214 protein-coding genes, 11 pseudogenes and 1 riboswitch (1 of these 226 running past the window's edge) are annotated in these 225,419 nt (G+C 59.1%); of the genes and pseudogenes, 120 read left to right on the top strand and 105 right to left on the bottom strand.

Annotated elements, in window-relative coordinates; translation table 11 throughout:
• The 8 genes from ACSQ9D_RS21965 to pcaD form a co-directional block, all read right to left on the bottom strand.
• Positions 1-125, bottom strand: the 5' portion of a protein-coding gene (locus ACSQ9D_RS21965) for a branched-chain amino acid ABC transporter permease (RefSeq protein WP_436284082.1). Its footprint begins 892 nt before the window's first position; the window shows 125 of its 1,017 coding nt (coding positions 1-125); its start codon is at positions 123-125; the stop codon falls past the left edge of the window.
• A 2-nt stretch (positions 126-127) separates the two neighbouring features.
• On the bottom strand, positions 128-991 hold the full coding sequence (locus ACSQ9D_RS21960; RefSeq protein ID WP_436284081.1) for a branched-chain amino acid ABC transporter permease: 864 nt from the start codon (positions 989-991) through the stop codon (positions 128-130).
• 108 nt (positions 992-1,099) lie between these two features.
• On the bottom strand, positions 1,100-2,272 hold the full coding sequence (locus ACSQ9D_RS21955; protein WP_047519384.1) for an ABC transporter substrate-binding protein: 1,173 nt from the start codon (positions 2,270-2,272) through the stop codon (positions 1,100-1,102).
• A 126-nt stretch (positions 2,273-2,398) separates the two neighbouring features.
• Complete coding sequence (locus ACSQ9D_RS21950; RefSeq protein WP_436284080.1) at positions 2,399-3,451, bottom strand: 3-carboxy-cis,cis-muconate cycloisomerase; 1,053 nt, start codon at positions 3,449-3,451, stop codon at positions 2,399-2,401.
• Between the two features lie 76 nt (positions 3,452-3,527).
• Positions 3,528-4,142: a protocatechuate 3,4-dioxygenase subunit alpha gene (gene pcaG / locus ACSQ9D_RS21945; RefSeq protein WP_436284079.1), complete on the bottom strand. Its 615-nt coding sequence runs from the start codon at positions 4,140-4,142 to the stop codon at positions 3,528-3,530.
• Complete coding sequence (pcaH, locus tag ACSQ9D_RS21940; RefSeq protein ID WP_436284078.1) at positions 4,142-4,891, bottom strand: protocatechuate 3,4-dioxygenase subunit beta; 750 nt, start codon at positions 4,889-4,891, stop codon at positions 4,142-4,144. Before pcaH ends, pcaG begins: the two co-directional genes overlap by 1 nt.
• A gap of 10 nt (positions 4,892-4,901) precedes the next feature.
• Positions 4,902-5,303, bottom strand: coding sequence for a 4-carboxymuconolactone decarboxylase (pcaC, locus tag ACSQ9D_RS21935; protein WP_436284077.1), 402 nt, complete (start codon positions 5,301-5,303; stop codon positions 4,902-4,904).
• Positions 5,300-6,109, bottom strand: a complete 810-nt coding sequence (pcaD, locus tag ACSQ9D_RS21930) for a 3-oxoadipate enol-lactonase (RefSeq protein ID WP_436284076.1) — start codon at positions 6,107-6,109, stop codon at positions 5,300-5,302. The genes pcaC and pcaD overlap by 4 nt, the downstream gene beginning before the upstream one ends.
• Positions 6,110-6,254: 145 nt before the next feature.
• Here pcaD and pcaQ point away from each other — a divergent pair, with 145 nt between their 5' ends.
• From pcaQ to ACSQ9D_RS21915, 3 genes are all read left to right on the top strand, one after another.
• Positions 6,255-7,178 (top strand): pca operon transcription factor PcaQ, encoded by a 924-nt coding sequence (gene pcaQ / locus ACSQ9D_RS21925; RefSeq protein ID WP_436284075.1) that lies wholly within the window; start codon positions 6,255-6,257, stop codon positions 7,176-7,178.
• Between the two features lie 61 nt (positions 7,179-7,239).
• On the top strand, positions 7,240-7,668 hold the full coding sequence (locus ACSQ9D_RS21920; RefSeq protein ID WP_436284074.1) for a lipocalin-like domain-containing protein: 429 nt from the start codon (positions 7,240-7,242) through the stop codon (positions 7,666-7,668).
• Between the two features lie 231 nt (positions 7,669-7,899).
• Positions 7,900-9,492 carry an adenylate/guanylate cyclase domain-containing protein gene (locus ACSQ9D_RS21915; RefSeq protein ID WP_436284073.1) on the top strand — a complete coding sequence of 531 codons (1,593 nt, stop codon included), beginning with the start codon at positions 7,900-7,902 and terminating at the stop codon, positions 9,490-9,492.
• Between the two features lie 86 nt (positions 9,493-9,578).
• Here ACSQ9D_RS21915 and pobA read toward each other — a convergent pair whose 3' ends face one another.
• Positions 9,579-10,751, bottom strand: a complete 1,173-nt coding sequence (pobA, locus tag ACSQ9D_RS21910; RefSeq protein WP_436284072.1) for a 4-hydroxybenzoate 3-monooxygenase — start codon at positions 10,749-10,751, stop codon at positions 9,579-9,581.
• Positions 10,752-10,875: 124 nt separating this feature from the next.
• Here pobA and ACSQ9D_RS21905 point away from each other — a divergent pair, with 124 nt between their 5' ends.
• A complete protein-coding gene (locus tag ACSQ9D_RS21905) occupies positions 10,876-11,754 on the top strand; it encodes a helix-turn-helix domain-containing protein (protein WP_436285140.1) in 879 nt (292 codons plus the stop codon).
• Here the strand turns inward: ACSQ9D_RS21905 and ACSQ9D_RS21900 are convergent.
• The gene (locus ACSQ9D_RS21900) at positions 11,751-12,506 is read right to left on the bottom strand and encodes an IclR family transcriptional regulator domain-containing protein (protein ID WP_436284071.1); all 756 of its coding nucleotides are present in this window, start codon (positions 12,504-12,506) and stop codon (positions 11,751-11,753) included. The genes ACSQ9D_RS21905 and ACSQ9D_RS21900 overlap by 4 nt on opposite strands.
• A 128-nt stretch (positions 12,507-12,634) precedes the next feature.
• Here ACSQ9D_RS21900 and ACSQ9D_RS21895 point away from each other — a divergent pair, with 128 nt between their 5' ends.
• From ACSQ9D_RS21895 to pcaF, 3 genes are read left to right on the top strand one after another with little or no spacing between them, the layout of a single operon-like run.
• Positions 12,635-13,483: a CoA transferase subunit A gene (locus ACSQ9D_RS21895; RefSeq protein ID WP_436284070.1), complete on the top strand. Its 849-nt coding sequence runs from the start codon at positions 12,635-12,637 to the stop codon at positions 13,481-13,483.
• A gap of 10 nt (positions 13,484-13,493) precedes the next feature.
• On the top strand, positions 13,494-14,276 hold the full coding sequence (locus ACSQ9D_RS21890) for a CoA-transferase subunit beta (RefSeq protein WP_436284069.1): 783 nt from the start codon (positions 13,494-13,496) through the stop codon (positions 14,274-14,276).
• Entirely contained in the window at positions 14,277-15,482 is a 1,206-nt protein-coding gene (pcaF, locus tag ACSQ9D_RS21885; protein ID WP_436284068.1) for a 3-oxoadipyl-CoA thiolase, read from the top strand.
• Positions 15,483-15,547: 65 nt separating this feature from the next.
• Here the strand turns inward: pcaF and ACSQ9D_RS21880 are convergent, their stop codons facing one another.
• Together ACSQ9D_RS21880 and ACSQ9D_RS21875 are read right to left on the bottom strand one after the other, a co-directional pair.
• Positions 15,548-16,342, bottom strand: coding sequence for an SDR family NAD(P)-dependent oxidoreductase (locus ACSQ9D_RS21880; RefSeq protein WP_037118624.1), 795 nt, complete (start codon positions 16,340-16,342; stop codon positions 15,548-15,550).
• Positions 16,343-16,431: 89 nt separating this feature from the next.
• Positions 16,432-17,163: a glutathione S-transferase gene (locus ACSQ9D_RS21875; RefSeq protein WP_436284067.1), complete on the bottom strand. Its 732-nt coding sequence runs from the start codon at positions 17,161-17,163 to the stop codon at positions 16,432-16,434.
• A 512-nt stretch (positions 17,164-17,675) separates the two neighbouring features.
• Between ACSQ9D_RS21875 and ACSQ9D_RS21870 the strand changes: the two genes are divergently transcribed.
• Entirely contained in the window at positions 17,676-17,999 is a 324-nt protein-coding gene (locus ACSQ9D_RS21870; protein ID WP_436284066.1) for a helix-turn-helix domain-containing protein, read from the top strand.
• Positions 17,996-19,264: a type II toxin-antitoxin system HipA family toxin gene (locus ACSQ9D_RS21865; RefSeq protein WP_436284065.1), complete on the top strand. Its 1,269-nt coding sequence runs from the start codon at positions 17,996-17,998 to the stop codon at positions 19,262-19,264. Before ACSQ9D_RS21870 ends, ACSQ9D_RS21865 begins: the two co-directional genes overlap by 4 nt.
• A 175-nt stretch (positions 19,265-19,439) precedes the next feature.
• Here the strand turns inward: ACSQ9D_RS21865 and ACSQ9D_RS21860 are convergent, their stop codons facing one another.
• The gene (locus ACSQ9D_RS21860) at positions 19,440-19,613 is read right to left on the bottom strand and encodes a hypothetical protein (protein ID WP_197066000.1); all 174 of its coding nucleotides are present in this window, start codon (positions 19,611-19,613) and stop codon (positions 19,440-19,442) included.
• A gap of 299 nt (positions 19,614-19,912) precedes the next feature.
• A complete protein-coding gene (locus ACSQ9D_RS21855) occupies positions 19,913-20,164 on the bottom strand; it encodes a DUF2934 domain-containing protein (RefSeq protein ID WP_436284064.1) in 252 nt (83 codons plus the stop codon).
• 247 nt (positions 20,165-20,411) lie between these two features.
• Here ACSQ9D_RS21855 and ACSQ9D_RS21850 point away from each other — a divergent pair, with 247 nt between their 5' ends.
• The 5 genes from ACSQ9D_RS21850 (at position 20,412) to ACSQ9D_RS21830 (ending at position 25,615) form a co-directional block, all read left to right on the top strand.
• Complete coding sequence (locus ACSQ9D_RS21850) at positions 20,412-21,875, top strand: phospholipase D-like domain-containing protein (protein WP_436284063.1); 1,464 nt, start codon at positions 20,412-20,414, stop codon at positions 21,873-21,875.
• Between the two features lie 93 nt (positions 21,876-21,968).
• On the top strand, positions 21,969-22,799 hold the full coding sequence (locus ACSQ9D_RS21845; RefSeq protein WP_037118617.1) for an endonuclease/exonuclease/phosphatase family protein: 831 nt from the start codon (positions 21,969-21,971) through the stop codon (positions 22,797-22,799).
• Between the two features lie 207 nt (positions 22,800-23,006).
• Positions 23,007-24,014: an alpha/beta hydrolase gene (locus ACSQ9D_RS21840; protein ID WP_436285139.1), complete on the top strand. Its 1,008-nt coding sequence runs from the start codon at positions 23,007-23,009 to the stop codon at positions 24,012-24,014.
• A gap of 297 nt (positions 24,015-24,311) precedes the next feature.
• Positions 24,312-25,073 carry an ankyrin repeat domain-containing protein gene (locus tag ACSQ9D_RS21835; RefSeq protein ID WP_436284062.1) on the top strand — a complete coding sequence of 254 codons (762 nt, stop codon included), beginning with the start codon at positions 24,312-24,314 and terminating at the stop codon, positions 25,071-25,073.
• Between the two features lie 62 nt (positions 25,074-25,135).
• On the top strand, positions 25,136-25,615 hold the full coding sequence (locus tag ACSQ9D_RS21830; protein ID WP_436284061.1) for a YHS domain-containing (seleno)protein: 480 nt from the start codon (positions 25,136-25,138) through the stop codon (positions 25,613-25,615).
• Between the two features lie 47 nt (positions 25,616-25,662).
• On the opposite strand, the gene ACSQ9D_RS21825 is transcribed toward ACSQ9D_RS21830, so the two are convergent.
• Positions 25,663-27,837: a tetratricopeptide repeat protein gene (locus ACSQ9D_RS21825; RefSeq protein WP_436284060.1), complete on the bottom strand. Its 2,175-nt coding sequence runs from the start codon at positions 27,835-27,837 to the stop codon at positions 25,663-25,665.
• 414 nt (positions 27,838-28,251) lie between these two features.
• Between ACSQ9D_RS21825 and ACSQ9D_RS21820 the strand changes: the two genes are divergently transcribed.
• The gene (locus ACSQ9D_RS21820; RefSeq protein ID WP_436284059.1) at positions 28,252-28,527 is read left to right on the top strand and encodes a BON domain-containing protein; all 276 of its coding nucleotides are present in this window, start codon (positions 28,252-28,254) and stop codon (positions 28,525-28,527) included.
• A 312-nt stretch (positions 28,528-28,839) separates the two neighbouring features.
• Here ACSQ9D_RS21820 and ACSQ9D_RS21815 read toward each other — a convergent pair whose 3' ends face one another.
• Positions 28,840-29,316, bottom strand: coding sequence for a cupin domain-containing protein (locus ACSQ9D_RS21815; protein WP_436284058.1), 477 nt, complete (start codon positions 29,314-29,316; stop codon positions 28,840-28,842).
• Between the two features lie 91 nt (positions 29,317-29,407).
• Between ACSQ9D_RS21815 and ACSQ9D_RS21810 the strand changes: the two genes are divergently transcribed.
• Entirely contained in the window at positions 29,408-29,842 is a 435-nt protein-coding gene (locus ACSQ9D_RS21810; RefSeq protein WP_436284057.1) for a MarR family winged helix-turn-helix transcriptional regulator, read from the top strand.
• Positions 29,843-29,904: 62 nt separating this feature from the next.
• On the opposite strand, the pseudogene ACSQ9D_RS21805 reads toward ACSQ9D_RS21810, so the two are convergent.
• Positions 29,905-30,193, bottom strand: a pseudogene (locus tag ACSQ9D_RS21805) (transposase); the annotation flags it as partial.
• Positions 30,194-31,764: 1,571 nt separating this feature from the next.
• Between ACSQ9D_RS21805 and ACSQ9D_RS21800 the strand changes: the two are divergent.
• The gene (locus tag ACSQ9D_RS21800) at positions 31,765-32,040 is read left to right on the top strand and encodes a DUF6522 family protein (RefSeq protein ID WP_436284056.1); all 276 of its coding nucleotides are present in this window, start codon (positions 31,765-31,767) and stop codon (positions 32,038-32,040) included.
• 118 nt (positions 32,041-32,158) lie between these two features.
• Here ACSQ9D_RS21800 and crcB read toward each other — a convergent pair whose 3' ends face one another.
• The 4 genes from crcB to ACSQ9D_RS21780 all read right to left on the bottom strand — a co-directional run bounded on the left by crcB (position 32,159) and on the right by ACSQ9D_RS21780 (position 35,298).
• The gene (gene crcB, locus ACSQ9D_RS21795; RefSeq protein ID WP_436284055.1) at positions 32,159-32,578 is read right to left on the bottom strand and encodes a fluoride efflux transporter CrcB; all 420 of its coding nucleotides are present in this window, start codon (positions 32,576-32,578) and stop codon (positions 32,159-32,161) included.
• Positions 32,562-32,623, bottom strand: a riboswitch (Fluoride riboswitch). (Overlaps the previous gene by 17 nt.)
• A 166-nt stretch (positions 32,624-32,789) precedes the next feature.
• The gene (locus tag ACSQ9D_RS21790; RefSeq protein WP_436284054.1) at positions 32,790-33,605 is read right to left on the bottom strand and encodes a class I SAM-dependent methyltransferase; all 816 of its coding nucleotides are present in this window, start codon (positions 33,603-33,605) and stop codon (positions 32,790-32,792) included.
• Positions 33,606-34,393: 788 nt separating this feature from the next.
• Positions 34,394-34,837: a hypothetical protein gene (locus ACSQ9D_RS21785; protein WP_436284053.1), complete on the bottom strand. Its 444-nt coding sequence runs from the start codon at positions 34,835-34,837 to the stop codon at positions 34,394-34,396.
• Positions 34,838-34,953: 116 nt separating this feature from the next.
• Positions 34,954-35,298: an ArsR/SmtB family transcription factor gene (locus ACSQ9D_RS21780; protein WP_047521853.1), complete on the bottom strand. Its 345-nt coding sequence runs from the start codon at positions 35,296-35,298 to the stop codon at positions 34,954-34,956.
• Between the two features lie 108 nt (positions 35,299-35,406).
• On the opposite strand from ACSQ9D_RS21780, the gene ACSQ9D_RS21775 reads away from it, so the two are divergent.
• Positions 35,407-36,153 (top strand): glucose 1-dehydrogenase, encoded by a 747-nt coding sequence (locus ACSQ9D_RS21775; RefSeq protein WP_436284052.1) that lies wholly within the window; start codon positions 35,407-35,409, stop codon positions 36,151-36,153.
• A gap of 245 nt (positions 36,154-36,398) precedes the next feature.
• On the opposite strand, the gene ACSQ9D_RS21770 is transcribed toward ACSQ9D_RS21775, so the two are convergent.
• Positions 36,399-37,052 (bottom strand): hydrolase, encoded by a 654-nt coding sequence (locus ACSQ9D_RS21770; protein ID WP_436284051.1) that lies wholly within the window; start codon positions 37,050-37,052, stop codon positions 36,399-36,401.
• A 154-nt stretch (positions 37,053-37,206) separates the two neighbouring features.
• On the opposite strand from ACSQ9D_RS21770, the gene ACSQ9D_RS21765 reads away from it, so the two are divergent.
• Positions 37,207-38,100 (top strand): LysR family transcriptional regulator, encoded by an 894-nt coding sequence (locus ACSQ9D_RS21765; RefSeq protein ID WP_436284050.1) that lies wholly within the window; start codon positions 37,207-37,209, stop codon positions 38,098-38,100.
• A gap of 125 nt (positions 38,101-38,225) precedes the next feature.
• Positions 38,226-38,492 (top strand): annotated as a pseudogene (locus tag ACSQ9D_RS21760) (GNAT family N-acetyltransferase); the annotation flags it as partial.
• Between the two features lie 135 nt (positions 38,493-38,627).
• Here the strand turns inward: ACSQ9D_RS21760 and ACSQ9D_RS21755 are convergent.
• Both ACSQ9D_RS21755 and ACSQ9D_RS21750 read right to left on the bottom strand, forming a co-directional pair.
• Positions 38,628-39,365 (bottom strand): class I SAM-dependent methyltransferase, encoded by a 738-nt coding sequence (locus tag ACSQ9D_RS21755; RefSeq protein ID WP_436284049.1) that lies wholly within the window; start codon positions 39,363-39,365, stop codon positions 38,628-38,630.
• A complete protein-coding gene (locus tag ACSQ9D_RS21750) occupies positions 39,340-40,314 on the bottom strand; it encodes a ketopantoate reductase family protein (protein ID WP_436284048.1) in 975 nt (324 codons plus the stop codon). Before ACSQ9D_RS21750 ends, ACSQ9D_RS21755 begins: the two co-directional genes overlap by 26 nt.
• A 125-nt stretch (positions 40,315-40,439) precedes the next feature.
• Between ACSQ9D_RS21750 and ACSQ9D_RS21745 the strand changes: the two genes are divergently transcribed.
• A complete protein-coding gene (locus tag ACSQ9D_RS21745) occupies positions 40,440-41,480 on the top strand; it encodes a tetratricopeptide repeat protein (RefSeq protein ID WP_436284047.1) in 1,041 nt (346 codons plus the stop codon).
• 607 nt (positions 41,481-42,087) lie between these two features.
• On the opposite strand, the gene ACSQ9D_RS21740 is transcribed toward ACSQ9D_RS21745, so the two are convergent.
• From ACSQ9D_RS21740 to ACSQ9D_RS21730, 3 genes are all read right to left on the bottom strand, one after another.
• On the bottom strand, positions 42,088-44,016 hold the full coding sequence (locus ACSQ9D_RS21740; protein ID WP_436284046.1) for an adenylate/guanylate cyclase domain-containing protein: 1,929 nt from the start codon (positions 44,014-44,016) through the stop codon (positions 42,088-42,090).
• Positions 44,017-44,176: 160 nt separating this feature from the next.
• A complete protein-coding gene (locus ACSQ9D_RS21735; protein WP_436284045.1) occupies positions 44,177-44,707 on the bottom strand; it encodes a GXWXG domain-containing protein in 531 nt (176 codons plus the stop codon).
• A gap of 162 nt (positions 44,708-44,869) precedes the next feature.
• A complete protein-coding gene (locus tag ACSQ9D_RS21730) occupies positions 44,870-45,823 on the bottom strand; it encodes a C45 family autoproteolytic acyltransferase/hydolase (protein ID WP_436285138.1) in 954 nt (317 codons plus the stop codon).
• 164 nt (positions 45,824-45,987) lie between these two features.
• Between ACSQ9D_RS21730 and ACSQ9D_RS21725 the strand changes: the two genes are divergently transcribed.
• Entirely contained in the window at positions 45,988-46,440 is a 453-nt protein-coding gene (locus ACSQ9D_RS21725; protein ID WP_436284044.1) for a cupin domain-containing protein, read from the top strand.
• Between the two features lie 408 nt (positions 46,441-46,848).
• Here ACSQ9D_RS21725 and ACSQ9D_RS21720 read toward each other — a convergent pair whose 3' ends face one another.
• The 3 genes from ACSQ9D_RS21720 to ACSQ9D_RS21710 all read right to left on the bottom strand — a co-directional run bounded on the left by ACSQ9D_RS21720 (position 46,849) and on the right by ACSQ9D_RS21710 (position 52,078).
• Positions 46,849-48,648, bottom strand: coding sequence for an adenylate/guanylate cyclase domain-containing protein (locus ACSQ9D_RS21720; RefSeq protein ID WP_436284043.1), 1,800 nt, complete (start codon positions 48,646-48,648; stop codon positions 46,849-46,851).
• Complete coding sequence (locus ACSQ9D_RS21715) at positions 48,632-49,636, bottom strand: ABC transporter substrate-binding protein (protein ID WP_436284042.1); 1,005 nt, start codon at positions 49,634-49,636, stop codon at positions 48,632-48,634. The genes ACSQ9D_RS21720 and ACSQ9D_RS21715 overlap by 17 nt, the downstream gene beginning before the upstream one ends.
• Positions 49,637-50,263: 627 nt before the next feature.
• Positions 50,264-52,078, bottom strand: a complete 1,815-nt coding sequence (locus ACSQ9D_RS21710; protein ID WP_436284041.1) for a chloride channel protein — start codon at positions 52,076-52,078, stop codon at positions 50,264-50,266.
• An 85-nt stretch (positions 52,079-52,163) separates the two neighbouring features.
• Between ACSQ9D_RS21710 and ACSQ9D_RS21705 the strand changes: the two genes are divergently transcribed.
• Both ACSQ9D_RS21705 and ACSQ9D_RS21700 read left to right on the top strand, forming a co-directional pair.
• The gene (locus tag ACSQ9D_RS21705) at positions 52,164-52,616 is read left to right on the top strand and encodes a MarR family winged helix-turn-helix transcriptional regulator (RefSeq protein ID WP_436284040.1); all 453 of its coding nucleotides are present in this window, start codon (positions 52,164-52,166) and stop codon (positions 52,614-52,616) included.
• Positions 52,617-52,668: 52 nt separating this feature from the next.
• Positions 52,669-53,073, top strand: a complete 405-nt coding sequence (locus tag ACSQ9D_RS21700; RefSeq protein WP_436284039.1) for a MarR family winged helix-turn-helix transcriptional regulator — start codon at positions 52,669-52,671, stop codon at positions 53,071-53,073.
• A gap of 398 nt (positions 53,074-53,471) precedes the next feature.
• On the opposite strand, the gene ACSQ9D_RS21695 is transcribed toward ACSQ9D_RS21700, so the two are convergent.
• The 3 genes from ACSQ9D_RS21695 to ACSQ9D_RS21685 form a co-directional block, all read right to left on the bottom strand.
• Positions 53,472-54,242: an SDR family NAD(P)-dependent oxidoreductase gene (locus ACSQ9D_RS21695; protein WP_436285137.1), complete on the bottom strand. Its 771-nt coding sequence runs from the start codon at positions 54,240-54,242 to the stop codon at positions 53,472-53,474.
• 268 nt (positions 54,243-54,510) lie between these two features.
• A complete protein-coding gene (locus ACSQ9D_RS21690) occupies positions 54,511-54,795 on the bottom strand; it encodes a hypothetical protein (protein WP_436284038.1) in 285 nt (94 codons plus the stop codon).
• 329 nt (positions 54,796-55,124) lie between these two features.
• Entirely contained in the window at positions 55,125-55,928 is an 804-nt protein-coding gene (locus ACSQ9D_RS21685) for a transporter (protein ID WP_436284037.1), read from the bottom strand.
• Between the two features lie 234 nt (positions 55,929-56,162).
• On the opposite strand from ACSQ9D_RS21685, the gene ACSQ9D_RS21680 reads away from it, so the two are divergent.
• Positions 56,163-56,918, top strand: coding sequence for an alpha/beta hydrolase family protein (locus ACSQ9D_RS21680; RefSeq protein WP_436284036.1), 756 nt, complete (start codon positions 56,163-56,165; stop codon positions 56,916-56,918).
• A 179-nt stretch (positions 56,919-57,097) separates the two neighbouring features.
• Here ACSQ9D_RS21680 and ACSQ9D_RS21675 read toward each other — a convergent pair whose 3' ends face one another.
• The 5 genes from ACSQ9D_RS21675 to ubiT form a co-directional block, all read right to left on the bottom strand.
• Positions 57,098-57,433 carry a hypothetical protein gene (locus ACSQ9D_RS21675; RefSeq protein WP_436284035.1) on the bottom strand — a complete coding sequence of 112 codons (336 nt, stop codon included), beginning with the start codon at positions 57,431-57,433 and terminating at the stop codon, positions 57,098-57,100.
• A 183-nt stretch (positions 57,434-57,616) separates the two neighbouring features.
• The gene (locus ACSQ9D_RS21670; protein WP_436284034.1) at positions 57,617-58,030 is read right to left on the bottom strand and encodes a hypothetical protein; all 414 of its coding nucleotides are present in this window, start codon (positions 58,028-58,030) and stop codon (positions 57,617-57,619) included.
• Positions 58,030-58,962 (bottom strand): ubiquinone anaerobic biosynthesis protein UbiV, encoded by a 933-nt coding sequence (ubiV, locus tag ACSQ9D_RS21665; protein ID WP_436284033.1) that lies wholly within the window; start codon positions 58,960-58,962, stop codon positions 58,030-58,032. Before ubiV ends, ACSQ9D_RS21670 begins: the two co-directional genes overlap by 1 nt.
• Positions 58,963-58,964: 2 nt before the next feature.
• Positions 58,965-59,942 carry a ubiquinone anaerobic biosynthesis protein UbiU gene (ubiU, locus tag ACSQ9D_RS21660; protein ID WP_436284032.1) on the bottom strand — a complete coding sequence of 326 codons (978 nt, stop codon included), beginning with the start codon at positions 59,940-59,942 and terminating at the stop codon, positions 58,965-58,967.
• Complete coding sequence (gene ubiT / locus ACSQ9D_RS21655) at positions 59,933-60,439, bottom strand: ubiquinone anaerobic biosynthesis accessory factor UbiT (RefSeq protein ID WP_436284031.1); 507 nt, start codon at positions 60,437-60,439, stop codon at positions 59,933-59,935. The genes ubiU and ubiT overlap by 10 nt, the downstream gene beginning before the upstream one ends.
• A gap of 103 nt (positions 60,440-60,542) precedes the next feature.
• On the opposite strand from ubiT, the gene ACSQ9D_RS21650 reads away from it, so the two are divergent.
• Both ACSQ9D_RS21650 and ACSQ9D_RS21645 read left to right on the top strand, forming a co-directional pair.
• Complete coding sequence (locus ACSQ9D_RS21650; protein ID WP_436284030.1) at positions 60,543-62,048, top strand: UbiD family decarboxylase; 1,506 nt, start codon at positions 60,543-60,545, stop codon at positions 62,046-62,048.
• On the top strand, positions 62,032-62,688 hold the full coding sequence (locus tag ACSQ9D_RS21645; RefSeq protein WP_436284029.1) for a UbiX family flavin prenyltransferase: 657 nt from the start codon (positions 62,032-62,034) through the stop codon (positions 62,686-62,688). The genes ACSQ9D_RS21650 and ACSQ9D_RS21645 overlap by 17 nt, the downstream gene beginning before the upstream one ends.
• On the opposite strand, the gene ACSQ9D_RS21640 is transcribed toward ACSQ9D_RS21645, so the two are convergent.
• Complete coding sequence (locus ACSQ9D_RS21640; protein ID WP_436284028.1) at positions 62,626-63,306, bottom strand: NnrU family protein; 681 nt, start codon at positions 63,304-63,306, stop codon at positions 62,626-62,628. The two genes, ACSQ9D_RS21645 and ACSQ9D_RS21640, sit on opposite strands and share 63 nt — an antisense overlap.
• Before the next feature lie 190 nt (positions 63,307-63,496).
• Between ACSQ9D_RS21640 and ACSQ9D_RS21635 the strand changes: the two genes are divergently transcribed.
• From ACSQ9D_RS21635 to ACSQ9D_RS21620, 4 genes are read left to right on the top strand one after another with little or no spacing between them, the layout of a single operon-like run.
• Positions 63,497-64,042 carry an iron transporter gene (locus tag ACSQ9D_RS21635; RefSeq protein ID WP_436285136.1) on the top strand — a complete coding sequence of 182 codons (546 nt, stop codon included), beginning with the start codon at positions 63,497-63,499 and terminating at the stop codon, positions 64,040-64,042.
• Positions 64,042-64,386 (top strand): cupredoxin domain-containing protein, encoded by a 345-nt coding sequence (locus ACSQ9D_RS21630; protein ID WP_436284027.1) that lies wholly within the window; start codon positions 64,042-64,044, stop codon positions 64,384-64,386. The genes ACSQ9D_RS21635 and ACSQ9D_RS21630 overlap by 1 nt, the downstream gene beginning before the upstream one ends.
• On the top strand, positions 64,383-65,237 hold the full coding sequence (locus tag ACSQ9D_RS21625; RefSeq protein WP_436284026.1) for an FTR1 family iron permease: 855 nt from the start codon (positions 64,383-64,385) through the stop codon (positions 65,235-65,237). Before ACSQ9D_RS21630 ends, ACSQ9D_RS21625 begins: the two co-directional genes overlap by 4 nt.
• Positions 65,234-66,616, top strand: coding sequence for a 4Fe-4S binding protein (locus tag ACSQ9D_RS21620; protein WP_436284025.1), 1,383 nt, complete (start codon positions 65,234-65,236; stop codon positions 66,614-66,616). The genes ACSQ9D_RS21625 and ACSQ9D_RS21620 overlap by 4 nt, the downstream gene beginning before the upstream one ends.
• A gap of 302 nt (positions 66,617-66,918) precedes the next feature.
• On the opposite strand, the gene ACSQ9D_RS21615 is transcribed toward ACSQ9D_RS21620, so the two are convergent.
• The 3 genes from ACSQ9D_RS21615 to nirK all read right to left on the bottom strand — a co-directional run bounded on the left by ACSQ9D_RS21615 (position 66,919) and on the right by nirK (position 69,781).
• On the bottom strand, positions 66,919-67,617 hold the full coding sequence (locus ACSQ9D_RS21615) for a Crp/Fnr family transcriptional regulator (RefSeq protein WP_436284024.1): 699 nt from the start codon (positions 67,615-67,617) through the stop codon (positions 66,919-66,921).
• Positions 67,607-68,569 carry an SUMF1/EgtB/PvdO family nonheme iron enzyme gene (locus ACSQ9D_RS21610; protein WP_436285135.1) on the bottom strand — a complete coding sequence of 321 codons (963 nt, stop codon included), beginning with the start codon at positions 68,567-68,569 and terminating at the stop codon, positions 67,607-67,609. Before ACSQ9D_RS21610 ends, ACSQ9D_RS21615 begins: the two co-directional genes overlap by 11 nt.
• Positions 68,570-68,644: 75 nt before the next feature.
• Positions 68,645-69,781 (bottom strand): copper-containing nitrite reductase, encoded by a 1,137-nt coding sequence (nirK, locus tag ACSQ9D_RS21605; RefSeq protein ID WP_436285134.1) that lies wholly within the window; start codon positions 69,779-69,781, stop codon positions 68,645-68,647.
• Between the two features lie 199 nt (positions 69,782-69,980).
• On the opposite strand from nirK, the gene ACSQ9D_RS21600 reads away from it, so the two are divergent.
• Positions 69,981-71,195: an NnrS family protein gene (locus tag ACSQ9D_RS21600; protein WP_436284023.1), complete on the top strand. Its 1,215-nt coding sequence runs from the start codon at positions 69,981-69,983 to the stop codon at positions 71,193-71,195.
• Positions 71,196-71,553: 358 nt separating this feature from the next.
• Here the strand turns inward: ACSQ9D_RS21600 and ACSQ9D_RS21595 are convergent.
• The 5 genes and pseudogenes from ACSQ9D_RS21595 to ACSQ9D_RS21575 all read right to left on the bottom strand — a co-directional run.
• Positions 71,554-71,750: pseudogene (locus ACSQ9D_RS21595) on the bottom strand (NYN domain-containing protein); the annotation flags it as partial.
• A gap of 252 nt (positions 71,751-72,002) precedes the next feature.
• The gene (locus ACSQ9D_RS21590; RefSeq protein ID WP_047521906.1) at positions 72,003-72,314 is read right to left on the bottom strand and encodes an iron-sulfur cluster assembly protein; all 312 of its coding nucleotides are present in this window, start codon (positions 72,312-72,314) and stop codon (positions 72,003-72,005) included.
• Positions 72,314-72,835: a DUF2249 domain-containing protein gene (locus tag ACSQ9D_RS21585; RefSeq protein ID WP_436284022.1), complete on the bottom strand. Its 522-nt coding sequence runs from the start codon at positions 72,833-72,835 to the stop codon at positions 72,314-72,316. Before ACSQ9D_RS21585 ends, ACSQ9D_RS21590 begins: the two co-directional genes overlap by 1 nt.
• A gap of 5 nt (positions 72,836-72,840) precedes the next feature.
• Positions 72,841-74,196: a hypothetical protein gene (locus tag ACSQ9D_RS21580; protein ID WP_436284021.1), complete on the bottom strand. Its 1,356-nt coding sequence runs from the start codon at positions 74,194-74,196 to the stop codon at positions 72,841-72,843.
• A 15-nt stretch (positions 74,197-74,211) separates the two neighbouring features.
• Positions 74,212-74,496, bottom strand: a complete 285-nt coding sequence (locus ACSQ9D_RS21575) for a DUF2249 domain-containing protein (RefSeq protein ID WP_436284020.1) — start codon at positions 74,494-74,496, stop codon at positions 74,212-74,214.
• 229 nt (positions 74,497-74,725) lie between these two features.
• Here ACSQ9D_RS21575 and hemN point away from each other — a divergent pair, with 229 nt between their 5' ends.
• On the top strand, positions 74,726-76,078 hold the full coding sequence (gene hemN, locus ACSQ9D_RS21570) for an oxygen-independent coproporphyrinogen III oxidase (RefSeq protein ID WP_436284019.1): 1,353 nt from the start codon (positions 74,726-74,728) through the stop codon (positions 76,076-76,078).
• 351 nt (positions 76,079-76,429) lie between these two features.
• Here the strand turns inward: hemN and ACSQ9D_RS21565 are convergent, their stop codons facing one another.
• From ACSQ9D_RS21565 to ACSQ9D_RS21530, 8 genes are all read right to left on the bottom strand, one after another.
• Complete coding sequence (locus ACSQ9D_RS21565; RefSeq protein ID WP_436284018.1) at positions 76,430-78,319, bottom strand: nitric oxide reductase activation protein NorD; 1,890 nt, start codon at positions 78,317-78,319, stop codon at positions 76,430-76,432.
• Between the two features lie 7 nt (positions 78,320-78,326).
• Positions 78,327-79,139: a CbbQ/NirQ/NorQ/GpvN family protein gene (locus ACSQ9D_RS21560; RefSeq protein WP_436284017.1), complete on the bottom strand. Its 813-nt coding sequence runs from the start codon at positions 79,137-79,139 to the stop codon at positions 78,327-78,329.
• A gap of 27 nt (positions 79,140-79,166) precedes the next feature.
• Positions 79,167-80,507 carry a cbb3-type cytochrome c oxidase subunit I gene (locus tag ACSQ9D_RS21555; RefSeq protein ID WP_436284016.1) on the bottom strand — a complete coding sequence of 447 codons (1,341 nt, stop codon included), beginning with the start codon at positions 80,505-80,507 and terminating at the stop codon, positions 79,167-79,169.
• A 19-nt stretch (positions 80,508-80,526) separates the two neighbouring features.
• The gene (locus ACSQ9D_RS21550; RefSeq protein WP_436285133.1) at positions 80,527-80,979 is read right to left on the bottom strand and encodes a c-type cytochrome; all 453 of its coding nucleotides are present in this window, start codon (positions 80,977-80,979) and stop codon (positions 80,527-80,529) included.
• Between the two features lie 102 nt (positions 80,980-81,081).
• Positions 81,082-81,363 (bottom strand): cytochrome C oxidase subunit IV family protein, encoded by a 282-nt coding sequence (locus ACSQ9D_RS21545; protein ID WP_436284015.1) that lies wholly within the window; start codon positions 81,361-81,363, stop codon positions 81,082-81,084.
• An 8-nt stretch (positions 81,364-81,371) separates the two neighbouring features.
• Complete coding sequence (locus ACSQ9D_RS21540) at positions 81,372-81,923, bottom strand: cytochrome c oxidase subunit 3 (protein WP_436285132.1); 552 nt, start codon at positions 81,921-81,923, stop codon at positions 81,372-81,374.
• A 112-nt stretch (positions 81,924-82,035) separates the two neighbouring features.
• Positions 82,036-82,524: a hypothetical protein gene (locus ACSQ9D_RS21535; RefSeq protein ID WP_436284014.1), complete on the bottom strand. Its 489-nt coding sequence runs from the start codon at positions 82,522-82,524 to the stop codon at positions 82,036-82,038.
• A 4-nt stretch (positions 82,525-82,528) separates the two neighbouring features.
• Positions 82,529-82,684, bottom strand: coding sequence for a hypothetical protein (locus ACSQ9D_RS21530; RefSeq protein ID WP_436284013.1), 156 nt, complete (start codon positions 82,682-82,684; stop codon positions 82,529-82,531).
• A gap of 217 nt (positions 82,685-82,901) precedes the next feature.
• Between ACSQ9D_RS21530 and ACSQ9D_RS21525 the strand changes: the two genes are divergently transcribed.
• Positions 82,902-83,063: a twin-arginine translocase TatA/TatE family subunit gene (locus ACSQ9D_RS21525; protein ID WP_436284012.1), complete on the top strand. Its 162-nt coding sequence runs from the start codon at positions 82,902-82,904 to the stop codon at positions 83,061-83,063.
• Positions 83,064-83,067: 4 nt separating this feature from the next.
• Here the strand turns inward: ACSQ9D_RS21525 and ACSQ9D_RS21520 are convergent, their stop codons facing one another.
• Positions 83,068-83,898, bottom strand: coding sequence for a ferritin-like domain-containing protein (locus tag ACSQ9D_RS21520; protein WP_436284011.1), 831 nt, complete (start codon positions 83,896-83,898; stop codon positions 83,068-83,070).
• A 139-nt stretch (positions 83,899-84,037) separates the two neighbouring features.
• Between ACSQ9D_RS21520 and ACSQ9D_RS21515 the strand changes: the two genes are divergently transcribed.
• Genes ACSQ9D_RS21515 through ACSQ9D_RS21485 form a run of 7 tightly spaced genes read left to right on the top strand, consistent with a single transcriptional unit; the run spans position 84,038 to position 92,893 of the window.
• Positions 84,038-86,317, top strand: coding sequence for a 4Fe-4S binding protein (locus ACSQ9D_RS21515; protein ID WP_436284010.1), 2,280 nt, complete (start codon positions 84,038-84,040; stop codon positions 86,315-86,317).
• Positions 86,318-86,341: 24 nt separating this feature from the next.
• The gene (gene nosZ / locus ACSQ9D_RS21510; RefSeq protein WP_047521934.1) at positions 86,342-88,252 is read left to right on the top strand and encodes a TAT-dependent nitrous-oxide reductase; all 1,911 of its coding nucleotides are present in this window, start codon (positions 86,342-86,344) and stop codon (positions 88,250-88,252) included.
• Positions 88,252-89,622 carry a nitrous oxide reductase family maturation protein NosD gene (locus tag ACSQ9D_RS21505; RefSeq protein WP_436284009.1) on the top strand — a complete coding sequence of 457 codons (1,371 nt, stop codon included), beginning with the start codon at positions 88,252-88,254 and terminating at the stop codon, positions 89,620-89,622. Before nosZ ends, ACSQ9D_RS21505 begins: the two co-directional genes overlap by 1 nt.
• Complete coding sequence (locus ACSQ9D_RS21500; RefSeq protein WP_436285131.1) at positions 89,622-90,539, top strand: ABC transporter ATP-binding protein; 918 nt, start codon at positions 89,622-89,624, stop codon at positions 90,537-90,539. Before ACSQ9D_RS21505 ends, ACSQ9D_RS21500 begins: the two co-directional genes overlap by 1 nt.
• Positions 90,536-91,363, top strand: a complete 828-nt coding sequence (locus ACSQ9D_RS21495) for an ABC transporter permease (RefSeq protein ID WP_436284008.1) — start codon at positions 90,536-90,538, stop codon at positions 91,361-91,363. The genes ACSQ9D_RS21500 and ACSQ9D_RS21495 overlap by 4 nt, the downstream gene beginning before the upstream one ends.
• Positions 91,360-91,896, top strand: a complete 537-nt coding sequence (locus ACSQ9D_RS21490) for a nitrous oxide reductase accessory protein NosL (RefSeq protein ID WP_047521938.1) — start codon at positions 91,360-91,362, stop codon at positions 91,894-91,896. Before ACSQ9D_RS21495 ends, ACSQ9D_RS21490 begins: the two co-directional genes overlap by 4 nt.
• Positions 91,889-92,893 (top strand): FAD:protein FMN transferase, encoded by a 1,005-nt coding sequence (locus ACSQ9D_RS21485; RefSeq protein ID WP_436284007.1) that lies wholly within the window; start codon positions 91,889-91,891, stop codon positions 92,891-92,893. The genes ACSQ9D_RS21490 and ACSQ9D_RS21485 overlap by 8 nt, the downstream gene beginning before the upstream one ends.
• 8 nt (positions 92,894-92,901) lie before the next feature.
• Here the strand turns inward: ACSQ9D_RS21485 and ACSQ9D_RS21480 are convergent.
• The 5 genes and pseudogenes from ACSQ9D_RS21480 to ACSQ9D_RS21460 all read right to left on the bottom strand — a co-directional run.
• Positions 92,902-93,215 (bottom strand): annotated as a pseudogene (locus ACSQ9D_RS21480) (transposase); the annotation flags it as partial.
• Positions 93,216-93,432: 217 nt separating this feature from the next.
• Positions 93,433-93,870, bottom strand: a complete 438-nt coding sequence (locus tag ACSQ9D_RS21475; protein WP_074072220.1) for a VOC family protein — start codon at positions 93,868-93,870, stop codon at positions 93,433-93,435.
• Positions 93,871-94,083: 213 nt separating this feature from the next.
• Positions 94,084-95,670, bottom strand: coding sequence for a copper resistance CopC/CopD family protein (locus ACSQ9D_RS21470; RefSeq protein ID WP_436284006.1), 1,587 nt, complete (start codon positions 95,668-95,670; stop codon positions 94,084-94,086).
• A 20-nt stretch (positions 95,671-95,690) separates the two neighbouring features.
• Complete coding sequence (locus ACSQ9D_RS21465; protein WP_436284005.1) at positions 95,691-96,218, bottom strand: YcnI family copper-binding membrane protein; 528 nt, start codon at positions 96,216-96,218, stop codon at positions 95,691-95,693.
• Positions 96,219-96,280: 62 nt separating this feature from the next.
• Entirely contained in the window at positions 96,281-96,724 is a 444-nt protein-coding gene (locus ACSQ9D_RS21460; protein WP_436284004.1) for a pseudoazurin, read from the bottom strand.
• Between the two features lie 220 nt (positions 96,725-96,944).
• On the opposite strand from ACSQ9D_RS21460, the pseudogene ACSQ9D_RS21455 reads away from it, so the two are divergent.
• Positions 96,945-97,201 (top strand): annotated as a pseudogene (locus ACSQ9D_RS21455) (ankyrin repeat domain-containing protein); the annotation flags it as partial.
• A gap of 45 nt (positions 97,202-97,246) precedes the next feature.
• Here the strand turns inward: ACSQ9D_RS21455 and ACSQ9D_RS21450 are convergent.
• Together ACSQ9D_RS21450 and ACSQ9D_RS21445 are read right to left on the bottom strand one after the other, a co-directional pair.
• Positions 97,247-99,178, bottom strand: a complete 1,932-nt coding sequence (locus tag ACSQ9D_RS21450; RefSeq protein WP_436284003.1) for a PAS domain S-box protein — start codon at positions 99,176-99,178, stop codon at positions 97,247-97,249.
• 24 nt (positions 99,179-99,202) lie between these two features.
• The gene (locus ACSQ9D_RS21445; protein WP_436284002.1) at positions 99,203-99,916 is read right to left on the bottom strand and encodes a Crp/Fnr family transcriptional regulator; all 714 of its coding nucleotides are present in this window, start codon (positions 99,914-99,916) and stop codon (positions 99,203-99,205) included.
• Positions 99,917-100,156: 240 nt separating this feature from the next.
• On the opposite strand from ACSQ9D_RS21445, the gene ccoN reads away from it, so the two are divergent.
• The 16 genes from ccoN to ACSQ9D_RS21365 all read left to right on the top strand — a co-directional run bounded on the left by ccoN (position 100,157) and on the right by ACSQ9D_RS21365 (position 114,809).
• Positions 100,157-101,782 carry a cytochrome-c oxidase, cbb3-type subunit I gene (gene ccoN / locus ACSQ9D_RS21440; protein WP_436284001.1) on the top strand — a complete coding sequence of 542 codons (1,626 nt, stop codon included), beginning with the start codon at positions 100,157-100,159 and terminating at the stop codon, positions 101,780-101,782.
• Between the two features lie 9 nt (positions 101,783-101,791).
• The gene (gene ccoO, locus ACSQ9D_RS21435) at positions 101,792-102,526 is read left to right on the top strand and encodes a cytochrome-c oxidase, cbb3-type subunit II (RefSeq protein WP_037118576.1); all 735 of its coding nucleotides are present in this window, start codon (positions 101,792-101,794) and stop codon (positions 102,524-102,526) included.
• A 9-nt stretch (positions 102,527-102,535) separates the two neighbouring features.
• Entirely contained in the window at positions 102,536-102,688 is a 153-nt protein-coding gene (locus tag ACSQ9D_RS21430) for a CcoQ/FixQ family Cbb3-type cytochrome c oxidase assembly chaperone (RefSeq protein WP_037118574.1), read from the top strand.
• A gap of 1 nt (position 102,689) precedes the next feature.
• On the top strand, positions 102,690-103,553 hold the full coding sequence (gene ccoP / locus ACSQ9D_RS21425) for a cytochrome-c oxidase, cbb3-type subunit III (protein WP_436284000.1): 864 nt from the start codon (positions 102,690-102,692) through the stop codon (positions 103,551-103,553).
• 11 nt (positions 103,554-103,564) lie between these two features.
• Complete coding sequence (locus tag ACSQ9D_RS21420) at positions 103,565-103,750, top strand: hypothetical protein (protein ID WP_436283999.1); 186 nt, start codon at positions 103,565-103,567, stop codon at positions 103,748-103,750.
• A 183-nt stretch (positions 103,751-103,933) separates the two neighbouring features.
• A complete protein-coding gene (ccoG, locus tag ACSQ9D_RS21415) occupies positions 103,934-105,502 on the top strand; it encodes a cytochrome c oxidase accessory protein CcoG (protein ID WP_436283998.1) in 1,569 nt (522 codons plus the stop codon).
• Positions 105,499-105,993 (top strand): FixH family protein, encoded by a 495-nt coding sequence (locus ACSQ9D_RS21410; RefSeq protein ID WP_436283997.1) that lies wholly within the window; start codon positions 105,499-105,501, stop codon positions 105,991-105,993. Before ccoG ends, ACSQ9D_RS21410 begins: the two co-directional genes overlap by 4 nt.
• Complete coding sequence (locus ACSQ9D_RS21405; RefSeq protein ID WP_436283996.1) at positions 105,990-108,263, top strand: cation-translocating P-type ATPase; 2,274 nt, start codon at positions 105,990-105,992, stop codon at positions 108,261-108,263. Before ACSQ9D_RS21410 ends, ACSQ9D_RS21405 begins: the two co-directional genes overlap by 4 nt.
• Positions 108,260-108,409, top strand: coding sequence for a cbb3-type cytochrome oxidase assembly protein CcoS (ccoS, locus tag ACSQ9D_RS21400; RefSeq protein ID WP_037118566.1), 150 nt, complete (start codon positions 108,260-108,262; stop codon positions 108,407-108,409). The genes ACSQ9D_RS21405 and ccoS overlap by 4 nt, the downstream gene beginning before the upstream one ends.
• 31 nt (positions 108,410-108,440) lie before the next feature.
• Positions 108,441-109,118 (top strand): Crp/Fnr family transcriptional regulator, encoded by a 678-nt coding sequence (locus ACSQ9D_RS21395; protein WP_436283995.1) that lies wholly within the window; start codon positions 108,441-108,443, stop codon positions 109,116-109,118.
• A gap of 79 nt (positions 109,119-109,197) precedes the next feature.
• A complete protein-coding gene (locus ACSQ9D_RS21390; protein WP_436283994.1) occupies positions 109,198-109,926 on the top strand; it encodes a response regulator in 729 nt (242 codons plus the stop codon).
• Between the two features lie 78 nt (positions 109,927-110,004).
• On the top strand, positions 110,005-111,132 hold the full coding sequence (gene ccmI / locus ACSQ9D_RS21385; RefSeq protein WP_436283993.1) for a c-type cytochrome biogenesis protein CcmI: 1,128 nt from the start codon (positions 110,005-110,007) through the stop codon (positions 111,130-111,132).
• Positions 111,129-111,596, top strand: coding sequence for a cytochrome c maturation protein CcmE (gene ccmE / locus ACSQ9D_RS21380; protein ID WP_436283992.1), 468 nt, complete (start codon positions 111,129-111,131; stop codon positions 111,594-111,596). The genes ccmI and ccmE overlap by 4 nt, the downstream gene beginning before the upstream one ends.
• Positions 111,593-113,590, top strand: a complete 1,998-nt coding sequence (locus ACSQ9D_RS21375) for a heme lyase CcmF/NrfE family subunit (RefSeq protein WP_436283991.1) — start codon at positions 111,593-111,595, stop codon at positions 113,588-113,590. Before ccmE ends, ACSQ9D_RS21375 begins: the two co-directional genes overlap by 4 nt.
• Entirely contained in the window at positions 113,587-114,039 is a 453-nt protein-coding gene (locus tag ACSQ9D_RS21370) for a cytochrome c-type biogenesis protein (RefSeq protein WP_436283990.1), read from the top strand. The genes ACSQ9D_RS21375 and ACSQ9D_RS21370 overlap by 4 nt, the downstream gene beginning before the upstream one ends.
• Before the next feature lie 104 nt (positions 114,040-114,143).
• Entirely contained in the window at positions 114,144-114,809 is a 666-nt protein-coding gene (locus ACSQ9D_RS21365; protein ID WP_436283989.1) for a CBS domain-containing protein, read from the top strand.
• Positions 114,810-115,048: 239 nt separating this feature from the next.
• On the opposite strand, the gene ACSQ9D_RS21360 is transcribed toward ACSQ9D_RS21365, so the two are convergent.
• Together ACSQ9D_RS21360 and ACSQ9D_RS21355 are read right to left on the bottom strand one after the other, a co-directional pair.
• Positions 115,049-115,612, bottom strand: coding sequence for a DsbE family thiol:disulfide interchange protein (locus ACSQ9D_RS21360; protein ID WP_436283988.1), 564 nt, complete (start codon positions 115,610-115,612; stop codon positions 115,049-115,051).
• A gap of 174 nt (positions 115,613-115,786) precedes the next feature.
• Complete coding sequence (locus tag ACSQ9D_RS21355; protein ID WP_436283987.1) at positions 115,787-116,551, bottom strand: heme ABC transporter permease; 765 nt, start codon at positions 116,549-116,551, stop codon at positions 115,787-115,789.
• Positions 116,552-116,695: 144 nt separating this feature from the next.
• Here ACSQ9D_RS21355 and hemA point away from each other — a divergent pair, with 144 nt between their 5' ends.
• Positions 116,696-117,910: a 5-aminolevulinate synthase gene (gene hemA / locus ACSQ9D_RS21350; RefSeq protein ID WP_436283986.1), complete on the top strand. Its 1,215-nt coding sequence runs from the start codon at positions 116,696-116,698 to the stop codon at positions 117,908-117,910.
• A gap of 188 nt (positions 117,911-118,098) precedes the next feature.
• The gene (locus ACSQ9D_RS21345) at positions 118,099-118,266 is read left to right on the top strand and encodes a transposase (protein WP_436283985.1); all 168 of its coding nucleotides are present in this window, start codon (positions 118,099-118,101) and stop codon (positions 118,264-118,266) included.
• Between the two features lie 11 nt (positions 118,267-118,277).
• On the opposite strand, the gene ACSQ9D_RS21340 is transcribed toward ACSQ9D_RS21345, so the two are convergent.
• Positions 118,278-119,432, bottom strand: a complete 1,155-nt coding sequence (locus ACSQ9D_RS21340; protein WP_436283984.1) for a sulfite oxidase — start codon at positions 119,430-119,432, stop codon at positions 118,278-118,280.
• A 287-nt stretch (positions 119,433-119,719) separates the two neighbouring features.
• On the opposite strand from ACSQ9D_RS21340, the pseudogene ACSQ9D_RS21335 reads away from it, so the two are divergent.
• A pseudogene (locus tag ACSQ9D_RS21335) lies at positions 119,720-119,916 on the top strand (IS5/IS1182 family transposase); the annotation flags it as partial.
• Between the two features lie 177 nt (positions 119,917-120,093).
• On the opposite strand, the gene ACSQ9D_RS21330 reads toward ACSQ9D_RS21335, so the two are convergent.
• A complete protein-coding gene (locus ACSQ9D_RS21330) occupies positions 120,094-121,881 on the bottom strand; it encodes a methyl-accepting chemotaxis protein (protein WP_436283983.1) in 1,788 nt (595 codons plus the stop codon).
• 481 nt (positions 121,882-122,362) lie between these two features.
• Here ACSQ9D_RS21330 and ACSQ9D_RS21325 point away from each other — a divergent pair, with 481 nt between their 5' ends.
• The 3 genes from ACSQ9D_RS21325 (at position 122,363) to ACSQ9D_RS21315 (ending at position 126,726) form a co-directional block, all read left to right on the top strand.
• A complete protein-coding gene (locus ACSQ9D_RS21325) occupies positions 122,363-124,210 on the top strand; it encodes an ABC transporter transmembrane domain-containing protein (protein WP_436283982.1) in 1,848 nt (615 codons plus the stop codon).
• 403 nt (positions 124,211-124,613) lie between these two features.
• The gene (locus ACSQ9D_RS21320) at positions 124,614-125,069 is read left to right on the top strand and encodes a pyridoxamine 5'-phosphate oxidase family protein (RefSeq protein WP_436283981.1); all 456 of its coding nucleotides are present in this window, start codon (positions 124,614-124,616) and stop codon (positions 125,067-125,069) included.
• Positions 125,070-126,159: 1,090 nt separating this feature from the next.
• Positions 126,160-126,726 carry a threonine transporter RhtB gene (locus ACSQ9D_RS21315; protein ID WP_436283980.1) on the top strand — a complete coding sequence of 189 codons (567 nt, stop codon included), beginning with the start codon at positions 126,160-126,162 and terminating at the stop codon, positions 126,724-126,726.
• Between the two features lie 211 nt (positions 126,727-126,937).
• Here the strand turns inward: ACSQ9D_RS21315 and ACSQ9D_RS21310 are convergent.
• Positions 126,938-127,084, bottom strand: a pseudogene (locus ACSQ9D_RS21310) (glucose dehydrogenase); the annotation flags it as partial.
• A 236-nt stretch (positions 127,085-127,320) separates the two neighbouring features.
• Between ACSQ9D_RS21310 and ACSQ9D_RS21305 the strand changes: the two are divergent.
• Positions 127,321-127,785 (top strand): BA14K family protein, encoded by a 465-nt coding sequence (locus ACSQ9D_RS21305; RefSeq protein ID WP_436283979.1) that lies wholly within the window; start codon positions 127,321-127,323, stop codon positions 127,783-127,785.
• A 312-nt stretch (positions 127,786-128,097) separates the two neighbouring features.
• Here ACSQ9D_RS21305 and ACSQ9D_RS21300 read toward each other — a convergent pair whose 3' ends face one another.
• Positions 128,098-128,289 carry a hypothetical protein gene (locus ACSQ9D_RS21300; RefSeq protein WP_436283978.1) on the bottom strand — a complete coding sequence of 64 codons (192 nt, stop codon included), beginning with the start codon at positions 128,287-128,289 and terminating at the stop codon, positions 128,098-128,100.
• A gap of 744 nt (positions 128,290-129,033) precedes the next feature.
• Between ACSQ9D_RS21300 and ACSQ9D_RS21295 the strand changes: the two genes are divergently transcribed.
• Complete coding sequence (locus tag ACSQ9D_RS21295) at positions 129,034-132,228, top strand: rhomboid family intramembrane serine protease (RefSeq protein WP_436283977.1); 3,195 nt, start codon at positions 129,034-129,036, stop codon at positions 132,226-132,228.
• 333 nt (positions 132,229-132,561) lie between these two features.
• On the opposite strand, the gene ACSQ9D_RS21290 is transcribed toward ACSQ9D_RS21295, so the two are convergent.
• Entirely contained in the window at positions 132,562-132,750 is a 189-nt protein-coding gene (locus ACSQ9D_RS21290; protein ID WP_436283976.1) for a hypothetical protein, read from the bottom strand.
• A gap of 18 nt (positions 132,751-132,768) precedes the next feature.
• Between ACSQ9D_RS21290 and ACSQ9D_RS21285 the strand changes: the two genes are divergently transcribed.
• The 8 genes from ACSQ9D_RS21285 (at position 132,769) to ACSQ9D_RS21250 (ending at position 141,977) form a co-directional block, all read left to right on the top strand.
• Positions 132,769-133,353: a hypothetical protein gene (locus tag ACSQ9D_RS21285; protein WP_436283975.1), complete on the top strand. Its 585-nt coding sequence runs from the start codon at positions 132,769-132,771 to the stop codon at positions 133,351-133,353.
• A gap of 75 nt (positions 133,354-133,428) precedes the next feature.
• Complete coding sequence (locus ACSQ9D_RS21280) at positions 133,429-133,644, top strand: hypothetical protein (RefSeq protein ID WP_436283974.1); 216 nt, start codon at positions 133,429-133,431, stop codon at positions 133,642-133,644.
• A gap of 434 nt (positions 133,645-134,078) precedes the next feature.
• Positions 134,079-135,704, top strand: coding sequence for a DUF1254 domain-containing protein (locus ACSQ9D_RS21275; RefSeq protein WP_436283973.1), 1,626 nt, complete (start codon positions 134,079-134,081; stop codon positions 135,702-135,704).
• Positions 135,705-135,790: 86 nt separating this feature from the next.
• The gene (locus ACSQ9D_RS21270; RefSeq protein WP_436283972.1) at positions 135,791-136,066 is read left to right on the top strand and encodes a DUF1772 domain-containing protein; all 276 of its coding nucleotides are present in this window, start codon (positions 135,791-135,793) and stop codon (positions 136,064-136,066) included.
• Positions 136,067-137,098: 1,032 nt separating this feature from the next.
• Positions 137,099-139,384: a PBP1A family penicillin-binding protein gene (locus tag ACSQ9D_RS21265; protein WP_436283971.1), complete on the top strand. Its 2,286-nt coding sequence runs from the start codon at positions 137,099-137,101 to the stop codon at positions 139,382-139,384.
• Positions 139,385-139,672: 288 nt separating this feature from the next.
• Entirely contained in the window at positions 139,673-140,062 is a 390-nt protein-coding gene (locus tag ACSQ9D_RS21260; RefSeq protein WP_436283970.1) for an AMP-binding enzyme, read from the top strand.
• Positions 140,063-140,158: 96 nt separating this feature from the next.
• A complete protein-coding gene (locus ACSQ9D_RS21255; protein WP_436283969.1) occupies positions 140,159-140,791 on the top strand; it encodes a PAN domain-containing protein in 633 nt (210 codons plus the stop codon).
• Positions 140,792-141,302: 511 nt separating this feature from the next.
• On the top strand, positions 141,303-141,977 hold the full coding sequence (locus ACSQ9D_RS21250) for a hypothetical protein (protein WP_436283968.1): 675 nt from the start codon (positions 141,303-141,305) through the stop codon (positions 141,975-141,977).
• Positions 141,978-142,076: 99 nt separating this feature from the next.
• On the opposite strand, the pseudogene ACSQ9D_RS21245 reads toward ACSQ9D_RS21250, so the two are convergent.
• A pseudogene (locus ACSQ9D_RS21245) lies at positions 142,077-142,208 on the bottom strand (Ku protein); the annotation flags it as partial.
• 234 nt (positions 142,209-142,442) lie between these two features.
• On the opposite strand from ACSQ9D_RS21245, the gene ACSQ9D_RS21240 reads away from it, so the two are divergent.
• Together ACSQ9D_RS21240 and ACSQ9D_RS21235 are read left to right on the top strand one after the other, a co-directional pair.
• The gene (locus ACSQ9D_RS21240) at positions 142,443-144,212 is read left to right on the top strand and encodes an adenylate/guanylate cyclase domain-containing protein (RefSeq protein ID WP_436283967.1); all 1,770 of its coding nucleotides are present in this window, start codon (positions 142,443-142,445) and stop codon (positions 144,210-144,212) included.
• Positions 144,213-144,463: 251 nt separating this feature from the next.
• Positions 144,464-145,096, top strand: coding sequence for a tyrosine-type recombinase/integrase (locus ACSQ9D_RS21235; protein ID WP_436283966.1), 633 nt, complete (start codon positions 144,464-144,466; stop codon positions 145,094-145,096).
• Between the two features lie 363 nt (positions 145,097-145,459).
• On the opposite strand, the gene ACSQ9D_RS21230 is transcribed toward ACSQ9D_RS21235, so the two are convergent.
• Entirely contained in the window at positions 145,460-146,401 is a 942-nt protein-coding gene (locus tag ACSQ9D_RS21230; RefSeq protein ID WP_436283965.1) for a cysteine rich repeat-containing protein, read from the bottom strand.
• Positions 146,402-146,835: 434 nt separating this feature from the next.
• Between ACSQ9D_RS21230 and ACSQ9D_RS21225 the strand changes: the two are divergent.
• Positions 146,836-147,232 (top strand): annotated as a pseudogene (locus ACSQ9D_RS21225) (helix-turn-helix domain-containing protein); the annotation flags it as partial.
• 67 nt (positions 147,233-147,299) lie between these two features.
• Here the strand turns inward: ACSQ9D_RS21225 and ACSQ9D_RS21220 are convergent.
• A complete protein-coding gene (locus tag ACSQ9D_RS21220; protein WP_436283964.1) occupies positions 147,300-148,214 on the bottom strand; it encodes a phosphotriesterase family protein in 915 nt (304 codons plus the stop codon).
• 146 nt (positions 148,215-148,360) lie between these two features.
• Here ACSQ9D_RS21220 and ACSQ9D_RS21215 point away from each other — a divergent pair.
• Positions 148,361-148,513: pseudogene (locus ACSQ9D_RS21215) on the top strand (short-chain dehydrogenase); the annotation flags it as partial.
• Positions 148,510-148,884 carry a DUF2147 domain-containing protein gene (locus ACSQ9D_RS21210; protein ID WP_436283963.1) on the top strand — a complete coding sequence of 125 codons (375 nt, stop codon included), beginning with the start codon at positions 148,510-148,512 and terminating at the stop codon, positions 148,882-148,884. The pseudogene ACSQ9D_RS21215 and the gene ACSQ9D_RS21210, both read left to right, overlap by 4 nt.
• Positions 148,885-149,019: 135 nt before the next feature.
• Here ACSQ9D_RS21210 and ACSQ9D_RS21205 read toward each other — a convergent pair whose 3' ends face one another.
• Complete coding sequence (locus tag ACSQ9D_RS21205; protein WP_436283962.1) at positions 149,020-149,241, bottom strand: hypothetical protein; 222 nt, start codon at positions 149,239-149,241, stop codon at positions 149,020-149,022.
• A 378-nt stretch (positions 149,242-149,619) separates the two neighbouring features.
• On the opposite strand from ACSQ9D_RS21205, the gene ACSQ9D_RS21200 reads away from it, so the two are divergent.
• The 6 genes from ACSQ9D_RS21200 (at position 149,620) to ACSQ9D_RS21175 (ending at position 155,736) form a co-directional block, all read left to right on the top strand.
• Positions 149,620-150,342 (top strand): FadR/GntR family transcriptional regulator, encoded by a 723-nt coding sequence (locus tag ACSQ9D_RS21200; RefSeq protein ID WP_436283961.1) that lies wholly within the window; start codon positions 149,620-149,622, stop codon positions 150,340-150,342.
• Entirely contained in the window at positions 150,339-151,529 is a 1,191-nt protein-coding gene (locus ACSQ9D_RS21195; RefSeq protein ID WP_436283960.1) for a PLP-dependent transferase, read from the top strand. The genes ACSQ9D_RS21200 and ACSQ9D_RS21195 overlap by 4 nt, the downstream gene beginning before the upstream one ends.
• 15 nt (positions 151,530-151,544) lie before the next feature.
• Entirely contained in the window at positions 151,545-152,804 is a 1,260-nt protein-coding gene (locus tag ACSQ9D_RS21190; RefSeq protein ID WP_024318665.1) for an ABC transporter substrate-binding protein, read from the top strand.
• 100 nt (positions 152,805-152,904) lie between these two features.
• Entirely contained in the window at positions 152,905-153,840 is a 936-nt protein-coding gene (locus ACSQ9D_RS21185; protein WP_436283959.1) for a carbohydrate ABC transporter permease, read from the top strand.
• A gap of 4 nt (positions 153,841-153,844) precedes the next feature.
• On the top strand, positions 153,845-154,675 hold the full coding sequence (locus ACSQ9D_RS21180; protein WP_436283958.1) for a carbohydrate ABC transporter permease: 831 nt from the start codon (positions 153,845-153,847) through the stop codon (positions 154,673-154,675).
• 5 nt (positions 154,676-154,680) lie between these two features.
• On the top strand, positions 154,681-155,736 hold the full coding sequence (locus ACSQ9D_RS21175; protein ID WP_436283957.1) for an ABC transporter ATP-binding protein: 1,056 nt from the start codon (positions 154,681-154,683) through the stop codon (positions 155,734-155,736).
• A gap of 13 nt (positions 155,737-155,749) precedes the next feature.
• Here the strand turns inward: ACSQ9D_RS21175 and ACSQ9D_RS21170 are convergent, their stop codons facing one another.
• The 6 genes from ACSQ9D_RS21170 to ACSQ9D_RS21145 form a co-directional block, all read right to left on the bottom strand.
• A complete protein-coding gene (locus tag ACSQ9D_RS21170) occupies positions 155,750-156,577 on the bottom strand; it encodes a cell wall hydrolase (RefSeq protein WP_436283956.1) in 828 nt (275 codons plus the stop codon).
• Positions 156,578-156,846: 269 nt separating this feature from the next.
• Positions 156,847-157,893, bottom strand: a complete 1,047-nt coding sequence (locus ACSQ9D_RS21165; protein ID WP_436283955.1) for a sulfate/molybdate ABC transporter ATP-binding protein — start codon at positions 157,891-157,893, stop codon at positions 156,847-156,849.
• A 10-nt stretch (positions 157,894-157,903) separates the two neighbouring features.
• The gene (cysW, locus tag ACSQ9D_RS21160) at positions 157,904-158,776 is read right to left on the bottom strand and encodes a sulfate ABC transporter permease subunit CysW (RefSeq protein ID WP_436283954.1); all 873 of its coding nucleotides are present in this window, start codon (positions 158,774-158,776) and stop codon (positions 157,904-157,906) included.
• Positions 158,766-159,623, bottom strand: coding sequence for a sulfate ABC transporter permease subunit CysT (gene cysT / locus ACSQ9D_RS21155; RefSeq protein WP_436283953.1), 858 nt, complete (start codon positions 159,621-159,623; stop codon positions 158,766-158,768). The genes cysW and cysT overlap by 11 nt, the downstream gene beginning before the upstream one ends.
• Before the next feature lie 8 nt (positions 159,624-159,631).
• The gene (locus ACSQ9D_RS21150; protein WP_436283952.1) at positions 159,632-160,657 is read right to left on the bottom strand and encodes a sulfate ABC transporter substrate-binding protein; all 1,026 of its coding nucleotides are present in this window, start codon (positions 160,655-160,657) and stop codon (positions 159,632-159,634) included.
• 406 nt (positions 160,658-161,063) lie between these two features.
• The gene (locus tag ACSQ9D_RS21145) at positions 161,064-161,519 is read right to left on the bottom strand and encodes a PTS sugar transporter subunit IIA (protein ID WP_436283951.1); all 456 of its coding nucleotides are present in this window, start codon (positions 161,517-161,519) and stop codon (positions 161,064-161,066) included.
• A gap of 327 nt (positions 161,520-161,846) precedes the next feature.
• Here ACSQ9D_RS21145 and ACSQ9D_RS21140 point away from each other — a divergent pair, with 327 nt between their 5' ends.
• Positions 161,847-162,446 carry an NADPH-dependent F420 reductase gene (locus ACSQ9D_RS21140; RefSeq protein ID WP_436283950.1) on the top strand — a complete coding sequence of 200 codons (600 nt, stop codon included), beginning with the start codon at positions 161,847-161,849 and terminating at the stop codon, positions 162,444-162,446.
• Positions 162,447-162,612: 166 nt separating this feature from the next.
• Positions 162,613-163,656, top strand: a complete 1,044-nt coding sequence (locus tag ACSQ9D_RS21135; RefSeq protein ID WP_436283949.1) for an NAD(P)-dependent alcohol dehydrogenase — start codon at positions 162,613-162,615, stop codon at positions 163,654-163,656.
• Positions 163,657-163,719: 63 nt separating this feature from the next.
• On the opposite strand, the gene ACSQ9D_RS21130 is transcribed toward ACSQ9D_RS21135, so the two are convergent.
• The gene (locus ACSQ9D_RS21130; RefSeq protein WP_436283948.1) at positions 163,720-164,550 is read right to left on the bottom strand and encodes a nickel-binding protein; all 831 of its coding nucleotides are present in this window, start codon (positions 164,548-164,550) and stop codon (positions 163,720-163,722) included.
• 85 nt (positions 164,551-164,635) lie between these two features.
• Positions 164,636-165,520, bottom strand: a complete 885-nt coding sequence (locus ACSQ9D_RS21125; RefSeq protein WP_436283947.1) for a LysR family transcriptional regulator — start codon at positions 165,518-165,520, stop codon at positions 164,636-164,638.
• Between the two features lie 214 nt (positions 165,521-165,734).
• Between ACSQ9D_RS21125 and ampC the strand changes: the two genes are divergently transcribed.
• Positions 165,735-166,919: a class C beta-lactamase gene (gene ampC, locus ACSQ9D_RS21120; protein WP_436283946.1), complete on the top strand. Its 1,185-nt coding sequence runs from the start codon at positions 165,735-165,737 to the stop codon at positions 166,917-166,919.
• A gap of 355 nt (positions 166,920-167,274) precedes the next feature.
• On the opposite strand, the gene ACSQ9D_RS21115 is transcribed toward ampC, so the two are convergent.
• The 4 genes from ACSQ9D_RS21115 to ACSQ9D_RS21100 form a co-directional block, all read right to left on the bottom strand.
• A complete protein-coding gene (locus ACSQ9D_RS21115) occupies positions 167,275-168,642 on the bottom strand; it encodes an FAD-containing oxidoreductase (protein ID WP_436283945.1) in 1,368 nt (455 codons plus the stop codon).
• Entirely contained in the window at positions 168,642-169,100 is a 459-nt protein-coding gene (locus tag ACSQ9D_RS21110) for a DUF4126 domain-containing protein (protein WP_436283944.1), read from the bottom strand. The genes ACSQ9D_RS21115 and ACSQ9D_RS21110 overlap by 1 nt, the downstream gene beginning before the upstream one ends.
• A 94-nt stretch (positions 169,101-169,194) precedes the next feature.
• A complete protein-coding gene (locus tag ACSQ9D_RS21105; protein ID WP_436283943.1) occupies positions 169,195-170,382 on the bottom strand; it encodes an acyl-CoA dehydrogenase in 1,188 nt (395 codons plus the stop codon).
• 100 nt (positions 170,383-170,482) lie between these two features.
• The gene (locus ACSQ9D_RS21100) at positions 170,483-171,403 is read right to left on the bottom strand and encodes a LysR family transcriptional regulator (protein ID WP_037126513.1); all 921 of its coding nucleotides are present in this window, start codon (positions 171,401-171,403) and stop codon (positions 170,483-170,485) included.
• 320 nt (positions 171,404-171,723) lie between these two features.
• Between ACSQ9D_RS21100 and ACSQ9D_RS21095 the strand changes: the two genes are divergently transcribed.
• From ACSQ9D_RS21095 to ACSQ9D_RS21060, 8 genes are all read left to right on the top strand, one after another.
• Positions 171,724-172,929: an ABC transporter substrate-binding protein gene (locus ACSQ9D_RS21095; RefSeq protein WP_436283942.1), complete on the top strand. Its 1,206-nt coding sequence runs from the start codon at positions 171,724-171,726 to the stop codon at positions 172,927-172,929.
• 4 nt (positions 172,930-172,933) lie between these two features.
• The gene (locus ACSQ9D_RS21090) at positions 172,934-173,716 is read left to right on the top strand and encodes an ABC transporter ATP-binding protein (RefSeq protein WP_436283941.1); all 783 of its coding nucleotides are present in this window, start codon (positions 172,934-172,936) and stop codon (positions 173,714-173,716) included.
• Positions 173,716-174,417, top strand: a complete 702-nt coding sequence (locus tag ACSQ9D_RS21085; protein ID WP_436283940.1) for an ABC transporter ATP-binding protein — start codon at positions 173,716-173,718, stop codon at positions 174,415-174,417. The genes ACSQ9D_RS21090 and ACSQ9D_RS21085 overlap by 1 nt, the downstream gene beginning before the upstream one ends.
• 4 nt (positions 174,418-174,421) lie before the next feature.
• A complete protein-coding gene (locus tag ACSQ9D_RS21080) occupies positions 174,422-175,309 on the top strand; it encodes a branched-chain amino acid ABC transporter permease (RefSeq protein ID WP_436283939.1) in 888 nt (295 codons plus the stop codon).
• 2 nt (positions 175,310-175,311) lie between these two features.
• The gene (locus tag ACSQ9D_RS21075) at positions 175,312-176,301 is read left to right on the top strand and encodes a branched-chain amino acid ABC transporter permease (protein ID WP_436283938.1); all 990 of its coding nucleotides are present in this window, start codon (positions 175,312-175,314) and stop codon (positions 176,299-176,301) included.
• A 19-nt stretch (positions 176,302-176,320) separates the two neighbouring features.
• Positions 176,321-177,916, top strand: coding sequence for a GMC family oxidoreductase (locus ACSQ9D_RS21070; RefSeq protein ID WP_436283937.1), 1,596 nt, complete (start codon positions 176,321-176,323; stop codon positions 177,914-177,916).
• 9 nt (positions 177,917-177,925) lie between these two features.
• Positions 177,926-178,810 carry a 3-hydroxyisobutyrate dehydrogenase gene (mmsB, locus tag ACSQ9D_RS21065; RefSeq protein WP_436283936.1) on the top strand — a complete coding sequence of 295 codons (885 nt, stop codon included), beginning with the start codon at positions 177,926-177,928 and terminating at the stop codon, positions 178,808-178,810.
• Between the two features lie 86 nt (positions 178,811-178,896).
• Positions 178,897-179,814 carry a DMT family transporter gene (locus tag ACSQ9D_RS21060; protein ID WP_436283935.1) on the top strand — a complete coding sequence of 306 codons (918 nt, stop codon included), beginning with the start codon at positions 178,897-178,899 and terminating at the stop codon, positions 179,812-179,814.
• A 21-nt stretch (positions 179,815-179,835) separates the two neighbouring features.
• Here the strand turns inward: ACSQ9D_RS21060 and hppD are convergent, their stop codons facing one another.
• Positions 179,836-180,945, bottom strand: a complete 1,110-nt coding sequence (hppD, locus tag ACSQ9D_RS21055) for a 4-hydroxyphenylpyruvate dioxygenase (RefSeq protein ID WP_436283934.1) — start codon at positions 180,943-180,945, stop codon at positions 179,836-179,838.
• A gap of 127 nt (positions 180,946-181,072) precedes the next feature.
• On the opposite strand from hppD, the gene ACSQ9D_RS21050 reads away from it, so the two are divergent.
• Positions 181,073-181,546 (top strand): Lrp/AsnC family transcriptional regulator, encoded by a 474-nt coding sequence (locus ACSQ9D_RS21050; RefSeq protein ID WP_436283933.1) that lies wholly within the window; start codon positions 181,073-181,075, stop codon positions 181,544-181,546.
• Position 181,547: 1 nt separating this feature from the next.
• On the opposite strand, the gene ACSQ9D_RS21045 is transcribed toward ACSQ9D_RS21050, so the two are convergent.
• Positions 181,548-182,000: a MarR family winged helix-turn-helix transcriptional regulator gene (locus ACSQ9D_RS21045; RefSeq protein ID WP_037126493.1), complete on the bottom strand. Its 453-nt coding sequence runs from the start codon at positions 181,998-182,000 to the stop codon at positions 181,548-181,550.
• Positions 182,001-182,068: 68 nt separating this feature from the next.
• Between ACSQ9D_RS21045 and hmgA the strand changes: the two genes are divergently transcribed.
• The 4 genes from hmgA to ACSQ9D_RS21025 all read left to right on the top strand — a co-directional run bounded on the left by hmgA (position 182,069) and on the right by ACSQ9D_RS21025 (position 187,320).
• On the top strand, positions 182,069-183,427 hold the full coding sequence (gene hmgA, locus ACSQ9D_RS21040; RefSeq protein ID WP_436283932.1) for a homogentisate 1,2-dioxygenase: 1,359 nt from the start codon (positions 182,069-182,071) through the stop codon (positions 183,425-183,427).
• 28 nt (positions 183,428-183,455) lie between these two features.
• Positions 183,456-184,478, top strand: a complete 1,023-nt coding sequence (locus tag ACSQ9D_RS21035) for a fumarylacetoacetate hydrolase family protein (protein ID WP_436283931.1) — start codon at positions 183,456-183,458, stop codon at positions 184,476-184,478.
• Entirely contained in the window at positions 184,475-185,113 is a 639-nt protein-coding gene (gene maiA, locus ACSQ9D_RS21030; protein ID WP_436283930.1) for a maleylacetoacetate isomerase, read from the top strand. Before ACSQ9D_RS21035 ends, maiA begins: the two co-directional genes overlap by 4 nt.
• 191 nt (positions 185,114-185,304) lie before the next feature.
• Positions 185,305-187,320, top strand: a complete 2,016-nt coding sequence (locus tag ACSQ9D_RS21025) for a beta-N-acetylhexosaminidase (RefSeq protein WP_436283929.1) — start codon at positions 185,305-185,307, stop codon at positions 187,318-187,320.
• A 5-nt stretch (positions 187,321-187,325) separates the two neighbouring features.
• Here the strand turns inward: ACSQ9D_RS21025 and ACSQ9D_RS21020 are convergent, their stop codons facing one another.
• Positions 187,326-188,522, bottom strand: coding sequence for an ROK family transcriptional regulator (locus tag ACSQ9D_RS21020; RefSeq protein ID WP_436283928.1), 1,197 nt, complete (start codon positions 188,520-188,522; stop codon positions 187,326-187,328).
• 248 nt (positions 188,523-188,770) lie between these two features.
• Between ACSQ9D_RS21020 and ACSQ9D_RS21015 the strand changes: the two genes are divergently transcribed.
• From ACSQ9D_RS21015 to ACSQ9D_RS20975, 9 genes are all read left to right on the top strand, one after another.
• Positions 188,771-189,946, top strand: coding sequence for a Gfo/Idh/MocA family protein (locus tag ACSQ9D_RS21015; RefSeq protein WP_436283927.1), 1,176 nt, complete (start codon positions 188,771-188,773; stop codon positions 189,944-189,946).
• Positions 189,947-189,951: 5 nt separating this feature from the next.
• The gene (locus ACSQ9D_RS21010; protein ID WP_436283926.1) at positions 189,952-191,124 is read left to right on the top strand and encodes a dihydrodipicolinate synthase family protein; all 1,173 of its coding nucleotides are present in this window, start codon (positions 189,952-189,954) and stop codon (positions 191,122-191,124) included.
• Positions 191,125-191,175: 51 nt separating this feature from the next.
• Entirely contained in the window at positions 191,176-192,000 is an 825-nt protein-coding gene (locus tag ACSQ9D_RS21005; RefSeq protein WP_436283925.1) for a sugar phosphate isomerase/epimerase family protein, read from the top strand.
• A 1,526-nt stretch (positions 192,001-193,526) separates the two neighbouring features.
• A complete protein-coding gene (locus tag ACSQ9D_RS21000) occupies positions 193,527-194,192 on the top strand; it encodes a GntR family transcriptional regulator (RefSeq protein ID WP_436283924.1) in 666 nt (221 codons plus the stop codon).
• Positions 194,193-194,535: 343 nt separating this feature from the next.
• A complete protein-coding gene (gene bioB / locus ACSQ9D_RS20995) occupies positions 194,536-195,540 on the top strand; it encodes a biotin synthase BioB (RefSeq protein ID WP_436283923.1) in 1,005 nt (334 codons plus the stop codon).
• On the top strand, positions 195,537-196,682 hold the full coding sequence (locus tag ACSQ9D_RS20990; RefSeq protein WP_436283922.1) for an 8-amino-7-oxononanoate synthase: 1,146 nt from the start codon (positions 195,537-195,539) through the stop codon (positions 196,680-196,682). Before bioB ends, ACSQ9D_RS20990 begins: the two co-directional genes overlap by 4 nt.
• A complete protein-coding gene (gene bioD, locus ACSQ9D_RS20985; RefSeq protein WP_436283921.1) occupies positions 196,679-197,317 on the top strand; it encodes a dethiobiotin synthase in 639 nt (212 codons plus the stop codon). The genes ACSQ9D_RS20990 and bioD overlap by 4 nt, the downstream gene beginning before the upstream one ends.
• Entirely contained in the window at positions 197,314-198,582 is a 1,269-nt protein-coding gene (locus tag ACSQ9D_RS20980; protein WP_436283920.1) for an adenosylmethionine--8-amino-7-oxononanoate transaminase, read from the top strand. The genes bioD and ACSQ9D_RS20980 overlap by 4 nt, the downstream gene beginning before the upstream one ends.
• The gene (locus ACSQ9D_RS20975; RefSeq protein WP_436283919.1) at positions 198,579-199,565 is read left to right on the top strand and encodes a beta-ketoacyl-ACP synthase III; all 987 of its coding nucleotides are present in this window, start codon (positions 198,579-198,581) and stop codon (positions 199,563-199,565) included. The genes ACSQ9D_RS20980 and ACSQ9D_RS20975 overlap by 4 nt, the downstream gene beginning before the upstream one ends.
• 36 nt (positions 199,566-199,601) lie before the next feature.
• On the opposite strand, the gene ACSQ9D_RS20970 is transcribed toward ACSQ9D_RS20975, so the two are convergent.
• Entirely contained in the window at positions 199,602-200,033 is a 432-nt protein-coding gene (locus tag ACSQ9D_RS20970; protein WP_024315250.1) for an Lrp/AsnC family transcriptional regulator, read from the bottom strand.
• Between the two features lie 129 nt (positions 200,034-200,162).
• Between ACSQ9D_RS20970 and ACSQ9D_RS20965 the strand changes: the two genes are divergently transcribed.
• Complete coding sequence (locus ACSQ9D_RS20965) at positions 200,163-201,266, top strand: saccharopine dehydrogenase C-terminal domain-containing protein (protein WP_436283918.1); 1,104 nt, start codon at positions 200,163-200,165, stop codon at positions 201,264-201,266.
• Between the two features lie 121 nt (positions 201,267-201,387).
• On the opposite strand, the gene ACSQ9D_RS20960 is transcribed toward ACSQ9D_RS20965, so the two are convergent.
• Genes ACSQ9D_RS20960 through hglS form a run of 3 tightly spaced genes read right to left on the bottom strand, consistent with a single transcriptional unit; the run spans position 201,388 to position 205,615 of the window.
• On the bottom strand, positions 201,388-202,620 hold the full coding sequence (locus ACSQ9D_RS20960; RefSeq protein ID WP_436283917.1) for a pyridoxal phosphate-dependent aminotransferase: 1,233 nt from the start codon (positions 202,618-202,620) through the stop codon (positions 201,388-201,390).
• Between the two features lie 8 nt (positions 202,621-202,628).
• Positions 202,629-204,161, bottom strand: a complete 1,533-nt coding sequence (gene amaB, locus ACSQ9D_RS20955; RefSeq protein WP_436283916.1) for an L-piperidine-6-carboxylate dehydrogenase — start codon at positions 204,159-204,161, stop codon at positions 202,629-202,631.
• Between the two features lie 53 nt (positions 204,162-204,214).
• Positions 204,215-205,615 (bottom strand): 2-oxoadipate dioxygenase/decarboxylase HglS, encoded by a 1,401-nt coding sequence (gene hglS, locus ACSQ9D_RS20950; protein WP_436283915.1) that lies wholly within the window; start codon positions 205,613-205,615, stop codon positions 204,215-204,217.
• Between the two features lie 109 nt (positions 205,616-205,724).
• Between hglS and ACSQ9D_RS20945 the strand changes: the two genes are divergently transcribed.
• The 3 genes from ACSQ9D_RS20945 (at position 205,725) to ACSQ9D_RS20935 (ending at position 207,585) form a co-directional block, all read left to right on the top strand.
• Positions 205,725-206,639 (top strand): LysR family transcriptional regulator, encoded by a 915-nt coding sequence (locus tag ACSQ9D_RS20945; protein WP_436283914.1) that lies wholly within the window; start codon positions 205,725-205,727, stop codon positions 206,637-206,639.
• Complete coding sequence (gene recX / locus ACSQ9D_RS20940; protein ID WP_436283913.1) at positions 206,636-207,187, top strand: recombination regulator RecX; 552 nt, start codon at positions 206,636-206,638, stop codon at positions 207,185-207,187. The genes ACSQ9D_RS20945 and recX overlap by 4 nt, the downstream gene beginning before the upstream one ends.
• A 206-nt stretch (positions 207,188-207,393) precedes the next feature.
• Positions 207,394-207,585: a hypothetical protein gene (locus ACSQ9D_RS20935; protein WP_436283912.1), complete on the top strand. Its 192-nt coding sequence runs from the start codon at positions 207,394-207,396 to the stop codon at positions 207,583-207,585.
• Between the two features lie 126 nt (positions 207,586-207,711).
• Here ACSQ9D_RS20935 and ACSQ9D_RS20930 read toward each other — a convergent pair whose 3' ends face one another.
• Together ACSQ9D_RS20930 and ACSQ9D_RS20925 are read right to left on the bottom strand one after the other, a co-directional pair.
• A complete protein-coding gene (locus ACSQ9D_RS20930; RefSeq protein ID WP_037126440.1) occupies positions 207,712-208,701 on the bottom strand; it encodes a LacI family DNA-binding transcriptional regulator in 990 nt (329 codons plus the stop codon).
• Between the two features lie 18 nt (positions 208,702-208,719).
• Positions 208,720-209,727: a Gfo/Idh/MocA family protein gene (locus tag ACSQ9D_RS20925; protein ID WP_436283911.1), complete on the bottom strand. Its 1,008-nt coding sequence runs from the start codon at positions 209,725-209,727 to the stop codon at positions 208,720-208,722.
• 199 nt (positions 209,728-209,926) lie between these two features.
• Between ACSQ9D_RS20925 and ACSQ9D_RS20920 the strand changes: the two genes are divergently transcribed.
• The 6 genes from ACSQ9D_RS20920 to ACSQ9D_RS20895 all read left to right on the top strand — a co-directional run bounded on the left by ACSQ9D_RS20920 (position 209,927) and on the right by ACSQ9D_RS20895 (position 215,715).
• Entirely contained in the window at positions 209,927-211,219 is a 1,293-nt protein-coding gene (locus ACSQ9D_RS20920) for an ABC transporter substrate-binding protein (protein WP_436283910.1), read from the top strand.
• Between the two features lie 84 nt (positions 211,220-211,303).
• Positions 211,304-212,191 carry a carbohydrate ABC transporter permease gene (locus ACSQ9D_RS20915; RefSeq protein WP_436283909.1) on the top strand — a complete coding sequence of 296 codons (888 nt, stop codon included), beginning with the start codon at positions 211,304-211,306 and terminating at the stop codon, positions 212,189-212,191.
• On the top strand, positions 212,192-213,103 hold the full coding sequence (locus ACSQ9D_RS20910; RefSeq protein ID WP_436283908.1) for a carbohydrate ABC transporter permease: 912 nt from the start codon (positions 212,192-212,194) through the stop codon (positions 213,101-213,103).
• Positions 213,104-213,122: 19 nt separating this feature from the next.
• Positions 213,123-214,205 (top strand): ABC transporter ATP-binding protein, encoded by a 1,083-nt coding sequence (locus ACSQ9D_RS20905; RefSeq protein ID WP_436283907.1) that lies wholly within the window; start codon positions 213,123-213,125, stop codon positions 214,203-214,205.
• Positions 214,206-214,222: 17 nt separating this feature from the next.
• Positions 214,223-214,960, top strand: a complete 738-nt coding sequence (locus ACSQ9D_RS20900) for a ThuA domain-containing protein (RefSeq protein WP_436283906.1) — start codon at positions 214,223-214,225, stop codon at positions 214,958-214,960.
• A 161-nt stretch (positions 214,961-215,121) separates the two neighbouring features.
• Positions 215,122-215,715 (top strand): hypothetical protein, encoded by a 594-nt coding sequence (locus ACSQ9D_RS20895; protein WP_436283905.1) that lies wholly within the window; start codon positions 215,122-215,124, stop codon positions 215,713-215,715.
• Between the two features lie 61 nt (positions 215,716-215,776).
• On the opposite strand, the gene ACSQ9D_RS20890 is transcribed toward ACSQ9D_RS20895, so the two are convergent.
• The 10 genes and pseudogenes from ACSQ9D_RS20890 to repA all read right to left on the bottom strand — a co-directional run.
• Entirely contained in the window at positions 215,777-216,073 is a 297-nt protein-coding gene (locus ACSQ9D_RS20890; protein WP_436283904.1) for a hypothetical protein, read from the bottom strand.
• A gap of 1,129 nt (positions 216,074-217,202) precedes the next feature.
• Complete coding sequence (locus tag ACSQ9D_RS20885; RefSeq protein WP_436281282.1) at positions 217,203-218,153, bottom strand: IS630 family transposase; 951 nt, start codon at positions 218,151-218,153, stop codon at positions 217,203-217,205.
• Positions 218,154-218,591: 438 nt separating this feature from the next.
• On the bottom strand, positions 218,592-219,038 hold the full coding sequence (locus ACSQ9D_RS20880) for an RrF2 family transcriptional regulator (RefSeq protein WP_436283903.1): 447 nt from the start codon (positions 219,036-219,038) through the stop codon (positions 218,592-218,594).
• Between the two features lie 102 nt (positions 219,039-219,140).
• Positions 219,141-220,352 carry an NO-inducible flavohemoprotein gene (gene hmpA, locus ACSQ9D_RS20875; RefSeq protein WP_436283902.1) on the bottom strand — a complete coding sequence of 404 codons (1,212 nt, stop codon included), beginning with the start codon at positions 220,350-220,352 and terminating at the stop codon, positions 219,141-219,143.
• A 245-nt stretch (positions 220,353-220,597) separates the two neighbouring features.
• On the bottom strand, positions 220,598-220,957 hold the full coding sequence (locus tag ACSQ9D_RS20870) for a hypothetical protein (RefSeq protein ID WP_436283901.1): 360 nt from the start codon (positions 220,955-220,957) through the stop codon (positions 220,598-220,600).
• 118 nt (positions 220,958-221,075) lie between these two features.
• Positions 221,076-221,471 (bottom strand): hypothetical protein, encoded by a 396-nt coding sequence (locus ACSQ9D_RS20865; RefSeq protein ID WP_436283900.1) that lies wholly within the window; start codon positions 221,469-221,471, stop codon positions 221,076-221,078.
• 79 nt (positions 221,472-221,550) lie between these two features.
• A pseudogene (locus tag ACSQ9D_RS20860) lies at positions 221,551-221,676 on the bottom strand (recombinase family protein); the annotation flags it as partial.
• Positions 221,677-221,804: 128 nt separating this feature from the next.
• A complete protein-coding gene (gene repC / locus ACSQ9D_RS20855; protein WP_436283899.1) occupies positions 221,805-223,094 on the bottom strand; it encodes a plasmid replication protein RepC in 1,290 nt (429 codons plus the stop codon).
• Between the two features lie 151 nt (positions 223,095-223,245).
• Entirely contained in the window at positions 223,246-224,244 is a 999-nt protein-coding gene (repB, locus tag ACSQ9D_RS20850) for a plasmid partitioning protein RepB (RefSeq protein WP_436283898.1), read from the bottom strand.
• Positions 224,241-225,419 (bottom strand): plasmid partitioning protein RepA (repA, locus tag ACSQ9D_RS20845; RefSeq protein WP_436283897.1); only part of this gene is annotated, 1,179 nt, incomplete at its 5' end. The genes repA and repB, both read right to left, overlap by 4 nt.

Raw genomic sequence — 225,419 nt, 5'->3', positions numbered from 1 at the left:
AGGTAGCCGATGACAGCAACGACTGTTATGGCGGCGACGCCTGCCACATCACGCCCCAGTGAGCGTGAGCGGCGGGGGCGGTCGGAGGTGGAAACTGCTGCTTCGGTATTCATGACGACAGCCATTTCTATTTCGTCCGTCCTGCAAGGCCGCGCGGGAAGATGCAGATGATGGCAATGACCGCGAGGTAGAAGAAGAATTCGCCAAATTCCGGCATGAGATAGCGACCGGTGGTGTCAATTCCGCCGAGCACGAGACAGGCAATCAGTGCTCCTGGGATCGACCCGGCGCCGCCGACCGAAACCACCACGAGGAAAGTCACCATGTAGCGCAGCGCATAATAGGGTTCGACGGGCAGCAGCTCTGCGCCGACCACGCCGCCGAAGGCGGCAAGCCCGACGGCAACGGCAAAACTCAATGCATAGATGATTTCGGTGCGTACGCCGAGCGCTGCCGCCATTGCGGCATTGTCGACCGAGGCGCGCAACTTCACGCCGAAACTCGTCCTTTCGATCGCGTACCAGAGCCCGACGGCGACGGCGAGCCCGCACAGGATCGCAAAGAGGCGATGCACGGGGATCGTGCGGAACCCAAGGTCGGCGGAGCCCTGAAGTCCTCCCGGCAGCGGGATCGTCTTCAGGGTCGGACCGAACACGTAATTGGCGATGCCGATAATGCAGAAAGTAATGCCGATCGTCATCAGCACCTGTGTCAATTCAGGCGCCCCATAGATGCGCCGATAGAGGAAGCGTTCGATAGGGGCCGCGATGATCACCGTGCCGACGACCGCCGCTATGACCGCAACCCCATAGCCGAGCCCGAGGTCGCGTGCCGCATAGGAGGCAATATAGCCGCCGATCATGGCGAAGGCGCCGTGCGCGAGATTGACGACGCGCATCAATCCCATCGTTACCGAGAGGCCGATCGAGATGACGAACAGCACCATGCCATAGGCAAGCGCATCGACGGCTATGCTGAAGACTGTTTGCATGAGGCTATCCCGATGCTGTTGGAGCGGGCCGGCATTTTGGGGCTTCTAGCGCGCTCCCGCGCTAGAAGCATTTTCTGGTCCGCTGCCGGTATCACAAGAGACAGGCTGTCATTTCGCGGCGGCAAGGCCGGGGTCACCCTGCTTTTCGAACGTCTGGACTTCCTTGTTGTAGTAGGTGCCGTCATCGGCCTTGACGACCTCGCGCAGGTAGATGTTCTGCGTGATGTGGCGGCTCTGCGGATCAATCGAGACCGGGCCACGCGGGCTGACCCAGGAAAGGCCCTTGACGGCCTCGACGGCCTTGGCCGCATCCTGCTTGCCGCCGGTCGCCTCGATCATCTTGTAGATGACGTTCATGCCGTCATAGGCACCAACGGCAGGGAAGGACAGTTCCGCCTTGTTGCCGATCGCCTTGGCGGCGGCTTCGACGAATGCCTTGTTCTCGGGCGAGTCGTGCGAGACGGCATAATGGAAGGTCGTCTGGATTCCGAGGGCAGCGTCGCCAAGAGCGGGAAGATCGGACTCTTGCGTCAGGTCGCCCGGCGCGAAGAACTTGATGCCGGCAGCCTTGAGGCCATTCTCGTTGTAGGCCTTGACGAAGCCGAGCGTGGTCGGACCGGACGGCAGGAAGGCGAAGACCCCTTGCGCACCGGAATCCTTGATGCGCTGCATGATCGGGCTGAAGTCGTTGGTCGCCAGTGGCATGCGGATCGCCTCGACCACCTGCCCGCCCTCCTTCTCGAACGCCGCCTTGAAGGCATTCTCGGCATCGACACCCGGGCCGTAGTCGCTGACGACGGAGATCACCTTGCTGACGCCGGCATCATGGGCAACCTTGGCGATCGGGGTGGAGGTCTGCCAGGTCGTGAACGAGGTGCGCACCACCAGCGGGCTCTTTGTGACGATCGCCGATGTGGCGGCGTTCATGATGACGAGCGGCGTATTCGCCTGCTTGAGGATCGGCGTCACAGCCATGGCGTCAGGCGTGAAATAGAAGCCGGCGAGGTACTGCACCTTTTCCTTGACGACCAGTTCCTGCGCCAGTGCCTTGGACTGTGCCGGATCGGCGGCCGGAAGGTCGCGGTAGATCACCTCCACGGTATTGTCGCCGATCTTGTTGCCGTGGGTCGTCATGTAAGCGTCGATGCCGGCCTTGAAGTTCTTGCCCTGCAGGGCAAATGGACCCGAGAACGGCCCGACGACACCGACCTTGATGGTATCGGCGTAGGCCGCTGTGCTCATAACGATTGCCGCAACGGCGGCCAGGACAAACCGTTTCATAAATCCTCCCATTGACGATGGCGCACTCCTACGCCGGATTAGCTCAGAGCTAAAATTTTGGCGATAGTGTCTCATTCAAAACGGTAATGTAAAATGAAATAAAAGGCGAAACTCATATTTCAGGGGTTATGATTTTACGGCGCCAATTCGCCGTATATTGCCCGTCAGCTCAAATGCCAGACGCAGCGAAGCGGCCGTAGCCATAACCATTTGCGGCAGAATGAGCCATTCCAGCGTCCAGGCCGCACCGGAGCGTTCCTGCTCGTGCACCAGCGACTGATGGATACCGGAAAGCTGGGTCGCGTTGAAACGCGCAAGGGCAACCAGAGTTTCGGCCGAGACTGGGTTCTGCTTGTGGGACATGGCAGACGAACCACCGCCACCAGCAAGCTCGATCTCATCGCCGGCCTGCGCGAGAAGCGCAATATCCTGGCCAAACTTGCCAAGGCTTCCGCTGATCAGAGAAAGCAGACTGGCGAGATCTGCTATTGACCCGCGCTGGCTTTGCCACTGCGGCTCGTCGGAAAGCCCGAGCTCCTGGGCAAGAGCGGCCCGTATGGCCGGCGCCTTGTCCTTAAGCTTGTCGAGCGTGCCGGCGGCGCCGCCGAACTGCACAAGAAACCGCTGTTCGGTCAGCCTGTCGCGATAGCTCTCGAGCGGCGCGCGCCAGGCACGGAGACGATCGGACACGGCGATTGCAATGGCCGCCTGCATGCGTGTGCGCCCCATCAGGCGCGCCTTGCCAAACCTCGCGTCGAGGTCGTCGAATGCCTGTGCGATCTTTGAAAGGCGGTTCGAAAACAGGAACGCGACGGCCTTCAGCCGAACCATCAGACTGGTGTCGATGACATCCTGGCTGGTGGCGCCGCGGTGAACACAATCCGAAAACGGGCTGCCGACGGCTTTGCGAAGCTGTCTGACAAGATCGGCAACGACAACGCCATCGCGGGCCGTGGCGGCTCTAAGCTGGGAAAGATCCGGTTCAAATGTGGCGCAAACGACACCGATCTTCCGGGCGGCATCAGGCGAAATCAGACCATGGACCGCCTCGGCCCTGGAAAGCGCCGCCTCAAAGGCAAGCATGGCGCGAATATCCGCCTCAGCAGAGAAATACGACGCCGTTTCGTCATCGCCGAGCAGGCCACAGAGGAAGGGGTGATCGAAAGGTGAGATGGTCATCGGCGTCTTTCTTGCAAGGACCGATAACTGCGCCCGGAATCGTCGCGTTTGCAAGGTCCCGCGCCAGCTTGTGGGGTCAGATATCCAGGAACACCGTCTCCCTGTCCCCTTGGAGGCGGATGTCGAAGGTGTAGGTCGATCCTTCACGCGTGGCGATCAGCGTATCGACGCGCTCTTTATGCTCGATGCGCAAGAGCAGCGGATCTGCCTTGTTTGCCTCGGTCTCCTCGGGGAAATACATGCGCGTATGCAGGCCGATGTTGATGCCGCGCGCGACGATCCAGAACGTGATGTGCGGCGCCATCTTGCGGCCGTCCTTGAAGGGGACGCGGCCGGGCTTGATCGTGTCGAAAAAGAAGACGCCGTCGTCGGCGCGTGTCGCACAACGCCCCCAGCCGGAGAAGTTTGGATCGGCCGTACCGCGCATTTCAGAGGGGCTATTGTAGAGGCCGGCGCTGTCTGCCTGCCAAATTTCGACAACTGCATCGCGTACCAAGGCGCCGGCACCATCAAAGACGCGGCCGCTGACGCTGATGCGCTCGCCAAGCGTTTTGTCGTTGACCATCACCGTGCCAAGGTCGGTCTCGTAGACGCCGTTGATATCGCAGAAGTTCGGGGTCAGACCGATATGGACATAGGGGCCCGCCGTCTGCGAAGGCGTTTCCTTGAGGTAGCCGAGTTGCTGTACCATCAGTTCCCCTCCGGCCGGTTCTCGAACATCGTCGAGCGGCGACCGCGCAGCACGATGTCGAATTTATAGGCGCGTGCATCCATTGGGATTGTGTTGCCCCAGTCGAGCGGCGCAATCAATTGCTCGATGGCGCGCTTGTCGGGGATCGTGCCGACGATTGGACACTTCCAGATCATCGGATCCCCCTCGAAATACATTTGTGTGATCAGGCGCTGGGCAAAGCCGTGGCCGAAGATCGAGAAGTGGATATGGGCCGGTCGCCAGTCATTGACACCGTTCGGCCAGGGATAGGCGCCCGGACGAACGGTACGGAACCGATACTGACCGTCTTCATCGGTGATGGAGCGCCCGCAGCCGCCGAAGTTCGGATCGATGGCGGCAAGATAGGTTTCCTTCTTGTGGCGGTAGCGGCCGCCGGCATTTGCCTGCCAGAATTCGACAAGCGCACCGGGCACCGCCCGGCCGCGTTCGTCAAGCACGCGGCCATGAACCACGATGCGCTCGCCGATGGCGCTCTCGCCTGGCTTGGCGAAGTTGTGGATCAGGTCATTGTCGAGTTCGCCGATCATCGAATGGCCGAAGACAGGACCGGTGATCTCCGAGATCGTCCCATCGAGCGAGAGCAGGGCGCGCTGCGGCGAGCGCAGGACCGAGGTCTTGTAGCCGGGGGTGAAGGCTGGCGCGTGCCATTCTCGGTCGCGCGCAAAGAAGGCGCCGGTTTCAAGCTTGCGGTTGGGGAGGTCGGACATCCTATGCCTTTCAGGGCGCCTTGCCGGCGTCCATCTGTTCGAAAACATGCTTGGCGATCTTGATGGCGTGATTGGCGGCGGGTACGCCGGCATAGATCGCCACATGCAGCAGCGCTTCGCAAATGTCGTCGCGAGAGGCGCCGGTGTTGGCCGTGGCGCGAACGTGCATCGCCACCTCGTCGTCCTGGCCGAGCGCGGCCAGGACAGCAATGGTTACGATCGATCGCTCGCGGCGCGTTAGCGTCGGACGCGACCAGACGTGTCCCCAGGCGGCTTCCGTGATCAGGTCTTGAAACGGCTTGTCGAATGGCGTCGAGCTTGCCACTGCACGGTCGACATGGGCGTCGCCGAGCACGGCACGGCGCGTGGCCATCCCCTGCTCAAAGCGCTCCGATGGCGGGAGTTCACTCATGGGTTCTTTTCTCCATGCGATGCGGAATCGATGAATGCCCGGATGATTGCGGTCAGCACGTCCGGCTGCTCGACGCAAGGGATATGGCCGGCGTCGCGGATAATCTCGAAGGAGGCATTGGGAATAAGCTTAGCGGTCGACTTCACGAGGTCAGGCGGCGTGGAGCCATCCTGGTCTCCGACAATGCAGATCGTCGGAGCACTTATCTTGGCCGCCGCCTCCGTATAGTCGGCATCGCGAATTGCCTCGCAGGTGGCGAGATAGCCTTCCACCGGCTGGCGCACGAGCATATTGCGGTAGCCGTGATAGGCCGTGTTTTCCGGTCGCCGGAAGGCCGGCGTGAACCAGAGCTTCATGACGCCATCGACGATACTGCCGATCCCCTTGCTGGCGACGGTGGCAATCCGGGCATTCCAACTCTCGGCCGTGCCGATCTTGTGGGCGGTGTCGCAAAGGATCAACCCCTGCACCATGTCTGGACGCGCCTTGTAGAGCGCCTGCGCGATCAGCCCGCCCACGGAAAGCCCACATATGAAAGCCTGCTTCACCGCCAGAAGATCGAGCAGACCGGCAAGGTCTGAGGCATGGTCCTCGATCGAATAGGGAACCTGGCCGACATCGGAAAGACCGTGGCCGCGCTTGTCGTAGACAACGATCGCATAGTCCCCAGCCAGCCGCACGATGACGTCACGCCAGATGCGGAAATCCGTCCCGAGCGAGTTGGCAAAGACGATGACGGGCTTGTCGGGGGGACCTCCAATCAGCTGATAGTGGATCGCAATGTCGTTGATGCGGGCAAATTGCACGGCCAATCTCCTCTCCGCGCAAATCCAACAAGTCGCGGTCGACTGATGAAAGATCCTGCGCAGACCCAGGTTCAAATTGAATGTTTAATCTGGTTAGGTAAAATGATATTTCGTGGCATTTCGATAACTCAGGAGTTATGAAAACGTGGTCGACAGTCGCGTAAAGTTTCGTCATCTGCAGACGTTTGTCGAGGTCGCGCGTCAGAAAAGCGTGATGAAGGCTGCCGAACTGCTCAATGTAAGCCAGCCGGCGGTGACAAAGACGATCCGCGAACTGGAAGACGTGCTGGGCGTCGCGGTCTTCGAGCGCGATGGACGCGGCATCAAGATCACCCGCTATGGCGACGTCTTCCTCCGCCACGCGGGGGCGGCGCTGACCGCGCTGCGCCAGGGGCTCGACTCGGTCTCCCAGGAGCGTTTCGGCGAGGCGCCGCCGATCCGGATCGGCGCGCTGCCAACGGTGTCGACCCGCATCATGCCACGCGCCATGGAACTCTTCCTCAAGGAGAACACCTGGAGCCGCATCAAGATCGTCACAGGGGAGAACGCAGTGCTTTTGGAGCAGTTGCGGGTCGGGGATCTCGATCTCGTTGTGGGGCGCCTTGCCGGCGCGGAGAAGATGGCCGGCTTCTCCTTTGAACATCTCTATTCCGAGCAGGTCGTCTTTGCGGTTCGTGCCGACCACCCCTTGCTCAAGAGCAAGCAATCGCTGTTTGCCAGCCTCGGCGAATACACCGTCCTGATGCCCACCCGTGCCTCGATCATCCGCCCGTTCGTGGAGAGCTTCCTGATCGCCAACGGCGTCGCCAGCCTGCCGAACCAGATCGAAACAGTTTCAGACTCCTTCGGCCGCGCCTTTGTGCGCAGCAGCAACGCCATCTGGATCATTTCCACGGGCGTCGTCGCCACCGACATCGCCGATGGCCTGTTGAAGATCCTGCCAATCGACACAAGCGAGACGAAGGGACCGGTCGGCCTGACCATGCGGACGGATGCCATCCCCTCGCTGCCGCTATCGATCCTCATGCAGACGTTGCGGGAAGCGGCCGCAGACGTGGCAAAGCCATAGCCTGTTCCACGTGCTGGCCCCATGATATGCTCCCCGAATGCAACGGCACATGGGGGAGCCTATGGGAAGTGCAGTCGCTTTACATGGAACCTGGCGCATGGTGTCCTGGAAACGCAAGGTGGTTTCGTCCGGCGCCGTTTCCGACGCGATGGGCCCGGATCCCGTTGGTTTCCTATCCTATCAACCGGACGGTAGAATGATGGCATTGGTCGTCAGCAGCGAACGGCCAAGAGCCAACGGCAAAATGCCGACGGATTCAGAAAAAGTCGCGCTATTCGATAGCATGCTCGCCTATGCCGGCAGCTACACGTTCGATAACGGCCGCGTTATCCACCATGTCGATGCCAGCTGGAATCCGGCCTGGGGCGTCAGCGACCTGATCAGGCCATTCTCCATCGACGGCAAGAGGTTGGTCATCAGCGGTGCGCCGGGCGTTGATCCGACGACCGGCGAGGAAGTCATATACGAGCTCGAGTTCCGGAAGATCTGAGAGGGTAGGCGAGCATCCCTCGATGCCTCCAAAATTGGCCGGCGGCGAGCAGTTGACGGCATGGATGGACGCGTGCTCCTCCTTCCAAAATGGCAATCTGTGAAGAGGACCCAGTTTCCAGATGATTGGCAGGATTTTCGACCCAAGCCACTGCATGAATAGACGGATGGCGACGCCGCTTGTGCAAACCGGCTTCGCGCCAACGCGGGTTGATATTCGTCGGGGCCGGTCGTGACCGGGAAGACCGATCGTGGCCGGACCGCACGAAATACCGGATATTTCATCAGCCTATTGATCCTGGCTTCGCTGGCGGGCTTGCCGATCGCTGTTTGGATGGACGTCAGCACGCTCTCGCAAAGCTCCGTGAAACGTCAGGCGGAGGATATGAGCTCGCTGATCACCAGCATCCGCTCCTACTATGCCAGCAACGTCGTCGGCCGCATTCTTGCAGCACATGCGGCGGGAAGCGACGTCGCAACGGTCGTGACGCACGATTATGCCAACATACCCGGAGCGATCCCGATCCCGGCGACGCTCTCGCTCGAACTGGGCGATGTCATCCGGCAGCAGCAAGCCAATATTGCGTATCGTTTCCTTTCCGATCTGCCGTTCAAGCGGCGAGCGCCGCATCCGCTCGATGCTTTTGAAACGAATGCTCTGGCTGGGCTGCGTGCCGATCCCAAGCAGACGCCGACGGAGATCAGCCGCAGCGGCTTTACGAATACATTTCGACTTGTGACGCCGGTCATCATGGCTGAGGCATGTGTCGCCTGCCACAACGCCCATCCGGAGAGCCCGAAGACGGACTGGAAAGTCGGCGATGTGCGCGGCATTCAGGAAGTAATCATTAAGCAACCCTTTGCCCACAACGTATTCGCCTTCAAATACCTGCTGCTCTATTTCTTGTTTATGGCAGGGCTTGGTATCGGCTTCATCGCTTTCCAGCAGCGCCAGACCGCCCTCATTCAGGGCGTCAACCGCGAACTGGAATCGGCCAACGAGTTTCTGGCAAGCATCTCCATGAAGATCTCGCGCTATCTGTCTCCGCAGGTCTACAAGAGCATTTTCAGCGGCCAGAAGGATGTCGTCGTACAGACCGAGCGCAAGCGACTGACTATCTTCTTTTCAGACATCAAGGATTTCACTGCCACCACCGAGCGGCTGCAGCCGGAAGCGCTGACGGAAATGCTGAACGAATACCTGACCGAAATGTCTGCCATTGCACTCAAGCATGGCGGCACGCTCGATAAGTTCATTGGCGACGCGGTATTGGTATTCTTCGGCGATCCGGAAACGAATGGCGCGGTCGAAGACGCAAAAGCTTGCCTGCGCATGGCCGTCGATATGCAACGCCGCCTTGGCGAACTGAAGGAGAAATGGCGTCTCGACGGCACGGAGGAACCGTTCATGGTGCGAATGGGGATCAACTCAGGGTATTGCAATGTCGGCAATTTCGGCAGCAGCGATCGCATGGATTACACGATCATCGGCGCCGAAGCCAATCTGGCCGCGCGCCTGCAATCCATTGCCGAGGGTGGGAAGATTGTCATCAGCTACGAAACCTACGCACTCGTGAAGGAGATCGTCGATGCGACGCCCCTGCCGCCGATCACCATGAAGGGCATTCACCGCGAGGTGGTTCCCTATGCCGTCAACGGACTGTTGGGCGCCGATAAAAATCTGCGCGTGCTAAGTGAGCACTTTGCGGGCCTCGACCTTCATCTCGATGTGGCGCAACTTGACCCCGATGAGCGCGCACGCGTGCGGGCAGCGCTCGCGGAAGCAATGGCTGCGATCGATGCGAAGGCGCCAAGCGCCTCTTGATACCTTGCGGGAGCGGGCGAGCAGCGGTGGGACGCATTAACCACCGCCGCTCTCCATGCGCCCTTCCGTGGATGGCGGAAGGGGAGCTAGTAGGGAAGGCCGACATAATTTTCTGCAAGCGCAGTCGAGGCTGCGCGCGAATGCGTGAGATAGTCGAGTTCGGCTTCCTGAATCTTTTGGTCGAAGTCACCGGTGTTTGGGAACCGGTGCATCATCGTCGTCATCCACCAGGAGAAACGAACCGCCTTCCAGACCCGAGCAAGCGCCCTTTGCGAGTAGGCGTCGATGCCTGCGTTCGAACGATCCTGGTAATGCTCTATGAGGCCTGCAAACAGATAGTGCACGTCGCTCGCGGCGAGATTGAGGCCTTTGGCGCCAGTCGGCGGAACGATATGGGCGGCATCGCCGACAAGGAACATGCGGCCGAACCGCATCGGCTCGGCAACGAAGGAGCGCAACGGCGCGATCGACTTCTCGAAGGAGGGCGCCGTGACAAGCGCCTCGGCGTGGTGCACCGGCAGGCGACGCCGCAACTCGTCCCAGAAACGATCGTCGCTCCAGTCCTCAACCCTCTCGTCCACGGGACACTGGATGTAGTAGCGGCTGCGATGTTGCGAACGCATGGAGCAAAGCGCAAATCCGCGCGGGTGGTTGGCATAGATCAGCTCGTGGTTGACGGGAGCAACCTCGGCCAAAATTCCGAGCCAGCCGAAAGGGTAGACCTTCTCGAAGGTACGCAGCGATTTTTCCGGCACCGCCTTGCGACAGGCGCCATGGAAGCCGTCGCAGCCGGCGATGAAATCGCAGTCTATGCGGTGGGTGGCGCCATCCTTCTCGTAGGTCACGTAAGGCACCCCTGCGTTGAAGTCGTGCGGCTCGACGCTCGCCGCCTCGTAGATCGTCTGCGCCCCGATGATCTCGCGCTGCTTAATCAGATCCCGAGTGACTTCTGTCTGCCCGTAGACCATGACGCGCTTGCCGCCAGTCAGGCCGAAGAGGTCGATGCGGTGATCGCGCCCGTCGAAGGCAAGCGAGAAGCCATCATGCGGCAGCCCCTCGGCATGCATGCGCGCGCCGGCCTTTGCCTTGTCGATGAGACCAACGGTTCCTTCCTCCAGCACTCCGGCGCGCACACGACCAAGAATGTAGTCCTTTCCAACGCGGTCGAGGATGATGTTGTCGATACCGGCCAGCGAGAGCAACTGGCCGAGCAAGAGCCCCGAGGGGCCGGAGCCGATGATGGCTACCTGTGTGCGCATGGTGTCCTCCCGCACTTGTCTTTTGCCAAATTCTGACGAGGCAGGGGGCCGTCAGCAATGGACAATTCCATCATGAAATTGCACTAATCGAACAAAGTACGAAGAGGAGGCGACGGTAGCCAGGATCGTTCCGACATATGAGCTCTACGGGGAGAAAACCGGAGGAAAGCCGGATTTCTGGCTGCATTGCGAAACGATTCCATCGAGGAGCAGCCTGCATCATTGGGAGATCCGGCCGCACCGCCATGACAGTTTTTTTCAGATATTGTACATAGATAGCGGTTCTGGGGAGGCGATGTTCTCAAGCGTCTGGCACCCGATCGAACCGCAGTCGGTGATCACTGTTCCTCCAGGCCTCGATCATGGATTTCGCTTCTCCAGGGATATTGGCGGCTTCGTGATCACGGTGCTGAGTTCGCATCTGAAGGCCTTTCCCGGCGACCGCAGTCGGCTCGGAGAGTGGATGGCATCGCCGCACCTGACGAAACTCGACATGGACGATGAGGACGGCCGCTATGTCGCGGCTTGCCTGCAGCGACTGGGGCATGAATTCGCGCAGCAGCGGGCCGGGCGCAACGATCTGTTGGAGTCCTATCTGACATCGGCCCTGCTCATCACGGCGCGGCTGTCGTCCGAAAAGCAGGAAGACGAGGGGGCTGCCGATGAGAATGAGCGCCGCATGGAGCTGCTGCACGGCCTGATCCAGCGGCATTTCAAGTCGCATGAGCCGGCTGCCTTCTATGCCAGGGCGCTCGGCATTTCGCCGACGCACCTCAATCGGATCGTGCGCGCGACGACCGGCCACGGAGCACATGAGCTGATCGCCCGCAAACTCCTCGACGAGGCAAAGCGCGAGCTGGTCTTCACCTTCGGCAGCGTCCAGGAGATCGCCTACCGGCTTGGGTTTTCGGATCCCGCCTATTTCTCGCGCTTCTTCCTCAAACAGGCCGGCCAGACACCGCGGGCATGGCGCGTGGCGGAGCGGGCCAAACTTGGCGTCTAGCGCAACACCAGGCGCAGGGCCTTCTGTGTTTCTTTGAGCAGAGGCAGATAACGGGCCGGCATATCGGCGGCGGGCGCGTGGGCAGCCGGTGCGCCAATATTGATCGCCGCCACCGTCTGTCCGCGGTCGTTCTCGACAGGCACGGCAATCGAGCAAAGGCCGATTTCCAATTCCTGGTCGATGACCGCATAGCCCTGTTCGCGCACGCGCCGGAACTCGCTGATTAGTTCTTCCACATCTGTCTTGGTATTCGGCGTGTTGGGCTTGAGGTCGGTGCGGGCAAGGATTGACCTGGCTTCGGTCTCCGTGAGCGCGGCAAGCAGCACCCGACCCATCGAGGCGCAGAAGGCCGGCAGGCGGCTGCCGGGTGTCAGGTTGATCGACATGACGCGGCGCTGCGAGGCGCGGGCGATATAGACGATCTCGGTGCCGTCGAGCACCGAAGCTGACGCGCTCTGCCCAGCCTTCTCCGACAGCTGATCGAGATGGGGCTGGATAAGAACGGGCAGTGGCGTTGCAGAGAGATAGGCGTGTCCGAGCCGCAGGATCTTCGGCGTCAGGGCAAAGAACTTGCCGTCGTAATCGGCATAGCCAAGTGCGGCGAGCGTCAGCAACGAGCGGCGCACCGTGGCGCGCTCGAGCCCGGTCAGCTTCGCAGCTTCTGCAATCGAAAGGCGCTGGCGTGTCTCCTCGAATGCTTCGATGACCTTCAGTCCTCGGGCAAACCCACTGACAAAATCTGTTTCACGCATCGCCGTTCTCCTCGCGATCACTTTGTGCGAGATACGAACAAATGTCAAATAACGCACAAAATATTTGACGCCAGTTTCGCAGAAGCGCTTATTGGCCCCCATTCGACAGCCGGATTACGGGAGGCCACATGGCGAAGATCGTATCGTTGAAGGAAGCCGTCGCTGAAAACGTCAGGGATGGCGACACCGTCGCCATGGAAGGCTTCACCCATCTCATCCCCTATGCCGCCGGCCACGAGGTGATCCGCCAGGGCAAGAAGGATCTCTACCTGATCCGCATGACCCCGGACATTCTCTACGACCAGCTGATCGGGGTTGGGGCCGCGCGCGGCATGAAGTTCTCCTGGGGCGGCAATCCGGGTGTCGGCTCACTGCATCGCTTCCGCGATGCGGTGGAGAACCACTGGCCGCGGCCTTTGGAAATCGAAGAGCACAGCCACGCGGCCATGGCCAATGCCTACGAGGCGGGGGCGGCCAATCTGCCGTTTGCCACATTGCGCGGCTATATCGGCGCCGATCTTCCCAAGGTCAATCCGAATATCAAGTCCGTCACCTGCCCCTTCACCGGCGAAGTTCTGGCCGCCGTTCCGGCCATTCGCCCTGATGTCACGATCATTCACGCGCTGCGTGCCGACCGCAAGGGAAACGTCCTGCTCGAAGGCATCGTCGGCGTGCAGAAGGAAGCCGTGCTTGCCGCCAAGCGCTCGATCGTGACGGTCGAGGAGATCGTCGAGGAGCTCGACCCGCCATCGCCAAACTCGGTCGTGTTGCCGACCTGGGCCGTGACTGCTGTGGCGAACGTGCCGGGCGGCGCATTCCCATCCTATGCGCAGGGCTACTATCCGCGCTCGAACGCCTTTTACATCGCCTGGGACGAGATCGCCCGCGATCGCGATACATTCCAGGCATGGATCGACGAGAACGTCATGCAGGCGAGCCCCGAAGACTTTGCCAAGCATGCAAAGAAGGTAGCGTGAGGAAGAAAGAATGAGCGACTTTACCCCTACCGAAATGATGACCATTGCCGCGGCCCGCGCGCTGACCAACGACGACGTCTGCTTCGTCGGCATCGGTGCACCCTCGGCCGCCTGCAACGTTGCGCGGCTCACGCACGCACCTGATATTACGCTGATCTACGAGAGCGGCACGGTCGGCACCAAACCGGACGTGCTGCCTCTGTCGATCGGCGATGGCGAACTTTGCGACACCGCGCTTTTCACCGTATCGGTGCCGGAAATGTTCCGCTACTGGCTGCAAGGCGGCCGTATCACGACGGGCTTTCTCGGCGGCGCCCAGATCGATAAGTTCGCAAATCTGAATACGACGGTGGTCGGCCCTTATGATCATCCAAAGGTACGCCTGCCCGGTGGTGGTGGGGCGCCCGAGATCGCCAGCAATTGCGGTCAGATCTTCATCACCATGGCGCTTTCCAAGCGCGGCTTCGTCGAGAAACTCCCCTTCATCACCTCCATGGGCCACGGCGAAGGCGGCAATCACCGCGAGCGCCTCGGCCTGACGACGAAGGGGCCGACCCGCGTCATCACCGATCTCTGCATTCTCGAACCGGATGCGGTGACGAAGGAGCTTGCGGTCGTCTCAATCCATCGCGGCGTCAGCCGGCAGCAGATTATCGAGAATTGCGGCTGGTCGATCAAGTTTGCCGACCAAGTCATCGAGACGCCGGTCCCGACCGACACCGAACTCATGACGCTGCGCGACATCAATGCGCGCACGAAAATGGCCCATCAGGGCGACAAGGAGACCGCATAGATGCCTGATGCATACATCTGCGATTATATCCGCACCCCAATCGGCCGCTTCGGCGGTTCGCTTTCAACCGTTCGTGCCGACGATCTCGGCGCCGTGCCCGTCAAGGCGCTCATTGAGCGCAACGGCAAGGTGGATTGGGAAGCCGTCGACGACGTGGTCTTCGGCTGCGCCAACCAGGCTGGCGAGGACAATCGCAACGTTGCCCGCATGTCTTCGCTGCTGGCTGGCCTGCCCGTCTCCGTACCCGGCACGACGATAAATCGTCTCTGCGGCTCTGGCATGGATGCGGTGATCGCCGCTGCCCGTGCAATCCGTGCCGGTGAGGCCGAGCTGATGATTGCGGGCGGCGTCGAAAGCATGTCGCGCGCACCCTTCGTCATTCCGAAGGCCGAGACGGCGTTTTCGCGCCACGCCGAGATCCATGACACGACGATCGGCTGGCGCTTCATCAATCCTCTCATGAAAAAGCAATACGGCGTCGATTCCATGCCGGAGACCGGCGAGAACGTCGCCGAAGACTATAAGGTTTCGCGCGAGGATCAGGATGCCTTCGCCGTACGCAGCCAGGCCAAGGCCGCGGCTGCGCAGGCAAACGGCCGGCTGTCAAAGGAAATCACCTCGGTCACCATTCCGCAGCGCAAGGGAGATCCTGTCATCGTCGACAAGGACGAGCATCCGCGTGCGACCACGATGGAAGCGCTCGCCAAGCTTTCCACTCCCTTCAAGAAGGAAGGCGGGACGGTAACGGCCGGCAATGCCTCCGGCGTCAACGACGGCGCTGCCGCCCTGATCATCGCCAGCGAAGCGGCGGTCAGAAAGTATGGACTGACCCCGATCGCCCGCATTCTGGGCGGAGCAGCGGCCGCCGTGCCGCCGCGCATCATGGGCATCGGCCCGATTCCGGCGTCGCGCAAGCTGATGTCCCGGCTTGGCATGACGCAAGCCCAGTTTGATGTGATCGAGCTCAACGAAGCCTTCGCATCGCAGGGCCTGGCAGTTCTGCGCGAACTCGCCATAGCCGAGGACGACGGCCGGGTGAACCGCAATGGCGGAGCGATCGCGCTTGGCCATCCGCTTGGCATGTCCGGCGCGCGCATCACCGGGACAGCAGCGGTCGAACTGCGCGAAACCGGCGGACGCTACTCGCTCTCGACCATGTGCATCGGTGTCGGGCAGGGGATTGCGATCGCGCTTGAGCGCGTCTGATACGCGCGACAAGAGAAAACGGCGCGGCAGGACCGTTGCGCCGATTTCCATCTGCGCGGTGTCGCTTACGGCATCAGCTGGCCGCCGTTGACCTCGATGATCTGGCCGGTGACATAACCGGAGAGCGTTGGAGATGCGAGGAAGAGGTAGGCGCCGACGCAATCCTCCGGCGTCCCGACGAAACCCATCGGGATGGACTTGCGCTGCATTTCCATCTGCTCGTCGTTCGTATAGCGCTCATGAAACGGTGTAGCGATGACGCCAGGGGCCACCGCGTTGACCCGAATGCGGTCGGGAACAAACTCCTTGGCATGACCGCGGGTGATGGTCGAAACGAAACCCTTTGATGCCGCATAAAGCACGGCGCCGTTGCCGCCGCCGTTACGGGCCGCAATCGAGGTCGTGTTGATGATGAACCCGCCCTGCTTCTTCAGCCACGGATGGGCCGCGCGTGTGGCGGCGAGCACCGAGCGAGCGTTCAGATCCATCACCTTCATATAGTGCTCGTCGGTATATTCAGCGGTTGGCTTGCGACCGAGCATGCCGCCGGCATTGTTTATCAGTCCGTCAAGATGCCCAAAGGTTCTCGCCGTCTCCTCGACGACGCGTTCGCTCTCGCCTTCCCGTGACACGTCGCCATGCACGAGATGCGCCGTGCCGCCTGCCGCCCGGATTTCTTCGGCAAGCGCTTCGGCCGGCTCCCGGCTGGCATTGTAGTGAATGCCGAGCTTCATCTCCTGGGCGGCGAAAGCGCGCGCCAAGGCAGCACCGATTCCCGTCGAAGCGCCGGTGATCAACACCGCCTTGCCGGCAAGATCCGGAATCTTCATGGATGCAAGCAATTGAGCAAGATTTGCCATGGCAGCGACAGCCTCCGCAGTATGATGGGACAGATAGGGGCGAGTTGGAAGCTTATCAGCCTCTCTCGACCCGCGGCAATGCAATATCGCTAAGTCGCAACATCGAGTTCAGGGTAGTGCCGAAAGATGCCTTCCTCGTTGAAGGCGAGGCGTCGCCCCGAGCCCAGGTAGGCGGCGAGGTTGGGGCGCTTTGAGACCGCGTCGTGCAACGCTGCCAAAGCTGGATAGGCAGTCGCATAAGCCTTCATGGCATTTGGAAAGGCATATTGCAGGCCCTCGATCACCTGAAACAGGGACAGGTCGACGTAGCTAAGCGTGTCGCCAACGATGTGGCTTGATCCCTTGGGATTCTGTTGCAGCACCTGCTCGAAGTAGCCGAGGAATTTTGGAATGCGCTCGCTGACAAAGGCGGCGGAGCGGGCTTTCGCCTCCTCCTTCTGATCCTCGTAGTAGCGTGATGTCGCAATCGGGTGATGCGTGTCGTGCACTTCCGCTACCAGATCGGTGATCGTCAGCTGCAGGCCGTTGGCGACGTAGCGGAGCTTTTCAGCCGCTGGCGCAAGTCCAAGCTTCGGGCCGAGATAAAAGAGGATGTTGGCGACATGAGAGACAATCAGATCGCCATCTTTGAGAAATGGCGGCGCGAATGGAATATGGGGTTCGAGCCTGCTCTGCATCAGCTCCAGCATGACGCCGGTGCCCATCCCACGTCCGGACTGTCTGGCAACGTCGACGTAGTCTGCCCGCGCTTCTTCCAGCGCCAGACGCACGAACTCGCCGCGGCCCTGAATCCCATCCCAATAATACAGTTCATATGCCATGAATGCCCTCCTGGTGGCTCGCATCAGATGGTCTGCCCTCAGCCGCTGGACGCGCCGTGGCGGCGCCTTTGCGCCTTTTTTGGGCCGACCGCGTGAGGGTTCTTCTACCCGACCGGGTCAGTTGTCACCATCCGCTTTCCCAGTTGGCCGACCCCAAGGTCCGCCATTCGGCTTTCCGAGACCTTGTTATTTGTCGGCATATGCGGATTTATCGCCTCTTGGCATGCCTGCCTGCTTTCCCAGTAGAAAAGGGCTCAACCGGCTGGTGCACGAAAAGTTCCAGTGCCGCGCTAATACGCGCAAAGGAGAAATCGTGGCGCTGGAGCAACGGAGCGTCGCGTTCGATGTCGTCATCCGAACCTACGAACCGGAAGACGCCTGCCGCCGAACCCGGTGCCGCCCGCCGAGGCGGACCATACAAGGGCGTCCGGCGGGGCTCGATCGGGAAATCCGCGCAATTGATGTCGCACCGTTGAAATTCCAGTAATTGCGATTATATTGGCAATTAAGTCATGAAAAATGAAATAAGTGCCAATATGTTCGCATTTAGTATGACATCTCCCGCCGAGGTGATCAGGGGGCTCTCGGAAAGAATGAAGCGTCGACGGATTGATGGCGGCCTCACGCAGAGGGATCTAGCTGCAAGGGCGGGCGTCTCCTATGGCTCTCTAAGACTGTTCGAGGAGACAGGAAAGATTTCGCTCGAAGCCCTTGTGAGGGTTGCGTTCGCCCTTGAAGGCGAAGCTGAGTTCGAGCACTTGTTTCCGCCTCGGCCGCCGAAGACAATCGACGATGTCGTTGACCGCCCCGTCAGGCAGAGGGTGCGTAGGAAATGAAGTTTAAGCCGATCCGAAAAATGAGCGTCGTCCTCGATCTCGAGGGGAGTCAGAGAATTCTGGGAACCCTTGCATGGAGTAGGAGCGAACGTAGGGCCTATTTTGAGTACTCGGCAGAATTCCTCGCTGCGTCTTTGCCGGTATCCCCTTTCCACGTGAAGACAAATCCAGGCTTGATCGCGGCACCGCGCGATCCCTTCGACGGGGTCCATGGTTTGTTTAACGACAGTCTGCCCGACGGATGGGGGCGACTCCTGCTTGATCGCCGTCTTCAAAGGGCCGGTATCGACTATCACCTGCTAACCCCACTGGATCGCCTCTCTGCGGTCGGAAAGACGGGAATGGGCGCGCTAGCGTATATCCCAGAACTACCCGACGACGATAAGAAGCCTGCCGAGGACATCGATTTGGATTGGTTCGTCGAGCAGGTCGACCTAGTTAAAGCTGAGATGGATACTGCCGACATCAACACTCTTCAGGGCGCACAGGGCGGCTCGGCGGGTGCGCGTCCAAAAATAATGATTGGTCTCAACAACGCCAAAAATACATTCGTTCTGGATTACGGGCAGGACATGGAACCCGGTTTCGAACGATGGATGGTAAAGGCACGAAGCGCTGCCGACCCGGCCGAGATTGGCGTCGAGGAGAAAGCGTATGCTTTGATGGCGCGCGCCGCAGGGCTGGAAATGGCCGAGACGCGAATATTCGATACAGAGAAGGGCAACCGCCTCTTCGCCACGAAACGATTTGACCGAACGCTTGCCGGCCGACTGCACATGCATACCGCCAGTGGCATCCTGAACGCCAACCATCGCGAGGCGTCGCTGAACTACGGTCAGCTCCACAAGCTGACGCTCATGATGACCCGCGACAGTTCCGAAGTCCTGCGCATGTTTCGACGCATGGTCTTCAACGTGTACGCGCGGAACCGAGACGACCACGCTAAGAACCATGCCTTCCTCATGAATGGAGACGGACGATGGACTCTCTCTCCTGCTTACGACCTTACCTTTTCTTCGGGGCCAGGAGGAGAACACAGCGCGGATGTCGCGGGCGAAGGGAGAAACCCAGGCATGCAGCACCTGCTGACCATTTCCAGGGAAGCATCGATTCCCGATCGGGACGCGAAGGATGTCATCGAACAGGTTCGAACGTCGATTGGCCGCTGGCAACAGTTTGCTGAGGAGGTGGGGCTATCCAAATCCCGTACGACCGAGCTTGAGCGGATCCTGAACGACAGGAGACCTGCTCAGGCGTCGGCATGACGATCGAGATCACTTCGCGGTTTCCATCCCTACGCGCTCGCGGAGGCCGAAAAGCAGCGACGATGACGACGATTACAATGCGGGCGGTGGCAGCATCGGGCCCAAGCGCTGATCACTGATCCCGCGCTGGTGGCAGTTGCGACACAATTGCGGAAAGCGCACCGACGAGGTCGACCTATTTGCGATAATACTTGCGCGAAGCCGCCATCATCTTTTCCAAGGTGGGGAAATTCAGCGGCACAGCAGAACGTGCATCAGGGAAGAACAGTGCGACCAGATTGTCGATCGCATAGACAAGGATTAGGGCGAGGGTCAGATAGCCGATGGCGGCGATAACGAGAACAGTCATTCTGCCCTCACACTGGTGCAACGAAGGGGTAGCAAGCCGCTACGATTACGGAAGCCGGAATAGCATCGAAGTCGCTTCTGTTCATGGCGACGCTCCCCACTGCCGCTATGAACATCCGAGTGGGATTTTGGTTCCATCGCCGATTGCCGCCGCAGCATTTTTACTGCGAGGTAAGAGCTATGCACCGTCATCTGTGTTTTTCCCCGAAGCGCCCCTTTGGAAATCAATAGAGCAACAGCAATGCATTCGTGTGACGAAGGGCGTCACACGAATGCCCTTTGCAACAACCGACGTGAGGGTCACGCTGATTTGCCGCTGGCGGTTTTCTTTGGAGCGGTCGCCTTCATCACGCCATTTGCTTTTGGAGGTGCGACCGAGCGCTTGCGCGTCTTCACCTCCTTGCCATCCACAGATGCGGCGGACCCTTCAAGCGCTTCGCGCTCGGCCCGGGCTTGTTCCCAATGCACGAAATCTCGTCCCGCTGGACGCCCTTCCTCTTCCCAAAGCGCATAGGCACGCTTCTTGATCCACTCTTCGTGCGTCTCTGTCATCGCCGATCTCCAGTCAGATGATGCCCGTGGTCTAACGCGATACTGGCGCAAGAGTTCCAGAGGAACCACGCTGTTTCAAGCATTTTTTGACACACCGCAAAAAGAAATTCCGCACCGCAGCAATGAACTCTCGGGCGGCACGGCAATTTTTCTCCGGCCGAGTGATCTTGAAGCAAGAACGTCGGGCAACTTCGCGCTCTTGCGTGCACAATTGAACGCCGCAGCTTTGTCGTTATAGTTCAACGCAATGTTTTATCTCATATCGACCTATTGGCCACATATTCTATTCGTTGTTTCGCTCGCCATGGGCGCCGCAGCAGCGATCCACGCAGCCATGACCAAGGAAGAGGTCCGCGCCGCGATCGGTTGGGTCGGCGTCATCATCCTCTCGCCAATCGTCGGGGCCGTACTTTATGCGATTGCCGGCATCAACCGCATCCGTCGCGCCTCGCTCAGCCTTCGGCGCGATGCGCTGATACCCGAAGCGGACCTTGACGAGCTCGAAACCTTCGACGCCGACAGCGAAATGGTCATCACAGGTTTCGGCCGTCGTTTCGACGCCCTGCGGACACTCGGCGACCGCGTCGCCCGCAATCCACTCGCAACCGGCAATACGATCGACATGCTGGAGACGGGCGATGACTGCTACGCCGCGATGAAGACGGCGATCGATGGCGCTGAGCGGAGCGTCTTGCTGGAGACCTACATTTTTGACCGCGACCCGATCGGGCTGAGGATCGCCGATTCCCTCATTGCGGCCGTAAAACGTGGCGTCGAGGTGCGCGTGCTGATCGATGCCGTCGGCGCCCGCTATTCCGTGCCGAGCATTCTCGGTTACCTTGCCGAGGGCGGCGTTACCGTCTCGGTCTTCAATGGAAACGTCATAATCGGGTTGCGCTTGCCATATGCGAACCTGCGCACCCACCGCAAGATCCTCATCGTCGACGGCCGCATTGCGCTGACAGGCGGCATGAACATCCGGGCCGGATTCACACGCGAGATGGCGGGAGACAACTTCGCCCGCGACACCCATTTCAGCGTCACCGGGCCGGTTGTCGCCGATCTCTTCAACGTCGCGGCTGAAGACTGGGGCTTTGCCACCGGCGAAAACCTGCAAGGAGAGGCGTGGCGAACCGCGATACCCGAGCGGCAGCCGGGGGATCCCGTCTTCATGCGTGTCGTGGCATCGGGGCCTGACCGAAGTATCGAGACAAACCACAAAATGCTGATGGGGGCCTTCTCCATTGCGCGCAAATCGATCCGTATCATGTCGCCCTATTTCCTGCCGGACCGCGAGCTCATCAGTGCACTGGCGACGGCGGCAAGACGCGGCGTGGACGTCGATATCGTCGTTCCGGCTGTCAATAATCTCGTCCTCGTCGACCGGGCCATGACCGCCCAATTCGACCAGATCCTCACCAACTACTGCCGCATCTGGCGCTCCAGCGGCGCTTTCAGCCACTCCAAGCTCCTGTCGATCGATGGCGTCTGGTCCTACGTCGGATCGTCCAACCTCGACCCGAGATCGCTGCGGCTGAATTTCGAGATCGACCTGGAAGTGCTGAATGAAGGCTTTGCCAGCGAGATAGACGACCATATCGACGAGGCCATCAAGTCTGCTTCGCCGGTCACGCTCCAGGGCTTGCGCGCGCGCCCCTTCGCCGTCCGGTTGCTCGAGAAGTTCCTGTGGCTCGGATCGCCTTACTTGTAGGAGATTTCTTCGGCCTAAAGGCGTGGCAAGTTTGAATACCCGGCCTATACTCGAAAAGAACCTCTTCGACCAACGGAACGCCAACAAACTCCGATGCATGCCAAAAAGCACAGCCTGCCCGCCAACATCCTTGCGTCGATCCGCAGTCGAAGAAAGCGGCTGGATGCGGCACATTCGGAGCAAAAGCCGCGGTCAGATGGCACTCTGATCGCCTCCTACAACGTCCACAAATGCGTCGGCAACGACCGGCGCTTCGACCCGGAGCGAACCAGTCGCGTCATTCATGAAATCGGCGCTGACGTCATCGCACTGCAGGAGGCCGACACCCGCTTTGGCGAGCGCACCGGAATCCTCGACCTTGGTCGGCTGGAGCGGGAAACCGGACTGATCCCGGTACCGATAAACGGCATGGCCAAGGCTCATGGCTGGCATGGCAATGTCGTGCTCTTCAAGAGAGGCTTGGTGCGTGACGTGCACCAGATCAATCTTCCCGGGCTCGAGCCCCGCGGTGCGCTCGTCGCCGAACTCGATCTGGAACGCGGCGGGGCCTTGCGCATCATCGCCGCCCATTTCGGCCTGCTTCGCCACTCGCGCGCGCAGCAGGCCAAAATGTTGGTCGAGCTGATGGCAGACAAGAGCGAGGTCCCGACCATCCTGCTCGGCGATCTCAATGAATGGCGGCTCGGCGACCGCTCGTCGCTGCACACGTTCCAATCCGTTTTCGGCCCGCAGCCGGTGGCAGTGCCGAGCTTTCCGGCACGACTTCCCGTCCTCGCTCTTGATCGCATCATGGCAAACCGCAAGGGCGTCGTGACGGCAGTCGAGGCCCACGACACGCCGCTTGCCCGCGTCGCGTCGGATCACTTGCCAGTCAAAGCCGTGGTCAATCTCAAGCGGGTGGAGGAGTTGAGCACGAAGATGTGAGGGCCGCCTTTCCTGTCGGGGGCACATGCACGTCGCAGACGACAAGGTCATCGTCGCGCTCACGAAGCCTTGACACGGCTTGCGGTCATGGCAGGTTCAGCTCATCTCGACAGATATCTTGGATTGGGAGGTTTCGTGGTGCTTGGGGCCGGGGTTTTGCGACAGATGGCCGTGTTGCGCGGGTTTGCATGGTTGATCGGCGGCTTGATGACGAGGTGGACTATCGCGTGGTTGGCCGCTGGCATCGCCTTGGGGCCTTTGGCGCTACCCGCCCGGGCAGGCGATACTACACCCCAGACACAGGCCTCAAAGGAACAGGTCCGCAAACTCGTCGCAACGTGGAAGCAGTACTACGCGAAAGCCGAGAGCCTGCGCGACCGGCGCCACGCCTTCGAAGCCTTGATGGCATCGACCCCGGAGCCGACACGCGTCCAAATCAGGCAGGTCGACGCCGACGGCGTCGACGCGCAGCTCATCTGGCCGGCAAGACTGCACCATCCCCTTGGCCGGCGGGCTATCCTCTATATTCATGGCGGCGGCTTCTACAGCGGTTCGCTGCGGACGCATCGGGCCCTGGCCGGCTCGCTGGCCAAGGCGGCATCGGCCGACGTCCTCCTCATCGACTATAGGCTCGCACCGGATTACCCGTATCCGGCTCAGGTCGACGATGCGCTGACAGCTTATCGGTGGCTGCTCGATTCCGGCTATGAGAGCAACAACATCGTCCTTGCCGGCGACTCCGTCGGCGGGAATCTGGCGATCGAAGCCACGCTGCGGCAGATGCGGGTGAAAGGACCACTGCCTGCGGCCGTCGTCGCAATGAGCCCGATCACCGATCTGGCTGCCACAGGCGCTTCTTTGACGACGAACGCCAATACCGATCCGCTGATCGACTCCGCCGAGCTCGATGTCATCCGCAAAGCCTATCTGGGAACGCGCTCGCCGACCGATCCTATGATGTCACCCCTCTATGCCGACCTGACCGGATTTCCCCCGCTGCTGATGCAGGTCGGTGCGGGCGAAGCGCTTCTCGACGACACCCTGCGGCTGGCCGACAAGGCTCGAAGGGCCGGCGTTGATGTCCAGACGGAGATCTGGGCAGGCATGGTCCATCAGTGGCAGCTCTTCCCGTTCTGGCTCGATGATGCAAGGCAGTCGAACCAGCACGTTGCGGAGTACGCGATCAAACATTTCGCCGACAAACCGCAACAGTAGTTTCCAACCGTCAGCGGGGAAAATGCCACCGCGTCGACGTTGTCATAATGCGTTGACATAAATAGAAGAATTCGACAGCGGACACCCCTCGTCCTCGCTGCGCTACTGCGAATGTCTTCGTTGGCGCTGGAAGTCTACCCGCGGCGACTGAACTCATGCCCGTGACCCGTTTCTGGACCGTTGACTTGGTCAAATCGAGCGACAGCTTTCAGATGCCGATAGGAGTCATGGCGTCAGCGCGTCAAATGCGGTAGAGTTTTTCCCTAATCCGTCCACGTTCGCAACGCGGGGGGTTGGATGATGCCGGTTTCCAAGCGAGAATTGACAGCCGCTTCCGCGTATGCGTGCCACCCTGGTCGCACACGCGACACTTGCCGTTGCGTCCAAATTTCGGAGAGGGACGTGCGAGACACTTCTTGTCATGACGTGAAGTCGTGCCCGCACCCTTTCGCAACAGACCAAAAACAGCTTTTCAGCATCATTCCACTGGTTGCGGTCATTCTTTGTCTTTGGATTGCGGCAGCGAGCGCAGGGCCAATTCATGACGCAGCGCGGGATGGTGACCTCGGCGGAATCAGCCAGCTCTTGTCTCAAGGCGTCGATATCGATAGCCGCAACGAGAGTCGCGAGACGGCCCTGATCGAAGCTGCGCTTTCCGGCCAGACCAAGATCGCCGCCGTGTTGATCGAAGCGAGTGCCGATATCGAAGCCCGCAATGACCGCGGCTTCACCGCGCTGCACGCCGCGGCGTATTCCGGAAGTGTGGAAATAGCCGCACTGTTGCTGGACCGCGGCGCTGAAGTCGATGCCTTGAGCAAGCACAAGATCACGCCATTGCACGTAGCCGCCGAAGAAAACCAGGCGGCGGTGGCCGAGCTGTTGATTGCCCGCGGAGCCGCGGTCGAGGCAATCCAGGCTTACGGCTACACGCCGCTGAGCCGAGCGACTTTCATGAAGAGCACCCAAGTGATGATTTTGCTCAAGAAGCACGGTGCCAATTGCCAATCCAAGAAGACGATGGGCGCGTCGTACGCGGCCTGCGTTGCGGCTGGCAACTGACCGACCGCGACAATATCGGAGGACACGACATGAGGAAAAAATGTCCCACAGTGCGAGGCCATTTGGCTCTTGCAACCGTCGCAGTCATCTCCCTCGCGACTGTGAACTCTGGTGAATCCCGCGCTGCGGAGGTGGTAAATACCGGGTACTTCGGCACTGCTGCCATTCTGGGCTATGATCCCGTGGCCTACTTCACCGATGGCCGCGCGACAAAGGGTTCGCCGGAGTTCACAAAGGAATGGCTCGGCGCGACATGGTACTTCGCCAGCGTCGAACACCGTGACGCGTTTGCTTCTGAGCCGATCCGCTATGCTCCTCAGTATGGCGGCTTCTGCGCGCTGGGAACGGTACTGGAAGAGGCATCCGCGAACATCGACCCGGAGGCGTGGCGCATCGTCGACGGCAAGCTTTACCTATTCTCCGGAGGGGAGGGCCTGGAGGAAGACTTCGATGCTGCTCCAGCGGCAGTCACAGCGGCGGCCGACGCCAAATGGCCTGGGGTCGCGACGAAGGAGTTCAAGACGAGGGCCGAACACAACTGACCGAAACTGGGCGATGTCTCGGCCTGATGCCTTGCGACGGCAGGGCATCATGGGAGAACCGAGAAATACCAGACGCTCGCGGAGTCCGGCAGGACATATTCGTCATGTCTTTCTGCACTTCCTCCGGGATTACGATACACAGGGCTGCAAAATTTGCGGCCGAGAAGAGTCGATGAGGATCGAGTGCAGAAGAAATTGTCCTCGAGAGTGAACTTGCCGACGATGATGTTGTTATGAGCGCGCCATGCAAAATCACCGTTTGCGTCGAGCTCCATGAAGAAACGGACACCATCGTGCTGATGCCCAATCCAGGTCTTATGAGTCGCCAGAGCCCGGATCGAATGGGCATCCAGGCGGTCTTCTGGCCGTCCACGAAAATCGTGGCTCCATTCCGGGAAGGTGGCGGAGCGCAGAGCGTCCAGCCGGTGGTCGAGGTCCTGTTGCCGACGATGGTGGGAATACACTACTCGCAGGCTGGCGAGGCTCTGGCCAGGCGACTTCTCGAGGATTGCTTCGACCGCTTTGTGCGCTTCTGCCACGTGTCCCAGTCGCGCGTTTGCCATGGCAAGGGTTTCAAGGCCGAGATCGCTCGGCTCCTCCGGTCGGACTGTCTGTAGTGCCCCGATCGCCTCCTCATACCGATGGTTCATGTAAAGCACGAGACCATAGTAGTCGTAGACTTGGACTCGTGGCTTGGGGTCCAGTTGCAGTACACGTTCCATGGCCGCCAGTGCTTCTGGGTTCTGCCCCGCATAAGTCAGAACGATCGCGAGGTTGAGTTCCGACTCAGCTCCATTCGGATCGAGAGCCACGGCCTTTTTGACCGACGCGATCGCCTCATCGATTTCGCCGTCAAGCATTTGCAGGATACCGAGTACGGCATAGGCTCGCGGAGACTGCGGATCCAGTTCTAGACCTCGCCCCGCCGCTTCGTAGGCGCGCTGCCGGGCGACAGCACTCAGCATCAATGCCTGGTAGTCGAAGCCAAGCACGTCGACGATGGCTCGAGCATAGCCTGTGTGGGCGTCGGCGAATTCCGGGTCGAGCTTGATTGCCTTCTCATAGAGGGAGAGAGCCTCTCCGAGAGATGTATAGTCTATCGAATACACCTTCTGCTCAGCTCGAGTGTAGAAGTCATAGGCTTCGAGATTGCGGGTCGGCAGGCGGGCAATCTGGGTACGCTCTCCTTCAGACAGGCGCACTGCGAGCGCACGAACAATGCGCTCAATAACTTCGTCCTGCAGCGCAAAGATATCGGTGTAGTCGCGGTCATACCGTTCGGCCCAGACGTTTCTTCCGGTATCCCCATCGATAAGCTGGACATTGATGCGAACTGCCTCTCCCTTACGCCGTACGCTGCCCTGCAGGACATAGCGGACGTTCAATTGCTCGGCGACCTGCCGGACGTTCATGGATGTGTCCTTGAACGAGAAGGCCGAATTGCGGGCGATAACAAGTAGGCCAGAAATCTTCGACAGATCAGTAATGAGATCGTTCGTAAGCCCCTCCGCAAAATAGTCCTGTGCGGCATCATCACTGATATCGCCGAACGGCAGGACCGCGATCGATGGCCGTTGCGGCGCAATGGGCCATGGCCATGCGAGGATGATTGCGGCGGTCGCGATCAGCAGCATCGCGAGCGTTGCCACGATAATACCCCGCCTTCCGGTCCGGCGGGACAAGGCGATGACCTTGCCCGCCTTGGAAGGGTCGAGCAGAACGCGGTAGACGCGAACCGGATCTGCAATGTTTTTCAATTGCTGTTCACCGAGAGCCCAAAAGCCGACATTGGCCTTATGCACGACTTGGTCGAACGCCGTGCCGGATATGCGGATGCCGCCAGGCTCGGCCAGCCCCTGCAGTCGGGCGGCAATGTTGACGCCGTCACCGTAGATGTCGTCGCCTTCGACGATGACGTCGCCGAGGTTGATGCCGATGCGGAACAGAATTCTCTCTGCTTCGGAAACGCCCTGGTCGTAGTTGGCCATCTTTCGCTGGATCGCGACAGCACACTGGACCGCGTCGACAACGCTCGCGAACTCAACCAGCGCGCCGTCGCCCATGAGCTTGACGATGCGACCATGAAACCCGTCGATGGCGGGATCGACCAAGTCTCGACGGCAGACCTTCAGCCGCTGCAGCGTGCCGCCCTCATCCTCTCCCATGAGGCGGCTATAGCCGACCACATCTGCAGCAAGTATCGCGGTGAGCCGCCGGTCCATATCTCTGCCCACCTTTCGATGTCATAAGCGACCGCCCCGTGCATCCTACCACGTCGAAGGGCCGCAGGCAGCGCGGCCTCTCATGTGGCGCGACATTGAGTTTTCGTGGTGCCCACATCTCGCGCCGGCTTTTTCACCATACCGATACAGCTTTGACCGCAATTGAGGCCGCGTCACGCAATGTCCCCGGCGCAAACGCCTTTAGGCGGGCCTAACTCTTCGCCTGACGTTCCTCACAAAGGCGCGACTTGGCGTCCACATCTTAGCCGATCTCAGTGGCGGTCGAGAGGTGCAATCGAATGCACACGTGATGCAGGACTTAAGTCCGACTAGTGGGCATGACGCGGGGAGCGCATATTAGCAGATCCGTACATTGTTTGCGTGACCGGTGGAGGCCGGAGCGGAGGAGTTCAGATGATATTTCTTTTCGATAACTTTGAGAGACACGAACAGCGCTGCACGAGAGGTCACAGCGCCTCGGCGACAATCGCGTCGATCGAAGCGGCACTATGCGCCGATCCCAATATCGATAGCAGCGCGATCACGGCAAGAATGCTTGGGCCGGTTGTCATCTTGGAAGGCTTCGTAGCGGAGAAGGCGGATCGACAGAAAGCGGTTGCGATCGCTGCCGAGATCGCAGGCCCCGATAAGGTGCGGGATAGGATGCTTTGCCGCGACGCAGTGAGATAGAGAGCCACGGCCCGCGCGAAGACATTCTAGAGTCCCGATGAAAGATAGGGATGTCCGACCATCTCGGGCGAGGGCCTTGCCGCCTGGCCAATTTGACGATCAATGCGCGAAATCGTGCGGGGCTTGGGTCCAACCTCCCAACAGCCGGACATTTCCGATCGTCTTTTTCTGTCCAGCCCAAACGGACACCGGGAGGTCCCGAGCGAATGTTCGCAAGTAAACCCTTCGGTCCTTCCCGCCAGCGGCACGGATCGCGGACCACACGGAACTGTCTTTAAAGGTGGGGGAAAACTGGTCGTTTACCCACAGCCTCTATGTCGGGGGCACCGCTGGCGTAAGTCCGTGACGGCGCATGATTTCCGCCATCTTGGCCCGGTCCGGCGGACCACCGGCCGCCGCGTTGAGCACCGCGAAAGCCTCGCGGAAATACTCCGGTCCTATCGCTGCCGGCGTGACCACGCAGAGCGCCTTCACGTCCTGGCTGCTGTTGTTGTCGAACCGATGAACGGCGCCACGCGGAATGCATAGTGCTTGCCCCGGCCCGACGTCGATCTGCTTTTCGTCGACCGTCCAAGTCAGCACCCCCTCGAGGCCGTAGATCGTCTCTTCGTAGTGGTCGTGGCTGTGCGCCGGCGCCGGCAGTCGCAGCGCGGCCGGGACCAAAAGCTCGAAGGCGGCAATACTGCCGTTCGAGTTGCCCGCAGTCAGCAGGAAGCGAACCGCGAACCCTTTGGTACCAATGGTTTCATCGGAAGGATTGACGCGTGGATCGATGGTTCCCTGTGGCATTATGGAAATTCCTCCAGTAAACTAAGTTTACTATTTAGCAGTAAACTCAATTTACCGGACCGTCAATGCCACCATCCACGAAGGTTTGCCAGTGAAAACCGAGGACATGATAATCGGCGCCCTACTGCGCGTGCCGGCCCAGGCGATCCAGCGCCGGCTGATCAAGGGGCTGAACGCCGCCGGTTTTGACGAGCTGCGTCTGCCGCATATGGCGGTTCTGCAGTTTCCAGGGCCGGACGGGGCTCGGCCGGGCACGATCGCCGAGCGCGCCGGCATGAGCAAACAGGCCATCAATCAGCTGCTCCGCAGTCTCGAGAGTTTCGGCTACATTGTCCGCGCCGACGTTCCGGGTGAAGGCAGCGCGCGCATCGTCCGGTTTACCGAACGTGGACACGCCGCATTCCGGAAGATGGTCGACATATTGCGCGACATCGAGGACGAGTGGCGCGCCGAGCTTGGGTCGGAGCGTTTCGCCCAACTCAAGGCGCTGCTGTTTGTCGTCTGGGACAGTCCATTGGCGCGCTAGCCGAAGCTATTTGCAAACTCGTCACTCTTTCACAGCAGCATATGAGCGCTTCGCGTGCGGTCGACAGGTCTGCCTTCAGCATAGACGACAGTGTGGATCTTGGTGGTCAAACCGCCGCGGGAACGTCCCATGCAACCATCGTCAACATCCTTTTTTCGTGTGGCAGCGTGCTGGTGCACCCGGACACAGGAACTGTCGATCATGACGATATCGCCCGGACGCCTTTCTTGCGCTATCGGCCAGACCCATTGTAGCAGGTTGTGGGTGTGCCATAGCGTTCGGGACGTCTGCCCAGGGCGAGCCCGTGCGAAACCGCCACAAAATCCCATTGACAATGCGTCGGTCGTCAACAGCCCTGGCAACTTGGCGGCTGGTCCCAGCACTCCTTCGCGAAAAAGTGACATGGTTGAAAGCGACGTTGCTAGCTTTCACGGCTGAAATGACCCTTCGGCGACGTAAGGGTGGGGTATCCTCGGTCGGGACCATATTAGGCAATTCTTCCTTCAGCCCCAAAATACTCGCGCGACGCGGGTTTGAAGAAAAAGGCGGCTTAGTCGTATGATAGCACTGATCGGTTGGCAAAGGATGCCTGCTGGTCAAGGAGATCGCGGATGCTGCCGCGATCTCCTCAATTCGAACAGGCTAAGGCGGGCCTTTTTTAACCTTCGCCCAACGCAAGATCGCGGCGCATCCAGTCGGACAGCGTGGCGGCAGTGTTAGGTGAACGGCGATGTCTCCAAGCTGCGACAAGAAGCGCGAAAGCGGTCGCGCCAACACCAAAACGAGCACAAAGGTCTTCAACGGTGGCTGCCAGATTGCCGGCAGCGGCTGTTTGTTTTTCCATGAGCGTTCTCGGCATGGGCGCCGAGCCTTCTATTAGCAAGTTGCCTGCCGCCGCGTACGCTTGAGCGCACGAACGAGCAGCGTGTCAAAACGCCGATCTGTGGAAGGTTGCTGATCGAGAAGAACTCGGATGCGGAGTGGAATGCGCTACAGGAACCTTAGGCCAAAGTGGCGTGCGAGATGAAAATGACCGTCATTACACGCCTCCTTCGATTGTTGCTGTGGACTGGCGCAACTTATCCGACTCCGTTTGGATGTGCAAGGCTACCGACCTGACATCGCCGCGGTAGGCATCACGAGAACATTCGCGTGGTCGGCGGCAGGGTGCCAGCTGCCGCTATTTCTTCACGTTTCACTTAGTGGCTGGGTCACTGCCTGGTGCTCCCCGCATTTGCGAGCCCTAGCTGATTAGCTTTGAGCCGGCAGCTCGCGCGAACTTTTCCAGTCTCCGACGGCAAAACCGAGAACCCTAGTCGCGACGCGCCCGACCCGGCGACCTTCGTAGGAAGGGAGAATTAAGGTGCCCGAGCGCCCTGGTCGTTGTTCAAAAAGCTTGGTGACTTCGACGGTGGCAGGTCGACCACTCACCAACGATCTTTGATCTTGCGCAAAGACGAGCGATGGGTCGGTGCTAAGTTGCGAAAAGTCGGGTCCAACCCGTTCCCGAATGGACAAGAGTGCTTGGCCCGCCCGCCAGGAAGGGCGGGCCAGCATCAAGGAGAGGAGCACCGAGCATGTCGTTCAGATTTCTCACCGCATTTCTGAAGTCTTCCGGTGACGGAGGCGTAGTGCTTTTCGAAAATGACGGCGCGCAACGAACCGTTATGATCGATCGGCAGGCCCTATTGACGTTCACGTCTCCGCCTTGTGCAGACGAGAGCCGGCTACAGGACTGCGTCCCTGCGATTTGCGAAATCGCCGCGGCGAAATTGCGGCAGCGCAAGAGTGGTCCGTTCGAACGCATTCGAATATCAGAAGATGACGTGAAGGCCTGGAAGCTCAGGGTACCCAACCTACATTAGACTTACCGCAGTCCCGCATGTGAGACCGCTACGGTACAGGTTTCGATGGAGCATCCTTTGAAGATCGAGACGGATTCAAACGGCGATTTTATTCTGGACGCGGAAGCGATCGCTTCCCGATTTGGAATCTCGCCTGACGCCATGCGGCATCATCTGAAACGTGGAGCGGTCGTCAGCGTTGTCGAAAAGGGCACCGGTTTGGATGACGGCAAATCCCGCCTTTCAGTTCGGTTGGGAAATCGAACGTGGCGGGCCGTTGTTGGCCCAGATTTACGGATTCTCGATGAGGAGCAGCTTTGGGCCTCGAAAAAGCACGTTCGTTCAAGATGCTAACGGACTACATCAACACTAGCGCGACACTACCCGCGTCAGCCGTCAGCCCGCGAGCTTGATTAAGCGGTATTCGGTAATGAATGCCAACAGCGGCAGCTATCGGGCTCTTTTCGGACGTTCAAAGCAACCGACGAACGAGGACCATCGAAAGCGTTAGCGCCACAAGCGATATAACGACACTCGCCAACACATATGATGCCGCCGCCAGATATTGACCGCGTTCCCAAAGAGCCACGGCGTCGAGAGAGAATGTGGAAAATGTAGTGAACCCGCCGATAATTCCTGTCGTCAGAAACAATCTGGTTTCCTGTGCTGAAAAATTGAGTGTCGCGAAAACTGCTACGACAAACCCCATCAAAGCGGACCCGACGACATTAATCGCGAGAGTTCCATAGGGGAAGCTGGGTCCAAGAAGCCGTATCGAAAGCACGCCGACTTCGTAACGAAGCAGGCCACCGAACCCTGAACCGAGAAAAACCAGAAGAAATTCCACGTACGCCTCCTGCTCGCCCCAAGGGGCGTCGATAGCAGGCGTCATCAGCGAAAGCGCGGTTATAGGGGAGACACCATTCCCATCCGGATCATATGCCACCAGTTTTCTTCGAGATCAATATGTCTGCAATTGGTGGCGCAAGGCGGCCCGAGGCTTTCGTCGGCTTTCGGCTGGCCCAAAGCTGCCGTTATGCCCTGCCGCCCCATGTTGGCCCATTGTCGGGACCGCGAACTTAGTGGCTGATTGCCGAGAATGCTCACTCCGCTCTTACGGTCCACGCACCCACTTCAGCCCGACCGATCAACGTACCACCCTTGCCGATCTCGACCATGATGCGGTCCACGAGATCGGCATGACCAATTTCGTCTTTCGTGGCCACCCCGAACTGTTCCATCGACGGCATAAGCGTTGCCACTAGATCGGTCACCAGGTGAACAACGTCGATGGCCGGAGGTCCCGAGGCAATGACAGACTCGAGCCTCAGGGAAGGAGTGGGAAGGCCTGCGGCCTCGAAGAGGGGTGCTAGTCCAGTGCCGAGCCTTGTTCTTGCTCCGGCCGCCTCGATCGTGCGGCTGATCCAGTTGCATACGAGTTCATAGGTCGGCACCAACGGAGAGGATCGCGCGCCGCCCCAGTCCAACTCGTGGAAGACGACGATGCCGCCGGGCTTCACATGCAGCGCGATCTTTTCCAGCGCCGTGTGCGGGTCGGGGATGAATTGCAGAACGTAGCGGCCAACCACGGCATCAAACGGCGCTTCGAAAGCCATCGCAGCGGGATCGCCTTGCCGGAATTCGATCTGTTTCAGGCCCGCCGACTTCGTTCGGGCTTCAGCAGTTTTAACGGCAACTGGGGATACATCGGTACCGAGCACCTCACCGCCGGGGCCGACAATGTCGGCAACGAGGACGGCGACGTCACCCGCACCGCTGCCGACATCAAGTACGCGCATCCCAGCCTTGAGGCCTGCGGCTTCGAAAAACCGACGCGTTATGGGATCGATCAGTCTTGCCTGCGTCGTCAACCGTCGCATCTCGGCATCTGTATGTCCCAGAGCATAGTCTTGCGCCATTCTCCTTCCCTCCAAATGCGTCGAAACGTTTTTCAGTGAAATCAAGATAAGGTTCAGGTCGCCTGCTAAGCGGGCCACCGGGGTCACCGAAGGCATGTCGGCACGAAATCAGACGTTTCACAATAGTCGATTGGCTTACGTTTTCGGTTGGATGCCGTCTGACATGAATGATTGACGTTGGTCCGCGCGAGGATGGGCGTATGCCACCAGCGGGAGAGATCACTGAGAAGATCGATGAAGATCCCCGATCAAAAAGGCGTCCGATCGACTTCATAGACTGGCCAGCCTGCCATCGGTCCCAGATCTCCGATCGCTGCGCGGCAGAAAAATACATGCGACGTCGACGCTTCATGTCCACACTCCTCTTTGACAAAAGAATAGTGTGTTGCATTCATCCCGTGAGCCCACCACCCAAAGCGGACTTTCGAATGTTGACGGCGAGATGCCGCATCACGTATTCGCGTTGGCGAATTGATCCTCCTCAGCACCCTTCGAAGCCAAGGAGTGGGATGTATGAGCAATGAACCCGGCCATCTTCCGACATCCGCTCGAAGAACCACAAATGGAGATGGCCTTTAGCTAGCTACTACCTTCGCACTTCAATAGCAGGCGCACTGCCTGCAATGGTCCAAGAAGGGACGCGAGGAAAAGCCGCACGCATGGGTCTTCCTGATCGAGCGACGGCCGAGCTTCAGTTGTGTAGGAGCCGTCCGTCGGAAGCGAAATCTTGTCAAGGCCCGTCCACACCTTGAAGCGGCACCGAGGGCCCCCTCGGCCAAGGATGCAGATTATTTCGCGTCCTGCCCGCTTTGATTGGCTTCCATCAGTTTCTTCTCGTCGTCCGGCGTCAGCTTCGGTGGCTCGACTGAGATTGTCAGCTTATTGAGCTTGCCGGTGAACGGGAATGGAACCTGATAGTCGCGGTCATCGATCGGGGTGCCGGTCTTCGAGCCGATGTCGAAGGTCTCATCGATCGGCAGAATGAGCGGCACGGTACGCTGTATCGCCTGCGTTGCGACTGTCTTACCGTCGACGGTCAGCGTTCCCGTGCCGCCACGACCGATCCCGCTGAGGTTGTTGAAGGCAAGCGTTGCGAAGCCAAGGCCGTCATATTTGAAGTCAAACTCGACGGCGTGCTTGCCGGGCGAAAGAGCTTCAGTGCCTTCCCAACGAATTTTGTCAAGACCGAGAAGGTTCCAGGTAACGACCGGCTTTCCTCCTAGAAGATACATCCCATATCCGCCAAACAGCCCTCCTTGAGAAACAATGGAGCCGTCGCAGTGCTATTACGCTCGAAAAATATAGCCAAACTCAGGAGAAACAGCTCGCCCAACCCGTCATATAGCTGTCAATCCGCCTTGGTTTCTCCGGGAAGCCATCCGTAAGCACTCAGAATGGCCATCGCGAGACCTGGAAAGCGTTCATCCAATTCCGAGCAGCGCGAATGGTTATGCATTTCCACGCCCTGACGCTCGCAGCGGATAAGGCCGGCCTCGCGCAGCACTTTGATGTGGTTCGATAGCGATGACTTGGGGATTACGCGCTCCCGCATGTTGGCAAACGCAGCGCACGTCCCGCCGGAGCCGCCGCCCGCAATTTGCGCGAAGATCGCCGCGCGCTCCGGATCGGAGAGGGCATGCAGGATCGCTTCAGGCCGTACGTCCTCTATTGCTGGATGAAAGAGCGGTCTCATGATTTTTTGTATATGGGGGCTTGAAACCAAGATCAACAGTTCCGAATTTCCGAACTATGGAACAATGCCGCCAATTCCGACGGCACTCCGAGTTGAAAGGAATGCGCCGTGGGAAAGCTCGCAGGTAAAGTCGCCGTCGTGACGGGGGGCTCCAAAGGGATCGGTGCCGCGATTGCCAAGGCACTCGCAGCGGAAGGTGCACAGGTGGTGGTGAACTACGCTTCGAGCAAGGCGGGAGCGGACGCGGTGGTCCAGACGATCACGGCGGCCGGTGGCAAAGCCATCGCGGTCCAGGGCGACGTTTCGAAGGCCGAACAGGCGCAGGGACTGGTGGACGCTGCAGTCAAGGAATTCGGCCAGCTCGACGTGCTGGTCAACAACTCCGGGGTCTACGAATTCGCGCCGATCGAGCAGGTGACCGAGGAACAGTATCGTCGCATGTTCGACGTGAACGTTCTGGGCGTTCTGCTGAGCACGCAAGCAGCGCTCAAGCATCTCGGTGAGGGCGGCAGCGTCATCAACATCTCGTCGGCGGCGACCAGTCTCGCTCCGCCAGCCTCCAGCGTCTACACCGGGACCAAGGGCGCATTGGACAGCATCACCAGCGTGCTTGCCAATGAGCTGGGCCCGCGCAAAATCCGGGTCAACGCGATCCTCCCGGGCATCGTCGAGACCGAGGGTACCCACACCGCGGGGTTCATCGGCTCGGATTTCGAGCGCAGCGCGGTGACCCAGACTCCGCTCGGCCGCATCGGCCAGCCGGACGACATCGCTGGGGTCGCTGTCTTCCTCGCTTCCGACGATGCCCGCTGGCTGACCGGCGAGCGATTGGTCGCCAGCGGCGGTTTTCGCTAACGATCAGTTGACGTTGTGCGTGCTCCTTCGCGGGGCACGCACAACGCCTCGCAGCTGAAGCGCGATGGCTTCGACCCATAGATGGCAACGGTCTTTGGCAAATGGGAATGGCTCCATGTCGGCTTTTTGCGCTTTCCTCAAGAGCAGTTGGTCGCCTGTCGGGCCCAAACGAGACATCGAACCTTCGCGTCCAACTAATGGATGACGAGTCTAGATAAGCGATGAACTTGTCATCCCCGCTCAAATCAGCCTGCGTTGCTCGGCACTGGCGTTTTGAGCAGTTGCTGCTCCCATAGATAAGCAATGCCGCTACCACCGGCGTGCTGCGTGATCACTTCCGTCAGCGCGACAGCTTGATCGGTCCGAGCCCAGTCGCGCTGCCACTCGGATGCCAGCGCCAGCCAGGTCATCATGTTTGCGCCCGCCGCGATCATGCGCTGCATGGCGACCTCGTGGGCTTCGACCGACGTGCCGCCCGACGCGTCGGTGATGACCGTGACATCCCAACCTTCGCCGAGGGCCTGAATCGTCGGCATCGCAACGCAGACCTCGGTCCACAGGCCAGCGATGATCAGCTGCTTGCGACCCGTTGCCTTGACTGCGTCCACCACCTTCTGGTCCTCCCAGGTGTTGATGAACGTCCGGTCGATCACTTCTTGGCCAGGGAAAACATCCGTGATCTGAGGGAAGAGGAGACCGCCCCGTTCAGCGATCACCGTGGTCAGGATCGTGGGGACGCCGAAGGCCTTAGCGGCCTTCGCCAGACCCGTCGTATTGTTGATCACCGTCTGCGGTTCGTGGCTGTTCACGTTCGCGAGCTGATAAGGCTGGTGGTCGATCAGAACGAGTACCGAGTCTTCGGGACGAAGAAGCGAAGCAAGGCCATTGCGCAAGGTCATGAATACATCCTTTGCTGCCGTTGTGAGCGGCATTGGTTTTTCCGGGAGACATGCGTCAGGGGCGACGTTGCCTGGAAACAGTATTGCCGTTCCCACCTGTGATGCGGTAGTACCCATTCGTGCCACGCTGTGTCGCGAAATGGGGAACGCTAAATTGGACATCGAAGAGCTGCGGACATTCGTGGAAGTTGCTGATGCTGGGGGAGTTTCGCCCGCCGCGCGGCGGCTCGGCGTCTCCAAGTCAATCGTCAGTCGGCGGCTCGTCCGGCTTGAAGCGGAGCTTGGCGTCCAGCTTCTTGCACGAACTACCCGCGGCGCTGCTCTCACAGAAGCCGGGATCACGTTTCGGGACCATGCAGCCAGAGTCTGTGCGGAGATCGACGTGGCTAGGGAAACGATCCTACCCGTCGGTGACCTTTGCGGCCGCTTGAGAGTTGCTGTACCGCTTTCTTTCGGCCCGACCCATTTCGCTCCCGTGCTCGCGGAAATGGCACGACGCCACCCGCAGCTCCACATCCATACTTCCTACAGTGATCGCTTCGTTGATCTCATCGCAGAGGGCTTTGATTGTGCGATACGGGTTGGCTATCTCCAGGACTCTAACTTGATCGCAAGACGCGTCGGACCAGTCTATGGGACGTTCGTCGCGAGCCCGGACTACATCAAGGCGCATGGGTCGCCTGAGACGCCGGAGGAGCTTGCCGCCCATCAGGCCCTAATGCAGGGCACCGAAGCCTGGCAACTCATGAATGACGACGAGATCATCACGATTCGTCCGCACGGGCGCTTCAAGGCCGACAATGGCACAGCTCTCGTCGCCGCCGCGGTAGCAGGACTAGGTATAGCTTACCTCCCCGATGGCCTCACCCATGAATATGTAGCCTCCGGCGCGCTGGTTCCGGTCATGACACGCTATCCACCACCTCCGGCAGGTGTATATCTTATCCGCCCGCCAGGGCAGCATCCCGCAAGGAAGGTACGTGTCCTCACCGAAATGCTGATCGAGTGTCTCGAACCGACTCCGGAACCTGCGGGCGTCGGTCGCTAAGGCATGAACGGCACGAAGCCCCGGTCATCTCACTCGATGTCAGGCGCGGCGATGACCGCTTGTGGCGCTTTACAGGCATTCGTTCTATTGGATAACGCGTTGTCTCAATTGCGATACTCCCAAGGATGGCCATCTCTCTCAGATACCTGAAGGAACTTCCGAAGACTCTCGAAGTGCTTTGCCAGGAAGCCGCTGAAGAAGGCTTCCGATTTATGGACAAGCTGGCGAAGGAGTGGAAAAAGGGCCGAAACCGCTTTGATGCACCCGGCGAAATCCTTCTCGGGGCGTTCCTGAACAACGAACTGGTGGCGGTGGATGGCTTGAATATCGATCCCTACGCCAACGATGTTGGGATGGCACGCCTGCGTCATCTCTACGTGTTGAAGCAGGCACGCCGCCAAGGAGTAGCTGCGGCGCTCGTGCGGCGACTGCTTGAGGGCGCGCGAAAAGCAATGAATGTTGCGCGGCCAGAAGGTCACCCCAACATTTGCCTGGTCCTTGCCAAAGCCGATGGCAGGAATGCGATGTTAGTTCCTATATTGGAAGACTCTGCCGAAGCGATTGGGCATCAGGAATATTTGTTCGGCTTGGGAAAACCCGGCTTCACGGCCCATCTTCTTCCATGTGTCGGCCGATTCCGGGAAGTCGGCCAGCCTCATATGAGCCTCCATCGTTGCGAATTCTTCGTCGGTCAATGCGGCCCATACGCCTCGGTATGCTGAGAACCGATCAAAATGTTCGTCTCGGTTCTCCCCGTCGAGAAGGGTGGGTTCCCAGATCAAAAACAGGCCGTCACGGCTCAATGTATCGTGCACATTCTTCATGAGTCGGACCTTTCCTTCCGGCTGCAGATGATGCAGCGACATTCCAATCCATACGACGTCCACGGTATCGGACCAATCGGCCATTGCTTCGACGAAATCGCAACACCGCAGGTCGATAGAACACGGCAAATCCTTCAGCGATTCTCTTGCGAGGTCCAAGGACTGCGGAGAGAGGTCGATCCCGTAATAGTGGTCGATGGCGCTCCCTTTCAGCGCAGCCGCCGAGGCGACCGCATCCCCACAAGCGATATCGAGAAACTTGAACGGCTTCGGTATCTCTTCGGAAAGCTGGTTACGAAGCAAGCCATAGATCTCACGATGAAACATGAGGTTTTCGCCGACGATCTTCCGGTAGGTTGCCAAGTGCTTGTTGAACATGGCTTGTGCATCGTCGGTGGTAGTCGAAGCAGTGCTTTCAGCGCGATTTTGCTCGGTGTCCATTGGTTTCCCTCCCAGAAAAACCGTCAGCCGTGGAGTTAGGTGTGCCCTTTGCGTATAGATGCAGCGCCCGATAGACCGCCGTATGTGATGGCGTCGGTACGCCAAGTTCGCTCCCGAGCGCGTGCATGCGTCCCGAAAGCCATGCAAGTTCCAGCCGCTTTCCTTGCAAAAGATCGTTGGCCATCGATGAGCGCGTATCGGGCGGCAGGTTTTGCCACACCGATAGAGCGTGCGCCTCATATCCGTCCTGCATCGGGTGGCCCGCTGCCTTCGCCACCGCCATGCCCTCGTCCCTCAACTGACCGAGGAATATGCGCGATTCAGGATCGGTCAGGATCGGTCCGATTCCGGAACGTACCAAGCTGGTCGCACCTGAGAACGCGCAGAGCGTCACGAACTTAGTCCAGAGCGCCTGGTCGATATCTTCAACCGTCTGCAGTCCAATGTTTCCAGCCTGAATGCACGCCGTGAGCAGCGCACCGATCACCGGGTCATTGTGGCCGCCGACATAGAACTGCGTGGCACCACCCACATGCACGATCAAACCAGGCCACTTGAGATAACCTGAAATATAGGCAGCACCGCCGACAACCTGCGAAGGCGGCACCAGTCGAGCAAGGGTCTCGACGCTGTCGATGCCGTTCTGCAGCGTCACCACTCTCGTCTCCGGCCCGACCATCGGCACAATTGCTGCAGCCGCCGTTGTGCTGTCATAGAGCTTGACGGCAAAGAAAATGATATCGACGTGGCCGACCTCACCAGGCGTCTCAGTCGCCCTTACGTGCGTCAGACCGACGTTGCCGAGCGGGCTTTCAAGCTGAAGTCCGTGGCCTCGCATTGCTTCGAGGTGGGCACCACGTGCAATAAAGGTGACATCGTGGCCGGCCAGAGCGAGCCGCGCACCAAGATAGCCGCCGATAGCGCCCGAACCCATGATCGCGATCCGCATGGCCATCCCCCCGACGCCAAAACCGTGGCTGTACAATCGATATAGCAATTCTACCGCCGTAGACCACAATCAAATGGTCCCTCCGGGCGGCGTCGCAAGAAAGTTTCGTCTACAGGAACAAGTCCGTGAGCGCCAAGCAGGTGGGCCAAGAACTGGGTGTCGGTTATGTGCTCGAAGGAAGTGTGCGCCGCTCTGGCGGTCGCCTTCGAGTCTCCACGCAACTGGTCGAGACCACCTCGGCCAGCCAAGTCTGGGCCGAACGCTATGACGTGGAACTGGAAGAGGCATTCGCAGTTCAAGACGCCATCGCGGAGAGGGTCGCAGGTGCGATTGAGCCAGAACTGCTGAAGACGGCGTCACTCCCCGCGGCGGCGCGGCACACGGGAAATATGACGGCGTGGGAGATAGTGCGGCAGGGGACCTGGTATTTCCACCACGTTGGCCAGCAGACCCACCTAATGGCACGAGAGCTATTCAGGGAGGCGTGTCGGCTTGACCCCGAACTTGCTGAAGCCCATCTCTGGCTTGGTCGCGTGAGCGCAGGCATCATCGCCTATGGATGGAGCGAGCATCCTTCCGAGGACATCAGGGAAGGGTTGGATGCCGCCTTGGCGGCAGTTCGGCTCGACGAAAAGAACCCGTACACACATTACGCGTTGGCGATCTGCAGCGCGTACTCGAATGCACCCGAAGAGGCGGTCCTTGCCGCCGAAAGGGCGATCGAGATCAGCCCGAGTTTCGCCCTTGGCCACCTTGTCTTGGGAATGGCGGAGCTCTTTAGGGGTAGCGCGTCTAGTGCCATAGCGCCACTAGAACACGGCCTCATGTTGAATGCCAACGACCCTCAGAACTTCGTTTGGCTGAACTTGCTGGCGCTGGCCCACTTGTTTGCAGGCGACGGAGCCAACGCGCTAGCTGCTGCCGTGAGAGCCCGAAAGGTGCGCCCTGCATGGCGGCCGGTCCAAGAAACGCTAGCCTGCTGCTATGCGACTGTCGGGCGTCTTGCAGAGGCTCGATCATCGCGCGAGTTGATGAGCGAAATGGAGAACCCGTCAGGCGATGCTTTAGAGCCGCTAAGACAGCGTAATCCGCATTGGCAGGAACGATTGGCAGAATTGTTGAAGCAAATCCCGAGTAACCCGCTTCCGACAGGGGGGCAGACATGAGTTATTTGCAGACGGGTCTTATAGGCACTTGGCGAACGCTGTCATGGACGCAAACAGGTGAGGTCTCCGACACACTCGGCGAGCGCCCTCCGGGCTATATCGACTATTCTCGGAAGGCCGCATGATGGTCCTGGTAATGAAGAACGATCGCCCACCTCCCGTGGCGCTTGTGCCGGGACCTACGTCGTCGATGCGGAGAAGGTGGGTACATTCCATCGATTCTGGAATCAGGGCTGGACCGGAACCCAACCCTCGTCGGTTGGGAAGGTTCGCCCAGAACCGACAGACATTCGAGTCCACCTAACAGTCACACATAAGGCGCGGCGGCAACCGACGTTCGATAGGCCGTATCCAGATACTGCTGTCCGCTATTGGCGCAAAGCTGGTCGCCCTCCGGCCCGAAGCGGTCACTACAAAGGTGCGCTTGAAAACAAACTGAGTTGGGACAACCAGTACTTAATTTAGGTTAATCGCGCCACCTGCGCGTGTGGGACTAATCAGCCGGAAAGTTAACGGGGAGGGGAAAGCGGCCGTCACAGGACCAATGTTGCGGTGCTCGCTGGTACCGGGGCATTAGCGGCTCGCAAGCGCGTTGCACAGGGCTGTTCTATGGCTGCTCGAGAGGGTTCGCCTTCCCCGCCTCGCATTCCGGCAGTCGCACAGGTTTGGCGAGTTTCGCCAGCGCCTCGGGCTTGGCGCACGCCAGGAAGCCAGCTAGCGGCATCGTCTCTATGAACCGACTGCGCTCCATCGTGCTTAGGCCGGGCTCATTAATCATGCTCTCTACAGTCAGGTCCGGGTGCTGCTTGAGAGCTTCTATAACCGAAGCATTCGCCTCATCGGTTCGACCCAGTGCCGCGAGGGAGCTGCTGCGCACCACCCAAGTCCACTTTTGGTAGTTGTTAGGCGTCATGCGCTCCAGCATCTTCACCGCGTCCTCATATCGGCCCGCCATAAAATAGGCAGGTGCGAAGAAGTTGGACGCCCACATCGGGTAGTTCGGGTCGAGCCGCATTACCTGGTCGACCATTTGAGCGCCGCGTTCGGGTTCACCGAAGCGTGCTGCAAAGCCGGTATAGAAAGTCAGGATTTCGGACGAACCCGGAGCTAGACGAAGGGCCGTGTCCAGCTCAGACTTGGCGCGGCCCATGTCGCCCTTATTAGCAAGGCTCATACCAAACACCGCATGTGCTTCAGCGTCGCTCGGATCAAGCCGCACCGCGCGTTCGGCCACATCGGCAGCAGCCTTGCGGTTACTCTCGGGATCGACGCCAAACACACCCATTAGATCATGAGCATGGTAAAGTTCTACCCAGGCCCGTGCCAGCCCCGGGTCCAGCTCGACGGCGCGGTTGAGAAGCGTGATGGCCTCCTCGTCATCGGCTTTGGTGAGCTTTTCAATCTTCTCGGACCCCAGAAGATAGTAATCATAGGCATTCAGGTTTTCAGGCCGTTTACGTTTTGCTGCAGCCCGCCCGGCCTCTTGAATCAGTCCCACTCCGCCGCCGAGGCGGTTGGCGACCTGCTCTGCGATTTCGGTCTGAACGGCGAACACGTCCTCAGCGGGCCGGTCCCAATTCTCCGACCAAAGATGGTGGCCGGTTTTTGCATCGATCAACTGTGCCGTGATCCGTACCCGGCCACTCTGCCGCTGGATCGAGCCTTCCAGTACAAAGCCGACATGGAGCGCACTTGCGACCTGGCGGGCATCCACCGGCGTGTCTTTATAAACTTCCGTCGAATTCCGCGCCACCACCTCGAATTCGGGAAACCGCGCGAGGTCGGTGATGATGTCCTCAGTCAGGCCATCGGCCAGGCGCCCGCTAGCCTCGTCGCCGCCATAATTGTCGAAGGGCAGCACCGCCACCGACGGCTTGCCGCTCAAAGCTTCGGGCTGCAAGAACCACCAGACCCCGCCGCCCGCCAGAGCAAGCGCCACGATCGCCGCCGCAGCCGTCTCGGCCCAGCGCGGTATCATTCCGAGAAGTGGGCGACGCGCCCGTTTGCCGTCGAGTCTCAGCCGATACATCCGCACTGGGCGGCTGATGTTCTTGACCTGCTGCTCGCCGGCAAAATCGAGCGGCCAGTCGAGTTTGCCCTGGAGATGATCGTATGCCGTCCCCGACACCATCACGCCGCCCGGATCGGCCAAATGCTCCAACCGCGCGGCGACATTCACCCCATCCCCATAGACATCGCCATCCACCAATGCCACATCGCCCAGATTGACCCCGACGCGGAATACGATGCGCTCAGGCTCCGGTAGGTCGGCGTTGCGCGCCGCCACGATATTCTGAAACTCCGCGGCGCAGGCAACCGCATCAACCACGCTGTCGAAGGCGACGAGCGCGCCGTCGCCCATCAGCTTAATAACGGTGCCATGGCGCAGGGAGATGGCGGGATTAATCAGGTCGGCGCGGATGGCCTTCAGTCGCTTGATGGTGCCGGCCTCATCGGCCTCCATCGCCTTCGAGTAGCCTACCATATCCGCCGCCAGGATCGCGAGCAGCTTCCGGTCGAGCGCTGGGGTACTCATCATCGTTGCCTTGCATCAACATGCAATCGTGTCGGCAGTCTACACCGATCGAAGCGCCGCAACTAGCACACCGCCAAAACGGCATGCCTGCTTGTTGGCGCAAAGCAGCCGACGAGCCTTAACTGCTGGCATCTGCTAGCGGACAGCTCAAGTCCCACGCCTAACGGGATCCCTGCGTCAAAAGCTCGACCCTGCGAAGTCGGAAGAAGTACCTGCGGGCGTCGCCTTCCACGCACATCATCCCGGCAACTTCCTCATCAGCGATCAGTCGGAGGTAGTCGACAATCGGTTGCTTGTCGTAGACCATTGCTGCCGTCTCGACGCCGTCCAGCGTCCGGAGTTCCAAGGACGCCGTGGTGCCTCGAGCGCGGAACGCCCTGTGCAGATACGAGAACCAGTTGCGAGCGATGAACGTGCGCCCTAACGAGGCGAACCTGATCGCCTGCCTGATCGGGAAGAACGCTGGCTCGATTGCAACCAGGCGGCCGCCCCTCCGCTGGAAGAGCAGGGCGTCAGCCCGCAGGTCAGGACGGATACGCTTGCCGAACCAGTCCAGGTTTTCGAGCACGCCATCAAGAGGATGTCCAGACGGTATGCTGACGCCGCGCCATAGGCCGATCATGTCGTCCAACGGGACAGGCTCCAGCGACCGGAACCAATTCGTTCTTGCTTTCTGCAGATCGGTTGACACCGCACCTCTCCTTACCGGCCCGTCTGCGAGTGAAATTTGCGAGGAAGAGGGAAGTTCCTGAACAAAGGAGGGCCGGCACCCCGTAGGTCCGACCCCCACAATCAGTTTCCACCGTGGATTTATCTCTGCACGACAGAACAGGGATTAAACCCGCCTGGAAGGCTAGCCATAGGTGTGCGTGTACTTGCCTTCTCGGAAGTCCTCGAACCGTTGGGACCAGCGTTTACCCGGCCAGACATAATCCACTCGCCCTTCCACAGGTCGGTAAACGGCCGTGTAGAGAGTCGGGTGCGAACCACGCCTGGAGTAAAGTGGCGGCTCAAGGAATAGGTCGGTCAGCCGCGAAAGCGACATGGACGGGTCTTCCAGCGCTTGCTGAGCCATGAGCTGGCGCGCCATTGAGGACGATGAGGGTCTAGCGGTTCGCTGATGGTTCGTGCACGCTTTCAGGCGCGAAATGATCGGCCGCTGGCGAGGGCCGAGGAATAGGGTGGCGTAGCGGCCTGAGCGGTCGAGGACGGTCACGTTCTGCGAAAGCGCCACGGGTATTCGGCACAGTGCCTCCACTGCCTGGTCCACTTGATGACAAGTCTCCAGGATGTAACGGATCATGAGGATTATCGAGAAACCGACGCCCTGAGTGCGGCTTCCGCCGAGCGTCACACTGGCGACCAGTCCCTCCTCGTTCATCCCGTCGACACAACCTCCCCATGGTCGCTGCGCCTTGGAGATTACCCTCAATCCCGACCATGCGGTCATCTCAAAGCGAGCCGAAACGATGTCGGGCGGATAGTCGAAGTTGCGGATCAGTGCCGGTCCTTCTTTGCCCAGCCAGACAGCCTGACTGCAGCCGTAGCGTTCCGGCGCGGGCCGATAGTGGCTCAGCATCCGATGCGCCACCTCATCATCTCCAACGAGGGCGCATGCGTCCTCATAGCAAGGCACTAACTCGGGCATGTACTGCAGCAAGGCAGCGCGACAGTCCTTGGCGGTTGGGGTCGGTGACGCAGCCTGGCCGAAATACCATCTCTCGGCCTCTGCCCGCCCAGCGATAAATCGGGATAGCCAAGCTTCCCCAGGCCGATCTTCCCGCGCTGTCACGAATGTCTTGTCCATAGCGACAGGAGTATAGGAATTGAACCGTTCGAGTGGCAAGGCGAACCTTGTTGTCTGATTGCACCTGTTGCGGCCACTCGCGCGACATGCGAAATTCCAGCCATGCAGCGGTCCGTCAGCAAGCCGGGGAGCTTGTCGTTTGAGATTGAGCTACGGAGGAACCGATGCCCAAAGTTGATATCGACGCAGTTCCGGAGATCAAGGGGGCTGGCTATCCACCGCCGTTCAGAACCCCTTGCGCTGATCGCATCCGACGGAGGCTCGGAGATGCAGGAAACCTCACCGACTTTGGCGTCAACCTCATGCGGCTGCCGCCTGGCAATTGGTCGAGCCAGCGTCATTGGCATTCTCATGAAGATGAATTCGTCTTCATCCTGACGGGTGAAGTTGTGCTGATTGAGGATGAGGGCGAAACTGTTCTGCACGCCGGGGATTGCGCCGCTTTCCCAAAGAACACCGGCAATGGTCATCACATGGTCAATCGGTCCGGTTCCACAGCGCTGTACATTGAGGTTGGGTCCCGCTGGCCTGAAGACATCACCACCTGCTCAGACATTGATGTGAAAAGCACAAACGCTGACGGACACTTCGTCCATAAAGACGGCGCTCCCTATTAGCCAAGCTCGCAGCTGACTGACGAACGGAGACGTTCGTCAGTCGCAATGCCTCAGGACACGCGTCAGGAACGAATAGCAACTTCGGCGGCTGGCAGAGGGAAATACGAAGCGTCCAAGGATAAGCCTTGCGCGATCGTCCTTGCGGCGAGCGTGAAATACACGACGGCGATTCAAGTGGTTGTCGTACCCATTGCTCACTCCGAACCCGACCCGATGACCCCAGTCGCGTTGACTACGGGTTCATTCCTGAGGATTTTTTCAACCGGATCAAAGCTGTAATCGTTGCAGAAAATAGAAAGAGGAAGCTCTCTCTCTCACGCCGCGAGATGAGTAGCCTTGGCGCTCAGGCTCGACTTTGTGGCACTTGAAACCATTCAAAACCTTGCCCTCTAACACCCACCTAACCCTTCAATCTCGCTTCGACTGGTGCACCGCATTCGATCTTCCGCTTCTCGTTCCGACCGCGTAAGCAGATATTTGCTCGTCGAAACCCTTGAGCTGCCGCGTACCGAGAGCAATCATTGAAACTTTGCCACGCACGGATTGCGCCACGGCATGGTCGACGAGGATCTGTAGATCATCGGCGGATGAACACAATCGCGACGCCAGGTTCACGACATGGCCGATCGCAGTGTAGTCAACGCGCTCTTCATAACCAATTCGGCCGACCGTCGCCCATCCCATCGCCAGTCCTATGCCGAAACCGATCGCATGGCCGCGCAGTCGCCACTCAGCAATCAGGCACTGAATATCATTCTGCATGTCGATCGCCATCTCAACGGCACGAAGCGCCGGGTCTGCGCATGCTACCGGGGCGTTGACGAGCACCATCAGACCATCAGCCGCGAAGTTGGTCAGCGTGGCCTCGTAGCGTGTGATGATGGCGCCGAGCGCCTCATAGTACTCGCGCAAGACCTGCATGATCTCCTCAGGTTCGGCGTGCGCCGAAAACGCGGTGAACCCGCGTAAATCGCAAAAGACAGCGACGACTTCCGCGCGTTGCCCGGACAGCACGCTCTCGTCGCCGGACTTTTCCACGAGTTCGGCGACCTGAGGTGCGAGAAAACGCTTTAGCCGCGCGATTCGCTCGGAACGATCCCGAGATATGGCGAGTTCTTGCGCCATCTCATTGAACCGGTCGGCCAGCCGTTCAAGTTCGTCTCCAGTGCCGATGTCGATCCGGTGCTCGAACTGTCCGGCTCCGATTTTTTCGGTGCCCTCTTCCAGTAGGCGGATGGGCCCGGTCATCCGAGTGGCAAGCCAGTAGGCAAGCGCCGATGCGAAGACGGTGGCGGCGAGCAGCAGGCCTCCCGTGCGCCACAACGAGGCATACAGCGGTGCAAAAGCCTCTGCCTGTGCCTGTTCCGCAAACACCGTCCAGCCGACGTCCGGGATTGGTGCCATGGCGGTCACGATTGGTTCATTTTCGGCGTTGCGCGCCGTGGTCGCCCGTCCGCCTGCGGCGATCTCGTCCCGCAATCTGGTGAGGGCGGCCGCGGTGTTGTCGTCAGTACCTTGCAACACCTTGCTGATGTCGGGGTGGGCGATGAGCCGGCCGGACCGATCGAGAACGAACGCGCGACCGGTACTACCGACGCGAATTTCCGAAACGACTGTCCAGACAAGCTTCAGGTTGATCTCCGCCACGACGGCGCCACCTGCCTTGCGGTTTCCGGCCATGGCCATGGTCATGAACGGCTCGGAGCCATCGCGAAAGGTGACTGGCCCATACCAAATGCCATTCGAACGAACTCCAAGGACAGCAGGATCGCCAGAGCGATCCGATCCGCCTTCCATTCTGTTCAAGTCAATGCGGGAGACATGCAGCCGTTCGACGCCGCCATCGTCAACAAGGGTGACGCTGATGATCGCCGGGACCCGTCGCATCACTCGCAGTGCATCGAGTCGATGCTGTCCCTCGTCCTGGGTCCAGGAATGTTCGATCGTCCAACCCAGTTGATCCTTGATGCCATCGAGAAAGCTCTGGATTTTACCGGCCGCTGATGTGGCCTCCACTCGCAGCAAAGCACTGAGCATGGCACGCTGGTCGCGATAGCCGAACCATGCGTCGCCGATGCCGCTGACAGCCACCGGGACAATGACCGCAGCGAAGAAGGCGAGGAAGTACTTCCGGAACAGCGATCGGCGCATCGGGAGGGCTTGGAGCTGGACCGAACGCCGCACACCATCCTCACTCGACGACGTCATCAGCCATCAATAAAAGGGTCTGTGGTAGCTCGATTCCGAGGGCTTTGGCCGTTTTCAGATTGACCGACAGGTTGAAATTCGTCGGCTGCTCGATCGGCAACTCCCCTGGCTTGGTGCCTTTCAAAATGCGATCGACATAAAAGGCGAGCCTGTGTTGCATCTTGCCATAGTCCGCCGAATAGGCCATCAGGCAGCCGTCTGCGACGTACCACGAACCCCAGGCCATGGTCGGCAGGCGATGCGCGATCGCCAAGGTGGCAATGCGCGAAGACTGGTCGGCCAGCATCATGTCGGGCAGCACAAAAAGAGCCTGCGCGCCCGCGGCGGCCATGCGGTCGACTGCGGCATCGAGTTCTTCCGGCTCGCCGACATGCTGGATGCTCACCGCGATGCCGAGCCGATTGGCCGCATCCTTGGTGTCCCTTTCGAAATTTAGATGGGAGACCACCGGGTTTGCCAGCACGCCGACTGTGGCCAGTTCTGGCATTGCTTCCACCAAAAGCTCCAGGCGTTTGGCGGCGAGTTCGCTAGCGTAGTAGCTGATGCCGGTGAAATTGCCGCCCGGTTTTGCAAGGCTACGAACGAACCCCGTCGCCACCGGATTACCGCTTAGGATCGACACGATCGGAATTGTACTGGTCGCCTCGTGGGCAGCCTGTCCCGCTGGATGCGACATCGTGACGATCACGTCAACAGGGAACTGCACCAGTTCTGTTGCCGCCGCCGGCAAGCCATTGTTGTGCTTGCCTGCACTGCGGCACTGGAAGCTGACGGTCTCGTTCAGCTTGTACCCGAGTTCGCCAAGCCCGCTAATGAACGATCCAAACTCACCGGACCCAGCCAGATAGCGAGGCATGTTGCAGGGCCACCAGGCGAGAAGGCCGATTCGTGGCGTCTCTACCGACGCCTGCTGCGCGGCGGCGATGGCAGGAAAGCTCATCGCAACAGCAACTGCAAGGTACAGGTGGTATCGTCGTTTCGGTTTCATCCGAGCACCCCTCGCCGACCCACGGCACATGGCGGATGCATGGTGAGATCAAGCTAATTGCTGCAAGCTCGTATTTCGACGCGCCCCTTCTGCGAAGGCGTGGCCGACGAACAAGCCAAAATCGTCAGGGCACGAAAGTATAGTCGATATTGCCGCGGATTGGTAGCGCAGGCGGCACATGGAGCGGTGTCCAAGCAATGCCTCAGGGCCGCCAAAAGCGATTGAGGCGGCCGCGAACGTCCCGAGTTCAGCCAGCAAAAGTGGAACACTGACCTTTAACTCCCTCAACAGGGGCTGCGAGCCGTTAACTCGCGACGCTCCGCCATTCATCAATCGCCAACGTGATGTCGCGGGCGTTCCGGATGCGAAGATGCAGTCCGTCAGCACGGGGCATGGTACGTAGACTTTCGCGGGGAGCGAGCAATTGGTCATTTTGGGAGTGGTCGAAATCGCAAGGCTGTCTTCTTGGAGACCGGCAGCGTCGCGAAGAACGGTCTTCGCGGCTCTAACCAAAACGCTCACCGCGTGCTCAAGGAACGAACGACCCGTCGAGTTCAGGACAATCAATCGACCCACGCGATCCGTTGAAGCTTCCAGGGTCACAGCCGGCCGCTCTAGCGCATCGGATCAGCCCGCAGCCTTGGCGGGCGACCGCAGGAAAGCTCTGCGATCCAATTCGGTGGTCCTGAGCGAACTTCTGAGCCGCAAGAGATCTTTGCGTGCGATCAATCCGACCAGCTTTCGGGTCTGCGGATCTACGACAGGAATGCGGCCTGCGTCTGTGGAAATCATGAGATCGGCTATGAAGCCGACCGTGTCTTCCGGATGCCCAACGGGAATCGAGGCGTCCGAAATCCGGTCACCAAGGCTTTGATCCGACAGCTCGGTATCGTTCTGCCAAAGCAACGCGTCGCCGCGGGTCACGAAACCGGCGAGGGTTCCATCTTCGTATGTCACCGGATAATAGCGATGTGTCTCCCGGGGGCCGGCAAAAAACTCGCGGGCATCCGCCACTGTCATTGAAGCCGGCAGGGTATCGACATCGGAAATCATGATGTCGCGGGCGCGTGTCAGCTCGAAAGGGTCGATGCCATATTCGCGGGTAATATGCTGGCCACGCCGGGCAATCTTCTCGGTCAGTATGGACCGACGAAGAAGCAGCACGGTGACTGCATAGGCGGCGACCGTGGCAACGAGTAACGGAACGAGCGTGCTTCCATCGCCGGTGATTTCGAAGGCGAAGAAGGTCCCCGTCAGAGGCGCGCGCATGGTACCACCCATCATGGCCGCCATCCCAAGCAGGGCCCAGAAGCCGGGCTCGCCGGGAAAGACTATGCCCATCAGCCACCCCAGCGCGCCTCCCAGGATGAGGAGTGGAGCGAGCACGCCACCTGACGTGCCTGACGACAGCGCCACGAGCCAAATTACAGTTTTGACGACAAGAATGAGGACCACAGCTTTTGCAACGATATTGCCGCTCAGCAGGTCGGCAATGATGTCATAACCCACCCCGAGTGCACGGGGTTCGACCAAGCCGCCTAGCCCGATCACAACGCCGCCGAGGGCGGGCCACCACATCCAATGAATCGGAAGGCTCTCGAAGGCGTCCTCGATTCTATAGAGAAGGGTGGTCAGCAGACCGGACTGAAGTCCGGAGGCGATCCCCATGACCACACAAAGCAGGATTTCCCACCACGGCAGGCTGACTTGGAAGTGCGTAGGGAAGAGCGGACCGCTGCCGAAGAGAAAGGGCCGCCAGCAAACCGACACCGCCGCTGCAACGGCCACGGGAATGAAACTGCGCGGCTTCCATTCGAAGAGTAGAAGTTCGACCGCCAGCATGACCGCCGCGATCGGCGAACCGAAAATCGCAGTCATGCCTGCCGCAGCGCCGGCGACAAGCAATGTCTTACGCTCGGCGGCGCTCATGTGAAAGAACTGGGCAAACAGCGATCCGATCGCGCCGCCGGTCATGATGATTGGACCTTCGGCGCCAAACGGTCCTCCGGTTCCGATCGAGATTGCCGAGGAGAGGGGCTTGAGAAGGGCCACCTTCGGGGACATCCGGCTTCCGCCTATGAGGATAGCCTCGATGGCTTCGGGAATACCGTGGCCGCGGATTTTCTCGGATCCGAACCGCGCCATCAAGCCGATAACCAGACCACCGATGACGGGGGCGACCACCATCCATGCAGATCGCGGCGCATCCGCCAGCGATGGTGGAACGATACTGACGTGTCCGAACCAAACGATGTTGGTGACGAGAGATATGAGACTGACAAGTACCCAGGCCGCTAGCGCGCCGCCGGAACCAACAACGATTGCCATGCCGATCAGGAGCAGAACTCGCTTGTCGGTCGTAAAGTCGCCCGCTTCACGACGTGCGAGGCCGCCGATGAAGTCGTGTTGGGGGTATTTTTTCTCGGGAATGGATCTGGCCAAGCTTTTTCTCCGGCGGGCGGTCGATTTTTCGTACAGCTTACTATATCGTGATACGATATAAATCAATCCACTTCTGGAGGTTGAAATGACCCGACACATCGACCAACTCTCTCCAGGGGACTACGAAGCGCTAGCCGATCTCCGGTACGAGCTGAGGCGGTTCACGGATTTCAGCACTGGAGAAGTCCAACGGCTTGGAATGACACCTGAACAGCATCAGGCTCTTCTGGCAATCAAGGGTATTTCCAAAGGAAAGCGAATGACGATTGGAATACTGGCCGATCGTCTGTTGATCGCCCCGCATTCGGCCACGGCTCTCGTCAACAGGCTTGAGGAGATGCAGTTGCTGGCACGCACAGCAACCAAAGCGGATTCGCGACGGCAATACTTGGCATTAACTCCTGCAGCCGAGTGGATTCTGGAACAGTTGAGCGGAGCGCATCTTCATGAGATACGTGAAATGGCTCCTGAGCTAATGCATGCCCTTCGCGTTCTGCAGGACCGACGAAGGTTAGGGCAGATTGCATGGATGTCGTAGGTTGCAAATTCCTGAACCCACTGGAGGCACTGTGGCAACTACGAGAGATTCCTTGAGCGACAGTGACTACGAGACACTTGCCAATTTGCGATACGCGTTGCGACGGTTCATGGATTTCAGCACCTCAGCCGCGTATGAGGAGGGCCTGCCGACACAACAGCACCAGGCGCTACTCGCCGTGAAAGGTCATGCCGGCCCGGAACGAATGAGTGTCGGGATGCTTGCCAGCCGACTTCTGATCGCGCCGCATACCGCGACCGAGTTGGTCGGAAGGTTGAATGCGGCGGGTTTGATCGCGCGGCACACCGATCCGGAAGATAAGCGCCGGCAGACCCTGGAGCTCACTGAAAAAGCGGAAGCGCTCCTGGTTCGGCTGAGTTCCGTTCACCTGCGAGAAATCCGGGAAATGGCCCCTGAGCTAATCGCGCTCTTACAACGCCTCCAGCGAGGATCCTAAGTCCTTTTGAACGAGCGACATCGTGTACGAAGCGACATTGCGAAGGGTTCCAGCGAATAAAGGAAGAAGTGAGACCAGGGCACCATCATCTGCAACGCAGAACGGCGGGTGGTGGTCCGCTCTTCGAGCGATGCTGTGTGTCGGTCTGTCGAACTTAGTTGTAACCGGTGCGCCGCTCACACCTGGGTGGGATAATTCCCGTATCTAATATCAACGCCACCAACCGTGGAGAGGCGTGGCAACTATGCGCCAGAGGCGGTCACAGGCATTGTTCTTCAGGTAATGCTGGTCGAAGTCTTAGATCGCCATCGCCTTTGCCGGTGACGTAAGGCGATCCTTATCCGGGGAAATCGTCGTTCTCGTCTGCATAAGACTTGCGCTGCAGGAGCGCCTCGGCCTCAGGCGACGGACCATCCACCGTCCACCAGCAGGTTGGCGCCGGTGATTAGGCTCGCAGCCGGTGATGCAAGGAAGACGACGGCACCTACCACATCATCGGTTTCACCGATCCGGCCGAGTGGAATGTGACCGAGCGTCGCTTTGCGATTGTCGGCATCGGATAGAAAAGGTGCTGTACCATCCGTGTGGATGAACGTCGGCGACACGGTATTTACGGTGACATCATAGCGTGCCCATTCGGCTGCAAGGCAACGCGTGAGGTGATTAATTGCCGCCTTGCTCATGCAATAGATTGCCTCGCCGCGCAGTGCCACGGTACCGGCCTGTGAGCTGATGTTGATGATCCGGCCCCCATTGCGCTTGATCATGTGACGGCCTACTGCCTGCGTCATCAGAAAGGTGCCCTTGATGTTGACATCGAGTATCTCGTCAAGGTCCTTCTCCTCAACGAGTTCCGCGAGATTGCCCGGAGCCACGCCGACGTTGTTGACGAGGACGTCGATCCGACCGAACGTCGTAAGCGCCGCGTCGACGGCTTGTGCGATATGGGCCTTATTGGGAATGTCCAGTTCAACAGGGAGGACTTTTCGTCCCGCGCCCTGAAGTTCGGCAACCAGGTCCGCCGACGCTGCGACATCGCGGACCCCCAAAACAATATCGGAGCCTGCTGCGGCGCAGGCAAGTGCGCAAGCTCGACCGATGCCACGGCTCGCTCCCGTCACCAAAGTCACCTTGCCCTCAAGGCTGAAGTCCGGCGCATTCTTCTGCATCATGATGCCTCCCTCGATGAAGCTCATTTATGGCAGCGTCGGCGTGCGGATGCCAGATGTTCTGCGCATCTGAGGAGCGTCCCTTTGACCAATGGGCGATCCCCCAGCGTCTCTAGAGTCAGATTGCTCGGGTAGCCCGAGCGTTGCGCGTTCACGCGCAGTCCTATCTTAAAACTGATTGCATAACGCAACTAGAACTACGGTGGCGCAGGCGCTTAGGAGGAGAAAGAGGGCATGGCCAAGCTCGTCTTCGGAAATGATGCGGTCGTTAGACGGCCACGTCGACAATATGGAGTTTGCGCCGGGCCCTGCACTCTTCGGTCACTTCTTCGAGGAACTGCGCGGCCTGACCGGCTGCGTGTACGGGGAGGTTCGCGGCCAATTCGCCATGCCATTCATCTTCAGCGTTGTAGGTGAGTGAGAGACGGTTCATCTGGGAAGCGTAACCGGAGTCGGCAAATCTTTGCAACTGAACGGCAACACATTCAATCAGGTCGGACATGGCAGCTTTGTGCCGACGGGCGACGACGACATCGGCGGCATCACCGGACATTGCGCAGCGAGGCACGCCTGCTTTCAGGACTGGCTCACGGTGCCGACGCGATTTCGCTTGGCTGCAGCCTGCCCGTTAACCTTCATCCGACAAGATGTACCGTCCGCACGGCACAGGTCGAGATGGTGGGGTATGAGGGCTCGAGATTTTTGGGCTGCCTTGGGAGCAGTATGCGGGACAGGTTTCGGTTTCTTGATGGCCGCGCTTGAATATCCCGTGTGGACCGTAGCCGTTGCATTCCTGTTCTCGGTGTGGTGCACATGGCTGATTGCGCGGGGAACTTTCCGGTGAAGGCTAGTCAGACAAAGGCTAGAGCCGTCGCCGACATCCTATTTCGGAAACAAGAATGTGACCACCGCCCGGACTCCCCAGCCGTCCGGCCCATTCTCCGGCGATTCCGCCCAGTAACGCGCGCCTACGCCAAAGCTCACGGGCTGTTCGCCGAACTTCACCACCTTTGAGACCTGAAAGTTAATCGGGATTGACCACTCATCATTTTCCCAGTCGTATGTACTCTCGGTGTTCAACGAGAACGTCCAGGCCTCGTGCGTCGTATACGAGATGAAGGGTTGCAGGAATGTCGAACTGACGTCAGCCCGGTCGCTCTGCCCCGCGAACGACCATACGTGGTTGGCCAGTATCCCGAAGGTCCATGGCCCGCCTTGCTTCAGGGCAACGCCGGTTGGACCAGCGCCCCACTTTCCGCTTCCGAGGAACTCGTCTGTTGCTGTGGGGAGCAGGAACGCCGGACCAACGCCCCAGATGATTCCATCGGTTGGCTTTGCTGGTGAAAGAAAGAAGCTCTGTAATGTATCACCCAAACCGAACTGCTCTCCTGACGGACCAGCGATATCGTCTTGCCATGTCACAGGCAGGATTGTTCGGGAAATGAGGTTCCAGTCTTCATTCAGCGAGAACGGAATTACAGGTTGGATATTCAGAGTAGCATGGTCGCCATCCTGCGGTCCGTAGCCTTGGTCGTAGTTGAATTGGAATGGAACACTAATCAGCGAGGCAATTGGGTTTGAGAGCTTCTTCGCCAATTCTTCGCTGGATTGGGCATTGGCCGAAGCGGCTACGGAGGTCAGAAGGACGGCGTAACTCAAGGATTTGAGACCTGATGCCACAGTCATGCTCCTACCTGCACGTTGTTCTGAAACCGGCGGAGCCATGCAGGAAACCCCCAGGTCGCATGCTGCAAATACGATGAAAGAGTCTGTATGTCGGCGCAAGTGCACGGCGGCAACATACGACGCAAAAATAAGTCGGCTCGAAAGGCGCGGCCAGAATGCGCCAACACCCGACATTGACAAGCCTGCCACGCCTCCTATCGTCGCTGGACGAAGTGAACTCGGTGAGGTTTAACGGTGCCAGTGACGCGACATTTGATTAAGCGAGGTGACGGAGCAGCCGTTGAGCTGTTCCAAGCTCGTGCAACCGATACCGCGCCCACGGGAGCAATATTGTTTGTCCATGGCAATCAGGGTGGTCTTCTTCTCGGGGCGAAAGAGCTTGTCGATAATGGAGCGCTACTTCGATTTTCGTCTCGCCTTAACATCACGACGGCGGCTGTCTCGCAGCCCGGATTCGGTGGGTCAGATGGCCCCGCTGACTTCTGCGGTCCCAAGACACAGCAATCCATAATAGCTGCTATCCGCTTTCTCAGGGAGCAACCGTCAGTCGATCCTGACCGCATTGTCCTTTATGGAAACAGTCGTGGGGCTGTTGCTGCGGCCATGGTCGCTGCTCAGGTACGCGATCTCCGAGCAATCATTCTGTCGAGCGGCGTCTACGATCTCAAAGAGGTTTTCGAGACCAGTCCACGGGGTATTCGTCAGGCTATTGAACATGAGGCGGGACTATCTACCGAAGCCTTTAGGGCTCGTTCTGCCTTGCATCATGCCCATGATATTAGATCAGAAATCTTGCTACTCCACGGCAGGTATGACGACCGCGCTCCTGTCGCTCAGGCTGAGGCGTTCTCCGCGGCCCTGTCCGACGCTGGCGTTTCCGTCGATATCAGGGTCTTCGAGTGCGGGCACCGAATCCCGCGCGAAGAATCTCAGAGTGCGCTCCGCCCATTTCTACAGAAGGTACTCGTTTCCGGCATCACGCGTCACTAGACTTTGACGACGGCTTCGGGCCGACTGGGTCATTGATGGGACTTGCTGTATAAGACTGGATGATTCCAGGGTAAGAGTTCGTCGATCTGGCTCTGTTTGTGGCCGTCGGCGCAGTTTTCGGATTGTATCCTTGTTTCATGAGCAGTTCGTCGGCCTCGACCGTAGCAACGAGGTTTGAATCAAGCCGTTGCTTCGGCCAGTGCCAAACTCGGAGACGTTCCGGTCGCGGGTCGAAACCCTGTCCACCGCCTCACGTCTTCTGCCGTCACAAACACAGTCGGGAAGAACCGCTTGCTCGGCACCTTTTGCCGAGCAATTTCACAGAATATTTCGAGATTTTCAAAGAATCGCTCGGCGGTCGCCCGAGGCGGAGAACCTGCGTTGAGAAGACCACGCCGCGTGACCGTCACCGCTTGCGGCTCCTCACCTTCAACCAACAGCAAAAAACAACCGATATGCTGTTTCGCATCGTACCTAGCCGAAGCGACCGAATATGCTTTCAAAGAAACTGGCATGGTTCCCTCCACTCTGCCTGTCGTGCCCTGTTTCAATCGAGGCGGTATCCTCGGTCCGGAAGCGGATTAGGTCTGCTCCACGTATGAACGTCTCAAGGAGCGCTTGATGTTCTCCGGGTATGAGGACGCCGCTGCTCACAAATTCCAGCACGTCGACGCGCAGCTTTTCTGCCGGGTCGTTTTTCACGCGTGTGCCTTCCCATCGATGTCGCCAGCTTGCTGCAGACGCCTGTTTGGTGAATGCTGTGCGAGACTTCTGAGGAACTGTGCGCCCAGCTTGGCCTGGTCGGCCATGTCCTCGAAGAGCATGATTGCCTCGTCGATTTCACCTCGGTCGGAGGCCTCGGACAGCTGGTCAAGGTCGTTCAGCAATTCGGCCAAGGTCAGAACCTTGGTCCGCTGTCGGACACTGGCGACGAACAGCTCCCTGAGCACAGGGCCCAGCTCATCGGACGTCAAGCTGCCGAGGACTTCTCCCACGACAGACGAGCAGCCGCAGTCCGTATCGGGGCGTTTGATAAATGCTTTGATTTGGCGAACTGCCGCTTGAGCACGTGTCTGCGCTTCACGCGGGCCTGCGCAACCTGGGACAATCATCAGGCAACTCCTTCATTGTTTCTCAAGCGGGATACCCACTCAGCACCCGCTCGTCCGTGGTGAAACCCATTCGACAGCGGCACGCCGGGATAAAGGCGAGCGAGCCGGGATGATGCTTCTTCGGGGTCGATGCGCCCCGCCACCAGCTCCGCGAACAGCCGGGCCACCGCGACCATGTCGCAGGTTTGCGGAGAGAGGCGAAGGGATGTGATGCCCAGAACGCTGGTTTCCGCAGCATCCTGCAGTATCGCTTGACAAGAATGCGAAACCGTCTGGACACCGTTAAGGGCGAGGAACGGTTGTCCGCTCAAGGTCTTCACCGGAAGGCCATCCGGATCTTCCTTGCACACGAACTGACAATTATCCTTTGTCCGACCTTTCGATCGTGCATGGGCGCAGCGTGCCGAAATGGCCAGGGGCAAACGTCCGAAGGCGAAGAATTCATAGTCGACCTCCGGGGAGGCGCTGGTGATTTGTCTTATCGATGAAGATGGCAACTCCGGAGGCAGGCAGATTTTAGTAGCGCCGTTTCGGGCAAGCATCTTGGCGGTAGCGGCATTGTAGACGTTAACGAACGGTCCAATCGCGTGTGCCTTGCCCTTGAGGGCGTGCAAAGCGGAAAGATCGTTGGCTTCAATGGTGCGAGATGAGCCCCGTGCCAGACTTCTCTGATATTCCGCTTCGCGATCAAGGGTGACCAGTGCGAGCGTCGAAAATCGAACTTCCTTTCCAGCCGATTCCAAACGGTCGACCACCGCTGCGATCACGGGTTCCATGAAGTGCAGACGCTTGGAGCAGATTGTCTCCCCGAGCACGACTACATCCACTGGCGCTTCGTCAGCTATCCGCAAATAGAAATCTCGCCACGTTTCGGTGGGCCAGAGATAAAGCACCGGACCGAGAGTCAGACTTGGAATCTTGTGCGCCGCCATTGTTATCGCCACCGTTTCTCATATGCGCCGTGAGTGGTCTGTTGTCCTTCGCTGAGCGCGCGAAGCCGTGCCAGGAGGCGCACGCGCTCTGACTGGGGTGCATTCAACGTCGCGCGCAGGGTCGACACCACCTCGGCGATGTAGGCTTTGCCGCGTTGTCTGCCTTCGACTTTCAGGGCGGATACACCGGCGGCGCGCAGATCATCGAGTTGATCCATGACATCGAGCGAAACGGGGTCCTCGAAGGCATATGACCGTGCCTCACCGATCTCGAAGCGTCCTTTGCAAAGCGTGGGGTACCCCGCCGGTTCATTTGCCGCGAACCTGTTGATCGTGAAGCTGCCGAGGTCCGAAACCATGTCAGCGCCGACCTGTCGATAGCGCACGTGGCTTGCGGGAGAACAGACGCCGTTCATGTTGGGGGATTTCCCGGTGGCATAAGAGGAGAGAGAGCACCGTCCCTCCGCCATGACGCAAAGGCCGCCGAAGACAAATACCTCCAACTCGCATCGAACCCGTCGGGACAGTCGCGCGATATCGTTGATCGTTAGCGTTCGAGGAAGGACAATGCGAGCCGCTCCAAAGTTCTCGACGAGATATGCCAGGGCATCTTCATTGGACGCGGACGCCTGGACTGAAATGTGAAGCCGCTGCTGGGGATGTTGCTCTGAAACGTAGGCCATCAGACCGAAGTCGGCGACGATCAGTGCGTCGGCCTTTGCGTTCGACGCTTCGTCTGCTCGCTTGTACCACAGAGCTTCACGCCCAGCGGTCATGAAGGTGTTCAGCGCGACGAAGGTTTTCACTCCCCGCGCGCGGGCGTACGCAATTGCCTCCCTCAGTTCTTCAATCTCGAAATTGAGGCCTGGAAAGTTGCGGGCGTTCGTTTCGTCTCTGAAACCGCAGTAGACCCCGTCAGCTCCTGCATCGACGGCTTCTCGAAAGGCCGCGGGAGTTCCAGCTGGGCAAATCAACTCCATGTCACACCCTGGGCCTTCAAGACCTGCTTTCTGAAAGCGGAGAGAGCGACACCGACAGGCGATTTCAAAGGACCGGCGATGGTGCCGATCGATTTGACCAGGTCGATGCCGCAGTCATCGAGGGCGTTCCTAAGTGCAAGAACCGCTTCCATGTCGCCGGTGACGGTCAGCTTTCTGGCAAAGAAGATCGCATCTCCATCAACCCGTCCCTCCGCAAGTGCCAGCATCAGAAAGAGGGGGCCACGTATCGTCGCATCAGAAGGCGGTTCGTCGCGGCTGCGAAATGTCCGTATGGACCGATCCGCAGGCTTGACCGCAAATCCAAACGGGAAATCGGAGGGGATGAAACAGAAGCGACAGGATTCGAATTGACCGAGACGATCAAACAGCTTCGGGTGAGCCTGCAATGTCTTTTGAAAAAGCACAGATGCGACGCGTTGAGCAAGCGGGATCGGAATGATCCGCGCAGTCGCCATAAGTCGTGGTGATGCGAGCATGTTGGCCTCGTGTATGGAGCAAGACCATCCTATGCACTTCCGACGCTGCGTTGTTTGAGCTAGGACAAAGACACCGCCCTATTTCTCGCAGAATGCCTCGTGCATGAAGAGCGAGAACAAAATCCCCGCGTTTCCCGATCTGCGAGCGTTTGTAGAGGAACTCGAGCGTCGAGATCTTTTGGTCACGGTGGATGAACCTGTCTCGCTGCGCCACGAAATGACGGCTCTTCATCATCGCGTGCTCGCCGAGAACGGGCCGGCCTTGCTCTTCCGAAAGCCGGTCGATGCTAACGGCCGTACATCTCCCATCCCCGTCCTTGTAAACCTCTTCGGCACGCAAGAGAGGATCGAGTTGGGCTTCGGTTTGGGCTCGGGAGGCCTTCGCCGGCTGGGAGAGGAACTCGCGGAGTTGCACAGACCAACTCCGCCCAAGTCTTTTGGGGACGCTTGGGCGAAGTTGCCGTTGATCAAGGCGGCGCTCTCGATGCGGCCGAAAAGCCGCCGGACGCCGCCGGTACAGGAAATCATATATGAGGCGAAGGAGTTGGACCTCGGCCAGCTGCCAGTGCAGTGGTGTTGGCCGAACGAGCCCGCGCCGCTGATAACGTGGCCTCTAGTGATCACCCGTAGCCCGCACGACCCCTCCGACATCAACGTCGGGATCTACCGAATGCAAGTGCGCGACAGGAAATCGCTCATCGTGCGCTGGCTTGCACATCGCGGTGGCGCAAAGCACTTCCGGGAGTGGAAGCGCAAAGGTCTCGACATGCCGATCACGATTGCCATCGGAGCGGACCCCGCGACACTCCTTGCGGCAGTGATGCCGATCCCGGAAGGCATGAGCGAGCTGAATTTCGCCGGTCTTCTGCGCGGCGCCAGAACCGAGATAAGCCAAGCGGTCTCGGTGCCCATGCCCATTCCCTCGAATGCGGAAATCGTCCTCGAGGGCGTTGTCTCGTCTGAAGAGACCGACCTCGAAGGCCCGTATGGTGATCACACCGGCTACTATAACGCAGTCGATCACTATCCGGTTGTCCATCTGACAGCAATTACCACAAGGCGGTCGCCTCTCTACTTGTCAACCTACACCGGTCGCCCGCCCGACGAGCCATCCCGCCTAGGGGAGGCGATGACAGAACTCTTCATTCCCGTTGCCAAGCAGCAATTTCCGGAAATCACGGACCTCTGGCTGCCGCCGGAGGCCTGCTCTTACAGAGCCGCAGTCGTCGCGATCGACAAACGTTATGCGGGTCAGGCGAGAAGGGTGATGATGGGCCTTTGGTCCATGCTTCCTCAATTCAACTATACCAAGCTGATCATCGCCGTGGATAGCGACATCAACGTACGCTCCTGGGAAGATATATTCTGGGCGATCTCGACCCGCTTCGATGCTTCGCGGGATCTGATGCTCTTGGAACACACTCCGATCGACCAACTCGATTTCGCGTCCCCTGTTTCCGGCCTCGGCACCAAGATGGGCGTCGACGCGACCAACAAATTAGCGGGCGAGACAAGCCGGGAATGGGGAGCAGCACTCCAAATGCCTGCGGCGCTGTCTGAATGGGCCACGCAAACCTGGGAAAGAATAAAACGTGACATCAACAGCTAGACGCCAGCGCGTGGTTCTCGCGCTCACAGGAGCGTCCGGCGCAGTCATCGGGGCGACGATCCTTAGGACTCTGATCTCGTGTGGCGTGGAAGTTCATCTTGTCGTCTCAGAGGCTGGAAGGCGCACCCTGGCCCATGAGACCGGACCGGATGCTCACGGAAGAATGCTCCTCGATGCCTTTCGAACATATGACGAAAGAGACATTGGCGCAGCAATTGCAAGCGGCTCCTTTCCGATCTCGGGAATGATCGTTGCGCCGTGTTCGATGAAGAGCCTCGCGGGGATTGCTACAGGGCTTTCAGACAATCTCATAGGACGGGCTGCCGACGTGCAACTCAAAGAGCGTCGCCGTCTCATTCTGCTCACCCGCGAGACGCCGCTGCATCTCGGGCATCTCCGCAATATGACGAGTGTCACCGAGATGGGTGCTATCGTCATGCCGCCCGTACCTGCGTTCTACAACAAGCCTGAAACCTTGCAGGACGTTGTCGACCATCTGGCCTGGCGAGCAATAGATCTTCTGGGCCTTCCGCTCCCGACCCTTGCCCGGCCTTGGCTGGGAGAGGGGCGTTTGCAGCTACATGAAGAGAGAGATCGGGTCGGCTCCGACCAGCATGGCATGACCGCCGCCGAACAATAGCCACGCGGTCGTTGCAATCGCCGCCAGTGCAGCAAGGGCCACCGGGCGGTCGATCTTGGGTCGCGTCCCTCTGGCGATAGCCGCAAAAGGCACAGTTGACGTGCCAGCGGCGGTTTCTTCCCACGAAGCACCGAGCCGCCGCTTTGCTCGCTTTTCGACCATTGGCACAGTTCCCAACGCGAAGGCCGCAAACCCACCGAAAAGCAGGATGGACCTAAGATCGCCATTAGCCGCGATGTGCCCCAGTGCCCACAACGCAAATCCCCAAAGGACGGGGTGGCGCGTGAGGGTCGTTATGGCGTCGGGCGGTCCTGCACTGAAAACAGCAACCGACAACGGGTTCGAGGAGAGCAAACCGGCGAGCACAAAAAAGAGGCCCAGTGGTGCCAATACGAAAGTTATTACGCCGTGCCAGGGTTGAAAGTCCCATAGCGGAATATAGTCCAATGCAAGGGCCGCCGAGAACACCCACACAAGCGCTATGACCGATAGGGTCGAGTATACGGCAAAGTAAAGGGGCCGTCCGGTCCTCCGAACTATTCCCGATCGCACCGCGGGAATGGCGGGTATCGAATGTAATGCAAGGAACAGCCCGAAGGCAGCGGCGAATTCAAACATGACACGTCTCCAGTCGCGACGGTTCCTACCGCGTCGGCTCTGGATCGTCGTTGACAAATAGCAAGCACGAATGTCGAGGTCCGGATCACAGCCTCCTTAATTGCTCGTGACATGTTTGCGTTTTCGCAAAGAAGCTGCAGTTCGCGCTGATAAACGTGACCGCAGAAGTCATGTTTATGGGGATATCAGGATGTCTCGTTTCTCTATTTCAGTGCCGGCCGGGATCGGTTTTTCCGTGCTTTTGTCAGGACTCTCGAGCGCGGCGGAATATCCGATCGGCTCACCGCAGATCAACGCGGGCATGGAGGTCTCCGCGGTTTATCTCCAGCCTATTCAGATGGATCCGCCAGGAATGATGCTTCCAGCCGATAAAGCAGACATCCACCTCGAAGCGGATGTTCGGGCAATGGAAGGAAATTCGAACGGCTTCGCGGAAGGGGATTGGATTCCAGGGCTGCATATCGAGTACCGGCTCAAGAACGTTACCACCGGAGCGGAAGAGGCAGGCTCCCTTGAAGCGATGGTCGCCAATGATGGTCCTCACTACGGCGACAATGTGAAGCTCTCCGGAGCGGGTCGGTATCAGCTCACCTTGACGGTTCATCCTGGCGGCCACGGCGAAATGACTTTCGGCAGGCACGTAGACAAGGAAACCGGGGTCGCTGCGTGGCCGGGCGCGTTTACTCTGAGCTACGACTTCGTCTATGCGGGCGTGGGCAAAAAGGGTGGCTATTGATGCTTGCCGCCATGAAGATCGCCTTCGCAGGAGGGTTGGCTTTCGCGGGTATTGCGATGCCCGCTTCCGCCGAGGATGATCCGCCAACATTCAAAGTGCATTTCAGCAATGGTGTCGTGTCGCCTTCCGTTCTCGAGGTGCCGGCAAACACTCGCTTCAAGCTCGAACTCTATAACGATGGGCCGACGGCAATCGAGTTTGAGAGCACGCCACTTCGAAAAGAGAAAGTGTTGGCTCCGGGAGCCTCCAGCTTCCTGATTTTCAGGTCGCTGGATGAGGGCGACTATGCCTTCTTTGATGACTTCCACGCCGATATGCCGCCAGCCAGGATCACCGCGCGATGACGTCTAATTTGTCAGTACAGGCATTCGGAGTCGCATTCGTTGTGTGGAGGGAGTCTTTTGAAGCAATGCTGGTCGTCGGGATACTGTCGAGCTGGGCTTCGCGTTCAAGTGGGGATGGTGACCGGCCGATAAGGTGGATAGCTGGTGGCGTAGCGGTCGGGATCATTGCGGCCTTCGCGATGGGCGCATTGTTGACCGTTGCTTCCAGCCTTCTGGACGGCGAAGCCGGAGAAATCCTGCAGATGGTCCTTGGCGCTGGCGCGTGCGTCCTGATGGTCAGAATGGTCTTCTGGATGCGCACCGATGCGGAGCGGGCAGGGCTTCAACTCGCCTCTCGGGTTCGAGCGCGCAGTCTGTCGAAGAACTGGATGGGTTTGGCGGGCCTGGCAGCTCTCGCTGTGGCCCGAGAGGGCGCCGAAATCGTTGTGTTTCTCTATGGACTGCTGTCAGCCAAGCCTGTGGGAGCGGCCGAAGCAAATGTGGCGGCGGGTGGTCTCGGACTTGTCCTTGCAGGACTGACATACTGGGTGCTCCGCGCCAGTACTTCTTCGCTGCCAAGATCCCTTTTTGCGGCGGTCGGCCAGACCGTGCTCCTTGTTCTCGGGAGCGGCCTTGCCATGATGGTCATTGATCGCGCCATTTCGCTCGGCTTGGCATCGCCGCTTTCGGGTCAGCTTTGGGACTCGCGCTGGCTTTTGGACGATACAAGCGGGGTCGGCGCTTTCGTCGCCGGTTTGACCGGCTACCGGTCGCGACCGGAACTCTTGCCCCTGCTTGGCCTCACCGGCTACTGGGTCATCGCCGGGTTTGCGGTTGCTCCGCCGCGCCAGTCGAAACTTGTCGCCCGATGAAAATCGCGGTGTGGGGACAACAGTCGGCAGCGGGCTTTGGCTCGTTCCTGCTGCGGCATCAGTCTGCCATTCGGCGGTGCCAATGGGGTATGATTGGGCTATACGCCGCGCTTCTCGTGATCCCTCTTTTTCTTCCGCTTCCGACGAGCAGCGACTTCATCTGGAACGACATTGTGCGTTTTTCGCAATTTCTTTTCTGGGGAGTCTGGTGGCCTTTCGTTATCCTTGGCACGGCCCTGATAGGCCGTTTTTGGTGCGGCGTACTATGTCCAGAGGGAGCGCTTTCGGAATTTGCCGGTGAACGAGGCGCGGGGAGAGCAATCCCAAATTGGTTGAAGTGGCCGGGATGGCCGGTCGTCTCGTTTATATCGACGACGATGTACGGACAGCTGACCAGCGTTTACCAATACCCAAAACCTGCCGCGTTGGTGCTCGGGGGATCCACTCTGGCGGCGATGGTGATCGGTGCAAGGTATGGCAAGGCCAAGCGTATCTGGTGCCGGTTTCTTTGCCCGGTCAATGGAGTGCTCGGCCTGGTCGGAAAAATTGCTCCGCTTCACTTTCGAGTAGATCCCACGGCATGGGTTTCTGCAGAGACGAGACCTGCTGCGCAAACTCGCATTAACTGTGCTCCACTCGTTCCAATCAAAACGATGCAAGGAAGTGCTGCCTGTCAAATGTGCGGCAGATGCAGCGGCTATCGCGGTGCGATCAGGCTGGCCTGGCGTCAGCCGGGGAGCGACATTGTCTCTGGGTCTGGGAAATCAGCGACTTGTTGGGAAAGTTGCTTGATTGTCCCTGTCCTTCTCGGGCTCGTTCCTGCCGCACTTCACTGGTCGAGCAGTCCGCTGTTCCTCAGCTTAAAGCAGCTGATCGCAGAACTTTGCATCAACGCCGGCTGGGGATGGCCAATGTCGGCACGGTTGCCTTGGTGGGCATTGACCAATTATCCGGCACAGAACGACGTTATGACACTGGTCGACGCTGTTGCCCTGCTTTCATTGCTGCTTATCGCAACGGTGGCAGCCATTGCCACCTTTCTTCCCGCCGTTGCCGCAATCTCGGTGATCTTTCGTCGTCAGAAAGTTCCCCTTCATCACATGACGCAAGCACTCATTCCGCTCGCCGCCGCCTCGCTTTTTTGCGGGCTGCTCTCGTTGACGCTGATGCAGCTCAGGTCCGATGGCATTGATCCGTTCTTTGTCGATCCATTGCGCGGAATGGTGATTTTAGCGGCTGGTAGTTGGTCATTGCGGTTGTTTCATCAGATACTCTCAGCGCAAAGGGTTAGTCCGATTGGGTGTTTGAGCGCCACAGCTGCGATGTCCTTTCCAGTTGCCGCGTTCTGCGTCGCTTGGATCGCGGCTTTTCTAAAGTAGCTGGCGGACTAATGACGCTGCCCGCGTTGTTGCAACAGCGTGCTGGTCGAACGCGTGAAGACGGCAACGACTTCGGCCAGCGCTATCGCCTCCGGTGAACGAGCCAGTGTGAGACCGCCCGGCCTTCGACGCTTGCCGCAGAGAAGGCCATGCGTCACGAGGCAACTGGCCGTCTTGGGCAGGTGAGCGTGGGATCCACCCCTTGCGGTCTCTTCTAACGCACTCAACCTGTGAGAATTCGCCCAGCGAGCAACAGAAGCCGAACCGTATCGTCGAGCAGTATTGACACTCGTGCCCCCACCCTAGTCCCGCGATCCCTCTGCCAGTGCCAAGAGCCGCTGGGGATCCCGTACCGTCAGCTTTTGGCGTCCCCCCTCCACAATCCCTTTCGACTCCCATGCGCTGAGAATCCGAGAGACGGTGTGGAGAGTGGTCCCTGTCATCTCAGCGATGTCTTGTCTGGAAATCGGAAAGTCGATGCGAATACCGGCATCGCTGGTCGGCTTGCCAGCTTGTTTCGAAAGCCGCAACACGGCGTGTGCGACGCGCCGCTCCACTTCTTCGGTGGACATTTCGCGAATGCGCGTGTGCGCCTCTTCCAGGCGCTGGCCGATCGTCTGCATCGCCGTAACGGCAAGCCGCGGGTTCTGTTCGACAAAACGGGACCACATTTCAGTTGGCCAGCCTAGCACGAGGCTTTCGGCAGCCGCGATAGCGGTACCCGGGTAGTCTGTTCTTTGCAGCGCCATGGCAAAACCGAACAAATCGCCCGGATGGACCATCCGGACGATTATCTGCTGACCATCTTGCGTTACCTGGGTCACCTTGAGACGGCCGTGGAGCAGGAGGTAAAATGATCTTGCAGCAGCACCCTGTTCAAATACGGCGTCTCCTTGGGAAACCCGCCTGGGCGTCGCGTGCTCCAGCATCGCGTCCAGATCAGCATCGGTCATCCGATCGAACAGTGGCAGCGATTTCAAAATTCTGCGGTCAACTTTCATCTGGCGGGCCTTTATTGTTGCCGTAATTTAGGAAGGGAGCCACAATTTCTGCCACACCCCGTCGCGCGAAATCACCCACACTTTCCGCGAAGGTTGCTCTTTTCACAAGCCGGAAACCGAGATTGTCGGGTGGGCTTCCGACAGAACAGCCGCCACCTTTGGGATTGCGCACGAACGTGCTTGTCGGGGCTCGGTGTTTTCCGTCTGCGATCATGATCCCGCATGTTGCCGCATCCGGCTCTTCGACTACCAGGTCTCTTCCCAGATCAACGCGCTTGTTGCAGGTTGTTGTCCATTCCCAGATGTTGCCGCCGAAATCCGCCAGTCCGGTCTCGCTCATTCCAAACGAACCTTTGGGTTGCGGCGCGGGGTCGGTCGATGCAGCGCGACGAGCCTCGCGCTCGTAGTCGGCAAGCCAACGGATGGCCGGATTTTTTTCATTCGGGTCGATTCCAAGAGCGTCATCCGGAAACCGGTCGGCTGCTGCGTAAGCCAGTTCGAGATCGGTTGGCAACCGCCACTCCTCTCCTGTTCGCTTCGAAAGCCAGGCGGCGTAACGCATGGCGTCATCATAGCTTACGCCCGTCACGGGCGTGTCTTCCGAGGATTCGCGGCTGCGCCCCTCCGCGGCCTCGCAAACGCCGTCGGCCACACAACGGTTATAGTCGCCGAGTGTGGCCTGGTATTTCATTATAGCCAGCGGAAACGAGATGACCACGCGGGTTTTGGGCGCATCTACCGCCAATCCACGTCGGAAGTACTCCGTGGCGTCACGGTACAAAAAAGAATGCGGAACAATCGACACAAGCTCCGGAGCCGCGATCGAAGCGTCAGTGCGGATCGCAAGAAACCCCGATTGCACTGCGACTGCCGCCGACAGGGCCGCCAGCAGGGCAAGCGGAATGGTCAGGGAGATGCTGGAAACATCGTTACTCGCAGCGTACCGAAACATGTTTTCAAACGCGAAATGCGCCTCCAAACGTTGTTGCGCGCGGGCCGGATGGTCCGCGCGCTACCTCTCCGGTTCTCAGGTGCCCGAAGGAGCTCTGATCGATGTCATCAGGTCGTCGTTCCAATCGCCGGTGACCTTGAAGTGAGCCGCCGCGCCCAACTCGAACGCCTCGATGAGATTATGGTTGACATAGGCATAGATGCCGGGCTGCGCGAATTTATACAGGGCCGCGCCAGCCGTGCCGCCGGGAATGAACCAGGTCTCTTGATCGATGTCAGGCGGGTTCTTGAACTTGCCCGTCGCCCACACGTACTCACCGTGTCCGCCGATTAAATGCGGTCGTGTATCACGGTTCGCCTGCGAATGCAGGATCAATACCGTTTCGCCGACCTTCGCAGTCATCGCATTTTCACCGGTCAAAGCGCCAACCGCGCCGTTGAACACAATATGCGTCGGCGTGAGTGTTTTCATCACGGCCACGGTGTCTTCGTATGCTTCTCCGGGACTGTCGTATTTCTTGAATTTGCCGGTTTCGTCGCGCGGAACATAGAAGTCCTGTTCGCCCACATAGTAGGCTTTGTCGTATACTAGCGGCTTGCCCTGAGCGTCAGTGAGGCCCTCGCGCGGCAGCACCATGATCGCGCCATTCATGCCCGAAGTAACGTGCCAGGGCACCATGCCGGGAGGTGCGCAGTGATAGACGAAGACGCCGGCCTTGGTCGCTTTGAAGCGGAGTACCGTGCTTTCACCGGGATTGACTACCGTCAGCGCGCCCCCACCAAGGCCGCCAGTTGCAGCGTGGAAGTCGATGTTGTGCTGCATGGTGTTCGTTTCAGGGTTGACCAGGGTCAATTCAACGTAGTCGTCTTGGTGAACAACCATCATAGGTCCGGGGACCGAACCATTGAACGTCATTGCGTTGATCTCGGTACCGTCCTTGTCCAGAACGATCTTCTTTTCTTCAATGGTGAGCGTGAATTCCTTGATTTTCGGGCCGCCTTCAGCTTTCTGTGTGTGGGCGTGCACGAAGGGCGGCTTCACAAGCTCGACCTTTTCGCGGGGCAATTTCGTGATGTCGACCTGAGTAGGCGTTTCCTGCGATGCATTGGCGGTTCCGACCGCAGCGGCCGATACGATGATGGGAGTCAGTGCGCCGGCAACAGCAGTTCCGGTAAGCATAGTGCGCCGCGTCATTTGCAAACTATTCGTCATGGCTAATCTCCTCAAAACGAAGACGGAGCGGACGCCGCCCGGTCGAGAAAAACCGTAGAACATTCGGGGACATACTCTTTGATTTGGAGCAAACTCGCTATTTGAGACAGCGCAAGTTAAGGGCGGCGCTATTTGCGTATTATCAACGACTGTTTCCTAACGATCTGATCTTCTGCGATGGTCAATTGGAGTAATGATCATGCAGCGACAGTCGAATGTGGCGGAACGTCTACCGCGTGGGATGTCACGGTCCGGACCGGTTCTATTTTCCTACGGCTTCCGTCCCTTTTTCCTTGCATCGGCAATTTGGGCCATGCTGAGCATTGCCCTGTGGGTCGGTTATCTGTCGCACGGACTTCCGGTCGCAGACAGTTACGGTTCACTCTACTGGCATGCCCACGAGATGCTATACGGATTCGCGCCGGCCGTGCTCGCGGGCTTCCTCCTCACCGCAATCCCCAACTGGACCGGCAGGCTTCCAATCTCCGGACGCCCTCTTATGTTGCTATTCGGCGTGTGGGTTGTCGGCCGCGTGGCCCTGCTGTTCAGCGGCACAATAGGCATTTCTGCAGCAGCCGGCCTTGACAGCCTATTTCTTCCGCTGATGCTGGCGCTCTGCACAAGAGAAGTGGTTGCAGGCCGAAAGTGGAAGGACCTGAAGGTTATCGCCGGGTTGGCCGTGCTGACCGTCGCCAACATATGCTTCCATGTGCAGGTTGTGAGCGGCCAGAATCCCGAAATTCCGATACGTCTGGGCCTTGGCGCGTATACCCTCCTCATAACGATCGTCGGCGGCAGAATTCTCCCCAGCTTCACCAGGAATTGGATCAACCAATTCGGAAGGACTGATTTTCCGGTTCCTTACAACCGGTTTGACGGCGTCGCCATTGTCATCGGCGCGCTGGTGCTCGCGTGTTGGGCCATCTGGCCGGAAAGCATCGTGACAGGTATCGGTGGCGTGCTTGCTGCACTTGTGAATGCAGTCCGATTAATCCGGTGGCGCGGCTGGACAACCTGGAGAGAGCCGATACTTTTCGTTCTTCATATTGCCTACGCGTTTGTCCCCATAAGCTTCGCTTTCGTAGCTTTGGGCACGGTTGGTCTCTCGCAGATCGCCGTTCTTCACGTGTTGGCCATCGGAACTGTTTCACTCATGATGTTGGCGGTTATGACCCGCGCTAGCCGCGGCCATACCGGTCGCAAATTGAACGCGAGCCGCACGACGGTCGCCTCCTACGTCATCCTTGCCGCGGCGGCGATCATTCGCCCCATGGCCGAAATGATGCCGGATCACAGTGGCACGATTTTAGAGGTCGCAGCGTGCGCCTGGATTATTGCTTTTGGAACCTTCGTGTTCGAATATTCGCCCTTCCTCTGCAGGGAGCGAAAGCCGCTTGCCAAGAATGGAGGATGAAATCCCGGCCAGACGGGTTGGCGAAGCACGAGCCCACTTTGCCGTCGTATTAAGCCGAGTGGGCATCCTCGCGCTTCGTCGGTCGACAACGCGCGGTACGCCGCGACCCCGCAGAGCCAGGACCGTGCAGGATCATCGTTTCAAACGGAGAACGTCTTCCATGCGAAACACGATCCTGGCGATGGGAGTTTTGCTTGCCTCCGTCTCACCTGCGCTGTTGCCCCACTCAGGGCTTCGGCGCAAACGATCGAAATGGTGAGACGAGCATTTGTTGAGGTGCGGGTAGGTATCTCCCGCCCGGATTATGTGGCAGGGCCGAAATTAGAATCGTATCGAATGCGGCGTCGGCGACCTGTCATTGAGGAGTGATCGCGTGATTTGCGAGAACGTCGGCGCAAGCTTTTGAGCGGGGCACTTCCTGAAATCGTCATCGATGCGCCGAACGCTGGCCTCGTCGACTGGCTATCTTCGCAAACAATCTGTCCACGATTTTGCGGAGGCATTGTCAGCGTCAAGGAGCACGGCAAGTCGCGGTGAGCGGATATCAGCAGCCATTCAACAGCTCAAATTTCCGCAACCCCCCATGGGAAGAAACAGCGGCCGGTGTATGCAGACGGGAAGTTGCAGCTTAAATGACGGCGGCTCCCATGAAGGAGTGGGTTATTGCGGCCTCAATTTGCCAGAGCGCCGGCCGCCGTTTCCTCCCATGGATCTAAATTGCGCAAGCTTCTTCAGCAACGTACTCCGCTCTCGGTTCCAGCTAGAGATCACAGTCGCATCCTATACCCTTTAGGCTAAGTCCTTAGATTACGGCCTGCTACGGCCAAACCCCTTTCCGATCATCTCGGGCGACCAAGCAGGGTCGTGCACGAGATCTACACTAGCTTCGCTCACGCTTTCCATCTGCTCTATTTTTGCTTTGACTGCCTCAACGATGAACGCCGATGCAGGACAGTTGCGGGTGGTGGTCGTCATGACAACACGCACACGGCCCGCTGCCGCAATCTCGATTTGATAGATCAGGCCAAGTTCAACGATATCGGACCCAATCTCAGGGTCTTCAATGCCGCGCAACGCCTCCACAATAGCTGCGGTTGAAACCGCTTCAAGAGTCAACATCAGGCAATGTCCTTTGGTGTGGCACGGATCATAATGCGATACACCTTTCCGGTGGCATCGAAATTCCCGACCCATTCATGACCGCGAGCTTTAAGTTCATTGAACAGAAAAACCGGTTCGCGGTTCAGCAGGGCGAATAGAACGTCTCCGCTGGCCATCGTCTCCAGTCGGGAAAGAATGCGTTCCATGGGCTCCGGAGGCGCGAGGTCTGTAAGGTCGAGATTCCACGTCGGATCCGGCCAGACAGCGTCGGGGGTATCTCCGCTCGCCACCTCGTTAACGGGCTCGACAGCCGATTGCGGAACGAAGTCGATCTCCCAATCGTCATCGGCGAGCTTTTTGGTCGTATGGCGATATCCGCGCTGCTCAAGCTGGCGGATCAAAGGCACAGGCTCGAATGTCGCATGGAGCCGAACCCCCTCGTCAGGATTAAGTGAAGCGAACGTGTCCATTATCAGTTGGAACGGCATGCCGCCATCACGGAGGATCTGCCGGACATCCAGCTCTCGAAGCTCAGTCATTGTCGTTACCTCTCTGGTGGGTTGCTCGCGTACAATAAAGCCGGGTGGGAAAGCGGCGGGGACTTTGCGGATAGGGGTACATTCGCGAGTGATCGAGCCCGGAGAAGCTCCACCGCGAGCGCGCCGGTGGAAAGTGCTTGGCACAGGGCGGCCGCCTGGAAGGCCAGGTCAGAACCGGCTGCAATCGCAGCTGCGGCCAGGAGTACCGCCAAGTAGAAGACGCTAAGCCAGGTTATGGATCGACTGTCGTTTATCAGTTCACCAAGACGCGGAGTCGGCCGCCTGCCGAGCAGAGGTCCGAATGCTTCGATCCAAGTTAGAAAGGGGACGATTTTAAGCAACTGCGCAAGGCCCAGGCCAGTCAGCCAACCAAAGACAAAAAGGTAGGCGGCCGCCACTGTTACGCGCGGTTCTAAATCGAATACCATCGCGATAACAAACAACGGGGCTGACGTCGCCATCAACACGAATGCTGGTATCGAACCGAGCGTGTTCAATTCCAAACTCTTCCGTCGTCTTCCTCGATAGATTCGAACCAGGTCGACTAAATAGGCGGCTATGCAGAACTGAAACATCACGCCGCTCACAATGGCCCCGCGGCCGGCCCACGCCGTGTCGAAGGCCGATGTTATTGATGCGATGGCGAGTACAGCCAGTGCGAGCAAGCCGCTTCCGCGCACGAAACTTGGACCTTGCACATCATCGGAAAGAAGGAACATGGGAAGCAGTTTGTAAGTGACGCCGATCGCCGCGAAAGTCATCCACCCGACAAGGCCAAAGCCTGCGTGAAAAGGAGCCAGCAACGTCACGATCTCGATCATCCGCGGCGGAAAACCGAGACCGGACAATGAGACTGCGAAACACGCGCCCAAACCGATTGTGAGGATAAAGCAAACCAACCCAATCATGACGAAGGGAGCTGCGGCATGTGGTTTGATGGCTTGCCAAAGACCCGCAAACAACATCCCCGCAAGGGCACACAACGTTATAAGAAGCACAATCGCGGCGGCGAACAGGATTGCACCTGTTGCGGGCGATCCGACATCCATTCGATCGAATCCGCTCAGGAGTAGGCTGAGGCCTAGAACACTGCCGATCAAGCAGGGAAGGTTCAATCGTTCGGTTGGAAGGCTTAGCCCCGTTAGGACGGGAGTGAACTGGAAGAGCGCTCCCATCATGAGAAGGCCAAGCCAACCGATTGTGATGGAATGCACGACGATCAGCGCCCGAGGTTCGGTCACGTCAAAAGACGGCCGCCACCAGCCTGCTGACAAAAGAAATTCTGCCAACATCAGAAAGAGCACAGCCGCTCCGAAGTACGACATGGTCCACCGCGAAAGGGTCGTGCCGGGAGGCATCATCGTGCTTCTCCAGATTTAATTACTGCCGCAGCAGCAGTCGCAACCAGAATCTAGGCGGGTGATTTCAACACGCCATACCTCGGGACCCTGCTCAAGGTATTCCCAATTGAACTTCCCAGGAAAATTCGTTTCAAGCTGATAGTGGAGGGGGCGCGGCTCATGGTCGCTCGTAATAAAAAGCGTGCCGCCGGGTTGCAGGCCTTTGAGCGTACCGAAAATCTGAGAATGGCGTTCGGCCGGCGGAAGCGTCCTCACATCAATGTGGGGCGCTTTATCGTGGGTGGCTTGGGCGTCGGTCATACCGTTCAGTTCCTTTTACAACGTTTGAATGGTGCTGACGGGACTTCGGCTGCTCCCTCGTCAACGACACAAAATTAGCCGGAGCCAAACCCTCGGACTTTGACAACGAGCAAATATCCAGCGATTTGTTCGTTGAAACAGCCAACGCGAATTTCATTGACTTGGGACAAGGAAACGGATTCGCGTCAGCGCCATAAGCACGTCGTGAATGTTGATAAAGGAATTCGCGATGTCTGACTGTTTGGTCGCAAAGTACGGCGACGCGCGGTTGCCGCGCTACACAAGCTATCCCACAGCGCCCGCTTTTGCCGCCACGGTGGGCCCGGACGCCTACGTCCGAGGTCTTTCTGAAGTGGCAACTGCGGGACCGGCTTCAATTTATCTGCACGTACCTTTTTGCCGATCAATGTGCTGGTACTGCGGGTGTCACACCACGATCACCCGGCAGGATGCGCCGGTCCTGGAATATCTTGACGTGATGAAGCAGGAGATCGAGCTGGTCGCCTTCGCGGCGGGGAATGCTTTGCCGGTGAAAAACGTTCATTTCGGCGGTGGCACTCCCACGATCATGAAGCCCGACGAATTTGCGGACCTCATGAAAAAACTGAGGAGCGCGTTCGAATTCGAAGACCAGAGCAGCGTAGCCGTTGAAATCGATCCGCGCACCCTGTCCGCCGCCATGATCGAGGCCCTCGGGGAAAACGGCGTCAATCGGGCGAGCCTGGGTGTCCAGAGCTTCGACCCTGTTGTTCAGGCGGCGATCAACCGTATCCAATCTTACGAGCAGACGGAGGCCGCTGTTATCGGACTGCGAGCGGCGGGCGTCTCGAGCATAAACTTCGACCTTATCTATGGACTTCCTCATCAGACCGTTCAATCGTGTATCGAAACCGTTGCCTTGGCCGCGAAAATGAGGCCGGAACGCCTCGCGGTGTTCGGGTACGCACACGTCCCGGCGTTCAAGAAGCACCAGCGTCTCATCGATGAAGCCGCCCTTCCGAATGCTTCGCAGCGTAACGATCAAGCCGAGGCCATTGCTGACGAACTGGTGAAAGCGGGGTATGAGCGCGTGGGGCTTGACCATTTTGCTCTGCCGGAGGACGAACTGGCCGCTGCGGCCAGGACTGGCAAGCTTCGGCGAAACTTCCAGGGCTACACGACTGACCAATGCGACACGCTGATCGGTCTTGGAGCGTCCGCCATCGGACGACTGCCAATGGGATACATCCAAAACCATGTCCCCATCGGACTCTATGCCGAGCGGGTTTGCTCGGGTGTGCTTCCAACCGCGAAAGGTTATCTGCTAACCCAAGAAGACAAACTGCGGGCAAAAGTGATCGAGCGCCTTATGTGTGATTTCGCGGTTGACCTCGTCGGCCTTAGTCGCGAGTTTGGATTCGACGGTGGTTTCTTGCTCGATCGAAACGACCGTCTCTGTGAGCTGGAAGCCGATGGAGTGGCGACGGTCCGCGATGGCCACGTTCACGTATCACAGCGTTCCCGTTTCATGGTACGCGCCGTCGCTGCGGCGTTTGATGCGTATTTTGGCTCTTACGGACGCACCCATAGTAAGGCCGCTTGAGACGTGGTCGATGTGAGATCGGTTACGGAAAAAAGGCAACTGGTTGCGACCTAACCATCTGGGGACAGATATGGCAAAAAGTTGGTGTCGCAACTTTTTCTCTTTCAATAGACGGTTTTGGTGCGGGTCCTGGAGCAAAGCCTCAATAACCCATTGGGCGAGCGCGGCATGGCGTTGCAGCAGTGTTTTTCGGGACCCGTACGGTCCACGATTGCGACATATCCAAGGGATTGGACGCCCGTTGAGCCACGTTGCGTCAGTGTATCATTCGGCGCTGCTTTTTGTTGACGTTGCCGATTCGGTATCACACGGCAACACGCGAACGCTCCTTTGCCGATAAGATCCCTTCGCCTAGGCTGTGAGGTTGCGATAGATGGCCGGAAGAGCACTCGCAAGTTTCGATATGTCGGAGACAAGCGCGAAGCCGGATCGACCGAAGATGGCAGGAAGATACTCTTCGGCCTGGCGATCCACAGTGACAGCGAAAACTGATTGGCCCATTCCACGGGCCTCCAAAACGGCTCGTCTGCTGTCTTCGAGCGCGAACTTTCCTTCGTAGTGATCGACGTCGTTCGGTTTACCGTCAGTGAGAATTAGGAGAAGCTTTTTTCGCGCGCCGTGGCTTTGGAGTTTGTGGGACGCATGTCTGATAGCGGCCCCCATTCGCGTGTAGTAGCCTGGACGAAGGCCAGCAATACGCTCGGCGGTCTTGGCGGAGAAGGGTTCAAAGAACTCCTTCAGGGTGTCGATCCGCACCCAGTTGCGGCGACGTGATGTGAACGTGTGAATAGAAAAGCTGTCGCCGCAAGCGTTTAGTCCGTGAGCAAATACATCGAGAGCATTCTTCTCTACGTCAAGAACCCTCCGGTTATCGACCCAGGAGTCGGTCGACAGAGACACGTCCACCAGGATGGAGGTGGCGAGTTCGTGCGCGGCCGGTCTGCAGCATTCATAGATCCGATCGTCCGGTTGTCCGGTGGTCACAAGGTCGATCCGTGAGCGAACAACAGCTTCGAGGTCAAGCTCGTCGCCGTCCAATTGCGCTCGTCGGGTCTCTCTCCGCGGTCTAAGGATTTCAAACTGGCGCTTCACCTTTCGGACAACATGCGCATCAGTAGCCACCGCTTGGGCCTGCGGGTCAACGTCGGCCGTCCCGACGAACACGCGGCAATGATCCTGCAGATATTCTTGACGGCGGTAGTTCCATTCGGGATAGAGAAACTCTCCCTCTATCGTCGATGGGTCACACGCCTGCGGAGATAGGTAGAGGTCGAAATGGAACCGCGATTTGGGACGCTCCCGGGTTTCGCTAAGGGCGATCTCATCAAGTTCTTCCGCTGCGCTCGCATCGTCGTCTTCCTGATCGTCGGTCGGTCGATCAACATTGACCATCTCGGCCATCGCCAGAATTTTCTCGAAGCGATTGAGAATGAATGGATCGCGCTTTCGATCTTCAGTGTCCTTCTTCCGCTTCGCCGAATGCGATGGCTTCTGGGATTTTTCATCGGTGCCTTCTGAAGGCAAATCGTCGCGCAGCGAAGCGGTTTCCTCGTGACGTGCAAGATAGTCTGGCCAGAGGGGAACAGGAAGCATTGGCAGATATCCGGCAGGAGCGCCGGTTAGCGACGGCCTGGAGCCTGCTGGAAGTGGATGACCGAGGGGATAGGAAAGAGCGATGCGAAGGTAGTCCTCGATTTGGCGCTCGGCCTTCGGAAGCTTTCCTCTGGATCGATTTGTAACAAGGCCGTGAGTCAGACGGACATACCGATCCTTCATCCCTGGAAAGTTTCGCAGAACACCAGCGCAGTTGCCCCGGCCTTCATCAATTCGGGCTAAATCGCGAAGGGCCGGGTCAGAAACCGGCAAGCTAGACGGCACGACGGTGGCCATGTACGCAGCGAGCCAGAAATAGAGGTCCCGATTGAGTGTCCTGTCCTCAAAGAGATCGATCGAGGAGGGGAGATGCAGGGTCGATCCGTCCCACCAAGGCTGTTCACTTCTCTCCTCTCCGAGCCCAATCACCTGTCGCAGCCGCAGCCGATGGAGTGACGTTTTCTGCCGCGCGTTCGTGATCTGCGAGGTTAAATCGCCACCAAAGCCACGGAAGCATACGGAGAGCTGCCCCTTGATGTCGGCGAGATTGACAGCGGACTGCGGATGACGGGGCCAAGAGCTCGTGTCACCCACAAAACGGTGCCAGGCCCTCCCAACGGTCTCCTCCAGTTCCAGAAATTCAAGCATCGTTCACCTATGCGAGGGTTGAATTGGCGATCTCGAGAAGGGCGGCCTTGACGTCGGGCTCATCTGTCATCGGTTCGATGATTGCCGCGAGGACCGCTTCGGAAAGCGGGAGACCGGCATCGATCAGCGTTGCGCAGTAGATCAAAAGACGGGTGGAGACGCCTTCTTCGAGGTCCTGCCCCTTGAGACGGCGGAACCGATGCGCGAGATCGACAAGTGGGGCAACTTTCCCTTCCGCCAATCCGCTTTCCAGTGATACCGTCGCAATTTCAAGGTCCCTCGGCAGGAAATCGAACTCAATCGAGACAAAACGCTGCCGCGTACTGGGTTTGAGCGCCTTCATCAGGTTCTGGTAACCGGGATTGTACGATACGACGACCATGAAGCTTGACATGGCTTCGAGATGTTCGCCGGTGCGCTCGAGCGGCAGTACCCGTCGATCGTCTGTCAGCGGGTGAAGCACGACCGCGACGTCCTTTCGCGCCTCAACGATCTCATCGAGGTAGCATATTCCGCCACTGCGGACTGCCCTGGTCAGCGGACCATCAACCCACACGGTTTCGCCGCCCTTTAGCAAAAATCGGCCGGTCAGGTCGGCGGCGGTGAGATCATCATGGCAGGATACGGTCGACACCGGCAAACCGAGGCGGGCCGCCATATGATGGACAAACCTCGTCTTCCCGCAGCCCGTGGGACCTTTGAGAAGAACAGGAAGCTGGCGCGTCCAAGCCCTTTCAAACAGCGCGCATTCATTGCCGCTGGGGATGTAGCTCGGAATTTCCGACTTCGGATTGAACGGATGATTGATGGCGATAGTCATGATCTGATCTCCGATTGGTGGACCCGCCTATTCGGCGGGCTGGACTACGCCATGGGCTACGCGTCGGCGACCGGGGACCAGAACCGACCAGATGAACATCAGCGCGCTGATGAACACGAAAACGCCCGAACCGAGACGTACCCAGTAAAAGAGGCTAAGCTGGTCCTGCACTTCCATGTACGATTGGCCAAGCACGCGTTGCAGGTGGACCTGGATAATGCCGGCGAACGTCAATGCGAACGTCATCACCGACATTGCAGTGCACATGATCCAGAAGCTGCTGATCGAAAGCCACTGGTTATACGGAGCGCGGCCGCGGATCTGCGGGATGGCATACGCCATGGCTGCAAGGTTCAGCATCACGTAAGCACCGAAAAAAGCCAGGTGTCCGTGTGCGGCCGTGACCTGCGTGCCATGCGTATAGTAGTTCACCGACGACAGCGTGTGGAGGAAGCCCCAGACACCTGCGCCAAAGAACGCCATCACCGAGCAGCCGATCGACCAGAGGAGGGCAGCCTTGTTCTCGTGCTTGCGTCCTGCCCGCCAGGTCATGACGAAGGTGAACGCGACCATCGTGAAGAAAGGTGCGACTTCCAGCGTCGAGAACAGAGAGCCGATCCACTGCCAGTATCCCGGAGCGCCGATCCAGTAGTAATGGTGGCCGGTACCCAGGATGCCGGAGAAAAGCGCCAGGCCGATAATGACGTACAGCCACTTCTCCACGACTTCGCGGTCGATTCCGTTCAGCTTGATCATAAGGAAAGCAAGGACTGACGCCATGATCAGCTCCCACACGCCCTCAACCCAAAGGTGGACGACATACCACCAGTACATCTTGTCCAGTGCGAGGTTGACTGGGTTATAGAATGCGAACAGGAAGAAGATCGCCACACCCCAGAGTCCAAAAAGCAGGATGTTTGTGATTGTGGTTTTCCGACCTTTGAGAGCGGTCATCGTGACGTTGAAAAGGAACATCAGAGCAACGACTACGATACCGACCTTGATCGCAAACGGCTGTTCAAGGAACTCACGACCTTCGTGGATATGGAACAGGTATCCCACCACCGCGACGGCGGCCGCCACAAGGAATATCCAGAACTGCGCGATCGCGACCTTCGTGCTGTAGAGTTCCGTCTCGCATTCTTCGGGGAGAAGAAAATAGGTCGTCCCCATGAAGCCCATGAGGAGCCACACGATGAGCGCGTTCGTGTGGATCATGCGGACAATATTGAATGGAAGGTCAACGGACAGGGTGTTGGGCAGCACATAGATGGTGCCGGCCAGAACGCCAAACAGCAACTGCGCCATAAATAAGCCGAGCGCTCCGTAGAAGTAGAGCATGGCGACGCTTTGGGTTTTGTACTTCATTGGTTGATCCTCTCGCCTCTCAGCCGGCTTGGTTTGGCGGCCAATTCTGTGTCTTCATCTTGCTGACCCATTCGAGGAAGTCTGCGAGATCGTTCACTTCTTGGTCGGACAGGTTGAATTGAGGCATTTGCCTACGACCGTCGATGCCGGAAGGCTGTGCAGCCATCCACGCATGCAGCGCCTCACGTGCGCTGGCCGGATCCTTGTCGCCGCCCCAGCGGATCCAGACATTGGAAAGCTCCGGAGCGAAGTAGGCTCCTTCACCGTCTAGCGTGTGGCAATTGATACAGGCGTTCTTCTCCCAGATGTGCTTGCCTCTCGCCACGCTCTCGGTGAGTGTCGTTTCATCGGTCGACACCGTCCGGATGTAATAATGGCTGTGAGCTGTGAGGCCCACGAAGATCGCGAAGAAGAAGGCCGACCCGCCGTAAAACACGTTGCGGGCCGCGGTTTTTGTTAGGCGTTCAGCCATCGAATATCCTTTCATGTCATTGGGCGGAACCGCCGTGACGTCGGAAACCGAGCCATAGGCTCGCAGCGAACTGGATGGATGAAAGAGGCTGGACGGTCTTTGTTAATTCGCAAACACAAAGGCGATGGCGGCCACCCTGGCCACGGCGACAAGCAAAATCGTTGCAACCCAGATCATCAGCGCTGGGCGGAGGGGGGAATTACTCGATCGCAATCCTATGAAGTCGAGGACCACCAAGCGGGCCTTCATGCAGGCTATCAAAGCGGCAAAGACCGCCAGCGCCGGAAGGCGGGCGCTATTTGGGAGCATGAGCGAACCGGCGGCCACCGAGCACGTGAGTAGCAGTAATAGTAGAAGAGCGCGTGTTAGCGGGAGATGCGTCATCGTAATCCTCACAGAAGATAAATAACCGGGAAGACGACGAGCCAGACCAGGTCGATGACATGCCAGAGAGTAGTGATCAGATGCACATTCTCACGGGTGGGAAAGCGGGCGACTATTCCCAATACAAGGGAACCAAACAGAACGTGGAGTGCATGGAAGCCGGTTATCAGCAGATAGAGCTGGGTGAACGTATCTTCCGCAAAGACAGGAATTTGCTCTGTTCGGTACTCGTGAAGTTTCAACGTAACGAAAAGGATGCCGCCCGCTGCAGCTGCCAACAGCCAAAGACGCTGTCGGCATATTGTCCTTCCGGAAGCCGCCTTGGCGGCGGTCCAACCGCTGACCAGTAGGACGATTGTGTTTATCAAGGGAATAAGGCGATGAAGTTTCCCTTTTCCTGCGGCAAACTCGGTGGGATACAAAGATGCCGCCACCATGAACGCGAGAAGAAGCGCGCCAAAGGCTACCAACTCACTCCATGCCAATATCCATGTGAGGAGATCGCCGCTTCCGGCATCTTCATCTGAGGTATTTTTGTCGTATGCGATGGTTTCAGTCATCGCACCAATGTACGGTGCACCATGGATGGCTCTTTGACCGAACGCAAAGAACGGCCAATTCACTTCACTTAACCTATATTTGGCGAGCGCAGATGAGGCGGGGGCCTGATTGTCAGGCTGCTTCCGTCTGGACGGGGCTGTCCTGGCGCGTATCGCTGCTCTCCATCGCCTTGCGGATCAAACTCATGATTTCCCGCTCGCCGCGAATGTGTCTGCGCACAGAGCCAAAGAACGAACGCAGCTGGTATCCGACCGCATCCCAAGAAAGACGGCATCCGCCTTCTCTAAGAGAAATGAGCGTTTCGACAACTTCCTGAGCGGAATCATAGTCCAGTAACCTGCTCGTGCGCCGACGTTCATTGGCATCGAAATACTCGTCCTCCGTCATGATGAGGCCCAAACCCGTCGAAAGAAGACGCTCCTCAAATTGGTGGCTTACGAGCACCAACGGGACGAGCCCGTTCGTTATCGTATCGCAAAGCCTTTCATCAACCTGGCACGGTAGAAAGTCCGCGATCGCCTCTAAAAGGTCGCACCAAGCAATGAGCTGACCGTAGCAAGCCTCAAGCTCGGCGAAATCCTTCATCGTTGAATTTTCCATGGCTCTACCTCTGGAGAAACAAACTGGCGGCGATAGCGATGGCGGCAAGGCCTGCGGATATGACGCCGGTTCGCTGCAGGACACCCATGCGGTAGAGAGTAACTGCGAATAGCACGATTATTGGGGTTGCTATCGACAGTCCTACTTGTGCGTCGGTCATTGTCAGTCTCCTATGTGACGCAGCATAGGCTGGACCGTGAGCTGTCTCTTTGCTTTGGATCAAACTGGGTAAAATGGCAGCCCGCTGCGCCCGAACCTCGAACTGCTGCTTGGTTGCTCTATCTCAATGAGAGGAAATCCCCCCTCGTTATTGTTGCGACACTTTCGACCGCCGCCGAAAGGAATCTGTTTGGCAACGCGGTGGCAGGAGTTTTCCTATGGGTTCGTTTAGCGCGTGGCACTGGCTGATTGTGCTCGTGATCGTCTTGCTTCTGTTCGGGAAAGGAAAGATTCCCGAGCTGATGGGAGACCTGGCACAGGGTATTCGGCAGTTCAAAAAGGGCGTGGAGGACGAAAAGGAAGGTGAGCGGAATGGTTGACCTGCTACGCTGTCGGTTTCCTTCTCAAAACCGCTAGAGTCGCGACGAGTTGTCCCGCACACGTCTGTGCAAGGTTGCGGGTCTGCTCATCCTTGGACAGTTCGGCCCGGTCAAGATGATAGTCGAGCAACAGTTCAGCCAACGCTGCAGCCGAAAGCTCCAGCCTATTCGTTGAGCGCTCGATCTCCAGTGTCTGATCTCTCGACATGGCTATGCGTTCCCAAGCTTGTTGCGCGAAGGTCGCCAACTGATCCGATTTAGGATGGTGGGTTTTTATCAAGGTTTGGAGATGGACTTCGAGCTTGCGCTCGAGCTGGCTGATCGAAACCGTCTCTCTTGTGTGAGCTTTCTTCTGCAGATGGAAAGCCGAGCGGCGTTCGCGGCGAAGGGTCGATACATGACCAAGTTCCTCGCGGGCCATGCGTTCGGCAGCCTTGGCAATTTCCTGATTTGGCGCATGGGCGGATATGTAAGTCCAGAAGAGGAAGGCTCGTTCCTCGTTGCGCACAGCAACCGAAAAGGCAAGATAGGCGGAGAGGAGAGTGGGATCGGTGAGGTTCATTCCCTCGTCATCGAAGAGTTCGTCCGGGTGGGTCGCGGTGGCGCTCACCGACACCCCGATTTGAGCCGACCAATCCTCCACGGATGCGAGATGTCCACGCTCCTCGGCAGCCAATCTTTCAAACACTACCACGAGTTCCGACTTTCCTGACTCGCGCATGTGCTCGGCTAGCGCTTCGTAGCCGGCAACAGCCTCCAGTTCCATGACCTTTGCCGTTGCAAGCAATTCCGGCATCGAATGGATCGCGCCTGGCTCTTTGGTGAGTCTTGTCATCGTGTCCTCCGGTCACTTTGCCGTTCCACACAGGGTTACCAGAACGAAAGCATTCCAGTTTGACGCACATCAAAGAATGCGCATTCGCTCGCACCTAGTGTTGCAGCGGCAATCGCAAATGACTGGACGCGCGCAAAACATGTTTTCAAATTCGAAATCCGGGCTCCGAGCCTGTCTGCGCGCTTTGGTCGTGTTGACGGTCGCCGTCTTTTCGGCCGCTGCCTGCAATGCAGCCGACCAGCTAGCGACCTACATCCAAAAGGTTCAGCCCTCGGAACTTTTCGAGGGAGCGGACGGTTTTGGGCCGCCGCAAGGGGAACCCCCAATTGCACCGGTCCTGCGTGGCGGGAGTGTCCTGGGCTACGCCTACCTGAATTCCGATTTCACCGCGTCGACCGGCTACTCGGGCAAGCCGATCCACATCGTCGTCGGCATAACCGCTGATGGCGTCGTCCGCGGCATCAAGCTGGTGGATCATAAAGAGCCGATCGTGCTGATTGGGATCCCGCAAACCAGGGTCGTTGCGGCGCTGAACTCGATCATCGGCAAGGATCTCGGACGGGTGGCCGCGGGTCTCGATCGTCCGCCCCAAGTCGACATCGTCAGCGGTGCAACTGTAACCGTTCTGGTCATGGGGGACAGCGTCATCCGCTCGGCCGTCAAGCTCATTCGCTCCCACAGACTCGACAATAAAGGCAGTGCCCAGACCCCTGTCGTCTCCGAGGTGAAGCGTGTCGATGACGCAAAGACAGGGATTGAGGACTGGCAGGCTCTCCTTGGAGATGGCTCAATCAGAAGTCTTCGCCTTACCGTTGGCGACGTTTCAGAGGCGTTCCGAACCGCGAAACAGGATGCCGCTGCCAACAATCCGGAAGCCACTTCCGAAACCGAACGCTTCATCGATCTCTACGTCGCGCCTGTAAACGTACCGATCGTTGGTCGCAGCCTCTTGGGCGATACTCTCTACGAACGGCTACGGAAGCAGTTGAAACCCGACCAGTCCGCAATCCTCGTGGCGGGCGACGGAGCGTACTCGTTTAAGGGCTCGGGTTACGTCAGGGGTGGAATTTTCGACCGGATCGAACTCCTTCAAGACGGCCAGGGTCTCAGATTCCACGATCACGACCATACCCGCATTCCGACCCTTGCGGCGACCGGCTCTCCGAAGCTACGGGAAATCGCCCTTTTTGTTGTGCCGAAAGACTTCACCTTCAACATAACGGAGCCGTGGGAACTCCAGTTGTTGGTGCAGCGAACCGCCGGCGCAAAGAAGGCCGTACTGCCCTACAACGTTGGATATGCGCTTCCTGACCGCTACGTGAAGACCGATAAGGTCACCCAGATCGGGCCCACGGCCAATCCGTCCGCGCCAGCTGCCGAGACTTCTCCCGAGGCCGTTGGCAACGAGACGGAGCCTCAGCTCTGGATCAAAATCTGGGATGGAAGCCGCACGAAGATCGCAATTACGATAGGTGCCATCCTTACTCTTACCGCCATCTTCTTTTTCCAGGATTGGCTGGTCCGCCGCCCCAAGCTGTTCGGATACGTGCGCACCGGTTTCCTGGTATTCACACTGGTTTGGCTCGGTTGGTACGCGAACGCACAGCTTTCGGTCGTCAACGTTCTCACATTTGCCAACGCCGTGGTCTCGGGCTTCAACTGGCAGTTCTTCCTGGCAGCACCCCTGATCTTCCTTCTCTGGGCAGCGGGCGCGGCCGCTCTCCTGTTCTGGGGACGGGGTCCATTCTGCGGATGGCTATGCCCCTTCGGGGCCCTGCAGGAACTTACGAACGGCCTGGCCAAAAAGCTCGGCGTGCCCCAGGTGAAGCTGCCATGGGGTCTGCACGAGCGCCTCTGGCCGGTGAAGTACATGATCTTCCTGGGTCTCTTCGGCCTCTCGTTCTATTCCATGGCGCTGGCGGAGACATTTTCAGAAGTTGAGCCGTTCAAGACGGCGATCGTTTTGAAGTTCGCTCGTCAATGGCCCTTCGTTCTTTTTGCCCTCTCTCTGCTTGTCGCGGGCCTCTTCGTCGAACGCTTCTACTGCAGGTATCTGTGCCCTTTGGGAGCCGCGCTGGCGATCCCGGGCCGGATCAGGATGTTCGAGTGGCTCAAGCGGTGGCCCGAATGCGGCTCTCCCTGCCAGCGCTGCTCGAAGGAGTGCCCGGTCCAGGCCATTCATCCCGAGGGCCAGATCAACGTCAACGAGTGCATCTACTGCATGCACTGCCAAGAACTTTATCAGGACGATCAGCGCTGTCCGCACATGATCCAGGTGCGTCTCAAGCGAGAGAAATTCATGGCGCTCTCAACGCCTGAATCGCGGGGTGAAGCGCCTGCGAAAAAGCAGAAGGTCGAAGTCACCTACAAGGGTGCCCCTATCAAGAAAACAGAGTCCGCGCCGGACCAATCGGCGTGACATGTTCACAAAGGAGAAGGAAAAATGACGACAGAAGAGAAACACCCGCTGTTCAACAGGCGGCAGCTGCTGGGAACCACGGCATTCGCAGCCGCAGCTGGCGCAGCCGGCGTCGGCGGTGCGTTGACGCTGTCCGGTGCCACGGCGACCACTGCCCATGCCGAAGGTTTGAACCATGAAGTCAAGCCGGGCGAACTGGATGAGTACTACGTATTCGTTTCCGGCGGTCAATCGGGCGAGATACGAGTTGTCGGCCTTCCGTCGATGAGAGAACTCATGCGCATTCCGGTTTACAACCGTTGCAGCGCGACAGGCTGGGGACTCACCAACGAAAGCCGCAAGGTCCTCACGGACGGTCTTCTTCCGGAGACGCGCGAATTCCTGGCAACCCGCGGTGGCGTCCATCACAATGGCGACTTGCACCATCCGCATCCATCCTTCACCGACGGCACCTACGACGGGCGGTACCTGTTCGCCAACGACAAGGCAAATACGCGGGTCTGTAGAATTCGTCTCGACGTGATGAAGTGCGACAAGATCATCGAACTTCCAAACCAGCATACCGTCCACGGTCTGCGCGTCCAGAAATACCCGAAGACGGGCTATGTGTTCTGCAATGGAGAAGATCGCGTTCCAATCCCGAATGACGGAAAGGTTCTCGACGACGCCAAACAATATCACGCTGTCTTCACCGCCGTTGATGGTGAAACGATGAAGGTCGCATGGCAGATCATCGTCGACGGGAACCTCGACAACGTCGATGCCGACTATCAAGGCAAATACTGCTTTGCGACGTGCTACAACTCCGAGGAAGGTGTGAACCTTCCCGAGACGATGGCCAAGGACCAAGACTGGGTCGTTGTCTTCAATCTCAAAAGGATCGAAGACGCGGTCGCGCGTGGGGACTTCAAGAAAATCGGCGGCGTGCCGGTTCTGGACGGCCGCCATGGCTCCGCGTACACGCGTTACATTCCAGTCTCCAACAGCCCGCATGGCATCAATACAGCTCCGGACGGTATTCACGTTGTCGCCAACGGCAAGCTCTCGCCGACCGTGACGGTCTTTGACGTTCGCAAATTCGATGATCTGTTCGAAGACAAGATTAAGCCGCGGGATACGGTTGTCGCCGAACCCCAGCTTGGTCTCGGCCCGCTTCACACGGCCTATGACGGGAGAGGCAACGCATACACCACCCTGTTTATCGACAGCCAGGTCTGCAAGTGGAACATTGAAGATGCCATCCGCGCCTTCAAGGGCGAAAAGGTCGATCCGATCCGCCAGAAGCTCGATGTTCAGTACCAGCCAGGCCACAATCACACGTCGATGGGTCAGACCAAGGACGCGGACGGAAAGTGGCTGATCTCGCTGAACAAGTTCTCGAAGGACCGCTATCTCAACGTCGGCCCTCTCAAGCCAGAGAACGACCAGTTGATCGACATTTCGGGCGACAAGATGGTCCTCGTACACGACAACCCGACCTTCGCCGAACCGCATGACGCAACGATCGTGCATTCCTCGAAGATCAATCCGGTCAGCGTCTGGAACCGAGAGGATGTTTTCTTCGCCGACGCGGTCGCCCAGGCGAAGAAAGACAACATCGATCTCTTGTCGGATTCCGAGGTGATCCGGGATGGAAACAAGGTTCGCGTGTACATGACCTCCGCGGCTCCTGCCTTCGGTCTCGAGTCATTCAACGTCAAGCAAGGCGACGAGGTGACGGTCTACATCACCAACATCGACGACGTTGAAGACCTGACCCACGGCTTCTCGATCGTGAACTACGGCATCCAGATGGAGGTTGCTCCGCAGGCGACCGCATCAGTCACCTTCACCGCCGATAAGCCAGGCGTCTACTGGTATTACTGCTCGTGGTTCTGCCATGCGATGCACATGGAAATGCAGGGTCGCATGCTGGTTGAGCCGAAGGCGGTGTGATGCCTTCCTTTGGCAAAATAGCGCTCTTCGGGATGGCGGTCGCAACGACCGCCATCCCGACGTATGCGGCTTCGGCCGAGCGCCAACTGAGGTCGGGCAGTGACTTGTCACTGCAACGCGTTGTCGACGAAGCTGCTGACGGAGATCTGATACGATTGGCTCCCGGCAACTATCAGGGGCCTCTCACGGTCAGCAAGCGGATCGTGCTGGAAGGACAGCCGGGGGCGATCATCCTGGGCACTGGCAAAGGCAGCGTGATCACCATTTCCGCGCCCGAAGCCGTAGTTCGCGGACTGGAGATAAAGGGATCCGGTGTTGACCTTTCCGCGCTCGATTCCGGGGTCTTGGTGAGCCAGTCCGCAACCGGTGCGGTGGTTGAAGACAATACGATCGTTGGAAATCTGAACGGCATCTATCTGCACGGCGCTGCGCACTCTGTTGCCCAACGAAACCGGATCGTGGGCATGACCGCCGGTCGAATGAGCGAGGCCGGAAATGGAGTTTCGCTGTGGAACGCTCCCGGCGCAAAGATCATCGACAATGACATCAGCTTCGGAAAGGACGGCATTTCGACGAATGCCAGCAAGCGAAACCTTTTCAAGGGAAACCATTTCCGCAATCTCAGATTTGCTGTCCATTACATGTACACGAACGACAGTATGATCACCGGGAACGTCTCCGAGGGAAATCTCGTCGGCTATGCGATCATGTTTTCTAGCCGACTAACGATCACAAACAATGTTTCGGACGGTGATCGGGACCACGGGCTGCTACTCAATTTTGCAAACGGCTCGACCATCGCCCACAACAAGGTCGTTGGACGCCTCCAGACGTCGGACCGATGGGTGATGGGCGGCACGCGATCTGAAACCTCTGACATGCCTGTCATCGAGTCCGGCACCAGCGGCAGCCAGGACACGCGGCTAGGCCCTGAGAAATGCGTTTTCATCTACAATGCCAACCGCAATGTCCTTGAAGACAACCTCTTTCAGAACTGCGCCATCGGCATTCACTTCACAGCCGGCTCCGAAGGAAACGAGATTGTCGGAAACGCTTTCGTCGGCAATCAAACTCAGGTCAAATACGTGGGTTCGCGCTACCTCGACTGGTCGAAGAGCGGCCGCGGAAACTACTGGAGCGACAACCCGTCATTTGACCTGAATGGCGACGGCATCGGAGACAGTCCGTATCGTCCAAACGACATCGTTGACACGGTTCTGTGGACTGCTCCACAAGCCAAGATTTTGACGACGAGCCCGGCAGTACAGATCATTCGCTGGGCACAGGCCCAGTTTCCCTCTTTACTCCCCGGCGGCGTAATCGACAGCAAGCCGCTGATGGCTCCTCCTGCTGAGAAGGACGGACTATGATGACGTCGACAATTTCCCTGGCAAACGTCTCGAAGGTCTACAGCGACGTTCCCGCCATCGAAGACATTTCGTTTACGCTGGACGAAGGCGAACTGGTGGCCCTTGTGGGTCACAACGGAGCGGGCAAGACCACACTCATCAAGGCGATCCTTGGTCTCATTCGGCCTACTGCCGGAACCGTCCGGGTGCTGGGAGAGGACTCCGTGTCCGGCAATCTGGGCGTCCGGAAGGAAGTCGGATACCTGCCGGAAAGCGTATCCTTTCATCTGGCGCTGACAGGCCGGGAGGTTCTTTCCTTCTACGCCAGATTGAAGCGCGTTCCCCTGGACCGTTGGCAGAACCTGTTCGATCAGGTCGGACTTTCCCAGAGCGCTGCCGACAGGCCGGTGAGAACCTACTCCAAGGGAATGCGTCAGCGACTGGGACTGGCTCAAGCGCTGTTGGGAAAGCCGCGGCTTCTCCTTCTCGACGAGCCGACCAGCGGGCTGGATCCGGCGCTTCGAAGGAGTTTTTACGACTTGATCTTGGAGTTCAAGCGCGAGGGGACAACGGTCTTGCTTTCTTCACATGCACTCAGCGAGCTGGAGGAAAGGGCTGAACGCGTTGTCATCGTGAACCAAGGACGCAAGATTGCCGACGGCACACTTGACGAGCTTCGGCGCGTCGCCTGCCTTCCGACCCACATCCGGTTCAAGCCGAGCGCCAGCGCAGCTGTCGACACGTGGTCGAACGGTTCGGTCAAATGGCTGGAAAGAAAAGACCAGTTTCTGGAGGCCGATGTGGATCACAAGGAAAAGATAGCCGTCCTATCGGCCGTGACTTCGGATCCCGCCGCGTTGACCAGCATGACGATCATCGAACCCACTCTCGACGATGTGTATGCGCATTTCCTTCAAGGACAGGGGACACGGCCGTGAACAATATCCTGATCATTGCGCGTAAAGAGATACAGGAGGGCCTCAGAAACCGCTGGGTAGTCGCGGTAACACTCCTGCTTGCCTCACTCGCGTTGACACTTTCGTTTCTTGGAAGCGCGCCGACTGGAAATGTCGGAGCCGGTCGCCTCGACATCGTGATTGTCAGTCTTGCAAGTCTGACGATCTTTTTGGTTCCGCTAATCGCTCTGCTTCTTTCGCACGACGCCATCGTCGGGGAAATGGAGCGCGGCACTCTGCTTCTTCTTCTAAGTTATCCGGTGGGACGCAAGCAGATCGTGCTTGGAAAGTTCCTAGGTCATACTCTGATCCTGTCTGTCGCGACGTTCCTGGGATACGGAGCGGCCGGTGCCGCACTGGTTGCCGCCGGAACTCCTGTTGATCCCGCCAGCTGGATCGCATTCGGTTCGATGATTGGATCCTCCATCCTCTTGGGAGCGGTCTTTATTGCGATCGGCTATCTGGTGAGCGCGTCCGTCAGCCAGCGCAGTACGGCGGGTGGCATCGCTTTGGGAATCTGGCTGTTTTTCGTGATCATTTACGACATGGGTCTGCTTGGCGCGCTGGTCTCGACAAAGGGGGAGGGATTTTCTTCAGGCATGCTGAGTGCGCTTCTCATGGTTAATCCCACGGACACTTACCGTCTTCTCAATCTCGGATCAGAGACGGCCGGGTCGGTATCGGCGATCGCCGGAGTCGCGGCCAATTCAGTCCTGACGCCTGGACTGCTGGTTGTTTCACTCCTCCTTTGGGCCGTTATCCCCCTTTCGCTCGCAATGCTTCGTTTCTCCAGGAGGGAACTGTGACCCGCCCTATCGCCATATCATTCGTGCTCGCGGCGCTTTTTCTCACCGGCTGCGAAAAAGCCGAAACGACAGTTCCGAAGCCGATCGAACTAACCTCGGACGCCGTCGATCATTTCTGTGGAATGAACGTTCTGGAACACCCCGGTCCGAAGGGGCAGATCATCCTGCGGAGTGGCGGGCAGGCAGTCTGGTTCAGCTCGTCACGCGATGCGGTGGCTTTCACGAGGCTTCCCGAAGAACCAAAAGATATCGCTGCCTTCTATGTGTCGGACATGAGCCACGCCAACAGTTGGGAAGACCCCGGAAGTCGGAATTGGATCGAAGCAAAGCGAGCCTTCTATGTCGTGGGGAGCCAGGTTCACGGCGGCATGGGCGCGCCGGAGACGGTTCCATTCTCAGTCCGCGCGGACGCCGACGCCTTCGTGCGGAAGAATGGAGGCAAAGTGTTGATATTCGAGGAAATCGAGGATCGCGATGTTCTCCAATCGACGCTCGCGCCATCGGCGAATGCAGAGGTAGGCAACAATGGCTAAGTTGGTCACGCGACGGCGCGCCGTATCAATCTTTGCAGCCGTGGCAGGGCTTCCTTTGCTTGGCCCAGGCACGTCCGCAAGAGCATCGGCGTCGGCGTTCGTGTGGAGCGGTCAGGCTCTCGGTGCTCCCGCGAAATTGATCTTGAACGACCATGACGCAACAAGGGCTCACCGCCTGATCGATTCCATCGTGACCGAAGTGGCGCGGCTGGAGAGGATTTTCAGCCTGTACCACGAAGATTCGAGCATTGTCGAACTGAACCGAGTTGGAGGACTCGCCTCGCCGCCGCCGGAATTACTAGCTCTGCTCGGCAAATGTTCGAATTTCTGGGAAGCGACAGGTAGACTCTTCGATCCGACTGTTCAGCCGGTCTGGGCGCTTTATCGCGATCATTTCGCATCCGCAAATGTCGGCGAAAACGGCCCGGATGCGAGTGTTCTGAACGCTTGCCTTGGCCGCGTCGGTTTCGACGCCGTAAGGTTCGGTTCCGGCCGCATCGCATTCGCCCGACCTGAAATGGCGCTGACGCTCAACGGCGTGGCCCAGGGGTTCATCACTGACCGCGTGGTCGACATCCTGCGTGATGCAAGGATCACAAGCAGCCTGGTTGATATGGGTGAAGAGCGTGCGGTCGGAGTTCAGTCGGACGGAACCCCGTGGCGAATTGGTCTTGCAGCCGAAGAAGACAGTTCGGAACCCGATACGGTTCTACGCATCGTCAATCGAGCGGTAGCGACCTCGAGCCAGACCGGCTTCGTCTTCGACGAGCAAGGGAGGTTCGGACACATCCTCCATCCGAGAGTGGGCGCAATGCCGGGAATTTACCGACGGGTAAGCGTGGTCGCGGACGATGCCGCCACAGCCGACGCGCTCTCGACCGCATTCAATCTGATGGAAATAGACGCGATACGGGACACGCTCGGCAAATTCCCAAGCATCTCCGTGGATCTGATCGGCACAGCCGGAAACCGCCAGCAGCTTGGTCGCCCCATTTAAGCATTCCCGCTCGGGCTCGCTTCCCGTCCGGCGCGCTCGCGATCGACCATGAGGGCAAGATCGTGGATCATGCGGAACAGGGACAATTGCACGAAACGGCGAAACCACCAGTACACGGTCTGCCACGGGGGAAAGTTCACCGGCAGTATCCGCCAGAACCCCGTCCGTGCCAGATATCGGATGCCATTCAACACCTCGCGCAAATCAACACCCGGCGACGGCCGGTCTTCCGGGGCTTCGGCAGAAGCCCTTCAACCTGCGACCATTCCTCGTCTGTTAGATCCGTCGGGTAACGGCGGGTCTTCTTCTCGATGGCGGCCACCCGGACCTGTTTCGCTGCTGAACCGCCACCCTGTGTTCAAACGGTCTCTTAGGCTGCTGACGGCGGCTTTCGCGGGCGACCCGGCCCGGGTTGACGACCTAATCGTGCTTAGCGAGAACGCGGCCGACCGTGGAGGGATGGACCTCGAACAGGCAAGCCGGCCTCGGACGCACTCGCTGACATTGGTCACTCCTCGCCATTTGTCTTCGTATTGCGCTCAGCTGAGTTCTTGGGCGAGTCCGATGAGAAGCCCTTCGGGCCCACGGATATAGCAGAGCCGATACGCGTCTTTGTACTGGACTACTTCGCCTACGAGCTGCGCGCCGCGCGTGCGGAGCCTTTCAAGCGTCTCGTCGATGTCGTCCACGGCGAACATGACGCGGAGGTAGCCTAGGGCGTTGACCGGGGCGTTCCGATGATCTGCGACGACAGGCGGCGTGAGGAAGCGGGAGAGCTCGAGCCGGCTGTGGCCGTCCGGTGTGCGCATCATGGCAATCTCGACGCGCTGATCGCCCAGTCCAGTGACACGTCCGGCCCATTCTCCTTCGATCGTGGCCCGCCCTTCGAGCTCGAGGCCGAGTTCGCGAAAGAAATCAATCGTCCCTCCGAGGTCTTCGACGACGATTCCTACGTTGTCCATCCGCTTGAGCGCCATGTTTCCAATCTCCGAGGTGTCGTTCCAATCTACAAGGTGTCGTCTAGTCGAACAACGGACGCTTGAGGTGCCTCCCCAACACCGGCGGCCATCCGGGCCCGATTCGCTGCTGTCCACATCAGAAGGTATGGACCGCCTCAAACCGCCACCCAGTTTTCAAAAGGTCTCTACGATCGATGCCTACACACGGGTCCGCCCCGTGCCCGGCCAGCGCTAGTTGGCCAAGCAACCCTCGAGGTGCACGGAGGTGAAATCGTCAACGAGGACTTCGACGTCGACCAGCCAGCCTCTCGGATCGCCAATCGGCAGACCCGTTGTCATCCAGCCGCCTTGAGGGGCTTTCGCAAGCTCGAACTTCATTGGCTCGACCCCCATCTGAGGATTCTTCAGTCGCAGAATGACTTCCGTGGATTCGAGCATTCCGAAATCGGGACCCATCACCGCGACGTTGATGCTCTTCAGTCCGTCAGGCTGGCCTCCGAGTTCGATCTGAGCCATCGCCTTTTCGGAGTGGAGATGCAAGGAAATGGCACGGGGAGGCGGTGTAAATTGCAATTGCTGCGGTCCTCCGAAACGCCAGAGGGAGGCAGCGCCGACAATCGCTATTGCCAGCACGATTTCGCAGCCGATACTCCGACGCAACCGTATGCCCGCCGTCAGGTCTCCATCCAAGGCCGGACCGGTGAGCCAGAAGCGATTGTACGCTGCTAGGACGCATAATGCTGTCACCAAGCCGATCTTGACGACCAGGACGCGGCCCCACAGTGACGCGAAAATCTGGCCAATATTCGGAAGCTCGATGAATGCGAGGGTCGCGCCTGCGGCGATCAAGACAAGGAAGGGCAGGGGAATCGCCCTTGAAAACCGGCGCAGGGATATTTGATTCCGGGGTATTTGACTAAGCCGCCAGAGCGGCAACAAGCTTCCGATCCAGGAAACAAGCGTCGCGTTATGGAGGAAAATCGCGGCCTTCGCGAGCCAGTAAGGGCTGGCAACACCGCTGTGACCGCCGTACGCGAATGCAGATGCAAGCGTCGCAAGGGCGATGATGGAAACAGCACGGCTGCTACTCCCTCCGAGCGGGAGCGAAACTGCGACAAGAGAGAACAGGATGAGCGCAGCCGAAATGGCCGATCCACCCGAAGCAGCCTCAATGAGTGGCTCGATCCCGGCAAAGGCAAGACCTAGTCCGAGTTCATCCAGCCCCCGGACGTAAAGTCCCACGATCAGCAAAACGATGCCGGGGAGGATGACGAGAGAGGAGTTGGTGCGCAAGACGCCATCAGAACCGAGCCATCGGCTGAAAACCGAGCCGCCGACGACGGCTGCCAGATAAAGGACGGTGAGCGCATGCACGAGCCAGATCGCCGCCATCAAAGATCGAGCCGCCGTCTTCGATGAGACGTCGCCCGCACCGGTCGATGGCGATCCTATGTGAAATACGAGAGAGCCTCCCACCGGGTGACCGTCCTCGGATTCCACGCGGTAGCTGACGATTACGGTGCCACGCTCCGCTTCAGGAAGGCTCAGGCTAACATCAGCACCCGCCGTCTTTGATGCCAGATCCTTGCTGACACCCTTCGCATCGGTCGCGGTTGCCCGAATGATCCGTACAGGTTCATTGAAGTGAAGTTTAACATCTGCCGGCGGTTTCGCGAGAATCTCGTTGCTCGCCGGAGAGGAACTTGAAAGTACGGCATGAGCGAGCGCGCCAGTCGGCATGCCCGTAGCGAGTAGAAGGAGGATCACTCCCTTCTGGAGGAGGTAAGTCGCCCAGGTTTGAACCGTTCGGGGAAACATGAGCGACTGCTCGCTTTGCCTTAGGTGCGGGGCTGCTCGATTACATCGAAGTAAGGTGCCGGTGTCTCGTAATCGTCGGAAGACTTGCCCGCTGCGGGAATTTCAATCCAACGTTCGACAGCGCCGTCTGTGCATTCCTGGACGACAGGAACGTATATTCGGGTCCCTAGCGGGATTTCTTTGGCCACAGTCGCGCGAAACACGAATTCATCATACTCGTCGTCGGCGAGAGTGCCGCCGGTCCAAACGATTTCGGTAACGCCTTCGTTGACCGGCTTGCCGTACAGGTCGTAGCTCTTTTCGTAATTTGCCCTGGCCTTTTCGGTGGTCCAGCCGGGCTTCGGCATCGGCTTCGCGGAAAGAAGCCCCTCCGGAATTTTCACGCGGACCTTGATTGTGGATTTTCCTTCACAACCGTGTCCCACTCGGAGGACGGCCTTGTAAGCTTTGCCGGACGTGGCCTGGTTTTGCTCCAGCGTGATATGAGCGCTGGCCGTACTGGCAGCACACAAGGCCGCCACCAGTGCGAGTGTAACATGCTTGATCATTGTGGCCTCCACGTGCGGGCGGGGCGCGGTTGCGCCACCATCCGCCCTACGGGTTTGTTGGATTATTGGGTTACTTGCGCGAGGTCGACATCGAGCCGCTTGCGTACCATGTTCGGAACCTTGGCGGCCTTGATCGCGTCCAGATTTGCTGGCTTGTCGCCGACCTGAATGAGCGCGACCATGCCCATGCCTGCGTGAGGCGTGCATTTCACAACGTAAGCACCCGGCACGTCGAATTTCGCCTGATACTGTTCGCTCGGCTTCGACTTGAAGTCAGCCGCGCCTTCAGGAATTAGCCCCTTGAACGTTTCGACATTGTGGCTTTTGTCCGTCGGTACGAATGTGACGGTGTCGCCGGGTGCTACCTTGATGAAGCCAGGTTCGAAGACCATTGCGCCTTCTGCACCCTTGTTAAGCATCTGAACCTGGTGGTCGGCCGCCATCAGCGGCGCTGCCGAAACAATCAGGGCTGCCGTTGCAGCGATCAGACCGACTTTCAAACGCATTTCCTTATCTCCTTTGGTTCGAGATCATGTCGACCTCGTGAGTTGGGATACGACATTCAAAACTCGCGATCTTTGACGCTCGTCAAACTCGGCGACATCGGCAGAAAACTTCGGCATCACGGAGCAGCGACATGTCAGGGTGTGCCTCTGCCGGCGTGCGTTTCCTACCCAAAGTGCGGGGCCCGCGCTATTTTCATTTGAAACGTTCGAGGTGGGAGCCATGCGACGGCTGCTTGCATCGGTAGCGTTGTTTTTCGCGGCGACAATGGCGGCCGCGGGTGATCCCTTGTTCGATGCCGTCACGGCTGGAGATATCCCCGCCGTCGAGCAAGCACTGGCTGCGGGCGCCGATGTCGACAGCCGGGCACGCGACCGTGCAACACCTCTCATCACCGCCGCCTCGCAGACCGGCTCGCCATAACCGAATTGCTGATTGGCAAAGATGCCAACGTCGTGGCCCGAAATTCGGGCGGCTTTATGCTTTCGCGGCTGTACTGTCAGCCGATACTGCGTCGCTGACCGTTAGACTTTGCTGTCGAGGACTGACCGCACAAGTAACGCAAGGTCTCTGGCCGTGTAGGGCTTGCGAAGCCAGTGCGTGTTCGCAATCGCATTCTTTCCAGCCAGGCTTGGTTCCGAATATCCAGAGGTGAACAGCACGCAGAGCGATGGTCTCCGGGAGCGCGCCTCCTTCGCCAGTTCATCGCCGGTAACCCCACCTGGCATCACGATGTCGGTGAACAGCAGAGCAATTTCGTCATTGGTTCCCAGTATTTCGAGGGCCCGATGAGCGTTGTCCGCTTCCAAAACGGTGTAACCCATCGATGACAGTCTGGCCACCGCGACCCGGCGCACACGAGCATCATCTTCAACAACCAGGATGCTTTCATCCCCTCGAGGAAGTGCTGGGGAAGGCTGTTCCATTTGCGGGTCATCACCCGCTCCGCGGCTCTCGGCTTTTTCTGCAGGCAGATAGATTCTAACGGTCGTTCCCCGTCCGACTTCGCTGTAGAGCTGGAGGTGACCGCCCGACTGTTTAACGAAGCCGTAGACCATGCTCAGCCCAAGTCCCGTTCCGGACCCGACATCCTTGGTCGTGAAAAAAGGCTCGATGGCGCGCTTCTTGACCTCGTCGGTCATTCCGATACCGGTATCCGTCATCGACACGAGGACGAACTCGCCGCTACGTATTTCGGGATACATTTTCGCATAGTCCGCGTCCAGGCGCACTCTCGAAATTTCCGTCGTCAGCGTCCCTCCGCGAGGCATCGCATCGCGAGCGTTGAGGGCTATGTTGAGGAGCGCGTTCTGCAACTGTGAGGCGTCCACGAGGGCATGGACGTTCGAACCCGAAATGACTGTCCGGAGTTCGATGTTTTCCCCGAGCGTCCTCCTGAGCAGATCAGAGAATCCCGTGACAAGTTGGCCGAGATCGGTCTTTTTCGGGTTCAGCGGCTGGCGTCTTCCGAACGCAAGCAATTGACCAGTGAGCTTTGCCCCGTCAGCGGTGGCATCCTGGGCTTCGCGAAGAAGGTCCATTACCGTGCCTGGAGAAAGCTTGTCCTCGATCATCTCGAGGTTGCCGCTGATAACTGTCAGAAGATTGTTGAAATCGTGGGCTATCCCGCCCGTCAGTTGACCCACCGCTTCCATCTTCTGGGCCTGCCTGAGGTCTTCCTCGATCTTGTATCGGCTCGTCAAATCCCTGATGAACCCCGTGAAAATCCGATGTCCGTTGGCGGTGGTTTCGCCGACATGCAGTTCCATCGGGAAAAGGGTGCCGTCGGCCCGCTGTCCGGTCACGACGCGCCCATAACCGATAATGCGCTTTTCGCCGGTTGTCAGATAATGATCGATGTAGCCGTCGTGCTCGTCGCGATACGGATTTGGCATGAGGCAGCTGACGTTCTTGCCACAGACCGTGTCGGAAGGCATGCCGAATAGCTCTTCGGCCGCCTTGCTGAAGGAGGTAACCGCTCCGCGCTCGTCGATGACGACCATCGCGTCGGGAACCGTCTCGAGGATTGAGCGGAGATGAGCTTCGCGAGCGTTGACGACGTCCTGCGCTTGCTTCAGCTCAGTGATGTCGTTGTTCGTCTGGATCACCGCTGAACTGCCGTCCGGCAGGTTGACCATGACGCAACGAGAAGCAACATGGACCGCCCGACCTGACTTATGGCGATGGACTAGCTCGCCCTGCCAGAAGCCACGCGTCCGCAACTGGCTGGGAATATCGTCCACGGGTTCGGGCAGCACTGGTTCGAGCAGATCCTGAACGTTTTGACCGACCACCTCGTCGCGGGTCCAACCGTACATGTTTTCGCAGCCGATCGACCAATGGGTGATCGTCCCATCAAATCCATGGATCAATATGTCAGCACCATCCAGAATGTGGACCATCGCGTCTAGCTCGTGATGCGAAGCTGTTCGAGGCGATACCAGTCTATGGGGCATGGAAGCTGACCTTGTCATAAGCAATCAGTGAAAGCTGACCCTATGGCAGATTTCTTCGGAAAAATCATCCGAGTTGCCCGAGAGGCGAATGAGCTTTTCGTAGCTGGCGATCTTCAGGTCATGGCGGCCTACGGGAGACAGTATGTTGCGGGCAGCAAGCTTGCTTATTGTCCTGGAAACCGTTTCGATCGTCAGACCCAAGTAGTCGGCGATGTCCTGCCTGTTCATCGGTATCGACAGCGTTTCCTTTTTGACAGGCGAACGTTCGGCAAGCCGGACGACGAAACTGCAAAGCCGCTCCTCGGCATTCTTTTTCGACAAGAGCACCATCTGTTCGTGGGCTGCCGCCATCTCCTGACTGAGCAAAGCGATATACTCGGGGCGCAGGCGTTCGGACCGTGCGACCTCGTCATGGAAGCTTTTGCGCGAGACCCTGCGGATTTTGCACTCGTTTACCGCTTCGGCAGTGAACAGATAGATTTCCTGTAACGCTGCGCCGATGAGATCCCCGGCAAACAAAAAAGCGGTAATCACCCGACGGCCTTCGCCAATGATACGCTGGATGCGAACCACGCCCTCCACAACCTGAAACAAGTGGTTGGCCTTGTCTGCCTCCCAACAGATTGTCTTTCCCGGCGAAATGGTTTCGGTCGACGAAAACTGGAAGATATCGGAAAGCGAAACCGCCCCGCCGACAATTGCATCACGTTCGAAAGTGGCGGTTTTCTGCATCAGCATTTGCTTGCCCTCGCTTGTCTGTTGAGGGGCAATAGATCCGCTCGATGTCACACACCGATGAGCACAGTGTGCGAATTGGCGAGATCGTGTGACAGTTTGTAACAACTGAGCTTGCGCTCTCACGATCTCCACTATCGTTGACATAGATCAAGGATGGCGCGCTCTCGGCATGAGAACAGTCCCGGCACGTGGCAAGAAAGGCGACCCTACCGGGCTGTCCTGTGCCTTGGGGACGACGACATGAACTACTCAACAGAAACAATGGCGGTCGCGGTCAGCGCGTTCCTAGCACTGGTGGCAGCCGGGCTCGCACACGATCAACTCTTCGCCGCTCACATGTGGATACTCTTTTGGTGTCTGCTTGGCGGCACCGTGCTTCTTCTGAGGCGGGTGGACTTTTCGACGGCAGGGCGCAGCCAACCGAAAGTCGATGCTTCCGGCTACTTCGACGAAGTCATACGGTACGGGCTGATCGCAACAGTGTTTTGGGGCGTTGTTGGCTTCCTGGTGGGCGTGGTCATCGCGCTGCAGCTGGCTTTCCCGGACCTCAATTTCGCGCCCTACCTCAATTTCGGGCGACTGAGACCCGTGCACACATCCGCGGTGATTTTCGCGTTTGGTGGCAACGCCCTGATCATGACGTCGTTCTACGTTGTTCAGCGGACCTGCCGCGCGCGCCTGTTCGGCGGCAGCCTGGGCTGGTTCGTCTTCTGGGGCTACCAGCTCTTCATCATCATGGCGGCGACCGGCTATGTTCTTGGTATCAATCAGGCACGCGAATATGCCGAGCCGGAATGGTACGTCGACGTCTGGCTGACCATTGTTTGGGTCGCCTACCTTGCTGCCTTCCTCGGCACGATCCTCAAGCGCAAAGAGCCGCACATCTATGTGGCCAACTGGTTCTACCTGGGCTTCATCGTCACGATTGCGATGCTGCATGTGGTCAACAATCTCGCCGTACCGGTTTCGTTTTTGGGATCGAAAAGCTACTCGGCGTTTTCCGGGGTTCAAGACGCTCTGACGCAATGGTGGTACGGTCATAACGCCGTGGGCTTCTTCCTGACTGCCGGCTTCCTGGGAATGATGTATTACTTCGTTCCCAAGCAGGCGAACCGTCCCGTCTATTCGTACCGGCTGTCGATCATCCACTTCTGGGCCCTGATCTTCATGTACATCTGGGCCGGTCCGCACCACCTTCATTACACGGCCTTGCCGGACTGGGCGCAAACGCTCGGCATGGTCTTCTCGGTAATGCTGTGGATGCCGTCCTGGGGTGGCATGATCAACGGTCTCATGACCTTGTCGGGCGCATGGGACAAGATCCGGACCGATCCGATCATCCGCATGATGATCGTCGCCATCGCCTTCTACGGCATGTCGACCTTCGAAGGTCCGATGATGTCGGTGAAGACCGTCAACTCTCTGAGCCACTATACGGAGTGGACGATCGGGCACGTCCATTCTGGCGCTCTCGGCTGGGTAGGCATGATCACCTTCGGCGCGATCTACTATCTGACGCCGAAGCTTTGGGGCCGCGAACGCCTGTACAGCCTGCGCATGGTCAACTGGCACTTCTGGCTCGCCACTCTCGGCATCGTGGTTTACGCCGCCGTTCTGTGGGTCGCCGGCATTCAGCAGGGTCTGATGTGGCGCGAATACAACTCGCAGGGTTTCCTCGTCTATTCCTTCGCGGAAACCGTCGCGGCGATGTTCCCATACTATGTGCTGCGTGCAGTCGGTGGTGGGCTTTACCTGGCCGGGGGCGTGGTCATGGCCTGGAATGTCTTCATGACGATCCGCGGCTACCAGCGCGACGAGGCCGCAATTCCAACCGCTTTCGTGCCCCAGGCGCAACCGGCCGAGTGAGGTGAGACAATGGCATCGATACTAGACAAACATCAAATCCTCGAGAAAAATGCGACCTTGCTTCTGGTGGGTTCGCTCCTGGTGGTCAGCATAGGCGGCATCGTCGAGATCGCTCCCTTGTTCTATCTTCAGAACACGATCGAGAAGGTGGAGGGGATGCGTCCCTATTCGCCGCTCGAACTGGCTGGACGCAACATCTACATCCGCGAGGGTTGCTACCTTTGCCACAGCCAGATGATCCGGCCATTTCGCGATGAAGTGGAGCGGTACGGCCATTACTCCTTGGCGGCCGAGTCCATGTATGACCATCCCTTCCAGTGGGGATCGAAGCGAACCGGTCCGGACCTGGCGCGCGTCGGCAACCGCTACTCCAACGAATGGCACGTTCAGCATCTGTCGAACCCACGCGGCGTCGTGCCGGAATCGATCATGCCGAGCTATGCCTTCCTCAAGGAGCAGGAAGTGACGGTGAAAGACATCGGGATGGACTTAAAGGCTAATGAGGATGTGGGGGTCCCCTACACCGATGAGATGCTCGCCAACGCCGAAGCGGACATGAAGGCTCAGGCCGATCCGAACGCTGACACGAGCGCGCTGCTCGCGCGGTATCCCAAAGCGAAGGTCGGCGACTTCGACGGCGATCCTACGAAGCTGACCGAGATGGACGCTCTCGTGTCGTACCTGCAGATGCTCGGAACGTTGGTCGACTTCTCGACCTACGACGATGCCAGCGGCTATCGGTGAGGTGAATACATGGAAACCTATACGGCAATGCGGCACTTCGCCGACAGTTGGGGTCTCTTGGCAATGGCGCTGTTCTTCGTAGGTGCGGTGTTCTTCACCCTTCGCCCTGGAAGCAAGGAAAGCGCTGCCGAGGCAGCCGATATTCCCTTGAAGGATGACTGAGATGTCGGACAAACATGTAGATGAATTGAGCGGCGTCGAGACCACCGGTCACGAATGGGACGGAATCCGCGAACTTAACAATCCGATGCCGCGATGGTGGGTGTGGACGTTCTATGCAACGATCCTTTGGGCCGTTGGATACGCCGTGGCGTATCCTTCGATCCCGATGATCAAAGACACGACCAAGGGCATTTTGGGTTTCTCCAGTCGCGCCGAGCTACAGCAGGAGGTCGATCACGCCAGCCTCGCGCAGACGAAATTCAAAGATCTCATTGCCGGGAAGACTGTGCAGGAGATCGACGCAAACCCGAGCCTGCGAGAGTTCGCTATCGCAGGCGGCGCGTCTGCCTTCAAGGTCAATTGCGCGCCGTGCCACGGATCGGGTGCCACCGGTGGACCCGGTTTTCCGAACTTGAACGATGATGACTGGCTTTGGGGCGGCGATTTGGATGCCATCCAACACACAATTGCTCACGGCGTTCGCTTCGATGCCGACACCGACACGCACGTGTCGGAAATGCCAGCCTTCCGCGACATTCTGGATGCGACCCAGATCAAGCAGGTGGCCTCGTATGTCTGGAGCCTGACCAACGGTCCATCGGATCCGGCTCTCGCCGAAGCGGGCAAGCAGGTGTTTTTGGACAACTGTGCCGCCTGCCACGGCGACGACGGCAAGGGCAAGCTCGATATGGGTGCACCCAACCTTGCCGATGCAATCTGGCTGAAAGGGCGAGGGGAAGAGGCAATCGCTCGCCAGGTAGCCGCGCCGAAACACGGAGTTATGCCGGCATGGTCGGCACGCCTCGGCGAAACAACTGTGAAGGAACTGACCGTCTTCGTTCATTCGCTTGGCGGTGGAAAGTAAGGAGCCTAAAAATGTCCACTCACGACCATAATGCCCTGCTCTCCTTGTATGGCACTCCGCGTGCCGTCATTCGCAAGCGGGTATCAGCTCGCGCAAAGATCGTCCCGCCGGCACGCGAAGAAGATGATCCCGAAAAGCTCGGCAGTTCGATCGTCAATTTGACCTGCCTCAAAGACCACGAGACAACAAGTCGATAGAGCCCTATTTGTCGATGGGAGGACGTCCCGGTGGGGTTCGTCTCCGCAGCTCCTCCCGGCCGCGCCCTCTCTCAAAGGCGCGGCTTTTTTCTTTCGCCAACCTTCTTGGTTCTTGATCTGCGTCAAGGAGCCGCTTCGCCAGAAATGGGAAAACGTGCCCGATGACAAATCGGACATATCCCTATGAATCTTTATACAGCGCCGGATCCGAAGGACGTCGAGCGGATCTCCGCCGAGGCAGTCAATGCCAAAGGAAACCGGCCGCCGCTCTACGCAGCGCGCAAGAAGGTTTTCCCCAAGCGTGCCGAAGGGCGGTTCAGGCGATTTAAATGGATCGTGATGCTTGTGACGCTAGGTATCTACTACCTCGCGCCCTGGATCAGATGGGATCGCGGGCCGTACGCGCCTGATCAGGCGATCCTCGTCGATCTCGCTTCCCGACGGTTCTTCTTCTTTTTCGTCGAGATATGGCCGCAGGAGTTTTACTACGTCGCCGGTCTCCTCGTGATGGCAGGCTTCGGTCTGTTTCTTGTCACCTCTGCCGTCGGACGTGCCTGGTGCGGCTATGCTTGCCCGCAAACCGTGTGGGTTGATCTGTTTCTCGTCGTCGAGCGGGCGATCGAGGGTGATCGCAATGCCAGGATGAAGCTCGACAGCGCTCCATACACCTTCGAGAAGCTGAGAAAGAGGGTGATCAAGCACGCCATCTGGCTGCTCATCGGTGTGGTGACCGGAGGGGCCTGGATTTTCTATTTCGCGGACGCGCCGACGCTGTTCATTTCGCTCGCCAAGGGAAGTGCCCCCGCCGTCGCTTACGCCACGGTCGCCACCTTGACTGCAACGACCTACGTTCTCGGCGGATTGATGCGCGAGCAGGTATGCACGTACATGTGCCCGTGGCCCCGCATCCAGGGCGCGATGTTGGACGAAAACTCTCTTGTCGTCACCTATAACGACTGGAGGGGCGAGCCGCGTTCGCGTCATTCCAAGAAGACCCAGGCCGCCGGACAGAGCGTCGGCGATTGTGTGGACTGCAACGCCTGCGTGGCGGTCTGCCCGATGGGGATCGACATCCGTGATGGTCAGCAGATGGAATGCATCACCTGCGCTCTCTGCATCGACGCTTGTGACAATGTCATGGACAAGATCGGAAAACCCCGAGGCCTGATAGCGTACGCAACCCTCAGCGAGTACGCACAGAACATGTCGCTCGCTACAGACGGCGGGAGGATGCCCATCCAACCGGCGAAGGTCCGAAACACGGATGGTACCTTCGTTGCATCCATCCGCCACTTCAATTGGCGCATCATCTTCAGGCCACGAGTGCTTTTCTACGCCACCGTATGGATTGCGATCGGACTGGGAATGCTGGTCCATCTGGCAATGCGCGAGCGGCTCGAACTCAACGTCGTTCACGATCGAAATCCGCAATACGTGCTGGAGTCTGACGGATCGATCCGGAACGGATACACCCTGCGTATCCTGAACATGGTCCCCGCTCCGCGCAAAGTCACCCTCAGACTTGAGGGGCTTGACGGCGCAACGATGCGCATTCCGGAGCTCTCGAAAGGAGATGCCCGGACTTTCACGATCGACGCGGGCCCGGACGCGGCAACAAGCCTCAAGGTCTTCGTTACACGCCATGGTCACGGGGACGCGACGAGCGGTTTCCTGTTCATTGCTGAAGATGACGAGCATCAGGATAGAGCGATTTACAAGGCTGCCTTCAATTCGCCAGGAGAGACACAATGACACTTCGGACAGCAGCTTCCAGAGGGTTTACCGGCCGCCATATGCTCACAGCCATGATCGCATTCTTCGGAGTGGTAATCGCGGTGAACGTCACCATGGCCTGGTACGCTTCATCCAGCTGGAGCGGCCTGGTCGTCGAAAACACTTACGTGGCCAGCCAGGAGTTCAATAGCAAGGCAGCGGCCATGAAGGCGATGGCCGTCTCCGGGATCACCGGAACGCTCTTAGTACGCGGCGACGCAATCGACTATGCGATCCGCAACAAAGACGGCTCGGTGGCCGACGCCGACAACGTGACGTTGTCGTTCAGACGGCCGGTCGGGGACCATGAAGATTTCCAGGTTTCGCTAAACAAGAAGGCGAACGGTCTTTTTGAAGGACGCCATGAAGTGCGGAAGGGAGATTGGATCGTGGAGATCGTCTCGCGCAAAGGTGGCGCGGTCGTCATGCATGAGGCAGCCAGGATCGATACTGCGGAGTTCGGCCAATGACTTGCTGCACGATGAATGCAGAGAGTGTCCTGGCTCTCAGCGCGACGTCGCATAGCTCCGAGGAAATCGTCCTGTCGAGCCACTCCATCGGTGACGGCCTGCGCCAACTCGATCTCAGCGTTCCGGGAGTCCACTGCGGAGCGTGCATCACCTCGATTGAAGCCGCGCTTGCCCGCCTCCCTTTCATCAAGAATGCACGGGTCAATCTGACCGCCAAGCGCGTAAGCTGCACATATCTCGAAACTCTCGACGGACGGGTTGTCGACCCGGCCGACATCCTCGCGGCGATCGCGAACCGTGGATATCAGGCTCATCCGTTCACCCCGATGACGCCCGAAAACGACAATCTCAAAAACCAACTCCTTCTGGCAGTTGGCGTCTCTGGATTTGCCGCGGCCAACATAATGTTGCTCTCGGTGTCCGTCTGGTCAGGCGCAGATGCCGCCACACGCGACATGTTCCATTGGATATCGGCGATGATTGCCGCACCCGCGTTGATCTATGCGGGGCGGTTCTTCTTCTCGTCAGCGTGGAATGTCCTGAAGCATGGTCGGACTAACATGGATGTCCCGATCTCGCTGGCGGTCATGCTTTCCTACCTGGTTTCGCTTTGGGAGACGATACATCACGGAGAACATGCGTGGTTTGATGCCTCGGTATCGCTCCTCTTTTTCCTGCTAATCGGAAGGACGCTCGACCACATCATGCGCGAGAAGGCCCGAGCCGCGATCAACGGACTGGCGCGTCTTGCGCCCCGCGGTGCGCTGGTCCTTTCAGATGACGGGAGCAAAAGGTTTGTCCTTGTGGACGAGATCGCGATCGGCGATCAGGTCGCTATTGCTGCCGGCGAGCGTGTTCCGGTTGACGGGGTGGTAGCGAGTGGTGCGAGCGAAATCGACCTCTCCATCGTAACCGGAGAAAGCAATCCGGTGGCCGTCGAACCCGGCGACCGGGTCAGTTCAGGTGCCATGAACCTCACAGGATCGCTGGTCTTGCGGACCACCAAAACGGCGCGGAACTCGCTGTTGGCGGAGATCATCGCCTTGATGGAGGCGGCTGAAGGCGGACGGGCGCGGTACAGGCGCATTGCCGATAGAGCGGCCGCACTCTATTCGCCGGTGGTACACTTGCTCGCCTTGGCCTCCTTCTTTGCCTGGGGCTTTCTTGGCGGGGATTGGAAGCAGGCGATGCTGGTGGCCGTTGCTGTCCTCATCATCACCTGTCCATGTGCACTTGGCCTGGCGGTTCCGGTGGTTCAGGTTGTGGCGGCGGGCGAGCTGTTCCGTAAGGGAATCATGGTGAAGGATGGTTCGGCGCTCGAAAGGCTGGCCGAGGTCGATACTGTCGCTTTCGATAAGACCGGTACCCTGACGATGGGACGCCCACGTCTTGTCAGCATCGAGAGCGGTGAAAAGCAATCTGTCGCGATCGCCGCGGCTATGGCTGTCCATTCCCGGCATCCTTTGTCGCAGGCACTTGCCTACGGCGTCGATACGGCTCGTCAAGCCGTCGAGACAGTCAGGGAGATCCCCGGTGGTGGCCTTGAGGCGCAGATAGGAGCAAGCACATATCGGCTTGGCAGCGGCAAGTTTGCGTGCGGGAGCGATACCGAAGCAGCTGAAAATGCCCCCTTTTCCGAGGTCGTGCTATCACGTGACGGCGTTCGGCTTGCGCGGTTCTCCTTCGACGACACTTTGCGACCGGGCGCTGTCGAAGCTATCGCTCAGCTCGCTGCCGCCGGAGTTGGCGCGGCCATCCTGTCGGGTGACCGCACACCCGTAGTCCAAAATACGGCCCGTGCGGTTGGGATTGAGCGTGCCCTAGGGTCGTTGACCCCAAAGCAAAAGGTCGAGGAGTGCCAGCGATTAGGGACGGACGGCCATCAAGTTCTCATGGTTGGTGATGGGATCAACGACGCCCCCGCGCTTGCGGCAGCAAAGGTCTCAATGGCTCCGGCTTCTGCTTCAGACATCGGCCGCCAAGCCGCCGATCTCGTTTTCTTTAACGAGCGGCTCGACGCTGTTCCGCAGGCAATCAGCGTGGCGAGACGCGCGGCGCAGTTGATCCGGCAGAACTTCGCATTGGCCATCGGCTACAACGTGCTGGCCGTGCCGATTGCCATCGCCGGCTACGCCACTCCCCTGATCGCAGCGGTCGCGATGTCAACTTCTTCCGTCATAGTCGTGACGAATGCACTTCGCCTGAACTCTTTCGGCGGACGTTCCAGCACCGCCGAGCCATCATTTTCGCCGGAGGTCAAAGACGCATGAACATGTTGATTTACCTCATCCCCATCGCGCTCTTCATGGGTGGGATAGGCCTCGCAGCGTTTCTTTGGTCGCTCAAGAGCGGACAGTATGACGACCTGCAGGGAGCCGCTTGGCGGATACTTGTCGACGACGACCGTGATTCATAACGGCTGATACAAAGAACGAAAGGAAAATTCGATGCTCGGAGGAAGAACCGCGGACCTGCTGCGATCGGACCTGCTCAGGGGGCTTAAGAGTGATGCCAGGCAAAGTCTGACCGATCTGGCCCAAGTCCGTTCATACCCTTCGTTTGGACAGATCGTTCGGGAGGGAGAGAGAGCCGATTTTCTGTATTGCGTTCTTAACGGTCACATCAGGCTTTCAAAATCGGCAGGCACGACACGCGAAGCAGATATTCGCATTTGTGAACCAGGCGACACGTTCGGGGAATGCCTTGTCGCAGGTGGGACCTCCTATGCCTACAGCGCATACGCCGCGGAGCCGACCGACCTTGCCTTGTTGGAACTTTCGGCGGTTCGACGGCTGGTGGAGCAATATCCATCGATCGAGCGGAATATCATGCGACTAACCGCGCGCCATCTGCTGGCGACGATGGATTGCGTGGCGAGTGATCGACTTCACACAGCCGCCCAAAAGGTAGCGCACTACCTTCTTGGTCGATGCCCTGGAGACGGTCCGTCGGCAACATTCAAGCTGCCTTATCAAAAGCGCGTCTTGGCGGGCAAGCTCGGCTTGGCCCCCGAAGCACTGTCACGTGCCTTTGCAAGTCTGGCACGAGCAGGGGTGGCCGTTAAAGGAAAGACGATCCACCTCGAGAACCTGCGGCTATTGAGCAATGAAGCCCGCGATCGATAATCGGTCGCATTGCGACATTCGGACTATGGTTTTGCATGTACAGGTACGGTATCTCTTGCGCGAATGCTGGAGTCGATGAATGACGGATAAAGAGGCTGATCGGCTGTTGGTGGTCGATGATGATCCGAGGATCGCACAAATGCTGATCCGTTATTTCGAAGATAACGGATACCGCGTGACCGCTGTGGGGAACGGTGCGGCAATGCGAACCGAGCTATCGAAAGGTAAATTCGCTGCGGTCTTTTTGGACTTAATGCTTCCCAGAGGCGAGAGCGGATTGGAGCTTCTCAAGGAATTGCGAAACACGTCCGATGTTCCAGTCCTTATGCTCACCGGGCAAGATGACGTCACGGACAAAGTGGTCGGCCTGGAAGTCGGCGCGGACGACTACATAGCAAAACCATTCCATCTGCGTGAGCTTCTTGCGCGGCTTCGAACGGTGCTGCGCCGTCGCACCGCAAGCGACACCGGAGCAAGACAGGAGGTCAACGGAGAAGAGAGTTTCTCGTTCGACGGATGGCGGCTGGACATATCCCGTCGAAAACTCACATCTCCGGCAGGCGACGACGTATCGCTGACGACCGGCGAATTCGACATGCTTGTGATTTTCGTGAAGAACCACGGACGGGTTCTGTCGAGGGAAACTCTCATGGACCTCACCAGAAGCAGGAACCTCGAGGCGTTCGACCGTACCATCGATGCGCAGATCGTTCGCTTGAGAAAGAAGATCGAGAATGATCCCAAAGACCCGACGCTGATCCAGTCGGTGCGAGGTATCGGCTATGTCTTTACGGGCCGGCCGGGTTAACTGATGCGAATTTGATCGCCGTCAATGTTCGAGTGGCCAAATCCAATATGGTAAGGCAACAACGTACATGCGGTCACGATGATTATTTGGATTCTATTCGCGCTGATGACGACTGCCACAACGGCAGCTCTCTTGCATCCCCTTGCCTCTCAGCGGCTGCGGAGTGCCCAAGGTGCTCTCAAGGCCTCGGACGTTTATCGAGATCAGTTGCGCGAACTCGATCGCGACGTGAGTTCTGGCCAGATCGACAAAGCTCAATTCGAATATGCGCGCGCGGAAACGGCTCGCCGGCTTTTCAAGGCCGTAGAGACAGGCGAGACAACGACCTCTTCGTCATCGTCTTCTTCTCACAGGCGGCTAAGAGCAGCGGTGGTGCTGATCCTTCCGATCGTGTCGATCGGTCTCTACGTTGCGCTGGGCGCGCCGGATATGCCATCGCAACCGCTCGCTGCTCGCATGGAGAACCCAGGCCACGACATGCGAATCCTCGTTGCAAAGGCTGAGCGCCATCTCGTTGACAATCCGGATGATGGCAAAGGCTGGGATGTTCTGGCACCGATTTATCTCAAGACGATGCAGATCGACCAAGCGGAGAAAGCGTTTCGCAACTCGATCCGTCTGCTCGGGCCAAGTCCTGCCCGTCTCGACGGATTGGCCGAGACGCTCATTAATGCTTCTGACGGAACCGTGACCGGCGATGCGCGCAAGGCATTGGAGGCATCGCTTGCAATCGAGCCAACCAACGCCCACGCGAAATTCTATATTGCGCTGAGCTTGGAACAGGCGGGCAAGACAACGGAGGCCAAGGCTGCCTTTGAGGCGCTTGCCAAGGGGTCACCTGCAGGCGCGCCATGGCTGCCGGCCGTGAATGAGCATATTGCCAGTAACGGCAGCCCCGAGGCGGTCGGCGACGCCAAAACGCTTTCCGGTCCGACACAGGCTGTGCAGAGACTGAGCGGGGCGGATCAGCAGCAGGCTATCCGAAACATGGTGGAAAGCCTCGACGGAAAGCTGGCCGCTGATCCTCGAAATTTGGACGGCTGGGTCCGGCTGATGCGATCTTATGCCGTGCTGAAGGAGAACGATAAGGCCGCCGCTGCCTTTGCACGGGCGCTAGCGTTCTTTCCCGCCTCCGGCGACGAGGGCAAACAGTTGATCGCGTTGGCGCGAGATCTAGGCATCACGACCGAAGGAACTACAAAATGACTCGCAAGCACAAGCGTCTGGCCGTGATCGCAGGGGGTATGGGCTTTATCGCTGCCGCGGTTCTCCTCGTCATGTTCGCGTTCAGCCAATCGGTCGCCTATTTCTACATGCCCGCCGATTTGGCGAAGACGCCGGTTGCCCCGCAGACGCGTATTCGCCTCGGTGGGCTTGTCGGCGAGGGCAGCGTCGTGCGCGGGAAAGGCTCGACCGTGGAATTCGACGTGACGGACGGCAGTGACCAGTCCGTGAAGGTCAGATATTCCGGCATCCTCCCAGATCTTTTTCGTGAAGGACAGGGCGTGGTTACTGAAGGAAAGTTCGACGCGGCGAACCACGAGTTCATCGCAGACAGCGTCTTGGCGAAGCATGACGAAAAGTACATGCCGAAGGACGTGGCGGACAGATTGAAATCACAGGGTCTTTGGCAAGAAGGGCAGGGACCGCAAGCAAAGGCCGTGCGATGATAATCGAAATCGGACACTACGCGCTAATCCTGGCGCTGGCGACCGCAATGGTTGTCTCGGTTGTACCGATGGACGGCGCGCGCAAGCACGATCATGCGATGATGGATGTCGCGCCACTTGGCTCTGTTGTCCTGTTTTCGCTGGTTGCATTCTCTTTCGGCGTGCTGACCTATGCCCACGTTGTTTCCGATTTTTCGGTCCAGAATGTCTGGGAGAATTCGCATTCGCTGGTCCCGGTGCTCTACAAGTACTCCGGCGTCTGGGGGAACCACGAAGGCTCCATGATGCTCTGGCTGCTGATCCTGACGCTATTCAGTGCGCTGGTCGCGGTATTTGGCCGTAATCTGCCCGATACGCTGCGCGCCAACGTGCTGTCGGTGCAGGCTTGGGTCTCGGTAGCCTTCATACTCTTCATTCTGCTGACCTCCAATCCGTTCATCCGCATTGATCCGGCACCGGCAGAAGGCAGAGACTTGAATCCTGTCCTGCAGGATATCGGCCTGGCCATCCATCCGCCGCTGCTCTACCTCGGTTATGTCGGCTTCTCTGTATGCTTCTCGTTTGCGATCGCGGCGCTCCTCGAAGGTCGCATCGACGCGGCATGGGCACGTTGGGTGCGGCCGTGGACGTTGGCCGCCTGGACCTTTCTGACGCTGGGGATCGCGATGGGTTCCTATTGGGCCTACTACGAGCTTGGGTGGGGTGGCTGGTGGTTCTGGGATCCAGTTGAAAATGCTTCTTTCATGCCCTGGCTTGCCGGCACGGCACTGCTCCATTCGGCACTGGTGATGGAAAAGCGCGAAGCACTGAAAATCTGGACGGTGCTGCTCGCAATACTGACATTTTCGCTTTCCCTGATGGGGACTTTCCTGGTTCGCTCCGGCGTGCTGACGTCTGTGCATGCTTTCGCAAGCGATCCCAGCCGGGGCGTCTTCATCCTCTGCATCCTGTTGGTTTTCATCGGCGGCGCGCTTTCGTTGTTCGCGTTCCGCGCACCGATGCTGACCGCTGGCGGGCTGTTTGCGCCGATTTCGCGTGAGGGCGCGCTCGTGCTGAATAACCTAATCCTCACGGTCGCGTGTGGTACGGTCCTGATTGGCACCCTTTATCCCCTCCTGCTCGAAACTCTGACAGGAGACAAGATTTCTGTAGGCGCACCCTTCTTCAACATGACCTTCGGCCTGCTGATGGTACCGCTACTCCTGGTCGTTCCCTTCGGTCCTTTGCTTGCCTGGAAACGGGGCGACTGGCTGGGCGCGATGCAGCGGCTTTATGTGGCCGCCATCCTGGCCTTCGTCGTGGCTCTTGCCCTTTTCTATGCCGAACATGGCGGCCCTGTACTTTCTGTGCTTGGGCTCGCGGCGGGGCTGTTCCTGGTGTTCGCCGCTTTTGCCGACCTTTGGTATCGGGCTGGTATCGGCAAGCTTTCAGCCAACGTTGCCTGGCACAGGCTCAAAGGGCTGCCGCGTTCGGCGTTCGGCACCGCGCTTGCTCATGCAGGACTGGGTGTGAGCGTGCTGGGCATTGTCGCGGTTTCCACGTTCGCGACTGAGCACGTCATCGAAATGAAGCCTGGCCAGTCTGTCGACGCCGGCGGCTACGCACTTGTCTTTGACGGCATGCGGCCTGCGGTAGGACCGAACTTCAAGGAAGATCGCGCGCATTTCGTCATTCGCAAAGCCGGCGACGAGGTCGCCGATGTTTGGTCGGCGAAGCGAATTTATGCCGCACGCCAGATGCCGACGACAGAGGCGGGCATCGCCACATTCGGTCTCAGCCAGCTCTACGTTTCCTTGGGCGATCCGATCGATGGCGGAGGGATTGTCGTTCGCATATGGTGGAAGCCATTCATCCTCTGCATCTGGGGCGGTGCCATCCTGATGGCGATCGGCGGTTTCGTGTCGCTCAGCGACCGACGGCTTCGCGTGGGTGCACCGAACCGCAAGGCGAAAGCTGCAAAACCAACCATAGTTGCGGCGGAGCCTGCCGAGTGACCCTGCGCATCGGCTTGCTCTTGGCGCTGGTGGTGACCGCAGCAACTCCGGCCATCGCCGTAAATCCCGATGAAATGGTGGCCGATGCCGCGCGAGAGGCACGGGCGCGAACGATCTCCGCCGAAGTGCGCTGCATGGTCTGCCAGAACCAGTCGATCGACGATTCCAACGCCGCACTTGCGAAAGATCTGCGGCTTTTGGTCCGGGAACGCATTACAATAGGCGACAGCGACGAAGAAGTTCTCGCCTACCTCGTCGATCGCTATGGCGAATTCGTTCTGCTGAAGCCTCGCGTCAATGGCCATACTCTGCTGCTCTGGATGTCGCCGGTTCTGCTCGTGCTATCGGCCGTCGCCACTCTTGTCTGGATGTCGCTCCGGCGGAACGGCCCGCCTCCTCCTGCGCTGAGCGAGGACGAACTGGCTAAGCTTGACGATATCGTTCTTTAGCGAGCTGATCCTGATGGGTCGCGTGTTTGACCAAGATCAAAGCTCCGCAATGCGTTTTCGGGCATCGTGAACGAGAGAGGCAATTCGATAGCGAGGCAAGATCGATGCAAGCAAAGGACATAATGAGCACGACGGTAATTTCCATCAGCCCGTCTGCCAGCGTTCGGCATGCAGTGGCGGTCATGCTGCAAAACAGGGTCAGCGGCCTGCCGGTCGTCGATGACGATGGACGGGTATGCGGCATGGTCACTGAGGGTGATATGTTGCTGAGACGGGAGATCAGAGTTTCCCCACGCATCGCCAGGCCCATCGAAACGATCTCGGAGATTGACCTCGAGCGCTACATCCACAGCAACGGGTGGTGCGTCGCCGACGTAATGTCCCGGGACGTCATCGTGGCACGCCCGGATAGCGAAGTCGCTGACATCTCGGAAAGTCTGCAAACCCACAGGATCAAGAGATTACCGATCGTCGGGGGCGGAAAATTGGTTGGCATCGTAAGCCGGAGAGACATTCTCCGGATTATAGTCGACGCACCGACGACAGTGCTTCCGAAGGATGACGACGCGATCCGCCTCGCGATCCGGACGCGGCTGAGATCAGACCTGGGGCTGACCTCTCAAAGAGTGCAGGTGTTCGTGGAACGTGGACAGGTGATCGTCCAGGGACAAGTCGACTCGGAGTTGAAGCGTAAGGCGGTTCGCGCTCTGATCGAAAGCCTGAAAGGGGCGGCCGGATACGTCGATCGAATGAGCGTCGCGGCTATATAGGATGGCCCGGTGGCCCGACTACTCTAGGTTCGCCGGCAGCAGGTGTCTCGTCCCGGAATATCGGGAGGTGGAGGCTTGCTTGACCTACCCCTGAAGCCAAGCAAGCCGTCCCCACTTTATGCGGGATCCCTGACCCGCACCCAGGACATTAGTCGTTCGGGTCGATAACTCTTTGATCGAGATCAAACAAAACGACCGCACGTTTCGACCGGAACGGCCCGTTTCATTGAAGCAGCGGATTAGTCCGCTAGCGCGGCTTCGATTGCCGGACCCAACTCATCATGAAGTGCTCTATCGTCCAGCGGACCGACGTGTTTGAGAACAATCCGGCCCGTCGGGTCCACGACAAACGTCTCAGGCACACCGTAGACGCCCCAATCTATGGCGTTTCTTCCCGTTTCATCGACACCGACTGCGTCGAATGGATTGCCGTACTGCGCGAGGAACTTCAACGCGTCTTCCGGATCGTCCTTGTAATTGATGCCCAGCAGTTTGATCCGCGGATGCCGGGCCAAGCTCATCAGAGCGCGATGTTCTTGACGGCACGGGACGCACCAGGACGAAAACACGTTCACTACGGTGACGCCGTTTCTAAAGCGTTCTTCGGTGAGGCCGGGCCGGCCGAGGCCGGTCAAAGGCGGAAGATTGACCGTAGGACGAGACTGGCCGATGAGCGCCGAGGGCAGGGTGCTCGGCCGGTCGCCGTCGACAGCTTCCTTGCGGAGCATCGTGCCTGCAGACCAGGCAAAGCCGAGAAAGCAAAGCAGCGGCAATCCCGCCAGGAGCACACGTCTGCGCATCATCGACGATCGCGACCCTGTGATTGAGGCGAAGCTTTGACCGACCGGCGGCTCTCGGCAAGCATAAGAACCTGCTTGCGATTGCTGATGCCTGTCAGCCAGACCTGAACTATTGCGGCAGTCATTACCACCGCCGTGAATGCGTAGGAGGCGAAAACAAATTGCTGATGATCCATTTTAACAGTCCCTGTTGGCCGCTGCGCGTGCGGCGAGTCTTCGTTGTGACATGATCCGTCGCCGCCAGATTTCGTTGCGGATGGAGGCGAGATAGAGGGTGAAAAACAACGCCGTGAATGCTGTGGCCATCGCCATCAATGGGATCAGGAACTCGATGTCGAGCGCCGGTCCGTCGAACCTGATTACGCTCGCCGGCTGATGGAGGGTGTTCCACCAATCCACGGAAAACTTGATGATGGGTATGTTGACGAAACCCACGATGATCAGAATGGCTGTCAGGCGGGCGGCTCTCGTCGGTTCGTCGAGAGCTCGGTTCACCGCCACGATACCCAGATACATGATGAACAGAATGAACATGGACGTCAGACGCGCGTCCCAGACCCACCAGGTTCCCCACATGGGCTTTCCCCAAAGAGCGCCCGTTACGAGAGAAATCAGCGTGAAGGCCGCACCCAAAGGGGCGGCAACCTTTGCGGCGACATCCGCAAGAGGGTGTCTCCAGACCAGCGAGCCCACCGCGTTGGCGGTCATGACGGTATAGCACAGGAGTGCCAGCCATGCCGCGGGGACATGAACGTACATAATTCTCACCGTCGAACCCTGCTGATAGTCGACGTCAGAAGTGAAGCTCAAATATAGCCCGAGGATGAAGGCCAAAGCCGTCATCACGGCTAAGGCCGGAATAACCCGTTCGGCAATCTCCACGAATTTTGAAGGGTTTGCTGCGCCCGCTAGCAGGCCTGTGATGCGCTTGGTCGTTCTCATGACGCCACCCTTAATGGGAAAACGTCGCGCAGAAATTGATGTCGATCAAACACCTTGGCGAATTTTTTGCGATCCAAATTGATGGAGATCAAACACGTGGTTTCCAATTGCTCTTAGATCATGCGCCTGAATAGGGAGCAGACGATGGATTTCGAAGCGTTCTTTAAAAACGAGTTGGACGGGCTTCACAGCGAAGGCCGCTATCGCGTTTTTGCCGATCTTGAGCGTCACCGCGGCAGCTTTCCGCGCGCCACACGCCATACGGCAGACGGCCCGAAAGAAGTGACGGTCTGGTGCTCCAACGACTATCTCGGCATGGGCCAGAACCCGAAGGTGATCGAGGCGATGAAGAATGCCATCGATCACTGTGGCGCGGGTGCGGGAGGCACCCGGAATATCTCTGGCACCACCCACTACCACGTTCTGCTCGAGCGCGAGCTTGCCGATCTTCACGGCAAGGAAGCCGCGCTGATCTTCACGTCTGGCTATGTTTCCAACTGGGCGGCACTCGGCACGCTCGGCGCCAAGATCCCTGGCCTGATCATCTTCTCCGACGCGCTGAACCACGCGTCGATGATCGAAGGCATCCGCTATGCCAAGTGCGAGAAGGTGATCTGGAAGCACAACGACATCCACGATCTCGAAGCCAAGCTGGCGGCCGCCGACCCGAAGGCGCCGAAGCTGATCGCGTTTGAATCCGTCTATTCGATGGATGGCGATATCGCGCCGATCAAGGAAATCTGCGACCTCGCCGACAAGTACGGCGCCATGACCTATCTCGACGAAGTCCATGCCGTTGGCATGTATGGACCGCGCGGCGGCGGCATTGCCGAGCGCGAAGGCCTGATGGATCGCCTGACGGTGATCGAAGGCACGCTCGGCAAGGCCTTCGGCGTCATGGGCGGCTATATCGCTGCCTCGACGGCGCTTTGCGATTTCATTCGTTCCTTCGCATCGGGCTTCATCTTCACCACGGCCTTGCCGCCGGCACTTGCCGCCGGTGCGGTCGCCTCGATCCAGCATCTGAAGGTCAGTCCCTTCGAGCGTGCGCGTCACCAGGATCGTGTCCGCAAGCTGCGGGCACTGCTCGATCAGCGCGGCATCCCGCACATGCCAAACCCAAGCCATATCGTCCCGGTCATGGTCGGCGATGCGGCAAAGTGCAAGTGGATCTCCGACCTGCTGATCGACAATTGCGGCGTCTATGTGCAGCCGATCAACTACCCGACGGTGCCGAAGAAGACCGAGCGTCTGCGCATCACCCCGACGCCGCTGCACAGCGATGCCGACATCGAGCATCTCGTGGACGCGCTGCATTCGCTGTGGTCGCGCTGCGCGCTCGCCCGGCACGTTGCTTAGCGGGACGAAGACACGAAACCGCGGAAGCTTCAAGGTGTTGAATAAATACAACGAGGCGTACGAAGATGGCCTAGCTGTGACACCATTTGCATCGGATTACCAGAAATGGCTTATCCCGTTCGCGCAGGTATTAACCACATGTAGCGTTTGCGCAGGACGGATATCCCCTGCTCCGATATCGGGGCGGGATGAGCGAAAGCCTGTTTCCAACGCGCTGGGCCAACGATAGGCAGCCATCGCTGGAGAAGTTCCCGTCGGACTTCTCCGACGACTTTGCGTGCGCCGACTCCCTCGCGAAGAAACGGTGGCAATCCGGCTTCGAATGTCCAAGGTGCGGCGGCAACCTTGCGAGGTAGCAGCAACGTTCTCAAGAGATGCGGACGCGGCGTGCCACCTGGCCATTGCTTTCCCAGTATGTGTGCTTTTTGGCGATCAAGGGATCGTCCATTGCCGGTTGAATCTGGCCAGTGGTACTGATCGCGCGTGAGGTCACAGTGTGTTCTCCAGGAGAGGGATTTGCCCAATCCAAGGACCAAATTTTCCAAGCGTGTTCGGCTTCCTCACTGTGATCAATGATCGCTGGTTTCCATGGCGTTTGATCGATTTGCACTTCGACCCGGTCGATCGGTGCCCCCCAGGCCGCACCGATAATGCGGTAACCTGAGTCTGTCCGGGTGACCTTTGCGGGCGCGGACTTTATCAGGGCTCGGCCGACTGAGGTCTCGATCCATCTGGTCTCGCCGTTGTGCTCTTCCTCCCGGATGGTGACATAGTCGCGGGCCATCAGCAGGTTCATGAAGCGGGTATCGCGAACTTCGATTCCCTTCAGCCACTTGACGTTGGCGATTCCGTACCAGCCTGGAGCAATCAGCCGCAACGGGAAGCCGTTGGGCGCCGGCAGACTCGCGCCGTTCATTTCATAACAGAGAAGATTGTCGGGGTTCATCGCGTCGGCGAGCGACATGCTACGAGCAAAGTGCTGTGGCATCTTGATATCTCGTATCGTGACATCGCCGATGTCGGTACCGAAGAAGACTACCTCTATACCATTATCAAGGACGCCGGCTTCGTGCAGAATCGGAGCAAGCGGCGTGCCTGCCCAGCGGGCATTGCCGATGCCGCCCGTAAAAAATGGGAAACCGTGGTTGCCCGAGCATTCCACTGTAAAAACGACCTCCTGTCGCGGTCGCGACTTGATGTCAGCAAGCGTCAATTTTAACGGCTTCTTGACCAGCCCACCGATATCGAGGGACCACGATTTCTCGTCAATCGTCGGTCGATTGAAATGCGCGATGCTGAAGAACTTGTCATTTGGAGTTATGAAGGTATCCAAATCTTCCCAGACGAGCTGCGTCTGGATAACGGCCGGATTTGGATTTTCCGTCGGCTGATCGAGCCACGGAATAACCTTCTCGCCCGTCTGCGTCGGAAAAGCGTTGACCCCCGAAGCGTACAGACCCGCGATTCCGGCGAGAACCGCACTTCCTTGAACGATAAATTCTCTGCGTTGAAGATCAGGCATGTTCTATCCTCCCGGATGCCATCCGGAACGGACTGCAATGCGCCTTAGCCCGTAGCCTAAAGGACGGATATGCACACGATTTTTACCCCACCCGGAAATGCCCCGAACGAAGTCAAGCGTCAGCTTCGCATATCAAACATGCAGCACCGGACGACTTCTACTTTGCCTCGTATCCGTAATATGCGCGATTGCTAAATAATAGTCTATAGTCGTGGACAGAGCATTATGACGGAAACTCGGGATAATCGGCCGCTATGGGCGGATATTGTTAATTTGGTCGGCGGTCGATTGGCTTGGGTCGTCGTGATTCACTATCGTTACTGCTTCGAGAGGATGATCACGTCCCCGACGAACATATGCTGCGCGGCATCGATCGTTTCCTCGACTGCGGCGATATCCGCAGAGAGATGAAGCCATTTTACAGCTCATTCGCCGGCCTTCGATTGATCCAGAGCTGATGATCCGGATACTGCTCGTCGGCTATTTTGATTCTGCGCCCCCTCCGGCCTGAGAACCGCTCCCTATTTCGATTTGGGAATGGAATTCCGCTCCCCTCGATATACTATTAGAGGCGTCCACCTGTACGAACGGGATAAGCCCTTTACCAGACAGCATCCCGCCGGATGCTGTCTGGTTCTGCGCACAACAACAAACCAGGGGGTCAGAACGCACTCCACTGATCTTCGGCTACGCCAGATGCTCTGCCGCCGAATGCCCTTGCGACTTGCGCGGCCACTCGATGTGCCGGCGAGGATACGTTGTGATGCTTTGTATTTGTTTGCTCGGTTGTCATAGACGATACTCGGTCGCCGACCCTGAATTGGCCAACCAACTGGAACAATGCGTGAGCCTCCTTTGCCAGACTGTGGCTGGCCGCGGTCGACTCCTCGACCATCGCTGCGTTCTGCTGGGTTCCTTGGTCCATCGCATTCACGGCGGTGTTTATTTCCTTCAGGCCAGTCGTCTGTTCTTTTGATGCCTCGACGATCGCGGCAACATTCACATTGATCTGCTGCACTTGCTGAACGATCTTTTCCAGGACCTCACCCGTTTGATTGACTAGGCTGACGCCACTCTTGACCTGCTCTCCCGACATATTGATCAGACCCTTGATCTCCTTTGCCGCGGTCGCGGACCGTTGGGCCAATTCGCGCACCTCCTGCGCCACGACAGCAAACCCTTTTCCCGCTTCGCCGGCACGCGCCGCCTCGACCCCCGCATTTAGCGCCAGGAGGTTAGTTTGAAAGGCGATATCATCGATGACGCCGATGATGTTCGAGATCTCATTGGAGGAACTCTCGATTTGGCCCATCGCGGCAATGGCCTTGCGAACGATGGCCCCCGACTTCTCGGCATTGTCGCGCGTCACGGCGACGAGGTCGCCCGCTTCCTCTGCACGCCGGCTGGAATCGGCAACCGTCGTGGTAATTTCCTCGAGCGCTGCCGCCGTTTCCTCCACCGACGCCGCCTGCTGTTCCGTTCGTTTCGACAGGTCATCCGCGGCGGCGCGGATTTGGGTGGATCCAGCCGCGATTGCCCGTGCATTGTGGCCGACATCTTCCATCGCCGTGCGGAGTCTTGCGACAGCTTGGTTGAAGTCGGTGCGAAGCCGCTCCAGCGAGGGGATGAACGTCTTTTCCAGGGAGAGGGTCAGATCGCCTTCCGCAAGCATGCCGAGCGACTGCGCGAGCGTTTCGACGTTCTCGACGCGTCCGGTGATATCTGTGGCGAACTTGACGATCTTGAACACACGGCCGTTCATGTCGAAAATCGGGTTGTAGGACGCTTGCACCCAAACGCGCTTGCCTCCCTTGCCGAACCGCAGGAATTCCTCGGCAGCATACTCACCGCCGCGAAGGCGATCCCAAAACTTTTCGTACTCGGCACTTTGCGCATAACCCGGATCACAGAACATCGAGTGATGACGGCCTTCAATTTCGCCGGACCGATAGCCAAGAGCCGCCAGGAAATTCTCATTGGCTGTGATGATGTCGCCGTTCGGGCTGAACTCGATAACCGCCTGGGCCCGAGATAGAGCGTCAAGCTTGCCGGCGTCTTCCGCACTCTTGAGCTTCTGCCCCGTTATATCTGTTGCGAACTTGACGACCTTGTATGGTTTGCCCGCGCGCACCACCGGATTGTACGATGCTTCGATCCAGATCTGTTTGCCAGCCTTGCCAATCCTCCGGTATTGACGGCGATCGAATTCGCCTCGGCCTAGTCTTGTCCAAAAATCGCGGTATTCAGCCGACCGGGCTTCACCGGGATCGACAAACATCCTGTGATGTTGGCCCACGATCTCGCTCAAATCGTAGCCTAGCGAACGGCAGAAATTGTCGTTCGCGGTCAGAATCTTTCCATCGAGAGTGAACTCGATAATAGCCTGGGATTTGTCCATTGCCGCCAATACAAGTGCAGCATCAGACCTTTTTCCGAACAGGAAACTCATTGCCCCTCCTGAAGTTATTGCTGGAATAATATCACTTCCTCATCCACAACAATTTCTGCTTGCAAGAAGCTTGCAACGCAGTTTCTTTGCAAGCTTAAGTAGAACTGCGCATGGGTGTCCGATTAACAATATTCGTTACATGGTTTAATATTGGTTAATTTGGCACAAAACTCCAACATACTACTTGTTGGTGCAAGGACTGACCGAATCTATTCTTGCTTTTCGTCAGTTTTCTTATCGGTCGAGCTTTGCCTAGGTGTTTTGACAATTGCCGCTCTGAACACACCCAGACCATTCGGACACCGCACGCAATCTGGGCGGCGGCCTGAGTGCGCCCTACAACCATGTCCGCAAGGCGTGCCGGCTCCAGGAACGATTGTGATTGTTAGCAGGTCTCTCCGTTTCTTGATCGCGATCAAAGATCGCCGGGGCAAGAGCTGGCACAAGGGCACAACCGCTTCTCAAGGAGACTACCGTTTTGATGATCTCACAGACTGACCGGCACTTCGATGCTCGCTGCGACGACCGTGACAAAGAAGGATTGCTGCGTCAGCCTGGGCGCAAATCCATCGCGCCCCTTAGACGCCTCAGCCCATTCCTGACACGGCACAAATTGGCTTGTGCGGGTGCCCTCGTGGCCCTGACGGCTGCCGCGATCATCTCACTCACGTTGCCGATGGCCGTCCGTCGGATGATCGACAACGGCTTCGCTCAGACCGATGGCGGCTTCATCAATCGGTACTTCGTCATGCTGATGGTTATGGCGGTCGCTTTGGCGATAGCCAGCGCATTCCGATACAAGTTCGTCATTGGGCTCGGAGAGCGAATTGTCGCAGACTTGCGGCAGGAAGTCTTCGGCCATATCACAAGGCTTCCTGCCAGCTTTTTCGACGCCACCCGATCCGGTGAGATCAGCTCACGACTGACGGCCGATACGACACAAGTTAAGGCTGCTGTGAGCCTGACCGCGTCGGTGGCTTTGCGCAACTCGATGCTATGCATCGGGGGCGTGGCGATGATGTTCGTTACCAGTCCTCGGCTCTCGATGATGACTTTGGTTGCCATCCCTCTCATCGTGGTTCCATTGGTGTTTTTCGGACGCTCCGTGCGTGCGCGCTCGCGGGTAGCCCAGGACTGCCTAGCGCAGGCATCCGCATTCGCCAGTGAAATGATTGCTGCAAATCGGATAGTGCAGGCTTTCAACGGTGAAGATGCAGCTCAAAGGAAATACGCCGCTGACGTAGAACTCGCGTACGAGAGCGCTGCAGCTGCCATCCGTGCGCGCTCCTTGCTCACTGGCTTCGCCATTACGCTGATCTTTGGTAGCGTGGTGGGAGTTCTATGGGTCGGCGCTCACGATGTGCTGGCCGGTGCGTTGACACCCGGAGCGCTGAGCCAATTTTTGCTGTATTCCGTCATCGCTGCCGGTTCTCTTGGTTCGCTTTCCGAAGTCTGGGGTGAGTTGGCCCAGGCAGCGGGCGCAGCCGAGCGTCTCTTTGAGTTGCTCGACGAGCCCACGGCTGAAGCGCCGGCAACGCCGACTTTTCCTTTGCCACGCCCGGCGAAGGGCACTGTCGAGGTGAACGATGTTCGCTTCGCATATCCCGGTGCTCCCGAAGCCTCGGTTCTAAATAGTCTATCCCTGCAAGTGAAAGCTGGCGAGACCGTAGCTGTCGTCGGACCCTCCGGCGGCGGGAAAAGTACCATCCTCTCGCTTTTGCTGAAGTTCTACGAACCGGGCGGGGGCTCGATCTTGTTCGATGGCCGCCAGCTGTCTTCGCTGTCAGCGGAGGATGTCAGGAAGGAAATTGCAGTCGTTCCTCAGGATGTGACGATCTTTGCAGCGTCGATTTTCGACAATATCGCGTTCGGCCGGCCTGGCGCGACACGCGAGGCGGTGATTGCTGCGGCCATGAAGGCGCAAGCCCATGACTTTATTTCCAAACTCGAGAAAAGCTACGATACGGTCGTTGGTGAGAGAGGCATGACCCTTTCAGGTGGCCAAAGGCAGAGAATTGCGATTGCAAGGGCGATCCTGCGAGATGCCACGATACTACTGCTTGACGAGGCAACCTCGGCCTTGGACGCCAAGAACGAGGCAGCAGTACAGGACGCGCTTGAAAGTCTGATGCGTGGCAAAACGACACTCGTTATCGCGCATCGCCTTGCGACTGTTTTGAAGGCGGATCGCATACTGGTGGTGGACGAAGGAAGAGTGGTCGAGGAGGGGACGCATTCTTCTCTATTGAGCAAAGGCGGAAACTACGCTCGGCTTGCGGCTCTTCAGTTTGGTGAGAAGATCGATACAGGCGAGGTGAGTGCGGCCTGAAATGCACGCTAACCCGCGCGTTAATTGGGCTTTGAGGATCGCACCCAGGGGCAACTCGCTTGCCGCTAGACAGGCTGAAGAGGTGCGAGCGCGCCTCGTGGCCACACATGCTCTCTCACTGCCGGAATCCGACGGTCCTCTCCCGAAGTGCTGGGAACAGCAGCAGGCGAAGTGGTGCTCCGTGAACGAGTGCGGGGCGTCCAGCATTATATGACGCAAACGAGGTGGGACCGGTGCAAGCGAGAGCGGCAGACGTTCAGGTGGGTTTGTGGCAGGCGACGTAAATTTCGGACCGCAGAGCCCTTACCTTCCGGGCATTTGATAGAAATCAAAGCGTGCCTTGTGGAAAGACATCAAACTACCAGCACTCAATTCGTCGACCGAGCAATGGGAGGACATTACGATGACATTCGCCCTGAGGGAGCTTAGTCAATTGGAGTGCTCTGACGTCTTTGAGCAATCCCGTTTCGGCCACCTGGCCTGCAGCAAAGACAATCAACCCTATGTCGTGCCCATTTATTTCGCGTACGAGGGCGGCATAGCGTACAGCTTTGCCATGCCTGGCCAAAAAATCGATTGGATGCGAGGAAATGACAAGGTGTGCCTTCAAGTCGAAAAGCACTCTCCCGGGAACGGCTGGACAAGCGTAGTGGCGCAAGGACGGTATGAGGAATTCCCCGACACGGATCAGTGGAAGCAAGAACGTCTGCACGCATGGTCGCTTCTTCAGAGGTTTTCGGACTGGTGGGAGATAGGCGCTCTGAAGCCCCATGAAATGCCCGTGCAATACGCCTCTCCACACGTCTTCTTCGGCATTGTGTTGAAGGACATCTCTGGACGAATGGTGGTGCCGGACTAGCTCGGGCCCGTCGGCGACCGCTTGGCGTGGCCGTGGTCCCATCCCGCTCCGGCCCGATGCGGAGTTTACCTCGACATCAACTCAGCTCCGGCACTTTCTCGTCCGTGACGATGAGCTTCATCGCAATGTCGTGGGGAGAGCTTCGATCGATCGTAGGCGCTGTGTCACAAAGCCACTCGCTATTGTGAGGGGCTTGTTGTGCAGACGTGCCAGCGTTCGATCGTTCGATCGTAATATCCCCCTCCAGGTCGGTAGCATCCGTCAAACCCGACGACCGGTCTGACGATGATGTCAGGCCGCATCCGGATCCCATCGACGGGAGGAAGGCATCTGATGTCCTTCCTTTCCAAGGAATCGAACTTCTGTCGGAGGTCAGCCTTTCCCCGAAATGGCCAGCAAAATGCAATTGATCGGCATCTGATCGCGTCGACAGGCTCTGCCATCGACCGCCAAATCGCCTCGGTCTTCAACTCCCGCTCGTTAGAGGAACTTTCGGCGAGCTTCGATCAATCGTTCACGCTCGCGTTTTCTCCAAACAGCAATGGAACGCTGCTCGAGAGCTGCCTCTAAGCCCATATACGCCGGATCGACCTCATTGATCGAGCAAGCCGGCGAGGAATATTGAGGAAGATCAACGTTCTCATCTCGGGGCGTCATTGCGTCGTCCGGTCCACAAAGCGCCCGACGAGCGATGAAAGGTGCTCCACGGTGAGCATTTGCCGCAGCCGTGCATCGGGAATCCGTCATCCCTCATCCAATAGAAGCGCCGTAGCCAAATAGCCCATCCCGATTGCACTCGCGAAAAGGTATATAAACAGACCTTCGATAACGAGATGTTCGAGAGACCCTAAGCCCGCGCCCATATCGGAGAAACCACTCCTCCAGATCGCAAATCCGGCGGCGCATCCGATCGCAAACCCAATAGAGAGTCGAGTGAGAATGAAGAAAATCAAGCCAGGCATGGCGGCACCCCCAGTTGATTCCGCCTTAACGCCCGAATTCTGAAAAGGTTTCGCGTCGAGATGATCTTTGTCAAAGACGGATCGGGGCGGCCATGTAAAAGGCATCAGAGATGCTGGGATTCTCTGTTATGTCTATCCTTCCATTCGCTCTAAGCGTCTTCGCGCTGCTTATCCTGCCGGGTCCGACCAATGCCGTTCTGGCCATGGCGTCGCAAGGAAGTACCTTTGCGCGTGCCGTCGTGCTTGTTGCAGCCGTAGTGCTATCCTATTTGGCGGTTGTCCTCCCCGTCGCTGGGCTTGCAGGCACCTTTCTGAAGGCGCATCCCGCCGTTTCTGAAGCCGTAAAGTTCATCTCCGCTACGTGGGTGCTCTACCTCGCGCTGAAGCTGTGGGTTGTGGATGCACGGGCCTCGGCCCTCGCCATCAGCGTGCGGCATGTCGTCGTGACGACACTGCTCAATCCTAAGACACTCATCATCGCGCTCACGATGATTGCACCCGACCAGGGCTGGCTTCCGATCGCTGCCGTCGGAAGCTTCTCGGCTGTCGCCGTTCTGACATCGACCATTTGGCTGCTGGTCGGCAGGATGGTTCTCGGAAGCAGCAACCAAATGCCATTGATTGCGCGGCGGTTCGGATCGGGCGTCTTACTGGTCTTCTCCGCGATACTCACTGTGAGCGCACTACAGCAATAAATGGGGCTGCGGCAGAACTGCGCAACTAGCAAATGCCATAATATCAAATGCCAGAAATGCTGTTCTCGATGCCATTGTTGACGTCGGGTGGTCGCGCCGTAGCCCGTATGTCCAAATACGCCTTCATAGCCGACTTAATGACTGCGTATATGAGCGTTAATTCTGGTCAGGCAGAGCCAAGCCGCCGCCATGCCCTCAACTCCTGGCGCAGTCACAGGTCAAAATTCGTCGGCATCACAATCACGTCTCGGATCGTCATGCCGCGACGGCGGGTCAGCATGAAGATCACCACTTCGGCGACTTCGCTGGCTTGCAGCAAGCTTCCCGAGACCTTGGCCTCTTCGAGCTTCTCTGGCGGCCTACCGCATGCGGCATTGCCTCCCTGCTTCCGGACGCCAAGTAGCGAACATTCAAGCCGCTAATCCACCACCCCTTTCAGTCAGAATTCGTTCCCGGTACACCATCGGATGTGCCAGCTTGCGAACAGCCTATCTCCGGTGGCGCTGCGCAACCATTGTCGCCATATTACGTTCACTTTTAGTTCAGGCGGAGGGGAGCAATACTTTCTCCACTGGAGAACAGAGGAGAACATTGATGAAAAAGCTAGCCGTTATCGCGTTTGGCTTGATCGTAGGTGTTCCCGGCATCACTCCGGCTCACGCGTTTCCAGCAACCAACTCATCCAGGATCGAAATAGAGCAGCAGGTAGAGCCTGTGCAATGGCGTCACGGAGGGGGCGGCCACTGGAATGGCGGTTATCACCATCACCATGGATCGGACTGGGGCTTGGCCTTGGGTGGCTTGGCTTTCGGTGCGATCATTGGTGGCGCATTGGCACAGCCCTACTACGGTCCATACACGTATTACGGCTCTCCCTACGGCTATCACCGCCGGCCTTATGGCTATTATCGGCCGTATCGCCAGTATGAACCTTCGGTCTCCTATGAAGGGGGCAGCCACGTGAGTTGGTGCTTTGCGCGCTATCGTACGTACAGGGCATTCGACAATACCTTCCAGCCCTATTACGGACCCCGTCGCCAATGCGTTGGCCCCTATTGATGGCGGCGGCATACTCCGGCGCTGTGAACTTGGTGTATGGGTAGCAGGGCATGATACTGACCCGGACAAGGAGATGCAGTTCGGCCTTTAAAATGCCGCGAGAGTTCGGCGCTGTGAGCTACTTAATGGTGCGGACGATGGCGCGACCGACAGCCGAGACAAGTTCTTCCGGGCCGCATGGTTTTTTGAGCCAATCGCCACGACCGAACGCCGGCTCCTCATCAAGAAGGGTATCGGTGTCTCCCGAATAGACCACAAATGGAACCCCTCGCAACACAAGTTTATCCACAACAGCCGTGCAGATGCCGTCGCTCAGCCGTGGGTCGATAATGGCGACATCAGGAGTTGTTTCGACAAGCCAGCTGTCCGCCCTTTACATGTCGATACGGTATGAATGTCGGATACGCCCGCGCGGCTAAGCACTTCCTCGATGTCCAACGCGATGAAGGGCTCGTCTTCGAGGAGCAACAAAGTCATCGGCTTCAGTTCGGTAGGGCTTCCCATGCCGCTCTCCAAAGGATGCGCGACTTCAGTTACGATATCGGTATATCGAAAGCCATTAACCTTCTGTGAACCGCTTGCAGAGCTGCTCGGCCGGTTAGAGACTACAGCGTCCGAGCGCTTCCGCGATCTTCCTTCTCCCGGGATGGGGCTGAAATCGGATATCGGGACGTTTAGAATCAGGGAGCCCGTTCATGCTCGACGAAATTATCGGTTGGCGTCACGACCTCCATGCCAACCCCGAACTTGGCTACGAGCTTCATCGCATGGCATCGTTGGTGGCGACAAGCTCCGCGCATTTGACTGCGACGAAGGTGGTCCGGTACAGGATACGCCCGACGACTAGCATGGTAAGTGGTCCCACCGATATCCGGAACTTTCCATCACCGCAACGAGATCGGCAACCTCGGCCATCGTGGAGGATTCCGCGATTTCTCGGGCTACAAATTTGACGCCTAACACCGTCCCAACGGATGGTCGCGGTTGACCAACTGTGGGCCGCTGAAGATCGACGCGCCCATAGCAGCGTTCGATCAATCTTTTGAAGGACTACTGGTCCATCAAAGATCCCTTTTGCGACGCGATTGAAAAGCTACCTATACACAGGAAGAAGCACAATCTTGCGTTAGCGTGTATCGAAAACAGTATTGACAATCTGGGTTGCATTCCGTAGCGACGAAAGCTCCTACCTATCAGCACTCCCACTTTAATTTCGTCAATGTTTTCCTTCTTTGAACGGCATTGCGCATGAAAGCTTGGTACTACCAATATCGAGGCCAGCAGATGGGGCCGGTTTCGGCTCTAGAAATCAAGATTCTAGTCCATGCAGGCCAACTTGGGCCCGAAACCAGGGTTTGGCACGAAGGCTTTGCAAATTGGCGAGTAGCTTCCGAGATTCAGGAGCTAAATGGCGACGACGAGCAGGAGACGCCTGGCACGTCATTGTCGGCCACACGTTCGGAATTCCCTAAAGACGCATCCGGGCAAGTTGACCCACAGTCCCTAGAGCTGCGATCGGATGCGGCCAAGCTGGTTCCATCGTCGTACCGGTGGGACGAAGGCAAATTGCTTAGAGCCGTGCTCGGCAGCTTCGTTTTTGCGGCTTTGATAGTTGGGAACATATGGATGTCGGAAGGCGCAGGCCGCTTTCCGGGAATTGTTGTTTCGTGGCTCGGCGGCGCATTTTTCGGATTGATCTGCATAGCGGCGTTGCTGAAGCTATTCTCAAGGGAACTTGCTCTTGCGGTATCGGGCGACGGCATTGTGTTGCCGAGTTTCAGCACTGAGCCGATTCCGTGGCACGCCATCAAGAACCTCGGCAGATTTCAGAGCCGGCATGTAGACAGTCTGAGGCTCGAACTTGACCCGGGTGTTTCCGACAGCATCCGGAGGCGTGGATTTCGGGGCCTCCTTTGGCTGATCATGCATGCCTCAAAAGGCAAAGCGACTGTAAATCTCAAGGCGCTAAGCGGGAATCCCGATCGAATCTTCAATCGTTGTTTTGAAGCATGGGAGCATGCTCGTGGAGCAACGGCGACAGGCGGTCAGGAGATTGCCACCGAGCATCCCTCAGAAGCTGAAATATCGCTCAGCCCACAGGTCCTAAGTTATGTCTTAATCGGTCTGCTCGTCGTCATATACGCCGGCGAACTGATATTCGGTGTGGACCCTTCGCAGGCGGGTTCGCCGAGCACGCAAACTTTGTTCATGCTCGGTGCGACGCAGCGGGCAGCCCTGCTTCAAGATCATCAGTGGTGGCGTCTATTCACCGCACCATTGCTGCATGGATCAATCGTTCACCTCGGCTTCAATTGCCTTGCGCTTTGGTTCGCGGGAAGACTACTGGAACGCTTGATTGGCTGGCGCTGGTTTGCGGCGATCTTCTTCGCAAGTGCCTTGGGTGGGGCCATCGCTTCCGTTTTGTTCAACGCGCCGAACATCGTGGGTGTCGGGGCATCCGGCGGTATCGTTGGACTGTTCGCGGCCACCATGGTCGCCAGTTTTCGGGGTCACCTCGCGCCGCTTGCTTCTGCGCTTAGAATCGGCGCGGCGCAAATGTTGGTTCCAGCGCTCATCCCATTCCTGTCCGCCGCCAAGGACGGGCAGATGATAGATTATGCTGGGCATTTCGGCGGCGTGGTGGCAGGTGGTGCTGCCGCTCTTGTCCTACTGATTGCTTGGCCGCGGGAGCGGTCGACGCCACGCTTTGGAGGTGCCGCGGTAGCCTTCAGCAGCCTCTTTGTCATTGTGGCGATAGCGTCCTTGCTGCCTATCACACGGTTGCGAGAGGAAATGCTAGCTGATCCATTCCGGCAGTTCTTCGCCGGACGCTACGCCGCCGCGGCAAGGTTCTTGTCCAAGGCCGAAACGAATGGCAAGCCGGCTCCATACTACCGGCTTTGGCAATATCTGGCTCAGGAGAGAGGCGGCAACGACAAGGCCGTGTCCGACCTTGAGAGCGCTGCAGCCAAATTAGAGCCCACCCAGTGGCCATACCCTATCTACGACCTGTTTCTTGGAAAGCTCAGCCCGGAGGAGGTCGCCACAAAGGCCCGAAATGGTGACGAACTGTGTGAGGCTATTTTCTACGCGGGTGAATGGTACCTCCAGCGCGGCAAAATCGCTGAAGCGAACCGTCGGTTTCAGGGCGCTGTATGGTCCTGCCCCAAGACCTTTATGGAGTACGACGGAGCGGTTAGCGAGCTGAGACTGCTGGCGGCGTCCGCGCAAGAAACCCAAAATGCCGCGCAAAGCACCCGTTCTGAGAAAAATGGCCCTAAGGCTGATCAGTCCGCCAAAAATAGCGCGGCCGACCGTAGGCCGCCCTCGAACCCCAACTCAGATGTAAGGTCCCCGAGCCATTTAAAAGCGCCAGACGTTAAGACTGAGCGGAAACCAAACGGATCAACTATTCAAACCAAATTCGACTATCGTGCGCGTAAAATCCAAGAGACTGAAGTCACGGTCGATGGACGAACGATCGAGACGACCTTTGAAACGTCCATCGGGAGGCCGCGCAGCATTGAACGCAAGAACAAGGACGGGCGGCGGATAAGTGCCACGCTCTTTGATCCCCTCAATACTGAACCGTGGACGAGGGTCGAACAGAGATACGGTCCAAGCGACAGACGGTCGTTCGAAATGCAGTTCAAGGACGACGGCACGAAGGTCGGCATGGCGTTCGACGTGTCAGGTGCGCAGCGGAAAGTGGACTATTACAACAAAGCGAGCGAGTTAACTCGAACAGTCGATTTTGACCCCGACAACACGAGGCCATGGTCAACGATCACCACGGAAGTTGACGGGGAGGGGCGTGTTCTAGCGGAGGTTACCGTCATGGACGATGGCTCCAAGAACCAGGTCAACCACGACTTGGAAAACAAGGGGAAATGGATCCGCTACGAACAGGCCTTTGACGCAGGCGGCCGACTCAGATCGGTCGCACAAGAGAATGACGACGGTACCAGCACCTACGTGACGTTTGACATCTCCAATAGCCAAGATTGGTCGAAGCTTGAGCAGTTCAGAAATCGTGCTGGCCAGCTGCAAAACCAAACAACGTTTTCCGATACTGGCGCGAAAATCGTGACCAGTTACGATGCGGGAGGCACCTCATCGTGGTCGATCTACGTGCAACATTACGATGCGGCCGGCTCGCTCCAGTATGTCGACCAAACAAACGATGATCGGAGTCTTTACTCAACTACCCATGACGTCGACAACAATCAGCCTTGGGAACGCTATGAGCAGGTTGCGACCAGTAGCGGTGAGATTGCGTCCCAGACCAACTTCAACGACGACGGAACACGGGACTATATCGTCTTTGATACGACTGGAGACTTCCCGTGGGTCTCAAAGTCGGACAGTTATGATCCGTCGGGAAAGCTGATTGCGACTCGTTTGGTCGACGATGGTGGAGGTCGTCGAACGCTACATTATTAAGAGTTTAACCTATGACTTCACTCTAGCTGTTCACGCCGACGCACACCTGGGGTTACCGAAACTGGACTGGTTCAAGAAGATGCCTCCGGCCCTTTGACTTGTGTGTTTGTTGGCCGCCAAGTCTCTCCTCAGCCGCCTAGCGGAGGTAAGTGGCGTCGAGAGTGTCGTGCCAATGGTAACTCGAAAGGTTCTGGCACAGGGGCTGGCGTTGAACAGCACCGGGGCTGAGGCAAGCAATATCGTCTACATTCGGCAAGTTGCTAACTGGGTAGCCACTACCTTCACAGGCTCACCTGAGCTTGCGTTCTTCAGCGAGTTGCCCTCGCGGCTCGACTACAGCGAGGTCGCAGCAGTCGTTGCGCTTTCTTTTGCGATCTCGTTGCTAACGCCGGTGTGGCCGTCCTCGTGGTCGGTAACGGTGCGTCCGGTTGTCAGATTGCTGACGAGCTTAATGCCGATGGCCGCGTTGTCTATTTTAGCGTCAGCGCCCATCGCCGTGTGCCACGCCGATACCGCGATCACGACAGCTTCTGGTGGTTCATGTCCATGGGCCGCTTTGATGTCCCGATCAATAGCTTCCCAGGGCGCAAATATCCGACCACTACGGTGATCACAGGGGTCAACGGTGGGTATGACGTTGACGTGCGTCGCTTCGTTAGAGAGGGTGGCGTGGCCCTGGGCCGGCTCAAGGGTGTCGCGGGCGGCAAACTCTACTTTAATGATGATGTCGAAGATGTTTTGACGGAGGCAGACCGCGCTTTTTGCGACTTCAAACGCGCCGCGGATGAGTGCGCGAGTGCGAAATCACTCGACCTGCCCGTTGAAGAGGTGAAGGACACGCCGGGACGGCCCGTTCCAGTTCTGCCCATTCCAAACCTGGATTTGAAGACGGCAAACATCGGTTCCGTCGTCTGGTGCACCGGCTTTTCAAGTCCGGCCTGCTCTTTGGCGTTGGTGAAGACGCTGCGTACATTGCCGATCACATGGCCGAAGCCGGGTAATTCAACCGGGACCGCGCCGGGATGTGCGCAGCACTGTGAAATAATCCGCGTTTCCAAGAGAGAAAGGGCGACTCGGCTGTTTGTGGACGGGTCCCGCTTTGGGCCAAGAGGGTTGGGCTGGTGAACACCACGACGTTGGCGACCCTCCCGAAGGAACCTTTGAAACTTTTATGCTGTTTTCTTTGCGGAGGTGAATGTCATGTCGACCATCGACGCAAACATACTCAAAAGCCGCCTGACCAAGCATGCAAAAGAGCGAGACTTGAGCGAACAACAGCGAAAGCTAGTTGAGGCGTACCGGATGGGGAAGATGAACGAGAAAGATTTCCAGTCCCAGCTTTCGAAAGATGCAGTACTGGCCAAGTGGGTCCGTCAGGTACTAGAGGCTGCGAGTAAGGATCCGCTAAGCAAATGATGCGGCTTACGTGCCAGCTGCCTTGGATGGGTTCAACGAAAGGGTCCGTAATCGGTCGCCAAGGGCCCGATATTCAGCTTGGGAAGCTTCGAGAACCTTGAGATAAATCAACGGGCTGTTTCACTAAAGGAGCAACCCGCCGAGTAACAATCGGCGGGGGTTTGAAACGCAGGACCGTTTTCACCCATCCCATGAATGGTCCGCTTTCCGCCCAAACCGTACCCTACTTACTTCGGCCATATACGCCGATTTTTACCGTTGCGTACTTGATAATTACAAACGACCGCGAAACGTTTCGGCTGTTCAACTTGCCCACCGGGCTGACGATGCGGCGGGTAGGCAGTTTGGCCAAAGTCAAACCGACGTGCATAGCGCACTCGTGCACCTCATAGGGTGTCGTCTGAGCTGATCCCAATTCAATCGTGGAGGACAGCATGGCATCGATCAGAAGCAAGCGTTCATTCGTTGCAGTTCTTATTGCCGGGACCAGCCTCGGCAGCGGCATGGCTTTCGGCCAAGCGGCCCAAATCCCACCAATTCTGGTTACTCCCGACAAGGTGGAGTCCAGCATCGGCACGCTGGACTTTAAGGACGGCGCTCCGAGCCCTGAAACGACTAAAAAGGTTTATGACACACTGGCCTTCACCCGAGGCCTTGACGCCTTCCTCAATAGCTACGGCGGCGCGTCCGCCTATGCGATCCATAAAGGCCTTCTCGGCATTGGTGCTGAGGACAACACCGTGACCATCTTTCCCGAACTGATGGATTCGAAGTCGCTGTTCCTCACCGCAAACGCGGACACCGTCTATTACTTCAGCGTCGTCGACCTGACGAAAGGGCCGATGGTAATCGAGCAGCCTCCGAAGGGTGTCGGAACAGTCAATGACATGTGGTTCCAGTGGATCATCGACATCGGCTTCCCCGGTCCCGACCGTGGCGAAGGCGGGAGATATCTGATTCTTCCACCCGGCTACGACGGGCCTGTCCCGGAAGGTGGCTTTTACGTCGCCCGGTCGAAGACCAACCGGGTCCTTTATGCCTCCCGTGGCTACCTCGTGGACAACGACCCCAAGGCGACGGTCGCGAACATCAAGGAGCATATGAAGATATATCCCTACACACCAGGAGGTGTGGGTACGAGCATCGCTACGGCGCTTGAAGGCAAGGTCAAGCTTGAAGGCAATCCGAAGGTGTCTGAAACGAAGTTCAATGAGGCGAGCGGGAAGGCTTTCAATACGATTCCTCCAAGCGACTACTCGTTCTTCGAGATGATCAACGCCAACATTCAGGCCGAGCCAGCAGATTCCTACAACCCGGAACTCGCGGGGCAATTGGCGGCAATCGGCATCGTGAAGGGCAAGGAATTCAAGCCAGACGAACGGATGAAGAAAATCCTCACCGATGCAGCAGCAGTCGGAAACGCGTCGGGACGCGTGCTCAATTGGGATGCCTATAACATTCCGGGTTGGGCCTACTATCCCGGTTCAGGCTGGGCCAACATGCTTTGGGAAGGAGGTGCCAATTTCGAGACGCCGCCGCCGATGGTCACCAAGGAAGGACTGTTCGCCCCCTTGCCGCCCACTGGCGCTCGGACTCTCGATTCAAAAACGGCGTTTTACTACGGCTACACACTCGACTCCCCCGGTATGATCATGCGGCTACCCAAGGTCGGCTCGCAGTATCTCATGGGATTTGTGGATGCGGACAAGAAGCCATACGATGGCGGCAAGACTTACAAGGTGACGCTGCCTCCGAATATTCCAGCCGAGGCATTCTGGTCGTTCACACTTTACGACAATCAATCGCGGTCGATGCTCGACACGCCGCAGCGGTATCCGCGTGCAGGTAGCCAGTCCTATCCGTCACCCGCCGCGGAAGCGGCCGCAGATGGCTCCACGACGATCTATTTCGGTCCGACCCAGCCGAAGGACGTGAAGCGCGGCAACTGGATTCAGACTGTGCCCGACAAGGGGTGGTTCATGCTCCTTCGCCTTTACAGTCCTCTCGAACCGTTCTTCACGAAGGAATGGCGTCCAAGCGAGGTCGAACTCGTTCCCTAATTTCGGAAGTTCGACGCAATACTAGCGCGAGATACCGAGCCTCGCGCTACGCAACCTATGACCGCTAATGGCGGTGGGCTCACGGGATGAATGCAACACACTATTCTTTTGTCAAAGAGGAGTGTGGACATGAAGCGTCGACGTCGCATGTACGTTGGCTGGTTGGTGCGGCTCTTATACTTGCCAATTGGCCCTATACGCTGTTTTGCATGATGCCCACGAACAACAAGCTGAAAGCGATAGCAGAAGACGATGCGGGGACGGCATCACGTAGCATGATCGTGACTTGGGGACGGCTCCACGCCGTCCGGACAACTCTCGGTATTGTTGCGACGCTTGCCTATCTATGGGCTTTGAACTGAGGCACGGATGGAATGCGGCGCGCGGCAAGCGAGGTGCGTCCCGCTCCCCGGCATCCCACACATTCCAACCTTGATGGAGGTACAAGGGTCCAGGGCAGGCGTCCTTGAGCGTTCTTCGGCGGACGATGCTGCCGGAACATGAAGAGCAGCAGGATTTCGTCGAGAATCTTCCGGCATCGTCGAGGAAGTGCTACCAGGACCGTTCGGAGTTACAAATCCAGGCTCAGCCTGGAGTTTTCAAGAATGGGTCCGGATGGCCTCTGATGTACAGATGTCGGGCGCGATGAGGGGAACGCGTATCGGCGTGGTTTCGAGCGGCGGGCCCTTGAGAACGTCTCTGCCATCACCACGCTCGAGGAGCGCCGTCACTCACTCGGGCCCGTGGAGTGTGAATACATTCGCAACAACCTCTAATTTTTATCCGGACTTGTACGAACATGCGACTTGCCAGAAGCGGATCATCAACAATGGAGGCGAAGAGCCGGAGCGCCTGACTTCCGCGGAATTTTGGATTGCCATGTTGGCATGTCCGATTTCGAAGTCGGCACAGATGAATGTGTTGCGGGCAGCACGTCGGCGGGAATCCTTGCCACCCGGCGGGGGGTTGGTCTACGAAATCGATGAAATCGCGGCCCACAATGGCCAAGAGGGAGAGGACCGAAGAGCTTCTGATCAACGCAGATTCGCAGGACGAAGTCTGTTTCAGCGGCAGCCGTTACCGTCTGATCCACAGATGTCTTTCGCGGAATTCGGTAGCAGATACCTCAGGCGAGAGGCAAACTATACGCCCGACCGAACGCGGCTATCCTTTTTGCTGTTGTCACCGGCCATGATATTCTCCTTCCCACAGTATCGAACATTCGTGACCGTGGCGCGGTTCCCGCGAGTGTAGCGCGTGACTTGGAAGAAAATTGCCACACCCACCCGCGTCGTTGACAAAGTGTCAGCGACAATTGTTGACGTCAGGGAAACCACCGAGGCTACCTTTTCTCTGCTTCACGAACTTGGTGAGGGTAATCAAAGGAAGCGCGCATGGAGGAAACCACAACCGCATCGGGCAGCAGTCCCGAGAGCGAAGGGTCCGACGACCCCCTGTCCAACGGGAAGGCACATGCCGGGTCCGATCGTGCGGCGTTCGCGCGGACGGGAACAGCGCTTGCCGAACTCGGCCGGGCACTGCGGGACGACTTGGCTGCCGCGTCGCGTCTGGCGGCCAAAAAGCTCCGAGCACTCGGCAGCGAGGCCTCTTCGCGGCTACGGGACATTGATTTTCAAGCCGCGAAGATTAGAGCCGCCGAGACGGCGGCCCGCTCTGCGGCAGTTTGGTCGCGGGTGTGGCTTTGGCGTTTGCGCTCGACTGATCAGCGAGCTGTCGTAGAGAAGGGGTCCCGCTGGCGGAAGTTTGTGTTGCGGACGGTCGCGACAGCAGGTGTCGCATATCTTGTGCTTGTCGCTGTCCTCTTTTCTTGGGCACTAAGCGACGTGCCGTGGGAAGAAATCGCGGACGGCTCGCTCAAGCCGGTGGTGTTGCTCGAAACGGCGGATGGCAAACCGCTGGTAAGACAGGGGCCGATCCAGGGACCCTTTGCGGCGAGAGAAGAATTTCCCCGCTATCTAATCGATGCGGTGCTCACCAGTGAGGATCGGCGATTTTACGAGCATTCAGGCATCGATCTGAAAGGCATTCTTCGCGCGCTGTTTAGGAACATCCGCGCCGGCGAGGTCGTCCAGGGCGGCAGCACAATCACGCAGCAACTTATAAAAATTCTCTATCTCGAGCAGGACCGTACCTGGAAGCGGAAAATCCAGGAGGCTGTGATCGCATTCTGGCTAGAAAGGAAGCTAGGCAAGGACGAAATTCTTACGCGGTATCTCAACAATATCTATCTCGGCGCAGGTGCAACCGGCGTTCCGGCGGCGGCCCGCATCTATTTCGACAAGGAGGTGCGCGACCTAAATCTCGGTGAATCCGCGATGCTTGTAGGCATCATCCGAGCGCCATCACAGCTCAATCCAATCAGCAATCCAGAGGGCGCTCGTCGACAGGCAGGCCTCGTGCTCGACGCGATGGTGAAGCGCGGCGAGACCACCACCGAGCAGGCAAAGGTCGCGGCTGCAGAATTTGCGAAACTTCATCCGATCAAGCCCGCGGCAAGGTCGGGAGGTTGGTTTTCGGACTGGGTGATGCAGGAGGCGCGCGAGCTTGCCGGCCCTTATCGAGGCACGATAAAAATCAAAACCACGATGGTGCCGCGGCTGCAGGCAATTGCCGAAAAGGTAGTGGCAGAAGCGCTCAAACAGGAAGGTGCGGCAACGGGCGCATCACAGGCTGCCTTGGTTGCAATGACGCCTGAAGGCGGCGTGGTAGCCATGGTTGGCGGGCGCGACTACGCCAAGAGTCCGTTCAATCGCGCGACGACAGCCATGCGGCAACCCGGCTCGGCCTTCAAGCTGTTCGTCTACTATGCCGCGCTGAAGGCAGGCCTCACGCCTGGAGACTGGGTCGAGGATGCTCCGATTGAGCTTAACGGATGGTCTCCCGAAAACTACGGTGGAGGCTATCGCGGACGCGTTACCATTGCGGAGGCATTCGCACGGTCGTTGAACGCGGCGACGGTGGCGCTTGCAATGGAGATCGGGATCGACAAGGTTATTGCTGCGGCGCGGGAATTAGGAATCGACGCAAAGCTGGCGGAGACACCAAGCCTGGCGCTCGGCTCCTCGGAAGTAAACCTGCTCGACCTTACCGGCGCCTATGCATCCATTAGGGAAGGCATTGCCCCGGTGGAGCCGTGGGGGGTCGTCTCCTTTCATGCCGACGGCCAGCCGCACGCCTTCCGCGTCGGGCCGCCCAAGCGGCCCTCGACGGATCTTCGCCAGTTTCAGCCGGACATGATTGGCCTGCTGAGGCTGGTTGTTGAACGAGGGACGGGTCGCGAAGCTGATTTCGGAGCCTTTGCGGCGGGCAAGACCGGCACTAGCCAGAACCATCGCGACGCCTGGTTTGTCGGCTTCACGGAGTCACTGGTGGTGGGAGTGTGGGTCGGAAATGACGACGAGACGCCGATGAACGAGGTGACGGGTGGCAAGCTGCCGGCCAGGATCTGGCGGAACTTTATGCGTGCCGCCGCTGCCGTGCATGACGGCAGTGCGCGCTTCAGCGAGCCCGACGTCACTGCGGATAGTCCCTCCGTCGATAGCGGGGAAGCATCGGTCACCTGCAATTTTCGAGACTGCGCGGGTGCTTATCGTTCGTTCCGCCCCGCCGACTGTACGTTTCAACCCTACCGCGGGCCGCGTAGGCTGTGTGAGAAATAAGATGGCCTATCCCGTTCGCACAGGTAGACACTTCTAATAGTTATAGAGGGGAGCGGAATTCCACTCCCACAACGAAGGCGGCGCGGTCCTCAGGCCGTGGAGGGTGCAGAGTCAACGAGGTTAGATCAGGGCAGATCGCCCAGCTACATCGCGTCAGGACTTAAGCGCTGGCCGACTGATCCATATGTTTTCGGATTTAGGTCGCAAACGCCACCAGCGCAGAGGGCAGCATTCGGCACCAAGGGAGAGAAAGGAAAGACCGAAGGCGTAATCGATGATGCGGGATGGATGCACACCGGAGATCTGGCGACGATCGACAGTGAAGCCTATTGCGTAGGCCGCATTAAGGACATGGTGATCCGTGGCGGGGAGAACCCGTATCCCCGAGAGATCGAAGAATTCCTCTATCGACACCCGAAGATCGAAGAGGCGCAGGTGTTCGGTGTGGCGGACCTCAAGTACGGGGAGGAGCTCTGCGTGTGGATCAAGGTAGAGGAGGGGAGTCGGAAGACGACGTTCGAGCCTTTTGCACAGGCCAGATCGCTCATCAGAAGGCCCCCCAGGTACATCATGTTCGTCGATGAGTTTCCAATGACGGTCACGGGAAAAATGCAGAAGGTCATAATGAGGCAGCGGACGGAAGAGCAACTCGGGCTGAAGGCGATGACGACTGCCTGAAGTCCCCGGCTCGCGCCGGGCGTCCGAAGACGCTGATTAGAGCAACGGATCTTTGCCAAGTTCCATGCATTGGCAGGGTCGGTCGCCGATCTGTTCATGCAGACGCAGAGCATGGCAAGCCAAAGCGGCGACAAGGCTGGCGATCAACCGGTGCTGTCTACCGCAGATCTTGCCGACAAGGTGACGCCGTCGGTCATGCAAGTCCTGTGCTATGGCAAACCCGAGGTTCAGGTAGCCGTCCAGTCCCAGGATTCCGCGACGAACATGCCGCGACCAGTCATTCCCCCGACCTTACTAGACGCGGCGGGCTATGATGCCATCGGCTTCGATTACACGAGCTTCAAGAACGTTTCCTACGCGGAATGCCGGCAGGCCTGCGCAGCCGACGGACAGTGCAAGGCAGTCACCTATAATCTCAAGTATCGCGTCTGTTTCTTGAAGGACAATGTGGTCGCGCTGATCAAGAACGCAGACGCTCTCGCCGCATATTCGTCCTCAAAAGCCGCCGACGTCATCAGATCCGATTTCACGTCGTTTTCGGGGATGGACCTTCCCGGCGGCGACTACAAGCAAATCCGCAACAGCAGTTATCTGAGCTGCTTTACCGCCTGCATTGGCGACAACTCCTGCAAAGCGTTCGCCTTCGTGGCAAAGAAGAAGGAGTGCTGGATCAAGGACATGCTGGGTCGACCAAAGGCGACGAAGGGGGTCGAACTCGGAGTGAAGTGAATCCTGCATGGAGAGGCAGATCCCCGCTATTCCTCCGCAACTCGTCCGCCTTGAACAGTTGGTGTCGTTTTGGCGAATCAGTTCTCTGCCGCGCTGGTGCCGGCTGCTAGGCCGCTCTCGTGAACACCGACCTCACATGATCCGACAAGGACTCCGACCGCGAGTCCAATCCCGCGCAATGATCGCAGTAGTATCTGAAACGCTTTGCTTTTCGGTCGATGCTGAATACCCAGTTCAGGATTGCTCGGCCCAATTCTTGGCGCGACGTCACCCTCGGGCCTTCGAAGTACTCGCTACGGCCACCTGCAAGCTGCTCGACGAAGGCGCGTCCACGACCAGTGGAGATGAGGGCTAGATCCCAAGCCATTTCCACGCCCTTGAATCCCATCCGGCGCAATCCATCTTCCGGAAAGCAATTCCTAATCTCGCTCAAGCGCGCCACACTGCACAGGTCGGTAGTGATTCCCTCTTGCCCAATGAAAGCCGCTTTTCGAACCCTACGAGGTGAGTGTTGACGCAGTTTTTCGAAACAACTCAAGGCATTTTGGTGTTGGGAGCAATGATCGGCGCTGGTTGTTTTGCTGCCGGCACGATCATACCGAACGCATTCCGGTGGGCGAGTGCTGAGCGTTTCCGCAAGTCGAAAGGCGACGCGCGGGGTGCGGCAATGCTGACGGTTTTGGCTTTGGACGATTTTGTCGGCGCTTCCTATGCTGCAGTTCACGATACCCCCGAGTTTAATCCGATAAATGATGGCGAGTTCGCCTTTCACGTTCCGGATCCAACCTTGGTCCTTCCTTCTGGCCAGGATCTGAGCGTGCTTGGGGAAGAACTCCTCGAAGAAATCTTGTGGTTATCTAACCGCGTGACGAACCTGTCGAACGCGTTGGACGTTCTCGACCTCTCGAGGCCTGGCTTCGACAGCTTCTTCGAACGACGGGAAGAGGGCTATGCGGTCCTGGGGGCGAAGGCGATGGATCTCATCGAGCGGTTGCTTGCGGAGTTCGACGTTCGACTGCCTGACAAGCCTGACTACTACCGGCAGCGCGAAGGATTCGCTGCGATTTTGCAAAATGCCGGCGAGCGCCAGTTGCGGAGAATAAAGCTGACGCCCAAGGTCGAGCCCGAGCCCGGTGGATCGAATATCACTCAGCTTTTCCCCAAAACCGGCGGAGACGCCGATTGAGCAGCGTCTCGTCCGTCAAATGAAAGGCCAGCGTGCTGGTCGGTACGGCGTCGAGATCTTCCTCCGTCAGGATGCCGTAGTCGTTCTCACTGCGGGCGTAAGGACGCTGCGGACACGACGGAAGAGCACGGTCCGCGCGATGGCGGCAACGTTCGATTTTTTCATGGCGTCGCGAAGTGCTGCGAAAGCATCGCCGCCCATCTTGTCGGGTGTCAGATAATAGGGCTTGTCGGCTGCTTCGCGCCCTCATAGTGGACATATAGCCACCGGTCGCTATTGCTGCAAAGCGGACGTGGCGCAGTGACAACACGGGTCGCAGTTGCGCCACTTCCGAACTCTTGCCTTTCGTGCCGCAGACATCACTTCGATCTCATGCCGGACGTTCGACCACGGCTCGGGCGATCTCCCTCTGAGACGGGGCTGCTGTGATTGGTTTATAGTGCCAAGCTCGATATGGAGGATGGCTTGAGCGAATCCCGAAAGCTTACTGCAATCCTGGCGGCGGACGTCGTCGGCTACAGCCGGCTTGCCGGCGCGGACGAGGATCGCACCCTGGCGCGGCTCCGGGCGTTGCGCAGCGATCTTATCGATCCCACGATCGCCGTGCATCACGGTCGAGTGGTCAAGCGCACTGGCGACGGCGCCCTCGTCGAGTTCCGAAGCGTGGTCGACGCGGTGCGGTGCGCCGTCGAGGTGCAGAATGCGATGCTCGAACGCAATGCCGGCGTGCCGCCTGATCGACGTATCGAATTCCGCATCGGCATCCATATCGGCGACATAGTCGAGGAGAGCGACGGCGACCTGATGGGCGACGGTGTCAACATTGCTGCCCGCTTGGAAGGCATCGCCGAACCTAATGGGATTTGCCTGTCGGGTGCGGCTTATGAACAGGTGCGCGACAAGCTGAAGCATGAATTCGAGGATCTCGGTGATAAGGAACTCAAAAACATTGCGCGGCCAGTGCGAGCCTTTCGTGTGGTCCCAAACCCGGACACTGCCAGAGGACCGATTGTTCCCGCGCTGGCAGATGGAAAACTAGCGCTGCCCGACAAGCCGTCGATTGCCGTGTTGGCGTTCCAGAACATAAGCGGCGACCCCGAACAGGAGTATTTTGTTGATGGCACGGTGGAAGAAATCACCACTGCGCTATCCCGAATGCGCTGGCTATTCGTCATTGCACGCAACTCCAGCTATGCCTTCAAGGGCCGGATTGTCGACGCGAGAGAAATAGGCCGGGCGCTCGGGGTGCGTTACCTGCTCGAGGGGAGCGTCCGAAGGGCCGGTGGCCGCATCCGCCTCGCTGGCCAATTGATCGACGCAGAGTCAGGCAGTCAGCTCTGGGCGGACCGGTACGATGGCGATCTTGCCGACATCTTCGACCTTCAGGACCGCATTACCGAACACGTCGTCGGAGCAATCCAGCCGTCGATCCTATCTGCCGAAGTGGAGCGTTCCCGGCGCAAACGGCCCGAAAGTCTTGACGCATACGACCTCGTGCTGAGAGCGTTCCCGCTGGTCTGGTCGCTTGACAAGGACCAGAACGAAACGGCCCGCTCGCTTCTCGCTCAAGCGCTTGCCCATGACGTTGACTATCCCTTCGCTCTGTCGCTGCTCGCATGGTGCCACGCGCAACGCGCCGTGTATGGTTGGACCGACGCTCCAGGCCGTGACCGCGATGAGGCCTTGCGCCTTGCACAGCGCGCTGCCTCGCTCAGCCACGATGACCCGATGGTCCTCGCGATCCTTGGAGCGGCGCATTCGTTCGCACGGGACTTCGACGTGGCAGAGACACACCTTGAGCGAGCGCGATCGCTCGATCCGAATTCAGCCTGGGCCTGGCTGCGTAGCGGTTGGCTTGATGTGTATCGCGAACGCTCCGCGTCCGCGCTCGGACATTTCGCGCGGTTCCGTCGGCTGAGCCCGCTCGATCCGATCGCCTATATGGCGGACGTCGGGGTCGGCGCCGCCCATTTCGTCGACGGGCGATACGACGATGCGATTACCTGGATCCAAAGAGGCCTTAGCCAGCAGCCTGACGCGAGTTGGGCTCTGCGGTGGCTCGTCAGCGCCTATGTGCACGCCGGCAGATTGGATGAGGCACGACGTGCCTGCCTTCGACTGCGAGAGAGCCATCCCGACCTTACGCTTGCCAAAGTCAGGGATACATGGTGGCCCTCTGCTATTATGGCGCGCATCTTATCGGGTCTGCGTGACGCTGGCTTGCCCGAAGGCTGACTGGATCGCCTCAACCGAGGTCTTCACCGAGATCCACAAACTTCATCGAAGGTCATGAATCCCTCCTTTGTGCCGTTCCGGTATTGCAATCCAAACGGCAGCTTCGGGTCAATCCCAGACTTTGGCGGCAAGTACTTTGATGTCCGCTTTACGTGTTGAGTGTCCAAGGAGCGGACGGTCGGCCATCGGCCCCGTGAATCCTTCGGCCCGCACGTTTTCCTATAGGCCATGGAGGCCGAAGGAGAACTCAGATGGGTATCGCACAATATGATCCTGCTGCAGTGGGTCGACCGGCATGGAACGCCGGCCGAGAGGTCGGCGTCAAGAAGCCCTTGAAACAGCGCCAGATTTGGGCGATCCGTTTCTTGCTAGACCGGGAGGGGCGCATGAGAGATCGCGCGCTGTTTGATCTCGCAATAGACAGTAAACTCCGGGGCTGCGATCTAGTTAAGCTCAAAATCGGGACTCTCGTCACAGGTCAAGAAATTCGAACTCGCGCCATGGTCGTCCAGCAAAAGACCGGTCGTCCCGTGCAGTTCGAGATCACGACCGAAGTGAGGGCAAGCCTGCTTGCTTGGCTTGAACGCAGAGGCGGGACAATTGACGACTACGCCTTTCCTAGTCGTGTCGATCATGCCGATCATCTTAGCACTCGTCAGTATGCCCGGCTGGTTGATGAGTGGGTGACTGCCATTGGGCTAAGACGCGAAGACTACGGCACTCACTCGCTTCGACGCACGAAGGCCGCGATGATCTACAAAGCGACCGGCAATCTTCGTGCAATCCAGATATTGCTCGGACATACCAAGATTGAGAACACGGTCAGGTACCTGGGCGTTGACATCGAGGATGCGCTGGAACTGGCGGAGCATGTAGAAATTTGACAGAGTGCGGCCCTGCACCCAACGGGGCCGGACCTCACAGAACAATGTTTCCCCGTCTACATATCGACCTGGCAGCTACGCGCCTCCATCTCAGCCGTAGGGGTAAGCCTTGCCGTTGCCCGAAAGCAGACATCGTCGACGAACAAGCTGTAGGTCGCGGTTGCGCCATTTCGGGACCTTCGCGGAGGCGAAGTAAACGTCGCGTCTCGACCCCCAAACCAGCGTTTCCGACCGTCGACACTCCGGTCCGGTCCACAGCTGGCTGACGGTGCAATAGTGCATCGCGTGTGGGCCCAGCGATGAAGACATCCGAGGATCAGCAAAGGTTAGTAGCGTCAACTTGGTGCCGGATAGCGGGCGCGCTCAAGGCTTGTAAGTGCACGCGGCATCGTAGCCACAGCCTTGGAAGGTGTTTCGGAACTCATCTTGCATGACGATCGCCAGGTGGTCGGGGGCGGGAGGCGTGACCTCCAAATCCGAGTCGAGAACCTTGATACGGAATTTCCAGCCTTCCGGCAGTTTCTTGTACATGGGGCCGAGGTCCTTCAGCTTGTCGTAAGTGAGGGACGGCTCGTAATGATCGGTCCAGGATTGCATGACGAACGTGCCGCCGTCGGCGGCGTCGAGCAGGTACACGGTGGTGCCCGCCTTGAACTTGAATGTATCGTTCCGATAGATCTTACCAGGGTTGTACGGAGTACCGCTGGCGCCCGCTTTCAGAGCGGTGAACGGTAGCTTCCCCATCCACGAGGCCATGACGCCTGCGAAGTCATGCGGGTTTCCGACCTCGTAGACCCAGAACTCATCGAACATCCAGTAGCGCCGGGGATTCAACCAGCCAGCGATCGCGCCGTGTTCCCTGGCAAATGCCTCCGGTCCTGCCGCGACGATCTTGTCATCCAAGCGTGAAGGACAATCGCTGGTACCGGTGGTGTTGAAGATATGCGCCTCGGCGGTGTCAAAGGAATCACCGATGATGAGGCCGAACTCGCAGAAGGGGTAGTTGTGGGCGTTCTCGACGTGGATGATCTTGCCTTCCACTGCCCCCAACGTCACGTCAACGGGTTTCCCACTCGCGATCATGACGGCGAGTGCCTCCTTGCAGGCCGTCGACAGTTGCTGGGCGTTGGCCTTGATGCATTCCTTGATCCGGCCACTGCCTGGTTCGATGCCCGAGCAAAGCTTACTGATGTCACCCGAGCAAGCCTTGGCGACGTCAAAGCCTGCGATCAGGCGATCCTCGGCTCCGGCAGGTTGGATTATCGCGGCGCCGATGAGCGCCAGAGATGCGACAACGGTTTTCATGCGGATCTCCTTCGGTCCCGGCACCTGGGGAAGCGGCTCAGAGCGGACGATGATTTTGAATGATCTGCATCGGAACGCTCCTTTCCGAATCGCAAATGCTATTGCGGCTGGAATCGAGCAAAGGAGATTCCGGCAGAAGCGGACAATCTGGTGAGCGCGCCGAACAATGCGAGTTAGGAGCGCCGCCGTGTTGAGGCGAGAGTCTTGCGCTCTCAGTCGCTTGCCAGTGATCCTGCTGGCCAGCGATAAGCAATCATATGCCTTATTTGCGCTGGCAGCGAGGGCAAACCCTCTCACCCGGCGCCAGACGACGAGCGGGAACCTCGAAGTTCTTCCGGAGCTCGCGCAAACTGGCTATGTCCGACCTGAGAGATAGGTGACGTTTTGTACCGGAGACAGGGGTAACACTTTTCGCCTTTTTGCGGGAGGTGTTGATGCCGTGGAGAGAGACTTCGGTGATGGAGGAACGTCTACGTTTTGTCGCCCGGCTGCTTGAGGGCGAAGGCATGAGCGATGTGCCGGGAGTTCGGCATCTCGCGCAAGACCGGCTACAAAATCTTCAATCGCTACAAGGACGACGGCCTGGAGGCGCTGACGGATCGGTCTCGACGGCCGGTGCGTTACGCCAACCAGTTGCCCGCGCCGGTGGAGGCAATGATTGTGCGGCTCAAGAAGGAGAAGCCGCATTGGGGGGCCAGGAAGATCAGAGAACTGCTGGTGAAGCGTCTGGCCGGCGATGTGCGCGTGCCGTCGAAGAGCACGGTGCATGTCGTTCTCGACCGGCACGGGCTGGTCGCCCATGCCCGTAAGCGGCAACGACACCGAGCCGAGCAGCTTCGGACGGGAGGCATCGTCAGGGTTGCCTTCGGATGTTGAAGGTGCCTTGCGGCCACTCCACTTATCGGGCGAAAGCCTCGAACGGATTGTCGTGGGTCAGGCGCATCAGGGTTCCGTCGTCTATGCCCCGCCGTTTCAGCTCGGGCAGCAGGACCGTGGAGAGATGGGTGTACGGCTTGGGTGTCCCGCCCATCGGCAGCGCCGGATCGAACCAGCCCCGGTCATGGCTCAGCAACAGGCGGTCGCCGCAGCCCGCCTCTAGCGCCTTGATCACCAGCTCCGCCACCTCGTTGTCCTCGCCGCGGCCGACATGGTCATACTCGATCCAGGCGCCTCGCTCGGCAACGGCGACATTGTAGGCGAAGTCCTTTTCTTCCTGCGTGTGGATCGAAATGAACCTGTCGGCCCGATAGCCTTCCGCCTCGATGACATCGAGCTGATCCATGACAACGCGCCCCCTGATCGTATGACTGCCGATGACGGCGTCTGTCTGCGCCGCGGCGCGCGCGGCTGCCCGCAGGATTTTCGTCTCGAGCACCGTCATGCCGTCATCACCGGCGCTGAGCTTGATCCAGCCTGCCTGGAATCCGGTCTCGTCGATCTGCTCCGTCAGCTCGCGCAGCATCCACGCCTCCAGCTCCTGCTCGGAAGCATGGCGGACCCATTCGGGAATCCAGGGTTCACGGTAATTGCCGGTGGGAACGACGATCGGAAAATCCGTCGCGAGCGACACGGCAAGATCGATATCCGCACGGCGTCCGACGCCGCCCGTCGAGCATTCCACGAGCGCCGTCACCCCGAGCTTCTTGATCCGCTCGATTTCGGGGGCCATCAGCCGAACGACATCTTCGGTGTTTGCTTCGGCATAACCGGCCTGGTCGGGTGTCCTGAGGTCGACGAAGACGTGCTCGTGCGGGAGGATCATCCCAAGTTCGGATTTGCGCTTGGGCCCGAGCGTCGTGCGCAGATGTTTCAAAGTCTTCCCCCGGTCACACCGCCTTTGCGTCCAGCCCTCGGCCGGCGCCGAAGCCTCGACACTGCCGCGAAAGTAGATCGTCAGATGACGAAATCAATCGTTTACCGGCAGAGAGCGGCAGAGAATTCGCAATTGGCGACGCGATCGCCGGGACATTTGCCGAACAGGCCGCCACCTGGCCGGACATGACGCCGCGGGCTTTTGGCGATATGGTCGCCGACCTGATCGGCAGGACAGGTCTCGCCGAGGCCATGGTCTACGCGGTGCGTGGGGATACGGGTGTGACGGTCATCGAATGACAGAAGACGCTGCTCTCGAAGACGAAGAGAGGAAAACTCTGCTCGCTTTTTGCAACAGTCTTCATATCATAGCCAGCGCCGCGAGTGGTGCCGATACAGTGGTGGGAACCTGGAAAACGGAAAACTGCGAGACGTCGGCGATCCACCACTGCGGATCGAATTATTGCATTGTGGCGAAGAGCGCGCGATATGCGGGACAGCAGATCGGTTTTTTCTCAGGTACGGGCGATACATATACCCGCCGGCTCACAGATCCGAGGACAAAAACAACCTATAGCGGCAGGCTCATCGTGTCCGGAAACAGCCTCAAACTTCGGGGCTGCGCAACGAGAGTATTGTGCAAGACACAGACTTGGACCCGCCTGAACTGAGATGGCCAAGCGCGGCCGCCGCGAACTTCGGGTCGAAAGCATCGATTGTCTCAAAGCGATGCCTTTCTCACTCGAGAACCTTTCCGGCCCCCTGCGCGAGGCGTCCAATCCAGCCAATCGTTCTTGGCGATATTCTTACGCGGCCGCGTGCCGAAGCGAATATGGTTCCGGCGGTTCCACGAGCGCTATGAGTTCGAAGTCGTGGATCATATGATGCTGATCAGAGCCGACGACAGCGAGCGTCCGATAGTCGGGGTCTTCGCCGAAGACCGTAGAAACCTGCACGATGGTGGTCTGCCCGTTAGTGTGCTTGTCGGATATCGCCCAGCAAAAGGCGTCCGGAACCAAACTCGTCATAACGCCAACTCCCCACACGGAGGGCAGACGATACCTGAACATTGAAAAATGACATCCCTCTCGTTCCGTTGTCCCCGAAGCCGACCGTTCTGTATGGGCCAGTAGGAGCGCGTCCCGTAGTGAGGTGCTGGGCTCATTCAACATTCCAGCTCCGCAAGCTCACGAAAACATTGGAACTAGAAATAAATTCCTACCTTTGTCCGAGATCGGCTTTTTGGGAGGATCTTATTGGCAGTTTTCTGATTTTAGGCAGGGTTTTTCGTAAAATTGGAATCTGCTCTTCAACAGGAGACCTACCTTGACGCCTCCTAAACTTTGCGAAATGCTAAGATGTCAGACCAATTCAAGGGTCGGCTGCCTACAAGAATTTGGGGAACCATGAAGGCACCAAACAGCGACAGGCCGATTATCCGGCCGCTTCCGGCGATCGACCGAGCGCGTCAGGTGACCGACGCGCTAGCCGATTATGTTCAGAGCGCGCGGCTGAAGGCGGGCGATCGGCTGCCGGCAGAGCGCGAGCTGATGTCAGCGCTGATGGTCGGCCGCTCGACGATCCGCGAGGCGATCCGTCACTTCCAGGCACTCGGCGTCATCGAAACCCGTAAAGGCAGCGGCACCTACCTGCTGAAACCGGTTTCGAAGGCGACGATCCATATGCCGCTATCGCTGGACACTGGCCATCTGCGCGACGTGCTGCTGCAGACGCTTGAGGTGCGCCGCGGGATCGAATGCGAGGCCTGCATGGTGGCAGCGAGAAAGCGCACCGACAAGGATCTCATCCTGATCGAGCAGAACCTCGACGCGATGGAACGCGTCCACATATCGAAGGGCACGTCAGGTCCGGAGGATCTGGCCTTCCACCTTGCCATCTACGATGCCACCCACAATCCGCTTTTTCGCCAGCTTCTCGAGCAGATGCGCGAGACATTCTGGCAGTTCTGGGAGCACCCTTTCGAGCGCGAGGATTTCGCACGCCGCTCCTTCCCCTTTCACCGCACGCTCTACGACGCGATCGCTGCCCGGGACGCCGAGGCCGCGCGGGAAGAGACACTGAAAATCCTCGAGGTTGTCGAGGAAGATATCAAGGAAATGTCGAAATGAATAACGGCGCAGACGCGTTCGATCTTGCCTCGCTCATCACCGCACACGACGAAGGAAACTTCGCCGAAGCCGTCGTGCCGCCGATTTTCCAGACGTCACTTTTCACCTTTTCCAATTATGACGACATGATCTCCTCCTATCGCGGCGAGAAGGTGCGGCCGATCTATACGCGCGGCCTCAACCCAACGGTTCGCATGTTTGAGGAGATGCTGGCGAAGCTCGAGGGAGCCGAAGATGCGCTCGGCTTTGCGAGCGGCATGGCGGCGATCTCTTCGGCGGTGCTGTCCTTCGTCGAACCGGGCGACCGGATCGTCGCGGTCAAGCACGTCTATCCCGACGCTTTCCGCCTTTTCGGCACGGTCCTGAAGCGCATGAAGGTCGAGGTCACCTATGTCGATGGCCGCGATGAGGAGGCGGTGGCAAAGGCGCTGCCCGGCGCTAAACTCTTCTACATGGAAAGCCCGACCAGCTGGGTGATGGACGCTCATGACGTCGGCGCGCTCGCCGCGCTCGCCAAGAAGCACGGTATCGTCACGATGATCGACAACAGCTGGGCAAGCCCCTACTTCCAGCAGCCGATCTCGCTCGGCGTCGATATCGTCATCCATTCGGCCTCGAAATATCTCGGCGGCCACAGCGATGTCGTCGCTGGTGTTGTTGCCGGCTCGAAGGAGATGATCGCCCGCATCAAGGCGGAAGCCTATCCCTATCTCGGGGGCAAGCTCTCGCCCTTCGATGCCTGGCTTCTCATTCGCGGCCTGCGCACGCTGCCGATCCGCATGCGGACGCACGAAGCCGCCGCGATGACGATCGCAAGACGCCTGCAGGAGCTCGACCTGGTGGAGGCGGTCTGCCATCCAGGTCTCGCCAACCGCCTGCCTGCCGGCCTCAACGGCACGTCGGGGCTGTTTTCCTTCATATTCCGTGAGGGCGTCGATATCCGCGCCTTCGCCGATCACCTCAAGCTCTTCAAACTGGGAGTGAGCTGGGGTGGGCATGAAAGCCTGATCGTACCAGGCGAGGTCGTCCTTCAGCAGAAGGCGCAACCGAATTCCGCGCATGCCTTCGGGATCCATGCGCGGTCCGTACGCCTCCACGTCGGCCTCGAAGGAACCGAGGCCTTGTGGAGGGACATTGAGGCGGCACTGGCGGTCGCCTCTCAAGCGTTCAAAACCTCAAAAACCTGAAAAGGGGGAGCAAGCATGAAAAGACTGATCACCGCCACTCTACTCGCCACGATGATGGCAGGCACCGCACTCGCCGATACCACTCTGAAACTGGTCGAGGTCATCACCAGCCCCGAACGCACCGAAACGCTGAAGTCGATCGTCGGCAAATTCGAGGCTGCGAACCCCGGCACCAAGGTTGACATCATCTCGCTGCCCTGGAACGAAGCCTTCCAGAAGTTCGCCACGATGGTTTCTGCCGGCGACACGCCTGACGTCATGGAAATGCCAGATACCTGGCTGTCGCTCTACGGCAATAACGGCATGCTGGAAAGCCTCGAGCCCTATCTCGAAAAGTGGGATCACACAAAGGAACTGACGCCGCGCGCCCTCGAACTCGGTCGCGACGTGAAGAACACGGCCTATATGCTGCCTTACGGCTTCTATCTGCGCGCCATGTTCTACAACAAGAAACTGCTCAAGGAAGCCGGCGTTTCCGAACCACCGAAGACACTGGAAGAGTTCACGGCGGCTTCGGAAAAAGTCTCCAAGCTTCCCGGCAAATACGGCTACTGCATGCGCGGCGGCCCAGGTGGCCTTAACGGCTGGATGATCTTCGCAGCCTCGATGGCAGGTTCGAACAAGTACTTCAACGAAGACGGCACCTCGACGATGAACAGCCCCGGCTGGGCGAAGGGCATCGAATGGATGGTCGATCTCTACAAGAAGGGCTATGCGCCGAAGGACAGCGTCAACTGGGGCTTCAATGAAGTCGTCGCCGGCTTCTATTCCGGCACCTGCGCCTTCCTCGATCAGGATCCGGACGCCCTGATTGCGATCGCCGAGCGCATGAAAAAGGACGACTTCGGTGTGATGCCGCTACCGAAGGGCCCGGACGGCAAGTCCTTCCCGACGATTGGCTATGGTGGCTGGTCGATGTTCACCACGAGCCAGAACAAGGACCTGTCCTGGAAGCTGATCGCGACGCTCGAAGGCCCGGAAGGCAACCTCGAATGGAACAAGCGCATCGGCGCGCTTCCTGCCTATACGACCGCCGAGAAGGATCCCTTCTATGCGGGTGACCAGTTCAAGGGCTGGTTCGAGGAACTGGCCGATCCGAACACTGTCCCGACGGTGATGCCGACCTACCTCGAAGAATTCGCCTTCTTCAAGGACTCGCTGGCAATCAAGACCTCGCAGCAGGCGCTCCTCGGGGATATTTCGGCCAAGGACCTGGCGGACCAATGGGCGGACTACCTCACCAAGGCACAGCAAAAGTTCCTGGCCAAGAAGTAGATACCAATTCAAGCGGCAGCCCTGGCAAAGAGGGCTGCCGCCAACTCCCTGAACGACATAGATGGCGCGCCCTTGAGGCCGCACAACGGAAGCTTGCCTGATGACCATGACCGCCGATACGCTCGACAGTCGCCGCGACCGCAGGCCGTGGCTGAAGCGCGTCGCCGATGCCTCGGAACCCTATCTCTATAGCGCGCCCTCGCTGATCCTCATCATCGCCGTGATGCTGGTGCCTCTGGCGATCGGCGTCTCCTACGCGTTCCGCGACATCCAGCTGCTCAACCCGTTCTCCGGCGGTTTCATCGGGCTCGACCATTTCCGTGCACTCGCGAAGGATGCCGCTTTCTATGGCGCGCTGAAGAACACGCTCTGGTGGACGGGCGCCTCCGTTCTTTTGCAGTTCATCTTCGGCCTCATTCTCGCGCTGCTGCTCGACAAGCCGTTCTGGGGCAGGGGCGTCGTGCAGGCGTTGGTTTTCCTGCCCTGGGCCGTTCCCTCATTCCTCGCCGGTCTCAACTGGGCATGGCTGTTTAATCCGGTGATCGGGCCGATCCCGCATTGGCTTTACGCACTCGGCCTGATGAGCGAGCCGGGCAACATCCTCTCCGACCCGCGATATGCGATGTGGGGGCCGATCGTCGCCAACGTCTGGTGGGGCATTCCGTTCTTTGCGATCACGCTGCTGGCCGCCCTGCAGGCGATCCCGCGCGATCTCTATGAGGCAGCCTCCATCGACGGCGCCGGCTGGTTGCAGCGCTTCCGCTCGATCACCTTGCCCTTCCTCGCGCCGACGATTGCCATCACCGTGCTGCTGCGCACCGTCTGGGTCTCCAACTTTGCCGACCTGATTGTCGTCATGACGAGCGGCGGTCCGGCCGACCGCACGCAGATCGTCGCCAGCTACATTTTCACGCAGGCCTTCAGGCGGCTTGACTTCGGCTATGCCTCGGCGATCGCGCTGGTGCTGCTCGTGTTGCTGCTTGCCTATTCGATGTTGATCATCCTGCTCAGGCAGACCCTGCTGACCAAGGACTGAGACCATGAAAAGATCCATCCTGCCAACCATCGCGCATCGCGTGGCCGTCCTGTGTTACATCGCCTTCGCGCTGTTTCCGCTCTTCTGGTTGCTCAAGGTATCAGTCACGCCGAACGATCTGCTCTACTCCGAGGGTGTGCGGATGTGGCCGTCCCGCACGACCTGGGATCATTATGCCTTCGTGATCCAGCACAGTGCCTTCCCGACCTTCTTCAAGAACAGCCTGATCGTGTCAGCCTCGACCGCGGTCGTCGTCACCATCTGCGCTTCGCTCTCCGGCTACGCGCTGTCGCGGTTCAATTTCCGGGCGAAATACTGGATCGTCGCTCTGATGCTTCTGACGCAGATGTTCCCTCTCGTCATGCTTGTCGCCCCGATCTTCAAGATCCTGTCGCCGCTGCACCTGACGAACAGTCTCACCGGCCTCATCGTGGTCTACACCGCCTTCAACGTGCCCTTCGCGACCTTCCTGATGCAGTCTTTCTTCGACGGTATCCCGAAAGACCTCGAGGAGGCGGCGATGATCGACGGTGCAACGCAGTTTACCGCCTTCCGGCAGATCATCCTGCCGCTGACGCTGCCCGGCATTGCCGCAACGCTCGGCTTCGTGTTCACCGCGGCATGGAGCGAACTTCTCTTTGCACTCATGCTGATCAACGGCAACGATGCGGCGACCTTCCCTGTCGGGCTTCTCACCTTCGTCTCCAAATTCTCCGTGGACTTCGGGCAGATGATGGCAGCGGGCGTGCTCGCGCTCATCCCGGCCGGTCTCTTCTTCCTGCTCATCCAGCGTTATCTCGTCCAGGGCCTGACGGCCGGCGCGGTCAAGGGTTAATCAAAATGGCATCGATCGATATCCAGAACGTCAAGAAGGCCTATGGCCCAGTGCAGGTGCTGCACGACGTCGACCTCAGGATCAGGGACGGCGAGTTTGTCGTGCTCGTCGGCCCGTCGGGCTGCGGCAAATCCACCCTGCTGCGCATGATCGCAGGGCTGGAGGACGTGACCGGGGGCGAGATCCGCATCGCCGGGAAACGCGTTAACGAGTTGCATCCGAAGGACCGCGACATCGCCATGGTTTTCCAGTCCTACGCGCTCTATCCGCACATGAATGTCGCCGGCAACATGAGCTACAGTCTGAAGCTCAGGAAGACGGCCAAGGAAAAGATCGCCAGCGCCGTTTCAGGTGCTGCCTCCAAGCTCGGGCTCGACCCGCTGCTCGAGCGCCGGCCGAAGGCGCTGTCCGGAGGCCAACGCCAACGCGTCGCCATGGGCCGCGCGATCGTGCGCCAGCCGAAGGCCTTCCTCTTCGACGAGCCGTTGTCGAACCTTGACGCGCGCCTGCGCGAGCAGATGCGCGCGGAAATCAAGAAGCTTCACGGCGACCTCAAGGCCACGTCAATCTACGTCACTCACGACCAGATCGAGGCGATGACGCTGGCCGACAGGATCGTTGCCATGCATGGCGGCGTCGTTCAGCAGGTCGGCAGCCCCCTCGAACTATACGACCGGCCAGCCAACCTCTTCGTCGCCGGCTTCATCGGCTCGCCGGGGATGAACTTCCTCGACGCCACCTATGCCGATGGCAGCGTCCGTCTGAAGGATGGAACGATCGTGCCGCTGGCTGCGCCGCTTTCGCTCGCAAACGGCACCAAGGTCACGCTGGGGATCCGCCCCGAGCACGTCGTCATTGCCGACCAGAGCGGCATGGGTGCGGACGTCGAGTTGGTCGAGCCCACAGGCTTCGGCATCATTCTGCACCTGTCGCTGCACGGCCTGCCGTTCAAGATCTTCACGCTTGATCGCGAAGCGCTGACGGCCGGCCCGAAGGTCAGCGTATCCTTTCCCGCGCAATACCTGCACGTCTTCGACGCGGATGGAAACAGAGCGATGTAGGCAACGCGCGACGCTAGCCGTGTGCGAGGCTGCCGCGCAGCACGGCATCGTTATAGGCTGGCCTCGGCGTCGGAATGGCGACCGGCATGACCGCTTCGGTGGCGACTGGCATCGCCGCTTCGCTCGGTGTCGGTGCTGCCGGCTGCGTAGCCAATGTCGCTGCCGACCCCGGCATCGGAATCGGAACCGGGACAGTGGTTGGAACAAGCGCCTCGAACTGCGCGGGCATCAATCTCTGACCGGGCAAATAGTTCATAGCAACTTCATATGAGGGCAGGGGCGCCGGCGTCTGCAGCTCGCCGTCCCGGCCACGCTTTTCGTAGAAGGCATTGCCGCCGGCAATCGCTACGTAATGCATGTTCCGGTACGGGAACGTCAGACCGTCGGTATGAAAGAACATGGCGTCCTTGACGCCCGGATGCCGTTCGCCACGCAGAATTGCGTCAGCCGCATCCGTCAGCTCGATCTCTGCCGCGGGCTCGACTTCTCGCGTCATAACACCGGGCGCAAACTGCCTCTGCTGGGCAACGACGCCGCAGATCGACTCGGGATAGGCTCCCGACGTCAGCCGGTTCATGACCACGGTTCCGACCGCCATATAGCCGTCCCGGTCTGAATGCTCGGACTCGAAGTACATCGCCCGCTTCAGGCAATCGCGGTCCTTGGCAGTATAATTGAAGGTGACTTTTGTTGCCTGCGCGAGTTGTCCCGCGTTCCTCGGCGTCACGGCCTGGCTGACCGCCTTCGGAGCCGGCTGCTGCGCAGTCGTGCAGCTCGCAGCCGCAAAGCCTGCCAACAAAATCCCGGCAAGAGATTTCCCCAACGCTAGATTCGCCCTCAACGGCAGGTGCCCCCCATTTGGAGTAGTAAAGCCCTTCTCGATTAAGTGGCCGCTTTTGTATCCGCGTTTCGGGTAAATTTCAAACCCAATTAGTATCACAATTTGATTTGGCCGCCTTTTGCCTGCTGGGCAGGCCGATTCGCGATCGCATAACGCGCTGAAAACGATGATAGTTGCCATCGCAGGTCACGTCCGCAATGGTCGAAATCACCATCCTATCAGGAACTGATTCGGAGCGTATCCCAACCACGCGAGCTCGGTTTCTACCTCTATGGCGCTGCCCGGAACAATTTCCACCGCTTCGGTCGGAAGGCGATCCGGCTGCGATCGAGGCTCCCGGCCTGCGATGGCGACAGTTCCAGTTCGATCGGTGGATGCCCCTTGCCGATGTCGACCTCGATGTGGCGCGTGCCGGCGACGCGCCGGCTGGTCGTCAGCAAGCCGGCGATGCAGCCACCGCAACCATCTCGCAATTCGATGTCATGTGGGCGGAAGTAGAGCTGGGCGTCCCCATCCGCTTCGTTTTCGACCTTGAGGCCGAGCGGCCGGTCCTCGAACCAGACTTCTCCGCCGTTAACCCGCACGTCGAGACAATTTGACTGTCCGACAAAGCCGAAGACGAAGGGGGAGTTCGGATTGTCATACACTTCATCAGGTGTTCCGATCTGTTCAATCGCACCCTGGCTCATGACGACGACGCGGTCGGCAAGCTCCATCGCCTCGTCCTGATCGTGCGTGACGAAGACAGTCGTGTGGCCGGTGCGGTCATGGATCTCGCGCAGCCATTTGCGCAGGTCCTTGCGCACCTGGGCGTCAAGTGCGCCGAAAGGCTCATCGAGAAGAAGTACGTTTGGTTCGACCGCCATGGCGCGCGCAAGCGCGACGCGCTGGCGCTGGCCGCCGGAAAGCTGGGCGGGATAGCGATTCTCGAGTCCCGAGAGCTGGACAAGATCCAGAAGCTCCAGTGCGCGCCTACGGATTTCCGCCCTGGGCGGGCGTCTCGCACCGTCGCGCACCTTCAGACCGAAGGAGACGTTATCAAGCACGGTCATATGCCGAAAAAGGGCGTAATGCTGGAAGACGAAACCGATGTTGCGCTGCTGGACGGTCTTCTTAGACGCGTCCTCGTCGCCGAAGTAGATCAGCCCTTCCGTCGGGCTCTCCAGACCGGCGATGAGGCGCAGCAAGGTGGTCTTGCCGGAGCCGGACGGCCCCAGCAGCGCAATCAGCTCTCCGGAGCGGATGTCGAGCGAGACGTCGTGCAGCGCCGGAAACCGGTCGAATTCCTTGCGCAAGTTTTGAACGCGAACTTCCATTCTAATTCCTTCAGTGCCGTCGGCTGGCGGCGATTTCTTCGCTGTATCGCATCTCGAGCAGCGTCTTCAAAACAAGGGTCACGAGCGCAAGCAATGCAAGCAGGGTGGCAACGGCGAACGCGCCGGTGAAATTGTACTCGTTATAGAGAATTTCCACCTGCAGTGGCATGGTGTTCGTCTGTCCGCGAATATGGCCGGAGACCACCGATACGGCACCGAACTCGCCCATGGCGCGCGCGTTGCAGAGCAATACGCCGTAGAGCAGACCCCATTTGATGTTGGGCACAGTCACGTGCCAGAAGGTTTGCCAACCGCTGGCACCGAGCGAAAGTGCGGCCTCTTCGTCACCCGTTCCCTGCTCCTGCATCAGCGGGATCAGTTCACGCGCCACGAAGGGGAAGGTGACGAACATGGTGGCAAGGATCAGCCCGGGAACGGCAAACAGGATCTTGATGTCGTGGGCACTCAACCAGTGGCCGAGATGAGTGTTGGCGCCAAGCAGGAGGACGAACACCAGGCCCGAAATGACAGGCGAGACCGAAAAGGGCAAGTCGATCAACGTCGTCAGGAAGGCCTTGCCCTTGAACTCGAACTTGGCAATCGCCCAGGCGGCTGCCACGCCAAAGATCAGGTTGAGAGGTACGCTGACGCCCGCGACGATGAGGGTCAGACGAATGGCCGAAAAAGTTTCCTCGTCCTGCAATGCCTCCAGGAACGGCCCGGCGCCCTTGCGGAACGCTTCGACGAAGACTGCCGTCAAGGGTAGAAGCAGGATCAGCGTTAAGAAGATGAGCGAGGCAAGGATTAGCGTCCAACGCGCAAACCGGTGCTCGGTAACGGCGGAGCGCACTTTTGTCGGCTGAACACTGGTATCAAGCGCCATAGCCGTACCTCCGTCTGCGCCAGCTTTGGATGAGGTTGATGATCAGCAGCATGACGAACGAAATCACCAGCATCACTGCGGCGATGGCCGTCGCGGCTGCATAGTTGTATTCCTCGAGCTTGATGACGATCAGCAGCGGTGCGATCTCCGACCGGAACGGAAGATTACCGGCAATGAAGATCACCGAGCCATATTCGCCGACGCCACGGGCAAAAGCGAGCGCAAAGCCTGTCAGAACAGGTGGCGCCAAGCCCGGCAACAGCACGCGGAAGATCGTCTGGAGACGGGTAGCACCGAGCGTTGCGGCAGCCTCCTCGACTTCCTTGTCGATCTCTTCCATCACCGGCTGCACCGTGCGAACCACGAAAGGTAGCCCGACGAAGACGAGGGCAATGACGATACCGAGCGGTGTGAAGGCGACCTTGATGCCGAGCGGCGTCAGAAACTGGCCGATCCAGCCGTTCGGCGCGTAGAGGGTCGCGAGCGCTATGCCGGCAACGGCGGTCGGCAGCGCAAAGGGCAGGTCCACCATGGCGTCGATGACACGTTTGCCTGGAAACCGGTAGCGCACCAGCACCCAGGCCAGCACGACGCCGAAGGCAGCATTGATGCAGGCCGCCGCAAAAGCGGCGCCAAAGCTGATGCGCAAGGCGCTTGTGGTGCGAGGATCGAAGGCAATGGCCAGGAACTTTGCCCAGCCAAGCTCGCTTGACCGCCAGGCAAGGCCCGAAAGCGGAATGAGGATCAAAAGGGTGAGCCAGGTCAAGGTAAGGCCGAGCGCCATTCCAAAACCTGGAATGACGCTCGGCCGTCTGAACCGCCACCGCGTGGGGTTATCTGCTTTCATGCGACGTATTATTGTGCCGGCTTGTAGATTTGGTCAAATACGCCGCCATCGCCGAAGAATTTCGGCTGTGCTTGCTTCCAGCCGCCGAAATCGTCGATCGTCGCGAGCTTCAGGTTTGGAAAGCGCGCGATGTCAGCCTTGTCGGCCGCTTCGGGCTTGGTCGGCCGGTAGAAGTGCTTGGCCGCAATCTTCTGGCCCTCGTCCGAGTAGAGATAGTTCAGGTAGGCCTCCGCGACCTTGCGGGTACCCTTCTTGTCGACGTTGCCGTCAACGACGGCGACCGGCGGGTCAGCGCGGATCGAGAAGGTCGGGGTGATGATCTCGAACTGATCGGGCCCAAGCTCTTCCAGGGAAAGATAGGCTTCGTTTTCCCAGGCAAGAAGAACGTCGCCGAGGCCGCGCTGGACGAAGGTCGTCGTTGCGCCGCGCGCGCCGGTGTCGAGAACCGGAACATGCTGCAAGAGCTTCGTCACATAGTCCTGCGCCTTGGTGTCATCGCCGCCATTGGCCTGCTTGGCCCAGGCCCAGGCCGCCAGGAAATTCCAGCGTGCTCCGCCTGACGTCTTCGGATTGGGGGTGATGACCTGGACGTCGTCCTTCACCAGATCGGCCCAGTCCTTGATGCCCTTCGGATTGCCCTTGCGGACGAGGAAGACGATCGTCGACGTATAAGGAGTCGAATTGTTCGGGAATTTCGTTTTCCAATCGGCCGGGATCTTGCCGGTCTTGGCGGCAATCGCGTCGATGTCACCCTCAAGAGCAAGGGTTACGACGTCGGCATCAAGCCCGTCGATGACCGAGCGTGCCTGTGCGCCAGACCCACCATGCGAAGCCTTGATGGTCACCGCCTCACCGGTGTCCTTCTGCCACTTCGTAGCGAAGGCGGCATTGAAATCCTTATACAGTTCTCTCGTCGGATCGTAGGATACGTTGAGAAGCGTCTGGTCCGCGAATGCGGGAGCGACAGCACCGATTGCGACGCTACCTGCCAGCGCCACCGCCGCGAGAAGCCGCGTAATCCTTATCGACTGCATGGAAACCTCCTTCGTTGATGGCCGAAACTCTACCAAGTTGGTAGTATAATGAAACGAAGAATGTTTCTGTTCCAGGCGCCAGTCTGGAATGCCATCCCATTTGAGGCGCGCTTTGGAAATGGCTTTGCTCTCCTTGGCGGCGGCGAAACCCGAGAGACGCCGCTCGGGGGCTGCAGCCGCTGACACTTGCCCGTCATGTTTTGCAGGAACCGAATCATCTGATTTTCCCTATCGTCGGCAGAAGCGTTTGCGTTGCAACGGCCGGTATAACGGTCAACGACATGGTCATCGCTGATCTGGGGACACGCCTCAGCGTGCATTATCACGACGAAGAGGAAGGCGACGACCAGGTGGAAGGCTTCCTCCGGTTCCAGCGCGACGTCTGAGCCGTGCATCCATCTGATCCTCAAATACGAGAATCTGCCAGGAAATCCGAATAGAGTTCTTCCGCCGTTCTCGCCTTGCGCATGGCCGCAAGAACGCCGGGTGTCTGCAGCTGGCGCGCGATCGCCGCCAGCACGTTCAGATACTCGCCACGGTTTGCCTCGCCAAATAAAAGCGCGAAGGCAATGTCGGTCGATACGTCGTCGACGGCCTCGAAATCAAGCGGCCGCGCAAAGCGTACGAGTAAGCCACGCGGATGCGTCATCCCTTCGACCACGGCATGCGGAACCGCAACGCCATTGCCGATGCCCGTCGAGCCAAGGCTCTCCCGGCTTTCCAAAGCCTGCAGTATCTTCCTTTCTTCGATGCCGAAGGCGGAGGCAGCCTTCTCCGCAATATTTTGCAGCCCGCTCCATTTCGTCGCGACCGACACGCCTATGAAGGTGTGCTCGGGACGGATGATCATCGAAAGGTCCATGACGTCTCTCTTGTCGTTCGTGCGAGGCGCGCCAGGGCCGGCTAGCGCCATGCTCGCGCCCGATTGCACCGTTGCCATTTCCGCAAACTGATTTTCCGGGCCGCATTGCTGCGCGTTCATATGCCCAGATGAGATAAAGGTTCGAGCGTGATAGGCGACCACACATATAAACACCGCATAAAGATCACCCAAATTTTCAATGAATGCTTGAAGATAATTCAAGCGACTGGCTGCTTATTGGGAAAGAATTGGCGGGCGATATTTCACTCCATCGAACGGCGAAACCCTGGAGTGATCGAAATGACGACAATCGAAGGAGAAAACCAAATGTCCATCGGTATCATCGGCGCCGGCAATATCGGCGCCGCCTTTGCCCGCGCGCTCGTCCGGGCCGGCATCCACGCCATCATATCCAACAGCCGCGGACCGGAGGCGCTTGCGGGGCTTGCCGCGGAGCTTCGGCCTTTCGTCACAGCAGCGACCGTCGAGGAGGCAGCGAAGGCCGATATCGTCCTCGTCGCCGTTCCCTGGTCGAAGTTGTCGCAAGCGCTTTCCGGCCTGCCGGACTGGAACGGTCGCATCGTCATCGACGCCAACAATCCGATCGAGGCGCCGCTCTTCAAGCCCGCTGCCTTGAACGGTCGCCTGTCCAGCGAGATCTTCTCCGACCTCGTTCCGGGCGCGCGCGTGGTCAAGGCCTTCAACCACCTGCAGTCGCACCTTCTTTCCGGCAACCCCGCAGCCGAAGGCGGCAAGCGTGTCCTGTTCTATTCGGGCGACGACGCGGGCGCGAAAGCGGAGATCGGCTCGCTGATCGAAAAGCTCGGCTTCTTCGGCATCGACCTCGGCTCGCTTGCCATCGGAGGCAGCCTCACGCAGTTCCCCGGTGGGCCATTGCCGGCGCTCAATCTCGTCAAGTTCGGCTGACCATCTGCCGCACCAGCTCGCCAGCCTTTCCTAAATGGGCATTTCATCATTTCATGAGCAAACGCCTTCGCAAGACAATTGAATTGCGAAGGCTTCGGGTTTTATAGTCTTTCCAAAGCCGCGCCGACTCAGACGGCGCGGGGAGGCAATCGGGAAGGAACAGACAATGGCCAAAGTCCGCGCGCTGGTGCTCGAGCGCCAGCATGAACTCGCGCTTCGCGACATCGACCTGCCGATGGATACGGGTCCGGGGCAGGTGAGGATCAGGATTCATACGGTCGGCGTCTGCGGCTCGGATGTCCATTACTACACCCATGGCAAGATCGGCCCCTTCGTCGTCAACGAGCCGATGGTGCTCGGCCACGAAGCCGCCGGCTCCGTCGTCGAGGTCGGCGCTGGCGTGACGCATCTCAAGGTGGGCGACCGGGTCTGCATGGAGCCTGGCATTCCCGATTCCAATTCCAAGGCAAGCCGGCTCGGCATGTACAATGTCGATCCTGCCGTCACCTTCTGGGCGACGCCGCCGATCCACGGTGTCCTGACGCCCGAAGTCGTGCATCCGGCCAACTACACCTACAAGCTTCCGGACAATGTGAGCTTCGCCGAGGGCGCCATGGTCGAGCCTTTCGCTGTCGGCATGCAGGCCGCAACCAAGGCGAAGATCGTGCCCGGCGACACAGCGGTGGTGCTGGGCGCCGGCCCGATCGGCACGATGGTGGCGATCGCAGCCCTTGCCGGCGGCTGCGCCCGCGCGGTCGTGGCCGACCTTGCCCAACCGAAACTCGACATTGCCGCTCAATACCAGGGCGTCATCCCGGTCAACATCCGCGAGAAGAATCTCATCGAGGAGGTCGCCGGCCTGACGGACGGCTGGGGCGCCGATGTCATCTTCGAATGCTCCGGCTCGCCGAAGGCCTGGGAAACCATCATGGAACTGCCACGGCCGGGTGGCGTCATTGTCGCCGTTGGCCTGCCGGTCAATCCGATCGGCTTCGACGTTTCGACCGCCTCCACGAAAGAAATCCGCATCGAGACGGTATTCCGCTACGCGCACCAGTATGAGCGCTCCATTGCGCTGCTCGGCTCCGGTCGCGTCGATCTGAAACCGCTGATTTCGGAAACCTTCACCTTCGAGGATTCCATCAAGGCCTTCGATCGCGCCGTCGAGGCGCGTCCAAGCGACGTGAAGCTGCAGATCGTGATGGAATAGCCCGCGACGCCTCGACACGCGTTCGCTCGCCGTCTCCAATGGGGTGGCCGATCGAGGCAACGCCTATTTCGATTGAACCTCATCAGCCCAATCGCACTCGAATGCCAGCACCGGCTTGGAAAATCCCTTGAGTCGCCGGCGCGCCGCATTGGCGAAGAGATCGGCCGCTCCGTGCTCGCGAAAGATATTTTCCGATACGAGGATGTGATCGCCCGTGGCTGCCGCACACAACCTCGCAGCCAATTGCACGGTCGAGCCGAAGAGATCATGGCTGTCTTCGATGGGCTCGCCGCAATCGAGGCCAATGCGAACGTGAATGGGTTCCGGCGTGCCGCCGTTGTAGCGCCTGAATTCCCGCTGGATGCTCATCGCGCAACCGACCGCGGCGTGGGTGGAGACGAAGGAGGCCATGATGCCGTCACCGGTGTGCTTGACTTCTCTGCCCTCGCATTGTGCCAGACAGCGTCGCACGATCGCATCATGTGCCCGCACGAGTTCGGCTGCCATGCGGTCGCCGAGGCGCGATGTCATCTCAGTCGAGCCGACGATATCGGTAAAAAGAATCGCTCTGTGGCCGGCATCCCTTTCGGCGAGGGACTGGCCGGCCATCTGTTCGGGTTCATGCATCCGCCCAAGAAATGCCTCGACCGCGGAAAGGGCGACCTCGACGACTTCGCCGGCGATGAAACCGTGCGCTTCGCGGTGGACGCATTGCGCGGTCTCGGCATCCGGCGCATCGATCAGACAGAACGCTGTTCCACGCCGCTGATCGTACCAATAGGTGAGGAACTTCACCCCGTACCGATCCTGAACGGCCAGATCCTTGCGATGCGCCTCGGCAATGTCATCGGCGGTTGTCCCCGCAAGATCATGCCGGTCCATGAAGATAGCCACGTCCTGTGTCCTTCGGAACCCCTCGGCAGAGGCCGCACCTTACGCCGCCACCGTCTCCAGGTCCACATCGAGAGAACGCGACCGATCAGGTGCTGGACGCGCCGGCCACGTCCGAAAGCCAGAGACGAAAGGCCGACATGGCCGGCGTCTCCGGGCGCGATTGCAAACGGGTCAGCCAATAGCATCCCATGGTGACCGTGATCTCGAAAGGCTGGCGGATCGTCTCGGCAAGCAGGTGGCGCGAAAACATCAGCGGCGGCGCCAAGGCAACGCCAGCGCCCTGCAGTGCTGCCTCCATCATGGCAAGCGACGAGTCGAAAACAATGCTCCGCAGCAGCGGCAGGTTCGTCTCCAGTCCGGCGGCGGCAAACCACTGCGACCACTCATCGGTCCTGTACGACCGCAGCAGCGTCTGCTTCAAGAGATCAGCAGGCGAGCTTAGCTCTGTCGCGATCTCGGGAACGCACAGAGCCGACAACGGGGCTTCCAGCAGACGCACCGCCTCCACGCCGTGCCAGGCGCCCGAACCGAAACGGATCGCATAATCGAGCCCCTCGGCGGCGATATCGACGCGGTTGTTGTTGGTGGAGAGGCGCAGATCGATGAAGGGGTGCCGTGCATGAAACGCGCGCAGCCGTGGCAGCAGCCAGCCGACCGCAAAAGTGCCGACGGCCCCCACGCGAAGAACCTCGCGATAATGTCCGCCCTCGAAGCGCTCGAGCGTCCCGGCGATACGGTCGAACGCATCCCGCAACGCCGGCAGCAACGTCTCGCCCTCGCTGGTCAGCATAAGGCCGCGCGGCAGCCGCTCGAACAGCGTGACGTTGAGCCGCGTCTCCAGACTCTTCACCTGGTGACTGACGGCGGCCTGCGTCACGCAGAGTTCGATCGCGGCTTTGGTGAAGCTCAGGTGCCGGGCAGACGCTTCGAAGGCGCGCAGCGCGTTCAACGGCAGGTGCGGACGAACCATCGGATACCCAAGTTTTTCTAATGCCTCTTGCTAAATATCGTCGTTTGAGGCGTCCGTACAGGCTTCGTATACAAACCTCGCCTGGGCCGATCGGATCGGCGGAAGCCGCGCAAGATACCGAATTATCTTGCAACGGCGGGCACTTCGCATTGGACGTCCTCGCCGCGGCGGAGATCGCGCGGCGATACCATGAACCCGAGGTATCGCATCTGTTATGAGAAATATTTCACAATCTACCTTTGGTATTCTCGCCGCCGTATCCCTCATCCTCGGCACCGGCGCGCACGCCGCCGAGCAGCAAGACGGACTTGGCCGCGTCGTCGATGCCGTGGCAGGCCCCTTGATGGCGAAGAACGACATATCAGGCATGGCGATTGCCGTCACTGCAAAGGGAAAGCGATTTGTCTTCAATTACGGCGTCGCCTCCAAGGCGAGCGGGCAGAAGGTCACCGACGCGACGCTGTTTGAAATCGGCTCGGTCAGCAAGACTTTTACTGCGACACTTGCGGCCTACGCTGAAGCCAGTGGCGACCTGTCCTTCGCCGACAGCCCGAGCAAATATCTCCCGGAGATCGCCGGCAGCCGCCTCGCCAGTGTCACCATGCTCGACCTCGGGACCTATATGGCGGGCGGTTTGCCTTTGCAGTTTCCGGACGAGGTGACCGATCACAAAGAGATGGTTGGCTATTACAAGAACTGGAAGCCGAGTTATGCGCCGGGCACGCATCGCCTCTATTCCAATCCGAGCATCGGTCTGTTCGGCTATGCCGCAGCCAAAGCCATGGGCTGGCCGTTCGATGATCTGATGCAGCAGAAGCTGTTTCCGGCGCTCGGCCTCAGCCATAGTTTCATCACCGTTCCGAAGAACGAGGCGGACAACTACGCCTACGGCTATTCAAAGAGCGGCAAGGCCATCCGTGTCTCGCCCGGCGTCCTCGATTCCGAGGCCTATGGTGTGAAGATGTCGGCGTCCGACATGCTTGGCTTCATCGAAGCCAACATGAACGCTTCCGGCCTCGACAACCCGCTGCAGGCGGCGATCGCCGCAACGCATGTCGGCTACTACAAGATTGGAGGCATGACGCAGGGACTTGGATGGGAAATCTACGCCTACCCCACGGACCTCAACCATCTCCTGGCGGGCAACGCGACTGAAATGACCCGCCAAGCCCACGAGATCGAAAAACTGTCGCCACCGCGGCAGCCAGTTAAGGACGCTCTGTTCAACAAGACCGGATCCACCAACGGCTTCGGCGCCTATGTCGCCTTCGTGCCGTCACAGGGCATCGGCGTGGCGCTCTTCGCGAACAAGAACTATCCCAACAGCGAGCGCGTGAAGGCAGCCTATAGAATATTGGCGGCACTCGACGACCAACTCCCGGCCGCAAGCGGGGACTAGGCACCTCAGCGAACGATCGACCACGAGGCGTCGCGGCGGGACGGTCGCTGGGGGTAATGAAGAAGGACGCTGGCTCCTTCATCCGGGGTTTCGCATTCCGGAATTGAACGCAGCAACGCCAAGGTTCGCTCCGCATGTACCCGCGACCACGTAAGGCGAACCTCTTTTTCCGAAAGGATGGAGAGGTTTTCTGCGCAAGCGACCGATGGCTGCAGAGGCACGTAGGCTGCGGAGCCAAAACCGCCGAATGGGGTGCGGCCAAGCGCCATATCTATTTGCTCCGGCGAGGCAATGTCCAGCGCCGTGTAAGTGAGATGCAAGGTCAAGCCACGGGGCCGGAAGACCGCTTCCGCAGCTAGACCGCTTTCAAATCCGCAAGCAGCGTCGGGATCAGCTCGGACACGGTCGGATGGATCGGCACGGCCCATTTCAACACCGGGTAGGGGGCCTTGGCGTTCATCGCATCGATGATGCCATGGATCACCTCGTCGCCCTCGATTCCGAGGATGGCCGCGCCAAGGATCTGCTGCGTTTCGGCATCGGCGATCACCTTCATGAAGCCCTTGGTCTCGGCGCGCTCGTTGGCGCGTCCAACCCGGTTCATCGGCCGGGTAGAGATCATGATCTTTCGACCAGAGGCGCGTGCCTCCTTCTCGCTCATGCCGACACGGCCAAGCGGCGGGTCGATATAAAGCGCATAGGCGAGAATGCGATCGCTGAGCTTGCGGTCCTCGCCGTCGAGCAGGTTGGCGGCGGCGATCTCGAAATCGTTGTAGGAGGTATGGGTAAAGGCACCGCGGCCATTGCAATCGCCGAGCGCCCAGATGCCTTCGACATTGGTCGCAAGCTTGTCGTCGACGGTGATGTAGCCGCGCTGGTTGGTGACGACGCCGGCCTTGTCGAGGCCGAGATCGTCGGTGTTCGGCGTGCGGCCGGTGGCGATCAGCACGTGGCTTGCCTCGATTGGCGGCTGACCATTGCCGATGCTGACGCTGATGCCGTTGGCCGTCTTGGAAAAGCCGATCCCGTCGGCATCGGTGTGCACGCCAATGCCTTCCGAACGCAGGATATCTGCGATCGCGTCCGAAATGTCCGCATCCTCGCGCGAGGCAAGCTTCGGGCCGCGCTCGATCACCGTCACGTCGGCCCCGAAGCGGCGATACATCTGCGCGAATTCGAGGCTGATGTAGCTGCCGCCGATAACCGCCAAGTGCCTCGGAAGCGTGTCGAGATGAATAATCGAGGTGCTGGTGAGGTAATCGATCTCATCAATACCCGGCATATCGGGAATGATCGGTCGCGCCCCGACATTCAGGAAGATCTTCGGGGCCGTCAGCGTTTCCCCGTTCACGGTGACGGTATGAGCGTCTTCGAAACGCGCATGGCCATAGATGACAGTGATTCCGTCCATGCCGGCAAACCAGTTGATCAGGCCATTGCGGGCATTCATCGTCACGGTTTCGGCGCGCTTTCGCACCACCGTCATGTCGATGCCCACGGGGCCTGGGATCATCACGCCATAGTCGGCCCCGCGCCGTGCCATATGGGCAGCGCGAGCGCTTGCCACCAGCGTCTTGGTGGGCATGCAGCCGGCATTGACGCAGGTGCCGCCGAGGAACTTGCGCTCGATCAACGCCACCTTCATGCCCTTCTCGACCATTCGGGCGGCGAGGAAGGGACCGGATTGACCGGCCCCGATGACGATGGCGTCGAAACTAGGCATCAGACTGCTCCCACGATGATGAGCGCGCCGATGATCGCAACCGCATCCTCGATCAGCGCTGCAGGTGTATCCTTGCGGAAGGCGGCGGCAAGCTTGCCGCGGGCAGCCGCACCGCCAAGCGTGCCAACCACGGCACCGACGATGCCCGCAATCAATCCACTGACGAGTGATCCGCCGGACGCGCCGATCGTGGCACCCGTCAGCGCACCCATGATGAGGCGGGCGGCAAACTGCATGGGAACTTTGCGTGACGGGGTCGAGGGTAGCTGGTCGGTAATCAACTCGACGACCCCAAGCAGCGTGAACACCCATGGCGTCCAGCGATATCCCATGAAGGCAAGCGGTGTCTGTGAAACGTCAAACCCGCCGAGTGCGGCGCCCCAGGCAACGACGGCCGGCGCCATCATGGCCCTGAGGCCTGCGATAATTCCGATCAGAAATGCAAGAAACAAAAGCATGTGCAATCCCCCATGCCGCGCGCAATATCCTCGCGGTCATCGGAAGCTGGCACATTGTCGCGCGGGTTTCAATTTGCGCGATGCCCAATATGGCTCAATTTGCGAATGCGGCGATGCCGGTGATGGCGCGGCCGAGGATCAGGGCGTGGACATCGTGGGTTCCCTCGTAAGTGTTGACGACCTCGAGGTTGACGAGATGGCGGGCAATGCCGAACTCGTCGGAGATGCCGTTGCCGCCCAGCATGTCGCGGGCAAGCCTGGCGATGTCGAGCGCCTTGCCGCAGGAATTGCGCTTGACGATCGAGGTCAGCTCCACCGGCGGATGCCCGTCTTCCTTCATGCGGCCGAGCCTTAGGCAGCCCTGCAGACCAAGCGAAATCTCCGTCACCATGTCGGCGAGCTTCTTCTGGATCAGCTGGTTGGCGGCGAGAGGCCGGCCGAACTGCTTGCGGTCGAGCACATATTGGCGTGCCTTGGCGTAGCAATCCTCGGCAGCTCCGAGCGCCCCCCAGGCAATGCCGAAGCGGGCAGAATTCAGGCAGGTAAACGGGCCTTTGAGACCCGACACGTTGGGCAGCAGGTTCTCTTCCGGCACGAAGACATTATCCATCACCACCTCACCGGTGATTGAGGCGCGCAGGCCGACCTTGCCGTGGATGGCCGGCGCCGACAGGCCCTTCCAGCCCTTTTCCAGGACGAAGCCGCGGATGACACCGTCCTCGGTCTTGGCCCAGACGACGAAGACGTCGGCGATCGGGGCATTGGAGATCCAGGTCTTGGCGCCCGACAGGCTATAGCCGCCATCGACCTTCCTTGCCCGCGTCACCATCGAGCCCGGATCCGAGCCGTGGTTGGGTTCGGTCAAGCCAAAGCAGCCGATCCATTCGCCGGTCGCAAGCTTTGGCAGATATTTCTGTTTCTGCGCCTCCGTACCGAAGGCATCGATCGGCACCATGACCAGGGAGGACTGCACGCTCATCATCGAGCGGTAGCCGCTGTCGACGCGCTCGACCTCGCGGGCGATCAGGCCATAGGCAACGTAGCCGAGGCCCGCCCCGCCATATTCCGGCGCAATCGTCGGCCCAAGCAGGCCGAGCTCGCCCATTTCGCGGAAGATCCGAGGATCGGTCTTCTCGTTACGGAAGGCCTCGAGCACGCGCGGCACCAGCTTTTCCTGCGCGTAGGATTGTGCCGTCTCCTGCACCATGCGTTCCTCGTCTGACAACTGCTCCACAAGCCGGAACGGATCGGCCCAGTCGAAGATCTCGCGGGTATGCTGCATGGTCACTCCTCCTCATTCCCCTGCCGGCGCGAACCTGCTTCGGGCATAGACCCGCCGGACGGACGGGTCAACTCGCCAGGAACCGACCCCGGGGGCCAACCTATCGCTTCACCCAGGGAGGAATGAACCTGACATCCTTGCCGGTCACAGCCTCGCGCAGGAAATCGATGACGGCCCGCACCCGCGGCGACTGGCGAAGGTCGCGATGGCAAGTGATCCAGTAATGGCGCCTGAGATCGACCTCATCAGGAAGGACCCGTTCCAGCTCGGGGTAACGGCTGGCGAAAAAATAGGGAAGCACACACAGCCCCAGGCCGTTTCGTGTCGCTGTCAGCTGCGCGAAGATGCTGGAGCTCTGGAACTGCGGCTTGATGCGCGGATGCACGTCGCCGAGATAGTCGAGGCCGGGGGCAAAGATCATCTCCTCGATATAGCTGATGAAGGGATGCTCCAACAGGTCGTCGCGGCAGGTGATTGGCGCGCTTCGTTGCAGGTACTCCCGCGAACCATAGACCTGGAGATGGTAGTCGGTGAGCTTGTCGGAAAAATACGGTCCGCCCTTCGGTTCATCGAGAACGACGGTGATATCGGCCTCCTTGCGCGACAGCGACATGATCTGCTGGATCGTCACCAGCTCAAGCGACAAATTCGGGTGGCGGGCGACGAACTGCGGCAGCACGCGCGCAAAGAAGAAGTTGGAGAAGCCTTCCGGCGCGCTGAGCCGCACCACGCCACGCTGCGTTGTGGCGCCGTCGGTCAGATCGGCGCGCAGTCGCTCGGTTTCCTGCTCCATCCTTTCGGCGGTCTCGACGAAGCGCGCGCCCATCGCCGTCATCACATAGCCGCGCGGATTACGCTCGAAGAGTTTGACCTTCAGGGCAAATTCCAGCCGGTCGATGCGGCGCGAAACCGTCGCATGGCTGGTGCGCAATTGCCGCGCGGCAGTCGATAGCTGCCCGGTGCGGGCGACGGCCAGAAAGAACTGCAGGTCATCCCAGGTGAATTGCGCTGAATTGTTCATCAATCCCCCCGTAGGCGCTGTGATCGTCAAGCGCCCGCTATTGGTCTTTCGTCTAATGCCGGGCAACCTGCATATCACCGCGGCCTGCCCTGAGTTCCAACGAAAGCACCCTAACGATCTGCATTCATTGAGCCATGGCGGCGATGCGACAGCACTTCTGTTCAAAAACGAGCAGATACTGTTTGGAATTAGTTGTAAAGCGGCCTTGCTTGAAAGGGGTAATTCCGTGATCGTAAGGCATGCGCCAGCGGCTTTGAGGAGGGCGGCTGGCCAAATCTGAACAGATCCGCATTCTGGCCAATCTCTGGGAGGAGAGACATATGCGAAAGAATCTCATAGCATCGCTCGCATTCCTGCTTGCAAGCAGCACTGCCGTACTCGCCGATGGTGCATCCGACGGCAAGGTGAAGATCGGCATCCTGAACGATCAGTCGGGCGTCTACGCTGATTTCGGCGGCAAGTCCTCCGTGGAGGCAGCCAAGTTGGCCGTCGAGGATTTCGGCGGTAAAGTTCTGGGCGTGCCGGTGGAGATCGTCGATGCCGACCACCAGAACAAGGCCGACATCGCCTCCAACATCGCTCGTCAATGGTACGACACCGAGCAGGTCGACGCGATCATGGAACTGACCACCTCATCGGTAGCGCTCGCGGTCCAGGCTGTAGCCAGGGAAAAGAAGAAGATCGACATCGTCACCGGCGCGGCAACGACGGACCTGACTGGCAAGGCCTGCTCGCCCTACGGCTTCCACTGGGCCTATGACACGCATGCGCTGGCCGTCGGCACCGGCGGCGCGCTCGTCAAGCAGGGTGGCGACAGCTGGTTCTTCCTGACGGCCGACTATGCGTTCGGTTATTCCCTGGAGCAGCAGACGAGCGATTTCGTCAAGGCCAACGGCGGCAAGGTGGTCGGTTCCGTGCGCCACCCCCTCTCGACACAGGACTTCTCGTCGTTCCTGCTGCAGGCGCAATCGTCCGGCGCCAAGGTGATCGGCCTTGCCAATGCCGGTCTCGATACCTCCAACGCCATCAAACAGGCGGCCGAGTTTGGCATCACCCAGGGCGGCCAGCATCTGGCGGCACTGCTCTTCACGCTTGCGGAAGTCCATGGGCTCGGCCTCGATGCGGCACAGGGGCTGACGCTGACCGAAGGCTATTACTGGAACCTCGACGACAAGAGCCGCGAGTTCGGCAAGAAGTTCTTCGCCCGTACAGGGAAGATGCCGAACATGGTCCATACAGGCACCTACTCGGCCGTGCTTCAATACCTGAAGGCGATCCAGAAGGCTGGTACCGACGACACCGATGCCGTTGCCAAGCAGTTGCATGAAATGCCAGTCGATGACGTCTTCGGGCGCGGCGGCACGGTTGGCCCGAACGGCCGCATGATCCATGACATGTACCTGCTTCAGGTCAAGAAGCCAGCCGACAGCAAGGAACCGTGGGACTACTTCAACGTTCTGGCGACCATTCCCGGCAAGGAAGCCTATATCGATCCCGCCAAGAGCGGCTGCGCCCTGGTGAACTAAACCGATGGCGGTTTCCGCAACACAATCGAACGCGACGCCGCGGGTGGTGCTCTCCGCCCGCGGCCTGCGTCGCGACTTCGGCGGCTTCACCGCCGTCAAGAATGTCGATCTCGACGTCCACGATGCAAGTGTGCATGCCTTGATCGGCCCCAATGGTGCTGGCAAGACCACCGTCTTCAACCTGCTTACGAAGTTTTTGCAGCCCAGTGCCGGTACGATCACGCTGATGGGCACCGACATCACCAAAACCGCGCCGGACAAGGTGGCGCGGATGGGACTGGTGCGGTCGTTTCAGATCTCGGCGGTGTTTCCGCATTTGAGCGTTCTCGACAATGTCCGCGTGGCACTACAGCGGCCAAACAATCTGTCGACGCAATTCTGGCGTCCGCTTTCGGCTCTCGACGAATTGAACGATCGTGCCGACCAACTGCTTGCGAAAGTCGGCCTTTCCAAGGAGCGCGATGCGATCGCCGCCGATCTCTCCTATGGCCGCAAGCGCGTGCTCGAGATCGCGACCACGCTGGCGCTTGACCCGAGAGTGCTCCTGCTCGACGAGCCAATGGCCGGCATGGGGCACGAGGATGTCGGCGTCGTTTCGGCGCTGATCCGCGAAGTGGCGCGCGACCGCGCCGTCCTGATGGTCGAACACAATCTGTCTGTGGTCGCCGACATATGCCAGCAGGTGACAGTGCTGCAGCGTGGCGAGATTCTCGCCGAGGGCGACTATGCGACGGTCAGCGCCGATGCGCGCGTGCGCCAAGCATACATGGGCTCGGAGGAGGGTTGATGACGACACTTCTGGAGCTCCAGGGGCTCAATGCCTGGTACGGCGAAAGCCACATCCTGCACGGTGTCGACATGCGCGTCGGCGAAGGTGAGACGATCACCATCCTCGGCCGCAACGGCGTCGGAAAGACGACGACGCTGCGCACCATAACGGGCATTGTGCGCGCCCGCAAAGGCAAGCTGTTCTTTGCCGGCGAGGACATGATGCAGGTGCCGTTGCACAAGACGGCGCGCCGAGGCATCGGATTCGTGCCGGAGGAACGGGGCATATTCTCGACACTGACGGTGTCTGAAAATCTGCTGCTGCCGCCGATCGTCGCCTCCGGCGGCCTGAGCGTGGACGAGATCTACGAGCTGTTTCCAAACCTCTACGAGCGCCGCAACAGTGCGGGGACGAAACTGTCGGGCGGTGAGCAGCAGATGCTGGCGATCGCCCGCATTCTGCGCACGGGGGTGCGCATGCTGTTGCTCGACGAGCCCACAGAGGGCTTGGCGCCGGTCATCGTCCAACGCATCGGCGAGGTGCTGAAACAATTGAAGGAGCGTGGCATGACGATCCTGCTCGTCGAGCAGAATTTCCGTTTCGCTAGCCGGATCGCCGATCGTTTCTATCTTATGGATCACGGGCAGATGGTTTCGGAGTTCCCCGTGGGCGAGCTGCCGCAGCGGATGGATACGCTGCACAAGGTTCTGGGAGTGTGATCTCATGACGATGATCTTCGGCATTCCCCTACAGGCGTTTATGGGCCAGTTGCTGATCGGCCTGATCAACGGTTCGTTCTATGCCCTCTTGAGCCTCGGGCTCGCCATCATCTTCGGTCTGTTGCGGGTCATCAATTTTGCGCACGGCGCGCAATATATGCTCGGCGCCTTCGCCGCCTACCTTCTGCTTGCCTATGCCGGCATCGGCTATTGGCCGTCGCTGATCCTGGCGCCCGTCATTGTCGGTCTGGCCGGCGCGGTGATCGAGCGATTGTTCCTCCGCCGGCTCTATGATCTCGATCCGCTGTACGGACTGCTTTTCACCTTTGGGCTCGCACTCGCCGTGGAGGGCACCTTCCGCTACCTCTATGGCTCTTCCGGGCAGCCCTATGCGCAGCCCGCCGCCCTTGCAGGTGCCGTCAATCTCGGCTTCATGTTTCTGCCGATCTATCGCGGTTGGGTCGTGGCCGTATCGCTCGTGGTCTGCCTCGGCACCTGGCTCCTGATCGAGAAGACGAAGCTCGGCGCGTATCTGCGGGCAGCGACCGAGAATGCGACGCTGGTCCAGGCATTTGGCGTCAACGTGCCGGTCCTCCTGACCATGACCTATGCGCTCGGAGCCGGTCTTGCCGCCTTCGCGGGTGTGCTTGCCGCACCGATCTATCAGGTGTCGCCGCTGATGGGCTCCAGCATGATCATCGTCGTCTTTGCGGTCGTTGTGGTCGGCGGCATGGGCTCGATCATGGGGGCGATCATCACTGGCTACGTGCTCGGTATTGCCGAAGGTCTCACCAAGGTCTTCTATCCCGAAGCTTCAAACATCGTGATCTTCGTCATTATGGCAATCGTTCTCCTCATCAGGCCCGCGGGCCTCTTCGGCCGGGATGCATGACGATGACAGAGATCACCGAAACCATGAGAACGGAAAAGAGCCGCACTGCCCTTTCGGTGCAGGCAGCCTTCCTCATCATCGGCCTGCTGCTCCTGCTCTTGGCGCCATTCTTCTTCTATCCGATTTTCCTGATGAAGCTCTTGTGCTTCGCGCTGTTTGCCTGCGCGTTCAATCTTCTTCTTGGCTACACCGGGCTTTTGTCGTTCGGCCATGCGACGTTCTTCGGCGGTGCGGCTTATTTTACCGCCCATGCCGTGAAGGAATGGGGGTTTTCGCCGGAGCTTGGCATCATCTTCGGTGTGGTAGGCGCTGCCGCCCTCGGCCTCGTCATGGGTTTCTTCGCGATCCGACGCCAGGGCATCTATTTTGCGATGATTACTTTAGCCCTGTCGCAGATGTTCTTCTTCTTCTGCGTGCAATCAGACTTCACGCAGGGCGAGGACGGTATCCAATCCGTGCCGCGCGGCCATCTGTTCGGTGTCCTCGATCTCAATGACGCGACCACCATGTATTATTTCGTGCTGGCCGTCTTTGTCGTCGGTATCCTGATCATTTGGCGTTTCATCAATTCGCCCTTCGGAATGATCCTGAAATCGATCCGGGAAAACGAGCAACGGGCGATTTCGCTCGGCTATTCCGTCGCCCGCTACAAGCTTGGTGCCTTCGTGATGTCGGCTGCCCTCGCGGGGCTCGCCGGGGCGGTCAAATCGCTCGTCTTCCAGTTCGCGACCTTGACCGATGTTGCCTGGCAGATGTCGGGCGAGGTGATCCTGATGACCCTGCTTGGCGGCATCGGGACGCTGATCGGTCCGCTGTTCGGCGCCGGCCTTGTCGTGACACTCGAAAACTACCTGGCGACATCGGAATTTCCGGTGACGATCATCACCGGCATCGTGTTCATGATTTGCGTGCTGATCTTCCGCCGCGGCATCATTGGCGAGTTCTACGCTTCGCGTCTTGGTCGGAAGCTCGGCTTCGTCTACCGCCGCTAAGCCGCGGGGTGACATGAGCATGGATCGTTTCGACTACATCATCATTGGCGCCGGCAGCGCCGGCTGCGTGCTCGCCAACCGGCTGTCCGAAGACAGGAACACGCGCGTGCTGCTGCTGGAGGCCGGTGGCAGCGACAACTATCACTGGATCCATATCCCCGTCGGATATCTCTATTGCATCAACAACCCGCGCACCGACTGGTGCTTCACGACCGCCCCGCAACAGGGATTGAACGGGCGCGCGCTTAACTATCCGCGCGGCAAGGTGCTTGGCGGCTGCTCCTCGATCAACGGCATGATCTACATGCGCGGCCAGGCGCGCGACTACGACCTGTGGCGACAGATGGGATGCACCGGCTGGAGCTGGGATGACGTTCTACCGTTCTTCCGCAAATCGGAAGATCACTATCGCGGCGAAAACGAGCTGCATGGCGCCGGTGGCGAGTGGCGTGTGGAAAAGGCCCGCGTGCGCTGGGCAGTGCTCGATGCATTCCAGGCGGCGGCCAGGGAGGCAGGCATTCCCGAGAGTCCCGATTTCAACACCGGCAACAATGAGGGGTCCGGCTACTTCGACGTCAACCAGCGGTCGGGCATTCGCTGGAACACCGCCAAGGCCTTCCTGCGTCCGGCCATGCGGCGGAGCAATCTGACGGTCCTGACGAAGGCGCAGGTATGTCGCTTGGTCATCGGGGAAGGCGCGGTCACAGGTGTCGATTATCAGCATCGGGGCATCACGAAGCGCGCTCACGCGGCAAGGGAAACGATCCTTGCAGCGGGTGCGATCGGTTCACCGCACATTCTGGAATTGTCGGGCCTCGGCCGCGGCGATGTGCTGCAGAACGCGGGCGTGGAGGTCATCACCGAGGTGAAGGGCATCGGCGAAAACCTACAGGATCACCTTCAGCTTCGCATGGCCTACAAAGTCACCGGCGTTCCGACATTAAACGAGAAGGCAACAAGGCTCATCGGCAAGGCGGCGATTGGCCTTGAATATCTCGTCAGGCGATCCGGACCGATGGCAATGGCGCCAAGCCAGCTTGGCATCTTTACCCGCTCCGGCCCCGACAAGGAAACGCCGGACCTTCAATACCATGTGCAGCCGGTGTCACTCGACAAGTTCGGCGACCCGGTGCACCCATTCCCAGCCATCACCGCAAGCGTTTGCAACCTCAGGCCCGAAAGCCGCGGTTCGGTGCATGTGGCAAGCCCCGATTTTGCCGCCCAGCCGACGATCAGCCCGAACTATCTCTCGACCGAACGCGATCGCGACATAGCTATTCGCTCGATACGCCTGACACGGAAGATTGTCGCAGAACCGTCATTCGCGCGGTTCCAGCCGGAAGAGTTCAAACCTGGCCCGAGCTACCGCACGGATGCGCAACTGGCCGAGGCGGCCGGCGATATCGGCACGACGATCTTCCACCCTGTCGGTACATGCCGGATGGGCGCGGATCGCGAAAGTGTCGTCGACCCCCGCCTCAGGTTCAGGGCTTTGGCGAAGCTTCGGATTGCAGACGCCTCCGTGATGCCGACCATCACATCAGGCAACACCAATTCGCCGACGATCATGATCGCCGAAATGGCAGCGGCCATGATCCTGGCGGACAACAGATAGGAGAACGGCATGGCACGGATCGCATTCATCGGGCTTGGCAATATGGGCGGGCCGATGGCCGCCAACCTCGTCAAGGCGGGTCATCAAGTCACCGGCTTCGATCTTGCAGCACCGGTGCTGCAGGCCGCGCAAGCGCAGGGTGTAACGGCGGCGAGCCATATCAGCCAGGCCGTCTCGGACGCGGAAATCGTCGTGACGATGTTGCCGCAGGGCAAGCACGTGCTCAGCGCATGGACGGACATTCTCGGTTCGATTCCCGCCGGGACGCTTGTCATCGACAGCTCCACGATCGACGTCGACAGCGCCCGCAAGGCACACGAAATGGCAAGCAATGCCGGCTGCCTTTCCCTCGACGCCCCTGTTTCGGGCGGCACCGGCGGAGCGGCGGCCGGTACGCTGACCTTCATGGCGGGTGGCTCCGACGAGGCCTTCGCAACGGCAAAGCCCATCCTGGAAGCGATGGGCAAGAAGATCGTCCATTGCGGAGAGCCCGGCGCCGGGCAGGCAGCCAAAATCTGCAACAACATGATCCTCGGCATATCGATGATCGGTGTCTGCGAGGCTTTCGCACTCGGCGAAAAGCTCGGTCTTTCGCATCAAGCGCTGTTCGACGTCGCCTCGACCTCGTCTGGACAATGCTGGTCGATCAGCACCTATTGCCCTGTCCCGGGGCCGGTTCCAACATCACCGGCAAATAACGGATACAAACCGGGTTTCGCGGCGGCGCTGATGTTGAAGGATCTGCGACTATCACAAGAGGCTGCACTATCTACTGGCGCGTCTACGCCGCTTGGTGCCGAAGCCTCGCAGCTTTACGCTCTTTTCGAGAAACAGGGGAATGGCGGCCGCGATTTCTCGGCAATCATCGAAATGCTGCGGGGCAAGTCGCAATAGCCTCCACGATGGCTTGACACCCTGGTCGATATGGGCGAGGGCCAGCCTGCCGCAGCGAGGCGGCGACCGGCAACAGGAAGTCCGACATGCAACCGCAGCCCAGCGCGACAGTCCTCAAGAACGTCGTGCTGATGGGCGTTGTTCTGATGCTTCTCGGGGACTTTCTCTTCGCACTCAACGACGCGATGGGTAAGTGGCTGGTGACGAGCTTCTCTGTTGGGCAGGTGCTGCTCATCCGCTCACTCGGATGCTTCATCATCCTCGGGCCACTGATCGCCAGACAGGGTCCAGCCCAGCTTTTCAAGGTGGAGCAGAAGGGACTGCAGTTTCTGCGCGTGCTCTTGGCGACGCTCGATGTCGGCCTGTTTTACGCCGCAGTCGCCTATCTGCCGCTGGCCGACGTGATGACCTTCTACATGGCCGGGCCGATCTACGTCGCGGCCCTGTCGCACTTTTTCCTCAACGAACGCATCGGCTGGCGCCGTTGGCTCGCCGTCTTCGTCGGCTTCTGCGGCGTTGTGATTGCGCTTCGTCCGTCCTCGGCAATGCTGTCGCTGCCATCTCTCTTCGGAATTGTCGGCAGCCTCTCCTTTTCGGTGGCGCTCGTCCTGAACCGATATCTCCGCAACACAAGCGATACGACCCTCGTCACCTGGCAGATGATCGCCGCCCTTGTCGTCGGGGCGGTGCTATCGATCGGCGCCTGGCAGCCGACAACAGTAGTCGAACTCGGCGGCATGATTGGGCTAGGCGTCGTCGCGTCCTGCGCGCACCTCTTGATCACGCGTTCGCTGAAGCTTGCACCGGCATCACTGCTGGCGCCGCTGCAGTACAGCCTGCTGATCTGGGCGGTTGCACTGGGATACCTCTTCTTCGGTGACGTTCCTGATCTTTACGTGATCACAGGCGGCACGATCATCGTCGTGGCCGGCCTGTTTATCTTCCATCGCAAGAACCTGCTGGAAACAGTGCCGCCGGAGGCTGTTGCCCCCGACGGCCACTGATTTTGCTCGTCATTTCGGCCGCTAAGCGGCAGCCGGCTTGATCACGCCGCGGCGTATCTGGTCGGCTTCGATGGATTCGAAGAGCGCCCTGAAGTTGCCCTCGCCGAAACCTTCGTCGCCCTTGCGTTGGATGAACTCGAAAAAGATCGGGCCGATAACGGTCTTCGAGAAGATCTGCAACAGGATCTTGGTCGTGCCGCCATCGAGTACGCCTTCGCCATCGATCAGAATGCCGTGCCGACGCATCCTGTCGATCGGTTCGTCGTGGCCGGTGACGCGCTGAACTGACATGTCGTAATAAGTTTCGGGTGGGCCGGGCATGAAGCGAAGCCCGTTCTCGGCGAGCTTGTCGGTCGCTTCGTAGATGGCATCGGTTCCGACAGCAATATGCTGGATGCCTTCACCCTTGTACTTCTTCAGATACTCCTCGATCTGGCTGGTATCGTCCTTCGATTCATTCAGCGGAATGCGAATCTTGCCGCACGGCGAGGTGATTGCGCGGCTCATCAGGCCGGTAATGCGGCCATCAATGTTGAAGAAGTGAATCTGCTTGAAATTGAACAGTTCGCGGTAGAAGTCCCACCACGTGTCCATGTTGCCGCGATGGACGTTATGGGTGAGGTGGTCGAGATAAAAGAAACCAACGCCGTCTGGCTTCGGATTGGGTTTGCCTAACCAGTCAAACTCGAGATCGTAAGCCGATCCTTTCGCGCCGTAGCGTTCCACGAAGTAGAGAAGCGAGCCGCCAATACCGACGATCGCCGGCACATCGAGCGTCTTGTCGTCGCCCTCGTAAGGGGTCGCGCCCTTGGCGACGGCGTGGTCAAAGGCATGCTTGGCGTTTACCACACGCCACGCCATCGACGGAGCGCAGGGGCCGTGATCGCCGACAAACCGCTTCGCGTGGCTGTCCGGCTCGGCATTGACAAGATAGTTGATGTCACCCTGGCGCCAGACGGTGATGTCCTTGCTCTTGTGCTTGGCAACCGCTTGATACCCCATGCAGGTGAACAGTTCCGCGAGCTTTCCCGGCTGCGGGTGCGCGAATTCGACGAACTCGAACCCATCCGTGCCGGCGGGATTGTCCGCTGTGATTTGAGACGGCGGTGCGTCGTGCGGATAGGGGCCCATTTGCTGCTCCTGAGGCTGTAGTCATTTGATGCAAATTATCGCTCCGCTTTCATGCAATGTGCTTGCATTATGGGCATGTTTGGCAAATGATCCGCACGGAACGTGCAGATAACGAACGGATCGTACAATGTCTGAGCAACTGGACGGATTTGATCGGAAGATCCTCGCCGCGCTCCAAAGCGACGGACGACTGACCAATATCGAACTGTCCGAACGCATTGCCCTTTCAGCGTCTCAATGTTCGCGGCGGCGAACGCGACTGGAAGCTGAGGGCTTCATTCGCGGCTATCAGGCAAACCTCGATCCGGACAGGCTGGGGCTTAGCCTGCTGGTCGTCATCTCGGTGACGCTGGCAACCCACAATCGCGACAACGCTCGCCGCTTTGCGCAATTGGTCAACGGCCTTCCCGAGGTCCTTGAAGCCTATGCGCTGACCGGCGAAATGGACTATCACCTGAAAGTCGCGACCCGTGGCCTGTCCGGCCTTTCGCGCTTCGTCAACGACGTGCTGCTGCCGCATGAATCGGTTCAGCACGTGAAGACCTCGATCGTTCTCAATACGTTGAAGAACTTCGAAGGTTATCCGCTTTCCGGATCATAATTCATTTCGATTTGCGCGACAGTCCCGCAGACGCCTCGATCGCCGCGAGCGCCAGATCGAGATGCCGGATGGCCTCTTCGCCGAGCGTGATGCGCACCGTCTCCTGGTACTTGTCGGCAAGGAGGGTGATTTTTTGATAGTATTGCCGCCCAAGCGCGGTGAGTTCGATCTGCTCGAAGCGTCGGTCGGTGTCGCTTGGAACTCTTTTCAGCCAGTGCCGCTGTTCCAATGCCTGGACTGCGCGGCTGACCTTTGTCTTGTGCATATGCGAATGCGCGCCGATGTCCTTTGCCGTCATTACCCCGACGCTGCCGAGTGCGGCCAGCGTGCGCCATTCGGGCCGGGTCAGATCGAACTCCTGCTTGTACTGCCGGGCAAATGACAGGCTGACCAGTTCCGATGCCCGGTTGAGCCGGTACGGGATGAAGCCGTCGAGCTCGAATCCATCCGCCATGCCCACTCCTTGATAGTTACAAAATCAACGGTTACGTTTGTAACTATATAAATGGAGGAGATGCAAGCATGGACACGACCGAAGCACCACGTTCCCGTGCGCGGGCGGGAGCCAGCGACGTTTCCTACATGCCGGGTTTTGGCAACGATTTTGAGACGGAGGCGCTTCCCGGGGCACTGCCGCAGGGGCAAAACAGCCCGCAGAAGTGCAACTACGGTCTCTATGCCGAGCAGCTGTCCGGCTCGCCGTTCACAGCTCCCCGGGGGACGAACGAGCGCTCCTGGCTCTATCGCATTAGGCCAAGTGTTCGCCACACGCGTCGTTTTACCAATGCGGGCTATCCGTTCTGGAAATCGGCGCCGTGCCTGGACGATCACTCGCTGCCGCTTGGACAGCTGCGGTGGGACCCGATCCCGGCGCCAACGGCCCGCGCGGACTTTCTTGCCGGAATTCGAACGATGACGGCAGCCGGCGATGTCATGACCCAGGTCGGTATGGCCGCGCATGCCTACGCCTTCAACGATGACATGGTTGACGACTATTTCTTCAATGCCGATGGCGAACTGCTGATTGTGCCTCAACGCGGTGCCATCAGCGTCTTCACGGAGATGGGTGTCATGGAGGTCGAGCCCGCGGAGATCTGCCTCATCCCCCGTGGGATGATGTTCAAGGTCTCACGTCTCGGCGACGCAACAGAATGGCGTGGTTACATCTGCGAGAACTACGGAGCAAAGTTCACCATGCCGGATCGCGGGCCGATCGGCGCCAACTGCCTGGCGAACGCCCGCGACTTCAAGACCCCGGTCGCCGCCTTCGAGGACAAGGAGATACCGTGCCGGGTCCATGTGAAATGGTGCGGCAGGTTCTACGTGACGGAGATCGGTCACTCGCCGCTCGACGTCGTGGCATGGCACGGAAATTACACGCCGTTCAAATACGATCTTAGAACCTTCTCCCCGGTCGGGGCGATTCTCTTCGATCATCCGGATCCGTCGATTTTCACGGTGCTGACGGCGCCGAGTGGAGAAGAGGGCACTGCAAATGTCGACTTCGTGATCTTTCCGCCCCGATGGCTGGTTGCCGAGCACACGTTCCGCCCCCCCTGGTATCATCGCAACATCATGAGCGAGTTCATGGGCCTGATCCTTGGACAATACGATGCCAAGGAAAAGGGCTTCGTTCCAGGCGGCATGAGCCTGCACAACATGATGCTGCCACATGGACCAGATGCGTTCGGCTTCGAAAAGGCGTCCAACTCGGAGCTGAAACCGGTCAAGCTGGATCACACGATGGCGTTCATGTTCGAGACCCGGTTCCCGCAGCAACTGACGAAATACGCGGCGGAACTGGAGACACTGCAGGACGATTACATCGATTGCTGGGACGGTCTGGAGCGGCGCTTCGACGGAACGCCGGGTATCAAGTGAGCCACCACAGCGAACGCGGACAGGTCCCATGAAACTTGCCACACTCAAAGACTCCACGCGGGACGGCCGGCTGATCGTCGTCTCCCGCGACCTGACACGCTTTGCAGATGCGGGCGAGGTCCGCACCTTGCAGGCAGCGCTGGACGACTGGTCGGCCACCGCGCCCAAGCTTGCGCGCATCGCCGAACACCTCGAAGAAGGCTCTCACCTATCCGAGCCCTTTGATCCACGAAATGTGCGTTCGCCGCTGCCGCGCGCCTACCAGTGGGCCGATGGGTCGGCCTACGTCAACCATGTTGAGCTGGTGCGAAAGGCGCGAAACGCGCAGATGCCGACGACGTTCTGGACCGATCCTCTGATGTACCAGGGCGGTTCCGACACGTTCCTGGGGTCTTATGATCCGATCCTTGCGGCCGACGAGGCCTATGGCATCGATATGGAAGGTGAAGTCGCAGTGATCGTCGACGACGTGCCCATGGGTACACCGCCGGATCAGGCACGCGAGGCGATCCGGCTGGTGATGTTGGTGAATGACGTCTCACTGCGCGGCCTCATTCCCGATGAACTTGCCAAGGGATTCGGCTTCTTCCAATCGAAACCTTCATCGGCCTTTTCGCCCGTGGCCGTGACGACGGACGAGCTCGGCGACGCCTGGAAGGACGCCAAGCTACATCTTCCGCTGCTGGTCAGTCTGAACGGCTCGCCGTTTGGTCGCGCCAATGCCGGCGTCGACATGACATTCGACTTCGGGCAGCTCGTTTCGCATGCAGCGAAAACGAGGTCGTTGACGGCAGGCTCGATCATCGGCTCCGGCACGGTTTCCAACAAGCGCGATGGCGGCCCCGGCAGGCCGATCGCCGAGGGTGGGGACGGGTATTCCTGTATCGCCGAGATCCGAATGATCGAGACCATCGAGCACGGCCGACCAAGGACGCCCTACCTGCACTTCGGCGATAGCGTTCGCATCGAGATGAACGACAGGCATGGTGCATCGATCTTCGGTGCGATCGAGCAGACGGTGCAACGCTGCGATGGAGACCGTAGGCAATGACGGAGATCGTGCTCTACGACTACTGGCGATCGTCGGCGAGCTTTCGGGTCCGCATCGCGCTTCAAATGCTGGGACTTGCCTACGAGACCGTGCCGATCGACCTGCTCGCCTCGGCCCACAAGGATCCGAACTACCTGAAGATCAACCCTCAAGGCCTGGTCCCGAGCCTGCGCATCGACGGACGCATGCTGACCCAATCGCTCGCCATCATCGAATATCTGGCCGAAACCCGCCTCGAAAGCGGCTTCCTGCCCGATACCGCCGCCGGGCGGCAGCGGGTGAGGGCGCTGTCCTATGCCGTCGCCATGGACGTTCACCCGATCTGCAACCTCAGCGTCGTCTCTCACGTCGTTCGCCTCACTGGCGAGGAGGGCGCGCGAACGGAGTGGATGATCACGTTCATCGGCAGCGGACTTCAGGCACTGGAAAAGATGCTTGATGATCCGACAACCGGCCGCTTCTGTTTTGGCGACACGCCGACCATGGCAGATTTCTGCTTGGTGCCGCAGGTCTACAACGCCCGTCGCTGGGGTATCGAAATGTCGGCTTTCCCCCGCGTCGCTCGCATTGCTGATACATGCAATGCATTACCAGCATTCAAGGCCGCCCATCCGGACACAGCAAAGCCCAGCTAGCGATCGCGGCGCCGCCAACTGCTATGGTTCCCGCGGCTCTTCCGCGACTTGCACGCCCGATAATTTTCTAACCTCCGATTGACGCCAGCCGACGACAGCTGATTAAATCAAATTGATTGATTAAATGAGAATGAGTCTCGGCGCTGCCGGGACAGCCCCTGTATGTTCAGCAACGTTACCAAGAGACAATCATGACAAAACAGCGCCAACCCGCCCTGCGACTCGAAACCTCGTGGCAACCCGCATCCGATGAACGAGGCCAGGCCTATACCCTCACCCTCAAGAACCTTTCGTCGAACCCAATCGCCGATTTCAGCCTCTGCATCAGTGGCCCGGGACGCGTGGATCCGGCGGTTCATATCGAGGGCGGCACGATCGGTCGCCGGCTGTCGAACTTCACCGAATTCCTGCCGCCCCAAAATTTCGAGCTTGAGGCGGGCAAGACCTGGACATTGACGATCTCCGCTCTCAGCTGGCCGTTCCAGCATTGGACGGATGGGGCGACCGGCGCCTATGTCGCCTTTGCCGACGGCAGCACGCTGTCGCTCTCAGTCGAACCGACCCGCTCGCTCGCCAACAATTCTCCCTTGAAGCGTGGCGCAGAAATCTATCCCGTGCCGGCCACTCCGCCGGTACCTGTTTCGATCGTGCCATGGCCGAACGAGGTGTCGGTATCGGGCAGGCGTTCGGTCCCCCCGGGATTTGCCCTTAACGCCAGCGATCCGCGGGCAATTGCCGCGGCTGCTACCTTTACCGGCCTCGTTGAACAGCTTTTTGCCGTCGAGGGGATCGTTCGTCCAGCCTCAGAAGGCGGAATGCCTGCCATGCTGCAGATCGTCGACGGTTTCGCGCCGGAGGCCTATGGCATGTCCTTCGCCGGTGATATCATTCGCGTCTCCGCCAGCACACAAACGGGCCTGCTCTATGGTCTGATCACGCTCGGCCAGATCTGGCGCGGCGCGCATCTTTATCCGCACGCATTCCGCTTCCCCGTCGAAGGCGAGATACGCGACGAGCCATCCATGGGATGGCGTGGCCTTCATCTTGACGTTGCCCGTCAATTCTATGGCATGGCTGAAATCAAGAAGTTGCTCAGCATTCTCGCCTGGAACAAGGTCAACCGCTTCCATTGGCACCTGTCGGACGACGAAGCCTGGCGCGTGGAAATCGATGCCTATCCGGCACTGACCGAAGTCGGCGCCTGGCGCGGACATGGACTTGCCATTCCGCCGCTGCTCGGCTCGGGCGCGGCACGCACCGGCGGCTATTACACCAAAGCTGCGGTTCGCGAGATCGTGGCCCACGCCAAGGAACTCGGCATCGAGGTCGTGCCGGAGATCGACGTGCCGGGACATTGCTTTGCCATGCAGCAGGCAATCCCTGAGCTTCGCGACCCGCAGGAGGTCGGAAGCTATTATTCCGTCCAGGGCTTTCCAGACAACTGCGTGAACCCGGCGCGCGAGAAGACCTACGAGGTTTTGGAAACCATCTTCCACGAACTGATCGAGCTCTTTCCCTTCAAGACGATCCATATCGGCGCCGACGAGGTGCCGCTCGGCGCCTGGTCGGGGTCCCCGGAAGCGCTGGCGCGGCTGCGCGAGATCGCGGGAGACGCAACGGCTGATGCACACGCCAAGCGCCTCAACGTCATCACCAACACACACGGCGCCGATGACATCGACGGATCTGGAGCTGCGGTTCTGCAATCCGTTTTTCTCGCAAGGATCCAGCAGTTCCTTGCCGAGCAAGGTTGCATCACGGGCGGATGGGAAGAAGCTGCGCACGGCAACGTCATCGACAAGACCAAGAGCTATCTCTGCGGCTGGCGTAGCGTCGAAGTCTCGGCCGCCCTTGCTGGCCAAGGCTACGAGATGGTGGTCTGCCCGGGGCAGGTCTACTATCTCGACATGGCAAACAGCCCTGATTGGGACGAGCCCGGCGCCAGCTGGGCCGGGTGGTCGGAGCCGGAGAAGCTCTACAATTTTGATCCGGTCGAAGGCTGGAGCGACGAGCAGAAGATGAAGCTGCGCGGTATCCAGGCCTGCATCTGGTCGGAGCCCATGACCGACCGCGCAGTCTTCGATCGCCTGGTCTTCCCCCGAATCTCGGCACTTGCCGAGAGCGCCTGGACGAAACCAGCCGACAAATCCTGGGAGCGTTTCAAGGCGGTCGCGGGATTGATGCCGGTCCTCTACGCCTATCCGTGATGCTATCAGCCTAAAGGCTTCTGGAGCACATCGAACTGGGGGTTCGTTTCCGAAAAGATCGGCAGAGCCGCGGCGCCCAAAATCGCCGTGTCTCTGCCGGTCGCTCCGATCATAATGCGGGGCAGGCTTCGCTCGGCCCCCGGATTAACCGGCGTATGCAAGGGCTCCAACTGACGGGCAAGGCGCTGCAACAGCGAAGAAGGCATGGAACCGCCGAGAACGATCGTCTGCGGGTCGAAGGCCAGTTCGAGAAAATCGATCGTCTGGCGCATGGGTTCGGCTGCGGCCTTCGCCCAGGCGTCAATCCGACCGGTCGCTTGCTCGATCAGAGCATCCAGGGTCTCAGGCGTGTATTGTCCAGGATCCTGAACGTTGAGATACTCGTAGGCCGAGCCGAGGGAAACATAGCGGTCCAGACAACCACGCTTGCCGCACGCGCAGGCCTGGCCATTCGGGACCACGATCATATGGCCGATCTCGCCGGCATTGCTGCGGCTGCCCTTGTAAAGATGACCGTCAAGGAACATGCCGGCGCCGATGCCACCCCCAAGAAACAGGTAGACAAAGCTGCTTAGACCGCGCGCGACGCCATAGAGCCGCTCGCCGATTGCCGCGGCCGTCGCGTCGTTCTCGACGAGAACGGGCACGCCAACCAGACCGGCTAGCTCGCGCGCCACCGGGAAATCTTGCCAGCCAGGCAGTGTCACGGGGCTGAGGGATGTCACTCCTTCGGCGGCGTAACGCCCCGGCATCGCGATGCCGACACCGAGGAGGCGGGCGCGATCGAAGCGGAGGTCTCGCTGCAACTCCTCAGCGATATCGGCCAGGATGGGCATCGCCTCGGCAGGCGTCGGCCTGTCGACGGCCCTTTCGATCCTTGCCCGGACGCGTCCCGAAAGATCCGTCAGGACCCCAACTGCATGATCCCGCTCCAGTTCCAGGCCGATGGAATAGGCGCCGTCAGGATTGATCGAATATGGCGTGATCGGCTGGCCGCGCGCAATCTTTTGAGGCGCTTCCGCCTTCAATAGCTTTGCCCCCTCAAGCTCTTCGACGATGTTGGAGACCGTCTGAGTGCTGAGCGCCGTCAACTTGGCAAGAGCGGCACGCGACAAGGGGCCGCTCGTTCGGATCGCTTCGATCACGACGCGCCTGTTGTGCGATTTTGCCTGCTCGAGGTTGGTGCCTGAAATCGCCTTCATATGTCCGACTTACGGGAATTCAAACCAATCACTTATTCTATCGCATAAGAGGTTCCGTCACGGATATCCAGAAGATTGCGCGCGCGACCTAAACCTGGCCCTCGGCTGCCAGGTTTGCTCCTCGATCTCCACCCGCGACGTTAGAGATTTCTTGTCGAAAGCGCCCTTGGCGGGGGCCGGGTTGACAGCGCGGAGACTGCGTGTCACTTATGTAACTAAATAGTTATTTATTTGGGAGGAAGACGCAGATGGCGACGATATCGCTTGGCATGATCATGCACGGGATTACCGGCCGCATGGGCTACAATCAGCATCTGGTGCGGTCCATTCTGGCGATCCGGGAGGAGGGGGGCCTTCAGCTTGCCAATGGCGACCGCCTGATGCCCGATCCGATCCTCGTTGGACGCAACGCCGACAAGATCGAAGCGATCGCCCGCAAGCACGGCTTGACGCGCACGACCACCGATCTCAACAGCGCCCTTGCCGATCCGAACAACAAGATTTTCTTTGACGCCGGTTCGACGCAAATGCGCGTATCGCTGCTGAAGAAGGCAATCGAAGCCGGCAAGCACGTCTATTGCGAGAAACCGATCTGCGAGACGCTTGAGGAAGCGCTTTCCGTTGCGACACTCGCCGAGCAGCGCGGCGTCAAGAACGGCGTCGTTCAGGACAAGCTATATCTGCCTGGTCTGCGCAAGATCGCATTGCTCAAGGACAGCGGCTTCTTCGGCAAGATACTGTCGGTTCGCGGCGAATTTGGCTACTGGGTATTCGAAGGCGATTGGGGCGTGAAGGCGCAGCGCCCCTCCTGGAACTATCGCACGGCCGACGGCGGCGGCATGATCCTCGATATGCTGCCGCACTGGCGCTACGTGCTGGACAACCTGTTCGGCCAGGTCAAGGCGGTCAGTTGCTATGCCTCCACCCATATCCCGAGCCGTGTCGACGAGAATGGCAAGACCTACCGGGCCGACGCCGACGATGCAGCCTATTCGACGTTCGAACTCGAGGGCGGCATCGTCGCCCACATCAACTCTTCCTGGGCGGTTCGCGTGCGCCGCGACGACCTTGTGACGTTCCAGGTCGACGGCACGCATGGCTCGGCTGTTTGCGGCCTGACGAAGTGCTGGACCCAGCATCGCGTCAACACCCCAAAGCCAGTCTGGAATCCGGACCAGCCGCAGACCATCGACTTTTACAAGACCTGGGACGAGGTTCCGGAAACCCAGGTCTTTGACAACGGCTTCAAGGCCCAATGGGAAGACTACCTGCGCTACGTCGTCGAGGATGCGCCGTGGAATTTTACCCTGCGCGAAGGCGCCAAGGGCGTTCAGCTCGCCGAACTGGCGCACAAGAGCTGGAAGGAGCGCCGCTGGGTGGACATTCCCTCGCTCGCCGACACGTCTGTGCGCAAGGTTGCCTGACGATCATGGCAACGACACTTCGCCTTCCCGTTTCCGGCGGCACGTTGCAGGACTACACCGTCGTCAACACACCGCTTGCCGCGCCGCAACGCCCGGCTGGCGGGCACGCCTTCAACCGCGTTGCCTATGCGGCCGCTCATATCGTTGTCGATCCGTTGGCCGACAACGATCCCTGGCTCGACCGCAATATCGACTGGGAACGCACGATCGCGTTCCGCGAATATCTGTGGGATCTCGGTCTTGGTGTCGCCGAGGCGATGGACACGGCCCAGCGCGGCATGGGGCTCGACTGGACCGGTGCCAAAGAGCTGATCGCCAACGTGCAATCGGCCGCGCACCAGCGCCCCGATGCGCTGATTGCCTATGGCGCCGGCACCGACCATTTGCCGCCAGGCCCAGATATCGGCATCGATGATGTGATCCGGGCCTATGAAGAGCAGGTCGCGTATGTCGAAGGGCAGGGCGGCAGGATCATCCTGATGGCAAGCCGCGCTCTCGCCGCAGCTGCCAAGAAGCCCGAGGATTATGCGCGCGTCTACGACCGTATCCTGCGGCAGGTCCGCCAGCCGGTCATTATCCACTGGCTCGGCGACATGTTCGATCCTGCGCTTTCGGGTTATTGGGGCTCGCGTGACGACATCGAAGCGATGGAAACGGCGATCGCCATCATCAACGACCACGCAAACAAGGTGGATGGCGTGAAGATCTCTCTGCTTTCGGCAGAAAAGGAGATCGTCATGCGCCGCCGCCTTGATGCGGCCGTGAAGATGTACACCGGCGACGACTTCAACTACGCAGAGCTCATTGCCGGCGACGAACAGGGATATTCGCACGCCCTGCTCGGCATTTTCGATGCCATTGCGCCTGCGGCGAGTGCTGCCCTGCAGAAGCTTGCCAAGGACGATCTCGCCGGCTTCCACGATATCCTGGCTCCGACGGTCCCGCTCTCCCGGCACATCTTCAAGGCGCCGACGCGATTCTACAAGACCGGCGTCGTCTTCCTTGCCTATCTCAACGGCTTTCAGAACCACTTCCAGATGCTCGGCGGCCAGCAGAGCGCGCGCTCGATGGTGCATCTTGCCGAGCTGTTCCGGCTCGCCGACAAGGCCCGCGTGCTGCGCGATCCGGATATCGCGGCTGCTCGAATGAAAACGATTCTGGCGGCAATCGGCATTTGAAAGATCACGGGCATGCACCTCGCAACTGCGGGGTGTGAGGGAGGAAGACACATGGCAGTCGACGGCCTTTCCATCAATCTCGCAACCGTCCGAGAGCAATACAATATGAGGCAGGCCATCGAAGCCTGTCTCAAGCAGGATATCGTCGCGATCGCTCCCTGGCGCGATCAGGTGCACGCCATCGGCCTCTCGGAAGCCGCCCGGATCGTTGCCGACAACGGGCTGCAGGTGACAGGCCTTTGCCGCGGGGGCATGTTCCCCGCAGCCGATGCTGCAGGACGGGCAGCCGCAATCGACGACAACAAGAAGGCCATCGATGAGGCTGCCGCCCTCAACGCGGACTGCCTGGTCCTCGTCGTCGGCGGCCTGCCCGCCGGATCCCGAGATATCGCGCATGCGCGCGAGATGGTGGCCGAAGGCATCGGGGCGATCCTGCCGCATGCGCGCGCAACCGGCATACCGCTTGCCATCGAACCGCTGCATCCGATGTATGCCGCCGACCGTGCCTGTGTGAACACGCTCGAACAAGCGCTCGACATTTGCGACCTTCTCGGGGACGGCGTCGGCGTCGCCATTGACGTCTACCACGTCTGGTGGGATCCGAAGCTTGAGCAACAGATTTCCCGGGCCGGCGCCTCCGGCCGCATCCTTGCCCACCATATCTGCGACTGGCTGGTTCCCACCACGGACTTGTTGCTCGACCGCGGGATGATGGGAGACGGTGTCATCGATCTCAAGGGGATCCGTCGCTTTATCGAGGCGGCGGGTTACCAAGGCCCTCAGGAGGTCGAGATCTTTTCGGCGGGGAACTGGTGGAAGCGGCCCGGGGAAAAGGTGCTTGCAACCTGCATTGATCGCTTCCGTAGCACCTGCTGACGACGCCGCATCCAAGAGCTAAACTCTTGGTTAACCATACATATTTGCGCGGACGGTAGCTAACTCCGCGTTTTGTTCCGCTGGATGGTAGGCACTTGAAGTGGAATTTGGCCCGAAAGGTCGCTTCCGAAAGGATCCAAGCCGCTGTTTCTCGCCAAACCGGCTCTGGAACGCCGAAGCGCAGGCAACTAGAATCCCGGATTGGGCGGTCATTTGTCAACCACATCCGGACGGCAATCTGGGGATTAGCGGCTTGAGAACCAGCCTTCGCGCGGGACCACGGCGATCCGATGTTTCTACGCAAAGGCGCGGACCGTTGAGCCAGGAGGCGCCATTCGTTCTGATTGTTCCCCGCGGGGAACTTCGCCCGGTTGTCTGGACGGCGCCCGCTACCAGGGACCCCGCACCGCCCGAACCGCGAGCAAATGGCCCGGCCGTCATTTGAGCGCAGCCACCGACATCTCCCACCACGTCTTTGCCTCGCTCGCCGCGCCACCAACACGTTTGCGCAACGCTTTGCGGGCCATCCCCAGATCCATCCTCACGCGGCAGCCACCGTGCCGCCCCTCGCGCCCGTCGTCGCAGACTCGCCATCAAGATCTCTCTTCGCCGTGCCGACAACGCATGCCGACCATCCACCGGCTGGCAGGCAAAGGCGCGGACCGTTGAGCCGGGAGGGCGCCATTCGTTCTGATTGTTCCCCGCGGGGAACTTCGCCCGGTTGTCTGAACGGCGCCCGCTACCAGGGACCCCGCACCGCAAAAATCATCTCTTACACCCCGCCTACGCCTAGCACCTGCGCTCACGTTGACCATATAAACCCCTCAGTGTCGGGCATCGGTCTTCAACGTCCGCGAAAAGGCGGGCCTCACGGCCGGGCGTTGAACCATTCATGCCCTTCCAAATTCCGTGTGCACCCGCGCCTGCTCGCGAACGAACCGGTCGGACCCCTTTCCGGCCGCCACAAACCCAGCCCCTAGCACCATTAAGACTGCGAGTATCGAAGCGGTCGCGTAGCGCGCAAAGCACCTCACCGAAGCCGAACCGCACCTCTTCAACTCGGGGCGATCACGACACTAGGCGCATGCGCGGCTTGCGTATTGTTGCATCAGCCAGCCGATCCGCAGGACACGCCTCTCCAGACCGGGTTGCATTTGATGCCCCCCCAATCAAGACCGGCGCGAACCAAGGATCAGCCGCGACACCCAACAACTGTGACGGCAGGCGCTATTTCACGCACCGTGTGAGCACCGACCCGCCTCATCCGCGGCATGCTGAGCAAAGGTTGACAGGTGAGCGAGCCGATGTCGCTCCCCAGCGCACCGGCTCCACGAAAGTCGCAATCTCCACCCGACGGCCAGCGGCAAGCCATTCTTGACACTGGCTTCACCCTCGAAAACGGCAGGCTCCGTCACGCGAAAAGAGCAATCCGTTCATCACGCCGGCTCGCCGAAGCGGCCGACAAATCCACAGCCGCGCATGGCTCGCATCTCGACAGCGTCGAGCGCAGGAACTATCTCTAAAATATGACTATTCATAACGACGACACGATAGCCGGCCGGATAAGCCGTGCGCTCGCAGAGCGCATTGTGACAGGTGACCTGCCGCCCGGCTCGAAGCTGAAGCAGGACCATATCGCCGAGGAGTTCGGGTCGTCGCACGTTCCCGTGCGCGAGGCCCTGCGTCGTCTCGAAGCGCAAGGCCTCGCCGTCAGCGAGCCGCGGCGTGGCGTTCGTGTTGCCTCGTTTGATCTCAAGGAAGTGCAGGAGGTCGCGAAAATGCGCGCCGCCCTCGAAGGTCTTGCTCTTCGCCATTCAGCCGAAAACCTGACGCCCTCCCGTCTCGATCAGGCCGAACAGGCGACGATCGACGGTGACAACGCGCGCGATGTCCGCACCTGGGAAGAGGCCAATCGCAGGTTTCACAAGCTTATCCTCGACCCTTGCGGCATGCCGCGGCTGCTCTCGGCCATCGACGACCTGCATGCAGCTAGCGCCCGATTTCTGTTCGCCACCTGGCTGACCGACTGGGAGCCCCGCGTCGACAAGGACCATCGCGCCATTCTCGCGTTTCTCCGCGCCGGCAAGGTCGAGAATGCGGTGACCGCGCTGGAGCGGCACGTGCAATGGATCGGAGGGCCGTCGCGGCGAATGCAGCACGCGTCCCGCAATCGGTTTGCGATCGTCGGCTAGAGCCAACGGCGCCTACCGAGGTTCCATGCGGTTTGCGCATCGACGCGATCGTGATCGCTCCCTCGTCTGCGACATGGGGCAATCGCCAAGCGTACCTCCGGCCCATCTAACGCTCTGTTGCGAGCGAGGCACCCTAGATCCCTATCAGAGATGCGCCCGAGTTCCGGCTGTTGCGACAGCGATGGCAGGCCGCCGAAGATGCAGTCCCGCGCCAGAGGCGAGCCTGCCTGCCCAATCCCTTCAGACAGAAAAACGCGCTTGCCTAAGACAGCGGCATATTATTATAGATAAAATAGATTTCTATCTACGCCACACCGTTCCATAGTGAAAAGGTTTCGGACATATGCAGCCTCATATTGACCACCAGGCCTCAGAAATCCCCTGCGACGGCAGCTCTCGTGACCGGGTAACGCAACCGGAAGCTAGTTTTATCTATAATTCGCCGTTCAATGACCTTCTGTTTCGTGCCCATAGCATCCACCGGGCCAATTTTGACCCGAACGCGGTGCAGATGAGCCGCCTCCTGTCGATCAAGACCGGCGGATGCGCCGAAGATTGCGGCTATTGCAGCCAGTCCGCCCACTATCCGACCGGCCTCAAGGCATCAAAACTCATGGAGGTGGAGCGCGTACTTTCCGAAGCGCAAAGAGCCAAGGACGGGGGTGCAACGCGATATTGCATGGGTGCTGCCTGGCGCAGCCCGAAGGACCGCGACATGGATGCAATCGTCGCGATGGTCGAGGGCGTAAAGGCGCTTGGCATGGAAACGTGCATGACGCTTGGAATGTTAACACCGCGCCAATCTGCCAGGCTCGCCGATGCCGGCCTCGACTACTACAACCACAACGTTGACACCTCCGAGCGCTTCTACAGCGAGATCATCACGACCCGCACGTTTGCCGATCGACTGGAGACGCTGGACAATGTCCGCGAAGCCGGCATCAAGGTCTGCGCAGGCGGTATTCTGGGCATGGGCGAGACGGCCGAAGACCGCATCGCGATGCTTGTCACGCTTGCAAACCTGCCGACGCCGCCCGAAAGCGTCCCCATCAATATGCTGATCCCGATTCCCGGCTCGAGACTTGCCAATCAAGAGCCGATCGACCCGATCGACTTCGTGCGCACAATCGCACTGGCGCGTATTCTGATGCCGACGTCGCACGTGCGCCTGTCGGCTGGACGCACCGATATGTCAGACGAAACCCAGGCTCTCTGTTTCTTTGCCGGTGCCAATTCAATTTTCGTAGGCGAAACCTTGTTGACCGCCGACAACCCGGGCGAGGATCACGACGCGGCTCTCTTCCGTCGTCTGGGGCTGAAGGCGGAGCAGCTGGAGCCGGCGGAATGACCGCCGCCAGCCTTGCGATTTACGAGCGCAAGCTCGCTGGCCTTGAACGCAAGGGGAGAAGCCGGACCCTTGTCGCTCCCACTGGCACCGATTTCACCTCGAACGACTATCTTGGCCTCGCCCATTCACAGCGGCTCAAGGATGCGCTTCGGGATGCACTGGACCGCGGCATGCCGGTCGGGGCAGGCGGCTCCCGCCTGCTGCGCGGCAATCATCCGGAGCATGAGGCGCTGGAGCGGGAGGCCGCGGCCTATTTCGGGGCCGAGCGAGCGCTCTACTTCGGCAGCGGCTATGCAGCCAATGTTGCGTTGTTCTCGACCTTGCCACAACGCAAGGACATCATCGTCCACGACGCCCTGATCCATGCCAGTGCCCATGAAGGGATTTCGGCGAGCCGTGCGCCAGCGATCGCAACGCCGCACAACGATGTGGACGCGGTCGCCGACGCCATCCGCACATGGCGTCGTGCTGGCGGCACCGGCCGACCGTGGATCGCCGTCGAGAGCCTCTACTCGATGGACGGCGATCAAGCGCCGCTTCGCTCTTTGGCGCAGCTTGCGACAGAGCATGATGGTTTCCTCGTCGTTGACGAGGCGCACGCGACGGGCGTCTTCGGTGAAGGCGGGCGCGGCCTGGCCGAATGCCTAGGGCATCCGGAAAACTGCATCACGCTGCACACTTGCGGCAAGGCGCTCGGAGCATCGGGCGCGATCGTCGTCGGACCGGCAATCATCTGCGATTTCCTCATCAACCGCGCCCGGAACTTCATCTACTCGACGGCACCGTCTCCGCTGATGGCGGCGACGGTGCGAGAGTCATTGCGGATCCTGGCCGATGAGCCGGAGCGTCGCGACAACCTTGCCAAACTTGTGTCCTTTGCCAGTCGCGAGATGGAAACAACGATTGGGATGCGATCCAGCAAGTCGCAGATCCAGCCAGTCTTGATCGGCAATAATCGTCGCGCGGTACGGCTCGCCGAGCGCCTGAGAAACGACGGTTTCGACGTCAGGCCCATTCGTCCCCCGACCGTGCCGGAAGGCACGGCGCGACTGCGCATCTCCATTACCCTCAACGTCGATCAAGCGACCATTTCGCGGTTGTTCGAGCGGCTGGCCGTTGCCATGCGAATGGAGCAGGAATGATGGCGCGCTTCGTCGTCACCGGCACCGACACCGGGATCGGCAAGACCGTCTTCGCTGCCGCTTTGACGTGCGCCCTCGGCGCTTGCTACTGGAAGCCCGTCCAATCGGGGCTGGAAGAGGAAACGGACGCTGAAACGGTCGCACGATTGGGCAATGTTCCGGCCGAACGGATCGTTCGAGAGGCCTACCGGCTAAAGACCCCCGCTTCTCCGCACCATGCGGCGATGCTCGACGACGTGGAGATAGATCCAGGCGGACTCTCGCCGCCGATGATTTCCGGCTCGCTTGTCGTCGAGGGCGCCGGTGGCGTTCTCGTACCCCTGACGTCAAAGACCCTGTTCGCCGACGTCTTCGCCCGTTGGCAGGTGCCCGCGATTTTGTGCGCCCGCACCTCGCTTGGCACCATCAATCACACATTGATGTCGGTCGAGGCGTTGCAGCGGCGAAGCGTCCCCATCTTCGGCATTGCTTTTATAGGCGAGGAGAACGTCGAGACACAGAGGACTATCGCCCAGATGAGCGGCGTTCGCACGTTGGGGCGACTGGCGCCGACCAACCCACTAACCCATGAGAGACTTATGGAAGCCTTTCATCGGGGCTTCGACATCACGATGTTCCGGAGCCTGCAGTCATGACGCGTTCCCCCATATGGCATCCGTTCACGCAGCACGCTCTTGAGCCTGCGATGAAGAAGGTCGTCGCCACCGAAGGCGCATATCTGGTCGACGAAGCCGGCAATCGTATTCTCGATGCGATTTCGTCCTGGTGGGTGATCACCCATGGCCACCGGCACCCGACGATCATGGAGGCGATCCGCCAGGCGACGGACGTCTACGACCAGATCATCTTTGCCGAATACACCCACGTCCCCGCCGAGGATCTTGCCCGTGGTCTTACCGAGGTAAGCCCGGCTGGGCTGCAGCACGTCTTCTATTCCGACAGTGGCTCGACGGCAGTCGAAGTCGCCTTGAAGATGGCGCTCGGCTTCTTCCACAATACCGGTCGACGCCGCGACCGGATCGTTGTGATGGAGCATGGCTATCATGGCGACACGATCGGAACGATGTCCGTCGGTGAAAGGGGCGTCTTCAACGCCGCCTACGAACCCTTGCTGTTTGGTGTCGATTCACTTCCATTTCCGGAGCCGGGCCTGGAGCAAAAAACGCTTGATGCTTTCGAGGTAGCGTGCTCCTCGGGCAGGGTCGCGGCCCTTTTGATCGAGCCGCTGGTGCTTGGCGCCGGTGGCATGAAGATGTTTGGCCCTTCCGTGCTTGGCGAACTCAGCAAAATTGCCCAACACCACGGGGTGCTCCTCATCGCGGATGAAGTGATGACCGGCTGGGGCAGGACCGGCACCCTGTTTGCGTGCGATCGGGCTGGCATTCTGCCCGACATCTTCTGTACCTCGAAGGGCCTGACGGGGGGCGCCATGCCGCTTGCTGCGACGCTTTGCACAGGTGAGATCTTTGAAGCGCATCTTTCGACCGATCGCCGGAAGACCTTCTTCCATTCAAGTTCCTACACTGCCAATCCGATTGCCTGCTCGGCAGCAGTTGCCAATCTGAAGATCTGGACAGAGGAGCCGGTCCAAGCGCGCATCGATCGCCTCGTTGCATTGCAAGGGCAGGCGCTGCAACGCTTTGTCGGGGATCCACGATTCAAAAACGTCCGGCAATCTGGAACCATTGCCGCGCTGGATCTCGCCGTTCCCTCGGATGGATATTTAGCCGACATAGGACCGCGGCTGCGCGCCTTCTTCCGCGAGCGTCACCTTCTGATCCGCCCTCTGGGAAACGTCATCTACCTCATGCCGCCATACTGCGTGTCGGAAACCGAGATCGACTGCCTCTATGACACGATTGACGAGGCAGCAAGCGCGCTGATGGGAACCGCAGCATGAGCGTCCGCTCCGCGCACATTTCAGGCCTTGGCCACAGCGTTCCGGGTCGTTGCGTCGAAAACGCCGAGATTGAACAATCCCTCGGGCTCGAAACCGGCTGGATCGAACGTCGCACTGGCATCCGTACCCGCTACTGGGCAGAAGACGGCGACACCCTTAGCGGCCTTGCCGTCAAAGCAGGAGCCATGGCGCTCGACAAAGCCGCAACCCATCGATCTGAGATCGGTTTGCTGCTCCTGGCAACCTCGACACCGGATCACCTGCTGCCGCCGTCGGCACCCCTTGTTGCCCACAAACTCGGACTTGTAAATTCGGGCGCGATCGACCTGGCCGGCGCCTGCTCGGGATTCCTCTACGCGTTGACGCTCGCGGACGGTTTCGTGCGCACGCAGGGCAAGGCCGTTCTTGTCGTCGCCGCCAATATCCTCAGCCGTCGTATCAACCCGGCTGAACGAGCCAGTTGCGTTCTGTTTGCAGATGCAGCAGGCGCGGTCGTTTTGACGCCGGCAAGCGATCCCGCCACCGGAATCCTCGGCACCGATCTATGCTCCGAAGGCAGCGGCCATGAGCTGATCTCGATCGCCGCAGGCGGCAGTAACAAACCCTTTTCACCGGAGCGCGCCGCTGAGGAATATCTGATGACGATGCGCGACGGACGCGAGGTGTTTTCGCGGGCGGTTGACATGATGAGTAGCGCCTCGAAAAGGGCGCTCGACAGGGCCGCCATAGGGACCCGAGCGATCACCAGATTCGTGCCACACCAGGCCAATGTCCGGATATTCCAGGCGGTCGCAGCCAACCTTGGGATCGAACCCGAACGGACCGTCTGCTCGCTCGACCGGTTCGGAAATTCTTCCGCGGCGACAATCCCGCTCTCCTTGTCGCTCGACGCAGCCGCGCGACCCCTGCAGGAAGGTGAAACCCTGCTTCTGGCCGCAGCGGGCGCAGGTCTCACCGGTGCGGCGGTCGTCTATCGTACCTAGTGCCTCGTCAAAGCGGGCACGGACATGACGCCGTCACTAGCGGTTGATGCGCGTCGACAGAATGATTGATGAGAGCGTCTTCTCGACGCCATCGATATCGCCAATCTTGTCGATGACCATATCCAGTTCGCTGATCGATGCCGACGCAACGATTGCGATCATGTCGAAACTGCCGCTCACCGAATAAACCGAGCGGACATCGGCAATCGCCTGCAGCTCCTGCGTGACGCGTCCGAGCGCCTTGGCCGCCAAGGTAATTAGCACGTGCGCCTTTATCTGGCCGCTCTCGAAGTCATCAGAAAGCCGCACGCCATAGCCGGCAATGACGCCGTCCCGCTCAAGCCGCTCGATCTTGGCTTGGACCGTAGTGCGCGACAGGCCGAGCCTGCGCGCCAGCATGGCGGTCGACAGGCGGGCGTTTTCGCTGAGAATCGACAGAAGCTGCCGATCCTTGTCACTCATCGTCATATTGATCAATCCGAACGGCACTATGCCAAATAAATCTAGTCGATTTTATCATTATAGCGCTGTGAATCAACCACACCGACGGGAATAAAGAAACCATAAAGATTTCTCGATCCAATAGAGGGAACGCATATGAAAAACATCGTCGTCATCGGCGCCGGCAAGATCGGCTCGACGATCGCCCGTCTTCTCATCCATTCCGGCGACTACCATGTCACGCTTGCCGACCGCAGCAGGCAGCAGCTGGAGCACATGGAGGCGAACCCGGCGCTCGGCCTGGCGGAAGTCGACATCGCCGACCACGCAGCCCTCGTCAAACTTCTCTCCGGCAAATTCGCCGTCCTGAGTGCCGCGCCGTTCCACCTGACCATCGCGATTGCCGAGGCAGCCGCGGAGGCCGGCGTGCATTACCTCGATCTGACCGAGGACGTCGAATCCACCCGCAGGGTGAAAGCGATCGCCGCCAGCGCATCCACCGCGTTCATTCCACAATGTGGCCTCGCGCCAGGCTTCATCTCGATCGTTGCCAATGATCTTGCAAGCCGCTTCGACAAGCTCGACAGCGTCCGCATGCGCGTTGGTGCTCTGCCGCAGTATCCGTCGAATGCCTTGAACTACAATCTGACCTGGAGCACGGACGGCGTCATCAACGAGTACATCGAGCCTTGCGAGGCGATCGTCGATGGACAGCTGATCGAAGTACCGGCCCTGGAAGAACGTGAAGAGTTCTCCCTTGATGGTGTGACTTATGAGGCCTTCAACACCTCCGGCGGCCTTGGCACGCTGTGCGAAACGCTGAAGGACAAGGTGCGGACCTTGAACTACCGCACCATCCGCTACCCCGGTCATGCCGCCATCATGAAAGCGCTGCTCAGCGATCTCGGCCTGCGCCACCGCCGCGAAGTCCTCAAGGATATCCTGGAGCACGCATTGCCTTCGACGATGCAGGATGTCGTGATCATCTTCGTCACCGTGTCCGGCTGGAAGAACGGCCGCCTTGTGCAGGAGACCTACGCCAACAAGGTCTACAGCGCCGTCGTCGCCGGCCGCATGATGAGCGCCATCCAGATCACCACAGCATCGAGCATCTGCGCCGTGCTTGACATGCTGGCCAAGGACGAGCTGCCGACGAAGGGCTTCGTCCGGCAGGAAGACATCGGTCTCGACATGTTCCTCGACAGCCGCTTCGGCCACTACTATGCCCAGAAGGCTTACGGTGAAAAGATCGCCGGCTGATCCGCTTAACTGAAGCAATCAACAGAAAACGCCCGGGCATCGTGTCCGGGCGTTTCCTTGACGTCATTTATTCGCTTAGACGGCGCGCCGAACCGGCGATCCCGCCTCGTTCTGGCGCCAATCAGGCGAGCCGCCCGCAAGCGGCTGCGATACGCTCGATCGCTTGCGTAAGGTCCGCCTCCGCTGAGGCATAAGAGATCCTGAAGAACGGCGAAAGGCCGAAGGCCGAACCCGGGACGACCGCGACATTCGCCTCCTCGAGGAGGTAGGCGCAAAACTCGCTGTCCGTGGCGATCTTGCGACCGCCCGGCATCATCCGGCCGAGAATGCCGCCACATCCGCAGAACGTATAAAAGGCGCCCTCGGGAACGCGGCAATCGAGGCCGTCAATTGCGTTGAGACCGGAAACAACGAGATCGCGCCGCCGCCTGAAGCTCTCCGTTCGCTCGGCAAGAAAATCCTGCGGTCCGTTGAGCGCGGCAACAGCTGCGGCCTGGCTGATCGAGGACGGGCAGGACGTCGCCTGGCTCTGCACCACGGACATCGCTTTAATGAGCGCCTTCGGCCCACCGGCATAGCCGATACGCCAGCCGGTCATTGCGTAGGCCTTGGAGACGCCGTTGATCGTCAGCGTGCGCTCGCGCAGGCGCGGCTCCAACTGCAATGGCGTGACGAACCGGAAATCGTCGTAGACGATGTGCTCGTACATATCGTCGACCATCAGCCAGACGTGCGGATGCCTGAGCAGGACGTCCAGCAACGGCCGGTAGTCCTCGGCGCTATAAGCGGCACCGGACGGATTGGATGGCGAGTTCAGCAACAGCCAGCGCGTCCGCGGCGTGATCGCCGCTTCGAGCTTTTCGGCGGTCAGCCGAAACCCGCTGTCTGCATCGCAGGCAACGAGGACAGGCTTGCCTTCACAGATCTGAACGATATCGGAATAGGACGTCCAGTAGGGAGTAGGGATGATCACCTCGTCGCCGGGATCGACCGTCGCCATCATCGCGTTGAAGAGGATCTGCTTGGCGCCGGTGGCGACGGTTATCTCGCCAGCCTCGAAGGAAAGATCGTTCTCGCGCTGAAACTTGGTTCGGATCGCTTCCTTCAACGCCGGCGTGCCGTCGAGGGCCGTATATTTGGTATCGCCGCGCTGCATCGCGTCCCAGGCTGCCTGCTTGACATGATCGGGCGTTTCGAAATCAGGTTCGCCGGCGCCAAGGATAATGACCGGTCTGCCTTCGCGCTTCATGGCCGCGGCGCGCGCGCCGATCTGCAGGATCTCGGAGACGCCGATCACGGATATCCGTGAGGCGGGCCTGAAGCCCGCCTCCTCAATTTTCACATCGATGGTCATGGCCGCTCCTACTCGATTTCGAAGGAGACGCCCTGCGCAAGCGGCAGAGCCTTGGAGTAGTTGATCGTGTTGGTGGCCCGGCGCATATAGGCTTTCCATGCATCGGAGCCCGACTCGCGGCCGCCACCCGTTTCCTTCTCGCCACCAAATGCGCCACCGATCTCGGCGCCCGAGGTTCCGATGTTGACGTTCGCAATACCGCAATCGGATCCATCGGCCGACAGGAAACGTTCAGCCTCCCGTAGATCCAGCGTGAAGATCGACGAGGAGAGACCGGCGCCGACAGCATTGTGGTCTTCGAGGACCTGATCGAAGTCGTTGTATTTCATGACGTAGAGGATCGGCGCGAAGGTTTCCTCCAGCACCGGACCGATCTGTGATGGCATGTCCACCAGGGCCGGCTTGACGTAGTAAGCCTTATCATATGGCAGCGCGACGCGCTCGCCGCCGCTGACCACGCCGCCATGGGCTTTCGCCTCGCCAAGCGCCTTCTGCATGTTGTCGAAGGCGAGCTTGTCGATCAGCGGGCCGACCAGTGCCGTGCTTTCAAGCGGATTGCCGACGGAGACATTGGCATAGGCTTTCTTCAGTCGCGGCACGAGTTGATCATAGACGCTCTCGTGAACGAAGAGACGGCGAAGCGTCGTGCAACGCTGGCCGGCCGTGCCCATTGCTCCGAAGGCGATAGCGCGCAGCGCCATGTCGAGATCGGCCGACGGGCAGACAATGCCGGCATTGTTGCCGCCGAGCTCCAGGATCGCACGTGCAAAGCGGCGTGCCAGGCGAGGACCAACGTCCCGGCCCATGCGCGTTGAGCCCGTCGCCGAAACAACCGGCACCTTCGGATGATCGACAAGGACCTCGCCGACGGCGCGATCGCCAATCAGCACCTCGCTCAGGCCATTCGGCGCATCGCCGAAGCGCGCAATCGCGCGCTGCAGGATGGCCTGCGAGGCAAGTGCCGTAAGCGGCGTCTTCTCGGAAGGCTTCCAAACGACGGCGTTGCCGCAAACCAGCGCAAGCGCAGCGTTCCAGGCCCAGACAGCGACCGGGAAGTTGAAGGCGGAGATGACACCGACGACGCCGAGCGGATGCCAGGTTTCCATCATCCGATGTCCCGGCCGTTCGGTTGCGATGGTCAAGCCGTAGAGCTGGCGGGAAAGACCGACGGCGAAATCGCAGATGTCAATCATTTCCTGCACTTCACCGAGGCCCTCGGAAGGGATCTTCCCGGCTTCGATCGAGACCAGTCGGCCGAGCTCCGTTTTGACAGCGCGCAGTTCCTCGCCGAGCAGGCGGACAAGCTCACCGCGCTTCGGCGCGGGAACGAGGCGCCAGGTCTCGAATGCGCGGGCAGCCTTGTCTATCTTCGCGCTCGCCGCTTCCTGAGTGTCGGTCTTCAGTGCCGCGAGCTGCTCACCCGTGACCGGGCTGTAGGAGGCCATTTCTCCGCCGGTATAAAGCGCCTTGTCGACGCCGATCTTATCGAGAAGCGCAACGGCTTCCTGTGCTACATCAACTGTTCTTGCTGCCATGGTCATGTAACGACCCTTTGTGTTGGTGTTTGGTTCTTGTTACTGGTCGTGGAGTTGCTTCACTCGGCCGCTTGGGCGGCGCTCAGGCGAGCTCGGCATTCGGCGATCGATTGCGCCTCGATGCCAGCATAGTGATCGAACTCATTGAGAACAGGCGTACCGAGATCCCGCTCGAAGCGCTGCTGGTTGGGGCTTGCGCTAAACTCCTGCGTCGCCTCGTCGCCGAGGTTTGACTGGAAGATGCCGGCCGCGCTCACAGGTAGGAAATCCTCGTAAACGATCGCGTCGAAGCAAACGAGACCGTCCGACAACAGTTGCTCGATACTGGCATCGGTTGAAGCCACTGTGCGCTCTCCCTTTTCCGTCAGCGAATAGCGGAAATAGCCAAGGCCCTGTGCGCGGATTTCGGCCCAGTTGTCCGGGAAGAGCACGAAAGCATCGACAAGCGCCTTCTCGTAGGCAGCAGCGTTCGAGCCGTCGGCGGCCGGGCGAACCACTTTGCGCGAATCCGTTAGCAGCTTGTCGTACAGAGCGCGGCCTTTAGGGGTAAGGGCGATGCCTCGGCTTTCGATTTCCCCGAACCGGGCCGTATGTGTGCCCTCCTGCCAGTGACCGCTCGCATCCCTGAAAGAGACCGCTTCTTCAAGGGCCTTGAACGACGTCTGCCGCAACAGAATTGCGCAGCGACGGCTCGGCGGACCTTCGACGACCGCCTTCGGCGCAATGCCATATTCCGGCATCAGCCGCTGTACTTCGTCGATATCAAGCGTGCGCGGCGTCAGGTGATTGATATGCGGCCCCTTGAACGAGACGACGTCGGCAATCAGCCGGTGCGCGTCATGCAGACGGCCGTACATGGCGAGGTCAACATTGGCCTGGTCATGCCAGCGGAACGTCTCCAGGACCTCGGCAACGAAGCGCGAGGCATCCTCATCATCCAGACCACCCTGGTGCTCGGCCTTTTCGGTCAGCTCAATGGCACCGGCGGTGAAGATTTGACGCTTCTGAAGGATCGCGTCGGCTTCAGCGCGCAATTCTTCGTCGGCAATCAAGTCGAGGCGCAGCAGAGAGGTGAAAACACGGAACGGGTTGCGCTTCAGGGCGACATCGCCCACCGGTCGGAAAGCGGTAGAGTGGACCGGCACACCCGCCTCGCTGAGGTCGTAGTAGCCGACCGGGAACATGCCCATGACCGCAAAGACGCGTCTCATCATCGCAAGTTCTGCCGCAGTCCCGAGACGGATGGCACCATGGCGCTCTTCGGAGACACGCTCGAGCGAATCGGTTTCTTGTAGTCTGTGCTTGAGGAGCGGATTGGCGGCAAGCGTCGCGGCATTGACCTTGGCAACAATGTCCATCAGCGTGCCGTAAGCATGCACCTCGGTCCGATACATGGCCGACATGGCGGCAGAAAATGCAGAACGGATAGTACAGGAGGAGACGTAACTTTTGGTCAGCATAGCTTTTCTCACGAGACGTCAATTGGAAGAGTTCATTCTGGATTGCGATCATATCGCTTGCACGATAAAGGAATAACGATAAATGAAGCTGAGATGATGCGGTTTTGGAATGACCTTGCCTCGAAAGCTGATACCCGACCTGACGACGCTGCAGTCATTCGAGTCTGCCGCTCGCCACGGCAACTTCACGCGCGCGGCTCTCGAACTCAACCTGACGCAAAGCGCCATCAGCCGACAGATCAAGGACTTGGAAACCCAGCTCGGTGTCCTCCTCTTCGAGCGCGTTCGACAGCGAGCGATCCTGTCGGAGGCCGGCAAGCGGCTGCTGCCCGAAGCGAGGCGCCTGCTTCACCAGACCGAAGAGATGATGATCCGGGCAGCAGCAGGTGCCGACGCGACGGCGACGCTTTCGATCGCAACCCTGCCAACATTCGGCAGCCGCTGGTTGACGCCACGACTGGCGGGCTTCTTGGCCGCCCACCCGGGTTCACAGGTTGACATCGCCTCCCGCTCCGAACCATTCGACTTCGAGCAGGAAAGCTTTGATCTCGCCATTCATTACGGTCAGCCTATCTGGGCACGGGCAACCTGCACGTTTTTGTGCGACGAGAAGGTCGTTCCGGTTGCCAGCCCAACCCTGCTGCAATCGGATCCGGTTGCCAGCCCGGCGGAACTTATCCACAAACCGCTCCTGCATCTGGCCACGCGTCCACGCCTCTGGCGCCAGTGGTTTGAACACTGCAACATCGATGCCGATCCCTCATACCGTGGCAACCGGTTCGACCAGTTTTCGATGATCATCGAAGCTGCCACGATGGCGATGGGGTTTGCGCTTCTGCCGCTTTATCTGATCGAACAAGAGCTAAGCTCCGGAAAGCTAGAGATCGCGTTCGACCAGCCGATGTCGACCGAGAACAGCTATTATGTGGTGACGCCCGATGGTAAGCGTGAACATGCGCTTGGCTCAGCATTCACGGCCTGGCTGCTCTCGCAGGTAGGCAATAGGGGCAGAACTGAACCGTGAGCGACGATCAGACTCCGCCCGACACCCCGACTGCGCGGATGCTGAGTTGGGCCAGGAACTCAACCATCTATCGGCTTGAGCGCGGAATGATGACCGAAAGACAATTGTTCGATGCCATCGTCAGGAAGGCCAAACAGAAATTCGAGGACATCACCGAGACGCAACTCAAGGCAGTGGCGGAGTCGGCAGTGACATTCGCCTGCGAGCATGGCGGTCTGAACGACACCACCTATGCCGAAGTCAGCACGCGTTCCGGCGTTCGCCGCGGCAGGTCAAAGCGGCGTATCGCGCAAAGCCTTTCCCAGAAGGGCGTCGATCGCGAGGTCATCACGGCTGCGCTTGATGAGGCGGATGAACTGCTGGCAGCCGTGGTCTTCGCGCGAAAGCGCGCCTTCGGGCCGTTTCGCCGCGGCGACGTCGATCGGGTAGGGGGCACCAAGGAAATGGCGGCATTTGCGCGCAACGGCTTCAGCTTCGACACCGGAAGGACCGTCCTCGGTATGAGCCGCGAGGAGGCCGAAGACGTTGTGAGCGCGCGATCTCGTTAACCGCGCCGAGGGCCGCTTGCGAAAAGCTAAAAATCCTGTGCTCGCTGAGGGCATGGTGTACCCAGTGTCGCAACGGCCAGGACTTGCCAGGCTTGTCAAGTTGGACGGCGAGTCCATATGCCTTAGCGTTGGCTTGCTTGGTTTCGCAAATGGACTGTGAATCCCTGGAACAAAGAGGACACAAAGCGGCGAAGGGAAATCAGGGCATGAACGATATCGCGAAGCTTCTCGTTCAATCGGCAATGGCCGCGTTGACCATCTGCGGCTTCCTCGTCATCACGTTGCCGTTCGTCCTTGATCGGCAGGACATCCCGGACCACAGGACATTCCTTGCCATGTTTGTCGCGATGGCAATCAGTCTTTGGGCATATGAGCTGATTTTCAAAAGAGATCGCTGAAGCGCTAACAGCTTCGTCACCCCGCGACGTGGCGGATTTGCCGCGGGCTTCTCGTCAAGATCGCAACCGCAGTCTGGGCCAGGGAAAAGCAAGCGGCGAGGAATTGCAAAGGCCGCGTGACGGGTTTCAGGCTGTAGAGCCCCAACGGGCCGTGCAGGTGAGGGTGATGCTATGGGGGCCTTCGATCTCGGCATCGTGACGCTCGATGAGTTCCACAACGGCGTCGATGAAGGCGGTATGGTCGAGGCTTAGCGTCGTCAGGTCGTTGCAGTCCCACGCCGCCATGGCGATGCCATCCTGGCCGACGACGGCAATATCATCGGGCGTGTTCTTCCCAAGCACGCGCCGTGCGGCATCCCGAGCGCCGATGGCCATGACGTCATTGCCGCAGATGATTGCGTCCACCTTGGCGCGGTGAAGAAGCAGGACGGCTTCCTTGAAGCCGGAATCGTAGCTGTAGTCGCCGAACGCTTCGGCCTGCAGCGTGAGGCCGCGTTTGGCGAGCGCATCGACGAACCACCTGCGCCGCAGCTTGTCGATCCAACTCGATTTCGTGCCCGAGAGGTAGGCGAAGCGTCTTTTGCCATCGGCAACGATCTTGTCGATGATCTCGTCGGCGGCCGCCGATCCGTCGATCCGGATGCTCGAGACGCTCTCGTTCTCAAGCGGTTCGAAAGAGACGATGATCGGCTTCGTGGTATGGAAGATGTCGACGGCATCCTGCATCGACACCATGTCGGAAAAGACGACGACGTGATCCACCTGATAGGTGGAGGCGAGGCGCATGAGCTGCAGCCTGTCGTCGTGATCGGCGCAGCACAAAATGATCGGCAGGAGCTGACGGGCTTGCAGTCGATGGACGAGAAGCTGCTGTTCCTCGGCTTCGCATGGATTGCCGATCGCGTTGACCACCAGCGCCACCAGCCGTGAGCGCTGATTGTTGAGCGAGCGGGCGATTGCATTCGGCTGATAGCCGTATTGGCGAGCAACCGCCAGAATGCGGTCACGGGTCGCGCTTCCGATTCTGGAATCCGGAGAAAACGCCCGCGAGATCGTGGCCGACGACACTCCGGCCAGCTTCGCCAGTTCCTTCGAGGTGATCCGCCGCTTGTTCATTCAAAATATTCCACGCGTTTATGGCGCGGCTATTCTGACGGGCGCCCCGTCCGCCGCAGCCGATTCCTTGATTGCATCCCAGAGCCTAGCGAATCGCAGTCCCATTTCAACGGAGCCGGTGTTTTCCATCGTCCCATCGCGAATGGCGAGGAAGTTTTTCATCGGATTACCGAGAATTTCCGCTTCCTCGCGCGGCTCGTTTGTACGGCCGACACTGATCTCGCGCCATCCGCCCCAGGCATCGATGCGTACGATTGCCTTCGAATAGAAAAAGGTGATGTAGGAGGCGCAGCCCGGAGGACCGTCGCCGGCCGCCGTCAGCGTCGCCAGCGCGCCGTTCTTGAGGCGGGCCGAAACGGCGGTCGCAATGTCGACGTTCTTGCCGTGATTGTTCATATAGGCCGACACGCTCTCGAAATCCGAATTGGCGAGCAGGCAGACGGTATTCATCATGTGGGCGCCGGTGTCGAACATGAAACCGCCGCCCGAGATCTCCGGCTGCTGCTTCCAATGGCCGTCGTAGTTGCTGGACCAGCTTTCCCAGATCATCCCCGATATCGCGACCAGATCGCCGAACTCGCCGGCAAGCGCCCGCTTGCGCGTATCGATCACCAGGGGAGAGAGGCCACCCTGGAAGGCGGTTACAACTGTCACGCCGCTCTTCTTCTGTGCCGCAATCAGTCGTTCGGCTTGCGCAACGGTTGTCACCATCGGCTTTTCAAGGAAGAGATCGAGCCCGGCTTCTGCAACAGCCATTGCCTGCTCGCCGTGAAATGCATGCGGTGTAGAGACATAGACGATATCCAATTCGTCCCGGCAGGATGCCAGCATCTCTCGGTAATCATCAAAGCTGCGCGGCGCCGGCGCTCCGGCCGCAACACAAACGTCGATCAGGCGCTGGCGAGAAGAAGGTGTCGTATCGGCAAGCACGACAAATTCGATCTCGGGCATGCGGGCCCAACTTGCCGCATACTCAGCCGCTTTCAGGCCTGCGCCGATGACGCCAAGCCGCAATTTCCGTGACATAAAAAATCCTCCCGAATGCCGTGTGTATACGGTTACACAAATGGTCCAAGGAAGACAATATTTATTAAATCATGCAGATTCAATGATTTATTATCGCCGTCGAAATCCAGCCAAAAACCATCTTGCCAGTCATGGGATTGCGTGTACATTTTCAACCGTGGTGCTGGAGGGCGCCGCATACCAAAAGGGAGGACTTCCGTTGAAGAAGACGGTCATTGGTGGCCTGTGCGCCATTCTGCTCAGCGCCGTTTCGACGCTGGCGCATGCTGAGACAATCCGAATTGCCAATCACGGTCAGGCCGGCATCGACGCCATGAAGTCGACGGTCGAGAAGATCGAGAAGAAATACGGCGTGACCGTCGAGGTCGTGGAATACCCCGCGCCCGATAAGGACTATCTGACGAAACTGCTGACCGAGCTCGGCGCCGGCAACGCGCCTGACCTCTTTTCCATCCCGACGACGGCCGCCGTTGCTGATATGGTCGAGGCCGGTTACCTCGCACCGGTGACCAAGGAAATCAAGGCCTGGGATGGCTATGCCAATTTCTATGACGTCGCCAAGCAGCTGGCGGTCAGCCCGGACGGCGAAACCTATGTCATGCCGTTCATGCTCGGCATCCAGGAAATCTACTACCGCAAGGACGTCCTCGACAAAGCCGGCATCTCGACGGAGCAGCCGAAGACCTGGAAAGACCTTCTCGATCGTGCCGCCGAAATCAAGAAGAAGACCGGCGCCTACGGCCTGCTCTTCCCGGCTGGCGTTTCCTGGGGAAGCGGCGCCTTTGACGAAGGCTTCCAGCACCTGATCGTCGGCTCCAAGACTCCACAGCTCGTCGATGCGGACGGCAAGCTCGACCTCAACGGCGAGGGCGTCAAGGATGTCTTCGACGTCTATAAGCAACTGATCGACAATGATCTGATGCCGACTCAGCCATTGCTCGGACCAGAGCCCTGGGTCGTGCCGAAGTATCAGATGTTCCCGGCCGGCAAGCTTGCCGCAACCACCTGCGGTTCCTGGTGCTACATCTTCGACTGGGGTCGTGAAAGTAAGAACCCGATTCCTGAGGTGACCAAGGTCGTCGGCACCTGGACCGTTCCGGGCCAAAGCGGTGGCCAGTATGTTCTCGCCAATCTTGCAGCCCCATGGGCCATCAACGCCAAGTCGGCCAATGTCGAACTCGCCAAGAAGGCGCTGATGGAGATCGGGTCGGTTGAGACGCAAGTTTCCTACGCAGCCCGCATCGGCAACATTCCGTCCAGCAAGGATGCGGCTAAAAACGCCGACTTCCAGAAGCTGACGGAACTCGTTTCGATCCATGCCGCAGCAGAAAAAGGCACCTTCCTGAAACAGGCCTCCGGCTTCGGTACCGTTTCGGAAGGTGTTGCACGCGCTACAGAGGCGCTGCTGCGCAAGGAAACCGATGCCGCCGGCGCGCAGAAGATTCTTGTCGACTATGTCAAGGAAACTCTGGGCGACGACGTCGTAAAGTAAGCCAACGCTTACCGATAAAACGCAGGGAGACGTGGGCTTGCCCGCGTCTCCGGATTTCCTTTCGAACGAGTTATAGAGCTTTCCATGGCCCGAAACGTCCACGAAAGGCGCACCGAGCGGCAGCTTCTTCTGATCCTGTTGCCGTCACTTGCGCTGCTTCTGGCCTTCGTGATCTATCCCGCGCTTTACTCCGTCTATCTGAGCTTCACCAATGAGGCGCTGACGGGTGCTGCGGCTCTGCGCCCGCGCTTTGTCGGTATTCGCAACTATGCGCGGTTGCTGAACGATGCGAAGTTCTGGAACGCCTTGCTCGTCACCTTCCTGTTCGTGGTCGGCTCGGCGGTGATCGGTCAGTTCGCGCTCGGTCTGGTCTCAGCGATGGCGCTTCGTCGCCGCATCCACTTTAAGCGGCTTTTCTCTTCGATCATCCTTCTGCCAAACGCCGCGCCCGAGGTGGTTGCCGGCTTCATGTGGATTTCCATGTTGGCGGGTGGAGAGCAGGCGACGCTCAGCCGTATCGTCAGCTTCTTTGGCGTAACACCGGCCGACTGGCTGCAGGTTTTTCCACTTTCGATGATCATCATCGTCAACACCTGGCGCGGCATCGCAACTGCGATGATCCTTCTGACGGCGGGCCTCAGCACCATTCCCAACGAGATTTACGAGGCTGCCCGTATGGATGGCGCAACCCCGTCGCAGATGTTTCGTCGCATTACCTTGCCGCTCATGATGCCGACGATCCTGCTCTACATGCTGATCTCGGCCGTTTCGACCATCGCCGTTTTCGGCCTCGTCTATGCGCTGACACGCGGCGGCCCGGGCGGGGCGACGGAACTGGTCAGCATCTATATTTACAACCAGTCGTTTACCGCGTTCCAGCTCGGCTATGGCGCAGCGGTGGCGGTCGTCGCGTTGCTGATTTCGCTGATCCTCGGCGTCGGCTATGTCCGGGCCATGAAGGTGGAGGTCTGAATGGCCGTGATCTCCCCGAGCGAAAATGCCAACAAGACCCGGTCGGACCTGCTTGCCTATGCAACGCTGTCGCTGATCTCGATCTTTTGTGCTGTTCCCTTCTTCTGGGTGCTTCTTGCATCCTTCGATGGCAACGCCCAGCTGTTCCTTCGCTGGCCCGAGCAATGGAGCTTCGCGAACTACCTGCGCGTCTTCACCAAGGAAGACGGCGCAAAGTGGCTGTTTAATTCGCTCTTCGTGGTCGGCGGCGCGACCGTGCTGGTTATGGTGCTGGCCGGCCTTGGCGGCTATGCGCTATCGCGCACCAGAGCGTGGTGGAAGCTGCCGTTCCTCTACGCAATCCTGTTGATCCGCGTCCTGCCGCCGACAGCACTCGTCGTACCGCTCTACAAGTTCCTTCTGACGCTGAACAATGCGGAAGGCGCTATCCTGCGACCGATCTTTGGCGAATACGCCCGGCCGATCATGCGCTGGACGGGTTTCATCGATGGCTATCTCGGCCTGATCCTCGTGCTTGCAACGATGCAGTTGCCATTGGCGCTGTGGATCATGAAAACGTTCTTCGATGGCCTGCCGCGCGACTATGAAGAGGCGGCACTGATGGACGGCGCGACACTCGTACAACGCATTCGCCGGGTGCTCATCCCTCTGGCGCTGCCGGGACTGGCCGCCGCCGGGCTGTTTGCCTTCATGTCAGCCTGGGGCGATTTCCTGTTGCCGCTGATCTTCCTCTCTTCGCCAGAGCTGCAGACGCTGCCGCTCGGTCTCTTCCGTGCATTCCTGCGCATCAACGAGATCGACTACGGCCTGCTTGCCGCGCTCGCCTTCATCTATCTCCTGCCGGCCGTCGTCGCCTTCGGCTTTGCCCGCCGCTTCCTCGTGCAGACATTTGCCGGCGGCGTCAAAGGCTGACACCAGAAAGAGCTTTACGATGATCAATCTCAGGAACGTTCGCAAATTCTACGGTGCATTGGAGGTCATCAAGGGGGTCGACATCATCGTGGAAGACGGCGAGTTCGCCGTGTTCGTCGGCCCTTCGGGCTGCGGCAAGTCTACCTTGCTGCGCATGATCGCGGGGCTTGAGGGTATCGATGATGGCGACCTTATCCTCAATGGCACGCGCATCAACGATGTTCCTCCCGACAAGCGCGGCATTGCCATGGTGTTCCAGTCCTACGCGCTTTATCCGCATATGACGGTCGCCGAGAACATCGGCTTCTCCCTCAGCTTGAAGAAGGTTCCGGAGGCAGAAATTCGTCGCCAGGTGGAAGCCGTTGCCGAGATCCTGCAGCTGACGGACTATCTTGATCGCCGTCCCGCTGCCTTGTCGGGCGGCCAGAGACAGCGCGTCGCCATTGGTCGCGCCATCATCAAGAAGCCGTCGCTGATCCTTTTCGACGAGCCCCTGTCCAATCTCGATTCCGCACTTCGCGTGCAGATGCGCGCCGAGCTGCAGCGCCTGCATCGCGAGCTCAAGGCGACCGTCGTCTACGTGACGCATGACCAGGTCGAGGCCATGACCATGGCCGACCGCATCGTTGTTCTGAACAAGGGGGTCGTTGCCCAGCAGGGTGCGCCGATGACGCTCTACCACCAGCCCGACAACGAGTTCGTCGCAACCTTCATCGGCTCTCCGAAGATGAACACCATTCCGGTGTTCATCACCAGGCCGAGCGCCGGCAAGGCCCACGCCCAAAGCCCGTTCGGTCTGTCGCTCGACCTGCCTGATGCGGGCGCAGTTGTGCCGCACGGCAAAGCCACGCTCGGTATCCGGCCGGAACATCTGAAGATCGCAGCAGACGGGCAGGGGGACGTCTCGGTCGAGGTTATCGTCGTCGAGCGGTTGGGCGTCGAGACATACATGACCGTCGGCTCGCAGGAACAGCCGATCGTCGTCCGCGCCGAAGGTGACATCGCGTTGCGGCCCGGCGATCGCGTGTCGCTCACAGCCGATACATCCGCCTGCCATCTGTTCGATTCCGCCGGTCGGGTCATCCGCCGGGCCCAAGCATGATAAACATCGAGGATACCATGACAATCAAGGTCACCATCTGGAACGAAGGCCGCCACGAACAGCTGCACAAGGAGGTTCAGGAAATCTACCCTGATCGCATCGACGGTGCGATCGCGGCCGGCATCGCCAACGCGGATTTCGAAATCCGCCGTGGTACGCTCGACGATCCACACGAGGGTTTGCCGGACGCGCTGCTTAACGACACTGACGTGTTGCTCTGGTGGGGCCACATGGCCCATGAGGAGGTGAGCGACGGCTTGATCGATCGCATACAGCAACGGGTGCTCAAAGGGATGGGCCTTCTCGTCCTGCATTCCGGCCATCACTCCAAGCTGTTCCGCCGGCTGATGGGCACCAACGCCAACCTGTCCTGGCGCGAAACACCGCAGGGTGATCTCGAACGGGTCTGGGTCGTCAATCCGGCTCACCCGATTGCCGAGGGTCTACCCCCTTACTTCGAGGTCAACGCCTCAGAAATGTATGGCGAGCCTTTCGATATTCCGCAGCCGGATGAACTCGTCTTCATCTCTTGGTATTCAGGCGGCGAGGTTTTCCGCAGTGGCTGCACGTTCCAGCGCGGCCGCGGCCGCATCTTCTTCTTCAGCCCCGGCCACGAAACCTATCCGATCTACCACGACAAGACCGTGCACAAGGTCATTGCCAACGGCATCCGCTGGGCCAGGCAGACCCACACCGATGGTCGGATGCTCGAAAATTGGCACCGCGCCGAACCCATTCACGCCCGCCCGGCATAAGCCGTCGGCAGCGGCAATTTGGCCCCGTCGGCCCGAAGCTGCGATTTAGGCCAAGTCGAAGAACGTTGTGGGAACACATCGCATCACGGCGATGTTGCATTGAACCTGTTGCCGTGCGGCTTCAAGTCTGCCCAATATCTGGGATGCAAAGTCGAACACAGGTGGTGATTCAAGAGCGATGGGACGAAGTTGGTTGGCAAACTGCCAACCTGCGTCCGAAAGCTACTTTCGGCGTTCTCCTCTATTGGTCCGTCGATCCGGCTTCTATCGATGAAGGAGTGCCAGCAACGGTCAAGGAGATTGTTGCTGCAACGATCGCTTCCGTTGGTCCAGTCGCGTTTCGAATTTTCTTCGAGCACAGCATGTCCTCGGAGACCATCATCATAACCGCGGCGCGCAGGCTTTTCCCATTGAGGATCATTGAGCGATTGACCCGCTGGTGGCCCGCCGATCTCGCTATCTCCAGAACGACAGCCGATGTGCAGGCCCTCTTCGAACAGCACTGGCACCAGCAAGGGCAGATGGCTCTTGTTTTATCTGCCCTGCCCACTAAGTCGGATTGTCTTGAACGGTTACGGCGGGTCAGGGACTGGAGCAGGCAGGAGTTCCCGCCGGAAGCCCTGCTGTTAATCGCTCCGGCAGTCGACGGCGACGGCCTGCTTCTTGCCGGGAAAGATCGCGAGATTCTGGCCGGCGTTTTGAAAGCACTTTCCTCGGCATTTCGTAGCGCCGGCGTCGAAGTGAAAGTAGTGTAACAGGCTTAGACAATGCTGGCCGACCTGAGCGGTCGGTTGGCCTGGCATATCCTGGGCGAGTTCATTTCCTGCGCTGCTTCAACGCCCATCCTCGGCATTGTCGGACGGCCGGCCGGACGGCGAGGTCGGCCCAGACGGACCGGGAGATTTCCTCCACAGTCGGGTTTTCGGTTTCGTAGTCCTCCAGCAGTGTCAGAAACCCGCGATGAGGAGGTTCAAGGTCTTCGGGTTTCCGGAAGCCACTCTCGCATTCCTCGCAATGAGCGTAAAGCGTCAGAGAGGTCAGGTCCTTCTGGAGATAGAGCCGACCCTGATGGTCGCATTGCGGGCAGGTTCCGACAGAGTAAAGCTGCGTCATCAGCAATCGCCACTTCCCCCGTCGGCGCCACCGCCCTCACCACCGCTGGCATGTGGGGAATAGCCGTCGCCGCCGATGTACGAACTTGCGCCGCCAGCTAAAAGCCTGCGGGGGTTTTCCCGACGCGGCCAGATAAACATGACCAGCGCGAGCAAAGTGAGAAGGAAGAACGCGACGATAACAACCTGCAACTACATTCTTACCTCTCCCAGATATCCGACACGGTCGGCGGTACTGCAGCGCTGCCCGCCCCTGGGCGCAACGAGCACATAGCGGTCGTTCTAATCCAACTTATCTGTGATCATCGCTCCTGTGCTGGAGGCGAGTATAAATGTGTACGGATCCACACTCTCGTCATTTGCCAAAAGCGGCAAGGACCATCTCCCGCTCTCCCGAGATATCGTAGTCCATCTCTGTACGCATGCCGTCCCGTTCAGGCCCACACATGCTCAAGGCCGTCACCCATCTCCAGACACCATCCTTTGCACCTTAACGCAAATATTGCTGCCTATCAGACGTCTTCGGATATCTCAAAATCGTTCGGGCACCTTCGACCACCCTACTTCTGCATTGGCGGCGTCTTTATGAAATGACCGGATTGAAGAATTTTTGGATAGTTCACTGCGACAACTTTACGGCGATGCGCATGCATAGGAGATCAACGTGACGTTCTGGGTGCTTTTCTTATCTCTCCTGAAGTCATTGCTTTATCATTGAGGCTCGCGCGAATGCGAGCGCCAGAACCATTGCGGTAAACTCCGAAACCCGATCGAACAGTAGATAATCGCTTACATCTGCCGCGTACGTCGAAAGGCACATCATGCGCATTCTTCTAATTCTTGGCTCCCTGATCGCGGGAACGATTGCCGGCATTTTCTCGTTCGGGATGATCTGGCGAACCACTGCTCCGGAAGGAACAATGGCGATGGTGGTTGGAGGGGGCACGCCGGTTGTCCTCGGGGCTTGTGCGTATCTCGTCACAAAGATGGCTGACGGTCAGCGGCCAAGCCTCCGCAGTGCGCAGACATGGTTGGTTCTTTTTTGTATAGCGGCGGCTGCTGCAGGACTCTTCCTGTTGATAATTGTAGCTGCTTTCCTGGTGGTCCAGCGCGGCTAAAGCTTGTCGCGTCTAAATCGCCTCATACCCTGCGGCCTTGAAGTAGTTTCGACATTCTTCAACGGGGAACAGTGCACAGATGTCGCTCAGGGCATTTGATATTGCGTCGAAACTCCTTGCGGCTTTCTTTCGTAGGAGCGTCTTGAGTTTCGAGAAGGCCATTTCGATCGGATTTAGATCGGGCGAGTACGCAGGTAGAAAAAGCAGCCAGGCACCCTTTTGTCTGATGAGATTTTCGGCCTTTTCGCTTTTGTGGAAACGAACATTGTCGGCAATCACGACGTCGCCCTTGGATAGAGTTGGGACGAGTTGCGTTTCGATCCAGGTCTCGAATATCTCGGCATTCATTGGCGAGTTGACGATCCATGGGGCGACCATGGAATGCGATCTGAGGCCAGCGATGAACGTCTGCGTCTTCCAGGATCCGAAAGGCGCATGACTGCGGTAACGGTGGCCCTTTGGCGACCATCCGGAGCGTTTTGTCAGCTTCGTGTTCGTTGACGTTTCATCGATAAAAGTAAGGCGAGCCAGAGCCTTATCGAAGAATGGCTTGCGCCTTTCGAGCCATAGACTTCTCGCCCGAGCGATTTCCGGGCGAAGCTGCTCGCTTGCCATGAGGCTTTTTTTATGGCTCAAACCGAGCCGGTGCAACATGCGTCCAACGCTCGAGCGATGCACAATGACGCCGCGCTCTGCAAGCTCGAGGCACAATTCGTCAAGCGTCAAATCACCCTTCTCAGCCATACGTTCACGGAACCATGTTCCATGGTCGCTCAACTTGCCGCCGCCGACATGGCCCTGTCGTCTTGGCAACAGAGAGCCCGTTTCACGCTTCAGGATAACAAGGTTATTCACAAACCGAGGCGACACACGGAAATGCCGAGACGCCTCGCGATGGGTGTTACCTTCTTCAACGAACGCAACAACACGGGAACGCAACTCGATCGGATGTGATTTGCCCATGATCGGTCTCCTTCCAGCTACGAAGGAATCACAAATCGGCCGATTCGAGAACCTGAATCAAAAAACGGGCGACGCGCTTTAGAGACCGGGCCTGGCTCTCGGCGAAGATCGCTCCGTTAGTCCATATCGCAGGTAAATGGCCAAGCCAGACAAGCATGCGAATTCCGAATAGCCGCACCAAGGCGCGTCAAAACTGGCTTGGAATTCACAAAATCAACGTCGGCAAAGCTTAGGCTCCATCGCCCGATCAAATCCTCGCCCGAAATACTCAAACCCATCAATCCACTGCTTATTGCGCAGCAGACTGTCATTCCCCACGATTTCCATCGTCAATCCCGTCGATCATGTTCCCACAAGGTTCTTCAACTTGGCCAAAATCACAGCTTCGGGCCGATTGGCCAATTTGGTGCCGGGTACCCCAGGTGGTGTCCGGATCCCTCACGGTTCCGGCAGGGCAAGCAGACGGCGCAACGGCACGGCCGGCCGGGTGAGGTCTGCCAGCGTATAGCCATCGAGCACATCGAGAAAGGCCGCAGCCGCCGAAGCCAGCGCGCGCTTCAAGACGCAGGCGGGCTGCACGACACAGACAATCTCGCCATTGCCAGTTTCCATGCAGGGCACGATCGCAAAATCGGGCTCACAGGCCCGAACGATCTCACCGACACCGATCTGTTCGACGGCACGGGCAAGCCGCATACCGCCCTGGCGCCCGCGCACGGTATCGATCAAGCCCTTTTGCCCGAGCTCATTCGTGATCTTCATCAGGTGCGCCTTTGAAATATCATAGGCTTCTGCAATTTCAGCGATCGTCGACAGCCGCTCTCCTTTGAGCGCCAGATACATCATGAGCCGCAACGCGTAGTCGGAATAGACGGTCAAACGCATCTGCAGATCCTTCGGGGCAAGTCGTAGACGTCGGCATAAAGATAGTCGCGCGATATATCATTTAGCAAGGCGGCCGTGACCGGCCGCCCCTTATTCCGAACTCTATGCCGCAGCCAGTTCGTCGGCCGCGCCGAAGAACTCGTAGTGAATACGGTCAGGGGTGACACCGGCTTTGGCGAGGCCGTTCACGAAGGCGGCCAGGAAGGGCTTGGGGCCGCACAGGTAGAAGTCGGCTTCCGCGATGGGTGTATTCTTTGCCAGCCAATCGATCGTGATGTAGCCCTCATGGTCGAAGTGAACGCCCTTTTTATCCTGATCATGCGGGCTGCCGTAGAAGATGGCCGTCTTCAGATACTCGCGGTTCTTGGCGATATCGCGCACGTGCGGTCCCATGGCGTGGACGCCTCCGTTCTCGGCGCCATGGACGTAGTGGACGGCAAGCCTCTGTCCGCTGTTTGCGATGGTCTCCAGCATGCTCACCATCGGCGTCAGACCGACACCGCCGCTGAGCAGCACAACGGGCCTCTCCTGGCCCGGCGGCAAATGGAAGTCCCCGGTCGGAGGTGCCACCTCAATGACCGCGCCTTCCTCAATCTGATCGTGAAGGAACCTCGACACCAGGCCGTGCATCTCTCGTTTGACCGAGATGCGATAGCTCTCACCATTGGGAGCAGAAGAGATGCTGTAATTTCGGTGCTGTGGGGGAAGACCCGGAACGTCGAACCGAAAGGTTAGGTACTGACCGGGGCGATGACGGAGCACTGCGAGACCATCGACCGGTCGCAGCACAAAGGACGTGATGATGTCGCTTTCGCGTTTCTTCGACACGACGGCAAACCGCCGCCAGCCATTCCAGCCGCCTTCGGACGATTGAAGATCATCGTAGATCTGCGTTTCACGTCCAATCAGGATGTTGGCGAGAAACCAGAACGCCTCGCCCCAAGCATTGAGGATCTCGTCCGTTGCGACCGCACCGAGAACATCCTTGATTGCGCCCAAGAGAGCGGTCGCAACATGGGGATAGTGATCAGGCCGGATGTGCAGGCCGACGTGCTTTTGCGCGATGCGCTCAACGGCTCCAGTGAGCGCAGCCAGATTATCGATGTTCTGGGCGTAAGCGAGGATCGCCTGGGCAAGCGCCTTCGTCTGACGTCCCTCTTCCCCCTGGTTCGACTGGTTGAACAGGTCGCGGACCTTAGAATTCTCAAACAGCCGCTTGTACATTGCCGCCGTAATCTCAGTGCCGTTTGTTGTGAGTACAGGCACAGTCGCGCGCACGATTGCCTTCGTGGTCTCAGTCAGTGTTTGCGTCATCATGGTCTCCAAAAGTTGCACCGTCGACGCAGCTGAGGTAGCACCATAAGATACATTTGCAATATATGTTTATGCGTCTGCGCCGTTCGGTCGCAGCGATGGCGGCATAGCCAGGAAACGGTTCGAGCGCTGGCCTGCGGCCTGTCGCAGTTGCTTGTGGGTTAATTCAAACTCTGATCACACGACGTCCGCTTCTGGCGCGAAGTCGCCACCTTCTCATGACCGCGTCTGGTCCGATGCCGTCATCAGTTGGAGTCGGGGAAGGTCACTCGCTTATCGTCTGGCGCGTCCACCCACGCGCGATAGGCCTCGTAGGTCACCGTTCCGGACGCGATCCCCTTGATCATGCCCTGTTTCGTGATTAGTCCGTTGGACGGTGCAATATTCAGCTTGGGAGGCTGCCGGTAAATTCCGTACCCGCATCCGCCAGCCTCGTAGCAAAAGTGCAGACCGGCACCCGAGCCGGACAGCCAATCGAAAAGACGGCGAATGGCGTCTGGCGTGTTGGGGATCGTTCCATAAAAGCGGACTTCGCCATCCCATGCCGCGTCGTCGCTCGCAACGGCGACTGTCTCCATGTGGACGTCAAGGCCAATGAATTTCATCTGTGTCGTCGTCGTTCTCCGGTTGGTGGCATAGGCAACTCCTATGCTTACTCACAACGCCACCCGGAGTGGGTGGGAATGACGGTCATTGGGTCTAAGCCGTTCGGCAGTTCTATGTTTAAGAGGCACGCAGCTTTTTCTGCGCATGCAAGGCCATGGCAAAGTTGAACCCAGACATAAGCAGAGCGGCAATCGCAAATTGCCGCAAAGCCGAAAGGAAGCTGGATTGCAACTCAGGTTCTAAGAATCCGCCGAACATCACCATAAATGCTGCAAAGACCAACCCTTGGAGAATAGCGTATTCAGCTGTCCGGCCCACAGATCGTTCCCGCAGGTTTTCTGGTGGAAAGAAGACGGTCAGCCCCTTCATCGCAAGCATCAAGAGCGGAAATAGCAGCCCAATTTTGAAGAGAGTGTTTGGCGTGAGGGTCTTGTCAGACAGGTACAAGCCGATCGGAATGATAAACGCGGGCACGACGTGCAAAAGATAGTCCCTAAGCACCTGGTTGCTCATTGTTCGCCTCCGGGATATTTTCATTGAAATAATCGTAGTTTCCCGAATGCCCAAGTCAACGAGCTGTATGCTCAAATTCCTATCCACGGCGAAGTACCCGCTTTCCGTAATCCCCGAGTTCACCCTTTGGGCCGACATATCGAAAGAAGGTGACACGCTCTACCCCAAGTTCCTCGCAAAGGTCGGAGACCGATGTGTCGCGCTGCAGGCGAGGGACTGGGAGAGCCATCCGCCTTGGAAACGGGGGTAAGCCTATCAGCATGGCCCTTTTCCGCAAACGCTACCAATTTCAGGGCAAGCACCCGCCTGTGTGGGAGGGTGCTAACCCTTCCGTTACCCCGCCCGCCGTGTCCCGCCGCCACGCGCACGGACCAGCGACATCAGCATCGGGCCGATCGAGAATTCACCTCTTTCCGCGCGACGGGTCAGATCTCGCAGGTAACCGCCCGCCGAGTTGATGTGGCCGCCGCGTTCGAGGATGCACGCCATGACCGTTGCCGCGTTCTCGGCTCCCATCATGGCAGACGCTTCCTCATAAGCTGAAGCGCTGACACCCAGCATCCCCCGGACCACGACCGCAGCCGCCATCATGTCGCGCCAATTTGCGATCGATCCGCCAGGCCCGTAGCTCACCATGTCGGGGCAGGCCTGCAGGACTAGCCCAAGCGGGAAGGACTTCATGCCCGCGCCATCACTGCCCGGTCGGCTTTGCGCCTCGGCCGCATTTCGAGCGTCATGCTTTTGCGTCTCAGCCGGCGCCGCGGCATAAGGCTCAAGCGTGCGCACCGAGTTTGCCCCCTGCTTTATCTCTAAAGCTGGTTCAAGTTCAGTAATGGAGTCGGGGTTTGAATTATGTATGTGACGCTCAGTTTGAGCGGGATTGCCGCTCTTGTTTTCAGCTTTAAGCAAGGTTTCCAGTTTGTTAGTGATGTCGTCGCGCAGCGTTTGCATCTCTTCGAGCGTCGTTGCGATCCGCTCAGCCGTCGCCGTACGCGGTACACCGTCGACCAACGACCTGAAGTAGCTGAACGCAGCCTCCCAATCGCCCGCCAGATCTTCCTCCATTGCGGTCTCAATCAGCTTCGCAACGTCGCGGCGGCAAAGACTGAGCTGCTCGCGCAATCGCTGCACATGCAGCCGCTCGGCCACCACCTCCGCCGCCAGACGCTCGATCTCCTCGGCGCGCACAATCAGCGGTGCCAACGAAAAGCCAAATGCCTCTCCGACCTCGCCTTCCTTGACCCTACGGGCGTAGCGTTTGCCGTTTGGACTGTCTTTGCGGACGATCAGTCCGGCTTCGACCAGCACAGCCAGATGTCGGCGGATCGTCTGCTCGGCCATACCGTGCGAGCGCAACGAAAGCTGATCGTTCGACGGAAAGACGACGAGGCCGTTTTCTTCCGATAGGACATTCTTCGGATAGAAACTGAGCAATGCATTCAGCACCGCAAGCGCGCGGTCCGTCACGCCAAGCAGGGGCTTGGCGGCGCACAGTGCCCTATAGATTTTCCACTTGTCGACCGATTGATCAGCCTGAAGCTCGCTCGCCGCCTTTTGGCTGGCAAGCATGCCAAGCGTCATCGGACGCTGCCCAAAGGGCGTCGTCACGCTTCCTGTTTCCATCACCTTCACCTTGCTGAAGGCAAAAGAAATCCACCCACCAAACTGGTGCCAACTCTTGACAGCGATTCCCGGAAATGCGATTCTCTAGCTGCTAACCTATGAGAAGGGCTTCCGTGACGGCAACGTTCGGGAGCTTTTTTCTTTTGCTGCGTTATCCTTTGCTGCTGCGTTGTGTCGACTGCACGAATTCGCTGTGAAGCGCCTCCATGCGATCATTCAAGAAATCAACGAAACTGGCCGGAACGGCCTTTGTGAAGCTGAGCTTGGGGCCTGTCTTCGCGTAGCTGACTGTCGCTAGAAGAAAGCCATTTGCTCGTATTTCCGTCACGGCAGACTGTGCGGCCGCCGGCGCCGCTTCGGCCTTCAGCGCGCCAAGAGCGATCGCAAAACGATCTTTCTCGGCAGCGGCTTTGTCTTGACCCAGCGATTGCTTGATGCGCGCTGCACCGTCCTGGCGCCTGGCGAAGGCGTCGGCAAAGTCGATCCATCGGCGACGGCCGATTTCAGGCGAGGAGCCGATTGCAAAGAGAACATCCCGGGGGATCGCGGTTGCAATCCGCAGCATCTCCGACACATGCGACTTGCCCGTCGCAAGCGATGCACAGATCACGTCGCGTCGATATCCGGCCTGCTCCTGCGATAGCGCGAATGCGCACTTCTCGATGAACGACAGGTCATTGCGGTTTGCGTTCTCCTCGCCTTGGAAGACGATTGCCTCTTCATCGCTGAGTTCCCGCACGATGGCGCGGAACTTCAGGCCAAGCGCCTTGGCCGCCGCCAATCGCCGCCGCCCGAACACGATCTGGTATGGCAGCCCATTGCCTTTGTGCGGCCTGATCAGGCCAGGAACGATCTGTCCGCGCTCCTTGATGGACGCTGCAATCTCGTCGATGGCCGCATCGTCATAAGCGCCATCGAAGCGATCCGGGATCGAGGAGGGCGCCACCTCATCGGGATCCACCTCGACGATATGATCGCCGTCCTTGAGAAGCCTGTCGAGGACCTCGCCTTTTTCCTGGATCTGCCGGACGCCCGCCGCGACCTTGAGAAGGTGCGGAGACGTCGTCACCTTTGCGACCGGCGCTGCGGCCGGTTGTTCAAGTTGACCGAGCACATTGGCGAACATGCCACGAGAATCTTTCCGGCTCATTCGCGCCCCCACGCTGCCCAAAGCAACTTCTCGATCTCGGCGTTGGCCGCGTTGATCGATTCCATCGCGCGATCATAGGTTTTCGGCGCCGAGAAACGCGAACGCTGCACCTCATAGAGGCTCTGCTTCCAGGTCAAGGCGTCGGCGACGGCGGTTGACTTCGCGACCATGTTCAACAGCAGGTCTTCGCCGAAGACCTGTCGCATCAGGGCCGTCATATTGGCCTGCGGATGATCGTTGGCCTCGAACTTCGTGACGAGAAACTTCGCGAAGTCCCACTGCGCCGAGGTCCCCATCTCGCTCAATATCTGCATGTAGGACGAGGCCAGCTCGAGGAATTTGCCCGTCGAATCGACATCGAGCATATGGGCTGGAACCGGTATGACAACACCAGTGGCAGCCGTCAGTGACGAGAGGGTAAGGAAGTTCAGCGACGGTGCCGAATCCATCAAGATGACGTCATAGTCACTCGCAACCTGCTCGAGCGCCTGCGAGACCCGCAGAAGGAAGCTGGTGCCGCCATTCTTACGCATCTCAAGGGCGACCGCCGTTTCGAACTCCGTCAGGTCGAGACCCGCACAGATGACATCGAAACCGGCAATATGCGTGCTGTGGACCAGCGATTTCGTCGGCTTCGGGTCCGAAAAGCGAATGGCGGCATAAAGTGTTTCGTCTTCACGGGGATCGAAATCAGGAAGCGCGCCATGCAGGCTGGTAAGCGACGCCTGCGGATCGAGATCGACCGCCAACACCCGATAGCCCTTGAGCGCCAGGTAGTGGCCAAGGTGGATGGTCGTGGATGTCTTGCTGGAACCGCCCTTGAAGTTTGTAACCGCAATGATCTGGCATTCCTCACCCTCGACACGACGAGGGTTCATCCACTTCTTTCGCCCCTTTTCGGCCAACATCAGGCGCAGCTCGAGGATCTGCTCCAAGGTGTACATGCGACGGCCATTTGACGTGGTCTCGGGCGAGGGACCCTTGTCCTTCAGAACGATCTGCCTGATATAGGCTTCCGACACATCCAGGAGCGCTGCAACCTCCGACGAGGAGAATTTGCGCATCTCGCGGCGCGCATCGGGTGGGTATTGCGCCATGGAAAGGTTTTGCAGTGCGAGCTCCAATTTGGTGGAAAAGCTCTGCATGAAGTCGAGGCTGCTTAAGTGCCGATTCAC

The sequence above is a fragment of the Rhizobium sp. LjRoot258 genome (assembly GCF_964254185.1).
GTDB lineage: Bacteria > Pseudomonadota > Alphaproteobacteria > Rhizobiales > Rhizobiaceae > Rhizobium.
The sequence above is the reverse complement of the archived record's forward strand: the minus strand, read 5'-3'. Positions and strand labels throughout refer to the sequence as shown.

Excerpts from the sequence above, each read along its gene's own strand:
- ACSQ9D_RS21960 (WP_436284081.1), bottom strand. The coding sequence starts at position 991 with ATGCAAACAGTCTTCAGCATAGCCGTCGATGCGCTTGCCTATGGCATG.
- ACSQ9D_RS21955 (WP_047519384.1), bottom strand. The coding sequence starts at position 2,272 with ATGAAACGGTTTGTCCTGGCCGCCGTTGCGGCAATCGTTATGAGCACA.
- ACSQ9D_RS21950 (WP_436284080.1), bottom strand. The coding sequence starts at position 3,451 with ATGACCATCTCACCTTTCGATCACCCCTTCCTCTGTGGCCTGCTCGGC.
- pcaG (WP_436284079.1), bottom strand. The coding sequence starts at position 4,142 with ATGGTACAGCAACTCGGCTACCTCAAGGAAACGCCTTCGCAGACGGCG.
- pcaH (WP_436284078.1), bottom strand. The coding sequence starts at position 4,891 with ATGTCCGACCTCCCCAACCGCAAGCTTGAAACCGGCGCCTTCTTTGCG.
- pcaC (WP_436284077.1), bottom strand. The coding sequence starts at position 5,303 with ATGAGTGAACTCCCGCCATCGGAGCGCTTTGAGCAGGGGATGGCCACG.
- ACSQ9D_RS21920 (WP_436284074.1), top strand. The coding sequence starts at position 7,240 with ATGGGAAGTGCAGTCGCTTTACATGGAACCTGGCGCATGGTGTCCTGG.
- pobA (WP_436284072.1), bottom strand. The coding sequence starts at position 10,751 with ATGCGCACACAGGTAGCCATCATCGGCTCCGGCCCCTCGGGGCTCTTG.
- ACSQ9D_RS21900 (WP_436284071.1), bottom strand. The coding sequence starts at position 12,506 with ATGCGTGAAACAGATTTTGTCAGTGGGTTTGCCCGAGGACTGAAGGTC.
- ACSQ9D_RS21895 (WP_436284070.1), top strand. The coding sequence starts at position 12,635 with ATGGCGAAGATCGTATCGTTGAAGGAAGCCGTCGCTGAAAACGTCAGG.
- ACSQ9D_RS21890 (WP_436284069.1), top strand. The coding sequence starts at position 13,494 with ATGAGCGACTTTACCCCTACCGAAATGATGACCATTGCCGCGGCCCGC.
- pcaF (WP_436284068.1), top strand. The coding sequence starts at position 14,277 with ATGCCTGATGCATACATCTGCGATTATATCCGCACCCCAATCGGCCGC.
- ACSQ9D_RS21880 (WP_037118624.1), bottom strand. The coding sequence starts at position 16,342 with ATGGCAAATCTTGCTCAATTGCTTGCATCCATGAAGATTCCGGATCTT.
- ACSQ9D_RS21875 (WP_436284067.1), bottom strand. The coding sequence starts at position 17,163 with ATGGCATATGAACTGTATTATTGGGATGGGATTCAGGGCCGCGGCGAG.
- ACSQ9D_RS21870 (WP_436284066.1), top strand. The coding sequence starts at position 17,676 with ATGAAAAATGAAATAAGTGCCAATATGTTCGCATTTAGTATGACATCT.
- ACSQ9D_RS21865 (WP_436284065.1), top strand. The coding sequence starts at position 17,996 with ATGAAGTTTAAGCCGATCCGAAAAATGAGCGTCGTCCTCGATCTCGAG.
- ACSQ9D_RS21860 (WP_197066000.1), bottom strand. The coding sequence starts at position 19,613 with ATGACTGTTCTCGTTATCGCCGCCATCGGCTATCTGACCCTCGCCCTA.
- ACSQ9D_RS21855 (WP_436284064.1), bottom strand. The coding sequence starts at position 20,164 with ATGACAGAGACGCACGAAGAGTGGATCAAGAAGCGTGCCTATGCGCTT.
- ACSQ9D_RS21850 (WP_436284063.1), top strand. The coding sequence starts at position 20,412 with ATGTTTTATCTCATATCGACCTATTGGCCACATATTCTATTCGTTGTT.
- ACSQ9D_RS21845 (WP_037118617.1), top strand. The coding sequence starts at position 21,969 with ATGCATGCCAAAAAGCACAGCCTGCCCGCCAACATCCTTGCGTCGATC.
- ACSQ9D_RS21840 (WP_436285139.1), top strand. The coding sequence starts at position 23,007 with ATGACGAGGTGGACTATCGCGTGGTTGGCCGCTGGCATCGCCTTGGGG.
- ACSQ9D_RS21835 (WP_436284062.1), top strand. The coding sequence starts at position 24,312 with ATGATGCCGGTTTCCAAGCGAGAATTGACAGCCGCTTCCGCGTATGCG.
- ACSQ9D_RS21825 (WP_436284060.1), bottom strand. The coding sequence starts at position 27,837 with ATGGACCGGCGGCTCACCGCGATACTTGCTGCAGATGTGGTCGGCTAT.
- ACSQ9D_RS21820 (WP_436284059.1), top strand. The coding sequence starts at position 28,252 with ATGATATTTCTTTTCGATAACTTTGAGAGACACGAACAGCGCTGCACG.
- ACSQ9D_RS21815 (WP_436284058.1), bottom strand. The coding sequence starts at position 29,316 with ATGCCACAGGGAACCATCGATCCACGCGTCAATCCTTCCGATGAAACC.
- crcB (WP_436284055.1), bottom strand. The coding sequence starts at position 32,578 with ATGACGCCTGCTATCGACGCCCCTTGGGGCGAGCAGGAGGCGTACGTG.
- ACSQ9D_RS21790 (WP_436284054.1), bottom strand. The coding sequence starts at position 33,605 with ATGGCGCAAGACTATGCTCTGGGACATACAGATGCCGAGATGCGACGG.
- ACSQ9D_RS21785 (WP_436284053.1), bottom strand. The coding sequence starts at position 34,837 with ATGTATCTTCTAGGAGGAAAGCCGGTCGTTACCTGGAACCTTCTCGGT.
- ACSQ9D_RS21780 (WP_047521853.1), bottom strand. The coding sequence starts at position 35,298 with ATGAGACCGCTCTTTCATCCAGCAATAGAGGACGTACGGCCTGAAGCG.
- ACSQ9D_RS21770 (WP_436284051.1), bottom strand. The coding sequence starts at position 37,052 with ATGACCTTGCGCAATGGCCTTGCTTCGCTTCTTCGTCCCGAAGACTCG.
- ACSQ9D_RS21755 (WP_436284049.1), bottom strand. The coding sequence starts at position 39,365 with ATGGACACCGAGCAAAATCGCGCTGAAAGCACTGCTTCGACTACCACC.
- ACSQ9D_RS21750 (WP_436284048.1), bottom strand. The coding sequence starts at position 40,314 with ATGCGGATCGCGATCATGGGTTCGGGCGCTATCGGCGGCTATCTTGGT.
- ACSQ9D_RS21740 (WP_436284046.1), bottom strand. The coding sequence starts at position 44,016 with ATGAGTACCCCAGCGCTCGACCGGAAGCTGCTCGCGATCCTGGCGGCG.
- ACSQ9D_RS21730 (WP_436285138.1), bottom strand. The coding sequence starts at position 45,823 with ATGGACAAGACATTCGTGACAGCGCGGGAAGATCGGCCTGGGGAAGCT.
- ACSQ9D_RS21725 (WP_436284044.1), top strand. The coding sequence starts at position 45,988 with ATGCCCAAAGTTGATATCGACGCAGTTCCGGAGATCAAGGGGGCTGGC.
- ACSQ9D_RS21720 (WP_436284043.1), bottom strand. The coding sequence starts at position 48,648 with ATGACGTCGTCGAGTGAGGATGGTGTGCGGCGTTCGGTCCAGCTCCAA.
- ACSQ9D_RS21715 (WP_436284042.1), bottom strand. The coding sequence starts at position 49,636 with ATGAAACCGAAACGACGATACCACCTGTACCTTGCAGTTGCTGTTGCG.
- ACSQ9D_RS21705 (WP_436284040.1), top strand. The coding sequence starts at position 52,164 with ATGACCCGACACATCGACCAACTCTCTCCAGGGGACTACGAAGCGCTA.
- ACSQ9D_RS21695 (WP_436285137.1), bottom strand. The coding sequence starts at position 54,242 with ATGCAGAAGAATGCGCCGGACTTCAGCCTTGAGGGCAAGGTGACTTTG.
- ACSQ9D_RS21690 (WP_436284038.1), bottom strand. The coding sequence starts at position 54,795 with ATGTCCGGTGATGCCGCCGATGTCGTCGTCGCCCGTCGGCACAAAGCT.
- ACSQ9D_RS21685 (WP_436284037.1), bottom strand. The coding sequence starts at position 55,928 with ATGACTGTGGCATCAGGTCTCAAATCCTTGAGTTACGCCGTCCTTCTG.
- ACSQ9D_RS21675 (WP_436284035.1), bottom strand. The coding sequence starts at position 57,433 with ATGCCAGTTTCTTTGAAAGCATATTCGGTCGCTTCGGCTAGGTACGAT.
- ACSQ9D_RS21670 (WP_436284034.1), bottom strand. The coding sequence starts at position 58,030 with ATGATTGTCCCAGGTTGCGCAGGCCCGCGTGAAGCGCAGACACGTGCT.
- ubiV (WP_436284033.1), bottom strand. The coding sequence starts at position 58,962 with ATGGCGGCGCACAAGATTCCAAGTCTGACTCTCGGTCCGGTGCTTTAT.
- ubiU (WP_436284032.1), bottom strand. The coding sequence starts at position 59,942 with ATGGAGTTGATTTGCCCAGCTGGAACTCCCGCGGCCTTTCGAGAAGCC.
- ubiT (WP_436284031.1), bottom strand. The coding sequence starts at position 60,439 with ATGCTCGCATCACCACGACTTATGGCGACTGCGCGGATCATTCCGATC.
- ACSQ9D_RS21650 (WP_436284030.1), top strand. The coding sequence starts at position 60,543 with ATGAAGAGCGAGAACAAAATCCCCGCGTTTCCCGATCTGCGAGCGTTT.
- ACSQ9D_RS21640 (WP_436284028.1), bottom strand. The coding sequence starts at position 63,306 with ATGTTTGAATTCGCCGCTGCCTTCGGGCTGTTCCTTGCATTACATTCG.
- ACSQ9D_RS21635 (WP_436285136.1), top strand. The coding sequence starts at position 63,497 with ATGTCTCGTTTCTCTATTTCAGTGCCGGCCGGGATCGGTTTTTCCGTG.
- ACSQ9D_RS21630 (WP_436284027.1), top strand. The coding sequence starts at position 64,042 with ATGCTTGCCGCCATGAAGATCGCCTTCGCAGGAGGGTTGGCTTTCGCG.
- ACSQ9D_RS21625 (WP_436284026.1), top strand. The coding sequence starts at position 64,383 with ATGACGTCTAATTTGTCAGTACAGGCATTCGGAGTCGCATTCGTTGTG.
- ACSQ9D_RS21620 (WP_436284025.1), top strand. The coding sequence starts at position 65,234 with ATGAAAATCGCGGTGTGGGGACAACAGTCGGCAGCGGGCTTTGGCTCG.
- ACSQ9D_RS21615 (WP_436284024.1), bottom strand. The coding sequence starts at position 67,617 with ATGAAAGTTGACCGCAGAATTTTGAAATCGCTGCCACTGTTCGATCGG.
- ACSQ9D_RS21610 (WP_436285135.1), bottom strand. The coding sequence starts at position 68,569 with ATGTTTCGGTACGCTGCGAGTAACGATGTTTCCAGCATCTCCCTGACC.
- nirK (WP_436285134.1), bottom strand. The coding sequence starts at position 69,781 with ATGACGAATAGTTTGCAAATGACGCGGCGCACTATGCTTACCGGAACT.
- ACSQ9D_RS21600 (WP_436284023.1), top strand. The coding sequence starts at position 69,981 with ATGCAGCGACAGTCGAATGTGGCGGAACGTCTACCGCGTGGGATGTCA.
- ACSQ9D_RS21590 (WP_047521906.1), bottom strand. The coding sequence starts at position 72,314 with ATGTTGACTCTTGAAGCGGTTTCAACCGCAGCTATTGTGGAGGCGTTG.
- ACSQ9D_RS21585 (WP_436284022.1), bottom strand. The coding sequence starts at position 72,835 with ATGACTGAGCTTCGAGAGCTGGATGTCCGGCAGATCCTCCGTGATGGC.
- ACSQ9D_RS21580 (WP_436284021.1), bottom strand. The coding sequence starts at position 74,196 with ATGATGCCTCCCGGCACGACCCTTTCGCGGTGGACCATGTCGTACTTC.
- ACSQ9D_RS21575 (WP_436284020.1), bottom strand. The coding sequence starts at position 74,496 with ATGACCGACGCCCAAGCCACCCACGATAAAGCGCCCCACATTGATGTG.
- hemN (WP_436284019.1), top strand. The coding sequence starts at position 74,726 with ATGTCTGACTGTTTGGTCGCAAAGTACGGCGACGCGCGGTTGCCGCGC.
- ACSQ9D_RS21565 (WP_436284018.1), bottom strand. The coding sequence starts at position 78,319 with ATGCTTGAATTTCTGGAACTGGAGGAGACCGTTGGGAGGGCCTGGCAC.
- ACSQ9D_RS21560 (WP_436284017.1), bottom strand. The coding sequence starts at position 79,139 with ATGACTATCGCCATCAATCATCCGTTCAATCCGAAGTCGGAAATTCCG.
- ACSQ9D_RS21555 (WP_436284016.1), bottom strand. The coding sequence starts at position 80,507 with ATGAAGTACAAAACCCAAAGCGTCGCCATGCTCTACTTCTACGGAGCG.
- ACSQ9D_RS21550 (WP_436285133.1), bottom strand. The coding sequence starts at position 80,979 with ATGGCTGAACGCCTAACAAAAACCGCGGCCCGCAACGTGTTTTACGGC.
- ACSQ9D_RS21545 (WP_436284015.1), bottom strand. The coding sequence starts at position 81,363 with ATGACGCATCTCCCGCTAACACGCGCTCTTCTACTATTACTGCTACTC.
- ACSQ9D_RS21540 (WP_436285132.1), bottom strand. The coding sequence starts at position 81,923 with ATGACTGAAACCATCGCATACGACAAAAATACCTCAGATGAAGATGCC.
- ACSQ9D_RS21535 (WP_436284014.1), bottom strand. The coding sequence starts at position 82,524 with ATGGAAAATTCAACGATGAAGGATTTCGCCGAGCTTGAGGCTTGCTAC.
- ACSQ9D_RS21530 (WP_436284013.1), bottom strand. The coding sequence starts at position 82,684 with ATGACCGACGCACAAGTAGGACTGTCGATAGCAACCCCAATAATCGTG.
- ACSQ9D_RS21525 (WP_436284012.1), top strand. The coding sequence starts at position 82,902 with ATGGGTTCGTTTAGCGCGTGGCACTGGCTGATTGTGCTCGTGATCGTC.
- ACSQ9D_RS21520 (WP_436284011.1), bottom strand. The coding sequence starts at position 83,898 with ATGACAAGACTCACCAAAGAGCCAGGCGCGATCCATTCGATGCCGGAA.
- ACSQ9D_RS21515 (WP_436284010.1), top strand. The coding sequence starts at position 84,038 with ATGTTTTCAAATTCGAAATCCGGGCTCCGAGCCTGTCTGCGCGCTTTG.
- nosZ (WP_047521934.1), top strand. The coding sequence starts at position 86,342 with ATGACGACAGAAGAGAAACACCCGCTGTTCAACAGGCGGCAGCTGCTG.
- ACSQ9D_RS21505 (WP_436284009.1), top strand. The coding sequence starts at position 88,252 with ATGCCTTCCTTTGGCAAAATAGCGCTCTTCGGGATGGCGGTCGCAACG.
- ACSQ9D_RS21500 (WP_436285131.1), top strand. The coding sequence starts at position 89,622 with ATGACGTCGACAATTTCCCTGGCAAACGTCTCGAAGGTCTACAGCGAC.
- ACSQ9D_RS21485 (WP_436284007.1), top strand. The coding sequence starts at position 91,889 with ATGGCTAAGTTGGTCACGCGACGGCGCGCCGTATCAATCTTTGCAGCC.
- ACSQ9D_RS21475 (WP_074072220.1), bottom strand. The coding sequence starts at position 93,870 with ATGGCGCTCAAGCGGATGGACAACGTAGGAATCGTCGTCGAAGACCTC.
- ACSQ9D_RS21470 (WP_436284006.1), bottom strand. The coding sequence starts at position 95,670 with ATGTTTCCCCGAACGGTTCAAACCTGGGCGACTTACCTCCTCCAGAAG.
- ACSQ9D_RS21465 (WP_436284005.1), bottom strand. The coding sequence starts at position 96,218 with ATGATCAAGCATGTTACACTCGCACTGGTGGCGGCCTTGTGTGCTGCC.
- ACSQ9D_RS21460 (WP_436284004.1), bottom strand. The coding sequence starts at position 96,724 with ATGCGTTTGAAAGTCGGTCTGATCGCTGCAACGGCAGCCCTGATTGTT.
- ACSQ9D_RS21450 (WP_436284003.1), bottom strand. The coding sequence starts at position 99,178 with ATGCCCCATAGACTGGTATCGCCTCGAACAGCTTCGCATCACGAGCTA.
- ACSQ9D_RS21445 (WP_436284002.1), bottom strand. The coding sequence starts at position 99,916 with ATGCTGATGCAGAAAACCGCCACTTTCGAACGTGATGCAATTGTCGGC.
- ccoN (WP_436284001.1), top strand. The coding sequence starts at position 100,157 with ATGAACTACTCAACAGAAACAATGGCGGTCGCGGTCAGCGCGTTCCTA.
- ccoO (WP_037118576.1), top strand. The coding sequence starts at position 101,792 with ATGGCATCGATACTAGACAAACATCAAATCCTCGAGAAAAATGCGACC.
- ACSQ9D_RS21430 (WP_037118574.1), top strand. The coding sequence starts at position 102,536 with ATGGAAACCTATACGGCAATGCGGCACTTCGCCGACAGTTGGGGTCTC.
- ccoP (WP_436284000.1), top strand. The coding sequence starts at position 102,690 with ATGTCGGACAAACATGTAGATGAATTGAGCGGCGTCGAGACCACCGGT.
- ACSQ9D_RS21420 (WP_436283999.1), top strand. The coding sequence starts at position 103,565 with ATGTCCACTCACGACCATAATGCCCTGCTCTCCTTGTATGGCACTCCG.
- ccoG (WP_436283998.1), top strand. The coding sequence starts at position 103,934 with ATGAATCTTTATACAGCGCCGGATCCGAAGGACGTCGAGCGGATCTCC.
- ACSQ9D_RS21410 (WP_436283997.1), top strand. The coding sequence starts at position 105,499 with ATGACACTTCGGACAGCAGCTTCCAGAGGGTTTACCGGCCGCCATATG.
- ACSQ9D_RS21405 (WP_436283996.1), top strand. The coding sequence starts at position 105,990 with ATGACTTGCTGCACGATGAATGCAGAGAGTGTCCTGGCTCTCAGCGCG.
- ccoS (WP_037118566.1), top strand. The coding sequence starts at position 108,260 with ATGAACATGTTGATTTACCTCATCCCCATCGCGCTCTTCATGGGTGGG.
- ACSQ9D_RS21395 (WP_436283995.1), top strand. The coding sequence starts at position 108,441 with ATGCTCGGAGGAAGAACCGCGGACCTGCTGCGATCGGACCTGCTCAGG.
- ACSQ9D_RS21390 (WP_436283994.1), top strand. The coding sequence starts at position 109,198 with ATGACGGATAAAGAGGCTGATCGGCTGTTGGTGGTCGATGATGATCCG.
- ccmI (WP_436283993.1), top strand. The coding sequence starts at position 110,005 with ATGATTATTTGGATTCTATTCGCGCTGATGACGACTGCCACAACGGCA.
- ccmE (WP_436283992.1), top strand. The coding sequence starts at position 111,129 with ATGACTCGCAAGCACAAGCGTCTGGCCGTGATCGCAGGGGGTATGGGC.
- ACSQ9D_RS21375 (WP_436283991.1), top strand. The coding sequence starts at position 111,593 with ATGATAATCGAAATCGGACACTACGCGCTAATCCTGGCGCTGGCGACC.
- ACSQ9D_RS21365 (WP_436283989.1), top strand. The coding sequence starts at position 114,144 with ATGCAAGCAAAGGACATAATGAGCACGACGGTAATTTCCATCAGCCCG.
- ACSQ9D_RS21360 (WP_436283988.1), bottom strand. The coding sequence starts at position 115,612 with ATGATGCGCAGACGTGTGCTCCTGGCGGGATTGCCGCTGCTTTGCTTT.
- ACSQ9D_RS21355 (WP_436283987.1), bottom strand. The coding sequence starts at position 116,551 with ATGAGAACGACCAAGCGCATCACAGGCCTGCTAGCGGGCGCAGCAAAC.
- hemA (WP_436283986.1), top strand. The coding sequence starts at position 116,696 with ATGGATTTCGAAGCGTTCTTTAAAAACGAGTTGGACGGGCTTCACAGC.
- ACSQ9D_RS21345 (WP_436283985.1), top strand. The coding sequence starts at position 118,099 with ATGAGCGAAAGCCTGTTTCCAACGCGCTGGGCCAACGATAGGCAGCCA.
- ACSQ9D_RS21340 (WP_436283984.1), bottom strand. The coding sequence starts at position 119,432 with ATGCCTGATCTTCAACGCAGAGAATTTATCGTTCAAGGAAGTGCGGTT.
- ACSQ9D_RS21330 (WP_436283983.1), bottom strand. The coding sequence starts at position 121,881 with ATGAGTTTCCTGTTCGGAAAAAGGTCTGATGCTGCACTTGTATTGGCG.
- ACSQ9D_RS21325 (WP_436283982.1), top strand. The coding sequence starts at position 122,363 with ATGATCTCACAGACTGACCGGCACTTCGATGCTCGCTGCGACGACCGT.
- ACSQ9D_RS21320 (WP_436283981.1), top strand. The coding sequence starts at position 124,614 with ATGACATTCGCCCTGAGGGAGCTTAGTCAATTGGAGTGCTCTGACGTC.
- ACSQ9D_RS21315 (WP_436283980.1), top strand. The coding sequence starts at position 126,160 with ATGTCTATCCTTCCATTCGCTCTAAGCGTCTTCGCGCTGCTTATCCTG.
- ACSQ9D_RS21305 (WP_436283979.1), top strand. The coding sequence starts at position 127,321 with ATGAAAAAGCTAGCCGTTATCGCGTTTGGCTTGATCGTAGGTGTTCCC.
- ACSQ9D_RS21300 (WP_436283978.1), bottom strand. The coding sequence starts at position 128,289 with ATGGGAAGCCCTACCGAACTGAAGCCGATGACTTTGTTGCTCCTCGAA.
- ACSQ9D_RS21295 (WP_436283977.1), top strand. The coding sequence starts at position 129,034 with ATGAAAGCTTGGTACTACCAATATCGAGGCCAGCAGATGGGGCCGGTT.
- ACSQ9D_RS21285 (WP_436283975.1), top strand. The coding sequence starts at position 132,769 with ATGTCCATGGGCCGCTTTGATGTCCCGATCAATAGCTTCCCAGGGCGC.
- ACSQ9D_RS21280 (WP_436283974.1), top strand. The coding sequence starts at position 133,429 with ATGTCGACCATCGACGCAAACATACTCAAAAGCCGCCTGACCAAGCAT.
- ACSQ9D_RS21275 (WP_436283973.1), top strand. The coding sequence starts at position 134,079 with ATGGCATCGATCAGAAGCAAGCGTTCATTCGTTGCAGTTCTTATTGCC.
- ACSQ9D_RS21270 (WP_436283972.1), top strand. The coding sequence starts at position 135,791 with ATGAATGCAACACACTATTCTTTTGTCAAAGAGGAGTGTGGACATGAA.
- ACSQ9D_RS21265 (WP_436283971.1), top strand. The coding sequence starts at position 137,099 with ATGGAGGAAACCACAACCGCATCGGGCAGCAGTCCCGAGAGCGAAGGG.
- ACSQ9D_RS21260 (WP_436283970.1), top strand. The coding sequence starts at position 139,673 with ATGCACACCGGAGATCTGGCGACGATCGACAGTGAAGCCTATTGCGTA.
- ACSQ9D_RS21255 (WP_436283969.1), top strand. The coding sequence starts at position 140,159 with ATGCAGACGCAGAGCATGGCAAGCCAAAGCGGCGACAAGGCTGGCGAT.
- ACSQ9D_RS21235 (WP_436283966.1), top strand. The coding sequence starts at position 144,464 with ATGGGTATCGCACAATATGATCCTGCTGCAGTGGGTCGACCGGCATGG.
- ACSQ9D_RS21230 (WP_436283965.1), bottom strand. The coding sequence starts at position 146,401 with ATGAAAACCGTTGTCGCATCTCTGGCGCTCATCGGCGCCGCGATAATC.
- ACSQ9D_RS21210 (WP_436283963.1), top strand. The coding sequence starts at position 148,510 with ATGACAGAAGACGCTGCTCTCGAAGACGAAGAGAGGAAAACTCTGCTC.
- ACSQ9D_RS21205 (WP_436283962.1), bottom strand. The coding sequence starts at position 149,241 with ATGACGAGTTTGGTTCCGGACGCCTTTTGCTGGGCGATATCCGACAAG.
- ACSQ9D_RS21200 (WP_436283961.1), top strand. The coding sequence starts at position 149,620 with ATGAAGGCACCAAACAGCGACAGGCCGATTATCCGGCCGCTTCCGGCG.
- ACSQ9D_RS21195 (WP_436283960.1), top strand. The coding sequence starts at position 150,339 with ATGAATAACGGCGCAGACGCGTTCGATCTTGCCTCGCTCATCACCGCA.
- ACSQ9D_RS21190 (WP_024318665.1), top strand. The coding sequence starts at position 151,545 with ATGAAAAGACTGATCACCGCCACTCTACTCGCCACGATGATGGCAGGC.
- ACSQ9D_RS21185 (WP_436283959.1), top strand. The coding sequence starts at position 152,905 with ATGACCATGACCGCCGATACGCTCGACAGTCGCCGCGACCGCAGGCCG.
- ACSQ9D_RS21180 (WP_436283958.1), top strand. The coding sequence starts at position 153,845 with ATGAAAAGATCCATCCTGCCAACCATCGCGCATCGCGTGGCCGTCCTG.
- ACSQ9D_RS21175 (WP_436283957.1), top strand. The coding sequence starts at position 154,681 with ATGGCATCGATCGATATCCAGAACGTCAAGAAGGCCTATGGCCCAGTG.
- ACSQ9D_RS21165 (WP_436283955.1), bottom strand. The coding sequence starts at position 157,893 with ATGGAAGTTCGCGTTCAAAACTTGCGCAAGGAATTCGACCGGTTTCCG.
- cysW (WP_436283954.1), bottom strand. The coding sequence starts at position 158,776 with ATGGCGCTTGATACCAGTGTTCAGCCGACAAAAGTGCGCTCCGCCGTT.
- cysT (WP_436283953.1), bottom strand. The coding sequence starts at position 159,623 with ATGAAAGCAGATAACCCCACGCGGTGGCGGTTCAGACGGCCGAGCGTC.
- ACSQ9D_RS21150 (WP_436283952.1), bottom strand. The coding sequence starts at position 160,657 with ATGCAGTCGATAAGGATTACGCGGCTTCTCGCGGCGGTGGCGCTGGCA.
- ACSQ9D_RS21145 (WP_436283951.1), bottom strand. The coding sequence starts at position 161,519 with ATGGACCTTTCGATGATCATCCGTCCCGAGCACACCTTCATAGGCGTG.
- ACSQ9D_RS21140 (WP_436283950.1), top strand. The coding sequence starts at position 161,847 with ATGTCCATCGGTATCATCGGCGCCGGCAATATCGGCGCCGCCTTTGCC.
- ACSQ9D_RS21135 (WP_436283949.1), top strand. The coding sequence starts at position 162,613 with ATGGCCAAAGTCCGCGCGCTGGTGCTCGAGCGCCAGCATGAACTCGCG.
- ACSQ9D_RS21125 (WP_436283947.1), bottom strand. The coding sequence starts at position 165,520 with ATGGTTCGTCCGCACCTGCCGTTGAACGCGCTGCGCGCCTTCGAAGCG.
- ampC (WP_436283946.1), top strand. The coding sequence starts at position 165,735 with ATGAGAAATATTTCACAATCTACCTTTGGTATTCTCGCCGCCGTATCC.
- ACSQ9D_RS21115 (WP_436283945.1), bottom strand. The coding sequence starts at position 168,642 with ATGCCTAGTTTCGACGCCATCGTCATCGGGGCCGGTCAATCCGGTCCC.
- ACSQ9D_RS21110 (WP_436283944.1), bottom strand. The coding sequence starts at position 169,100 with ATGCTTTTGTTTCTTGCATTTCTGATCGGAATTATCGCAGGCCTCAGG.
- ACSQ9D_RS21105 (WP_436283943.1), bottom strand. The coding sequence starts at position 170,382 with ATGCAGCATACCCGCGAGATCTTCGACTGGGCCGATCCGTTCCGGCTT.
- ACSQ9D_RS21100 (WP_037126513.1), bottom strand. The coding sequence starts at position 171,403 with ATGAACAATTCAGCGCAATTCACCTGGGATGACCTGCAGTTCTTTCTG.
- ACSQ9D_RS21095 (WP_436283942.1), top strand. The coding sequence starts at position 171,724 with ATGCGAAAGAATCTCATAGCATCGCTCGCATTCCTGCTTGCAAGCAGC.
- ACSQ9D_RS21090 (WP_436283941.1), top strand. The coding sequence starts at position 172,934 with ATGGCGGTTTCCGCAACACAATCGAACGCGACGCCGCGGGTGGTGCTC.
- ACSQ9D_RS21085 (WP_436283940.1), top strand. The coding sequence starts at position 173,716 with ATGACGACACTTCTGGAGCTCCAGGGGCTCAATGCCTGGTACGGCGAA.
- ACSQ9D_RS21080 (WP_436283939.1), top strand. The coding sequence starts at position 174,422 with ATGACGATGATCTTCGGCATTCCCCTACAGGCGTTTATGGGCCAGTTG.
- ACSQ9D_RS21075 (WP_436283938.1), top strand. The coding sequence starts at position 175,312 with ATGACAGAGATCACCGAAACCATGAGAACGGAAAAGAGCCGCACTGCC.
- ACSQ9D_RS21070 (WP_436283937.1), top strand. The coding sequence starts at position 176,321 with ATGGATCGTTTCGACTACATCATCATTGGCGCCGGCAGCGCCGGCTGC.
- mmsB (WP_436283936.1), top strand. The coding sequence starts at position 177,926 with ATGGCACGGATCGCATTCATCGGGCTTGGCAATATGGGCGGGCCGATG.
- ACSQ9D_RS21060 (WP_436283935.1), top strand. The coding sequence starts at position 178,897 with ATGCAACCGCAGCCCAGCGCGACAGTCCTCAAGAACGTCGTGCTGATG.
- hppD (WP_436283934.1), bottom strand. The coding sequence starts at position 180,945 with ATGGGCCCCTATCCGCACGACGCACCGCCGTCTCAAATCACAGCGGAC.
- ACSQ9D_RS21050 (WP_436283933.1), top strand. The coding sequence starts at position 181,073 with ATGTCTGAGCAACTGGACGGATTTGATCGGAAGATCCTCGCCGCGCTC.
- ACSQ9D_RS21045 (WP_037126493.1), bottom strand. The coding sequence starts at position 182,000 with ATGGCGGATGGATTCGAGCTCGACGGCTTCATCCCGTACCGGCTCAAC.
- hmgA (WP_436283932.1), top strand. The coding sequence starts at position 182,069 with ATGGACACGACCGAAGCACCACGTTCCCGTGCGCGGGCGGGAGCCAGC.
- ACSQ9D_RS21035 (WP_436283931.1), top strand. The coding sequence starts at position 183,456 with ATGAAACTTGCCACACTCAAAGACTCCACGCGGGACGGCCGGCTGATC.
- maiA (WP_436283930.1), top strand. The coding sequence starts at position 184,475 with ATGACGGAGATCGTGCTCTACGACTACTGGCGATCGTCGGCGAGCTTT.
- ACSQ9D_RS21025 (WP_436283929.1), top strand. The coding sequence starts at position 185,305 with ATGACAAAACAGCGCCAACCCGCCCTGCGACTCGAAACCTCGTGGCAA.
- ACSQ9D_RS21020 (WP_436283928.1), bottom strand. The coding sequence starts at position 188,522 with ATGAAGGCGATTTCAGGCACCAACCTCGAGCAGGCAAAATCGCACAAC.
- ACSQ9D_RS21015 (WP_436283927.1), top strand. The coding sequence starts at position 188,771 with ATGGCGACGATATCGCTTGGCATGATCATGCACGGGATTACCGGCCGC.
- ACSQ9D_RS21010 (WP_436283926.1), top strand. The coding sequence starts at position 189,952 with ATGGCAACGACACTTCGCCTTCCCGTTTCCGGCGGCACGTTGCAGGAC.
- ACSQ9D_RS21005 (WP_436283925.1), top strand. The coding sequence starts at position 191,176 with ATGGCAGTCGACGGCCTTTCCATCAATCTCGCAACCGTCCGAGAGCAA.
- ACSQ9D_RS21000 (WP_436283924.1), top strand. The coding sequence starts at position 193,527 with ATGACTATTCATAACGACGACACGATAGCCGGCCGGATAAGCCGTGCG.
- bioB (WP_436283923.1), top strand. The coding sequence starts at position 194,536 with ATGCAGCCTCATATTGACCACCAGGCCTCAGAAATCCCCTGCGACGGC.
- ACSQ9D_RS20990 (WP_436283922.1), top strand. The coding sequence starts at position 195,537 with ATGACCGCCGCCAGCCTTGCGATTTACGAGCGCAAGCTCGCTGGCCTT.
- bioD (WP_436283921.1), top strand. The coding sequence starts at position 196,679 with ATGATGGCGCGCTTCGTCGTCACCGGCACCGACACCGGGATCGGCAAG.
- ACSQ9D_RS20980 (WP_436283920.1), top strand. The coding sequence starts at position 197,314 with ATGACGCGTTCCCCCATATGGCATCCGTTCACGCAGCACGCTCTTGAG.
- ACSQ9D_RS20975 (WP_436283919.1), top strand. The coding sequence starts at position 198,579 with ATGAGCGTCCGCTCCGCGCACATTTCAGGCCTTGGCCACAGCGTTCCG.
- ACSQ9D_RS20970 (WP_024315250.1), bottom strand. The coding sequence starts at position 200,033 with ATGACGATGAGTGACAAGGATCGGCAGCTTCTGTCGATTCTCAGCGAA.
- ACSQ9D_RS20965 (WP_436283918.1), top strand. The coding sequence starts at position 200,163 with ATGAAAAACATCGTCGTCATCGGCGCCGGCAAGATCGGCTCGACGATC.
- ACSQ9D_RS20960 (WP_436283917.1), bottom strand. The coding sequence starts at position 202,620 with ATGACCATCGATGTGAAAATTGAGGAGGCGGGCTTCAGGCCCGCCTCA.
- amaB (WP_436283916.1), bottom strand. The coding sequence starts at position 204,161 with ATGACCATGGCAGCAAGAACAGTTGATGTAGCACAGGAAGCCGTTGCG.
- hglS (WP_436283915.1), bottom strand. The coding sequence starts at position 205,615 with ATGCTGACCAAAAGTTACGTCTCCTCCTGTACTATCCGTTCTGCATTT.
- ACSQ9D_RS20945 (WP_436283914.1), top strand. The coding sequence starts at position 205,725 with ATGACCTTGCCTCGAAAGCTGATACCCGACCTGACGACGCTGCAGTCA.
- ACSQ9D_RS20935 (WP_436283912.1), top strand. The coding sequence starts at position 207,394 with ATGAACGATATCGCGAAGCTTCTCGTTCAATCGGCAATGGCCGCGTTG.
- ACSQ9D_RS20930 (WP_037126440.1), bottom strand. The coding sequence starts at position 208,701 with ATGAACAAGCGGCGGATCACCTCGAAGGAACTGGCGAAGCTGGCCGGA.
- ACSQ9D_RS20925 (WP_436283911.1), bottom strand. The coding sequence starts at position 209,727 with ATGTCACGGAAATTGCGGCTTGGCGTCATCGGCGCAGGCCTGAAAGCG.
- ACSQ9D_RS20915 (WP_436283909.1), top strand. The coding sequence starts at position 211,304 with ATGGCCCGAAACGTCCACGAAAGGCGCACCGAGCGGCAGCTTCTTCTG.
- ACSQ9D_RS20910 (WP_436283908.1), top strand. The coding sequence starts at position 212,192 with ATGGCCGTGATCTCCCCGAGCGAAAATGCCAACAAGACCCGGTCGGAC.
- ACSQ9D_RS20905 (WP_436283907.1), top strand. The coding sequence starts at position 213,123 with ATGATCAATCTCAGGAACGTTCGCAAATTCTACGGTGCATTGGAGGTC.
- ACSQ9D_RS20900 (WP_436283906.1), top strand. The coding sequence starts at position 214,223 with ATGACAATCAAGGTCACCATCTGGAACGAAGGCCGCCACGAACAGCTG.
- ACSQ9D_RS20890 (WP_436283904.1), bottom strand. The coding sequence starts at position 216,073 with ATGACGCAGCTTTACTCTGTCGGAACCTGCCCGCAATGCGACCATCAG.
- ACSQ9D_RS20885 (WP_436281282.1), bottom strand. The coding sequence starts at position 218,153 with ATGGGCAAATCACATCCGATCGAGTTGCGTTCCCGTGTTGTTGCGTTC.
- ACSQ9D_RS20880 (WP_436283903.1), bottom strand. The coding sequence starts at position 219,038 with ATGCGTTTGACCGTCTATTCCGACTACGCGTTGCGGCTCATGATGTAT.
- hmpA (WP_436283902.1), bottom strand. The coding sequence starts at position 220,352 with ATGACGCAAACACTGACTGAGACCACGAAGGCAATCGTGCGCGCGACT.
- ACSQ9D_RS20870 (WP_436283901.1), bottom strand. The coding sequence starts at position 220,957 with ATGAAATTCATTGGCCTTGACGTCCACATGGAGACAGTCGCCGTTGCG.
- ACSQ9D_RS20865 (WP_436283900.1), bottom strand. The coding sequence starts at position 221,471 with ATGAGCAACCAGGTGCTTAGGGACTATCTTTTGCACGTCGTGCCCGCG.
- repC (WP_436283899.1), bottom strand. The coding sequence starts at position 223,094 with ATGGAAACAGGAAGCGTGACGACGCCCTTTGGGCAGCGTCCGATGACG.
- repB (WP_436283898.1), bottom strand. The coding sequence starts at position 224,244 with ATGAGCCGGAAAGATTCTCGTGGCATGTTCGCCAATGTGCTCGGTCAA.